191 protein-coding genes (1 of these 191 running past the window's edge) are annotated in these 205,879 nt (G+C 63.2%); 106 read left to right on the forward strand and 85 right to left on the reverse strand.

The window, feature by feature from the left end; all coding sequences use genetic code 11:
• The 8 genes from VM94_RS24555 to VM94_RS24585 all read left to right on the forward strand — a co-directional run.
• A protein-coding gene (locus VM94_RS24555) for a TonB-dependent receptor (protein WP_235433012.1) crosses the window boundary here: on the forward strand, window positions 1–419 show its end. The gene continues 2,248 nt to the left of window position 1, outside the view; only the last 419 of its 2,667 coding nucleotides appear in the window; its start codon lies beyond the left edge, outside the window; it ends in the stop codon at window positions 417–419.
• 270 nt (window positions 420–689) lie between these two features.
• Window positions 690–1,001, forward strand: coding sequence for a hypothetical protein (locus VM94_RS27535; RefSeq protein WP_138829013.1), 312 nt, complete (start codon window positions 690–692; stop codon window positions 999–1,001).
• Window positions 1,002–1,045: 44 nt separating this feature from the next.
• The gene (locus VM94_RS24560) at window positions 1,046–1,933 is read left to right on the forward strand and encodes a MurR/RpiR family transcriptional regulator (protein ID WP_046685834.1); all 888 of its coding nucleotides are present in this window, start codon (window positions 1,046–1,048) and stop codon (window positions 1,931–1,933) included.
• An 80-nt stretch (window positions 1,934–2,013) separates the two neighbouring features.
• Entirely contained in the window at window positions 2,014–3,336 is a 1,323-nt protein-coding gene (locus tag VM94_RS24565) for an aspartate aminotransferase family protein (RefSeq protein WP_046685835.1), read from the forward strand.
• A 201-nt stretch (window positions 3,337–3,537) separates the two neighbouring features.
• Window positions 3,538–5,778, forward strand: coding sequence for a serine/threonine-protein kinase (locus tag VM94_RS27540; RefSeq protein ID WP_052755933.1), 2,241 nt, complete (start codon window positions 3,538–3,540; stop codon window positions 5,776–5,778).
• Window positions 5,775–6,335 (forward strand): hypothetical protein, encoded by a 561-nt coding sequence (locus VM94_RS24575; RefSeq protein WP_138829012.1) that lies wholly within the window; start codon window positions 5,775–5,777, stop codon window positions 6,333–6,335. Before VM94_RS27540 ends, VM94_RS24575 begins: the two co-directional genes overlap by 4 nt.
• 430 nt (window positions 6,336–6,765) lie before the next feature.
• Window positions 6,766–9,459, forward strand: coding sequence for a DNA mismatch repair protein MutS (gene mutS, locus VM94_RS24580; RefSeq protein ID WP_046685837.1), 2,694 nt, complete (start codon window positions 6,766–6,768; stop codon window positions 9,457–9,459).
• On the forward strand, window positions 9,456–10,493 hold the full coding sequence (locus VM94_RS24585) for a hypothetical protein (protein ID WP_046685838.1): 1,038 nt from the start codon (window positions 9,456–9,458) through the stop codon (window positions 10,491–10,493). Before mutS ends, VM94_RS24585 begins: the two co-directional genes overlap by 4 nt.
• Window positions 10,494–10,547: 54 nt before the next feature.
• Here the strand turns inward: VM94_RS24585 and VM94_RS24590 are convergent, their stop codons facing one another.
• Entirely contained in the window at window positions 10,548–11,093 is a 546-nt protein-coding gene (locus tag VM94_RS24590; protein ID WP_034783360.1) for an FKBP-type peptidyl-prolyl cis-trans isomerase, read from the reverse strand.
• A gap of 93 nt (window positions 11,094–11,186) precedes the next feature.
• Here VM94_RS24590 and VM94_RS24595 point away from each other — a divergent pair, with 93 nt between their 5' ends.
• Together VM94_RS24595 and VM94_RS27985 are read left to right on the forward strand one after the other, a co-directional pair.
• Window positions 11,187–12,308 carry a cupin domain-containing protein gene (locus tag VM94_RS24595; protein ID WP_046685839.1) on the forward strand — a complete coding sequence of 374 codons (1,122 nt, stop codon included), beginning with the start codon at window positions 11,187–11,189 and terminating at the stop codon, window positions 12,306–12,308.
• A 353-nt stretch (window positions 12,309–12,661) separates the two neighbouring features.
• Entirely contained in the window at window positions 12,662–12,916 is a 255-nt protein-coding gene (locus tag VM94_RS27985; RefSeq protein WP_071650198.1) for a hypothetical protein, read from the forward strand.
• Window positions 12,917–13,088: 172 nt separating this feature from the next.
• Here VM94_RS27985 and bamC read toward each other — a convergent pair whose 3' ends face one another.
• The 8 genes from bamC to VM94_RS24640 all read right to left on the reverse strand — a co-directional run bounded on the left by bamC (window position 13,089) and on the right by VM94_RS24640 (window position 20,153).
• Window positions 13,089–14,282, reverse strand: a complete 1,194-nt coding sequence (gene bamC / locus VM94_RS24605; protein ID WP_046685841.1) for an outer membrane protein assembly factor BamC — start codon at window positions 14,280–14,282, stop codon at window positions 13,089–13,091.
• A gap of 81 nt (window positions 14,283–14,363) precedes the next feature.
• Window positions 14,364–15,242, reverse strand: a complete 879-nt coding sequence (gene dapA / locus VM94_RS24610) for a 4-hydroxy-tetrahydrodipicolinate synthase (protein WP_034750679.1) — start codon at window positions 15,240–15,242, stop codon at window positions 14,364–14,366.
• An 84-nt stretch (window positions 15,243–15,326) separates the two neighbouring features.
• Complete coding sequence (locus VM94_RS24615; RefSeq protein ID WP_046685842.1) at window positions 15,327–15,899, reverse strand: class I SAM-dependent methyltransferase; 573 nt, start codon at window positions 15,897–15,899, stop codon at window positions 15,327–15,329.
• 42 nt (window positions 15,900–15,941) lie between these two features.
• The gene (locus tag VM94_RS24620; protein ID WP_046685843.1) at window positions 15,942–16,619 is read right to left on the reverse strand and encodes a site-2 protease family protein; all 678 of its coding nucleotides are present in this window, start codon (window positions 16,617–16,619) and stop codon (window positions 15,942–15,944) included.
• Between the two features lie 94 nt (window positions 16,620–16,713).
• Window positions 16,714–17,337: an L-threonylcarbamoyladenylate synthase gene (locus VM94_RS24625; RefSeq protein WP_046685844.1), complete on the reverse strand. Its 624-nt coding sequence runs from the start codon at window positions 17,335–17,337 to the stop codon at window positions 16,714–16,716.
• 38 nt (window positions 17,338–17,375) lie between these two features.
• Entirely contained in the window at window positions 17,376–18,260 is an 885-nt protein-coding gene (gene htpX / locus VM94_RS24630) for a protease HtpX (RefSeq protein ID WP_034750690.1), read from the reverse strand.
• A 93-nt stretch (window positions 18,261–18,353) separates the two neighbouring features.
• A complete protein-coding gene (locus VM94_RS24635; protein WP_046685845.1) occupies window positions 18,354–19,187 on the reverse strand; it encodes a 3',5'-nucleoside bisphosphate phosphatase in 834 nt (277 codons plus the stop codon).
• Window positions 19,188–19,277: 90 nt separating this feature from the next.
• Entirely contained in the window at window positions 19,278–20,153 is an 876-nt protein-coding gene (locus VM94_RS24640; protein ID WP_046686246.1) for an alpha/beta fold hydrolase, read from the reverse strand.
• A gap of 207 nt (window positions 20,154–20,360) precedes the next feature.
• Here VM94_RS24640 and VM94_RS24645 point away from each other — a divergent pair, with 207 nt between their 5' ends.
• The 5 genes from VM94_RS24645 to VM94_RS24665 all read left to right on the forward strand — a co-directional run bounded on the left by VM94_RS24645 (window position 20,361) and on the right by VM94_RS24665 (window position 25,999).
• Window positions 20,361–20,885: a gamma carbonic anhydrase family protein gene (locus VM94_RS24645; protein WP_046685846.1), complete on the forward strand. Its 525-nt coding sequence runs from the start codon at window positions 20,361–20,363 to the stop codon at window positions 20,883–20,885.
• Window positions 20,886–20,889: 4 nt separating this feature from the next.
• Entirely contained in the window at window positions 20,890–21,870 is a 981-nt protein-coding gene (hslO, locus tag VM94_RS24650) for an Hsp33 family molecular chaperone HslO (RefSeq protein WP_046685847.1), read from the forward strand.
• A gap of 153 nt (window positions 21,871–22,023) precedes the next feature.
• Window positions 22,024–24,435, forward strand: a complete 2,412-nt coding sequence (locus VM94_RS24655; protein WP_235433013.1) for a TonB-dependent receptor — start codon at window positions 22,024–22,026, stop codon at window positions 24,433–24,435.
• Entirely contained in the window at window positions 24,435–25,565 is a 1,131-nt protein-coding gene (locus VM94_RS24660; RefSeq protein WP_046685848.1) for a glycerophosphodiester phosphodiesterase, read from the forward strand. The genes VM94_RS24655 and VM94_RS24660 overlap by 1 nt, the downstream gene beginning before the upstream one ends.
• Before the next feature lie 152 nt (window positions 25,566–25,717).
• Window positions 25,718–25,999, forward strand: a complete 282-nt coding sequence (locus VM94_RS24665; RefSeq protein WP_046685849.1) for a hypothetical protein — start codon at window positions 25,718–25,720, stop codon at window positions 25,997–25,999.
• 251 nt (window positions 26,000–26,250) lie between these two features.
• On the opposite strand, the gene ftsB is transcribed toward VM94_RS24665, so the two are convergent.
• The 3 genes from ftsB to VM94_RS24680 form a co-directional block, all read right to left on the reverse strand.
• Window positions 26,251–26,574, reverse strand: coding sequence for a cell division protein FtsB (ftsB, locus tag VM94_RS24670; protein ID WP_010400534.1), 324 nt, complete (start codon window positions 26,572–26,574; stop codon window positions 26,251–26,253).
• Window positions 26,575–26,635: 61 nt separating this feature from the next.
• Entirely contained in the window at window positions 26,636–27,919 is a 1,284-nt protein-coding gene (eno, locus tag VM94_RS24675; RefSeq protein ID WP_034750709.1) for a phosphopyruvate hydratase, read from the reverse strand.
• Between the two features lie 140 nt (window positions 27,920–28,059).
• Window positions 28,060–29,712 carry a CTP synthase gene (locus tag VM94_RS24680; RefSeq protein WP_046685850.1) on the reverse strand — a complete coding sequence of 551 codons (1,653 nt, stop codon included), beginning with the start codon at window positions 29,710–29,712 and terminating at the stop codon, window positions 28,060–28,062.
• Window positions 29,713–29,958: 246 nt separating this feature from the next.
• On the opposite strand from VM94_RS24680, the gene VM94_RS24685 reads away from it, so the two are divergent.
• On the forward strand, window positions 29,959–30,366 hold the full coding sequence (locus tag VM94_RS24685; protein ID WP_034750714.1) for a PRC-barrel domain-containing protein: 408 nt from the start codon (window positions 29,959–29,961) through the stop codon (window positions 30,364–30,366).
• Between the two features lie 30 nt (window positions 30,367–30,396).
• On the opposite strand, the gene VM94_RS24690 is transcribed toward VM94_RS24685, so the two are convergent.
• The 5 genes from VM94_RS24690 to VM94_RS24710 all read right to left on the reverse strand — a co-directional run bounded on the left by VM94_RS24690 (window position 30,397) and on the right by VM94_RS24710 (window position 35,695).
• Window positions 30,397–32,655 (reverse strand): TonB-dependent receptor domain-containing protein, encoded by a 2,259-nt coding sequence (locus VM94_RS24690; RefSeq protein ID WP_046685851.1) that lies wholly within the window; start codon window positions 32,653–32,655, stop codon window positions 30,397–30,399.
• Window positions 32,656–32,685: 30 nt separating this feature from the next.
• Window positions 32,686–33,465, reverse strand: coding sequence for a TonB family protein (locus tag VM94_RS24695; RefSeq protein ID WP_138829011.1), 780 nt, complete (start codon window positions 33,463–33,465; stop codon window positions 32,686–32,688).
• Window positions 33,462–33,887 (reverse strand): TonB system transport protein ExbD, encoded by a 426-nt coding sequence (exbD, locus tag VM94_RS24700; RefSeq protein WP_046685852.1) that lies wholly within the window; start codon window positions 33,885–33,887, stop codon window positions 33,462–33,464. Before exbD ends, VM94_RS24695 begins: the two co-directional genes overlap by 4 nt.
• A gap of 3 nt (window positions 33,888–33,890) precedes the next feature.
• Window positions 33,891–34,637 (reverse strand): tonB-system energizer ExbB, encoded by a 747-nt coding sequence (gene exbB, locus VM94_RS24705; protein ID WP_046685853.1) that lies wholly within the window; start codon window positions 34,635–34,637, stop codon window positions 33,891–33,893.
• Between the two features lie 140 nt (window positions 34,638–34,777).
• Window positions 34,778–35,695 (reverse strand): ChaN family lipoprotein, encoded by a 918-nt coding sequence (locus VM94_RS24710; RefSeq protein WP_046685854.1) that lies wholly within the window; start codon window positions 35,693–35,695, stop codon window positions 34,778–34,780.
• A gap of 183 nt (window positions 35,696–35,878) precedes the next feature.
• On the opposite strand from VM94_RS24710, the gene VM94_RS24715 reads away from it, so the two are divergent.
• Entirely contained in the window at window positions 35,879–37,288 is a 1,410-nt protein-coding gene (locus VM94_RS24715; protein WP_046685855.1) for an FAD-binding oxidoreductase, read from the forward strand.
• Here VM94_RS24715 and VM94_RS24720 read toward each other — a convergent pair whose 3' ends face one another.
• Together VM94_RS24720 and VM94_RS24725 are read right to left on the reverse strand one after the other, a co-directional pair.
• Window positions 37,289–37,768 (reverse strand): GNAT family N-acetyltransferase, encoded by a 480-nt coding sequence (locus VM94_RS24720; protein WP_235433014.1) that lies wholly within the window; start codon window positions 37,766–37,768, stop codon window positions 37,289–37,291.
• A gap of 39 nt (window positions 37,769–37,807) precedes the next feature.
• Window positions 37,808–40,948, reverse strand: coding sequence for an error-prone DNA polymerase (locus VM94_RS24725; RefSeq protein WP_046685856.1), 3,141 nt, complete (start codon window positions 40,946–40,948; stop codon window positions 37,808–37,810).
• A 97-nt stretch (window positions 40,949–41,045) separates the two neighbouring features.
• On the opposite strand from VM94_RS24725, the gene VM94_RS24730 reads away from it, so the two are divergent.
• Both VM94_RS24730 and VM94_RS24735 read left to right on the forward strand, forming a co-directional pair.
• Entirely contained in the window at window positions 41,046–41,831 is a 786-nt protein-coding gene (locus VM94_RS24730) for a PhzF family phenazine biosynthesis protein (RefSeq protein ID WP_046685857.1), read from the forward strand.
• Between the two features lie 165 nt (window positions 41,832–41,996).
• Window positions 41,997–44,399 (forward strand): TonB-dependent receptor plug domain-containing protein, encoded by a 2,403-nt coding sequence (locus VM94_RS24735; RefSeq protein WP_082127900.1) that lies wholly within the window; start codon window positions 41,997–41,999, stop codon window positions 44,397–44,399.
• A 73-nt stretch (window positions 44,400–44,472) separates the two neighbouring features.
• Here the strand turns inward: VM94_RS24735 and VM94_RS24740 are convergent, their stop codons facing one another.
• Both VM94_RS24740 and VM94_RS24745 read right to left on the reverse strand, forming a co-directional pair.
• Window positions 44,473–44,862 carry a GNAT family N-acetyltransferase gene (locus VM94_RS24740; RefSeq protein WP_200899270.1) on the reverse strand — a complete coding sequence of 130 codons (390 nt, stop codon included), beginning with the start codon at window positions 44,860–44,862 and terminating at the stop codon, window positions 44,473–44,475.
• 112 nt (window positions 44,863–44,974) lie between these two features.
• Window positions 44,975–45,523 carry a histidine phosphatase family protein gene (locus VM94_RS24745; RefSeq protein ID WP_082127901.1) on the reverse strand — a complete coding sequence of 183 codons (549 nt, stop codon included), beginning with the start codon at window positions 45,521–45,523 and terminating at the stop codon, window positions 44,975–44,977.
• Between the two features lie 148 nt (window positions 45,524–45,671).
• Between VM94_RS24745 and VM94_RS24750 the strand changes: the two genes are divergently transcribed.
• The 4 genes from VM94_RS24750 (at window position 45,672) to VM94_RS27550 (ending at window position 50,898) form a co-directional block, all read left to right on the forward strand.
• A complete protein-coding gene (locus tag VM94_RS24750) occupies window positions 45,672–47,870 on the forward strand; it encodes an OsmC domain/YcaO domain-containing protein (RefSeq protein WP_046685860.1) in 2,199 nt (732 codons plus the stop codon).
• 23 nt (window positions 47,871–47,893) lie between these two features.
• Complete coding sequence (locus VM94_RS24755; protein ID WP_046685861.1) at window positions 47,894–48,502, forward strand: 2-hydroxychromene-2-carboxylate isomerase; 609 nt, start codon at window positions 47,894–47,896, stop codon at window positions 48,500–48,502.
• Between the two features lie 191 nt (window positions 48,503–48,693).
• Window positions 48,694–49,578, forward strand: coding sequence for a hypothetical protein (locus tag VM94_RS24760; protein ID WP_046685862.1), 885 nt, complete (start codon window positions 48,694–48,696; stop codon window positions 49,576–49,578).
• Window positions 49,579–49,647: 69 nt separating this feature from the next.
• Window positions 49,648–50,898 (forward strand): hypothetical protein, encoded by a 1,251-nt coding sequence (locus tag VM94_RS27550; protein ID WP_052755936.1) that lies wholly within the window; start codon window positions 49,648–49,650, stop codon window positions 50,896–50,898.
• 32 nt (window positions 50,899–50,930) lie between these two features.
• Here VM94_RS27550 and coaD read toward each other — a convergent pair whose 3' ends face one another.
• From coaD to VM94_RS24795, 5 genes are all read right to left on the reverse strand, one after another.
• A complete protein-coding gene (coaD, locus tag VM94_RS24775) occupies window positions 50,931–52,079 on the reverse strand; it encodes a pantetheine-phosphate adenylyltransferase (protein WP_046685863.1) in 1,149 nt (382 codons plus the stop codon).
• A gap of 94 nt (window positions 52,080–52,173) precedes the next feature.
• Window positions 52,174–53,508: an ATP-binding protein gene (locus VM94_RS24780; protein ID WP_046685864.1), complete on the reverse strand. Its 1,335-nt coding sequence runs from the start codon at window positions 53,506–53,508 to the stop codon at window positions 52,174–52,176.
• Between the two features lie 2 nt (window positions 53,509–53,510).
• A complete protein-coding gene (locus tag VM94_RS24785) occupies window positions 53,511–54,170 on the reverse strand; it encodes a response regulator (protein ID WP_034750756.1) in 660 nt (219 codons plus the stop codon).
• 131 nt (window positions 54,171–54,301) lie between these two features.
• Window positions 54,302–55,816 carry a Do family serine endopeptidase gene (locus VM94_RS24790; RefSeq protein ID WP_046685865.1) on the reverse strand — a complete coding sequence of 505 codons (1,515 nt, stop codon included), beginning with the start codon at window positions 55,814–55,816 and terminating at the stop codon, window positions 54,302–54,304.
• Between the two features lie 267 nt (window positions 55,817–56,083).
• Window positions 56,084–56,542: an Hsp20 family protein gene (locus tag VM94_RS24795; RefSeq protein WP_034750759.1), complete on the reverse strand. Its 459-nt coding sequence runs from the start codon at window positions 56,540–56,542 to the stop codon at window positions 56,084–56,086.
• Between the two features lie 222 nt (window positions 56,543–56,764).
• Between VM94_RS24795 and VM94_RS24800 the strand changes: the two genes are divergently transcribed.
• Window positions 56,765–57,115 (forward strand): hypothetical protein, encoded by a 351-nt coding sequence (locus VM94_RS24800; RefSeq protein ID WP_034783462.1) that lies wholly within the window; start codon window positions 56,765–56,767, stop codon window positions 57,113–57,115.
• Window positions 57,116–57,198: 83 nt separating this feature from the next.
• Here the strand turns inward: VM94_RS24800 and VM94_RS24805 are convergent, their stop codons facing one another.
• From VM94_RS24805 to imuA, 4 genes are all read right to left on the reverse strand, one after another.
• Complete coding sequence (locus VM94_RS24805; protein WP_046685866.1) at window positions 57,199–57,957, reverse strand: alpha/beta hydrolase family protein; 759 nt, start codon at window positions 57,955–57,957, stop codon at window positions 57,199–57,201.
• 70 nt (window positions 57,958–58,027) lie between these two features.
• Entirely contained in the window at window positions 58,028–58,732 is a 705-nt protein-coding gene (locus tag VM94_RS24810; RefSeq protein WP_046685867.1) for a glutathione S-transferase N-terminal domain-containing protein, read from the reverse strand.
• An 81-nt stretch (window positions 58,733–58,813) separates the two neighbouring features.
• A complete protein-coding gene (locus tag VM94_RS24815; RefSeq protein ID WP_082127902.1) occupies window positions 58,814–60,301 on the reverse strand; it encodes a Y-family DNA polymerase in 1,488 nt (495 codons plus the stop codon).
• A complete protein-coding gene (gene imuA / locus VM94_RS24820; RefSeq protein ID WP_046686253.1) occupies window positions 60,231–60,941 on the reverse strand; it encodes a translesion DNA synthesis-associated protein ImuA in 711 nt (236 codons plus the stop codon). Before imuA ends, VM94_RS24815 begins: the two co-directional genes overlap by 71 nt.
• 206 nt (window positions 60,942–61,147) lie before the next feature.
• On the opposite strand from imuA, the gene VM94_RS24825 reads away from it, so the two are divergent.
• A complete protein-coding gene (locus VM94_RS24825; protein WP_046685869.1) occupies window positions 61,148–62,413 on the forward strand; it encodes a putative Na+/H+ antiporter in 1,266 nt (421 codons plus the stop codon).
• 39 nt (window positions 62,414–62,452) lie between these two features.
• Here the strand turns inward: VM94_RS24825 and VM94_RS24830 are convergent, their stop codons facing one another.
• The 3 genes from VM94_RS24830 to VM94_RS24840 form a co-directional block, all read right to left on the reverse strand.
• Window positions 62,453–64,486: a GNAT family N-acetyltransferase gene (locus tag VM94_RS24830; protein WP_046685870.1), complete on the reverse strand. Its 2,034-nt coding sequence runs from the start codon at window positions 64,484–64,486 to the stop codon at window positions 62,453–62,455.
• A gap of 83 nt (window positions 64,487–64,569) precedes the next feature.
• A complete protein-coding gene (locus VM94_RS24835) occupies window positions 64,570–65,784 on the reverse strand; it encodes an MFS transporter (RefSeq protein WP_046685871.1) in 1,215 nt (404 codons plus the stop codon).
• 307 nt (window positions 65,785–66,091) lie between these two features.
• On the reverse strand, window positions 66,092–67,291 hold the full coding sequence (locus VM94_RS24840; protein WP_046685872.1) for an extracellular catalytic domain type 1 short-chain-length polyhydroxyalkanoate depolymerase: 1,200 nt from the start codon (window positions 67,289–67,291) through the stop codon (window positions 66,092–66,094).
• Window positions 67,292–67,529: 238 nt separating this feature from the next.
• Between VM94_RS24840 and VM94_RS24845 the strand changes: the two genes are divergently transcribed.
• The gene (locus VM94_RS24845) at window positions 67,530–68,132 is read left to right on the forward strand and encodes a PRC-barrel domain-containing protein (RefSeq protein ID WP_046685873.1); all 603 of its coding nucleotides are present in this window, start codon (window positions 67,530–67,532) and stop codon (window positions 68,130–68,132) included.
• Between the two features lie 212 nt (window positions 68,133–68,344).
• Here VM94_RS24845 and hrpA read toward each other — a convergent pair whose 3' ends face one another.
• Window positions 68,345–72,469, reverse strand: a complete 4,125-nt coding sequence (gene hrpA / locus VM94_RS24850) for an ATP-dependent RNA helicase HrpA (protein WP_409929610.1) — start codon at window positions 72,467–72,469, stop codon at window positions 68,345–68,347.
• A gap of 171 nt (window positions 72,470–72,640) precedes the next feature.
• On the opposite strand from hrpA, the gene argA reads away from it, so the two are divergent.
• Window positions 72,641–73,951 (forward strand): amino-acid N-acetyltransferase, encoded by a 1,311-nt coding sequence (gene argA / locus VM94_RS24855; protein WP_046685875.1) that lies wholly within the window; start codon window positions 72,641–72,643, stop codon window positions 73,949–73,951.
• 44 nt (window positions 73,952–73,995) lie between these two features.
• Here argA and kdsA read toward each other — a convergent pair whose 3' ends face one another.
• Complete coding sequence (gene kdsA / locus VM94_RS24860; protein WP_034750794.1) at window positions 73,996–74,841, reverse strand: 3-deoxy-8-phosphooctulonate synthase; 846 nt, start codon at window positions 74,839–74,841, stop codon at window positions 73,996–73,998.
• Between the two features lie 219 nt (window positions 74,842–75,060).
• Between kdsA and VM94_RS24865 the strand changes: the two genes are divergently transcribed.
• Both VM94_RS24865 and VM94_RS24870 read left to right on the forward strand, forming a co-directional pair.
• The gene (locus VM94_RS24865; protein ID WP_034750797.1) at window positions 75,061–75,333 is read left to right on the forward strand and encodes an oxidative damage protection protein; all 273 of its coding nucleotides are present in this window, start codon (window positions 75,061–75,063) and stop codon (window positions 75,331–75,333) included.
• Window positions 75,334–75,499: 166 nt separating this feature from the next.
• Window positions 75,500–76,036 carry a DUF6622 family protein gene (locus tag VM94_RS24870; protein ID WP_046685876.1) on the forward strand — a complete coding sequence of 179 codons (537 nt, stop codon included), beginning with the start codon at window positions 75,500–75,502 and terminating at the stop codon, window positions 76,034–76,036.
• Window positions 76,037–76,083: 47 nt separating this feature from the next.
• On the opposite strand, the gene rpiA is transcribed toward VM94_RS24870, so the two are convergent.
• On the reverse strand, window positions 76,084–76,761 hold the full coding sequence (gene rpiA / locus VM94_RS24875) for a ribose-5-phosphate isomerase RpiA (RefSeq protein WP_046685877.1): 678 nt from the start codon (window positions 76,759–76,761) through the stop codon (window positions 76,084–76,086).
• A 208-nt stretch (window positions 76,762–76,969) separates the two neighbouring features.
• On the opposite strand from rpiA, the gene VM94_RS24880 reads away from it, so the two are divergent.
• From VM94_RS24880 to VM94_RS24975, 23 genes are all read left to right on the forward strand, one after another.
• The gene (locus tag VM94_RS24880; protein ID WP_046685878.1) at window positions 76,970–77,338 is read left to right on the forward strand and encodes a response regulator; all 369 of its coding nucleotides are present in this window, start codon (window positions 76,970–76,972) and stop codon (window positions 77,336–77,338) included.
• A gap of 2 nt (window positions 77,339–77,340) precedes the next feature.
• Window positions 77,341–77,967, forward strand: coding sequence for a chemotaxis protein CheC (locus VM94_RS24885; RefSeq protein ID WP_034750807.1), 627 nt, complete (start codon window positions 77,341–77,343; stop codon window positions 77,965–77,967).
• A 5-nt stretch (window positions 77,968–77,972) separates the two neighbouring features.
• Window positions 77,973–78,932: a sensor domain-containing diguanylate cyclase gene (locus VM94_RS24890; RefSeq protein WP_046685879.1), complete on the forward strand. Its 960-nt coding sequence runs from the start codon at window positions 77,973–77,975 to the stop codon at window positions 78,930–78,932.
• 150 nt (window positions 78,933–79,082) lie between these two features.
• Window positions 79,083–80,750 carry a sensor histidine kinase gene (locus tag VM94_RS24895; RefSeq protein ID WP_160309319.1) on the forward strand — a complete coding sequence of 556 codons (1,668 nt, stop codon included), beginning with the start codon at window positions 79,083–79,085 and terminating at the stop codon, window positions 80,748–80,750.
• Window positions 80,747–81,448 carry a response regulator gene (locus tag VM94_RS24900; RefSeq protein ID WP_235433016.1) on the forward strand — a complete coding sequence of 234 codons (702 nt, stop codon included), beginning with the start codon at window positions 80,747–80,749 and terminating at the stop codon, window positions 81,446–81,448. The genes VM94_RS24895 and VM94_RS24900 overlap by 4 nt, the downstream gene beginning before the upstream one ends.
• Before the next feature lie 251 nt (window positions 81,449–81,699).
• Window positions 81,700–81,846 carry a hypothetical protein gene (locus VM94_RS28645; RefSeq protein ID WP_157814672.1) on the forward strand — a complete coding sequence of 49 codons (147 nt, stop codon included), beginning with the start codon at window positions 81,700–81,702 and terminating at the stop codon, window positions 81,844–81,846.
• A gap of 82 nt (window positions 81,847–81,928) precedes the next feature.
• On the forward strand, window positions 81,929–82,102 hold the full coding sequence (locus tag VM94_RS27990; RefSeq protein ID WP_070222439.1) for a Flp family type IVb pilin: 174 nt from the start codon (window positions 81,929–81,931) through the stop codon (window positions 82,100–82,102).
• Between the two features lie 95 nt (window positions 82,103–82,197).
• Entirely contained in the window at window positions 82,198–82,371 is a 174-nt protein-coding gene (locus tag VM94_RS27995) for a Flp family type IVb pilin (protein ID WP_082127904.1), read from the forward strand.
• On the forward strand, window positions 82,368–83,438 hold the full coding sequence (locus tag VM94_RS24905) for a phosphatase PAP2 family protein (protein WP_046685881.1): 1,071 nt from the start codon (window positions 82,368–82,370) through the stop codon (window positions 83,436–83,438). The genes VM94_RS27995 and VM94_RS24905 overlap by 4 nt, the downstream gene beginning before the upstream one ends.
• Window positions 83,435–84,022 carry an A24 family peptidase gene (locus tag VM94_RS24910; protein WP_052755938.1) on the forward strand — a complete coding sequence of 196 codons (588 nt, stop codon included), beginning with the start codon at window positions 83,435–83,437 and terminating at the stop codon, window positions 84,020–84,022. The genes VM94_RS24905 and VM94_RS24910 overlap by 4 nt, the downstream gene beginning before the upstream one ends.
• A gap of 40 nt (window positions 84,023–84,062) precedes the next feature.
• Window positions 84,063–84,683, forward strand: coding sequence for a methyltransferase family protein (locus VM94_RS24915; RefSeq protein ID WP_046685882.1), 621 nt, complete (start codon window positions 84,063–84,065; stop codon window positions 84,681–84,683).
• Window positions 84,684–84,716: 33 nt separating this feature from the next.
• Window positions 84,717–86,063, forward strand: a complete 1,347-nt coding sequence (locus VM94_RS24920) for an ATP-binding protein (protein ID WP_200899271.1) — start codon at window positions 84,717–84,719, stop codon at window positions 86,061–86,063.
• Entirely contained in the window at window positions 86,060–86,908 is an 849-nt protein-coding gene (gene cpaB, locus VM94_RS24925) for a Flp pilus assembly protein CpaB (protein WP_046685883.1), read from the forward strand. Before VM94_RS24920 ends, cpaB begins: the two co-directional genes overlap by 4 nt.
• A gap of 22 nt (window positions 86,909–86,930) precedes the next feature.
• Window positions 86,931–88,505 carry a type II and III secretion system protein family protein gene (locus tag VM94_RS24930; RefSeq protein ID WP_046685884.1) on the forward strand — a complete coding sequence of 525 codons (1,575 nt, stop codon included), beginning with the start codon at window positions 86,931–86,933 and terminating at the stop codon, window positions 88,503–88,505.
• A gap of 9 nt (window positions 88,506–88,514) precedes the next feature.
• Window positions 88,515–88,802 carry a hypothetical protein gene (locus VM94_RS24935; RefSeq protein ID WP_046685885.1) on the forward strand — a complete coding sequence of 96 codons (288 nt, stop codon included), beginning with the start codon at window positions 88,515–88,517 and terminating at the stop codon, window positions 88,800–88,802.
• A 47-nt stretch (window positions 88,803–88,849) separates the two neighbouring features.
• Window positions 88,850–90,400, forward strand: coding sequence for a Tad domain-containing protein (locus VM94_RS24940; RefSeq protein ID WP_046685886.1), 1,551 nt, complete (start codon window positions 88,850–88,852; stop codon window positions 90,398–90,400).
• Window positions 90,401–90,407: 7 nt separating this feature from the next.
• Window positions 90,408–90,875, forward strand: a complete 468-nt coding sequence (locus VM94_RS24945; protein WP_046685887.1) for a TadE/TadG family type IV pilus assembly protein — start codon at window positions 90,408–90,410, stop codon at window positions 90,873–90,875.
• A 10-nt stretch (window positions 90,876–90,885) separates the two neighbouring features.
• Window positions 90,886–91,404, forward strand: a complete 519-nt coding sequence (locus tag VM94_RS24950) for a TadE/TadG family type IV pilus assembly protein (RefSeq protein ID WP_046685888.1) — start codon at window positions 90,886–90,888, stop codon at window positions 91,402–91,404.
• A 35-nt stretch (window positions 91,405–91,439) separates the two neighbouring features.
• Window positions 91,440–92,591 carry an AAA family ATPase gene (locus VM94_RS24955; RefSeq protein ID WP_046686257.1) on the forward strand — a complete coding sequence of 384 codons (1,152 nt, stop codon included), beginning with the start codon at window positions 91,440–91,442 and terminating at the stop codon, window positions 92,589–92,591.
• A gap of 44 nt (window positions 92,592–92,635) precedes the next feature.
• On the forward strand, window positions 92,636–94,003 hold the full coding sequence (locus tag VM94_RS24960) for a CpaF family protein (RefSeq protein WP_046685889.1): 1,368 nt from the start codon (window positions 92,636–92,638) through the stop codon (window positions 94,001–94,003).
• Between the two features lie 10 nt (window positions 94,004–94,013).
• Entirely contained in the window at window positions 94,014–94,988 is a 975-nt protein-coding gene (locus VM94_RS24965) for a type II secretion system F family protein (protein ID WP_046685890.1), read from the forward strand.
• A gap of 19 nt (window positions 94,989–95,007) precedes the next feature.
• Entirely contained in the window at window positions 95,008–95,955 is a 948-nt protein-coding gene (locus VM94_RS24970) for a type II secretion system F family protein (protein ID WP_046685891.1), read from the forward strand.
• 13 nt (window positions 95,956–95,968) lie between these two features.
• Entirely contained in the window at window positions 95,969–96,988 is a 1,020-nt protein-coding gene (locus tag VM94_RS24975; protein WP_046685892.1) for a LytR C-terminal domain-containing protein, read from the forward strand.
• An 8-nt stretch (window positions 96,989–96,996) separates the two neighbouring features.
• Here the strand turns inward: VM94_RS24975 and VM94_RS24980 are convergent, their stop codons facing one another.
• From VM94_RS24980 to edd, 3 genes are all read right to left on the reverse strand, one after another.
• Complete coding sequence (locus tag VM94_RS24980) at window positions 96,997–97,518, reverse strand: hypothetical protein (RefSeq protein ID WP_046685893.1); 522 nt, start codon at window positions 97,516–97,518, stop codon at window positions 96,997–96,999.
• A 181-nt stretch (window positions 97,519–97,699) separates the two neighbouring features.
• A complete protein-coding gene (locus VM94_RS24985; protein ID WP_046685894.1) occupies window positions 97,700–98,329 on the reverse strand; it encodes a bifunctional 4-hydroxy-2-oxoglutarate aldolase/2-dehydro-3-deoxy-phosphogluconate aldolase in 630 nt (209 codons plus the stop codon).
• Between the two features lie 3 nt (window positions 98,330–98,332).
• Entirely contained in the window at window positions 98,333–100,246 is a 1,914-nt protein-coding gene (gene edd / locus VM94_RS24990; RefSeq protein WP_046685895.1) for a phosphogluconate dehydratase, read from the reverse strand.
• A 336-nt stretch (window positions 100,247–100,582) separates the two neighbouring features.
• Between edd and pgi the strand changes: the two genes are divergently transcribed.
• Together pgi and VM94_RS25000 are read left to right on the forward strand one after the other, a co-directional pair.
• Entirely contained in the window at window positions 100,583–102,247 is a 1,665-nt protein-coding gene (gene pgi, locus VM94_RS24995) for a glucose-6-phosphate isomerase (protein ID WP_046685896.1), read from the forward strand.
• Between the two features lie 14 nt (window positions 102,248–102,261).
• Window positions 102,262–103,158, forward strand: a complete 897-nt coding sequence (locus VM94_RS25000; protein ID WP_046685897.1) for an SMP-30/gluconolactonase/LRE family protein — start codon at window positions 102,262–102,264, stop codon at window positions 103,156–103,158.
• Window positions 103,159–103,398: 240 nt separating this feature from the next.
• Here VM94_RS25000 and VM94_RS25005 read toward each other — a convergent pair whose 3' ends face one another.
• Window positions 103,399–104,352: a chemotaxis protein gene (locus VM94_RS25005; protein WP_035821285.1), complete on the reverse strand. Its 954-nt coding sequence runs from the start codon at window positions 104,350–104,352 to the stop codon at window positions 103,399–103,401.
• A gap of 563 nt (window positions 104,353–104,915) precedes the next feature.
• On the opposite strand from VM94_RS25005, the gene zwf reads away from it, so the two are divergent.
• The 3 genes from zwf (at window position 104,916) to tal (ending at window position 108,420) form a co-directional block, all read left to right on the forward strand.
• Window positions 104,916–106,388 (forward strand): glucose-6-phosphate dehydrogenase, encoded by a 1,473-nt coding sequence (gene zwf / locus VM94_RS25010; protein WP_046685898.1) that lies wholly within the window; start codon window positions 104,916–104,918, stop codon window positions 106,386–106,388.
• Window positions 106,389–106,475: 87 nt separating this feature from the next.
• Window positions 106,476–107,330, forward strand: coding sequence for an SIS domain-containing protein (locus VM94_RS25015; protein ID WP_034750862.1), 855 nt, complete (start codon window positions 106,476–106,478; stop codon window positions 107,328–107,330).
• A gap of 154 nt (window positions 107,331–107,484) precedes the next feature.
• Window positions 107,485–108,420 (forward strand): transaldolase, encoded by a 936-nt coding sequence (gene tal / locus VM94_RS25020; protein ID WP_034753971.1) that lies wholly within the window; start codon window positions 107,485–107,487, stop codon window positions 108,418–108,420.
• A 67-nt stretch (window positions 108,421–108,487) separates the two neighbouring features.
• Here the strand turns inward: tal and VM94_RS25025 are convergent, their stop codons facing one another.
• Window positions 108,488–109,345 (reverse strand): hypothetical protein, encoded by an 858-nt coding sequence (locus VM94_RS25025; protein WP_138829009.1) that lies wholly within the window; start codon window positions 109,343–109,345, stop codon window positions 108,488–108,490.
• 204 nt (window positions 109,346–109,549) lie between these two features.
• Here VM94_RS25025 and VM94_RS25030 point away from each other — a divergent pair, with 204 nt between their 5' ends.
• The 3 genes from VM94_RS25030 to VM94_RS25040 all read left to right on the forward strand — a co-directional run bounded on the left by VM94_RS25030 (window position 109,550) and on the right by VM94_RS25040 (window position 113,805).
• Window positions 109,550–110,623 carry a FabD/lysophospholipase-like protein gene (locus tag VM94_RS25030; RefSeq protein ID WP_046685900.1) on the forward strand — a complete coding sequence of 358 codons (1,074 nt, stop codon included), beginning with the start codon at window positions 109,550–109,552 and terminating at the stop codon, window positions 110,621–110,623.
• Window positions 110,624–110,745: 122 nt separating this feature from the next.
• Window positions 110,746–112,476 carry a methyl-accepting chemotaxis protein gene (locus tag VM94_RS25035; protein ID WP_046685901.1) on the forward strand — a complete coding sequence of 577 codons (1,731 nt, stop codon included), beginning with the start codon at window positions 110,746–110,748 and terminating at the stop codon, window positions 112,474–112,476.
• A gap of 153 nt (window positions 112,477–112,629) precedes the next feature.
• Window positions 112,630–113,805: a tetratricopeptide repeat protein gene (locus VM94_RS25040; RefSeq protein WP_046685902.1), complete on the forward strand. Its 1,176-nt coding sequence runs from the start codon at window positions 112,630–112,632 to the stop codon at window positions 113,803–113,805.
• Here VM94_RS25040 and hemW read toward each other — a convergent pair.
• From hemW to rph, 3 genes are all read right to left on the reverse strand, one after another.
• A complete protein-coding gene (gene hemW / locus VM94_RS25045) occupies window positions 113,802–115,076 on the reverse strand; it encodes a radical SAM family heme chaperone HemW (RefSeq protein WP_046685903.1) in 1,275 nt (424 codons plus the stop codon). The two genes, VM94_RS25040 and hemW, sit on opposite strands and share 4 nt — an antisense overlap.
• Window positions 115,073–115,657 (reverse strand): RdgB/HAM1 family non-canonical purine NTP pyrophosphatase, encoded by a 585-nt coding sequence (gene rdgB, locus VM94_RS25050; RefSeq protein WP_046685904.1) that lies wholly within the window; start codon window positions 115,655–115,657, stop codon window positions 115,073–115,075. Before rdgB ends, hemW begins: the two co-directional genes overlap by 4 nt.
• 138 nt (window positions 115,658–115,795) lie before the next feature.
• Window positions 115,796–116,524 (reverse strand): ribonuclease PH, encoded by a 729-nt coding sequence (gene rph / locus VM94_RS25055; RefSeq protein WP_046685905.1) that lies wholly within the window; start codon window positions 116,522–116,524, stop codon window positions 115,796–115,798.
• A 301-nt stretch (window positions 116,525–116,825) separates the two neighbouring features.
• Between rph and VM94_RS25060 the strand changes: the two genes are divergently transcribed.
• Window positions 116,826–117,716 carry a YicC/YloC family endoribonuclease gene (locus VM94_RS25060; protein WP_046685906.1) on the forward strand — a complete coding sequence of 297 codons (891 nt, stop codon included), beginning with the start codon at window positions 116,826–116,828 and terminating at the stop codon, window positions 117,714–117,716.
• A gap of 10 nt (window positions 117,717–117,726) precedes the next feature.
• On the opposite strand, the gene VM94_RS25065 is transcribed toward VM94_RS25060, so the two are convergent.
• The gene (locus tag VM94_RS25065) at window positions 117,727–118,137 is read right to left on the reverse strand and encodes a DoxX family protein (RefSeq protein ID WP_046685907.1); all 411 of its coding nucleotides are present in this window, start codon (window positions 118,135–118,137) and stop codon (window positions 117,727–117,729) included.
• 209 nt (window positions 118,138–118,346) lie between these two features.
• On the opposite strand from VM94_RS25065, the gene gmk reads away from it, so the two are divergent.
• From gmk to VM94_RS25080, 3 genes are all read left to right on the forward strand, one after another.
• A complete protein-coding gene (gene gmk / locus VM94_RS25070; RefSeq protein ID WP_080753685.1) occupies window positions 118,347–118,985 on the forward strand; it encodes a guanylate kinase in 639 nt (212 codons plus the stop codon).
• Between the two features lie 54 nt (window positions 118,986–119,039).
• Entirely contained in the window at window positions 119,040–119,243 is a 204-nt protein-coding gene (gene rpoZ, locus VM94_RS25075; RefSeq protein ID WP_010400723.1) for a DNA-directed RNA polymerase subunit omega, read from the forward strand.
• 82 nt (window positions 119,244–119,325) lie between these two features.
• Window positions 119,326–121,608, forward strand: coding sequence for a RelA/SpoT family protein (locus tag VM94_RS25080; protein WP_046685908.1), 2,283 nt, complete (start codon window positions 119,326–119,328; stop codon window positions 121,606–121,608).
• Between the two features lie 179 nt (window positions 121,609–121,787).
• Here VM94_RS25080 and VM94_RS25085 read toward each other — a convergent pair whose 3' ends face one another.
• Both VM94_RS25085 and greB read right to left on the reverse strand, forming a co-directional pair.
• On the reverse strand, window positions 121,788–122,432 hold the full coding sequence (locus VM94_RS25085) for a transposase (protein ID WP_046685909.1): 645 nt from the start codon (window positions 122,430–122,432) through the stop codon (window positions 121,788–121,790).
• Window positions 122,433–122,502: 70 nt separating this feature from the next.
• Window positions 122,503–123,069 carry a transcription elongation factor GreB gene (greB, locus tag VM94_RS25090; protein WP_034753993.1) on the reverse strand — a complete coding sequence of 189 codons (567 nt, stop codon included), beginning with the start codon at window positions 123,067–123,069 and terminating at the stop codon, window positions 122,503–122,505.
• A 115-nt stretch (window positions 123,070–123,184) separates the two neighbouring features.
• Here greB and VM94_RS25095 point away from each other — a divergent pair, with 115 nt between their 5' ends.
• The 4 genes from VM94_RS25095 to VM94_RS25110 all read left to right on the forward strand — a co-directional run bounded on the left by VM94_RS25095 (window position 123,185) and on the right by VM94_RS25110 (window position 127,740).
• Window positions 123,185–123,772, forward strand: a complete 588-nt coding sequence (locus tag VM94_RS25095; RefSeq protein ID WP_046685910.1) for a membrane protein — start codon at window positions 123,185–123,187, stop codon at window positions 123,770–123,772.
• A gap of 17 nt (window positions 123,773–123,789) precedes the next feature.
• Window positions 123,790–125,292: a sensor histidine kinase gene (locus tag VM94_RS25100; protein ID WP_235433017.1), complete on the forward strand. Its 1,503-nt coding sequence runs from the start codon at window positions 123,790–123,792 to the stop codon at window positions 125,290–125,292.
• A gap of 30 nt (window positions 125,293–125,322) precedes the next feature.
• Window positions 125,323–125,970 carry a response regulator gene (locus VM94_RS25105; protein ID WP_034753998.1) on the forward strand — a complete coding sequence of 216 codons (648 nt, stop codon included), beginning with the start codon at window positions 125,323–125,325 and terminating at the stop codon, window positions 125,968–125,970.
• Between the two features lie 198 nt (window positions 125,971–126,168).
• The gene (locus VM94_RS25110; RefSeq protein ID WP_046685911.1) at window positions 126,169–127,740 is read left to right on the forward strand and encodes a diguanylate cyclase; all 1,572 of its coding nucleotides are present in this window, start codon (window positions 126,169–126,171) and stop codon (window positions 127,738–127,740) included.
• 90 nt (window positions 127,741–127,830) lie between these two features.
• On the opposite strand, the gene VM94_RS25115 is transcribed toward VM94_RS25110, so the two are convergent.
• The 3 genes from VM94_RS25115 to VM94_RS25125 are packed head-to-tail and all read right to left on the reverse strand — an operon-like array spanning window position 127,831 to window position 132,004.
• Window positions 127,831–129,042: a class I SAM-dependent methyltransferase gene (locus tag VM94_RS25115; protein ID WP_046685912.1), complete on the reverse strand. Its 1,212-nt coding sequence runs from the start codon at window positions 129,040–129,042 to the stop codon at window positions 127,831–127,833.
• Window positions 129,039–129,980, reverse strand: coding sequence for a UDP-glucuronic acid decarboxylase family protein (locus VM94_RS25120; protein ID WP_046685913.1), 942 nt, complete (start codon window positions 129,978–129,980; stop codon window positions 129,039–129,041). The genes VM94_RS25115 and VM94_RS25120 overlap by 4 nt, the downstream gene beginning before the upstream one ends.
• On the reverse strand, window positions 129,977–132,004 hold the full coding sequence (locus VM94_RS25125) for a tetratricopeptide repeat protein (protein ID WP_046685914.1): 2,028 nt from the start codon (window positions 132,002–132,004) through the stop codon (window positions 129,977–129,979). Before VM94_RS25125 ends, VM94_RS25120 begins: the two co-directional genes overlap by 4 nt.
• A 444-nt stretch (window positions 132,005–132,448) precedes the next feature.
• On the opposite strand from VM94_RS25125, the gene VM94_RS25130 reads away from it, so the two are divergent.
• The 8 genes from VM94_RS25130 to VM94_RS25165 all read left to right on the forward strand — a co-directional run bounded on the left by VM94_RS25130 (window position 132,449) and on the right by VM94_RS25165 (window position 140,396).
• Window positions 132,449–133,927: a flagellin N-terminal helical domain-containing protein gene (locus VM94_RS25130; RefSeq protein WP_046685915.1), complete on the forward strand. Its 1,479-nt coding sequence runs from the start codon at window positions 132,449–132,451 to the stop codon at window positions 133,925–133,927.
• Between the two features lie 84 nt (window positions 133,928–134,011).
• The gene (locus VM94_RS25135) at window positions 134,012–134,380 is read left to right on the forward strand and encodes a flagellar protein FlaG (RefSeq protein WP_046685916.1); all 369 of its coding nucleotides are present in this window, start codon (window positions 134,012–134,014) and stop codon (window positions 134,378–134,380) included.
• A 240-nt stretch (window positions 134,381–134,620) separates the two neighbouring features.
• Window positions 134,621–137,299: a flagellar filament capping protein FliD gene (fliD, locus tag VM94_RS25140; RefSeq protein ID WP_235433018.1), complete on the forward strand. Its 2,679-nt coding sequence runs from the start codon at window positions 134,621–134,623 to the stop codon at window positions 137,297–137,299.
• Between the two features lie 21 nt (window positions 137,300–137,320).
• On the forward strand, window positions 137,321–137,767 hold the full coding sequence (gene fliS / locus VM94_RS25145) for a flagellar export chaperone FliS (protein WP_046685917.1): 447 nt from the start codon (window positions 137,321–137,323) through the stop codon (window positions 137,765–137,767).
• A gap of 3 nt (window positions 137,768–137,770) precedes the next feature.
• A complete protein-coding gene (locus VM94_RS25150; protein WP_046685918.1) occupies window positions 137,771–138,097 on the forward strand; it encodes a flagellar protein FliT in 327 nt (108 codons plus the stop codon).
• Between the two features lie 26 nt (window positions 138,098–138,123).
• On the forward strand, window positions 138,124–139,305 hold the full coding sequence (fliK, locus tag VM94_RS25155; RefSeq protein ID WP_046685919.1) for a flagellar hook-length control protein FliK: 1,182 nt from the start codon (window positions 138,124–138,126) through the stop codon (window positions 139,303–139,305).
• Entirely contained in the window at window positions 139,298–139,624 is a 327-nt protein-coding gene (locus VM94_RS25160) for an EscU/YscU/HrcU family type III secretion system export apparatus switch protein (RefSeq protein WP_034787205.1), read from the forward strand. Before fliK ends, VM94_RS25160 begins: the two co-directional genes overlap by 8 nt.
• A gap of 25 nt (window positions 139,625–139,649) precedes the next feature.
• Window positions 139,650–140,396 (forward strand): flagellar brake protein, encoded by a 747-nt coding sequence (locus VM94_RS25165; protein ID WP_082127906.1) that lies wholly within the window; start codon window positions 139,650–139,652, stop codon window positions 140,394–140,396.
• A gap of 139 nt (window positions 140,397–140,535) precedes the next feature.
• Here the strand turns inward: VM94_RS25165 and fliE are convergent, their stop codons facing one another.
• Complete coding sequence (gene fliE, locus VM94_RS25170) at window positions 140,536–140,838, reverse strand: flagellar hook-basal body complex protein FliE (RefSeq protein WP_230539976.1); 303 nt, start codon at window positions 140,836–140,838, stop codon at window positions 140,536–140,538.
• A 316-nt stretch (window positions 140,839–141,154) separates the two neighbouring features.
• Here fliE and fliF point away from each other — a divergent pair, with 316 nt between their 5' ends.
• From fliF to fliR, 13 genes are all read left to right on the forward strand, one after another.
• Window positions 141,155–142,870: a flagellar basal-body MS-ring/collar protein FliF gene (fliF, locus tag VM94_RS25175; protein ID WP_046685921.1), complete on the forward strand. Its 1,716-nt coding sequence runs from the start codon at window positions 141,155–141,157 to the stop codon at window positions 142,868–142,870.
• The gene (fliG, locus tag VM94_RS25180) at window positions 142,863–143,861 is read left to right on the forward strand and encodes a flagellar motor switch protein FliG (RefSeq protein ID WP_034787109.1); all 999 of its coding nucleotides are present in this window, start codon (window positions 142,863–142,865) and stop codon (window positions 143,859–143,861) included. The genes fliF and fliG overlap by 8 nt, the downstream gene beginning before the upstream one ends.
• Before the next feature lie 43 nt (window positions 143,862–143,904).
• Window positions 143,905–144,606 (forward strand): flagellar assembly protein FliH, encoded by a 702-nt coding sequence (locus VM94_RS25185; RefSeq protein ID WP_046686260.1) that lies wholly within the window; start codon window positions 143,905–143,907, stop codon window positions 144,604–144,606.
• A gap of 89 nt (window positions 144,607–144,695) precedes the next feature.
• Window positions 144,696–146,012, forward strand: coding sequence for a flagellar protein export ATPase FliI (gene fliI / locus VM94_RS25190; RefSeq protein ID WP_235194273.1), 1,317 nt, complete (start codon window positions 144,696–144,698; stop codon window positions 146,010–146,012).
• Between the two features lie 32 nt (window positions 146,013–146,044).
• Window positions 146,045–146,485 carry a flagellar export protein FliJ gene (fliJ, locus tag VM94_RS25195; RefSeq protein ID WP_046685922.1) on the forward strand — a complete coding sequence of 147 codons (441 nt, stop codon included), beginning with the start codon at window positions 146,045–146,047 and terminating at the stop codon, window positions 146,483–146,485.
• A 19-nt stretch (window positions 146,486–146,504) separates the two neighbouring features.
• A complete protein-coding gene (locus tag VM94_RS27555; RefSeq protein WP_052755939.1) occupies window positions 146,505–147,749 on the forward strand; it encodes a flagellar hook-length control protein FliK in 1,245 nt (414 codons plus the stop codon).
• Window positions 147,750–147,935: 186 nt separating this feature from the next.
• On the forward strand, window positions 147,936–148,448 hold the full coding sequence (gene fliL, locus VM94_RS25205; protein ID WP_046685923.1) for a flagellar basal body-associated protein FliL: 513 nt from the start codon (window positions 147,936–147,938) through the stop codon (window positions 148,446–148,448).
• 6 nt (window positions 148,449–148,454) lie between these two features.
• Window positions 148,455–149,441, forward strand: a complete 987-nt coding sequence (gene fliM / locus VM94_RS25210) for a flagellar motor switch protein FliM (RefSeq protein ID WP_034754035.1) — start codon at window positions 148,455–148,457, stop codon at window positions 149,439–149,441.
• Between the two features lie 48 nt (window positions 149,442–149,489).
• A complete protein-coding gene (gene fliN, locus VM94_RS25215; RefSeq protein WP_034754038.1) occupies window positions 149,490–149,924 on the forward strand; it encodes a flagellar motor switch protein FliN in 435 nt (144 codons plus the stop codon).
• Window positions 149,921–150,514 (forward strand): flagellar biosynthetic protein FliO, encoded by a 594-nt coding sequence (fliO, locus tag VM94_RS25220; RefSeq protein ID WP_046685924.1) that lies wholly within the window; start codon window positions 149,921–149,923, stop codon window positions 150,512–150,514. The genes fliN and fliO overlap by 4 nt, the downstream gene beginning before the upstream one ends.
• 7 nt (window positions 150,515–150,521) lie before the next feature.
• Entirely contained in the window at window positions 150,522–151,280 is a 759-nt protein-coding gene (gene fliP / locus VM94_RS25225) for a flagellar type III secretion system pore protein FliP (RefSeq protein ID WP_409929630.1), read from the forward strand.
• A 9-nt stretch (window positions 151,281–151,289) separates the two neighbouring features.
• Window positions 151,290–151,559, forward strand: a complete 270-nt coding sequence (gene fliQ / locus VM94_RS25230; protein WP_034754044.1) for a flagellar biosynthesis protein FliQ — start codon at window positions 151,290–151,292, stop codon at window positions 151,557–151,559.
• 16 nt (window positions 151,560–151,575) lie between these two features.
• Window positions 151,576–152,442, forward strand: a complete 867-nt coding sequence (fliR, locus tag VM94_RS25235) for a flagellar biosynthetic protein FliR (protein ID WP_046685926.1) — start codon at window positions 151,576–151,578, stop codon at window positions 152,440–152,442.
• Between the two features lie 9 nt (window positions 152,443–152,451).
• On the opposite strand, the gene VM94_RS25240 is transcribed toward fliR, so the two are convergent.
• Window positions 152,452–153,096 carry a LysE/ArgO family amino acid transporter gene (locus VM94_RS25240; RefSeq protein ID WP_046685927.1) on the reverse strand — a complete coding sequence of 215 codons (645 nt, stop codon included), beginning with the start codon at window positions 153,094–153,096 and terminating at the stop codon, window positions 152,452–152,454.
• A 73-nt stretch (window positions 153,097–153,169) separates the two neighbouring features.
• Between VM94_RS25240 and VM94_RS25245 the strand changes: the two genes are divergently transcribed.
• Window positions 153,170–154,066, forward strand: a complete 897-nt coding sequence (locus tag VM94_RS25245) for a LysR family transcriptional regulator ArgP (RefSeq protein WP_046685928.1) — start codon at window positions 153,170–153,172, stop codon at window positions 154,064–154,066.
• Window positions 154,067–154,075: 9 nt separating this feature from the next.
• Here VM94_RS25245 and VM94_RS25250 read toward each other — a convergent pair whose 3' ends face one another.
• The 13 genes from VM94_RS25250 to flgB all read right to left on the reverse strand — a co-directional run bounded on the left by VM94_RS25250 (window position 154,076) and on the right by flgB (window position 166,934).
• Complete coding sequence (locus VM94_RS25250; RefSeq protein ID WP_046685929.1) at window positions 154,076–155,341, reverse strand: MFS transporter; 1,266 nt, start codon at window positions 155,339–155,341, stop codon at window positions 154,076–154,078.
• A gap of 45 nt (window positions 155,342–155,386) precedes the next feature.
• Entirely contained in the window at window positions 155,387–155,839 is a 453-nt protein-coding gene (locus VM94_RS25255; protein ID WP_046685930.1) for a MarR family winged helix-turn-helix transcriptional regulator, read from the reverse strand.
• A gap of 167 nt (window positions 155,840–156,006) precedes the next feature.
• Entirely contained in the window at window positions 156,007–157,248 is a 1,242-nt protein-coding gene (gene flgL / locus VM94_RS25260) for a flagellar hook-associated protein FlgL (protein ID WP_046685931.1), read from the reverse strand.
• A gap of 52 nt (window positions 157,249–157,300) precedes the next feature.
• Window positions 157,301–159,268 (reverse strand): flagellar hook-associated protein FlgK, encoded by a 1,968-nt coding sequence (gene flgK / locus VM94_RS25265; protein ID WP_046685932.1) that lies wholly within the window; start codon window positions 159,266–159,268, stop codon window positions 157,301–157,303.
• 88 nt (window positions 159,269–159,356) lie between these two features.
• Window positions 159,357–160,277, reverse strand: a complete 921-nt coding sequence (flgJ, locus tag VM94_RS25270) for a flagellar assembly peptidoglycan hydrolase FlgJ (protein WP_046685933.1) — start codon at window positions 160,275–160,277, stop codon at window positions 159,357–159,359.
• A gap of 10 nt (window positions 160,278–160,287) precedes the next feature.
• Window positions 160,288–161,403 carry a flagellar basal body P-ring protein FlgI gene (locus tag VM94_RS25275; RefSeq protein ID WP_046685934.1) on the reverse strand — a complete coding sequence of 372 codons (1,116 nt, stop codon included), beginning with the start codon at window positions 161,401–161,403 and terminating at the stop codon, window positions 160,288–160,290.
• Between the two features lie 2 nt (window positions 161,404–161,405).
• On the reverse strand, window positions 161,406–162,056 hold the full coding sequence (locus tag VM94_RS25280; RefSeq protein ID WP_046685935.1) for a flagellar basal body L-ring protein FlgH: 651 nt from the start codon (window positions 162,054–162,056) through the stop codon (window positions 161,406–161,408).
• Between the two features lie 50 nt (window positions 162,057–162,106).
• On the reverse strand, window positions 162,107–162,889 hold the full coding sequence (gene flgG / locus VM94_RS25285; protein ID WP_034754070.1) for a flagellar basal-body rod protein FlgG: 783 nt from the start codon (window positions 162,887–162,889) through the stop codon (window positions 162,107–162,109).
• Window positions 162,890–162,961: 72 nt separating this feature from the next.
• Entirely contained in the window at window positions 162,962–163,705 is a 744-nt protein-coding gene (locus VM94_RS25290; RefSeq protein ID WP_046685936.1) for a flagellar basal body rod protein FlgF, read from the reverse strand.
• 60 nt (window positions 163,706–163,765) lie between these two features.
• Window positions 163,766–165,313 (reverse strand): flagellar hook protein FlgE, encoded by a 1,548-nt coding sequence (locus VM94_RS25295; protein WP_046685937.1) that lies wholly within the window; start codon window positions 165,311–165,313, stop codon window positions 163,766–163,768.
• 53 nt (window positions 165,314–165,366) lie between these two features.
• Window positions 165,367–166,062, reverse strand: a complete 696-nt coding sequence (locus VM94_RS25300; protein WP_046685938.1) for a flagellar hook assembly protein FlgD — start codon at window positions 166,060–166,062, stop codon at window positions 165,367–165,369.
• A gap of 15 nt (window positions 166,063–166,077) precedes the next feature.
• The gene (flgC, locus tag VM94_RS25305) at window positions 166,078–166,479 is read right to left on the reverse strand and encodes a flagellar basal body rod protein FlgC (RefSeq protein WP_034754081.1); all 402 of its coding nucleotides are present in this window, start codon (window positions 166,477–166,479) and stop codon (window positions 166,078–166,080) included.
• Window positions 166,480–166,481: 2 nt separating this feature from the next.
• On the reverse strand, window positions 166,482–166,934 hold the full coding sequence (gene flgB / locus VM94_RS25310; protein WP_046685939.1) for a flagellar basal body rod protein FlgB: 453 nt from the start codon (window positions 166,932–166,934) through the stop codon (window positions 166,482–166,484).
• A 191-nt stretch (window positions 166,935–167,125) separates the two neighbouring features.
• Between flgB and flgA the strand changes: the two genes are divergently transcribed.
• From flgA to VM94_RS25325, 3 genes are all read left to right on the forward strand, one after another.
• Window positions 167,126–167,821, forward strand: a complete 696-nt coding sequence (flgA, locus tag VM94_RS25315) for a flagellar basal body P-ring formation chaperone FlgA (RefSeq protein WP_046685940.1) — start codon at window positions 167,126–167,128, stop codon at window positions 167,819–167,821.
• 111 nt (window positions 167,822–167,932) lie between these two features.
• Window positions 167,933–168,241 carry a flagellar biosynthesis anti-sigma factor FlgM gene (flgM, locus tag VM94_RS25320; protein WP_034787161.1) on the forward strand — a complete coding sequence of 103 codons (309 nt, stop codon included), beginning with the start codon at window positions 167,933–167,935 and terminating at the stop codon, window positions 168,239–168,241.
• Between the two features lie 8 nt (window positions 168,242–168,249).
• Window positions 168,250–168,717, forward strand: a complete 468-nt coding sequence (locus VM94_RS25325; protein ID WP_046685941.1) for a flagella synthesis protein FlgN — start codon at window positions 168,250–168,252, stop codon at window positions 168,715–168,717.
• An 18-nt stretch (window positions 168,718–168,735) separates the two neighbouring features.
• On the opposite strand, the gene VM94_RS25330 is transcribed toward VM94_RS25325, so the two are convergent.
• A complete protein-coding gene (locus tag VM94_RS25330; protein WP_160309320.1) occupies window positions 168,736–169,269 on the reverse strand; it encodes a CPBP family glutamic-type intramembrane protease in 534 nt (177 codons plus the stop codon).
• A 406-nt stretch (window positions 169,270–169,675) separates the two neighbouring features.
• Here VM94_RS25330 and VM94_RS27560 point away from each other — a divergent pair, with 406 nt between their 5' ends.
• Window positions 169,676–170,239 (forward strand): FxDxF family PEP-CTERM protein, encoded by a 564-nt coding sequence (locus tag VM94_RS27560; protein ID WP_052755940.1) that lies wholly within the window; start codon window positions 169,676–169,678, stop codon window positions 170,237–170,239.
• Between the two features lie 101 nt (window positions 170,240–170,340).
• On the opposite strand, the gene VM94_RS25340 is transcribed toward VM94_RS27560, so the two are convergent.
• The 11 genes from VM94_RS25340 to VM94_RS25390 all read right to left on the reverse strand — a co-directional run bounded on the left by VM94_RS25340 (window position 170,341) and on the right by VM94_RS25390 (window position 181,688).
• Entirely contained in the window at window positions 170,341–171,198 is an 858-nt protein-coding gene (locus tag VM94_RS25340) for a hypothetical protein (protein WP_138829008.1), read from the reverse strand.
• 72 nt (window positions 171,199–171,270) lie between these two features.
• Complete coding sequence (locus VM94_RS25345) at window positions 171,271–171,633, reverse strand: translation initiation factor Sui1 (RefSeq protein WP_046685944.1); 363 nt, start codon at window positions 171,631–171,633, stop codon at window positions 171,271–171,273.
• 50 nt (window positions 171,634–171,683) lie between these two features.
• Window positions 171,684–172,466: a flagellar motor protein MotD gene (motD, locus tag VM94_RS25350; protein WP_046686263.1), complete on the reverse strand. Its 783-nt coding sequence runs from the start codon at window positions 172,464–172,466 to the stop codon at window positions 171,684–171,686.
• 5 nt (window positions 172,467–172,471) lie between these two features.
• Window positions 172,472–173,218 carry a flagellar motor protein gene (locus tag VM94_RS25355; protein WP_046685945.1) on the reverse strand — a complete coding sequence of 249 codons (747 nt, stop codon included), beginning with the start codon at window positions 173,216–173,218 and terminating at the stop codon, window positions 172,472–172,474.
• Entirely contained in the window at window positions 173,200–173,931 is a 732-nt protein-coding gene (locus VM94_RS25360) for an RNA polymerase sigma factor FliA (protein WP_010400804.1), read from the reverse strand. The genes VM94_RS25355 and VM94_RS25360 overlap by 19 nt, the downstream gene beginning before the upstream one ends.
• 45 nt (window positions 173,932–173,976) lie before the next feature.
• Window positions 173,977–174,840 carry a MinD/ParA family ATP-binding protein gene (locus tag VM94_RS25365; protein WP_046686264.1) on the reverse strand — a complete coding sequence of 288 codons (864 nt, stop codon included), beginning with the start codon at window positions 174,838–174,840 and terminating at the stop codon, window positions 173,977–173,979.
• The gene (flhF, locus tag VM94_RS25370) at window positions 174,833–176,161 is read right to left on the reverse strand and encodes a flagellar biosynthesis protein FlhF (RefSeq protein WP_046685946.1); all 1,329 of its coding nucleotides are present in this window, start codon (window positions 176,159–176,161) and stop codon (window positions 174,833–174,835) included. The genes VM94_RS25365 and flhF overlap by 8 nt, the downstream gene beginning before the upstream one ends.
• Before the next feature lie 304 nt (window positions 176,162–176,465).
• A complete protein-coding gene (gene flhA, locus VM94_RS25375; RefSeq protein WP_046685947.1) occupies window positions 176,466–178,562 on the reverse strand; it encodes a flagellar biosynthesis protein FlhA in 2,097 nt (698 codons plus the stop codon).
• Window positions 178,559–179,752: a flagellar biosynthesis protein FlhB gene (flhB, locus tag VM94_RS25380; protein ID WP_046685948.1), complete on the reverse strand. Its 1,194-nt coding sequence runs from the start codon at window positions 179,750–179,752 to the stop codon at window positions 178,559–178,561. The genes flhA and flhB overlap by 4 nt, the downstream gene beginning before the upstream one ends.
• Window positions 179,753–179,891: 139 nt before the next feature.
• The gene (locus VM94_RS25385) at window positions 179,892–180,890 is read right to left on the reverse strand and encodes a fumarylacetoacetate hydrolase family protein (protein WP_046685949.1); all 999 of its coding nucleotides are present in this window, start codon (window positions 180,888–180,890) and stop codon (window positions 179,892–179,894) included.
• An 87-nt stretch (window positions 180,891–180,977) separates the two neighbouring features.
• Window positions 180,978–181,688 carry a pseudouridine synthase gene (locus tag VM94_RS25390; protein ID WP_046686265.1) on the reverse strand — a complete coding sequence of 237 codons (711 nt, stop codon included), beginning with the start codon at window positions 181,686–181,688 and terminating at the stop codon, window positions 180,978–180,980.
• Window positions 181,689–181,933: 245 nt separating this feature from the next.
• Here VM94_RS25390 and VM94_RS27565 point away from each other — a divergent pair, with 245 nt between their 5' ends.
• Entirely contained in the window at window positions 181,934–182,311 is a 378-nt protein-coding gene (locus tag VM94_RS27565; RefSeq protein ID WP_052755941.1) for a hypothetical protein, read from the forward strand.
• A 376-nt stretch (window positions 182,312–182,687) separates the two neighbouring features.
• Here VM94_RS27565 and VM94_RS25400 read toward each other — a convergent pair whose 3' ends face one another.
• The 4 genes from VM94_RS25400 to VM94_RS25415 all read right to left on the reverse strand — a co-directional run bounded on the left by VM94_RS25400 (window position 182,688) and on the right by VM94_RS25415 (window position 185,849).
• Window positions 182,688–183,689, reverse strand: coding sequence for a S49 family peptidase (locus tag VM94_RS25400; RefSeq protein WP_046685950.1), 1,002 nt, complete (start codon window positions 183,687–183,689; stop codon window positions 182,688–182,690).
• 40 nt (window positions 183,690–183,729) lie between these two features.
• Window positions 183,730–184,107 (reverse strand): Rieske (2Fe-2S) protein, encoded by a 378-nt coding sequence (locus VM94_RS25405; RefSeq protein WP_181878030.1) that lies wholly within the window; start codon window positions 184,105–184,107, stop codon window positions 183,730–183,732.
• Entirely contained in the window at window positions 184,104–184,763 is a 660-nt protein-coding gene (locus VM94_RS25410) for an HAD-IIIA family hydrolase (RefSeq protein ID WP_046685951.1), read from the reverse strand. Before VM94_RS25410 ends, VM94_RS25405 begins: the two co-directional genes overlap by 4 nt.
• A 90-nt stretch (window positions 184,764–184,853) precedes the next feature.
• Window positions 184,854–185,849 carry an RluA family pseudouridine synthase gene (locus tag VM94_RS25415; RefSeq protein ID WP_034754116.1) on the reverse strand — a complete coding sequence of 332 codons (996 nt, stop codon included), beginning with the start codon at window positions 185,847–185,849 and terminating at the stop codon, window positions 184,854–184,856.
• 696 nt (window positions 185,850–186,545) lie between these two features.
• Here VM94_RS25415 and VM94_RS25420 point away from each other — a divergent pair.
• The 6 genes from VM94_RS25420 to VM94_RS25445 all read left to right on the forward strand — a co-directional run bounded on the left by VM94_RS25420 (window position 186,546) and on the right by VM94_RS25445 (window position 196,174).
• Entirely contained in the window at window positions 186,546–189,695 is a 3,150-nt protein-coding gene (locus tag VM94_RS25420) for an Rne/Rng family ribonuclease (RefSeq protein ID WP_046685952.1), read from the forward strand.
• A 91-nt stretch (window positions 189,696–189,786) separates the two neighbouring features.
• A complete protein-coding gene (chrA, locus tag VM94_RS25425; protein WP_046685953.1) occupies window positions 189,787–191,124 on the forward strand; it encodes a chromate efflux transporter in 1,338 nt (445 codons plus the stop codon).
• 29 nt (window positions 191,125–191,153) lie between these two features.
• Window positions 191,154–192,275, forward strand: coding sequence for a GTP 3',8-cyclase MoaA (gene moaA / locus VM94_RS25430; RefSeq protein ID WP_046685954.1), 1,122 nt, complete (start codon window positions 191,154–191,156; stop codon window positions 192,273–192,275).
• 62 nt (window positions 192,276–192,337) lie between these two features.
• Window positions 192,338–194,185 (forward strand): molybdopterin molybdotransferase MoeA, encoded by a 1,848-nt coding sequence (moeA, locus tag VM94_RS25435; protein WP_046685955.1) that lies wholly within the window; start codon window positions 192,338–192,340, stop codon window positions 194,183–194,185.
• A gap of 267 nt (window positions 194,186–194,452) precedes the next feature.
• A complete protein-coding gene (locus tag VM94_RS25440; protein ID WP_138829007.1) occupies window positions 194,453–195,370 on the forward strand; it encodes an MHFG family PEP-CTERM protein in 918 nt (305 codons plus the stop codon).
• 57 nt (window positions 195,371–195,427) lie between these two features.
• The gene (locus tag VM94_RS25445) at window positions 195,428–196,174 is read left to right on the forward strand and encodes a hypothetical protein (protein ID WP_046685957.1); all 747 of its coding nucleotides are present in this window, start codon (window positions 195,428–195,430) and stop codon (window positions 196,172–196,174) included.
• A gap of 27 nt (window positions 196,175–196,201) precedes the next feature.
• On the opposite strand, the gene rmuC is transcribed toward VM94_RS25445, so the two are convergent.
• A complete protein-coding gene (rmuC, locus tag VM94_RS25450; protein ID WP_046685958.1) occupies window positions 196,202–197,563 on the reverse strand; it encodes a DNA recombination protein RmuC in 1,362 nt (453 codons plus the stop codon).
• A gap of 4 nt (window positions 197,564–197,567) precedes the next feature.
• Window positions 197,568–197,963, reverse strand: a complete 396-nt coding sequence (locus VM94_RS25455) for a group II truncated hemoglobin (RefSeq protein ID WP_046686268.1) — start codon at window positions 197,961–197,963, stop codon at window positions 197,568–197,570.
• 132 nt (window positions 197,964–198,095) lie between these two features.
• Here VM94_RS25455 and VM94_RS25460 point away from each other — a divergent pair, with 132 nt between their 5' ends.
• From VM94_RS25460 to VM94_RS25470, 3 genes are read left to right on the forward strand one after another with little or no spacing between them, the layout of a single operon-like run.
• Complete coding sequence (locus VM94_RS25460; protein WP_046685959.1) at window positions 198,096–199,361, forward strand: MFS transporter; 1,266 nt, start codon at window positions 198,096–198,098, stop codon at window positions 199,359–199,361.
• Window positions 199,362–199,373: 12 nt separating this feature from the next.
• Window positions 199,374–199,721 carry a GIY-YIG nuclease family protein gene (locus tag VM94_RS25465; protein ID WP_046685960.1) on the forward strand — a complete coding sequence of 116 codons (348 nt, stop codon included), beginning with the start codon at window positions 199,374–199,376 and terminating at the stop codon, window positions 199,719–199,721.
• A gap of 57 nt (window positions 199,722–199,778) precedes the next feature.
• On the forward strand, window positions 199,779–200,246 hold the full coding sequence (locus tag VM94_RS25470; protein ID WP_046685961.1) for a MarR family winged helix-turn-helix transcriptional regulator: 468 nt from the start codon (window positions 199,779–199,781) through the stop codon (window positions 200,244–200,246).
• A 3-nt stretch (window positions 200,247–200,249) separates the two neighbouring features.
• On the opposite strand, the gene cqsA is transcribed toward VM94_RS25470, so the two are convergent.
• On the reverse strand, window positions 200,250–201,494 hold the full coding sequence (cqsA, locus tag VM94_RS25475; RefSeq protein WP_046685962.1) for an alpha-hydroxyketone-type quorum-sensing autoinducer synthase: 1,245 nt from the start codon (window positions 201,492–201,494) through the stop codon (window positions 200,250–200,252).
• A 41-nt stretch (window positions 201,495–201,535) separates the two neighbouring features.
• Here cqsA and VM94_RS25480 point away from each other — a divergent pair, with 41 nt between their 5' ends.
• Both VM94_RS25480 and VM94_RS25485 read left to right on the forward strand, forming a co-directional pair.
• Window positions 201,536–202,966: a sensor histidine kinase gene (locus VM94_RS25480; protein ID WP_235433019.1), complete on the forward strand. Its 1,431-nt coding sequence runs from the start codon at window positions 201,536–201,538 to the stop codon at window positions 202,964–202,966.
• A 3-nt stretch (window positions 202,967–202,969) separates the two neighbouring features.
• The gene (locus VM94_RS25485) at window positions 202,970–203,977 is read left to right on the forward strand and encodes a response regulator (RefSeq protein WP_046685963.1); all 1,008 of its coding nucleotides are present in this window, start codon (window positions 202,970–202,972) and stop codon (window positions 203,975–203,977) included.
• Here the strand turns inward: VM94_RS25485 and VM94_RS25490 are convergent.
• Window positions 203,974–205,879 (reverse strand): ABC transporter permease (locus tag VM94_RS25490; RefSeq protein WP_046686317.1); only part of this gene is annotated, 1,906 nt, incomplete at its 5' end. The two genes, VM94_RS25485 and VM94_RS25490, sit on opposite strands and share 4 nt — an antisense overlap.

A 205,879-nucleotide genomic window follows, 5' to 3' on the forward strand; every position in this document is an offset into this window, starting at 1 on the left:
ACAAGCTGCCCGGCTGGATGAGCGGCCTCGGTCTGCAGGCGAACGCCACCTACATGACGGGCGAGCTGGAGGAATTGAATGGCAGCGCGCATCCGTTCACGGGCATGTCGAAGTGGTCGGCCAATATCGTCGGCCTGTACGAACAGGGACCGTGGTCGGCGCGCCTGGCCTACAGCTGGCGCGACAAGTACGTCGACGACTACAACTACCGCGGCAAGGGCATCCACCTGACAGTGGCGCCCACCAAGACCCTGGATGCGTCGGTCTCGTACAAGCTCAATCCGAACACCACGGTGACCCTGGACGCGAACAACCTGCTCGACTCGACCTACCGCGACTACCACGACACGCCGGACTATGTGCGCGACGTGCGGCGCTATGACAAGGTCGTGGGACTCTCCGTCCGCTGGAGCTTGTGATGGACACCTGAAAAAACCAGCTGCGCGGCGCGCTTTGCGGCCGGCGATGCTCACGGCACTACAGTGCCGCTGCGCTTCTCGGCCACAAATCACTGCCGCTCGCGATGGTTTTGTCAGGCGTCGAAATGTCGTTGAAATACATGTTTTCTTCCTTGAGGGTTTCAGCGCCAGCCGGTGACGGTTGGCGTTTTTTTGCCTTGTGGAATCTATCCGACACAGGAATTGATTTAACGCAAAGTGGCGGCGCCGGGGCGCTTTTATGCTGGCAGCTTGACCATCGAACCCGGCGGGGACAGCATGCGCGATGCACGGCACGTCGACATACAGTTATTTCAACCCGACATTCCCGTGCGGCTCGACATGCGCACGGCGGCACTGGTCGAACATGCGCTGGCCTTGCAGGAAATGGCCGGCACGGGCGCCGCCGCCCTGTTTTTGCATTGCCACGACGTACCGCTGCCCACCGCCTTGCGCGTGCTGACGACGGGACCGCACCGCAAACCGGCCGCGCCGCACCTGTTTGCCCGCCTGCGTCCGCGCACGGCCGCCCTGGCGCAAGGCGCGCCGCTACCGGCGCGCTGACGAATCCTGTACCATCGCCGCAACCTATTCAATGAGGCACGGCGATGCAGGCAGCGACACCCCACGATTCCTATGCGGCACTGATGGACCTGATCAAGGCGCGCCATGCGGAACTAAGCCCGCAATTCCAGGCCGGCGCCCGCTACCTGGCCGACCATCCGGATGAAGTGGCCGTCTCGTCGATGCGCAGCATCGCCGCGCGCGCGCAAGTGCAATCGGCCGCCCTCGTGCGCCTGGCGCAGCAGCTGGGCTTTGCCGGCTGGCCGGAACTGAAAGCCATCTTCGTCGAACGCCTGCGCGCGGGGCCGGCCGGTTATGCGGCAAAGGCCAATGCGCTTGCCGATAAAAACGGTGACCTCGTCACCGAAGTGTTCACGGTGCAGCAGCGCAACCTGGTCGCCACGGAAAGCGCCAACCACGCCGCCCTGGAGGCGGCCGCAGCTCTGCTGCAGGCGGCACCCCGCGTGCACGTGGCCGGCTTTCGCGCCGCCCACCCCATCGCCTACACCCTGCATTATCTGTACCGCTTGCTGCGCCCCAGCGTGCAGCTGCTGAGCGGCCAGGGCGGCACCTTGGAAATGGACTTGCGCGCCCTGCAGGCGGGCGAAGCCGTCGTCGTCGTCAGCTTCGCGCCGTATTCGAGCGAAGCGCTGCTGGTGGCGCAGGCGGCGCGCCAGTCCGGCTGCCAGGTGGTCGCCATCAGCGACAGCGCCATGTCGCCGCTGGCCCTGCAGGCTGATGCCAGCATCGTCATCGCCGTCGACAGCCCCTCGTTCTTCCCTTCCATCGTGGCCGGCGTCGCGGCCGTGGAAAGCCTGGTCGAACTGCTGGTGGCGCGCGCGGGGCCCGATGCCGTCACGGCCATTGGCGCGGCGGAAAGCCAGCTGCGGGCGCTGGGCGCCTACGTAAAAACATCAAATGATGTAAATTAAAAACAAATACATCAATCGTTGCCATGCGGCGCAACGCCTCCTATAATCGGCCATCCCCTTGTCGATAAGAAAGCGATGCCATGAGCCATGTCTTCCACCGCAGCTTGACCGCCAGTTATCCCGTCGCCACGGGCGGCGACGGCCCTTACCTGATCGATGCCGATGGCAAGCGTTACCTGGACGCCTGCGGCGGCGCGGCCGTCTCCTGCCTCGGCCATTCCGATGCGGCAGTGATCGCCGCCGTGCAGCAGCAGATTGCCACGCTGGCCTACGCGCACAGCTCCTTCTTTACCAGCGAGCCGATGGAACAGCTGGCCGATTTCCTCGTCGTCCGGGCGCCAGCCGGCATCGACAGCGTGTATTTCGTCTCGGGCGGCTCGGAAGCGGTGGAAAGCGCGTTGAAAATGGCGCGCCAGTATTTCGTGGAGCGGGGCCAGCCGCAGCGCCGCCATGTCATCGCGCGCCGCCAGAGTTACCATGGCAACACCCTGGGCGCGCTGGCCACGGGCGGCAACGCCTGGCGCCGCCAGCAGTTCGAACCGCTGCTGATTGGCGTGACCCACCTTTCCCCGTGCTACGCCTGGCGCGACCAGCAGGCGCATGAAACGGATGGCGACTACGTGGCGCGCCTGGGCCAGGAGCTGGAAGACAATATCGCCGCACTGGGCGCGGACAACGTCATGGCCTTCATCGCCGAACCCGTCGTCGGCGCCACGGCCGGCGCCCTGCCCGCCGTCGCCGGCTATTTTGCGCGCATGCGCGAGATCTGCCAACGCCACGGCATCCTGCTGATCCTCGACGAAGTCATGTGCGGCATGGGACGCACGGGCAGCCTGTTCGCCTGCGAGCAGGAAGGCATCAGCGCCGACCTGATCTGCATCGCCAAGGGCCTCGGTGCCGGCTACCAGCCCATCGGCGCCGTCATGGTATCGACGGATATCCGCGACACCATCCGCGCCGGCACGGGTTTTTTCCAGCACGGCCACACGTATATCGGCCACGCCACGGCCTGCGCCGCCGCCCTGGCCGTACAGCGGCAGATCGAGGAACGCGATTTATTGGCCAACGTGCGCGCCATGGGCGGCTTGCTGCAAGAACGGCTGCGCCAGCGTTTCGATAGCCATGCCCACGTGGGCGACATCCGCGGCCGCGGCCTGTTCCTGGGACTGGAACTGGTGCAGGACCGAAATACCAAACAGCCGTTCGACCCGGCCCGCCGCCTGCACGCGCGCATCAAGACGCAAGCCATGCAAGCCGGACTGATGTGCTACCCCATGGGCGGCACCATCGACGGCCTGCACGGCGACCACATCCTGCTGGCGCCGCCCTACATCATCGACGCCAGCCACGTCGATGAAATTGTCGACAAGCTGGGCGCGGCCATCGATGCCTGTGTGGCGTAACCGCGCATGCCTGCGACAGAACCGCGCAAACGCGACTGCCAGCAATTTTTGTTCACTCCTTGCCAATATTAATTGACTTATTTTAAACAATCGTTTTAAATCAGGAAGTTACTCAAAATCAATCATCTTGGGCATTCAATCATCGCATTACCCCTTTTCGATGCTTGACGCCCACGTTGATGCACTCTGAAGCCAAGGTATATGGAACTGCTCGACTCCCTGCGTCAGCCCCCACTGCAAGACGACACGATCAGCGGACACTATGAAGTGCGCCGCTTGCTGGGCGAAGGCGGTTTCGGCCATGTATTCGAAGCCTGGGATGCCAAGCTGTGCCGTAGCGTGGCGCTGAAGCGCCTGAAACCGCAAGCCGACGTGCTGCATCCGGAAAAACTCATCAATGAAGCGCGCCTGGCCGCTTCGCTCAGGCATGCAGCTTTCGTGCGCATTTTCGCCATCGAAGGCCAAGGCACGGGCCAGTCCATCATCATGGAACTGGTCGAAGGCCAGACCCTGGGCCAGTTCATGCACGGCGGCAAGGCGGACTTGCAAACGGCGCTCGACATTGCCTACCAGATCGCCGACGCGATGGACGAGGCGCACGCCATGGACCTCGTGCACGGCGACCTGAAACCGTCGAACCTGATGCTGGAAGCGGACGGTCAGGTGCGCATCCTCGATTTCGGCCTGGCGCGCCACATCGACCCGCAAGCCACGCAAACGACCACGCTGTGCGACCTGCAGGGCACCATCGCCTACATGGCGCCCGAGCGCCTGATGGGCCGCCTGCCAGACACGCGCGGCGACGTGTATGCCTTGGGCGCCATGCTGTACGAAATGCTGGCCGGCCAGCGCCACTTCGCCCACCTGAACGGCCTGGCCCTGGCCGCCGCCCACATGCAGGCGACGGAACCGTGGCCCGACCTGCCAGAATCCGTCCCGCCCGCCATCAACGCCCTCGTGCGCGCGATGACGGCGCACGACCCGGCCGAGCGGCCACGCACCATGCGCGCTGTGCGCGAGGCGCTAGGCGCGCAGCGCGGCGAAGCGCCCACCTTGACCACGCCCCTGGCTGACGAGACGCCCGCGAAGGAAGCACCGCCCGCCAGCGTCTCCATCCGCCTGCCCCTGCCCCGCAAGCGCACCCTGAAATGGGGCGCGGGCGTGGCGCTGCTGGCCGTACTGGCGGGATGGCAGCTGCCCAATATCGTTCCAGCCATCAAGTCGTTCATCACAGGCGAAAAGGCGCCCGCGCCGTATTCGGAAATGGCCAGCATGGCGGCGGGGATGGAAGCGTTGCGGGTGTTTGACCGCGATACCAGCCAAGAACAAGCCATTGCGCACTTCAACACGGTGCTCAAACACAATCCATCCAGCGCTGCCGCTTCGGCTGGCCTGTCGCTGGCTTACAGCCTGCGCTATGCTGGCAATGGTCGCGACGACACTTGGTTGCAGCTAGCAAATGCTGCGGCACAGCAAGCACTCGCATCGGACAATCAACTGGCACTTTCCCATGTGGCGCATGCCTGGGTACTCGAATTTCAAGGCAAGCGGGCGGAGGCGTTGAATGCAACAGCCAACGCATTGAATCTTGATCCGCAAAATTTGCTGGGACTGGTGGGCAAGGTACGCCTATTGATTCATATGAGCAAATTTGATCTGGCCAAATCCGTACTGGACAGCGCGATCGCACTGCATCCGAAGGAGCGCCTGCTTCCGATGTTCATGGGCATCATGCTGTATCGCCAAGGCGAATACGCCAGCGCGGAACAGGCGTTACGCAAAAGTATAGAACTCGATCAGCGTTCGACTAGCGCGTATGCGTATCTGAACGCAGTCCTTTTACGCCTCAACCGTAGCGATGAAGCCTTGCGCGTGCTCCAACAAGGCCTGCAGTTCCAGCCGCACTGGGAACTGTATAGCAATCTGGGAACATCGTTGTTTGCCAAGGAGGACTATCTGGGCGCTGTAAAGGCGTTTGAAAAGGCCGTCTTACCCAGCAATGGCAATCCGGGGTTTTATCAATTATGGGCAAATCTTGCTGATGCACAACGCTGGATACCTGCGCAGAAAGAGGCCTCGCAGCAGTCTTATCGGCGCGCCATTGAACTGCTTACGCCAGTCCTGGCGCGCATGCCGGACGACGCGACACTCAACTCGCGCATGGCGCTGTTTTCGGCCTATGTAGGCGCAACCAAGCAGGCGTTGACGAGTATGGAAAAAGCACTCGCCATCGCCCCTCAATTGCCAGATGTCCAATTCCGGGCGACTTTGACCCATGAACTTACAGGCAACCGCACTGCAGCTTTGGCAGCCCTGCAGGAGGCCACCAAGCTAGGCTACCCACTCAACCTGATCGAGTCAGCTCCCGATCTGTTGAACCTCAGGCGAGATACTCGCTATCAGCAACTTATGACCAATATGAAAAGAGATCGTAGAACATGACGCCTGTCAGCCCTTGGATGAAATTATCCGTACATTTTGATGCAGACCAGATCACAAACCAACTCGACTATAGCTTTACTTCATGCGACGGGACAGCCGACCCGCGCCATGGTCCATATATGGGTGGGGTGCATTTCCAGAAAGGACAACATGTTTATCTTGATGTCACCTGTTGCGGCTCCAAGGATGGTGGCTTTACCGCCTTCCAGATCATAGATTGCACCATTGTCACCGTACCGCAACTACTGCAGATCGGCACGAAAGTACCGACTGTTTATTCCCTTCCATCACCATTTCTTCAAGCAATAGGCGCCACCTACAGCCTCCCGCTGGACTTCGAATCTCATTTGCTGCCGCCAGACCCGGCCCAGCCCGACCTGCGGCACATTCGCCAGGAATGGAAGCATAACCTGGATGTAGGTCATGCAAACGGTCGCTGGGAACTGTCTTTTGTCATGACGGTCCGTATCACCCGCAGTGAAGGCGAGCAGACTGAGTTGCGTGTGTTTTCATTCGACCCAGAAAGCTCCGTCGGCGACGCCTGGGGCCAGGGTTAATTTCAGCAATCCACGGTTGTCTCACAGCAGGTGACGGCTTAAAAGCTTCCTGCCAGTTTTCGGGCCAAGACATCCTTGGTGTTTTGGCCTGCATGGCGATAGCGATGCAAACGTATTACAACCTGCCCCACCACGCAAGGACTGGCGCAAAACACGGCTATCTCGCCCATCCTTGCAGTCCTGTCTGGGAGCTGGGCTATTGAACGCACCTTTTCCAGTCAGATACGCTACTGGTGCATGCTACCTGGCAGCGCCACCGGCGCGGCTTTTTCACATCCGCACGCAATACGCCGCCCCGCCCGCCGAAAGCGGTAAAATGACGGCCTTGAACCCAAGCTCCGCCCCCTGGCGCGGCCTTGAATGCACATAGCACCACACACAGCCCGGCAGGCATGCGTTTCCCTGCCGCCGGACCAACGACAAAGAACACATGACCACCGTCCCAAAAGAAATCAACGCCGCCGCGGCAAAGAAAAATTCGGCTGAAAAGCTCACTCCAATGATGCAGCAATATTTAGGCATCAAGGAGAACCACCCGACGATGTTGGTCTTCTACCGCATGGGCGATTTCTACGAGCTGTTTTTCGAGGATGCGGAAAAAGCCTCGCGCCTGCTGGGCATTACCCTGACGGCGCGCGGCGTGGCCAGCGGCAATCCGATCAAGATGTGCGGCGTGCCGTTTCATTCGCTCGACGGTTATCTGGCCAAGCTGGTCAAGCTGGGCGAGTCGGTGGCCATTTGCGAGCAGATTGGCGACCCGGCCACCAGCAAGGGGCCGGTCGAGCGCAAAGTCATGCGCGTGGTCACGCCCGGCACCCTGACGGATGCGGACTTGCTGCCAGAGAAGGCCGAGCGCCCGCTGCTGGCCATGTGCAGCATCACGCAGCGCAAGACGGTCACGACGGGCCTGGCCTGGCTGTCGCTGGCCAGCGGCGCCTTGAAGCTGATGGAGTTTTCCGGCGACAGCAGCACCGTGGCCGTACGATTGCAGCAGGAGCTCGAGCGCATCGTGCCGGCTGAAATTCTCAGCGGCGACAATGGCAACCTGTTTGACGACTACGCGGGCACGCACATCAACCGCGTGCCGGACTGGCATTTCGACGTGGTGGGCGGCCACAAGGCCCTGCTGGATCAATTGGGCGTGGCGACCTTGACGGGCTTTGGCGCCGATGGCCTCGGCGCCGCGTTCGGCGCGGCCGGCGCGCTGCTGCGCTATGCGCAGTCGACGCAGGGTCGCGGCTTGCAGCACGTGCGCTCCCTGACGACGGAAACGGAAAGCGAATTCATCGGCCTGGACGCGGCCACGCGCCGCAACCTGGAGTTGACGGAAACCATCCGCGGCCAGGAATCGCCGACTTTATTTTCGCTGCTGGATCATTGCCGCACGGCCATGGGTTCGCGCATGCTGCGCCACTGGCTGCACCATGCGCGGCGCGACCAGAAGGTGGCGCGCGCGCGCCATGAAGCCATCGCCGCGCTGGCGCAAAGCGAAGCGGCCGCTCCGCTTGCCGCCACCCTGGCGCAAGTGCCCGATATCGAACGCATCACCACGCGCATTGCGCTGCTGTCGGCGCGTCCGCGCGACTTGGCCGCCCTGCGCGACGGCCTGCTGCAACTGCCGGCCCTGCGCGGCGACGTCGTGCGTTGTTATGGCCCTGGCCAGGGCGGCGAAAACGGTTTGCTGGCCGCCATCCACACGGCCTTGGCCACGCCTGTTGCCTGCCTGGACTTGCTGGTGCGCGCCGTGGCGCAGGAACCGGCCGCCATGGTGCGCGACGGCGGCGTATTCGCCACCGGTTTCGATGCGGAACTCGACGAATTGCGCGCGCTGTCGGAAAACGCAGGCCAGTTCCTGCTCGACCTGGAAACGCGCGAACGGGCCCGCACGGGCATCGCCAATCTGCGCGTGGAATACAACAAGGTGCACGGCTTCTATATTGAAGTCACGCACGGCCAGACGGACAAGGTGCCGGACGACTACCGCCGCCGCCAGACCCTGAAAAACGCCGAGCGCTACATCACGCCGGAATTGAAGGTGTTCGAAGACAAGGCCCTGTCGGCGCAAGACAAGGCCCTCGTGCGCGAAAAGATGCTGTACGACCTGCTGCTGGCCGAGCTGGCGCCACACATCGGCACCTTGCAGACGATCTCGCAGGGTCTGGCCCAGCTCGACACCCTGAATGCGCTGACGGAACATGCGCAGCAGCACAACTGGGCCGCGCCGCAACTGGTCGACGAGCCGTGCATCAACATCGTCGAAGGCCGCCACCCCGTGGTGGAAAAACAGATCGAACGCTTCATCGCCAACGACTGCCGCTTCGTCAACGAGCGCCGGCTGCTGTTGATCACCGGTCCGAACATGGGCGGTAAATCGACCTTCATGCGCCAGGTGGCACTGATCACCCTGCTGGCCTACGTGGGCAGCTACGTGCCGGCCGCTTCCGCCACCATCGGCCCCATCGACCGCATCTTCACGCGCATCGGCGCCACCGACGATCTGGCGGGCGGGCGCTCGACCTTCATGGTGGAAATGACGGAATCGGCCGCCATTTTGAACGGCGCCACCGAGCACTCGCTGGTGCTGATGGATGAAGTGGGCCGCGGCACCTCGACCTTCGACGGCCTGGCGCTGGCATGGGCCATCGCGCGCCATCTGATCGACACCAGCCGCAGCTTTACCCTGTTTGCCACGCATTACTTTGAGCTGACGCAACTGCCGGACAGTCACCCAAGCGCCGCCAACGTGCATCTGTCCGCCGTCGAGCACAAGGACAGCATCGTCTTCCTGCACGCCGTGCAGCCTGGCCCCGCCTCGCAAAGCTACGGCTTGCAGGTGGCGCAATTGGCCGGCGTGCCGCAGCCCGTGATCAAGGCCGCGCGCAAACACCTGGCGCGCCTGGAAGCGCAGGCGCTCGACGCCACGCCGCAGCGCGACCTGTTCGCCGCGCCGGCAGCCGATCCGTATGCGCAAGAGGAAGAAGAGGAAGCATCGGCGCCGCTGGCCGCATTGAACGCGGCGCAGCAAGCCTTGCTCGACGCCATCGCCGACCTCGATCCCGATGCGCTCACGCCGCGCGATGCGCTCGAGCAGCTGTACCAGTTGAAACGGCTGGCCGCCGCATGACCTGCCGGCGCAGCGCGATCCACCTGCTGGCCGCCGGCTTGCTGGCTGCCAGCCTGCCATGGCAAGCGGCGCTGGCCGCCCAGAGCGACCAGGCCGGCTTCGAGTTTGCCGTGCTGGGCCATTCCTTCAACGCCGGGCCGGACGATGGCCCCCTGAAAAAAGCCATCGCCGACACCAGCGCCTTCAATGCGTCTTTCGTCGTGGCCACCGGCATCAAGGCGGCCAGCGAATCGTGCAGCGACAAACTGTACAGCCAGCGCAAGGACTTGCTGGACGCCAGCGGCCCGCCGCTGATCGTCTCGCTGTCGGCCAGTGACTGGGCCAACTGCCGCAATTCGCGCGGCAGAGTTAACGCCATCGAACGCCTGAACCGCTTGCGCGACGTGTATTTCGCGGACGACCAGAGCCTGGGCCAGCGCAAGCTGACCCTGTCGCGGCTGTCATCGACGGCGAAGTTCCGCAGCTATGCGGAAAATGCCCACTGGGAATACGGCGGCGTGCTGTTTGCCACCATCAACCTGCCCGCGAATAACAACCATTTCCTGCCGGAAGCGGGACGCAACAGCGAATTCGAAGACCGCCTGGTCGCCAACCGCTCCTGGCTGCAGCGCCTGTTCGCCATGGCGCAGCGCAAGCAGCTCGACGGCATCGTGCTGTTTTCCGATGGCGACATGGGCGTGCTCGACGAAGACGACAATTCGTTGCTGCCCAGCTTCAGCTCGAAACAGGACGGCTTTGCCGGCCCGCGCAAGCAGGTTCGTACCCTGGCGAAGAAGTTCAGCGGCAAGGTGTTGCTGGTCGATACGCAGCGCGATCGCGAGGCGGATGGCAAGGAAGGCAAAAGTAAAAAGGCCGCGGCCAAGGCAGGCGGGCCGAAAATCAGCTGGAAAGGCAACCTGGGCCATGTCAGCATCGACAACGACTGGTCCGCCATCGCCGTACGGCCAGGCAAGACGCCATTTTTTGAGGTGCGTCAACGTGCCGTCAGGCCATCGGCGCAAGCGAGGGCCAAGGCGTCGACGCTACGCCGTTAATAACAGCGGCACAAGCGAACAGGCCGGCATGTAGCCGGCCTGGAACAAGCAGTATTAATGAATCGGATGCGTACGGAAGTGGTCGCCCTCTTCGCCTTCATCATCTTCATCGCCATGGTCATGGCCGTGTGCGCCATGCACGTGGCCATGGGCGATTTCTTCGTCGGTGGCGGCGCGCACGTCAGCGACGGTCAGCGAGAAGCGCAGCGCGATGCCGGCCAGAGGATGGTTACCATCCAGCACAACCTTGTCGTCGGCGATGTCGGTAACCGTGAAGATCATCGCTTCTTCGTCCGGCGAATCGCTTTCCGGCATGCCTTCGAACTGCATGCCCACTTCCAGCGGCTCAGGCAGGCGATTGCGCGGCTCGACCTTGACCAGGGCTGGATCGTATTCACCGAAAGCATCATCCGGTTCGATCTGGATCGTGTTGGAATAGCCAACTTCCTTGCCGTCGAGCTCTTCTTCGATCTTTGGCAGGGTGTTTTCATAATCACCGTGCAGGTAGACCATCGGCTGGCGGCCGTCTTCGATCAGATTGTCTTGCGCGTCTGACAGTTTGTAGTTGACAGTCACGACCGTATTTTTGGCAATCTTCATTATGCTTCCTTTCATTGTATAAGCTGGCAAATTATACCTTCACGCCGCCAACGGCAGGCGCATTCCTGCATTTCCGGTTGTTATAATGGGTGCATGAAAACATTAACTCTCCTCGGCGATATCACGCCGGCGCAATTCCTGCGCGACTACTGGCATAAAAAACCCTTGTTGATCCGTCAAGCCGTACCTGGCTTCAAGGCGCTGTTCGATTTCAAGGCCCTGGCCGAGCTGGCTACCCTCGACCACGTCGAATCGCGCCTGGTCAGCCATGCGGATGGCCACTGGAACATGCAGCAAGGTCCGCTGACCAGCCTGCCTTCGCTGAAACAGAAGGAATGGACCCTGCTGGTGCAGGGCGCCAACCTGCACAGCGCCAAGGCCGACGCCCTGCTGCGCCAGTTCCGCTTCCTGCCGGACGCGCGCCTGGACGACCTGATGGTCAGCTTTGCCACCGATGGCGGCGGCGTGGGCCCGCATTTCGACTCCTATGACGTGTTCCTGCTGCAAGGCCAGGGCAAGCGCCACTGGCGCATCGGCGCGCAGAAGGACCTGAGCCTGATCGACGGCTTGCCGCTGAAAATCCTCAGCAACTTCACGCCCGACGAAGAATTCACCCTGGAACCGGGCGACATGCTGTACTTGCCGCCCCACTACGCGCACGACGGCGTGGCCATCGGCGACTGCCAGACGTATTCGATCGGCTTCCGCTCGCCATCGTTCCAGGAACTGGGCGAAGCCTTCCTGCAATTCATGGCCGATTCGATCGACTTGCCGGGCATCTACAGCGATCCCGACCTGAAGGCGTCGGGCAAGCCGGCGGAAATCCCACGCGACATGCTCGCCACCATCACGGAAGAAATGAACAAGGTGCGCTTCACGGAAGAAGACGTCACCATCTTCCTCGGCGAACACCTGTCGGAACCGAAGCACAATGTGTTTTTCACGCCGCTGTCCAAGCCGCTGACGGTGGGCCGTTTCGCGGATGCCGCGCAGAAAAAGGGTGTCGTGTTGTCACGCAAGACCCTGATGCTGTATCGTGGCAAGAATGTCTTCATCAATGGCGAATCGTTTGCCATTGGCAAGGCCGACAAAACGGCCCTGGAAACCCTGGCCAACGAACGCGCCCTCGATGGCGCCGCCGTGGCCCAGGCTTCCGATGACGTGATGGATGCCTTGTATACCTGGTATCAGGATGGCTGGATCGAACTGGCTTGAATGATCGTATCGTAGCAAAGTGGTATTACAGTAGGTAAAAGAACAGCTTCTGCGCCAGCGCAAAGAAAGATATTATTTTTATATCGTTTTGTCGCGCTTTCGCAAATCGCTTACACTTGCTTGCAATTTGCTTCGGCAAATATTGCGATATCACAAAATAGTTGCGAATTTGCCTCTTGCTCCTATTGCGACGCACCAAAAATCGCTATAATATTCGGTTAGGAAGTTTCCGTTGTCTGGCAGGCACCACCTGGTACGAAAAGCCTTCGAAGACGACCTAACGAGCGATAATTACCGGTAATTATTCATCGCAACAATATTGATTTATTTTTTGAAATAATTAAGGAAAACAAATGAAAAAATCCCTGCTGATCGCCTCCCTGATGGTTGTTGCTCTGGCTGCTTGCAGCAAAAAAGAAGAAGCTCCTGCACCAGCACCAGTAGTTGAAACCCCAGCACCAGCACCAGCAGTTGAAGCTGCTCCAGCTGCTGCTGCTGACGCTGCTGCTTCGGCCGCTACCGACGCTGCTGCTGCTGCTTCGAGCGCTGCTTCGGCCGCTTCGGACGCTGCTGCTGCCGCTTCGGCTGCTGCATCGGCTGCTAAGTAATTTAGCACCCCGCAGGAAAGAAAGCCGGCCTTCGGGCCGGCTTTTTTACGTCCGGCGTTTTGTCCGCAAGATATGACGCCGGACGCAGGCAATAAAAAAGGCTGACCCGGTTTGCACCGGGCCAGCCTTTTTAATGCGTGGCAGGTTTTCAAACCTGCCGCTGTCATACCACTTATTTCAACTGGTCGTTCAGCAGGCCCAGGATCTTCTCTGCCACTGGCGAGACATCAGGCTGGCCTTCGTTGCTGAGGATGCTGACCAGGCTGGTCGAACCCGTACCGGCCTTGACGAGAACGCGGTAGCGCTGCGCTTCCTTGTCCTTGTCGGACGACGAGCCCCAGCTGAACAGTTTCGAGAAGAAACCATCTTTCTTGACCGCGTCCGGATCGACGTAACGCACGAAATACGTGCCTTGCGTGCGGTCGCGGTCTTCCACGGTGAAGCCGACACGGTCCAGCGCCAGGCCGACACGGCGCCAGGCGCGGTCGAAACCTTCATCGACCTCAATGCCGCGCGACGGCGTGGCGGCGTCGCCGACCAGCTTGGCGTGCTGCGGCTGCACGATGGCGGCATCGACAGCCGTCTTCGCTTGCGCATCGTCGCTGGCCGCGCCCAGGCGCGTCATCAGCTTGGCCAGGAATTGCGCCTCCAGGCCCGGATCGTTCGGGCGGGCGGTCCAGGTGGTGGTTTCCTTGTCGCGGCCCGTGACCACCTCTTCCACGCCGCGGTGGCTGATGTAGATCTCGGTCGATCCATCGGCCAGGCGCTCCATGCGGGTACGGAACTTGTCTTTTTCACCGGTCGAGTACAGCGAATCGAAAGCCTTGCCGATGGTGCTGCGGATAAAGTCTTGCGGCACCTTGGCACGGTTTTCGTTCCACTCGGTTTCCATGATGCCAGCCGTCGGCTGGTCCACGGCAATGGTGAAGCCCGAATCTTCCCAGAACTGCTTGAGTTGCGGCCACAGCACCTCAGGCGACTGCTTGACGACCAGCCAGCGTTGGTTGCCCGCGCGCTCGACCTTCACGCCGCCTGCCGTGACAGGCACGACACCGACCACGCCGTCGGCGCCCACGACGACGGGCGTACCGGCCGTGGCGTTGCGCTGCGCGTTGTAGCCGGAAGCCGTGGCCACGCCGTTTTTCGCATCCGGCAAGGAGTAACGGTTGTCCTGCTGCAATTGCGTCAGGTCAGGCGGCACGTCCAGGGTGCCGGCTTTCTTGACCGACTTGTAGTCGACCTTGTCGCCGCCGACTACCGAACTGATCATGCCGCAACCCGCGAGGCTGGCTGCGATGGCGCCGATGACGATGCCGCGGACGGCGATGGTGGCAGGCGCCGATTGGTTTTTCTTGCAATTAGTCATGTCGTAACTGGATAAGAAGCTAAGTAGCAGCTGGAATCAGGGAAGGTCCGGACTGGTCGAGTCCGGGCTTGAAGTTCGGCCTTAAGACAGGATACCGGCGTCGCGCAAGGCATCGCGCACGGTGGCGTGGCAATTTTCAGCCAGCGGCACCAGTGGCAAGCGTATGCCGGCAGGCATCAGGCCCATTTCGGCCATCGCCCATTTGACGGGCACCGGGTTGGGCTCGACAAACAACTTCTGGTGCAGAGGAAAAACTTTGTTATTGATGGCAATTGCCGTGGCGCGCTCGCCCGCCATGGCCGCGACGCACAGTTCGTGCATGGCGCGCGGCGCGACGTTGGCCGTCACGGAAATGTTGCCGTGGCCGCCGCAGAACATCAGCGCCATGGCCGTCGGATCGTCGCCCGAGTACACGGCGAAGTCGGCCGGCACGAGGCGCAGCAGGTCGATGCCACGGCCGATATTGCCGGTCGCATCTTTCACGCCGACGATATTCGGGATGGCGGACAGGCGCACGATGGTCTCGTTGCTCATGTCGGCAACTGTACGGCCAGGCACGTTGTACAGGATGACCGGGATGTCGACGGCTTCGGCGATGGCCTTGAAGTGCTGGTACATGCCTTCCTGGGTAGGACGGTTGTAGTACGGCACCACTTGCAAGACAGCATCGGCGCCCGCTTCTTTCGCATAGCGCGTCAGTTTGATCGCCTCGGCCGTGGAGTTGCCTCCGGCGCCGGCGATGATAGGAATGCGTCCCTTGGCATGTTCGACGGTCAACTGTATCAGTTCGCAGTGTTCCTCCACGCTGACTGTTGCCGATTCGCCCGTTGTGCCAACGATGACGATGCCGTCCGTACCCTCGGCGATATGCCAGTCGATCAGCTTGCGCAGACCTGGAAAGTCCAGACTGCCGTCTGCGTGCATCGGGGTGACGATTGCTACAATGCTGCCCTTGATCATAGTAAGTTTATAGCGCCGATAAATAAAACAACGATTGTAGCGGATAGCCCGCGCCTGTGGTGCATTCTGACATAGTATGGCCGCTCAAAACGTCGGCAGCAGGGCTGCCAACCGTGGAAAATCCGGCCGGACGGCACAAATTCGTTGCACCAGAGCAGCTTTTGGCTGCTCCACTCTTCCATCCTCATACGCTACCACACGCAAGCCCTGCTGCACGGCCCAGGTCAGCATTTCGCCTTCCTTCAGCAGGAATTTCGGATTCGACGGCTTGCCGAACTGCTCATTGCCTTCGGCAAACGTTTCGTACAGCAGCACGCCATCGGGCGCCAGGCTGGCAATCATGGCGTCCAGTAGCGGCCGGTGCAGATAATTCGTGACGACGATGCCGGCAAAACGGCCGGGCGCGAAGGGCCATACGGCGCCCGGCGCTTCCAGGTCCACCAGCGACGTCGTGATGCCCGTGCCGGCCGCCTTTTCCAGCATTTCCGGATCATGGTCGAGCGCGATCACGGGGTGGCCCAGGCTCACCAGGTGGCGCGCATGGCGGCCTGCGCCGCAGGCCAGGTCCAGCACTTCGCCGCCCGGAATCAGGGGCGCCCAGCGGCGCAGCCAGCCGGAAATCGCTTCGGTTTGTAGTATTGGTTCAGTTACTTGCATCGGTACTTCCATCAATTATTTGCGACCATCCGGTTGCTTGTATCAGGTCAACAGGGCCGTCAGGGGCGTGACCACAGTGACAAAAATGCCTATGACAAATTCGATCGCCGCCAGCAGGGCGCGGTTCAATACGCCCGTGTACATCAGCAGCACCAGGGCGCCGAACACATACAGGCTGTAGCGCTCGATGCTGGCGTAAGGGCGCGCCAGCTGCATCGGCAGCAAGCCCGTCATGATGCGTCCGCCATCGAGAGGCGGCACGGGGATCAGGTTAAACACGAACATGGCCGCATTCACGCTGACGCCGGCGCCCGCCATCTTGCGGAAAAACATGCCCATTTCCGTCGGCGGCATAACGCTGAGCACGACAAAGGCGATCATCCAGCCCAGGCCCATGACGAAATTGGCGCCAGGCCCGGCAAACGCCACCCAGGCCATCTGCTTCTTCGGATTGCGCAGGCGGCTGAAATCGACGGGCACCGGCTTGGCATAGCCGAACGGCACCTGGATCGTGAAATACAGCATCAAGGGTAGCAAGATCGTGCCGAAAGGATCGATATGCCGGATGGGATTGAGGCTCAGCCTGCCCTCGTTCGAGGCCGTGGGGTCGCCGAAATAGCGGGCCGCGTAGCCGTGCGCCGCCTCATGCAGGGAAATGGCAAACAGCACCGGCACCAGGTACACCGCAATGGTCTGGACTATCGTATTGAAATCGCTCATGACCGCGATTCTACCAGAGGCGTCCCGGCCACTTTCTTATGTTGTCATTAAGAACAGGTGAAGAGCGGCGCCAGAACGTGCGCGCCATCCTCCTCTACAAGCCCAGCACGGCCGGGTCACCGCGCCCCACGCGCACCACTTCCGGCTCCGGTCCCGTCAGGTCGATCACGGTGCTGGGGCCATGCGCGCAGACGCCGCCATCGATGATCAGGTCGACCAGTTTTTCAAGGCGCTCGCGGATGGTGTCGGCGTCCGTCAGGCTCTCTTCATCGCCGGGCAGGGTCAAGGTCGCGCCCAGCAGCGGCTGGCCCAGCTCTTCCAGCAGACATTGCACGATGCGGTGCTGCGGCACGCGCAGGCCGATGGTCTTGCGCGAGGGATGGCTGAGGCGGCGCGGCACTTCCTTCGTCGCTTCGAGGATGAAGGTGTAGGCGCCCGGCGTGGCCGCCTTGAGCAGGCGGAACTGGCGATTGTCCACGCGGGCGTACACGCCCAGCTCGCTCAAGTCGCGGCACAGCAAGGTGAGATGGTGCTTTTCATCCACGCCACGGATGCGGCGCAGGCGCTCGACGGCGCCCTTGTCGTCGAGCTGGCATACGAGTGCATAGCAGGAATCCGTGGGCAAGGCCACGACGCCGCCGGACTGGATGATCTGCGCAGCCTGCTTGATCAGGCGCAATTGCGGATTGTCGGGGTGAATCTGGAAAAATTGACTCATGTGTAAGCGTTCTGGCGAACCAGCTTGTTAAGTTAGCATTATTGTACGCCGCGCAGCGCGGCGATGCGTTGTTCGATCGGCGGATGGGTGGCGAACAGCGCGCCCCATCCGCCATTGCCGCCGCTGATGCCCAGCGCCTGCATCGATTGCGGCAGCTCGCCCGGATGCACGCCGCCCAGACGGGCCAGCGCATGCATCATCGGCGTGGGGCTGCCCAGCAGCTTGGCCGAACCGGCATCGGCGCGGAATTCGCGCTGGCGCGAGAACCAGGCCACGATGATGGAAGCGAGCAAGCCGAAGATCACTTCGCACACCATCACGGTGACGAAATAGCCGATGCCGCGTCCGCCGCCTTCGCGGTTGTTATTTTTCAGCAGCACATTGTCGACAAAGAAACCCACCACACGGGCCATGAAGACGACGAAGGTATTCACCACGCCCTGGATCAGGGTCAAAGTCACCATGTCGCCATTCGCGACGTGAGCGATCTCGTGACCCAGCACGGCTTCGACTTCATCGCGGTTCATGCTTTGCAACAAGCCGGTCGAGACAGCCACCAGCGCCGAATTTTTAAAAGCACCCGTGGCGAACGCATTCGCGTCGCCCTCATAGACGGCCACTTCCGGCATGCCGATGCCGGCCCGCTCGGACAGCGCGCGCACGGTATTGACCAGCCACAATTCCGTCGACGACGTCGGATTGTCGATCACGCGCGCACCCGTGCTCCACTTGGCCATCGGTTTGCTGATCAACAGGGAAAAGATTGATCCCGTGAAACCGACCACCAGCGAAAACACCAGCAGGCTGCCCAAGTTCAGGGTGCTGCCGCGCGCCGGATTGCCCACGCCCAGCAAACTGAGCACGAGCGACAGCACCAGCATCACGGCCAGATTGGTTGCAATAAACAGGACGATACGTTTCATGGGCGTTGGCTCCGGAAAAACAAGAATAGCTAAAAGATAAGTGTGCAGCCGCGACTTTTCAAGCCCGCGCGGCAGGCGCAGGCCAGCCGCGCCCTAGAACCAGTCGTGCCAGATCGGGGTCACGTTTGATGGCAGTGGCGGCAACTTGGCGAAATCCACGCGCGACTCGCCCGGCGCATGGAAATCCGTGCCGCGCGAGGCGAGGAAGCCGTAGGCGTTGGCCAGTTGCGCATATTCGGGATACTGGTCCGGGCTATGGCTGCCCGTGACGACTTCGATGGCCACGCCACCGAGTTGCTTGAATTCATCGAACAGCACGCCTTGCGCCATGTCGCTGAAACGGTAGCGGCCCGGATGGGCGATGACGGCCACGCCGCCCGCGCCGCGTATCCAGCCCACCGCCTCGGCCAGGGTCGCCCAGCGGTGCTCGACGTAGCCAGGCTTGCCTTCCGACAGGTATTTCTTGAACACGTCGGGGATGTTCGCGCATTTCCCCATTTCCACGATGTAGCGGGCGAAGTGCGTGCGCGACATCAGGTCCGGGTTGCCGACGAATTTCAAGGCCCCTTCATAGGCGTCGGGAATACCGGCCAAGTCCAGCTGGCGGGCAATCTCGCGGCCGCGCGCGTCGCGCCCGGAACGCGTCTGGTGCAAGCCCTGCACGAGACCAGGATTGTTTTCATCGACTTGCAAGCCTACGATGTGCACGGTTTCGCCGGCCCACGTAATGGAAATTTCCACGCCGGCCACGAAGCGCATGCCCAGATCCAAGGCGGCCGCGCGCGCGGCGGCCACGCCCGACACTTCATCGTGGTCCGTCAGCGCCCACACGTCGACGCCGGCCTTGCGTGCGTGCGCCGCCACGGCGGCCGGTGACAGCACGCCGTCGGAGATATTCGAATGACAATGCAGGTCGACTTTAAGCATGTGAAAACAATACCCTGCACGGGCTCAGCATGGAAGAAGTTTTCATTGTACGCTGCTTGTCAAATCGCGCTGCGGCGTTCCCGACACACATCAGGCCAAAAAGGCTTCCACGAGACGCGCCAGTGCCGCCGGTTGATCATGATGCAGCATGTGGCCCGCATCCGCCATCATCTCGCAGCGCACATCCTTGATGCAGGCCAAACGCCGGTCGATCTCGATGCGCGCCTGCTCCTTCGGCCCCATCCATTGCCACATATTTGTGTCATCGGCTTCCACCCACAGCACGGGTGCCGTGATGCGGCGCCAGCACGCCATCACTTCTTCCACCTGATACAGGATGGGATTGACCCGCTTGTGCTGCGGGTCGCCCATGATGTCCCACTCGCCCGCCTCGTTCTGCGCCGACCAGTGCTCGGCGAGGAAGGCCGCGCGCTCGTCCGGCAGGCGCGGATTGGTCTTTTGCAGGCGTTCGGCCACGGCTTTTTGCGTGGGATAGCTGCGCATGGCGGGCGGCTCGCGCAATTCGGCTAGCCACTTGGCATAGCGGCCCGGCGCCTGCTCCGGCTTGCTTGCCATCATGCCGAAGCCTTCCAGGTTGATGAAGCGGCCGATGCGCTCGGGCCGCACGCCCGCGTACAGGCCGGCCACGTTGGCGCCCATGCTGTGACCCAGCAGGTTGACGGGAGCGCCCGGCGAGTAATGCAGCAGCATGGCGTCCAGGTCGGCCAGGTAGTCGGGGAACCAGTAGGTGTCCGATTGCGTGTAGTCGCTCAGGCCAAAGCCGCGCCAATCGGGCGCGATCACGTGCCAGTCGCCTTGCAACTCGTCGACGACGAACTGGAACGAGGCGGCCACGTCCATCCAACCGTGCACCATGAACAGGATGGGCGCCCCTTCGCGGCCCCAGTGGCGCACATGCGTACGGGCGCCGCGGATGTTGATGAATTCGGAACGGGAAAGTTTCATGGGTTTCATCTCATTGCCTGCCTTGAAAGTAGCGCGGATGGCGCCACATGCTGTGTCTGTAGATATGACGGGCATAAAAGTACGACCGTTCGATAATTATACCGGATTGACGGTCGGCGCTCGGACTTGCCCTGCAACAGCGTAAAATAGCGCAAAACTTCCGCGTCCGGCCGCGCCCGGCGCTTCCACCACCGCCACAGGCTAACGATGACACTCTACCAATTGGGCGCCGATGCGCCGCAGATTGATGCTTCCGCTTTTGTTGCCGACACGGCCAACGTGATCGGCAAGGTGACCCTGGAAGCGAATACGTCCGTATGGTTCGGCGCCACGATTCGCGGCGACAACGAACGCATTACCGTGGGCGCCAACAGCAATGTGCAGGAAGGCGCCGTGCTGCACACGGACCCGGGCTACCCGCTGGACATCGGCCAGAACGTGACCATTGGCCACCAGGCAATGTTGCATGGCTGCACGATCGGCGATGGCGCCCTGATCGGCATCCAGGCCGTGATCCTGAACGGCGCGAAGATCGGCAAGAATTGCCTGGTCGGCGCGGGCGCCCTGGTCACGGAAGGCAAGAAATTTCCCGACAATATGCTGATCATCGGCTCACCGGCGAAAGCCGTGCGGGCCCTGACGGCAGACGATATCACCAGGCTACAAGGCAACGCCGTGAACTATGTGCAACGCGGCCAGCTATTTAATACGCAACTCAAGAAGATTGGATAAAAGAATGATGACTGAAACCACGGGCGCCGTCAGCGCAGCCGCTACCGGCCAGGATACCCTGCAAAAATTTATTTTCGACAACGCCGCCGTGCGCGGCCAGTTCATCGACGTGTCCCACACTTGGCAAGAAGTGGTGTCACGCCACGCCTACCCGACGGCCGTGAAAAAAGTGCTGGGCGAAATGGTGGCAGCCGCCGCCCTGCTGTCGGCCAACCTGAAATTCAACGGCTCCATCATCATGCAAATCCACGGTGACGGTCCCGTGCGCCTGATGGTGGTCGAGTGCGACTCCGACCTGCGCCTGCGCGCCACGGCCAAGCTCGACCCGGAAGCCGTCATCCCCGACGTGGCCACCGTGCCGCAACTGCTCAACGCCACGGGCAAGGGCCGCTTCATCATCACCCTGGACCCGGCCGACAAGGTGCCAGGCCAGCAGCCGTACCAAGGCATCGTGCCGCTGGACGGCGACGACATGGCCACCGTGATCGAAAACTACATGTTGCGTTCGGAACAGCTCGACACACGCCTGTGGCTGGCCACGGACGACACCGTCTCGCGCGGCCTGCTGCTGCAAAAGCTGCCCCACCATGGCGGCAAGGCCGAAGCGACGCCTGTGTCGGAAGAAGATGCGCTCGACACGTGGAACCGCGCCGTGATGCTGGCGTCGACTCTGAAAGAGACAGAAATCCTGTCGACGGACATCGACACCCTGATGCAGCGCTTGTTCTGGGAAGAAACGATCCGCGTCTTCGACCCGCTGCACCCGAGCTTCCATTGCAGCTGCACGCGCGAAAAAGTCGGCAACATGCTCAAGATGCTGGGCGAGGAAGAAGTCAACAGCACCCTGGAAGAAGTGGGCCAGGTGGGCGTGAACTGCGATTTCTGCGGCCAGCACTACGAGTTCGACAAGGTCGATTGCGCGCAGCTGTTCATCACGGATGCGCCAGCCGAAGTGCTCATTCCGCCAGCTGCAAGCATCAACTGATTATTACAGTTTCGCCATAATCCCTCTGCGCCGCCCCTCGGGCGGCGTCTTTGTTTCTGCTGTCATATTCCCGTCATCAGTTCGTCATCAGCCCGTCACGCGCCGCCGTTACGCTGCGCAGCTTGTATTACCCACACTACTTTCCACAGGCTGATGATGACCACCCACTTGACGCTGGCCCTGCGCCGCCATTCCTTCCATGTTTTGCTGGGCGCCTGCGCCGCAGGCTTGAGTTTGCCTGCCTTGGCGCAAACGGCCGTGGCCGCCGCCGTGGCCTCCGCCGCCACCGAGATGGCCGCGCCCGCCACTGCCGCCGATGACGGCGCACCGATGGCCACCGTAGAGATTTCCTCGCGCAAGACGCGTTCTTCCGTCGCCCTGAGCAAGAATGAAATCCAGAAAATCCTGCCCGGCACGAATCCCCTGAAAGCCCTGCAAACCTTGCCAGGCGTCAGCTTCCAGACGGCCGATCCATGGGGCAACAACGAGCAAAACCTGTCGCTCTTCGTGCATGGCTTTTCTGGCCAGCAACTGGGCTACACCATGGATGGCGTGCCGCTGGGCGACCAGCAGTACGGCAACTACAACGGCCTGTCGCCGCAGCGCGCCGTGATCAGCGAAAACGTTCGCAGCGTCGTGCTGTCCTCGGGCGCGGGCGACCTGGCCACGGCCTCGACCAGCAACCTGGGCGGCACCATCGAAACCTATTCCAGCGACCCGCTGGCCACGCAGGGCGCCAGCGTGCAGCAAACGGTGGGCAGCCACCGCACCTCGCGCACGTTCGCCCGCTACGACACGGGCGCCTTCGGCGACGGCAGCAGCGCCTATTTTTCCATCCTGCACCACGAAGCGCGCGCCTGGGACTTCGATGCGCGCCAGGGCGGCGACCAGTTCAACGCCAAATACGTCAACCGCAGCGAAGCGGGCAAGCTGACCCTGTTCTTCAATTACTCGGACAAGATCGAGCCGAACGAAGACAGCACCGTGCACGTGGCCGGCGAAACGAGCGCGCCGTACACGCGCCCTTTCCTGTATCCGGACTTCAAGGCGGCCCTCAATTATTTGTCGCCAACGGGTGCGACGCCCGCCGCGGACGGCAACAATTACCGCAATTACTACAGCGATGCGCAGCGCACCGATTACCTGGCCTACGCCAAGTTCGACGCCAACTTGTCCGAAGGCATGACCTGGTCGAACCAGGTGTATTACCACAAGGATGACGGCGCAGGCGTGGTGGCCGGCCCCATCGGCGTGGCCGGCTTGCCGGGCCTGTTCAGCGTGTACTACCCGAAACAGAATTTGAAGGAAGTCTTCGGCAACTCGGGCTATGCCGTGCGCACGACGGAATACGACATCAAGCGTGGCGGCTTCATTTCCACTTTGCGCAAGGAAATCGGCGAGCATCAGCTGGAAGCGGGCCTGTGGCTGGAACAGAACCGCTCGTCCGCCTATCGCCGCTGGTATGCGCTCGACGTCAACAACCCGACGTCGCCGTATGACCGCCCCAGCAATCCTTTGATCACGCAATACGGCAGCGAGATCGACAACAAGGTGGTGCAGCTGCACTTGCAGGATGAATGGCGCATCCGCCCCGATATCGCCTTGCAAGCCGGCTTCAAGTCCAGCCTGCAGTTTGCCGACGGCCAATTCCCCGTGCAGCCAGCCAAGGGCGCCATCGCCGGCGGTTCGACGGCCTTGCCGGTCGGCACCATCAACACGAAAAAATGGTTCCTGCCGCAAGTGGGCGCGCGCTGGGATTTCACGCCGCAAGACCAGCTGTATTTCAATATCCAGAAAAACATGCGCCAGTTCGTCACCTATGGCGGTGGCGGCGCCTCGCCGTGGAGCTTGTCGAGCCAGGCCGCTTTTGATTTGTTCAAGCGCGACGCCAAGCCGGAAACGGCCCTCACCTATGAAGTGGGCGTGCGCGGCAGCCATTCATTGAACCTGGGCGCCATCACGACTATCGATGGGCAAGTCAACGTCTACCACGTCGACTTCAGCAACCGCTTGCTGCAGATCAGCCCGACACCGGTGATTTCCTCTATCATCGGCGGCAACCCCGTGCTGGCCAACGTGGGCAGCGTGCGCACGGACGGCATCGATATCGCCGGCACCGTTCACTTCGGCAACAATTTTTCGTTCTACAATGCCCTGTCATACAACCGTTCGCAGTACGCGGACAATTACAACAATGGCGCCGCGCTGGTACTGACGGCGGGCAAGAACGTGCCGGGCTCGCCCGAGTGGCTGAACAAGTTTGTTGCCTCGGCAACGTTTGGCGATATCGAAGTGCAGCTGACGGGAGATTACGTGGGTAAGCGCTACGCGACGTACACCAACGATTTGTCCGTGCCCAGCTATTTCCTGATGGGCCTGGGCGTGTCGGGCAAGCTGCCGGTCATGGCCAGCTGGCTGAAAAACCCGCGCTGGCGCTTGAACGTCAGCAATCTGGCCAACCGTGAAGGCTCGCTGAACGTGGTGGTCGGCGCGGCCGACAAGACGTACAACACCTTCCCGATTGCCCCGCGCCAGGGATTCCTGACCTTGACGGCGGACTTCTGATGCGCGCTCCAATCTTGCCGCAACGGCATTTTTCGCGCCGCAGCTTCGTCCGGGCGGCCGCCGGCGGCCTGGCGCTGGCCGCCGCGCCGGGCTTTGCGGCCGGCCTGCTGGCTGCGCCACCTGCCCGTCCACTCGTGTTCGCCCACCGGGGCGCCAGTGCCCTGCGTCCCGAGCATACCTTGGCGTCGTACGCCAAGGCCATCCTCGACGGCGCCGACTACGTGGAGCCGGACCTGGTCGCCACGCGCGACGGCATCCTCGTGGCGCGCCATGAAAGCAATCTGATCGACACCACCGACGTGGCGCGCCGTCCTGAATTTTCCAGCCGGCGCGGCAAGAAGATGGTCGACGGCGAATGGCACGAAGGCTGGTTCGTCGATGACTTTACGCTGGCGGAATTGAAAACCCTGCGCGCCATCGAACGGCTGCCGAAAGTACGTACCGGCAATACCTTGTACGATGGACAATTCCAGATCCCCACGTGGGAAGAAATCATCGATTTTGTTGCAGCGCAATCAGCCGCCAGCGGCCGCATCATCGGCCTCGTGCCCGAGCTGAAAAGCTCGACCTACTTCCGCGATGCGGGCCTGGCGCTGGAAGACCGTTTCCTGTCGACCATGCTGGCGCACGAGTACACGCGCCGCGCACCGATCGAAATCCAGTCCTTCGAAGTGGCAAATTTGAAATACTTGCGCGAGAAGCTGGGACGGCGCGCCAACGTGCGTTTGATGCAGCTGGTCGTGGGCGGCGATATCCGCCCGATGGACGTGGCCAAGGCGGGCGGCAAGCTGACGTTCGGGCAGATGACGACGCCGGCCGGGCTGCGCGACATCGCCGCCTACGCGGACGTGGTGGCGCCGCCAACGCGCGGCGTTATCCCGCTGGGCGCCGACCAGCGCCTGGCCAAGCCCACTGCCATCGTCGACGATGCGCACCAGGCGGGCTTGCTGCTGCACACGTGGACCTTCCGTCCGGAAAACCGTTTCCTGGCGGCCGACTTCCGCGATGGCAATGGCGAAAACGCACGCAACGAAGCGGGATCCGTGGCGGAAATGCGGCGCTATATCGAAACGGGATTGGACGGTTTTTTCAGCGACGATCCGGGTCTGGGACGCATCGCCGCCGGATAAACATTTCGTAACAAATTCTTTTTCAGGGCGTGGCCGGTGGCTACGCCCTTATTATTCGTTTCTTGAATTTCTGAAATTGGAATTTGGAATTAGACATATATCGCGAACTCCATTATTGTGCAATGCAACAACAGACCATTCATGGAGGGCATATGTCCACTTTTACCAACACCTACAGCAACGACAACGACAACTACTTCAGCAACCTGAGCCGCGCCACGCGCGCCTTCCTGGGCGCCCTGCTCGCTTCCAAGCCGTACAGCGAACTGGCCCAGAAGGAAGTCATCGCCACCGCGACGACCAGCGCTGACGACGAACGCTATGTGCGCCCAAGCAAGCGCGATTTCGCCCTGCTGAACTCGGAAGCGAACCGCTACGAAAAACTGATGCCTAACCTGGCTTCAGAGCTGCGTTTCCTGGCCTCGCGCGGTTAAAAAATCACGACTAATTTAAAAGGAAATTTTATGATGTTTCTCGAAACCGCACTGATCGCCGTAGCCGTCGTCGTTACCGGCATCCATTTCTACCTGATCTCGACCGGCAAGGCCCGTTTCTGATCAGCAAGCAGCAAGGCAGTCGTGTATAGCAGTAGAAAGTAATAAGTACCAGGTAGTAATCAAGCGGTGATATGTCAGCCTGGCAATCGGTCCAGGCTGGCAAGCGGGAAGTAATAGATAGTCAATACTCAGTGCGGCGCAGCAGCGTCCACCGGCGTTTCCAGCAGTGGCGGGGTTTGTCCCTTGCGCACGATCTGCACGAAAATCTCATTCTGTTTGACCATGCCCAGCTCATAGCGGGCACGCTCCTCGACGGCGCCCGTACCATCTTTCAGGTCGCGCACTTCGGATTCGAGCTTGGCGTTTCGCGCCTTCAATTCCACATTCTTTTTATTGGCCACCGCCACTTGGGCTTCCATGTCGGCAACGCGCAGCCAGCCGCCTTTACCCAGCCAGAGGGGAAATTGGATCAGCAGCAGCAGGGCTGCCAGGGCGAGCGTAATCAGGCGCATGGGGTAGTCGGTTAACAAACCGGCCGGATATCTCCGGCCGGCCAGTGGGTTTTACATCAGCTTACTTCAGATTATAGAACGCATCGCGGCCAGGGTAGCTGGCGATGTCGCCCAGGTCTTCCTCGATACGCAGCAACTGATTGTACTTGGCCATGCGGTCCGAGCGCGACATCGAGCCGGTCTTGATCTGCAGGGCGTTCGTGGCAACGGCGATATCGGCGATGGTCGAATCTTCCGTTTCGCCCGAGCGGTGCGAAATGACGGCCGTGTAACCGGCGCGCTTGGCCATTTCGATGGCGGCGAACGTTTCCGTCAGGGTACCGATCTGGTTGATCTTGATCAGGATCGAGTTGGCGATGCCTTTCGAGATGCCTTCTTTCAGGATCTTGGTGTTGGTGACATACAGGTCGTCGCCGACCAGTTGCACTTTCTTGCCCAGTTCCGCCGTCAGGATCGCCCAGCCGTCCCAGTCGCCTTCATGCATCGCGTCTTCGATCGAGATGATCGGGTACTTGTCGCACCAGGTCGCCAGCAGGTTGGTGAACTCGGTGGCGGTCAGGCTCAGGCCTTCGCCTTCCATTTCGTACTTGCCGTTCTTGTAGAACTCGGACGCGGCGCAATCGAGGCCGATGGCGATCTGCGTGCCTGGCTCGTAGCCGGCTTCTTCGATGGCCTGGATGATCAGCTTGATGGCTTCTTCATGGTTGGCCAGGGATGGCGCGAAACCGCCTTCATCACCCACGTTGGTGTTCAGGCCCTTCTTGTGCAGGATCTTTTTCAGCGTGTGGAATACTTCCGCGCCGTAGCGGACGGCTTCCTTGAACGACGGGGCGCCCACAGGAATGATCATGAATTCCTGGATGTCCAGGTTGTTGTCGGCGTGCGCGCCGCCGTTGATGACGTTCATCATCGGCACTGGCATCTGCATGGCGCCCGAACCGCCGAAATAGCGGTACAGCGGCAAGCCCGCTTCTTCAGCGGCAGCCTTGGCGACAGCCATCGAGACGGCCAGGATGGCGTTGGCGCCCAGGCGCGATTTGTTTTCCGTGCCGTCCAGGTCGATCAGGGTACGGTCCAGGAAAGCCTGTTCATTGGCGTCCAGGCCCATGATGGCTTCGGAGATTTCGGTATTGATGTTTTCGCATGCTTGCAGCACGCCCTTGCCGAAGTAGCGCTTGGCGTCGCCATCGCGCAATTCCACGGCTTCGCGCGAACCGGTCGAGGCACCCGACGGTACGGCCGCACGGCCCATCACGCCCGATTCCAGCAACACATCGCATTCGACGGTCGGGTTACCGCGCGAGTCCAGGATTTCGCGACCGATAATATCAACAATAGCACTCATGTCATTCTCCAAAGTTAAGCGTAACAGGGGCTGCACACTGCGTTCTGATGCGCAATTGCACAAAGGGGGCAAAGAAACTCCCGGCGGAGACTATCAGGCCGGGAGCTGTCTTACGGGTAATACTGTGCTATCGACCGGCGTTATTCAGCGACGGCGTTGGCTTCTTTGTGCGCCAGCGCTGCCTTGATGAACGAGGTAAACAACGGATGGCCGGTGCGTGGCGTCGACTTGAACTCAGGATGGTATTGCACGCCCATATACCATGGGTGGGCATTCTCACCCGTGCGTGGCAATTCCATGATTTCGCACAAATCTTCGCTTGGCGTACGGGCCGAAACGGTCAGGCCAGCCGCTTCGACACGGGCCAGGTAGTGATTATTGGCTTCGTAGCGATGACGGTGACGCTCGGTCACCACGCTGCCGTAGATCTCGGCGGCGAGGGTGCCCGGATTGACGGCGCAGGTCTGCGCGCCCAGGCGCATGGTACCGCCCAGGTCCGAGTTTTCATCGCGCAACTCGACTTTACCATCGTGGTTTTGCCACTCATTGATCAGTGCAACGACAGGTTGATCCGTATCAAGGTCGAACTCGGTCGAATTCGCGTTCGGCATGCCTGCCATGTTGCGCGCGTATTCGATCAGGGCCACTTGCATGCCCAGGCAGATGCCCAGGTAAGGGATCTTGTTTTCACGGGCGAACTGGGCCGCCTTGATCTTGCCTTCCACGCCGCGCTTGCCGAAGCCGCCCGGTACCAGGATGGCGTCGTACTTGCCCAGGTTGTCGCAGCCGGTCGTTTCGATTTCTTCCGAATCGATGTACTCGATGTTGACGCGGCTTTCCGTGTGGATGCCGGCGTGGCGCAGCGCTTCGATCAGCGACTTGTACGACTCGGTCAGCTCGACATACTTGCCGACCATGCCGACGGTCACTTCCGCCTTCGGGTGTTCCATCGTGTAGATCAGCTTGCTCCAGATCGACAGGTCGGCCGGTGCGGGATCGAGGTCCAGCGCATCGCAGATGATCTTGTCGAGGCCCTGGTCGTGCAGCATTTGCGGCACTTTGTAGATGGTGTCGACGTCCCACACGGAAATGACGGCGTCTTCCTCGATGTTCGAGAACAGCGAGATTTTCGCGCGTTCGTCTTCCGGGATGGCGCGGTCGGCGCGGCACAGCAAGGCGTTTGGCAAGATGCCGATTTCGCGCAGCTTTTGCACCGAGTGCTGGGTTGGCTTGGTCTTCAGTTCACCGGCCGAGGCGATATAAGGCACCAGGGTCAGGTGGACGAAAGCCGTGTTCTTGCGGCCGGCGCGCAGGCTCAGCTGACGTGCCGCTTCCAGGAATGGCAACGATTCGATATCGCCGACGGTGCCGCCGATTTCGCACAGGGCCACGTCGTAGCCTTCGGCGCCACGGCGGATGTAATCCTGGATTTCATTGGTGATATGCGGAATCACCTGCACGGTCTTGCCCAGATATTCGCCCCGGCGTTCCTTGCGGATCACCGATTCATAGATCTGGCCGGTGGTGAAGTTATTCACCTTTTTCATGCGGGTGGAAATGAAGCGCTCATAGTGACCGAGGTCGAGGTCGGTTTCGGCCCCGTCGTCGGTGACGAATACTTCACCGTGTTGCATAGGGCTCATCGTGCCAGGATCGACGTTGATATACGGGTCGAGCTTGAGCATGGTGACTTTAAGGCCGCGCGATTCGAGGATCGCGGCGAGGGAGGCGGCGGCAATCCCTTTTCCAAGGGAAGACACAACGCCACCAGTGACGAAGACAAATTTGGTCATTGCAGATGGTGCCGAACGGCACGTGCGGGAAATTGAAATTATACACTAAAGCCCGCCTGCGTCGCCTCCCGCGCGCGGAAATTTGCGCCAAATACCGACTATCCGTCGCCCTCCTGCTGTCTACGCACAACAAAATTGCAAGCTGGCAATAACTGAAATATTTCCAATTCCATACTTTGTGTGGGAGAGCGAACAGACCCTGCCGCACCCTGGCGGCAGACTGGCATTTTCAACAGGAGGTCCATCATGAGCTACGAAGAACGCGACGCCTACGGCATGTATGTCAACCGCGGCCATAAAGGTCCCGGCCCGGAACTGATGGGTGCCGACACCCTGATCGGCGACCATGTACACAACGCCAAGGATGAACATCTGGGCGAAATCAAGGAAATCATGATCGACATGCGCAGCGGCAAAATCGCCTACGCCGTCATGTCGCACGGCGGTGTCTTCACCATCGGCGAAAAGCTGTTCGCCGTGCCGTGGGAAGCGCTGCTGCTCGACACCGTCAACAAGCGTTTCACCCTCAACGTCGACAAGGAACGCATCGAAAACGCGCCCGGCTTCGACACGGATAACTGGCCGAACATGGCGGACCAAGCCTGGGCGACGTCGATCCACAGCTATTATGGAACGACGCCGCGCGAGTACTAATTAAGCCATAGCGCAGGGCTGGGGTCTACCTTAAAACCGGTACTCCAGCCCTGTCACATACGTCCTCCCCCGCGCCGTACTCATCGGCGTATTGTCGTTCGACTGCGACGGCATCGAGTTCAGGCGGTTCAGCGCTTCCGAATAATTCTTGTCCATGGCGTTCTGCACGGACAGGCGCAGGAACAGGTTTTTCGTCACCTGCCAGCTCGCATACAAATCGATCACGGCCGGGATCTTCGGATTGTCTGCCTTGAGTACTTCGCCCGTCGCCTCATCGGCTTCGTTGTCCGGCGACAGGCGGCGGTTCGCACCCGTGTGCTTGATGATGGCGCCGATTTCCATTTTATTGTCCAGCAGGCGCGTGCCCACGTCGAGGTTGTAGTAGGTGCTGGGCAGCTCGCTGATGTCGGACGCGCCAAACCACGCGCTGGCGATCGAGGTGGGCTGGCTGGTCTTCTCACGCGTGTACGACAGGCGCGCAAAAGCCGGGCCCAACTGGTACTGCGCTTCCAGCTCCCAGCCGCGCGTGCGCACGGGCGTGGCCGAGTTGATGTAGATATACATATTGGTCACGTATTCGTCGACCGTCTCCCAGTCCGTGGCGATCACTTCCGACATATTGCACTTGCGCCCGTTATCGCAGACGAGGAAGGACTGGCTGGTGATATAGCCGTCGATCTTGCTCTTGAAATACAGGGCCTTGAAGTTCAGGGCATCGTTCGCGCTCAGCAAACCATGCAGGCTGGAATTGAAACCCAGCTGGTAGGTCGTCGCCTTTTCTCCCTTCAGGAAAGGGTTCATCGACGCCCCGCCATCGTTCGAGAAAAACACTTCCTGCGGATTCGGCCCGCGCATGGTGCGCTCGGCGCTGGCAAACGGCTGGAACCATGGCGTCACCTGTGCGGAAACGAGCAGCGAAGGATTGATGCCGTGTTCCTTCAGCGCGATATGCGCCTCCCCTTGCGGGAAACATTTCACGCGCTCGTCGCAGGCCGGCTTGTAGCCTGTCAATTCGAAACGCGTGGCGTTCAGCCCGGCATTGATCTGATAGATATCGCGGTTGTATTGCAGGCCCGCATACAGGCTGTCGATCTTTTGCTTGCCGGCCGGGCCAAAGGTATTGTTTTCAATCGATTGCCGGTTCGCGTCCGGATTGTCGGGATCGTCGACGAGGCTTTCCACGTGCTTGCTGTATTGATTGCGCATCAGCTTGCCGCCCACGGTCACCAGCGCGTCGCCGCCCGCCAGCTTGAAGCTGCTCGTGTTGTTGATGTCGAAGGCGTCGGCGCGGTTGGCCGTGCTCGCGTTGACGAAATTGATCAAGGCTTCCGGCATGTATTTCTGCTTGCCGCGGCTGCTGCTGGCCATCACGTTGAGGTCGATCAATTCCGAAAACGGCGTGTAGTGATATTTCACATAGTAATCATCACTCCGGATATCGCGGCGCGTGAACGTATTGCGATAATCGCGCGCCGACAGTTCCAGCGCATGGAAGTCGCTCAGTTTGACGTCCAGTTTGAGCAATTGCGACTTCGGCTTTTGTTGATAGAAACGGTTGTAGCCGAAGCCGAATTGCTCGCTGTCCGTGCCCTTGCCATTCTTGTAGTTGTTGCCGATCACACTCGCGCTCGTGGCGGCCATGAAGCCCACGCTGCCGCCATCGAAGGCGGAATTTTTCATGGCCACGGCCAGCATGGCGCTGCGTCCCACGCCGTTATTGCCAGCAGACATCTTCGTGCGCGCGCCCACCTTTTCGCCCGCAAACACCACGTCATCGACGCCGATGGTGCGGAAGTTGGCGCTGCCGCCCAGCGCATTGACGCCGTCGCCGCCAACGGCATTACCGCGCGACACGTCCACGCCGATGATGAAATTCGGGTCGATCAGGGCGCCGAACTGGCTGCTGGGCACGCTACCATGCGCCACTTCCGACGGTGCGCTGCCATAGTAATTCTGCGTCACGCCATCGACCATGGTGTTGACCCGGCCAAAGCCGGACAGGCCGCGGATGTTCACGCTGACGGCGCCCTGCGCCGGATCGATCTGGGTAAACGTGCCCGGCATGCCGCGCAGTATCTGGTCTACCGGCTGCAAGCGCGTATCGGCGCCGCGCGCGCTGACGGCGCCCGGTTTTTCCAGCGCCTGCTGTTCCACGGAAACCGTTTCACCCGAGACATTCAGCGGCGAAAATTCGACCTTGCCACTCTCTTGTGCCTGTTGCGCCCATCCCTGCTGCGCGAGCAAGGCCATGCAGATGCCCACGGCCTGCGTCATTGTCTTGATATGCATACACCCTCGATTTCTTATGTGATTGAAAATTCAGCTGGCGCCGTGGCCGCTCTCGGCGTCGAGCTTGAACGACACGGGCAAGGTCACCGTCACCGTGCCCTGGTGCAAGACGTTGTCGGGCGGCGCCGGCAGCGGCTGTGCGCGCTCAAGCACTTGCAGCGCTTCGCGGTCAAGCAGCACCGTGCCCGATGAAGTGACCAGCTCGCTGGCCAGCAGCTTGCCGTCACGGTCCACCTGGAAGCGCACCCAGGCGGCGCCAGCCCGCTTGCGCTGGCGCGCGTCGCCCGGATAGCGCTTGAAGTGCGCCAGGTGGCCCAGCACGCGGCTTTGCCAGCTGGCGGGCGCCGCATTGGTCGACGGCGTATCGCTATCGAACGGCGCCGCCTGCGGACCGCGCACGGCCGCGGGCGCTGGCATGGCGCTGCTGCTGGCCTGCGCGGGTATGGATTCTTCCTTGACGGCATCCTTGCCAGGCTCGTCAGATGGACTGGCCGCCGCTTTTTCCTCTTTTTCCGCAACGACAATCTCCGGTGCGGCGGCACGCGCCAGCACGGGCGTCGCCTCTTCCCGGACTGCACTCTTTGGCGGCCGGGCGGCACTGGACGCCGCCGACTGGCGCGCCCCTGCCGTTGCCGCTTGCCGTGTTTCCGGCGACATCGCTTGCGCGGCAAATACCACCATCACGCTGGCGGCCGGATTGGCGGGCGCCACGCTGACCGACCGCCAGCCGGCCCACAGCAGCAGCGCCAGTGCGGCTGCCACCACCAGCGACGTGGCAATGCCCCAGCTCAATATCGGACGCGGATTCACCCGCCCTCCCGGCCAACCAGGCCCACTTTCAGATAACCGGCCTGGCGCAGGGTATCCATCACGCCCAGCACGTCTTCATACGCGGCTTGCTTGTCGGCCTGGAAAAACAGGGTGCGCTGGCGGTCGCCGCCCGTCTGCGCGTCGAGCAGGCTGCCCAGCTGCTCGCGCGCCACGGGTGACTCCCCCAGGTACAGGCTGCGGTCGGCTTTCAGGGAAACGAACAGGGGTTTCTCGGGACGCGGTTCAGGCCTGGCCGTGGCGGCCGGCAAGTCGATTTTCAGGTCGACGGTGGCCAGCGGCGAGACCACCATGAAGATGATCAAGAGCACCAGCATCACGTCGATGAAGGGCGTGACATTGATCTCGCAGAGCTCCGGCATGTCGGCCGTATCGTCGTCCGACGAAGGAAACAGGGAAGCCATGGCTCAGGCCTGCTTGCGCGTGTCGAGGTCGCGACTGAGCATCAACAGCACTTGCGCGGAAGCGGCGTGCAGCTGCGCCTTGAACTGGTTGAGGCCGCGGCTCAGGATGTTGTAGATGACGACGGCGGGAATCGCCGCCACCAGGCCCAGGGCGGTGGCCAGCAAGGCTTCCGCGATGCCGGGCGCAACGGTCGCCAGGTTCGTGCTCTGGCTGGCGGCGATGCCGATAAAGCTGTTCATGATGCCCCACACGGTGCCGAACAGACCGACGAACGGCGCCACGGCGCCGATGCTGGCGAGCAGGCCGATGCCTTGCGTCATGGCGCGTACCTGCTGCGCAATGAACTGTTCCTGGCGAAAGCCGGCCCGCTCCTTCAGGGCCGCCGCCGGCGCGCTGGAGTGCGACAGGTGCAGTTCCTGCTGCACGTCGCCGAGCAGCTGTTGCGCCAGCACGGATGCCCCGCTCTTTGCTGCCGCGTCCGGCAAGGAAGTCGCCGTCTTCAGCACGGCGACGGCTTGCGCCGCCGCGCGCCGGGCCTGCAGCAAACTGGCGCCCTTCACCAGCAAGACCACCCAGGTGGCCAGCGCGGCGACCAGCAAGCCGATAAGCACGCTTTTGACGACCTGGTCGGCAGCGAAAAACATGCCCAACGGCGACATATCGTGCGGCAAGGCGGACGCTTGCGCCGTGGCATGCAACAGGGAAAGAACGACGCAGCAGGTAGCGGCTTTGAGACAGGAGATACGCATGGAAGCTTCAGCAGGTAACAGGCATGGCTGCGCCAACGGCGCGCACGCGCATGCAAAAAAATCGGACGGACTACCTGGCTGCTGCGAAGAAGCTTGCTGGGGGAGAATGCCGGGCTGAACGCCCGGCGGAGGTAAACGGTTTACTTGGCGCTGGCGACGGCGGGCGCCACAACCGGCGTGAACCAGACGAAATCGGCCTGCGGCGCCAGCACCGTCGCGCCCTGCTGCGCCAGAACCAGCACCAGCGGCGCGGGGCCGCCCGTCAAGTCCTGCACGTGCAATGGCACGCCCAGGTCCTTGTGCGCATGGTAGGCGCCAGCGATCAGCACGGCAGGCGCGGGCGCGGCCAGCAGGCGCTCGGCCATGCGGCGGTCGCGCTGCTGCTGCACCGACAGCATGGCGGTCAGGCGCGGCTCGTCGATCTGGTTGTCATGCATGACGCGGATGATGTCTTTCAATTTGTCATGCACCTTGCCATCGTTGGCCAGGTTCGAATGCTTGCCCTGCACGGCCGGCTTGTCGATGAACATTTGCTTGATCTCGCTGCGGTCCAGGTTGGCCGACCAGACGGGATACGGCGCGCGCATCACGGTCATGACCAGGTCGCCATACTGTGCCCACTTCCAGTTCGGCTGCCAGGCCAGCAGCTCGGCCACGTGTTCGGGACGCACGACGGGGTCCGTCTGCAACCATGGCTTGACCTTGTCCACCTTGGCTTGCTGGTCCGGGTTCAGCATTTCCAGCAGCACGCTGCCTTGCGGACGCTGGCCCTGCAACTGCTGCAGCAGCCATTGCTCGATCTGGTGATGGCTGAGCTGGTCATGCTGCTCGCCCACGATGACACGCGGCGCGGCGGCCAGCTGGGCCAGCAATTGCTCGGCAGTCAAGCGCTGGCCGCTGCGCAGGTCGACGATCTGGCCCAACTGGCGCACGTCTTGCGCCGCGGCAGGCGCAACGGCGGTGGCGCCGGCACCGGTGACGGGTGCGACGCTGCTGCAGGCGCTCAGGGCCAGTACGCAGGCGGGCAGGACGGCGGCGAGGGACAGGGGAAATCTCATGGGCATGGCCTTTCGGGTTGAAGCACGCATTGCAAAATAACTACTGGCGGGCATTTTAATAGAAATGATTCTCATTTACAACCAATGCACGGCACACCATGCGGATTTTTTTACAACTGGCAAAAATGGTGCTTCGGTGAAATCTCCAGGTGCGGGGTAGAATAAAAAAAACGGAGGACTTGCGTGAATCAAACTGACCAGTTGGCGGTACTGAAAAAACCGCTGCCAGAATCCCTTGCTACCGTACTTTCCCTGATCTTTGCCGACCGCTTTTCCATGACGCAAGCCATGCGCGAACACCATGGACGCGACGAGTCGAGCTATCCCCCCATGCTGCCGGACGCCGTCATCTTCGCCCATTCCACCGAGGAAGTGGCGGCCGCCGTCAAACTGTGCAGCGCGCACGACGTGCCCATCATCGCCTACGGCAGCGGCACTTCGCTCGAAGGCCACGTGCTGGCCCTGCACGGCGGTGTGACGATTGATCTGTCGCAAATGAAGCAGATGGTAGCCGTGCATAGTGAAGACTTGACGGCCACCGTGCAGGCGGGCGTGACGCGCAAGCAGCTCAATGAAGAAATCCGCGACACGGGCCTGTTCTTCCCCATCGACCCGGGCGCCAATGCGTCGCTGGGTGGCATGGCGGCCACGCGCGCCTCGGGCACGAACGCCGTGCGCTACGGCACCATGCGCGAAAACGTGCTGGCCCTGACCGTGGTGACGGCCGATGGCCGCATCATCAAGACGGGAACCAGGGCGAAAAAATCGTCGGCCGGCTACGACCTGACGCGCTTGTTCGTCGGCAGCGAAGGGACGTTGGGCATTATCACGGAAGTGACGGTCAAACTGTATCCGCTGCCGGAAGCGATCTCGGCGGCCGTCTGTTCATTTCCCGGCACGGGCGAAGCCGTCAGCGCCGTGATCCAGACCATCCAGATGGGTATTCCTGTGGCGCGGGTCGAGTTTCTCGATGAAAATGGCGTCAAAGCCATCAATGCCTATGACAAGATGGCTCTGCCGCAAAAACCGCTGCTGCTGTTTGAATTCCACGGCACGCCGGCCAGCGTGGCCGAGCAGGCGCAGCTGGTGCAAGCCATCACGGCCGAACATGGCGCCAGCGATTTCGAGTGGGCCAGTCGCCCCGAAGACCGCTCGCGCCTGTGGGCCGCGCGCCACAATGCGTATTTCGCCCTGCTGCAGATGCGCCCCGGCAGCCGCGCCATTTCCACCGATTGCTGCGTGCCGATTTCGCGCCTGGCCGAATGCATTCTCGCCACCAAGGCCGATTGCGAGGCGCAGGGCCTCGTCTACGCCATCATCGGCCACGTGGGCGACGGCAATTTCCACGTGCAGATGCTGGTCGATCCCGACGACCCGGCCGACATCGCGCTTGCGGAAAAGGTCAACAGCGACATGGTCACGCGTGCCATCGGCATGGACGGCACGTGCACGGGCGAGCACGGCGTGGGCATGCACAAGATGGCTTTCCTCGTGGAAGAACATGGTGTAGGCGCCATCGACACCATGCGCGCCCTCAAGCACGCACTCGATCCGAAGAACATCATGAATCCGGGCAAGATCGTGCGCTGGTAATCAGGCCGTCAATTCCATGCGCATCGGCACGAAGGCAATCCCGCCTGCCTCTACCTTCGGCCCCGTTGCGACAAAGCCCAGGCTTTGGTACAGGGGCAAGGCATAGGCCGAGGAGTTGACGGTAAAGGCCGTCACGCCGCCCTGGGCCAGCGATGCATCGCGGGCGGCCTGCCACAAACGGCGCGCCATGCCGCGCCGGTGCAGGGCGCGCGGCACGAACATGTGGAACAGGTGCGTGTTGTCGCGCATGGCCACGACGCCAGCCAGTTCGCCGCCAATATGCGCGAGCTGGTAATCATAGTTCGGCAGCGACAGGTAATTTTCGATGGCCGGCTGGCGGCAGTTTTCGATGAACTTTTCCGCCCCCGCACCATCGGGATGCAGGGTCAAAAAGGGCATCAAATCGTCGATCAGGGCAACGATGGCAGGCGCGTCGGCGACGAGGGCGGGACGCAGTGTCGGTTCGGGTAATGTTGTCATATTCAAATAATGCCATGCCCTCCTCCCCGCCTGCAACTCTCAACAGAAATCCCGGCTGCTGGTGCGCAAGCGTCCCAACAAATGCGACATGTCGACCAGGCGCTTGGCCACCAGGTTGCGCACGATGCCCTCGCGCTGCCATATGCCGTACACGCCCAGCAACGGCGCGCTCAACACTTCGCGCCGCTGGCTTTCCACCAGGTCGGGCCAGACGATGACGTTGACCGTGCCCGTCTCGTCTTCCAGTGTCATGAAGATCACGCCCTTGGCCGTGCCCGGGCGCTGGCGCACGGTGACGATGCCGCAGGCGCGCGCCAGCTGACCATCCGTGTAGCTGGCCAGCGTGGACGCCGGCATGAAACGCTGTTCCAGCAGTTGCTTGCGCAGCAGCGCCAGCGGGTGGCGGCCCAGGGTCAGGCCTTGCGCGCGGTAGTCGCTGACGATGCTCTCGCCTTCCGTCGGGGCGGCCAGCACGGGCAAGTCTTCCTCTTGCGTGGTGGCGCGCAACAAATCCTTGTCAGGCACGGCCCCGGCTGCCTGCCACAGCGCCGCGCGTCGGTGGCCCGCCAGCGCGTGCAGCGCATTGCCGGCGGCCAGCACCTGCAAATCATGACGATCCAGGCCGCCACGCCGCGCCAGGTCGGCCACGTCGACAAAAGCGGCAATGGCGCGCGCATCCTCAATGCGCTGAGCCGCCTCGGCGCGCATGCCGAACAGGCTGTTCAAGCCCAGGCGCACGGCGGGCTCCGTGCCCTTGCCTTCTTCCAATACCGCTTCCCAGGCGCTGATGGCCACGTCGACGGGCAGCACTTGCACGCCATGCCGGCAACCATCCTGCACCAGTTGCGAAGGACTGTAAAAGCCCATGGGCTGGCTGTTGAGCAAGGCGCACAGAAAGGCGGCCGGTTCGTGGCATTTCAGCCAGGAACTGGCGTACGTCAGCAGGGCGAAACTGGCCGCGTGCGACTCGGGAAAACCGTATTCGCCAAAGCCTTCGATCTGGCTGAAGATGGCCTCGGCAAACTCGCGCTCATACTCATTTTTGACCATCGTTTCAACGATACGTTTCTTGTAATTGTTCATGCCGCCCTTGCGTTTCCAGGCCGCCATGGCGCGCCGCAGCTCATCGGCCTCGCCGGGGCTGAAATCGGCCGCGATGATGGCCACCTGCATCACTTGTTCCTGGAAAATGGGAATACCGAGAGTACGCCCCAGCGCCTTTTCCAGCCCCTTCGGATACTCGACCGGTTCTTTCTGCTGGCGGCGCTGCAGATACGGATGCACCATGCCGCCCTGGATGGGGCCGGGTCGCACGAGCGCCACCTCGATGACGAGGTCGTAGAACTCACGGGGACGCAGCCGGGGCAGCATGCTCATCTGCGCGCGCGACTCGATCTGGAACACGCCGATGGTGTCGGCCTCGCACATCATGTCGTAGGTGGCAGGGTCTTCGCGGGGAATATCCTGCAGGCGGAACTCCTCGCCGCGCCGCGCACCGACCAGTTTCAGGGCGCGACGCAGAGCCGACAGCATGCCCAGCGCCAGCACGTCGACCTTCATCAAGCCCAACTCCTCGAGGTCGTTCTTGTCCCACTCGATGACGCTGCGCTCGGCCATGGTGGCGTTTTCAATCGGCACCAGGCGCGACAACTTTCCATGCGCAATGACGAAGCCACCCGGATGCTGCGACAGATGGCGGGGAAAGCCCAGCAGCTGCTGCGCCAGGCCGGCCCACTGCTGCGACAATGCCGCCTCCGGGTCGAGCCCGCATTCGGCCAGGCGCTCCAGCAGATCGCGCTTGCCGTCGAACCAGCGGTGCGCCTTGGCCACTTTTTCCACGATGGCCAGGTCGATTCCCAGCGCCCGGCCGCTGTCGCGCAAGGCGCTTTTCGGCCGGTAGCTGATCACCACGGCGGCCAGCGCGGCCCGCTCGCGCCCATATTTGCGGTAGATATATTGAATCACCTCTTCGCGCCGCTGGTGCTCGAAGTCGACGTCGATGTCGGGCGGCTCGTTGCGCTCGCGCGACATGAAACGCCCGACCAGCGAATTGCCGCGTGCCGGGTCCACTTCCGTGATGTGCAGGCAATAGCAGACGGCCGAATTGGCGGCCGAGCCCCTGCCCTGGCACAGGATGTTTTGCGAGCGGGCAAAGCGCACGATATCGTACACGGTCAAAAAGTACGCTTCATACGACAGCTCGGCGATCAGCTCCAGCTCCTGCTCGATCTGCTCCTGCACGTTGGCTGGAATACCCAGCGGAAAGCGAAGGCGCGCGCCCGCATACGTTTCCTCGCGCAGATACGTCGCCGGCGTGTGGCCGCCCGGCACCAGTTCGTCGGGATAGTCATAGCACAGGCTGTCGAGCGAGAATTTGCACAGGTCCGCGATGCGCAAGGTTTCCGCCAGCGCCTGCGGCGGATACACATTGGCCAGGCGCAGGCGCGCGCGCAAATGCTGCTCCGCATTTTGCGCCAGCGCATAACCGCACTCGCTCACGGGCTTGCCCACGCGGATCGCGCACAAGGTGTCGAGCAGGGGCTTGCGCGAACGCACGTGCATGCACACGTGGCCGATGGCCACCACGGGTAAACCCTGCGCCTGCGCGGCCGCCTGCACGGCGCCGCGGTGCGCGTCATCCTGCGCCCGCTGCAGCAGGTTCAGGCCGATCCAGCTGCGCTCGCCGCCAAAGGTGGCCGCCATCCATTCTCCCTGCTCGCGCACGGTTTCCGGCTGGGCCGGGTAGCTGGGCAGCAAGATCATCAGGCAGCCGGGCAGCCCCCGCAAATGCGCAAACTCCGCCGAAGGCGCGGCAAAATCGTCAGGCGTCAGCAAATAGCGCCCCTTGGCCGCCCGCGTACGCGCCATGGTAATCAGTTCAGACAAATTGCCGTAACCGTCGATGTCCCGCACCAGCGCCAGCAAGGACAGGGCCGGACTGCCGTCGGCCTGCGTCAAATGAAAATGCGCGCCGATGATCAGCGGAAAACCGGCCCGCTTGGCCGCCGCATGCGCGCGCACGACGCCCGCCAGCGAGCACTCGTCCGTGATGGCCAGCCCCTTGTATCCGAGCTGGACGGCGCGCGCCACCAGCTCTTCCGCATGCGAGGCCCCATGCAGGAAGCTGAAATTGCTCAGGCAGTACAACTCAGCATACTCGGGTAAGACGGCGCCCCACATGATCTACCCCAATACTGCATATAAACACAGTATATTATACGCATCTGGAATGCGGCTTCTCGGTTATGCTCGTGTTTTACCTTATGCCTCGCCCACCATGATCGTCCACTTCTTAAAATGTTTCGGCGCCGCACCCGGTGGCGGCAATGCGGCGCTGGTCGTGGAAAACGACGACGGCAGCGAAACGGCGCGCCAGCAATTTGCCCGTGAACGCCAGGTCAGCGCCTGCGTCTTCCTCGACCGGCAAGCGGACGGCGGCATCGTGCTCGACTATTTTTATCCGCACACGCGCAGTCCCCTGTGCCTGCACGCCACCCTGGCGGCCGCACATGTGCTGCTGACGGCGCCTGGCGCCCCGGCAACCTTGACGGTGACCACGGCCATGCGCGGGCAAGCCTTGCAGCTGGTGCGCCGCGCAAAAAATTTATTTATTGATTTGGCGCAGCAGCCGGCGCCGGCCGTCATGGTGGAGAAATATGTGCCGTCGGAACTGATGGGCCAGCACATGCACTTGCTGTCGCCGCCCGTAATCGCCTCCGTCGGCAGCCCGAAATTGCTGCTGGAAGTGGCCGACCTTACCACCCTGCGCGCGCTGCGGCCGAACCTGGAACTGATCGCCGACTGGAGCGCCTTGCATCAGGTCAACGGCTGCTATGCGTATTGCCGCACGGGCGAGCACGAGTACGAAGGGCGCAACTTCAACCACCTCGACCCGGCGCTGGAAGACAGCGCCACGGGCGTGGCGGCAGGCGCGCTGTCAGCCCATTTGCAACAGTCGCTGCGCCTGCATCAGGGTCACGTGACGCAGCAGCCTTGTTTGATCGAGGTGCAATACAGCGCGCAAGCAATCTGGGTGGGCGGCATGGTGCAACGCAGCACCTGAACGGGGCATGCCGCACCAGTACAAGGCAAGCCGGGCAGCGGCGAAAAGATAATCAACCAGGAAACAACAGTTACAGCAAATTTGTAATAACAAAACAAAGTATCGCTGGTGAATGCTGAAATGATGGCACTAGAATCAAGTCACAATACCACTTGGAGATACTGCGTGCCGACCCTCACCACCTTGCATAAAGCAGTCCTCATCAGCCTGTACGGCAGCGCCGCCATGGCCGCCTTCAGTCCCGCCGCCATGGCGCAGAGCAACGACCCTGCGGCCACAGAAGGTCCCGTGCAAACGGTCAGCGTGGTCGGCTCGCGCCGGGTCGCCAGTTCCTCTACCGATACCATGGTGCCGGTCGATATCATTCCGATTTCCAAGGTGGCCGAGCAAGGCGGCCAGTTCGACCTGGCGCAATCGCTGCAATACATCTCGCCCTCGTTCAATTCCACGCGCCAGACGGGCGCCGACGGGGCCGACCTGATCGACTCGGCCGCCCTGCGCGGCCTCGGTTCCGACCAGACCCTCGTGCTGGTCAACGGCAAGCGGCGCCACACGACGGCCTTGGTCAACCTGTTCGGCGCCCGCAACCGCGGCAACACGGGCACGGACATGAATGCGATTCCTTTGCTGGCCATCAAGAACGTGCAGGTGCTGCGCGACGGCGCCGCCGCCCAGTACGGCTCGGATGCCATTGCCGGCGTGATCGACATAGAATTGAAGAAAAGCCTGGGCTGCGAAGCGGTGGCCGGCTACAGCCAGTATTCCGAAGGCGACGGCAAGAATTACATGACCTCCGCCTACTGCGGCATCGCTCTGGGCGACAAGGGCACGCTTGCCATCACGGGCGAATACCTGGACCGGGGCCGCTCGAACCGCGCCGATTCCGACAGCATGCGCATCATCGGCGACACCAAATCCAAGAACAAAACCCTGTACATCAATGGCGACTACGCCACCAGCGGCACGGGCAAGCTGTACTTCACGGCCGGCGCACAGACGCGCGACGCCTCGAGCGCCGCGTTTGGCCGGGGCGGCATCGGCAGCGACGATATTCCATCGCGCAATTCGGCCGCCATGTACCCGGACGGTTTCGTGCCCTTCATTAACGGCAAGATCGACGACCAGTACGCCACCATCGGCCACCGCAGCCAGATCGGCGAATGGCATGCGGACTTTTCGCAGACCTATGGCTACAACAAGATGCGCTACGACATCAGCAATACGCTGAACGCATCGATCGCCAACCTTGACCTGATGAACGGCGGCAAGGGTGTCAGCGCCAGCAACTACGACGCGGGCGGCTTCTCGTTCCAGCAACTGACCAGCAACGCCGATTTCAGCCGTTACTATGACACGGTGATGCGCGGCATGAACGTGGCCTTCGGCGCCGAGTACCGCAGCGAGGAATACAAGATCATGGCCGGTGAACAGGCCTCCTACATCGACGCGGACGGCGTGGGCGTGGGCGGCAATGCGGGCAGCCAGGGCTTCCCCGGCTTCCAGCCCGGGGACGCCACCAAGGCCAAGCGCCACAGCATCGCCGCGTATGGCGACGTGGAACTGGAATGGACGGAACGCCTGAAAACCCAGGCCGCCCTGCGCTATGAAAAATTCAGCGATTTCGGCTCCACCGTCACAGGCAAGCTGGCCGGCAGCTACAAGCTGGCGCCGAACGTGCTGCTGCGCGGTTCGGCCAGCACGGGTTTCCGCGCGCCATCGTTGCAGCAAGTGTATTTCTCGTCCACCTTCACCGACTTCATCGGCGGCGTGCCCACCGACGTGGTGCTGGCGCCGAACGGCGGCACCGTCGCCAACGCGGCCGGGATCCCGAAGTTGAAAGAGGAAAAATCCACCAGCTTTACACTGGGCACCACCTGGACGCCCACGCAAGCCATCTCCGTCACGGCCGACTTGTACAACATCAAGATCAAGGACCGCATCGTGCTGTCGGGCCGCTTCAATGCCGACAACTATCCGGACCTGGCCGCGCGCCTGGCCCTGCTGGGCGTGGGCGAGGCGCAATTCTTCGTCAACTCCATCGACACGCGCACGCGCGGGCTGGACCTGACGGCTTCGCACAAGGGCGAGCTGGCCGGCAACCGCCTGAACACCTTCCTGGCCTTGAACCTGAGCAAAACGGAAGTAACGAAAGTCAAGACGCCCGACTCGCTGGCGGGCTTCGAGGATGTCTTGCTGTCCGAGCGTGAACGCCTGTTCATCGAACAGGGCGGCCCGCGTGCGAAAGCCACGCTGGGCTTCGACTACATCACGGGCAAGCTGGAATCGGACTTGCGCATCATCTATTTTGGCCCGCAAACCCTGGGTACCTTCAGCGGCACGGCTGAAGGCGTACCGAACGCCCGCTACAAGGCCAAGACGTCCGCCGACCTGAGCTTCACCTACAGTATCAACAAAAATACCAAGCTGACCTTTGGCGGCAACAACATCTTCAACGTCAAGCCCACCACGCAAAACGCGGACGAGACGGATAACGGCTTCAAATACGACAGCGTGCAATTCGGCCTGAACGGCGCCTCGTATTTCGGACGGCTGTGGGTGAAGTTCTGATCACCTTGCCTGCGTAAGAAAACAGCGGCTGCGCCAGCATGGGCAGCCGCTGTTTTTATGTCGGCATCACCATTCAATGCTCATCGCCCGCATAGATCCACATGGGCTCTGTTTTCCCTGCGCGCACGAAACCCACGGATTCGTAGAACGCGATGGCCTTGCCGTCCGCCGTCAGCATTTGCTGGTGAAACCCTGCGTATTTTTCCAGCATGGCCGCCATCATCTTTCTGCCGACGCCCTGGCCTTGTGCCATGGGATCGACGAGCATGTGGGGAAAGTAGACAACCAGATGGCCATCGGAAATGGCATTGCCGATGCCAATCAATTTGCCATCGGCGCGGGCCGTCACCAGGCTGTGGGAATTGCGCAGCGCAGCCATCAGTTCTTTGGGGTTTTCTGCGGACGACCAGTGGTTGGCCTTGTAGAGGGCTATCACTTCTTGCTCGGTGATCACATCATTCATGGAAATTTGCATCGGCATGGCCTTTTTATGGAGGACGCTGACCTTCGCAATGGGAAGGCTTGAGCGTTTCGATAACATTACCATCTATTGTATCGATCCACGCCCACCAGTTTCACATCTCATACACGCCCATGCTCCAGTAGCGGCTGCCTTGCCTGTTGCGGGCAAGCCAACCCAATGCCTGCAGTTCCTTGCCGATCAAACGATTCATGATGCCATGTCCGACCAGCAGCACAGGCCCCTTGGCGGCAAGCGCAACAAGCCGCTCGGCGGCGGCCCTGGCACGCTGCCGGGTGAGCGTCAGCGAGTCCGACCCGCGCGCATAACCGCAAAGCCAGAGCAGGCGAAAAATCACTGCCCAGGCTTGAGGCGGCAACCAGGGCGCTTTCCAGAGGGCGAAGGGAAGCCCGGCCTCAATGAAGATCGCCTCTTGCGTGAATGGCAAGTCGCCCAGCGCCCTGGCCGACGAGCATGCCCTGGGCGCCGTGCTGGCCACGATGGTCGACGCGGCAAGTGCTGCCACGGGGCACTCCGCAGGGATGCCCCCCTCCTTGATCAGCGATTGATTGTAGAGATCAATCCACTGTCCCATTTGCATGGGCGCTATCCAGCCGCCCTTGGCGAGTTGCGGCTCGCCGTGACGCATCAATGTTATTCGCATGTTCAGTTACGTCGCCTCGCTCATTTATCAGTCTGCCTCATTGCTCCGACGGCTCCCGGCCAGCACAGCCGCAGTGAACAATCTTTGCCCTGCGGCGGAAAGCACGGATAATAGCGCCTAACTTACTTATGCATATATTGGATTCCCCATGGAAATTAAGGTCAACTTTCTCGACAAGCTGCGTCTCGAAGCCAAGTTCGACGATTTTACGGTCATCGCCGACCAGCCCATCCGCTACAAGGGCGATGGTTCGGCGCCTGGCCCGTTCGATTATTTTTTGGCATCATCGGCACTGTGCGCGGCCTACTTCGTGAAGTTGTATTGCGATACGCGCAATATTTCCACCGAAAACATCCGCCTGTCGCAAAACAATATTGTTGATCCGGAAAACCGTTACCAGCAGATTTTCAAGATCCAGGTCGAGCTGCCGGCCGATATCTCGGCCAAGGACCGCCAAGGCATCCTGCGTTCGATCGACCGTTGCACGGTCAAGAAAGTGGTGCAAACGGGTCCCGAGTTCGTGATTGAAGAGGTCGAGAACCTGGACGCCGACGCCCAGGCCTTGCTGGCCTTGAATCCGGCCCCTGGCGCGAGCACCTATATCGTGGGCAAAGATTTGCCGCTGGAACAGACCATCGCCAATATGTCGGGCCTGCTGGAGGGTCTGGGCATCAAGATTGAAATCGCCTCGTGGCGCAACATCATTCCGAATGTATGGTCGCTGCATATCCGCGACGCGCATTCGCCCATGTGTTTCACCAACGGCAAGGGTGCTACCAAGGAAAGCGCGCTGGCGTCGGCCCTGGGCGAATATATCGAGCGCCTCAGCAACAACCATTTCTACGCCGGTTCATTCTGGGGCGAGGACATCGCCAACGCGCCATTTGTCCACTACCCGAACGAGCGCTGGTTCAAGCCGGGCCGCAAGGATGCGCTGCCGAAAGAGATTCTCGATGAGTATTGCCTGGACATCTACAACCCTGATGGCGAGCTGCGCGGCTCGCACCTGATCGATACCAACTCCGGCAATGCCGAGCGCGGCATCTGCTCGCTGCCGTATGTGCGCCACTCCGATGGCGAGGTTGTGTATTTCCCGTCGAACCTGATCGAAAACCTGTATGTCAGCAATGGCATGAGCGCCGGCAATACCCTGGTCGAAGCGCAGGTGCAATGTCTGTCGGAAATTTTTGAGCGGGCCGTCAAGCGCGAAATCCTCGAAGGCGAAATCGCCCTGCCCGACGTGCCGCAGGAAGTGCTGGCGAAATACCCGGGCATTCTGGCCGGCATCCAAGGACTGGAAGAACAGGGTTTCCCCGTGCTGGTCAAGGATGCGTCGCTGGGCGGCGTGTACCCGGTGATGTGCGTCACCCTGATGAACCCGCGCACGGGCGGCGTATTCGCCTCGTTCGGCGCGCACCCGAGCCTGGAAGTGGCGCTCGAGCGCAGCCTGACGGAATTGCTGCAGGGCCGCAGCTTTGAAGGCCTCAACGACTTGCCGCAGCCGACCTTTGCCAGTGAAGCCGTCACCGAGCCGAACAACTTCGTCGAACACTTCATCGATTCGAGCGGCATCGTCTCGTGGCGCTTCTTCAGCGCCAAGGCCGATTACGATTTCGTCGAGTGGGATTTTTCCGGCCACGGCGAAAACTCGAATGCCGAGGAAGCGGCCACCCTGTTCGGCATCCTGGCCAGCATGGGCAAGGAAGTGTACACGGCCGAGTATGACCAGCTGGGCGCCACGGCCTGCCGCATCCTCGTACCCGGTTATTCCGAGGTGTATCCGGTCGAAGATCTGATCTGGGACAACACCAACAAGGCGCTGCTGTTCCGCGCCGACATCCTGAACCTGCATAGCCTGGACGATGCCAGCCTGGAAGACTTGCTCGACCGCCTGGAAAATAGCGAGCTCGACGAGTACGGCGACATCGCCACCCTGATCGGCATTGAATTTGACGAAAACACGGTGTCGGGCCAGTTGACGACGCTGGAATTGAAGCTGCTGATTCATCTCGCCTTGCAGCAGCTCGAAGAGGCGAAAGAGCTGGTGGAAACCTTCCTGCAGTACAACGACAACACGCTCGAGCGCAAACTGTTTTACCAGGCCATGAACGTGGTGCTGGAAGTGGAACTCGATGACGAACTGGAGCTGGACGATTACGTCGTCAATTTCCGCCGCATGTTTGGCAACGAACGGATGGATGCGGTGCTGGGCTCGGTGGACGGCAGAGTGCGCTTCTTCGGCCTGACCCCGACCAGCATGCAGCTGGAAGGCCTCGACAGGCACCAGCGCCTGATCGACAGCTTCAAGAAACTGCACGCGGCGCGCGCCAAGGCGGCGGCCCGCTAGCACCACCACCTGGAAGCGATGCCATGGCCACACTGGAATTCTGGTTCGATTTCGGCAGCAACTACAGCTACCTGAGCGCCATGCGCATCGAAGCGCTGGCGCGTGAAAAGAAGGTGCACGTGATCTGGAAACCCTTCCTGCTGGGCGTCGTCTTCAAGGCGCTGGGCTGGGAGACGTCGCCCTTCATCTTGCAAAAACTCAAGGGAGACTACACGTGGCGCGACATGGCGCGCCAGTGCGAAAAGTACGCGTTGCCATGGCAGAAGCCGAGCTCCTTTCCCCGCACGGCCCTGTTGCCCATGCGTGTGGCCTTGATCGGTGCGGACCAGGGCTGGATTGCGCCCTTTGCGCGCCGCATGATGGCGATGAATTTTGCCGCGGACCGAGATATCGACAACGTCGAGGCCGTCAGCGAAGCCTTGGAGGAGCTGGGCCTCGATGCGCGCGCCATCCTCGCACTGGCTTTGACACAAGACAACAAGCTGCGGCTGCGCCGCCAGACCGAGCAGGCACAAGCGCTGAACCTGTTCGGCGCCCCCAGCTTCATCAGCAACGGGGAATTATTCTGGGGCAACGACCGGCTCGACGATGCGCTGGCGCATGCGGCGGGCGTACGGTCACTGTCAATGTGAAACCTGACCTCTGCTTTCAGGAACGACGTGCGCAAGATGCAGCCTCAGCAATACACCAGCGCACGCGTTTCTACACCTTCCCCGCATAAAAATAACGTAGTGGCAAAAAAAATAGTTAACTTGTAGTCGCTTTGGATTGCACGTACATTTCCCCTCGACAATTGCATTTATGCCATGCAAGGAGGAGCGAAATGAAAGCATTTTCTGCGCTGCCATTATTGGCGCTGCTATTGAGTGGATGCGGCTTTGCTCCACCCAACGCCTATCCGATCTTTCGCATGCCCAGCAGCGCAGAAGGCAATGCGCTGACCGAGAGCGTGGAGAAAGACACCTTGTTTGGCGCTCCCGCCACGCTGGCAGACAGCAAGATGTTATTGCTCAAGCAAAGATTCTGGTATTTGAAGCTGGCCGAGGATAGTCAGCGCGCCATCTACAACCAGAGCGACTGGGCTTTGACGGGCGGAGCCGTGGGAACCGCGGGCGGCCTGCTCAAATCGCTGCCGACAGCGGCACTCGGCGCCGTCATCGGCGGTGGCGCCGGCCTGGTTGCTTCCCGCTATTCACTGGACCAGCAATCGACGCTGTATGCCAAAGCGGCCGACAAGGTGGCCTGCCTGAGCGTCGTCCTGTCGAGCTACGAACAACGCAAGCGCCCTGTCGAAAAGGTGATCTCCTGGCCCGACAGCATCGAACAGCAAACCACTTCTGCGCTCAATGTCGCCTGGCTTTCGGTACTGGCAGAACTGCGGGCATCGCTGCAAGTGCTCAAGCCGCAAGAAGTCAACATCAAGCAAGTTATCGATCTGCGCGACCGCTATGTCAGCAACAGCAATTTACTCGACATTACGGGAAATAATCTCTCGGCCGCCCTGCTCCAGCAGAAACTGTCGCATCAGATACCGGCCGGGGGAGTAAAACAGCAGAGCGTGGAAGCCCAGCGTGCCATGGAGGCGGCGGCCAGCGAGAGGAGTGAAGCCGTTCGCATCGCTCAATTGGCCCAAATTGCGGCCTTGGGCGAACTTGCCTTGGCTGAAATCGACTCCTGCGTCCTGATCGGCAAACCCAAGGCGGAATAAATCCCTAGCGGCGAACTTTCCCCCGATTGCGATGAGAAACCATATCGCAATGAGAAACGGAGCATACCCATGGACAAGCAACTGATCGAGCAGATCATCGCAGCGGCCAATAGCGATGCACGGCTGCACGCAGCCCAGCAGCGCGCGGCCGTGGCGCTGGGACTGGAAAACGCGCGGCCGCCGTTGCATAACGGCTGCGCAGCAACATTGAGCGCACTGCTGATCTCCGTCGGCGTGGAGATTCCCCTCACCTTGGGCGCAGGGCATCTGGTGCAACGCCTGGGCGGCAGCGGCATCCAATCGCGCCGCTGGCAACGCATCGGCGTAGGAGAGCAGCAGGCAGGCGATGTCGGCGTCACGTATGACCTGAAGAGTCCGCCTGGCGCCGACCACATCTACCTCGTGGCGGAACGCCTCGACGCCGATGTCATGCGCGTCGCCGACAACCAGCAGGCGCACACCCATACACGCCATGCCTCAGGCAAAGGCAAAACGCCCACCGAGTATTTCCTGCGTCCCAGCGGTCCGGACCTCGCCACTACCCCGCTGACGGCATCGGCCCTGCCGCTGCCAGCGCATTTGCCGGCCCAATTACCGGCCGGGCTGCAAGAAACCATACTGGAAATTGCGGCCCATTCCGAACTGGCACGTTACGACTGGCCCGGCCGCGGCGTCGCGCCGGCAGGCTATATCAAGGGCATGGCCCTGGCATTTGCCAAGGCGTACCACAACTGGCGAGAGAACGATGCCACTGCCTTGGCAATGGCGGCGGCCGCACATGGCAACGACGACAACGATGCGCTGGACTGGTATGCCGGGCAATTCGCGGCCTTGGGCATGCAGAATGACAAGGATGGCGCCGATACCCTGCGGCATCTGTATGTCCTCCTGACGGGCCTGGGCATGCGCGAAAGTTCAGGCCGCTATTGCGAAGGCCGCGACAAGGATGCCGACAATACGGCTGCGGACACGGCGGAGGCGGGACTGTTCCAATCCAGCTATAACCTGATCGGGCATTCTGCCATGATGCAGCAGCTATTCGCTTCGTATGCCGCTTCCACGGAACTGCTATCGGTCTTCCAGGAAGGCGTGCATTGCAAGCCCGGCGACCTGGAAAATCATGGTTCGGAAAAGAATGGCCTGGCATTCCAGCAACTATCCAAATCCTGCCCCGCCTTCGCCGTCGAACTGGCAGCCCTGGGTCTGCGGCTCAGGCGCCGCCTATGGGGGCCCATCAACGGCAAGACGGCGGAACTGCGCTTCGAGTGCGACTGGATGCTGCTGCAGGTACAGCATGCGGTGAAGCAAACCATGCAATAGAGGCAGGCAGCGGCAAACACGCGCGCATCGGATCAGGCATCGGCCAGCGCCGCGATCTCTTTCCGCATGTTGGCTATCGCCCGCTCGTTGTACTGGTCGGCGAAATACGCATCGCCAAACAGCTGGCCCGCCTGCGCCTTGGCGCTCAGGTGCTGCAGGGCCAGGCCCCGCTGCTGGTTGAAACGCACGGGGTCCACGTGCGCGTATTCTCTTCCGATGGCTTGCGTGTAAGCTTGATACACCTCTTCATCCTGCCCCAGGATGGCCAGGTCGGCGCTGAGCATGGCGTCCTTCAGCGCGTGGCTGATGCCGGGTCCCTGGAAATGATCCGTGGCGCGTATCAATTGCGCCACATCGAGGTTGTCGCCCGCATCAAGGCCGCTGGCCAGCCACAGCTGGGCGCTCGCCTCTTCGCTCGAATACAGGGCATCGTCGTCGTGGCTGTAGACGGCGTCGTGGAACCAGAACGCCTTCTTGACCAGCGCGCTGTCGCGCTTGGGCGCAAAGGTATTGTCGGCCCACACGCGGATCTCGGACAGGCCATGCACCAGGTGGTCGAGGTTGTGATAATGGCGGTCCGCGCCGCCATACGCCTGCGGCCCCGTCAGGTGGGCGAACCAGTGATCCGCCAGCGCGATGTCATCTTGCGAGGCGGTGGCGTAGTTCCACAGCGCTTCCCACTCCTTGCGCAGACAGTCAAGTATCCACGCCTGGTAGGCCGGGCCGGGGACGAATTTCTTCATGGTCCAGTTCCAGCCCACAGGGCCTTCCAGCGCCTTGACGAAGCTCGAGCTGACGGAACCGAGGTCGCGCGGCGGCATCACGAAGATGGTCTTGGCGCCCGCAAGCACGTCCACATTCGTTTGCTGGATCAGGTTTTCATAGTCGAAATCGGCCGTCGTGCGGATGCCGCGGATCAGGTAGTCGCAGCCATGCTTTTTCGCCGCGCGCGCCGTGTAATCGCCCTTGACGATGACCACCTGCACATTGTCCCAGCCGCACTCGCGCGCGCTCTGTTCGATGATGCGCTTGCGGTCTTCGGCGGGGAATTGAGGGCGCTTGGCGGGGTTTTGCGACAGGAACACGATCACCTCGTCGGCGAGCGAACGCGCTTCGCCGATCACCCACATGTGGCCGTTGGTGATGGGGTCGAGGGTCCCTGAAAAGCCGATCTTCTGCATGCTGCGCTCCGTTTGCTTGATTGCTTATTGCGCAGACAATATATGCCGGCGGCGCGCGCGTCAATGCAACATGCCAAAGATCATGATCAAAACGTTACTTTTTCACGGCTTGCGGGAACTCCACGCGCACGCACAGGCCGCCCAGGCGTTCGGATTTATCGAGCACCAGGCGCGCGCCGTGGCGCTCGGCGATGGCCTTGATGATGGCCAGCCCCAGGCCGCTGCCGTTGGCGTCCGTGCCGGGCACGCGGTAGAAGCGGCTGAAGACGCGCTCGCGCTCTTCGGGCGGGATGCCGGGGCCGCTGTCTTCCACCGATAACGTCACGCCGACGGGGCTGGCGCGCAGGTCGATGTCGACCGTGCCGCCCTGCGGCGTGTATTTGATGGCGTTGTCGACCAGGTTGCGCAGCATGATGTTGAGCGCATCGGCCTGGCCCGCCACCTTGGCCGCGTCCATGTGATGCAGGCCCAGGTCGATCTTGCGCGCCTGCGCGATGCCGGCCATGTCGCCCAGCGCGCGCTTGACGACGTCGTTCAAGTCCACCGCCTGCAGCTGGTCGCCGCTGGCGGCACTGGCTTCCTGGCGCGCCAGCACCAGCAACTGCTCGACCAGGCGCGTGGCCCGCTCGATGCCGGCGCTCACGCGGGAGATCGCCAGGCTGCGCTTTTCTTCCGACTCGGCCCGTTCCAGGCTCAATACCTGCAGCTTCAATGCCGCCAGCGGGGTGCGCAATTCATGCGCGGCGTCGGCAACAAAATGCTGCTGCGCGTCGAACGCCGTTTTCACGCGCCCGAAGAGCAGGTTCAATTCATGCACCAGCGGGCGCACCTCGTCGGGCAAACCCGCTTCCGAAACGGGCGACAGATCGTCCGCCTGGCGCGCCGCCACCTGCTTGCGCACGCGCGAGACGGGCGCCAGCGAACCGCTGACGACCCACCACACGACAAGCATCAATATCGGCGCCATCAGCGCGATGGGCCCGACCGTGCGCAACGCCAGGCTGCCGGCCATGCGCTTGCGCACGGCCATGTCCTGGGCGATCTGCACGGTCTGGGAACTGGTTTGCACGGAGAAGATGCGGTAGGTGGTGCCGTTGGCCTTCACGTTCGAAAAGCCCAGCACGGCGCGCTGCGGCAGTTCCGCGCGCGTGATCGAGCGGAAGACCTGTACGCCGTCCGGCGTCCACACCTGCACCACCATGTCGTTGTTGACGGGGTCGGCCGGCAAGGCTTGCGCATGGTTGGCCAACGGCGCGCCGGAGCGCAGCGACAGGGCCATCTGCTGCATGTGATAGTCGAAAATCTGGTCGGCGTCGTACAGGGCGCTGCGGTAGGCGATCGACGCCTGCGCCAGGGCCGCCATGATGATGGCCGCCAGCAAAAACCACAGCAGGCGGCCGCGCAGCGAATGCGTCACCGTGACCTTCATCCTCATGCCTTGGGCACCATGTAGCCGAGGCCGCGCACGTTCTGGATCAAGTCGCTGCCCAGCTTCTTGCGCAAGCCGTGGATATACACTTCCACGGCATTGCTGTTGACTTCATCCTTCCAGCTGTACAGTTTTTCTTCCAGCTGCGCGCGCGACAGCACGATGCCAGGACGCGCGATCAAGGCTTCCAGCACGGCCCATTCGCGCGCCGACAGGTTGACGGGATGCCCTTCGGCGATGACTTCGCGCGTCAGCGGATTGATGGACACGCCCTGGTGTTCGAAAACCGGTTCCGGCCGCCCCGAGGCGCGCCGCAGCAGGGCGCGGATGCGCGCCAGCAGTTCGTCGAGGTCGTACGGTTTCAAGACGTAATCGTCGGCGCCCGCGTCGAGGCCCGCGATGCGCTGCTCGATGGCGTCGCGCGCCGTGGCTACCAGCACGGGCGTGTCAAGCTTGCGCAAGCGCATCGAACGCAGCACGTCGAGGCCATCCTTGCGTGGCAAGCCCAGGTCCAGCAGCACCAGGTCATAGGTCTGCGTCTGCAGGGCCGTGTCGGCCATGTCGCCATCCTTGACCCAGTCCACCGCGTAATGCTCGGCGCGCAGCAAATCGAGCACCACTTCGCCGATCATCGTATCGTCTTCTACCAGCAATAAGCGCATGGCTTGCCTCTCTATCTTGTTATGCTTGCTTTCACCCCAAAAGATGAAAAGCTGGGGTCGGCCCCGACGGGGGAATGTGTCCCAATGTGACACATTCCGATCACGAAGTAACTGACCCCGGTACTCATTAATTAACCTAAACGCACGGGAATAAAAATCTTGTCGGGACCGCGCTGTATCAGCAAGGCGACCGACTTGGCGGATTTTTCCACCACGTCGCGCACCTGCTCGACCGTGTTGACGGGACGGCCATTGACCGACAATAGCACGTCGCCCGGCTGCACCCCGGCGTTGGCCGCAGCACCGCCAGCGTCTTCCACCAGCAGACCGGCACTGATGCCCGCCTCGCGTTTTTCATCCGATTGTAACGGACGCAGGGCCAGGCCCAGCTTTACCTTGCCGGCGGCGCTGTCGCTCTTCGCCACTTCGGCCACCTTGTCGGCCGCATTGCCCAGGGTTGCCGTCAGGCTCACGATCTTGCCGTCACGCCAGACATCCATGCTGATCTTGTCGCCTGGCAAGGACGTGCCCACCAGCGCCGGCAAGTCGGCCGAGCCGATAATGCGCTGGCCATTCACCTTGCGCACCACGTCGCCCGATTTCAGGCCCGCCTTGTCGGCCGGGCTGCCCCGCTCCACATTGGCGACCAGGGCGCCTTCCGGCGTGGCCAGCTTGAACGAGTCGGCAAAGCCCTGGTTGACTTCCTGCACCGTCACGCCCAGCTTGGCATGGCTGGCCTTGCCGGTGGCAACGATCTGGTCCTTGATGCGGCCCGCCAGGTCGATCGGGATGGCGAACGACAGGCCCTGGAAGCCGCCCGTCTGGCTGTAGATCTGCGAATTGATACCGACCACTTCGCCGCGCGTGTTGAACAGGGGGCCGCCCGAGTTGCCGGGGTTCACCGCCACGTCCGTCTGGATGAAGGGCACATTGCTGTCGTCCGGCAGGGAACGGCCCTTGGCGCTGACCACGCCGGCCGTCACCGTGCTGTCGAAGCCATAAGGAGAACCGATGGCCAGCACCCACTCGCCCACTTTCAGGTCGCTCGAATGGCCGAGCGGCACGACGGGCAGGTTGTTGGCGTCAATCTTCAGCACGGCGATATCCGTCTTCGGATCCGTGCCCAGCACCTTGGCGCGGAATTCGCGGCGGTCGTTGAGCTTGACGGTCACTTCGCGCGCATCGCGCACCACGTGGGCATTTGTCATGATGACGCCGTCCGGGCTGACGATGAAGCCGGAACCGAGGCCGTGCGTGGGCACGTCGCGGCCACCGCGCTGGCCGCCTTGCGGCCCCTGGAAGCGGCGGAAGAATTCGAAGAAGGGGTCGTTGCCGAAGTCGTCATTGCCGGCCTGGGCCGATGGGTCATAAGCCACCTTGGTGCTGCCCGTGACGCTGATATTGACGACGGCCGGGCTGTTGCGCGCGGCGATCTGGCTAAAGTCCGGCAAGGCCACCAGCGGCGCGCTGGCGGCGGGCGCCACGGCAGCGGCCACGGGGGCGGCGGGCGAGCCAGCGGCGGCATTCGCGCCTGCATTGTTTTGATGCACCACCATGGCGCCACCGGCGCCCAGCACACCGATCGCGGCCAGCGCGGCTACGGTGCGTTTGATTTTCAGGGATGCGGTATTCGTTTGCTGTTCCATGAATTGCTCCTCATTCAATGAGATTTTGATGTATGCAATAGTGGGCCACGAGTCTTAGGCGCTGCTTAACATTTTTCTATTTGGAAACAGGCGTTTGCGCCTTTAAGCATGGCTTAATCTGGCGTGTTGCGTGGCGGTCAATGGAAGCCCGAACGGCCTCCGGACGTGACACTGGCCGGATCAACCGGCCAGTATTTTACTGCATGGGGAGGCGATATTGCCTCCCGTTAATGCCAGCGCGTGGCGCCGGGATCAGATCAACTCAGCTCAAGCTGCCTGACGCTGTTCCAGCACACTGACGGTATCGCTACCGGCGCCGATCTCGATCTTGCGCGGTTTCAGCGCTTCCGGCACTTCACGCACCAGGTCGATGGTCAGCATGCCGTTTTCAAACGTGGCGCCCGTGACCTTCACATGGTTGGCCAACTGGAAACGCTGTTCGAAATCGCGGGCAGCGATGCCGCGGTGCAAGAACGTGCGCTCGACGCCATCTTTCTGCTTGCGGCCCGTGACATGCAGGGAATCGCGTTCGGTGATGATGTCGATCTCTTCACGCGAGAAACCGGCCAATGCCATCACGATGCGGTACTTGTCTTCCGACACCAGTTCGATGTTGTACGGTGGATAGCTCGGTTGCGCATCGGCGCGTTGTTCGTTGAGCAGTTGTGCCAGACGGTCAAAGCCAATGGCGGAACGGTACAGGGGAGCAAGGTCAAAAGTACGCATGATAAATATCCTTTTCAAATGAAGCGATAAGAGGGGCGGACCTCACGATGAGCATCCGCTTGTTACCGATATACGGCCTCTCCAGCTCCTTTCAAGGCCTTGAAATTGGCGAAAAGCGCCCCAGACGCCGCTCAATTTGTAAGAAATTTTTACATGGCCCATCCTTGGGGATTTTGCATGGCGCCCCCTATGCGGGGCCGGCTTTTGGTGTATGCTGGCGGAATGAATAATGACACCGACATCCAGCTCAGCGGCCCCTTCAAGGCCACCGACGGCTCCGGCCGTGCCCACGACATCAAGGCCATCCGCATCTTCGACGAAGGCTACGGCATCATCGACGTCTACGTCGATTTCGCCGCCCCGCTCGAAGCGGGCGCCTACAAGGACAAGACCCTGGTCGGCCACATCCTGGCCCGCCTGCGCAGCCTCGGCTACGTGGGTCCCGACTTCGGCCATGGCGACCTGGGCTTGCAAGACAAGAAACTGATCGTTCTGGAAGCGCCCGAGGAATTCTCGGCCTTTGCCGTGAGCAAGGGCTGGAAAGATCTTTCGGCCGAATTTGACGAAGACTGATCCGTTTTCTCCCCCACCTGCGCCGCGTCAGCTTCTGCTGTCGCGGCGTTTTTTATGGGCGACCACTTAGTTGCTTAGCTGACTTAGCTGATATAGCGCGCGCTCCACGCGGCGATGACGTTGGCGACGTAGGCCGCGTCATCGCGCCCCGTCAACAGATGGTCGGCGTCGTCGAGCGAAACGAAGCTTTTCGGGTGCTTGGCCGCAGTAAAGATATCCATCGCATTCGACAAGCTGACCGTCGTGTCGTTCGGCGCGTGCATCACCAGCAGGGCGCGGCGCAGGCCGGCGATGTGTTCCTTTAAACTGTGGCTGCCCGCGTCGTCGACGAATTGCTGGCGGATGCGGAAGGGCCGCCCTTCCAACTGCACCAGCGCCTCGCCTTCGGCTGCGATTTTTTCCAGGTGGTCGCTGAACATGCGCGTCACGTAGGCGGGCGTGCTCGGGGCGGCCAGGGTGGCGATGGCGGTGGCTTCCGGCACTTGCGCGGCAGCGGCCAGCACGGCAGCGCCGCCCAGGCTGTGGCCGATCAGCAATTGCGGCGCGGCGTGTCTGGCGCGCAAAAAATCGGCGGCGGCGACCAGGTCGTCCACGTTCGACGAAAAATTCGTGGCGGCGAACTCGCCCTCGCTGGCGCCCAGTCCCGTGAAGTCGAAGCGCAGCACGGCGATGCCGTGCTCCGTCAAGCCCTGCGCGATGCGCCGCGCGGCCAGCACGTCCTTGCCGCAGGTAAAGCAGTGGGCGAACAGCGCATAGGCGCGGATGGCGCCGTCGGGTGCATCGAGGCGCGCCGCCAGCACATGGCCGTGCGCGCCGGGAAAATCTTGCCGGGTGGATTTCATTGTCTCAGATCAAAGCTGCCGCGCAGGGCGGCCGATGGCGCATTGTAGCGCCGCCCGGCCGCCGCCTGCGTTAATCCCTCTTGGGAATATTGACGCCTTTGGCAACGGCTGGCCTGGCCAGGAATGCATCCAGCACGCGCTGCACATTCGGGAAGTTATTAAAACCGACGAGCTCGCCTGCGCCATAAAACCCCACCAGGCAGCGCACCCAGGGGAAGATGGCGATGTCGGCAATCGTGTACTGGCTACCCATGATCCAGTCGCGGCCCTGCAGGCGCTGCTCGAGTACGCCCAGCAAGCGCTTCGCTTCACCGATATAGCGCTCGAGCGGACGCTTGTCCTCGTACTCCTTGCCGGCGAATTTGTGGAAGAAGCCCACCTGGCCAAACATGGGGCCGATACCGCCCATCTGGAACATCAGCCACTGTAGCGTTTCATAGCGCAAGCCCGCGTCCTGGGGGATGAACTTGCCCGTCTTTTCGGCCAGGTACAGCAGGATGGCGCCCGACTCGAACAGGGCCAGCGGCTTGCCATCGGGACCGTTCGGGTCGAGGATGGCGGGAATCTTGTTGTTGGGATTGAGGGACAGGAACTCGGGCGATGTCTGGTCGTTTGTCTCGAAGCTGACCAGGTGCGGCTCGTACGCCAGGCCCAGCTCTTCCAGCAGGATGGAAACCTTGATGCCGTTCGGCGTCGGCAGCGAGTACAGCTGCAGGCGCTCGGGATGCAAAGCAGGCCATTTTTGGGTAATGGGGAAGTCGGAAAGCTGTGTCATGGATATCCTTTGTTTCAATGAAAGATGCGGCGCCGGGAAGCCAGTATAGCCAAGCACGGCAATTTCAGCAGGACAGCCCATTCAGCCAAACAAGCCATGCAAAAACCAGCGCGGCGCGGCGTCTTCTGCGCTGCCGGCGATGCGCTCAAGGTAGACCCAGTAATGGGCGTGGTCGAGGCCTTCGGCGATGAAATAATCACGCGCCTGCGACTGGCCCCACCAGCCCGCCTCGATGCGTTCGGCAACGGACACCATTTTCAAGGGCGAGCCATAAAACGGCCGGTGCTCGCGCATCAAGAGGGCGATGGGCTGGGCCAGCAGCCAGCCGGGACGGGGCATGCCGGCCAAGCCGGGCGGCAAGTCCGGCTGCGCGTTTTTTGTGCCGACCTTGGCCGGCAGCGGCAGCCACAGGTTGGCCGCTTCGGGACGGTAATCGGCGCGCGGCGCGGCCTGCAAGACATTGTCCGTGCCCAGGCGCGCCACCAGCAATTCCAGCAAGCGCTGGCGCTCCTGCGGCGTGCCGCCCGGCTCGGGGAACAGAGTGTCGCTGGGCGGCGCCATCGGCTGCACCTGCAGCGCTTCCAGGGTCAGGCCGATCACGGGCGCGTCCAGCGCCAGCTGCGCCAGGCGCTCCTTGAGCAGGCGCACCAGATGCTCGTCGCGCCACACGGCCTCGCCCAGCGCCAGGTCGATGACGGTGGGCGGGCGCGCCACCCTGCCCCGCTCGTGCGCCAGCAGCAGCTGAATGCGCTCGACGGCGAATTGCCGCGCGCACAGCCAGCCCGTCATTTGCTGCAGCAGGCGGCGCGCGCCGAACAGCAGCGCGTCGGCGTGCTCCACGCGGTCGAACAATTCCAGGCTGGCGCGAAACGTGGGCGGCGCTTCGAGCCACACGAACAATTCCGTGCTGTGGCCATGCGCATCGTCGAGCATATCGAGCAAGGCTGCGCCGCAACGGCGCTGCAAGCCGGGCCGCGGCAAGTGGCGCAGCTGCCCCAGGGTGCGGCAGCCGATGCCCTCTAACCAGTCGAGCCAGGGGCGCGCAGGCGGCAGCAAGGCGCACGGCAGGCCATCAAGGCGGCGCACGAGACTGGCCATGCCCAGCACGCGGCCCCGGCGCGTACCGGCGCGCGCCAGCAGCCAGGCGCCGCGCGCCGTGGGCGCGCACGACAGCTGGGCCGTGTAACCGAGCGCGCGCAAGCTGGCCGCGATGTGCCGGCACAGGGCGCGCACGCCGCCGAACAGGCGCAGGCTGGCGCCCGCATCGACGAGCAGGGTCGCTTCCTCGCCTTGGGCCACCAGCGGAGAATATTGCAGCAGCGCCAGCGCCACCGCTTGCAGGGCTTGCGCTTCCAGTTCAAGCGAGCGCTCGTGCAGGCGCGCCTGCGGCGCCAGCATCAACGCACCGGCACGGCGCATGCCCGGCTTGATGCCGGCCGCCAGCGCCAGCGGCGACACGGCCATCACTTGCTCCTGCTCCAGTACCACGCCCAGGTGGTCAGCCGACCAGCGCGGGCAAAATACTTCGAGCGGGAGCCGGGGCAGGCACAGGCCGATCCAGAGTCGCATGGCGTCGCAATAATGAAGGAGGTTGCAGGGGCAGGAACAGGGGCGCGTCGCGCTGCGGTCCCCGGCGCTTGATGAAGCCGATCTCGATGCCGCCGGCGGCCGGGCGCACGGACAGGCGCAGCGGCGCCGGCGACGCATCCTGCGCGCCGTGCAGCGGGCGCAGCATGCAGAACAAGGTATTACCGCTTTGCGCGGCCAGGTGCAGGCGGCGCAGGCTGTCGGCGCGCACGTGCGGCTGCCAGAACAGCAAGGCGCCGCACGTACCGCTGCGCAAGATGTTTTCCGCCGCCCACAAGGCATCCTTGCTGCCTGTGCTTTTGAGCCACAGCAGCTGCGACGGCGCCAGCCCCTGCGCGACCAGGGCCAGCGCCTGCGGCGGATGGGGTGGCTGCAGCAGCACGATGGGCAAGCCCTGCAGTTGCGCCAGCGCGGGCGCCAGCAAACGCAATTCGCCGCTGCCCGGCTGCTGCACCAGCAGGTCGATCAGGCTGCCGCTGGGCCAGCCGCCACCGGGCAGCTGCGCGGACAAGGCGGCAAAGCCCGTGTCCAGGCAGCGCGTGGCACCCTGTCCCAGCTGCGATGCACGCCATAAAGACGGGTGCAAGGCTTCCGGCGAGGCCATCAATTGAGAATGTTGCATCATTGAATAGAGAGGTTGATACTGTATGCATATACAGTACTATCCAGACCCGCTTTTGGCAAGGTTTATCTGAATGCCACCAGCGCCGGGGCCGCTCCGCCATGTCCGAAAAACCCCGTTTTTAGTATCGATTGCTGTACCATAAGCACTCTCCTTACCGCTCGGCAATGCACCGGGCGGCTTCCTCCGTCCATAAGGAAACGCATTTGACCACCATCCAAATCATCAGCGCCATCGTCTTCGGCCTCGCGCTCATCCACACCTTTGCCGCCAAGTCGTTTGAAACCTTGTCGCGGCGCCATCCCCGCCATGCGGGCCTGCTGCACTTGCTGGGCGAAGTGGAAGTCGTGTTCGGCTTCTGGGCCTTCATTTTGATTATCATCATGGCCTTTGTCTCGGGCAGCGATGCAGCCATCGAGTATGCCGAGTCGCGCCATTACACGGAGCCGCTGTTCGTCTTTGTCGTCATGGTCGTGGCCGCCTCTCGCCCCGTGCTCGACGCCGTGCAGCGCCTGCTGAAAAGCGTGGCGCGCGTGATGCCGCTGCGCACGGAACTGGCCCTTGTCTGGCTGGGACTGGCGCTCGTTCCCCTGACGGGCTCATTGATCACGGAACCGGCCGCCATGACCCTGGCCGCGCTGATGCTGGCGCCGCAAATCTTCCGCCCGGGCATCCCTGAATGGCTGAAATACGGCGCGCTGGGCGTGCTTTTCGTCAACGTTTCCATCGGCGGCACCCTCACCTCGTACGCGGCGCCGCCCGTGCTGATGGTGGCCACCACGTGGAACTGGGACAGCGCCTTCATGGCCAGCCATTTCGGCTGGAAGGCCGCCATCGCCGTGCTGGTCAACGCCACGGGCGTGAGCATTTTGCTGCGCAAATACCTGCACAGCAACACCTCCGACATCAAGCCGAAGGCCGGCGAAGTGGAAGCGCCAAAAGTGCCGCTGGCCGTCAGCCTCGTGCACATGATCGTGCTGGCCGGCGTGGTCACCCTGGCGCACCATCCCGTGCTGTTCATCGGCCTGTTCCTGTTCTTCCTCGGTTTCGTGCAGGCGTATGAACGCTATCAAAGCCCGCTGATCCTGAAGGAAGGCTTGCTGGTGGGCTTCTTCCTCGGCGGCCTGGTGGTACTGGGCGGCATGCAGCAATGGTGGCTGCAACCCATCGTCTCGAGCCTGAAACCGCTGGCCCTGTTCTTCGGCGCCCTGGGCTTGACTGCCATTACCGACAATGCGGCCCTGACTTACCTCGGTTCGCTGATCGTCGGCATGACGGACGAAGCGAAATACATGCTGATGGCCGGCGCCGTGGCCGGCGGCGGCCTGACCGTCATCGCCAATGCGCCGAATCCGGCCGGCGTGGCCCTGTTGCGCCGCGGCTTCAAGGATGAATCGATCGGCGCCGTCGGCCTGCTGGCCGGCGCCCTGTTGCCGACAGCCGTGTCTGCCGTGGCCTTCCTGGCCCTGTAAGCCTACTCACGGGGCGGCTGCCGGCCGCCCCGCTACTCTTCAGTTTCCTTCATACACGAGGAAATGCAGCCGGTCATAGAACAGGCTGTAGGCATAGTCGAACGTGCCCACGCTGCGAAACCCTTTGTGCAGATACACTTGCAGCGCTTCGCTCTTTTCCCACACGGTCAGGGTGATGCGCGCGCAGCCCTTGCGGCTGGCCAGGTCACGGATTTCATGGAACATTTGCCTGAACAGGCCCTGGCCCCGGTATTTCTCGTCGATGGCCAGGCTACTGACGAAACAGTCGTCGGCACGCGCATGCGCGAGCACGAATGCGTCATACGCATCGTCGAGCGCCTTCATGTCGTCGCGGTAATATGAGACGGCGTCGCAGGCCTGGAACTCGTCCATCGTCGCGGCCGTGAAAAAGCCGATGAAACGCCCGTCCTCGTCATGCAGGCCGTGGATATGCGCCAGATACGGGTCGATGTTTTGCCGCCGCTGCAATTCGACGAATTGCAGATTGAGTTTATTTCCAAACGAGCAGTATTCGAGGTAGCTGGTAGCAAACAGCAGCTTCGCCATGCGGTTCTTCGTCTCGTCATCCAGCAGTTCGCCCGGCACCAGCGTGAGCGGCGCATGCGACAGCAAGTCCGCCTGCGCCTCGTCAGCGGATGGGGCGGCATCGCTGACGGCCGGCATGCGGCTGCCGTGGCGGCCCACGGTGGGACGCCAGAAATTGCCGGCGGCAATATGCTGCGAACGGTGGGCCAGCAGGTAGCGGCAAAAGACGCTATTCACGCGGTCGAGCTGCGGGTCGTCCGACAGCACCGAGTAATAGTGAAAATGGTCGATGTCGGCCCGCAGCTGGGCCGCATACGCCATGCGCGGCACTTCCTCGATATCGAACACATCGACGATGTCGGGCAGGCTCAAAGGATCGTCGAGCCGCCAGTCGATGTCGTCGAGCCTGGCGACGCAGCGCGCATACGCGCGCCGTTCCTCGTCGCTCAGGGGAATGTGCATGTCGGTAATGATATCGTCCAGCAAACGCATGCCGCGGATGCCGCCCACCACCGCTTCCCGCGCGCCGTCATACAGCACGCAATAACGCTGGTAGAACTCGGCATGGCTGAGCACGGTCACGCCCAGGTTCTTCTTCCATTCCGCATAGAACTGGCCAAACAGCTGCGCCTCGAATTGCGGGCAGGAACGGGGGATCTGCGCATCGATGCCTGCATAGGCAAGGTTCACATTGCGCTGGATCACGCGCAGCGCCGCATCGTTCTTCTTGGCGATCAGCATGCCCGTTTCATCGAGAAACAGATTCATCCAGCTGACGTGCCGGCGTTCTTCGCTGTCATCAGCGTTGCGCTGGAAATAATCGGGCACTTCCGGCTTCATCAGGAAAATCGTCGCCGGATTATGCGGGATCGTATCGACATCCATATACATGCCGCCGTATTCGCACATGATGAGGATGCGGAAATAATCGGACAAGGTGGCGAAGTAGCGCTGCGTATGCAGGGTATCGAGGATGCCGAAGCGGGCCGGCGCGAAATCGAGCGCCAGCGCGCGCAGCGAATTGATATGCAGGGTCGTGCCGCCGATGGCGTAGCGGCCTATCGTGTAGCGCCCGGCGCCGCCCGTGGGGCTGAAGCGCTCGTCATTGCGCAGCTGCTGCGCATCCCACACCCACAGGATGGAAACGTACGGCGCGCCGCCGTTATGCCGCACCTCTTCCAGGGCCGCGTCCCACTGCTGGATCGCTTCGGCCGCGATGGCCGGCAGCGGTCCGCCCATCCAGATGCGGTGCAGATAGCGCTCGTCGTCGCCGAGCGCGCGCGTGGGGATGCAGCTGAGCGAGGAACAGCTAGCCGCATTGAAATGGTTGAAGTTCAGGGCAACGAAGCTGCGCAGGGCCGCGATGCCCGCCTGATGCTCCGCGGCCAGTTGCTCCAGGTCGCTGTCGGCCGGACGGACATCGGCCAGCGTGATGTAATCGAGTTTCAGCCGGTTGATGCGGAACTCGTATTCCAGGTTGAAAATCTTTGCTTGATCGTGTTTCGAGGCCAGGTCATCTATTTTCATGGGCGCACCATTTTCCGCAGGAGAGTGTCAATAAACTTCGCAGGGGGTAAAACAAGGTCGAGAACAAGCGCATCGTTGCGCCATCAGTGCCGGGCCAGCCGCACCCCGCTTTCCTGGCGCCCCGCCATGCCCCGTGTAAACAGCAGCAGGCAGGCCGTGATGACCACGATGACGGGAATATTGAGCAGCGCATACGTTTCCAGCGCATAGCCGAAGCGCTGGCACAGCACGTTGTACAGCTGCAGCCAGGCGGACAGATAAATGCAGTACAGCAAGCTCATGGCGGCCGTCGTCAAGGTCATCGATTCCTTGCTGGCCGTGATCGCGCTGCGGATCAGGGCGCCGTTGAACAGGCCGAAGCCGATGGAATAGACAAACATGCAGGCGGCAAACACGTCGACGTGATGGCGGCCCGCGCCGGCGCCCAGCATGCCGGCGGCCGCGATCAGCCCGCCCAGGCGCAGCAGGGAGACGAGGGGGAAATCCTGGCGCAGGCGCTGGATGGCAATGCTGCTGAGAACAAAGCCAGACAAGATCACGCATTGCAGGGCGATATACGTGGCGTAGGGCGCGCCCATTTCCTGCAGCACGAAGATGGGCGAAAAACCGATCCAGGCCGTCAGGGGCACGGTGGCCAGCCCTGCCGTGAACATGCCGAACATGAAGCGCCCGTTGCTGAAAATGGCCGCATAGCTGCGCACGATGGCGGCCAGGTCCGGGCGCGTGACTGCTGGCGCCGTACGCGGCATGGTCTTGAACAGGCCCAGCAAGGACAGCAGCGCCAGCAGGCCCGAGAGGAAAAAGACGTAGCGCCAGTCCAGCCGGCTGATGATGGCGCTGCCGAGGATGGGGCCGGCCAGGGGCGCGAGGATGGTGGTGCTCGACAGGATGCTGCTCAGCTTGACGGCCGCCATGTCGTCGAACAGTTCATGGATCATGGCATAGCCGACAAAGATGAAACAGCAACCCATGCCCTGGATGAAACGCACGGCGAGAAATTGCTCGATTGAGGCGGTCAATGGCACGGCCAAGGTGGCCAGCAGGAACAAGGTATTGCCAGTCAACACCAGCTTGCGCTTGCCGATGGTGTCGGCCAGGGGCCCGAGGAAAATCTGCAGCGAGCTGCCGCCCAGCAGATACAGGCTCAGGGACAGGGGAACGAACTTTTTCTCCGCCTGGAACTCCTCGACGATGCCCAGCATCGCCGGCATGATCATGTCGTTCGACAGATAGATGTTCAGTTCAAAGACGAGGAAAAACGCAAAAAACCATAACAATTGCTTGGACTTGATGGACATGGCGCGTTCCGTAACGTGGGTGGCTGCCGTCAGTGCGTATCAGCCGTCGGGGCATGGGACGGCGGACACAGCTTCACACTGAAAACGTGTACCAATTGTATACCAGTTAGTATTTTTAGCGCCTATTTTTGTGATTTTTAAATACCGCAGCAATACCACTTGAGTGAAATCCATGGTACTGCGGTATTTAGAATTCAGGCTAAAAAGGGCGCGGCCAGCGTGCCGGCGCGCTGGCCATACCCTGCGGAAAAGGGAGGTACGATGCGTACCAGTGCCCCGCGCACCGTTGCGGCGCGCGGGTACTGCTTTAACGGCGGCGGTGGCTGGCGAAGAAATCGAGCAGCATCTTGCTGGCGTCGGGCTTGGCCTTGTCGTTGAATGGCAGGCTGGCGTCGCCGCCGCTCCATGCGTGCTCGAGGTGCTCGACCTGCGCCACGCGCAACAGCACATCCTTGCCCACCTGATAATCGTGCAGGGCATACGCATGGGCCGGATTGCGCCCGCCCGCCGCGCCGCCAGGCAGGCGCTGCGCCGTCACGACGGTATCGAACGGCAAGCGGTTGACGCGCACGCTCTGGCGTACCAGCTGCGTCTGGTTAATGGGCCGTACCACCTTGTCGGCCAGCCCTTGCAGCAGGATGGTGGGCAGGCGGGGAAACGCAGGCTGGCGCGCCAGCACTTCATCGATGGCCGCATCGGCGCGGGCGGCGGCGCCATGCTGCATCACGCCCAGCGCGCCGATCAGGTTATGCCCGGCGCCAAAGACGGGGCCTGAATGCAGGCCCAGCGCCGCGAACAGATGGGGGTGATTCAGGGCCACGATATGCGCCATGCCGGCGCCGGCGGAAATGCCGCAGATATAGATGCGCGCACGGTCGATCGCATAGCGGGCCGCCACCTGCTCGATGGCGCCGACGATCAGGCGCACGTCGCCGCCGCCCTCCTGCGTCAGCTTGTCGTACCACTTCCAGCAGCGGCGCGCATGCGAGCGCAGCGACTGCTGCGGATACAGCACGGCGTAGCCCTTGCGCTCGGCCAGGCGGTTCATGCGCGTGCCGTCGGCAAACTGTGTGGCGCTCTGCTCGCAGCCGTGCAGCATCACCAGCAGCGGCCGGCCCCGGCTGCGCATGGCGGCGCTCGGCGCCTTCTCGGGCAAGTACAAAAAATACGGCAGACGCCGGCCCGACAACTGTCCCAGTTCCGGCAACGGCGCATAGTGGGCGGCCAGCCACTTACCCGGCGGGGGCGCCGTTCGCTTGCGCACGCGCGGTGGCGACAGGGGCGTGGCAAAGGGCGCCAGCGAGGGCAAGGCGTCGCTGGCGGGCCTGGCGCGCGGCTTGGCGATTGTTTTGGCCTTGGTCTTGGCCACGGGCTTGCTGCGAGGTTTGGCCGTGGGCTTGGCTGGCACGGGTCCGAACAGCACCTTGGCCAGCTTGGTCGCCGTGCGCTGCTGCGCCTTACCGGCGCGCAGTAGCCCGCGCAGCCATTTGGTGGCGGGCTTTACCATGGCACGCGGCGCGCGTGTCGTTGTGGAGCGTACCGCAAGTTCATCCCACTGCATCGTTGCGTCATCAGCATGTGCGGCTCCTCCTTGGAACGCATAGAGTACCGCAATTGGCTGACAGCACCGTACGTTTGCACACGGATAAAAGTGCCGCTGGCACCATTGAGGCAGATCAAACGCGACATAGTGCGTATGCTTAATCTGGATGTTCGATCAGCACTTCACACGAGGAGAGAACACCATGAGCTATCTGGACCGCGATATCCTGGGCATGTACCGCAACCACGACGGCCCGGGGCCGGCCCTGATGGGGGCCGACACCCTGATCGGGGACGATGTCTACAATCACGACGACGAGGAGCTGGGCGACATCAAGGAAATCATGCTCGACATGCGCACGGGCCAGATCGCCTACGCCGTGCTGTCCTTCGGCGGCATCTTGGGCATGGGCGACAAGCTGTTTGCCGTGCCTTGGGAGCGCCTGACCTTGGACACCGTCAACAAGCGCTTCCTGCTGAACGTCGACAAAGACTTGCTGAAAAACGCTCCCGGCTTCGACAAGGACAACTGGCCCGACATGGGCAGCGAAGCCTGGAACCAGCAGATGGAAGCGTTCTATGGCAGCGGCACGCGCTACGGCAGCGGCGCCATGGCAGGCAGCCACATGCCATCGGGCAGCGACCTGCGCAGCGGCGCCAGCCTGCAATCGGGCAGCGAAGGCAGCCTGACCGGCACCTCCATGAGCGGCAGCCGCGCCGGCACGGGCAGCAGCCAGGGCGACCTGGGTGATCTGGGCTCGCGCTCCTCGCTCAGCGATGATGATGATCTCAATAGACGCACTTGAGAAACCGGGTGAAGGCAGGTCGGGTAGATCAGGTAGGTCGGGTAGGTCGGGTAGGTCGGATTAGCGGCGCAGCCGCGTAATCCGACACCACCAGCGGCACGGTTAACACCGCCAAACCGTAACCCGGCTGGCACCGCTAACCCTATCCACCGTCGCGCCAACGATATTGTCGGATTACGCGCGCCCTTCGGACGCGCTAATCCGACCTACCGCTACCGCTGCATAGATTCCCATACCTTTTGCAGGCGCTTGGCCGACACCGGCATCGGCGTGCGCAACTCCTGCGCAAACAGCGACACGCGCAGCTCTTCCAGCATCCAGCGGAAATCGACCAGCTTCGGGTCCGTGTTCTTGCCGGCCTGGCGGTCCTTGGCCTGGCGCAAGTACGGTGCGGCGGCCGATTGCCATTCGGCCATCAACTTGGTGTCGCGCGCGGGGTCGGCGCGCAGCTTTTCCAGGCGCACGTTGATCGCCTTCAGATAACGGGGGAAATGCGCCAGCTGCGTGTACTCGTTTTCCGTCAGGAAGCGTTTATGCACGAGACCTTGCAGCTGAGACTGGATATCGGTGGCCGCCGCTGCGGGGATATTCTGCAGACGCTTGGGCAAGCCGTGGAATTCCGTCAGCACTTGCGACAGCAAACGGGCGATTTCATTAACCAATAACACCAGGCGCGACTTGCCCTCGGCCTGGCGCTTGGCAAACGAGGCGGCGTCCAGCGGCAGCGGATCTTGCAGGCAGGCGATGTCGAGCGCCTTGTTGATAATCTGCTCGCGCAACTCTTCCTGCGAACCGAGGGCCATGAATTGCATACCCATCTGCTGCAAACCGGGAATGCTTTTCTCGACGTACTTGATCTGCTCCTTCATTTGCAGCGCGAACAGGCGGCGCAAACCGATCTTGTGCGTGCGGGCGGCCACGGTCGGATCATCGAACACTTCCAGGTCGCAATGCGTGCCCTTGTCGACCAGTGCAGGGAAGCCGATCAGGGTCAGCTTGCCCTGCACGATTTCCAGCAACTCCGGCAATTCGCCGAAGGTCCAGCCCGTCAAGCCCATGTGCTGCGAGACGGTGGCGTTGCTTGACGCCGGCGCGGCCGCAGCGGCTGCACCCTTAACTGGCGCGCCGCCCTTGCCTGCCGCCGCGTTGGCGGCTACACCCTGCGCTTGCGCCTGCAGACGCGACGCCACTTGCGCGCCCGCCACCTTGGCACCGGGCGTGCCCGTACCGGAGACGCCCGAGACTTCGGCCAGTTTCTGGAAACTCTGGCGCGCCTGGCCGCCGAATTCCGCCTGCAAGGTGGCCAGGTTGCGGCCCATGTCCAGCTGGCGGCCATGCTCGTCGATCACCTTGAAATTCATGAAGTGATGGGCAGGCAGGGTTTCCGGCTTGAAGTCCGTCGTCAGCACATTGATCGTGATCTGCGTGCGGATGTCGAGAATGATGGCGTCGATCAGGTCGCCGCGGCCAAACACGCCCGCTGCATGCACGCGCTCGCAGAATTTCGCCGCATAGTCGGGCAGCGGCACGCAGTGGCGGCGCAGCTTTTGCGGCAGGGATTTGAGCAGCAGATGCACTTTTTCCTTCAGCATGCCCGGCACCAGCCATTCGCAACGCTCGCGCGGCAACTGGTTCAAGGCATACAGCGGCACGCTCAAGGTCACGCCATCGCGCACGCTGCCCGGCTCGAAGTGGTACGTGAGGCCCATTTCCAGCCCCGTCACGGACATGGTTTTCGGGAACAGGTCCGTCGTCACGCCGGCCGCCTCGTGGCGCATCAGCTCTTCGCGGTTCAAATACAGCAGCTTCGGGTTGTCGCGCGTGGCTTCCTTGTGCCACTTCTCGAAACCGGCGCCATTGCACACGTCGGCCGGCAGCAGCTTGTCGTAGAAGGCGGCGATCAGTTCATCGTCGACCAGCACATCCAGGCGGCGCGACTTGTGCTCGAGGTTTTCGATGTCCTTGATCAGTTTATGGTTGTACGCAAAGAACGGTGCGCGCGTGTCGAAGTCGCCGCCGACGAGCGCGTCGCGAATGAAGATTTCGCGCGCTTCCGGCAAGTTGAAGTTGCCGTAATTGATGCGGCGCTGGCTGTACACCACCAGGCCATATAAGGTCGCCCGTTCGGACGCCGTCACTTGCGCCGAACGTTTTTCCCAGCGCGGCTCACCCCATGATTTTTTCAGCAGATGTTCGCCGACTTTTTCCAGCCACTCGGGCTGGATCTGCGCCACGCAGCGCGCGTACAGGCGCGTCGTGTCGACCAGTTCGGCCGCCATGATCCACTTGCCCGGCTTTTTCAGCAGCGAGGAACCGGGCCAGATATGGAACTTGATGCCGCGCGCGCCCAGATACCCGGCGCCCGGTTCGTCCTCGCCCTTGAAGCCGATATTGCCCAGCAAACCTGTCAGCAAGGCCATGTGCAGGTTGTCGTAGGTGGCGGGCGCTTCGTTCAGGCGCCAGCCTTGCTCCTTGACGATGGTCAGCAACTGCGAATGCACGTCGCGCCATTCGCGCAAGCGCATCTGCGACAGGAAATTCGTGCGGCAATTGTCTTGCAGCTGGCGGTTGGTTTTCTTGTGCTCGATGGCGGACTCGAACCAGCGCCAGATTTTCAGATAGCTCAAGAATTCCGATTTTTCATCGGCAAACTTCTTGTGCGCCTCGTCGGCCGCCTGCTGGTGTTCCATCGGGCGGTCGCGCGGGTCTTGCACGGACAGGGCCGAGGCGACGATCAGCACTTCGCTCAAGCACGCGTTATCGAGCGCGGCGAGTATCATGCGGCCCACGCGCGGGTCCAGCGGCAGCTTGGCCAGCTTGTTACCCAGCGGCGTGAGTTTATTGACTTCATCGACGGCGCCCAGTTCCTGCAGCAACTGATAACCGTCGGCGATCGCGCGCGCCAGCGGCGGCTCGATGAAGGGGAAGGTTTCCACGTCCGTCAGGTGCAGGGATTTCATGCGCAGGATGACGGCCGCCAGCGAGGAGCGCAGGATTTCCGGCTCCGTGAATTTCGGGCGCAGCAAATAATCCTGCTCTTCGTACAGGCGGATGCAGACGCCATCGGCCACGCGGCCGCAACGCCCGGCGCGCTGGTTCGCGGCCGACTGGGCGATCGGCTCGACCTGCAATTGCTCCACTTTATTGCGGTAGCTGTAGCGTTTCACGCGCGCCAGACCCGCGTCGACCACGTAGCGGATGCCGGGCACGGTCAGCGACGTTTCCGCCACGTTGGTGGCCAGCACGATGCGGCGCGCATTGCTGGTTTTAAACACGCGCTCCTGCTCCTCGGCCGACAGGCGGGCGAACAGGGGCAGGATTTCCACATGCGGCGGGTGGTGCTTGCGCAGCGCTTCGGCGCAATCGCGGATTTCGCGCTCGCCCGGCAAGAACACCAGCACATCGCCCGAACCGATGCGGCACAGTTCTTCCACGCCATCGACGACGGCATCCATCAGGTCGCGCTTTTCGCGCGCAGCTACACGTACATTCGCCGTCCGCTGGCCAGGTTTGTCGGGGTTGGCGGCACCGGGCATGGCCACCTGTTCGCGTTCCACGGGACGGTAGCGCACTTCCACCTGGTACAAACGGCCCGACACTTCGATCACGGGGGCCGGCTTTTCCGGCGTGCCGAAATGGCGCGAGAAGCGTTCCGCATCGATGGTGGCCGACGTGATGATGATTTTCAGATCGGGCCGGCGCGGCAGCAATTGCTTCAGATAGCCGAGCAGGAAATCGATGTTCAGGCTGCGTTCGTGCGCTTCATCGATGATGATGGTGTCGTAGTTTTTCAACAACGGGTCGGTCTGCGTCTCGGCCAGCAAGATACCATCCGTCATCAGCTTGACGGACGCGCCACGGCTCAGGGTGTCGGTAAAGCGCACCTTGAAACCCACCGTTTCGCCCAAGGGCGTGCCCAGCTCCTGCGCAATGCGCTTGGCCGTCGACGAGGCGGCGATGCGGCGCGGCTGCGTGTGGCCGATCATGCCCTTCTGTCCCCGTCCCAGTTCCAGGCAAATCTTCGGCAATTGGGTCGTCTTGCCGGAACCCGTCTCGCCCGAGACGATGATGACCTGGTTTTCCATCAAGGCCTTGGCGATTTCCGCGCGCCGGCCCGAGACGGGCAAGTCTTCCGGATACGTGATCGGTGGCAGCGGATTGCGGAAAGCCTTTTCCGCTTCGCGCGCGGCGCGGGCTGCGTCACGGCTCTCGCGCTCTTCGCGGCTAGCCTGGTCATTGCGCGGCTGCTGCCCCTCGCGCGGCGGGCGCGGCGCGCGCTGCTGCTGTTGCTGTTTCTGTTGTTCCGCGCGCGGCGGCTGCTGCCTTTGCTGGCTCACGGGCGGGCGCTGGCGGCCCTGCGCTGGCGTGGCGGCAGGCGCGGAAACATCCCCGCTGGCGGGCACATTTGCAACGTTGGAAGGAGGGGAAGACTTATTGCTGGCTGAAGACATTGTTTTTTTACAGGTATTTTAAGCGCGCACATCGCGCAGCGAATTATAATGCGCTTAATGGAAAACCCTACCCAATTCGTCCAATGGCTGCGCTCCGTCGCGCCCTACATCCACGCCTTTCGCGGCAAGACCTTCGTGGTCGCCTTCCCCGGTGAACTCGTCAGCGCCGGGGCGCTGCAGGTGCTGGCCCATGATTTGTCCCTGCTGCATGCGCTGGACATCAATGTCACCGTCGTCTACGGCTCGCGACCGCAGGTGGCGGAACAGCTGGCCTTGCGTAACGTCGAAGGCCGCTTCCACAATGGCGTGCGCATCACGGACATCGCCGCGCTGGAATGCGCGAAGGAAGCCGCCGGCGAGCTGCGCCTCGATATCGAGGCCGCGTTCAGCCAAGGCTTGCCGAACACGCCCATGTCGCATGCGGCCATCCGTATCATTTCCGGCAACTTCATCACGGCGCGCCCGCTGGGCGTGATCGATGGCGTGGACCTGGAACTGACGGGCATCACGCGCAAGGTCGACGCCGAAACCATCCACTCCATCCTCGGTTCGGACGGCCTGGTGCTGCTCTCGCCGCTGGGCTTCTCGCCTACCGGTGAAGCGTTCAACCTCACCATGGAAGACGTGGCTTGCAGCGCCGCCATCGCCCTGCACGCGGACAAGCTGATTTTCATTACCGAAACGCCGATGATGGAAGACGCGACGGGCGTGGAAATCCGCGAACTGTCGTCGCACCAGGCCGAAGCCGTTCTGATGGCCGGCTTCCTGCCCGACGCCACGGCGTTTTACCTGAAACATTGCGTCAAGGCTTGCCACAACGGCGTCGAGCGCTCACACATCGTGCCGTTCTCGATGGATGGTTCGGCCCTGCTGGAATTGTTTACCCATGATGGCGTGGGCACCATGATCAGCCATGAAAACCTGGAAAGCCTGCGCCAGGCCACCATCGAAGACGTGGGCGGCATCATCAAACTGATCGAACCGCTGGAAGCGGACGGCACGTTAGTCAAGCGGGGCCGCGAGCTGATCGAGCGCGAAATCGATTATTTCTCCGTCATCGAGCATGATGGCGTGATCTTCGGCTGCGCCGCCCTGTACCCGTTCCCCGCGCAAAAGATGGCGGAAATGGCATGCCTGACCGTCAACCCGGAAGTGCAAGCCCAGGGCGACGGCGAACGGATCCTGAAGCACATGGAAAACCGCGCGCGCGCCGCCGGCCTGAACAAACTGTTCGTGCTGACCACGCGCACCTCGCACTGGTTCAAGAAACGCGGTTTCGTGCCGGCCACCGTCGACGATTTGCCGAAGGACCGCCAGCACATGTATAACTGGCAACGTAAATCGCAAGTATTGATCAAGACCCTGTAAAACTGAAAAAGCCCGGCATGCCGGGCTTTTTTACGTTGGAACCGTTACTTGATATTCAGCGGCGCAAACGATTTGACCAGGTCGTCGAGCGCCTTCAATTGCGCCAGGAATGGTTCCAGCTGGTCCAGCGGCAAGGCGCTGGGGCCGTCGCAGCGGGCGTTGTCGGGATCAGGATGGGCTTCCAGGAACAGGCCGGCGATGCCGACGGCCAGGCCGGCGCGGGCCAGGTCGGCCACTTGCTGGCGGCGGCCGCCCGAAGCGGCGCCACCGGGGTCGCGCTGCTGCAGCGCATGCGTGACGTCGAAGATGATGGGCAGGTCATCGCACGTCTTCTTCATGACGCCAAAGCCCAGCATGTCGACCACCAGGTTGTCGTAGCCGAGGCAGGTGCCACGGTCGCACAGGATCAATTGATCGTTGCCCGCTTCCTTGAATTTCTCGACGATATTGGCCATCTGGCCAGGGCTCAAAAATTGCGGCTTCTTGATGTTGATGACTTTGCCCGTTTTCGCCAGGGCCACGACGAGGTCCGTCTGGCGCGCGAGGAAAGCAGGCAATTGCAGCACGTCGACCACTTCGGCCACCTGCTGCGCCTGCCATGGCTCATGCACGTCGGTAATCACGGGCACGCCGAACGCCGCCTTGACGTCCTGGAAGATGCGCATGCCTTCTTCCAGGCCCGGGCCGCGATAGGAATGGATCGACGAGCGGTTGGCCTTGTCAAAGCTGGCCTTGAACACATAAGGAATGCCCAGTTTTTGCGTCACGCGCACATATTCTTCGCAGGCGCGCATGGCGAGATCGCGCGATTCGAGCACGTTGATGCCGCCAAACAGCGCGAAGCTGCCGGTATTGCTGACGTCGATGCCATGGACTTTCACTGAGGTCATAGGGATTCCATATTGGTTAATTGTTACTACTTGCTTGGAAGAGGCGCTGCCAGCGGCTGGCGCGATAAGGCATCTTACTAGCTGGGGCGGCGCAGATCAAATTTGATCCAGCGCAAGGGCGTGGCAAACGGCGTGTCGCCAGGCCGCGACGGCCCCGCGAGGGCAGGCGCAAAGTGCCTTATAATCACGCTTTATCTCTACACTGATTCAGGAGCACAGATGGCCCGCACGATCCACTGCATCAAACTCAACAAGGAAGCCGAAGGACTGGATTTCCCGCCGTACCCGGGCGAACTGGGCAAGAAGATTTACGAATCCGTGTCGAAGGAAGCATGGGCTGCCTGGCTCAAGCACCAGACCATGCTGGTCAATGAAAACCGGCTGAACCTGGCCGACGCGCGCGCCCGCAAATACCTGGCCACGCAGATGGAAAAGCATTTCTTCGGCGACGGCGCCGATGCGGCCATGGGTTACGTGCCCCCTACCGAGTAAGTTTCAAGCATGCCCGTGACCACGTCACGGGCAGTTTCACCTGCGTTTCACGCCCTCCGCCGCCGTTTCGCGGCCATCCCTCCCCGTTTCGTCGCACACCGCTCGCCGCCCACGCCGCCGGCTGGCACAGTACGTCCATCGACAACCTCATTCCAAGGCGGACACCATGTTGCAGCAAATCTTCAGCCACACTCCCCTCTACGTCTGGGCCATCCTGGGCTTTCTGGTGTACCGGGGCGTACTGGCCAGCCAGGCGCGCGAAGTGACCTTGCGCAAGCTGTGCATCATTCCTCTGGTGATGCTGGCCCTGTCGCTGAGCGGCGTGCGTGGCAGTTTCGGCGTCGATGGCGTGGCGCCGTTCGCCTGGACCATCGGCGCCCTGGCCGGTGCGGCGCTGGCGTGGACGCTGACCGATGCGCGCAAGATCGTCGCCATTCCCGGGCGGGCCAGCGTGCAGCGTCCCGGCAGCTGGGTGCCGCTGATCCTGATGATGAGTATTTTCTGCATGAAATATGCGGTGGCCGTGACCCTGGCCATCGCCCCGGCCTACGCCCATGCGCCCGGCTTCATCGTGCCTGTCTGCCTCGCCTATGGCTGCTTCAGCGGCATCTTCCTCGGCGGCTTGCTGCGCACCATGGCCGTGTACCGGGCTGTGCAAAGTGAAGGATGGGGTCAGACCCGGCGGGGGAATGCGCCCCAGTGAGGCGCATTCCGATCACGCAGTGACTGACCCCGGATTTCTGCTGCGTATCAGTATGCCAAAGTACGCACGCCTTCCGGCATGCCCAGCAGGCAGACATTGGCGCCGCGCACGGCGAACAGGCCGACGGCGATGACGCCGACAATCTGGTTGATCTGCTGTTCCAGCGCCACCGGGTCGGCAATTTTCAAGCCCAGCACGTCGATGATCTCGCCGCCATTGTCCGTAATGAACGCTTGATCGCTGCCGGCCTTCAGGCGCAAGCGGGGCGTGCCGCCCAGCGCGGCCAGCTGGCGCGAGACGGCGGCGCGCGCCATCGGCACCACTTCCACCGGCAGCGGGAAGGCGCCCAGGGTATCGACGAGCTTGGAGCCGTCGGCGATGCAGACGAACTGCTTCGCGACGGAGGCGACGATCTTTTCACGCGTCAATGCCGCGCCGCCGCCCTTGATCATGGCGCCGCTGGCCGTGATTTCATCGGCGCCGTCGATGTAGACGGCGATCGACTCGACGTCATTCAAGTCGAAGACGGGAATGCCATGGCCGGCCAGGCGCGCGGCCGTCGCTTCGGACGACGCGACCGTGCCCTTGATGGTGTCCTTGATCTTGGCCAGTTCATCGATGAAAAAGTTGGCGGTGGAACCGGTGCCGACACCGATGATTTCACCGGTCACCACATAGTCTATGGCGGCGCGGGCTACGGCTTGCTTCAATTCGTCTTGGGTCATGGCAAAAAAAGGCTAAAGTGGGGAATACCGCTATTTTAACGGATTGCCAGCCTGGCCAGCCTGCCATGATGACGGGCCATGCGACGGGATACAACAGCCAAGCGGGAAACCTTTGCCCCAGGGCAATTCCCCAGCCAATTACTCTCTATGCCCCCTAAAATATGCGAAAATGGCACGATAGCCCGATATGACGTCCCAGGAATAGCACATGAATCACAGTAAACAGGTACTTGTTGTCGATGACAGCCGGGTTTCACGTTTGATGTCGCATCAATTCATCCTCAGCAAACATGCCGACTGGCAAGTGATTGAGGCGGCGACGGGTGAAGAAGCCCTGGAAAAAGTCAAGACCGTCAGCCCGGTGCTGATATTACTGGATGTCAACATGCCCGGCATGGGCGGCGTGGCGGCGGCGGAACAATTGCGCGCGCTGTGCCCGCAAACGCACATCGTTCTCGTCACGGCGAATGTGCAAAACGCCATCCGCAACCGCGCCAGCGAACTCGGCGTCGGCTTCATGGAAAAACCGATCACGGAAACCCGCATCCACCAGCTGATCGCGTCACTGGGACTGTGAGCATGGTCAATCTCTCCGAACTCGAAAACGATGCCCTCGTGGAGATATTCAACATCGGGGTGGGCCATGCGGCCGCTGCGATGAGCGAGATCGTCAATGAAGAAGTCACCATGTCGGTGCCGTCGATCACCTTCCTGAACCGTGCCGACGCGGCTGCCCTGCTCGGCAGCAAGAAAGATGGCGAACGCATCTGCGGCGTCAGCCAGCATTACGATGGCGCCTTCGCCACCGAAGCCATCTTGATGTTCCCCGAAGACAAGAGCCTGGAAATCGTGCGCCTGATGGTGGGCGACGCCATGCCGCTGCAGGAACTGACGGAGATGGAACAGGAGGCGATGAGCGAAATCGGCAACATCATCCTCAATTCCTGTGTCGGGACCCTGGCCAACCTGTTCGACAGCGAACTGCATGGCTCGCTGCCCCTGTACCACGTGGGCACCAGCGCGGAAATCCTCTCCTCGTTCGGCGGCGATGATGACGACGCCGTCGTGCTGATGCTGCATATCGACTTCGTGCTGTCCAAGCACCAGATCCACGGTTATGTGGCATTCGTGCTCGACCTGTCCGCCTTGCACGACCTGAAGCAGCAGGTCAGCCGCTATCTGGCCAAGGTCCTGGGACAGGCGTGACGATCATGCCGGATGCATTGCACCGACTCGCCCTGCTCGAGAGCATACTCGGTGCCGTCAACCTGGGCGCCATCGTGCTCGACGAGCAGCACCGCATCGTGCTGTGGAACCACTGGATGGCGCGCCACTCGGCATGCCGGACCGATGCCGTGCTGGGCCAGGATTTCTTCGCCGTCTATCCGGAACTGCGCCACAAGCGCATAGCTTCGGCCATCACCCAGGCCCTGCGCGACAATTTCCAGTCGCTGCTGTCGCAAACCCTGCACAAGGCGCCGTTTCCCCTGTACACGCATGGCGCGGCCGAAGGCCGGGAGCGCATGCAGCAGGCGATCGCCGTCACGCCGATCAATTTGCCCGCTTCGCCGCGCCACTGCCTGATCCAGATCAATGATGTCACCATCGCCGTGGGCCGCGAAAAGCTGCTGCGCGAACAGACCATGGTGTTGCGTTCGCAAACCTTTGCCGACGGCTTGACGGGCATCGCCAACCGCCGCCACTTCGACGTGGCGATCGAGAAGGAAATGCGGCGCGCCATGCGCACGGGCAGCCCCCTGTCGCTGCTGATGATCGACATCGACCATTTCAAGGATTACAACGACCATTACGGCCACCAGCAAGGCGATGATTGCCTGATAAGAGTGGCGGCCGAACTGGCCGCCATGCTGCAGCGCCCCACCGACTTGCTGGCGCGCTATGGCGGCGAGGAATTTGCCGCCATCCTGCCCGACACGGACGCGGCGCAGGCGCTGCGCATGGCCGAGGCGATCCGCGAGCATGCGGCCGGGCTGCGCATTCCGCACGCCAAGACGGGCAACGACGTCAAGCACATCACGGTCAGCATCGGCATCGCCACCCCGCATCCGCAGCAGCAGCCGACCATCTCCGCCCTGATCGGCGCCGCCGACCGCGCCCTGTACCTGGCCAAGCGCGCCGGGCGCAACCGCGTGATGGCGCAGCCGCTGTAAAAAAAGCAACGCCGGACAAAGGATTCCTGTAGACATCTTTACGGCGGGTGCGTAGACTCGTCATTGATTGCAGCAACAATAACAAGAATTTATCTGTGGTATCTATCCCTGCGCATGGCCGCCCCATGCGGGACATGGCCAGGAGCGCTTGTGAATCTCGATCCTCCCCTCAGATCCGGCTTGCCGGGTGCCGGCATGGATACGACCATGGTCAACGGCATGCGCCTGCTGCTGTCGAGCGCCACCTTGCTGACCCTGTTCGTCGATCCCGAAAGCGCCGGCAAGCTCACCAAGATCACCTGGCTGATCTTTTCCGCCTACACCATGCACAGCCTGCTGCTCTACGTGCTGGCCGTGATGGGCCTCAGCCTGCCCCAGGACATCTTGCTGTACTGGCTGGACGTGGCCTGGTATGCGCTGATCGTGTTTTCCACTAGCAGCCACAATAATTTATTCTTCCTGTTTTTTTTCTTTGCCATCCTGACTTCGTCGTTCCAGCGCGGCTTCGAGGAAGGCGCGCGCGTCACCCTGGCCTCGGCCGGCCTGTTCGCCGCCACGGCCCTGTTCGGCGAAACGGATGCGGAACTGTCGCGCCTGCTGTTGCGCACCACCTTCCTGCTGGCGCTCGGCTACATGATCGCCTACTGGGGCGGTTCGGCCATCACGCAGCGCAGCCACCTGGCGCTGCTGCGCGATGTCAGCCAGCTGTCCAATCCGCGCTTCGGCGTCGACCAGACCATTACCTCGGTGCTGGAAAAAACCCGCAGTTATTTCAACGGCCGCAGTTGCCTGCTGATCATGCAGGACAAGGGCACGCGCGTCTGGTCGCTGCGCAGCGTGCTGCAAACGGCAACGGGCGTCGTGCATACCAGCTCGCTCCTCAGCGACGACGCGGCCAGTCCCCTGCTCGCTTTCCCGCACGATAAAATCGCCCTGTACAACCAGCCCGTCGGCCCCTGGCTGCCGTGGATAGGCGGCGCGCGCATGCTCGAGCCCGACAGCGGACACTGGCTGCGGCATGACGACGCGGCGGGCGCCCGCCTGGCCGAGCTGCTCGAAGCGCACGCCTTCATCAGCGCGCCGCTGCCCTTGCGCAATGGCAAAGGGCGCATCTTTATCGTCTCCGCCACCAGCATGAGCAAGACGGATGCCCTGTTCCTCAGCCATATCGGCGCGCAGGCGTTTCCCGTCATTGAAAACATCAACCTGCTCGACCGCCTGGCGTCGCAGGCGGCCTCGCGCGAGCGCGAAAAGATCGCGCGCGACCTGCATGACACGGCCGTGCAGCCGTATATCGGCTTGCGCCACGGCCTGGCCGCCCTGCGCAACGAAGCCACGCCGGGCAACCCGCTGCTGCCGGAACTGGAAAAGCTGATCATCATGTCGGGCCAGGTGATCGCCGACCTGCGCAGCTACGCGCGCACGTTCAAGAACGGGCAGGTGCAAAGCGAGCCGGAACTGCTGGTCGCGCTGCGCCGCCAGGCCACGCAGATCCGCGAATTCTATGGCATCGACATCGCCCTGCAGATCGAAGGCGACCTGCACATCAACGACCGCCTGGCGGCCGAGGTGTTCCAGATCGTCAACGAGGGCATGAGCAATATCCGCAAGCATACGTCGGCGCGCCACGGCGCCGTCAAGCTGACCTGCGTGCAGGGCGCCCTGCACATCAGCATCGACAACGAATGCGCCGCCGCGCACGTCCCCGATTTCCTGCCCGACTCGCTGGCCGAGCGTGCCGCCGCCCTCGGCGGCACGGCCCGCGTCACGCATGGCATGCTGGGCAACACCTCCGTGCAGATCGAGATCCCGATATGAATGACTTACGCCACATGCCGCCGGCCAGCCATGTCATCAGCGTCATGCTGGTGGATGACCACAAGACCATGCTGTGGGGCCTGGAGCGGCTGATCGGCGGCGAGCACTCGGGCATGCGCGTGGTCGCCACGGCGTCCGACAGCAGCGAGGCGCTGGAACAGGCGAAGGCGTTGCAGCCGGATGTGATCGTGCTGGACCTGGACCTGGGCGGCATCAGTTCGCTGGCCATCCTGCCCGCGCTGGCGCAGTGCGGCGGCACGCGCGTGCTGGTGCTGACGGCCAGCCACGACCAGGCCGTCCTGGACCAGACGGTACTCAAGGGCGCGCGCGGCATCGTCAGCAAGGATGCGCCGGCGGAGATGGTCCTGAAGGCCATCGAAAAGGTGTACCAGGGCGAGCTGTGGCTGGAACACGCGATGCTGGGACGCATGCTGACGCAGCTGACCCAGCCCGGCGGCGGCTCGGCGCAAGCGATCGCCGTCGCCAGCCTGACCCTCAAGGAACGAAAGATCATCGCCGCGCTGGTACACGGCAGCGGCACGCCGGCCAAGCTGCTGGCGGACCAGCTGTTCATCTCCGAGCACACCTTGCGCAATCACCTGACGTCGATCTACCGCAAGCTGGGCGTGTACAACCGCCTGGAACTGTACGCCTACGCCACCAAGCACCAGCTGGGCCAGTTGCCGCCCGGCGCCTGAGTCCGCCGTCCCCCGCGCGGCCACGGCCGCGCACACTCTTCCCGCCTCCCCTGCGCCGGCCTTCGAAACGGCCTGCGCCCCTGCGCCCGCCTGCGCGCCAGACTCGACCATGACAATTGTCACGAAAAAAACAAGCAGTTCCTCCTTGCAATAAAAGGATGTTCTTCTGATGTAGATCAAGGTGCCAACTTCTATAGTGGATTTACCGGAGTGCAAATCACCGCACGGCCCACCACGACACGGAGCACAGCATGCGCCTTGACAAGTTTCTTCCGACCGCCCTGATCACCTATTTGCAGGGCAAGGAAAAGGCTGCGTTCTACCGCTATGCCCTGGTGGCGGCCCTCATGGCGGTGGTGTGCATCATCGGACTGCTGGCACTGGGCGAAAGCCCATGAGCACGCCAGGTCGTAGCAGCAGAAAGCAACACTGTCATGCCGTTTTACCCACCGCCGTACCTTAACCACACCAGGAGTTGTCATGAACCTCATCAAGAACTTTATCCGCGAAGAAGATGGCGTCACCGCAATCGAGTACGGCCTGATCGCTGCCCTGATTGCCGTCGTGATCATCGCCGCCATCACCATCGTCGGCACGCAGCTGAAAAAAACCTTCAGCACCATCGGCACCAAGCTGACCACCGCCAATGCCTGACGCGGTGCTGTCCGGGCCGGCCCAGCGCCAGCCCGGACTACGCTTCCCCCCATTCCCGGCACGCCCACCTTGACGAACGCATAGCGAGGCCCATCGTGAAATCTCTCTTCAGCCGTTTATCCGACGAGTCCGCCGTCACAGCGATCGAATACGCGCTGCTGGCGGGCCTGATCGCGGCAGTGCTGGTGGTCACGATCACCTTGCTTGGCGACCAGGTCAAGCTGCTGTTTGTCTACGTCAAGGACCAAGTGGTCCTGGCCCTGTCATGAACACCCTGCTCGCCTCGCTGCGCACCCACCGCGCCCTGCTGCTGATCGTGCTGGCGTACGCCGCCGTGGCGACCTTGCTGGCCGGCGGCCTGCCCAGCGCATCGGACACCCTCAACGTGCTGGCCGGCTTCCTCGTGGCCATCCTCACCGGTCCCGTCTTCATCCTGTGCGGCTACACCATCCACGTCATGGTGATGAAACGCCCGCACCGCCTGTGCCATTATCTGTACCACGATCTGCGCCGCTACCTGAGCAACGAGCGCCTGCTGCACGCGCTGCCGGCCATGCTGCTGATCCCCGTCTTCGCCTCCAGCTTCACCGTCATCAAGGGCGCCATCCCGCGCCTGCATCCCTACACCTGGGATGCCACCCTGTCCGCCTGGGACATCGCGCTGCATGGCGGCAAGGCCCCGTGGGAAAGGCTGCAGCCGCTGCTGGGCCACCCGCTCGTCACGGGCTTGCTCAACTTCAGCTACCACTTCTGGTTCTTCCTGTTCTACGCCATCCTGTACTGGCTCATCCTCGACACGCGCCGTCCGCTGCTGCGCATGCAGTTCCTGCTCAGCTTTGCGCTGACCTGGATCGCCCTGGGCAGCATCCTGGCCGTGCTGTTTGCCTCGGCCGGCCCCTGCTACTACGGCCACCTGCACGCCAGCGACCCGTATGCGCCGCTGATGGCCTACCTGCATGAGGCCAACGGGCACGTTCCCGTCTGGGCCCTGCAGGTGCAGGAAATGCTGTGGCAAGGTTATCAAAGCAAGGGCGCGCACGGCGAACTGGGCATCTCCGCCATGCCCAGCATGCATGTGGCCACGGCCGTGCTGATGGCCATCGTGGGCTGGAACGTCAACCGCGCCGCCGGGATCGCCCTGTCCGCCTTCGCCGTGCTGATACTGCTCGGCTCCATCCACCTGGGCTGGCACTACGCGCTCGACGGCTATGTGGGCGCGGCCGGCGCGGCGCTCGTATGGCGCCTGGTAGGACGGCTGCTGGGCAACCAGGCCGCGGCACCGGCCATGCACGTGGCCACGGCGCCCTGCATGGGCAAGGAAGGATTGACGTCATGAACGCCCACCTGCCCATGCTGCTGTGCCTGGCCGTGCTGGCCGCCCTGCTCGTTGCCGCCCTGTGGCATGACCTGCGCACACGCCGCATCCCGAACCGGCTGGTGCTGTGGGGCACCTTGGCGGGGCTGATCATCAACAGCTTCGTGCCATCCGGCGCCGGCCTGTTCGACGCCTCCTTCGGCGGTCTGGGACTGCTGCAGGCGCTGGCCGGCGCCGCCGCCGGACTGGCCCTGCTGCTGCCCATGTATCTGCTGCGCGCCCTGGGCGCCGGCGACGTCAAGCTGATGGCCATGTGCGGCGCCTTCCTCGGTCCCGACGCCGTGCTCGAAGCGGCCCTGCTGACCTTCCTGTGCGGCGGCGTGCTGGCCCTGGCCGCCGCGCTGGCCGGCCAGCGCCTGCGCCAGGTGCTGAAAAACACCTACCACATGATGCTGGGCGCGCTGCTGCACAGCCTGGCCGGCGGCGCCGCCACGATCGCCGAACCGCCGCCTGCCACCGGCAAGCTGGCCTACGCCTTCGCCATTGCCAGCGGCACCCTGCTGCAGGTCTTCCTGCACTACACCCACCTGTGGAGCCTGCGCTGAAACGCGCCGCACCAACCACCAACCACGACAGGACCTGACCATGGATACCCTCGCCACCCTCTGCCACTCGCGCCACGCCAGCCTGTTCACCAGCATCGCCATGGCTTGCCTGTGGACGTTCTTCGCCAGCGCGCACGTGGTGGGCTATCTGCACAGCGGCGACTGGAGCTATCTGCTGTTCTGCGCCGCCGAAACCCTGGCCGCCCTGTTCTTCATCGTGCGCACGGCCCCCGTCAGCGTTTCCACCGATGCGGGCGACTGGCTGCTGGCCATCGGCGCCACCTTCGCGCCCTTCCTCCTCTCGCCTGCCGACATGGCCATCTGGCCCGGCGCGCGCTACCTGCTGGCCGTCGGCAGCCTGCTGCAGATCGCCGGCCTGCTGTCGCTGAACCGCAGCTTCGGCCTGGTGGCGGCGCAGCGCGACATCAAGACGGGCGGCGTCTATCGCGTGATACGCCATCCGCTGTATGCCAGCTACCTGATTTCCCTGAGCGGCTACCTGCTGGCCAACACCTCGTTCGCCAACACCGTCATCTATGTTGCGACGATGACGATGATGGTGATGCGCCTGCTGCGCGAGGAGCGTTTCCTGTCCACCGACGTGCGCTATCGCGTCTACATGCGCCAGGTGAAGTACCGCCTGCTGCCCTTCATCTTCTGACATCCGGCCACCCGAGCAAGAGGAGCATCCATCATGCCTGACACCTATCCAGAACGCAGCGACGGCGGCGGCGTCGAACCGGCGGCCAAGCGCGCGCCCCGCACGGTCGAGGAAACAGGATTGCCCTTTCTGTTCCTGGTCGAACTGCTGGTCAAGATACTCTTCCTGCGCGGCCAGATCGGCCTGCCCGCCCTGTCGACGCATGTGAAACTGGGCGCCGGCGTGCTCGAACCGCTGCTCACCTTCATGCGCGCCGAAAAGCTGTGCGAAGCGCGCCGCAACGGCGGCAGCGGCACCGACGCCGACCTGTCTTACCTGCTGGGCGACCAGGGCCGCCTGCGCGCCGCCGAGTACATGCGCCGCAACGCCTACAGCGGCCCCGCCCCCGTCACCCTGGCCGACTACAGCAACCAGGTGCTGGCGCAAAGCGTGGCGGACATGCATGTCACCCGCGACGACGTGCAGCGCGAATTCCGCGACGTGGTGGCCAGTTCGGCCGTGCTCGACCAGCTGGGCGCGGCCATGAATTCCGGACGCGCCCTGTTCTTCCACGGTCCCGCCGGCAGCGGCAAGAGCTACCTGGCCGAGCGCCTGAACGGCCTGCTCAGCGGCGCCATCGCCCTGCCCCATGCCGTGATGGTCGACGGCGAAGTGCTGCCCTTCCTCGACCCCATGCTGCACACCGTGTCGCGCGGCGGCCTGGTGCCGTCCGATCCCCGCTGGGTGCGCGCCGAGCGCCCCGCCGTGCTGACGGGCGGCGAGCTGACGCTCGACATGCTGGACCTGCAATTCGACCAGGGCACGCGTTTGTACCAGGCGCCGCCGCACCTGAAGGCCAACAACGGCATCTTCATCATCGACGACCTGGGCCGCCAGCGCTGCTCGCCCGTCGAACTGATGAACCGCTGGATCGTGCCGATGGCGCGCCACATCGATTACCTGTCGCTGCACACGGGCTACAAGTTCCCCGTGCCCTTCGACGTCATCGTCGTGTTCTCGTCGAACCTGGCGCCGCAGCACCTGGCCGACGACTCCTTCCTGCGCCGCATCGGCTACAAGATCCACGTCGGCCCCCTGAGCGCCTACCACTACCTGGCCGTGTTCCGCAGCACCTGCGCCCAGCTGGGCATCAATTTCGACGAAGCCTCCTACACCTACCTGCTGCACCTGCACAGCCAGTACGGACGGCCCTTGCTGGCCTGCTATCCGCGCGACATCCTGGCGCAGATCTGCGACCAGGCGCGCTATGAAGACCACGCGGCACAGCTGTCGCCGGAAGTGCTGTTCTGGGCATGGAAAAACTATTTCGGCAGCGATGACGACCTTGCAAGCACACATAACGGACCGGCAGCGGTCCAGCACAAAGGGGAAGCAAAATGAGAAACGCACGCGCTCTGACGATGATGGCCATTGCGGTCATCCTGGCGTTCGCCGCGGTCATCGTGGCCGCGCGCTGGATCAATGCCCAAGCCTCGGGCAACATCAACAAGGTGGCCGTGGCCCAGGTCGACATCAGCCTGGGGGCGCGCCTCACGCCCGACATGGTGCGCATGGTGGACTGGCCATCGAACGCGCTGCCGCCGGGCGCCATCAACGATCCGAAACTGCTGGAAACGCGCGTCACGCGCACCAGCATCCAGCACGGCGAACCGATCATGGAAGGCAAGCTGGCGCCTCCCGGCACGCAAGGCGGCCTGTCAGCCGTCGTCGCCGAAGGCAAGCGCGCCATGACCGTGCGCGTCAACGATGTGGTGGGCGTGGCCGGCTTCGCCCTGCCCGGCAACTTTGTCGACATCCTCGTCAATACCCAAGGCGAAGGGGCCCGCAAGACGCCGGACCGCGATCCAAACATTTCCAAGATCGTGCTCGAACGCATCCTCGTGCTGGCCATCGCCCAGGAATCGAGCCGCGACGACACCAAGCCCAAGGTGGTCAACGCCGTGACCCTGGAGCTGACGCCGGACCAGGCGGAAAAACTCGACCTGGCACGCAGTGTGGGCACCCTGTCGCTGGTGCTGCGCAACCAGATCGAGGACAAGCCCGTCAACACGGAAGGCGCCACCAAGTCCAGCCTGCTCGATGAAAAGGTCGCCATGGCAGCCCCCGCCGCCATGGTGCAAGCCAAGCCGCTGCCACGCCGCCGTCACGCCGCCGCACCCGCGCCACAGGCCGGCCCACGGGTCGATGTCATCAAGGGGCTGGAACGCAGCTCCCAACAATTCTAACCTGCACCAGAGGAGTCACGCCATGAGCACATATTGCACAGCAAGCGGAAGCCGGGTACTCAGCCTGGCGCTTGCCCTCGCCATGATCGGCGCCCTGGCGCCCCAGGCACGCAGCGAACCCGTTGCCGCCGCCGCTGCCGCCGACACCGGCGCCACCCGCAGCAGCCGCGCCGCCACCCGGCCCAAGGCCACGCCGCCGCAAAGCGAATCGCGCGCCGGGCGCACCGAAATGGCGCCGCAAATGAGCCTGGCCGAAGGCAAGTCGACCCTGATGCGCCTGCCGTTCGCCGCCAGCCGCATGTCCGTCGGCGACCCGCGCATCGCCGACGTCATCCTGCTCAATCCCAACGAGGTCTACCTGCTGGGCCGCTCCGTCGGCACCACCAACCTGATCCTGTGGAACAAGAGCAATGACGCCACCATCATCGACCTGGCCGTCGGCATCGACAGTAGCAGCCTGCAGGCACGCATGGCCGAACTGCTGCCGAACGAAAAGATCAATGTCACGGTGGCGGGCGACACCCTGATCCTGTCGGGCATGGTCAGCGATGTCGTCAAGGCCGACCAGGCCCTGTCGCTGGCCAACGCCTATGTGCAGCGCAGCAGCCGCAGCGGCAGCGCCGCCTCCGGTGCAGCGCCAGCCGCAGGCGCCGCCGCTGCCGCTCCCGCCGCCGCGCCCGATGCGAACATGCCGCGCGTGATCAACCTGCTGTCGATCGCCGCGCCGCAACAGGTGATGCTGGAAGTGAAGGTGGCCGAAGTGTCGAAGGTGCTGGTCGACCAGCTGGGCGCCAGCCTGGGCATCAACAAGACCATCGGCAGCTGGTCGTATTCGCTGCTGTCCAGCCTGCTCAGCAACAATCCCAGCGGCTTGAGCGGCGCCAGCAAGAACAACTTCTTCAACCTCGACGCGCAAAAACGCGATGGCCTGATCAAGGTGCTGGCCGAACCGAACATCATGGCCATCAGCGGCCAGGAGGCCAGCTTCCTGGCCGGCGGAAAAATCTTCATCCCCGTCAGCCAGACCAACAATAACGGCGTGCCCACCATCACGCTGGAAGAGAAGGAGTTCGGCGTGGCCGTGAAATTCACGCCCACCGTGCTCGAAGGGGGACGCATCAACCTGAAGGTGGCGCCGGAAGTGTCGGACCTGAACAAGGACGGCATCGGCATCACCGCCACCGGCATCTCGGCCACGGCCATCCTGCCTTCGTTTACGACGCGGCGCGCCACCACCACGGTGCAGCTGTTCGACGGCCAGAGCTTCGCCATCGGCGGCCTGATCAAGAACAACGTGACCAGCAATATCAAGGCCCTGCCAGGCCTGGGCGAAGTGCCCGTGCTGGGCGCCCTGTTCCGCAGCACGGACTTCCAGACGGACCGCTCGGAACTGGTCTTCATCATCACGCCGCATCTGGTCAAGCCACTGCCGCCCGACTACAAGCTGCCCACCGACGGCTACATCCAGCCGACGCGCGGCGACATGTTCATGCAGGGAAAAATGGAAGGCAGCGCACCGCCCCCCGCAGCGGCACCAGCGCCGATGCAGCCGCAAGCGGCCGCGCCACAGCCTGCCGCCGGCTTCGACCTCAAATAGGAGAACACCATGAAAACCGCACATAGCCTGCCTTGCGCCACCCTGCTGTCTCTGTTGGTCCTGCTGGCCGGTTGCGCCGCCACCACCACGCCCGTGCTCGATTCGCACTTCGGCGAATCGGTGGCCCTGCTCAAGGCGCAGCAGATCATGTATCCGGACGCCTACCGCAATGCCAACCCCGTCAGCGGCATCGACGGCAAGGCCGGCGTCAGCGCCTACCAGCGCTACCAGAAATCGTTTGCGGCGCCGGAACCGCAACCGAATGTCTTCACCATCGGCGTGGGCGGACGCCAGTAGGCGCCAGTCCCGCGATGCCCCCACCCCAGGCCACCCAGGAGACAGCCATGAACACCGCATTTCGCAGGCACGACAAGCAGCAGGGCGCGATCGCCATCGTGCTGGGGCTGACCCTGGTGGTGCTGTTTGCCATGGGCGGCCTGGTGCTGGACCTGGGCCACCTGTACATCGCCAAGACGGAGCTGCAGAACGGCGCCGACAGCGCCGCCCTGGCCGGCGCCGTGGAACTCAATCAAAGCGCCACGGGCATCGACAATGCGCAGGCCAAGGCCATCGCCATCGCGCAAAAGAACCGCTACGATTTTTCCACCGCGCTGACCATCACGGCCGCCAACATCGAGTTCGGCCCCAGCCCGGACGGCCCCTGGTCGTCCGGCGCCAGCGCCCGCACCAGCCCCCAGGGGCAAACTTTCATCCGCGTCGACACGGGCAGCAAGACCTTCGCCACCTACCTGATGGGCATCGCCGGCATCGCCAGCACCAGCACCTCGGGCGTGGCCGTGGCGGGCCGCTTCGTCAACGACGTCACGCCGATCGGCGTGTGCGCCGTCGATCCGGCCAACAAGACGGCGCAATACACGTATCCGGCCGCGCCGGCCGGCACGGGCCTGACGGAACTGCTGGAATTCGGTTTCCGCCGCGGCGTCACCTACAACCTGTTCGGCCTCAATCCGCTGGGCGGCCCTTCCGATCCCTATCTGATCAACCCCGTCGACGCGCCGCCCGGCAGTTGCAGTGCCTCGCATTCGAGCGCCGCCTCCACCGCGCCATTCATGTGCACGGGCAGCAGCGCCGTCATCACCAGCGGCACGGGCCAGGTGTACACGAACACGGGGCTGACGGCCTCGCTGGCCGCCTCGCTCAATTCGCGCTTCGACGACTACGGCGGACCGTCCGTGTGCGACCCCGCAACGGCGCCGCCCGACACCAACATCAAGGAATATCCTTGCGTGGGCGCCGCGTCGCCCTGCGTCGCCGCTGCCGCCAGCTCGCCGCCCACGGGCTGGATGCAGCCGGGCGCCAGCACCCTGCCCAGCCAGCAGCCGGTCAGCCTGGCCGGCAACAAGCCGAATTACCAGCTGCCGTCCGCCGGCAGCGTCCCGGCCCCCTCGGCCACGTTCGCCCAATTCGCCGACTATGGCGTGCTGTGGTCCTACGGCCCCGCCTACCAAAGCAATGGCGCCACCCCGGCCAAGGCCGGCACGGCATACAGCGTCGCGGACGGCAACGCCAACCCCATGTACAGCACGGCCAAGGCGAATTACTTCGACACGGCCAGCTATCCCGTCAGCCCCGGCGCAGGCTTTCCTGCCAGTACCCCGCCTTCGCCGTACAACCAGACCAGCGGCCCCACGTTCCAGGCGCCGTCGGCAGCCCATCCGGGCCAGCGCAACCGGCGCATCCTCAACGTGGTGCTGGTCGACTGCCGCACGGCGCCCGTGGGGCCGGCTTCGTGCGGCACCATGAACGCGGTGGGCATCGGCAAATTCTTCATGACGATGAAGGCCGATTTCAGCGGCGGCACCAAGCGCCTCGACGTCGAGTTCGCGGGCCTGATCGAGCCCGTGCCGAATTCCGAAATCAAACTCTACAAGTGAGGCGGCCATGCGCATCCACCATTCCCCCCTCAGGCAGCGCGGCGGCGCCGCCGTCGAATTCGGCATCGTGCTGGCCCTGCTGATCACCCTGCTGGCCGGCATCTTCGGCTTCGGCCGCGCCTTCTGGTACTACGACGCGCTGACCAAGGCCACGCGCGACGCGGCGCGCAACATGTCCGTCAAGGCAAAAGCCGGCATTGCTTCGCAGGGCGTGCCGGCCGCCAGACAGACGGTGGTCGACGCGGCCATCAGCGCCGGCATCAGCGACTTTGTCACGGCCAACGTAACGGTCACCTGCCTGGACGCGGCGTTCAACGACAGCAACTGCACCGATGGCACGGCGCCGGGCGGCATCCGCGTCGAAGTCGTCAACTACACGCTGTCGGTGGGCCAGTACCTGCCGTTCGTGATCGGTGCGGCCAGCAGCTATGCCACGCCGCTCTCGCCGCGCACCACCATGCGCTACATGCTGTAAGGAGAACGCCATGCGCCACCGCCTTCCACTTGCCCTCCGAACCGGCCGCCAGCGCGGCGCCGCCGCCGTCGAATTCGCCCTGGTGTCGCTGCTGTTTTTCACCCTGCTGTTCGGCATCCTCGAATTCGGCCGCATGCTGTACCTGTACAACACGGTGCAGGAAGTGAGCCGCCGCGCCGCGCGCGAAGCGGTGGTGCGCTGGATCGACCAGACCGACGCCATCAAGACCCTGGCCCTGTTCGGCGGCACGGCCCTGCCGGCCGCGCCGGAACTGACGGCCGCCAATATCACCATCCGCTACCTGAACAAGAGCGGCGCCGAAGTGACCTTGCCGCCACTCGATCCGGGCGACAACCTGTCGGCCTGCGGCGACATCACGCGCACGGCCAGCTGCATCGACAGCGTGCGCGTGTCGATCGACAACGTCAGCTATACGCCGATGGTCAGCATGTTCGGTTTTCTCAATATTGCCGTGCCAGCCTCGGTGGTGGTCATGCACGCCGAAAGCCTTGGATTCCAGATCAACTGAACACCTTGCCGAACACCTTTACCGGGGAGTACCAAGTGAATATCGTCATCATCTCGAAGAATGAAGTCCAGCTCAAGCGGCTTACCCGCTTGCTGCGCGAACGCAGCGCGACCGACCGCGTCACCCTGCTGGCAAGCATACCGGATGTATTCGACAACGGCGTCACGCCGGACTTGCTGCTGCTGGAGCAGGAGCTGACGGGCGAGGCGGAGCTGGAACAGCTCGAGCTGCTGGGCGGGCGCCATCCGAACCTGGCCATCATCGTGCAATGTCCGCAGCAAAGTCCGCAATTCCTGCTGCGCTCGATGCGCGCCGGCGTGCGCGAAGTGCTGCAGCCGGACGACGACGCGGCCCTGTGCGCCGCCTTGCGCCGCATCGAGGAAAAACTGCAGAAGCAGGTCACGCGCAAGGGCCAGGTGCTGGCCTTCGTCTCGTGCAAGGGCGGCAGCGGCGCCACCTTCATCGCCGCCAACCTCGGCTACGCGCTGGCCGCCGGCGAGCAGCGCAAGGTGGCGCTGTTCGACCTGAACCTGCAGTTCGGTGACGCCGCCCTGTTCGTCTCCGACCACAAGCCGGCCACCACCCTGTCGCAACTGTCGCAGCAGATCGTGCGCCTCGACGCCTCGCTGCTGAGCGCCAGCATGATCCAGATCACGCCCGCCTACAGCGTGCTGGCCGCCGCCGACGATCCGGCCCACGCGGCCGACGTCGAAGCCGACCATATCGACCGCCTGCTGACCCTGGCGCGCAGCCAGTACGACTACATCCTGCTCGACGTGGGGCGCGGCCTCGACCCCGTCAGCGTGCGCGCGCTGGACCGGGCCGACCTGATCTTCCCCGTGCTGCAGGCAACCTTGCCGTATGTACGCGACGGCAAGCGCCTGCTCGACGTGTTCCGCGGCCTCGGCTACCGCGAAGACAAAATCCGCCTGATCCTGAACCGCTATGCCAGCAGCGACAGCATCCGCGTGGCCGACCTGGAAGCGGCGTATGGCAAGCACGTCTACAAATCCATCCCCAACCACTACGAAGCGGTGGCGGCCTCCGTCAGCCAGGGCGTGCCCATCCTCAAGCTGACGCCGCACAACGCCGTCTCGCGCGCCCTGCAGGAACTGGCCGCCAGCCTGGCCGGCGAAACCCCGCCCGCCGCGCAAGGCTGGGTTTCGCGGCTGCTGGCGCGCGCTTGATTCCCTACAGCGCGCCTGATCCCTACACTTACCGGAGACCGACCATGACTGCCGAAAAACTCACCCTGCGGGACCGTCTGGGCTATGCCCAGGATGACGCCAGCCTGAATGACGACGCCGCGCACCAGGGCGCAGCCAGTCACAGCTACCAGCAGCTCAAGCACCGCACCCATCAGGCGCTGCTCGACCGGGTCGACCTGGAAGGCATGCAGCGCCTGTCGCGCGAACAGATCCGCGAAGAGCTGAAAATCCTCGTCAGCGACGTGCTCACGGAAGACAATGTGGTGATCAACGAGCTGGAACGGCGCTCGCTGATCCGCGACATCCAGGACGAGGTGCTCGGCTTCGGCCCGCTCGAACCGCTGCTGGCCGATCCCGGCGTGTCCGACATCCTCGTCAACACCTACCGCCAGGTGTATGTCGAGCGCCATGGCCGCCTGGAGCTGAGCGACGTCTGCTTCACCGACGACGCGCATTTGATGAAGATCATCGACAAGATCGTCTCGCGCGTGGGCCGGCGCATCGATGAATCGAGCCCCATGGTCGATGCGCGCCTGCCCGACGGTTCGCGCGTGAACGCCATCATCCCGCCGCTGGCCATCGACGGCCCCGTGATGTCGATCCGCCGCTTCTCGGCCCAGCCCCTGCGCCTGGCCGACCTGCTGCTCAAACACAGCCTGACGGAAGAAATGAGCACCACCTTGCAGGCGCTGGGCAAGGCCAAGGTCAACATCCTGATCTCGGGCGGCACGGGCAGCGGCAAGACCACGATGCTCAATGCGATTTCCGGCTTCATCAGCACGGCCGAGCGCATCGTCACCATCGAGGACGCGGCCGAACTGCAGATGCAGCAGCCGCACGTGGTGCGCCTGGAAACGCGCCCGCCGAATATCGAGGGCAAGGGCGAAGTGACGCAGCGGGCGCTGGTGCGCAATGCGCTGCGCATGCGTCCCGACCGCATCATCCTGGGCGAGGTGCGCGGCGCCGAGGCGCTCGACATGCTGGGCGCCATGAACACGGGTCATGAAGGCTCGATGGCCACCATTCACGCGAACACTCCGCGCGACGCGCTGACGCGGCTGGAAAACATGATCAGCATGGCTTCCGCGGCCCTGCCCGTGAAAGCCATGCGCCAGCAGATCAGTTCGGCCATCAGCGTGGTGGTGCAGGTGTCGCGCCTGACGGACGGCAAGCGCAAGGTCACGTCGATCCAGGAAATCACGGGCATGGAGGGCGAGATGATCACCATGCAGGAAATCTTCACCTTCCGCCAGACGGGCATCGGCGAGGACGGCACGGTGCAGGGACATTTCCATGCCAGCGGCGTGCGGCCGCGTTTCCTGGAACGCTTGCGCGCCTTCGGCATCAGCCTGCCGGAAACCCTGTTCGATCCCGCCCGCCAGTACCATTAAGGGGAGCATCATGGACTATCTCTATTACGTATTCGCCATCCTCACCTTCATCGCCGTGGTACTGCTGATCGAGGGCGTGTACCTGGCGTGGAACACCTCGCGCGGCCCGGAAGCGGAAAGGGTCGCGCGCCGCCTGCGCATCATGTCGGCCGGCGCGCATGGCGACACGGGCAGCTCGATGATCAAGAAACGCCTGCTGAGCGACACCCCGGCCCTGCAGCGCGTGCTGCTCAGCGTGCCCCGCGTGCATGCGCTCGACCGCCTGCTGGAGCAGTCGGGCCTGACCTGGAGCGTGGCCAGCTTCGCCGGCGTGATGCTGGCTTCGGCCGGCGCCGCGTTTTTGCTGCTCAGCTACTTCAGCGTGCCGTGGCTGCTGCTCCTGCCGCTGGTGGCCGGCGCGGCCCTGCTGCCGCTGCTGGTGGTCTTGCGCGCCAAGGCCAAGCGCCTGCAGCGCATCGAGCAGCAATTGCCCGATGCGCTCGACCTGATGGCGCGCGCCCTGCGTGCCGGCCACGCCTTCCCCACCGCCCTGAAAATGGTCGGCGATGAAATGAACGCGCCGCTGGCCGTGGAATTTCGCGCCACCTTCGACGAAGTCAATTTCGGCATCGCCATGCAGGACGCCCTGATGAACCTGGCCACGCGCGTGCCCAGCACGGACTTGCGCTATTTCGTCATCGCCGTGCTGATCCAGCGCGAAACGGGCGGCAACCTGGCCGAACTGCTCGACAGCATCAGCCGCATCATCCGCGAGCGCATCAAGCTGCTGGGACAGGTGCGCGTGCTGTCGGCCGAAGGCAAGCTGTCGGCCTGGATCCTGTCGCTGCTGCCCTTCGGCGCGGCGGCCATGATCCAGCTGACCAATCCGCAATTCCTGGAAATGCTGTTCGTCGATCCGGGCGGACGCAAGATGCTCGTCGGCGCCCTGGTGATGATGGTGTGCGGCATCCTGGTCATGCGCAATATCATCCGCATCCGTGTCTGAGTCCGCAAGGAGAATCTTCATGAATCCCGTCCATTTCGCCTTTCTCGCCCTGCTCTTCATTGCCGTCTTCGGCACCGTGCTGGTGGCCATGCGCAGCTTTGCCCCCGATCCCTTGCGCCAGCGCATGGACAACGCCACCGGCAAGAGCGCGGCGGCGCCTGGCGCCTCCGCGCCCAGCCCCTGGCTGGCGCGCATGGTGCGCCTGAGCGGCCCGCTGGCCAAGCTGTCGCTGCCCGACCAGGGCTGGGAAGGCTCCGTGATGCGCCGGCGCTTCATGAATGCCGGCCTGCGCCAGGCATCGGCGCCCATCCTGTTCTTTTCCGCCAAGACCATGCTGGCCATCGGCCTGCCGCTGCTGCTGTTCCTGGGACTGAGCGCCTCGGGCAGCCAGATGGCGGGCAAAGCTCTCTTGTTCTGGCTGCTGATCGTGGCCGCCATCGGCTACTACCTGCCCAATATCGTGCTGGCGCAAATGATCAAGCGGCGCCAGCGCGATATCTTCGAAAGCTTTCCCGATGCGCTCGACTTGATGACGGTGTGCGTGGAAGCGGGCCTGGCCATGGATGCGGCGCTGGCCAGAGTAGCGGCCGAGATCGCCCTGAAAAGCGCCGTGCTGGCCGAGGAATTGCACCTGGTGATGCTGGAACTGCGCGCCGGCAATACCAAGGAGCGGGCGCTGCGCAACCTGGCCCTGCGCACGGGCGTCGAGGATGTCGATGCGCTGGTGGCCATGCTGATCCAGGCCGAGCGCTTCGGCACCAGCATCGCGTCCTCGCTGCGCGTGCAGTCGGACCAGCTGCGCACCAAACGCCGCCAGCTGGCCGAGGAAGAAGCGGCGAAGATCGCTCTCAAGCTGCTGTTCCCGCTGATCTTTTTCATCTTCCCTTCGCTGCTGGTCGTCCTGATGGGACCAGCCTTCCTGCAAATCTACCGCGTGCTCCTGCCCAGCATGGGCAGCGGCAGCTGACCGGAGAACCGCCATGTCACAGCACACCACCCTGATGCTCATGCTCGCCTGCGCCGGCCTGCTGCCCGCCTGCGGCCACCTGCCCGGCCCGGCCAGTCAGGGCACTCATGTTGCGCCACCGCAGGCGCGCATCGATGACAGCCCCGCCACCCGCACGGCCGCTTTCTGCAAGCTGGGCAAGCGCATGCAGGAACTGGGCGATCCGCGCGCGGCGATGGCGGCGTACAGCGAAGCCCTGCTATTGACGCCCGGTTCGGCCGATGCGCGCAATGGCGCCGCCGTGCTGCACGCGCAACTGGGCCAGCTGGAAACGGCGCGCAGCATGCTGCAGGCGCTGGCGCAAGAGACGCCGACGGCCAGGACTTACAACAATCTCGGCTACGTGCTGTACCTGCAGGGCGAATACGCGCAGGCGGCCAGCGTGCTGCGCCAGTCGCTGCAGCTCGACAACAGCCAGCAGCCGGCGCGCGCCAACCTGGATCTCGCCATCGCGGCGCTGGCGCGCAGCGTAGGAACAGTCGATGCGGTCGACACCGCAGCGGAAGCCATCGCGCCCGACCTGGCGCCTGCGCCAGCGGCGCCCGCCAGCCGCTTGCAGCTGACGCAGTCGCAGCCGAATATCTTCACGCTGAGCTGGCGCGACGCTCCCGTGGCGGCGCACGCCGCCTTGCCAGCCCCGGCAAAGCCGGTGGCACCGGTGGCAACCCTGCCACGGCTGGAAATCATCAACGGCAATGGCGTAACGGGGATGGCGGCGCGCATGCGCGGCATGCTGGGCGGCATCGGCATCAGCGTGCTGCGGCTGGGCAACCAGCGGCCGTACGGCGTCCAGGCCAGCAGCATCGTCTACCGGCATGGTCATGCGCAGGCGGCCGCCGCCCTGGCCCTCGCCTTGGGCGGCATGCCGCAGTTGCAGGCGGCGGACGACAGCGGTGTGGGCGCGGGCGCCGACCTGCGTTTATTGCTGGGCAAGGATGCGGCCGCCAGCCTGCGCGCGCCGGACGTGCGCCTGGCGTCGAACCTGGCGCAGTAACGGTGCAATCAGCGCGGCAGCAGGTGCCGGTCGGCGGGATTGATCAGGAAGCCTTGCAGTATCTCCTGCAGCTGCGGCAGCTTGGCCACGTAGGCGGGAATGCCCAGCTGGCGCGCGCCGAAGTAGTGGGCGATGATGTCGCCCTGCTGCTCCATGTTGAAGTCGGACAGGACGCCGCCCGCCTGCGCATCGTAGCGGTAGGCGCGCTGCCGGATATAGCCGCCGCGCAGCGCCAGCAGCACGCCATGCAGCAGCACGCTGTAACCAAGCTGGTATTGCCACACGTGCACCATCTCGTGGATGAAGAACAGCTTGCCGCTGTTGCCTTCGCGCGAGAAATCGTCGCGGTACTGGGCCGGCATGAAGTGCAGGCTGCCGCGCGGCGTCATCGCCGTGTTCTGATCCTGTAAGCCGAACGGTAGAAAGGAGCCGCGCACGACGCGCATGCGCGCGTAGTCGATGGCGCCCTGGAAGACGCTGCGGGCCATGGCGGTTTCGCCGATGGTGAGGGGGCGGCGCAAGACGCGCATGGCACTCCGTCAGAAGAAAGAAGCGGCAAGCATGAGTGCTTGCCGAGTACTATAACTGCAAGTACCTGACAGAAGCGTAGCGAGCGGCAGCGATTTATGGCTAAGAAGCGCAACCGTACTCCAGTACGGTGAGCATCGCAGGCCGCAAAGCGCGACGCGCAGTAGCTTATGTCAGGTACGACTAGGCGGAGCGTAAACCGCTGGCCGCTTTCGCGATTTCCGTGATGCGGTCCCAGTTGCCGGCCGCGATCGCGTCTTTCGGCGTCAGCCACGAGCCGCCCACGCAGGCGACGTTTTTCAGCGCCAGGAACTGCGACGCCGTCTCTTGCGAGATGCCGCCTGTCGGGCAGAACGTCACGTCCGGCAGCGGGCCGTAGATCGCGTTGAGCATGCCGATGCCGCCGGCCGGCACGGCCGGGAACAGTTTCAGCTGCTGGAAGCCGTTTTCACGCGCCGCCATCACTTCGCCTGGCGTCATCACGCCTGGCAGCAATGGCAGGCCGCTGCTTTTCGCCGCCGCCACCAAGGCGGACGTCAAGCCTGGCGAGACGCCGAAGACGGCGCCCGCATCGCGTGCCTGCGCGAATTCCTCGGGACGGGTCAAGGTACCCACGCCGACGATGGCGCCCGGTACTTCCGACATGGCGCGGATCGCTTCCAGGCCGTGCTTGGTGCGCAGGGTTACTTCCAGCACGCGGATGCCGCCCGCCACCAGCGCGCGCGCCAGCGGTACGGCGTGTTCAGGATCGTCGATCGCAATCACGGGGATCACGCTCGAGGTGCGCATAATTTCCAGTAGTGTCATGGTCATCTCTTATTTCCTAGCCAAAAAGTCTTCATCGGAACCCGGTACGGTATCACCGACATTGTCGGCGTCGTGCAAGGCGACGGTGGTGGGAATCGGCGACGGCAGGCCGAAGGTGGTGGCACCCTCTTCCGCCGCGCTGACGGTGGAACGGAACATGGAAAACAGCTCGCGGCCCATGCCGATGTGGTTCGGCGACAGGTCAGCCGTGACCAGCGAACGCGCATGCCAGACGTCGGCCGGCACCAGCGCTTCCAGTACGCCGGTGAAGGCGTCGAGACGGATGATGTCGCCGTCGCGCACGAGGCCCAGCGGGCCGCCGGCGAGAATTTCAGGCGATACGTGGATGGCGGCCGGCACCTTGCCCGACGCGCCCGACATGCGGCCATCGGTAACGAGCGCCACGTGGCGGCCCGCATCCTGCAGGTTGGCCAGCGCCGGCGTCAGCGCATGCAGTTCCGGCATGCCATTGGCGCGCGGGCCCTGGAAACGCAGCACGGCAACGAAGTCGCGGTCCAGGGTGCCCGCCTTGTACGCGGCCATGAATTCTTCCTGCGAATTGAACACCAGGGCCGGCGCTTCCACCGTGCGGTGCTGCGGTTTGACGGCCGAGACCTTCATCACGGCGCGGCCCAGGTTACCCGCGACCAGGACCATGCCGCCGTCCGGCGCGAACGGGTTCGAGGCGGGGCGCAGCACGCTGTCGTCGGCGCTGGCGGCCGGTGCATCTTTCCAGAAGACCTTGCCGTCTTCACCGAGGAACGGTTCCATGCAGTGCGCGCGCAAGCCGTGACCCAGGATGGTGTTGACGTCTTCGTGCAGCAAGCCCGCGTCCAGCAATTCGCGGATCAGATAACCGGTGCCGCCGGCCGCGTGAAAATGGTTCACGTCGGCGTCGCCGTTCGGGTAGATGCGCGTGAGCATCGGCACGATGGCCGACAGTTCATTGAAATCGTTCCAGTCGATGACGATGCCGGCCGCCTTGGCGATCGCCACCAGGTGCAGGGTATGGTTGGTCGAACCGCCCGTGGCCAGCAAGCCCACGACGGCGTTGACGATACATTTCTCGTCGACGATGTGACCGACCGGCAAGTAGCTGGCGCTTTGCGCCGTGATGACGGCGGCGCGCTGGGCGGCGGCGGCGGTCAGGGCATCGCGCAGCGGCGTGTTCGGCGTGATGAAGGCGGCGCCCGGCAAGTGCAGGCCCATCACTTCCATCAGCATCTGGTTGCTGTTGGCGGTACCGTAGAAAGTACAGGTGCCGGCGCCGTGGTAGGCTTTCGACTCGCCTTCGAGCAAGTCTTCACGCGTGGCCTTGCCTTGCGCATACAACTGGCGCACCTTGGCTTTTTCCTGGTTCGACAGGCCCGACGTCATCGGACCGGCCGGCACGAAGACGGCTGGCAAGTGGCCGAAGTGCAGCGCGCCGATCAACAGGCCCGGCACGATCTTGTCGCACACGCCCAGATACAGGGCCGAGTCGAACATATTGTGCGACAACGCCACGGCCGTCGACATGGCGATGGTGTCGCGCGAAAACAGCGACAGTTCCATGCCCGGCTGGCCTTGCGTCACGCCATCGCACATGGCGGGCACGCCGCCAGCGAACTGGGCGACGGCGCCCACTTCGCGCACGGCCTGCTTGATGATCTGCGGGAAGCCTTCAAACGGCTGGTGCGCCGACAGCATGTCGTTATACGAGGACACGATGGCCACGGACGGCTTCTTGTATTCCTTCAGCGACAGCTTGTCGTTGGCGGGAAAGGCGGCAAAGCCGTGCGCCAGGTTGGTGCACGACAGGGCGCCGCGCTGCACGCCCTGGATGCGGGCCGCATCCAGATGCGCCAGGTAGGCGCCGCGCGATGGCCGGCTGCGCGCGATGATGCGCGCTGTTACGGATTCGACTACTGGATGCAGCGCCATATGGATTTCCTTAAAAATGAGTATTTCGTGAAATTTTACTACAAAACGGTGAAGAAGAAGCACTCTTGCATGCGCCAGCAACACAAATAAGCGACGGATTGCGGCATATCAAGGCAAATCCGGCCAATATCGCGTAGCCGCACCTGCCAACGTGGCTCTTATATGTCACTCGCGCCATCGCTAAAAAAAGCACAACAAAATCAGCTTCACATCACAAACTGTAGTGAAATTACGTTTTTCTGATGTATTATTCTCATACCAATGCCGGATCCGCTGTTCGCCACGACGAACGCGCCGCGCTCCTTTCAACCGAGACAAGCACCCAAGCCGACCGCCATGCGCCAGCCAGCACCTACTCCCGCCATCACCGCCACCGCCAGTTTCCACTCCCTGCAAGCGCATAGCGCCAGCCTGCGCGAAGTGCATCTGCGCCAGCTGTTCGCGGCCGACCCCGCCCGCTTTTCCAGCATGACCGTCGATGCGGCCGGCCTGCTGCTCGATTACTCGAAAAACCGTGTCGACGCCACCGCCATGGGCCTGCTGATGGACCTGGCCCGCGAGCGCGGCGTGGAAGCGCAGCGCGAAGCCATGTTCACTGGCGAGAAAATCAATCTTACCGAACATCGGGCCGTTCTGCATACGGCTTTGCGCGCGCCACGCGGCACGAAGCTGGTCGTCGATGGCCAGGATATCGATGCTGACGTGCAAGATGTGCTGCAACGCGTGAAAGCGTTTACGGACAAGGTGCGCAATGGCAGCTGGCTCGGCTACACGGGCAAGCCGATTTGCGACATCGTCAACATCGGCATCGGCGGCTCGGACCTGGGCCCGAAAATGGCGTGCCTGGCCCTGCGCTCGTACGCCAACCCGGGCCTGGAAATGCACTTTGTTTCCAACGTCGACGGCCACGACATGGAAGCGACCCTGTCCAAGGTCGATCCGGAAACGACCCTGTTCATCGTGGCTTCGAAAACTTTTGTGACGGCAGAAACCATGCTCAACGCCAACACGGCGCGCGCCTGGTTCCTGCTCGAAGGAGAAGAAAAGGATCTGGCCCAGCATTTTGTGGCCGTTTCGACCAACACGCAAGCCATCGTCGACTTCGGCATTTCGCCAGACAATATGTTCCCGTTCTGGGACTGGGTCGGCGGCCGTTACTCCGTCTGGTCGTCGATCGGCCTGGCCGTGGCGCTGTCCGTCGGCTTTGAATACTTCAGCGATTTCCTCGCCGGCGCGCATGCGATGGACCAGCATTTCCGCCAGGTGCCGCTGGAACAGAACATGCCCGTCGTGCTGGCCATGGTCGGCTTCTGGAACCGCCAGTTCCTCGACTGCGGCTCCGTTTCCATCGCGCCGTATCACCAGGACTTGAGCCGCTTTGCCGCCTATTTGCAACAGCTGGACATGGAAAGCAACGGCAAGCGCGTCACCAAGGATGGCGTGCCCGTCGACGTACCCACCGGTCCCGTCATCTGGGGCGATTGCGGCACGAATGCGCAACACGCATATTTCCAGCTGCTGCACCAGGGCACGGACATCACGCCCATCGACTTCATCGCCGCCCTGCGCGCCACGCACGATTTGCCGGGCCACCACGACGCCCTGCTGGCCAACTGCTTCGCCCAGTCGGAAGCCTTCATGACGGGCAAGACGGGCGACGAGGTGCGTCTTGATTTGCAGGCGCAAGGATTGCCGGAAAACGAGATCGAGGCGCTGGTGCCGCACAAGACCTTCCCAGGCAACCGCCCCAGCAACACCATCCTGATGGACCAGCTGACCCCGACCACCCTGGGCGCCCTGATCGCGCTGTACGAACACAAGACCTTCGTGCAGGGCGTCTTGTGGAACGTCAACAGTTTCGACCAGTGGGGCGTGGAACTGGGCAAGGTGCTGGCCAAGAAAATCCAGGCCGAACTGACGGGCGAAGCCCGCCCCGACCACCACGACAGCTCGACCAATGGCTTGATTGCCTTGGCGAAAGCCGCCAAGGCGGCGTACTAACTTATTTGAGGTTTATGAATATTTACGAAATCAAAGTAGTCAGCGACAAGCCCATGCAAGTGGGCGAATGCCCGCTATGGCATGGCAAGGAAGCGGCCCTGTACTGGGTCGACATCGATGGCCGCGCCGTGCACCGCTTGCACCCGGCCAGCGGCAAGCATGAGCAATGGAGCATGCCGACGGAACCGTCGGCGCTGGCGATCAACGCCGGCGGCGGCCTGATCGTGGCCTTGCGCAGCGGCTTTGCCCACCTCGACACGAAGACGGGCAGCCTGGCGGAAATCGCCCCGGCGCCGTTCGACATGAGCACCACGCGCTTCAACGATGGCAAGGTCGACCCGGCCGGCCGCTTCTGGGTCGGCACGATTTTCGAGCCGCGCAACGCTGACGCTGCAGAGATGTTCGTGCTGGAAAAGGGACAAGTACGCAAGGTCTGGTCGGGCGGGATGACAGTGTCGAACGGCCTGGGCTTCAGCCCGGACAAGCGCACCATGTACCACTCGGACACCACCACGCACCGCATCGACCGCTTCGATTTCGATGCGGCCACGGGTGCCATTTCCGCGCCGCAACCGTTCCAGCGTTTTTCCACGGACAAGAAAGCGTTTGATTACGGCGGGCGCCCCGATGGCGCGGCCGTCGACAGCGAAGGCAATTACTGGTCGGCCATGTTTGAAGGCGGCAAGATCTTGCGCTTCGCCCCCGATGGCCATTTGCTGGGCGAAATTACCGTGCCCGTGCGCTGCCCCACCATGGTGACGTTTGGCGGCCCCGACCTGCGCACCCTGTACATCACCAGCGCCAGCCACAACAGGTCAAACGCCGAGATCGCCGACTACCCGTTGACGGGCCACGTACTGTCCGTGCGCGTGGACGTGGCGGGCCAGCCGGAAACAGCTTACCAGGCGTAATCCGATACCATTGTTGACCGTGGCGGCGTCGGATTACGCGCAGCGTCGCTGCGCTAATCCGACCTACCGGACTGCCACGTGCCCAGAGGCGTGGCGGACCAGCCATAATCGTTTGCCAGCAAGAAAAAGCGCCGGCACCCGCGAGGGTCCGGCGCTTTTTCTTGCGCAACGGCGTAGGTCGGATTAGCGGGACGAAGGCCCGCGTAATCCGACAACCGTGTTGACCATGGCCGCGCCGGATTAGCGCGACAATACCTTGCGGATCGTCTCGGCCAATTCAGCCGCCACAAACTTGGCCACATACCCATCGGCGCCCACGCCCTTGACGTGGTCTTCGTTGGTCGAGCCCGTCAGCGACGAGTGGATCACCACGGGAATGTTGGAGAAACGGCCATCGTTCTTGATGTTGCGCGTCAAGGTAAAGCCATCCATTTCCGGCATTTCCAGATCGGTCAGCACCAGCGCGACCTTGTCTTTCGCCGTCTTGCCTTCCGTCGCGGCCTGGGCAGAGATCGCCTGCAGGCGTTCCCACGCTTCCTTGCCCGTCTTGGTCATGATGAAAGGCACGCCCATCGCTTCGAGGCCTTTTTCGATCAGCGAGCGGGCCAGCGAGGAATCGTCGGCCGCGAGGATCACGGCGCCGGCCGGCAAGCGCACTTGCGGGCCGATGCTGTTTTCGTCCACGTCCGGGTCGCCTGACGGCAGCACGTTGCGCAGGATTTGCTCGACGTCCAGCACTTGCGCCAGGCGCGTCTTGTCCGTGTCGCCATCGAGGCGGGCGATGCTGGTGACAAGGCCGCCACCGACGCTCGATTCGGCCGACAGTACCTGATTCCATTCCAGGCGCACGATTTCATCGACCTCTTCCACGGCAAACGCCTGTGTCGAGCGGGCAAATTCGGTCACCATCAGGATCTTCAAGCCATTGCTCTTGCAGCCGACCGCCATCGGCAAGTCGATCACGGGCACGATCTGGCCACGGATATTGACCACGCCCAGCATGTGCGGGTGCGAACCGGCTACCGCCGTGATGGCCGGCATTTCCATGATTTCACGGACTTTGAACACATTGATGCCGAACAGTTCGCGGCTGGTCGAGTGATCACTGGTACCCAGCTTGAACAGGAACAGTTCGAATTTGTTATTGCCTGTCAGGCTGGTGCGTTCATCGACATCTTGCTGCATTGAATTCATTGTGTCCCCTTGAGCCGTCTTGTAAAGTTAAGTCGCCTGCCCCTGATGCTGCGGACAGTGCGGACTGCACGTCGCATGGACGTCGGATGGCGGGTTCGGGGCATGGCCGGCGCTAGCGGTGCAGTGTGTATCGTACAATTTCTTACAACCAATAGTTGCTATCGATTCGAGCTTGAATTATACGGTTTTTTACTTTCTCCAAAGCTACTTTACGCTGCCAACGGCGATCCTGACAGCATTTCTTGATGCGCTTGTTGCTACAGCGCAAATGATGACGTAGAGAATCGAACATTTCCCTGGCAACCATGGTTGCTTTGAAAAGCCAGGTGAACATCACGATACTGCGTCGGCGCCGGCGAACGGCCTATAATGGCCATGCCGGCATCGCTGGCAGGGATACAGGGCAAAATGGCGACGGCAGCCGTTGGAATGTAGTAAAATTTCTTGCAATTGCCTGTTCTACGTAGTAAATTTACACCACCGATTATAGTAGCGACAGACTGGCACTTCCGGTCGGCTTCCTCCCCGCTCCGGCCCTTTTACTTTTGCGACGACACTCACTTATGGCACTTACCGATTTTGACCTGGTCCTGTTTGGCGGCAGCGGCGATTTAGCAATGCGCAAGTTGTTGCCTGCAATGTATGCGCGCGACGTCGCGAACGATTTGCCGCCGACGGCGCGCATCATCTGTGTGGGCCGCCAGGACAGCGGCCAGGATGCATTCCTGAAAATGGTGGAAACCAACTCGCGCCCGCATATCAAGGCCAGCACCCTGAATGCCGCCACCTGGAGCAAATTCTGCGCGCGCATCGTGTATGTGTCGCTCAACGCCAGCGATGCGGCCACGTACGCGCCGCTGGTTGAAGCGCTGCGCGGCGATGCCGACCTGACCCGCGTGTACTACCTGGCGACGCCGCCGCATTTGTTCGCCCTCATCTGCGACAACCTGGAAGACAACGGCCTGGTGACGCCGAACTCGCGCGTGGTCCTGGAAAAACCGCTGGGCCGCGACCTGGCCAGCGCCAAGCAGATCAATGCCGAAGTGGGCAAGGTCTTCCAGGAATCGCAGATCTACCGTATCGACCATTACCTGGGCAAGGAAACTGTGCAGAACTTGCTGGCCCTGCGCTTCGGCAATATCCTGTTCGAACCGCTGTGGCGCCGTGAATGGATTTCCGACGTGCAGATCACCATCGCCGAAAAGCTGGGCGTGGGCAACCGCATGGGTTATTACGACACGTCGGGCGCGCTGCGCGACATGCTGCAAAACCACTTGCTGCAACTGCTGTGCATCGTCGCCATGGAACCGCCGACCTCGATCGCGCCGGACGCCGTGCGCGATGAAAAGCTGCAAGTGCTGCGCTCGCTGAAAAAATTCACGCCCACCACCCTGGCGCAAAACATCGTGCGCGGCCAGTACCGCGCCGGCCACGTGGACGGCGCCACCGTGCCGAGCTACCGCGACGAGCCGGATGCGCCGGAACATTCGCGCACCGAGACCTTCGTTGCCCTGAAGGCGGAAATCGACACCTGGCGCTGGGCCGGCGTACCGTTCTACCTGCGCACGGGCAAGCGCATGGCCGACAGTCTGGCCGAGATCGTCGTGCGCTTCAAGCAGATCCCGCACTCGATCTTCAACCAGCCCACGTCGAGCTTCCAGCCGAACTGCCTGGTGATCCGTTTGCAGCCGGACGAAGGCTTGCGCATGAACCTGATGGCAAAAACCCCGGGCGACGGCATGCGTTTGAAACCGGCGGAACTCGAACTCGATTTCCGCGAATCGTTCAAGACCCCGCGCATGGATGCCTACGAACGTTTGCTGCTCGACGTGCTGCGCGGCCAGCTGACCCTGTTCATGCGCGGCGACGAACTGGAAGCGGCCTGGGAATGGGTCGAACCGATTCTCGACAGCTGGGAACAGAACGACAGCGCGCCGATTCCGTACACGGCCGGCACCTGGGGCCCTGCCGCCGCCAGCGCCCTGATCGGCCGCGATGGCTTGCAGTGGCGTGAAGAAGCACTACCCGAGGATTAACAGGCAATACAAGGGCCTGCCCGCAGATGGGCAGGCCTTTTACCTATCATCCCCACACTCCTGAACACCTACCAGAAGACTACCCTGATGCTGCTTGATTCCATCCGCACCCAGCTCGATTCGCTCTCCAAGTCGGAGAAGAAGGTCGCGCTGGCCGTGCTTGACCAGCCTAACCAGACGGTCAGCCAGAACATCACGGCGCTGGCGAAAAGCGCGCAGGTGTCGGAACCGACCGTGGTGCGCTTTTGCCGCACCCTGGGCTACGACGGCTGGCATGAATTCAAGCTGAAGCTGGCGCAGGGCCTGGCCCTGGCCATGCCGGGCGCGAACGAGCAGCCGGCGCAGGACGACCTGGCGGCCGACCTGGTGAATAAAATCTGCAGCCGCTCGATCAACACCCTGCTCGACCTGCGCAACAACCTGAACCCGGAAGCGATCCAGCGCGCGCTCGACATCCTGTCGCGCGCCAGCAAGATCGAATTCTATGGCCAGGGCACGTCGGGCATCGTGGCGGCCGACGCGCAGCACAAGTTCTTCCGCTCGGGCGTGCCGACGGTGGCCTACAGCGACCCGAACATCCACAGCATCGCCGCTGCCCTGCTGCGCGGCGGCGACTGCCTGGTGGCCATCTCGCAGCGCGGCAACAGCCCCGCCCTGGTCCGCTCCGTGAAACTGGCGCGCCGCGGCGGCGCCGACGTTGTCGTGCTGGCCCCATCGGGCACGCCGCTGGCCGACCTGGCGACCGTGCTGATCCCGATCGACCTGGTCTTCAACACCGACCCCTACACCCCGATTTCCGCGCGCCTGGCCTACCTGGTCGTGATCGACGTGCTGGCCGTGGGCCTGGCACTGCAACGGGGACCGGAGTTCCGCAAGAAGATGCAGAATGCGCAGAAGGCGCTGCAGGAATTCGACATGCAGTTTGATTCTTTTATTGGCTAGGCAGCAGAAATCCGGGGTCTGACCCGCCGGGTCTGACCCCGGCTCTCAATTTTGGGTTCCTGCCACTGCATTTCTTCCGCACCAAAAGGACTGAACCGCGCCCCGGATTATGTACAATACCCCGGCAAGCCCATTCACTCTTTCCCGTGCAGCCATGAACCAACTCGAACAACTGAAGCAATTTACTACCGTGGTGGCCGACACCGGCGACTTCCAATCGATCCAGGCCTACACGCCGCGCGATGCGACGACGAATCCGTCGCTGATCCTGAAGGCCGTGCAGAAGGATGAATACAAGCCGCTGCTGGAAAAGGCCGTGCGCGACCATCCGAACGCCTCGACCGCCGAAATCATCGACCGCCTGCTGATCGCCTTTGGCGTGGAAATCCTGCAAACCATTCCCGGCCGCGTCTCCACCGAAGTCGATGCGCGCCTGTCGTTCGACACGGAAGGCACCGTCGCCAAGGGCCGCGACCTGATCGCCCTGTATTCGAACGCGGGCATCCCGCGCGAGCGCGTGCTGATCAAGATCGCCTCCACCTGGGAAGGCATCCGCGCCGCCGCCATCCTGGAAAAGGAAGGCATCCGCTGCAACATGACCCTGCTGTTCTCGCTGGCCCAGGCGATTGCCTGCGCCGAAGCGGGCGCCCAGCTCATTTCGCCGTTCGTCGGCCGCATCTACGACTGGTACAAGAAATCGACGGGCATCGACTACATGGGCGCGGAAGACCCGGGCGTGCAATCGGTCCGCCGCATCTACAATTACTACCGCAAGTTCGGCTACAAGACCGAGGTGATGGGCGCGAGCTTCCGCAACACGTCGCAAATCCTCGAACTGGCCGGCTGCGACCTGCTCACCATCAGCCCCGACCTGCTGCAAAAACTGGCCGACAGCGATGCGCCGGTGGAACGCAAGCTGAGCGCCGAAGCGGCGCCATCGACCAACATCGTGCAAATGTCGCTGAACGAGGAAGCCTTCCGCTTCATGATGAATGAAGACGCGATGGCGACGGAAAAACTGGCCGAAGGCATCCGCGCCTTCTGCGTCGATTCCGGCAAGCTGAAACAGATGATCGCGGCGCTGCGTTAATTCCGGCGCGCGAAAAAAAAGCGGCGTCCGTGCATGGCACGGCGCCGCTTTTTTCATGCCCGCGGGATCAGGAGCAACGGAACGTGGCCACGCCCTGGTAATTGGCGCCATTCGCCAGCTGCGCCTTGTAGGCGGCGATCAGCAGATAGCGGCCGGCGCCGCCGTCGCCCAGCATCAGCTGCGCGCCCGTGCCGCTCGACAGGTAGCCGCCGGTGATGCTGCTCGACGCAGGCGAAGCGATGGTCGTCGAAGCCGATACCTTGCCCGTGCTGCCGCCAGCGCTGGCATCGATGGCCAGCGCTATTTTGGCGCCGGAGGCATCGAAGGACATGCTGGCCGTGCCGCTGGCAGTGCCGAAGTAGCCGCTCGACGAGACGTTCGTGCCGCCCGTATAGCTTGGCGCCGTGAACGTACCCGCATCGCAGGTGAACGTGCCGGTCGCCGGCAGCGCGGCGAGCACGTTATAGGCGACGTAATGCGCGCTGGCATTGTTGCCGGTCAACGTCGTGGCGCCAGAGATACTGCTGAACGAGCCCTTGAACCAGCGTCCCTGCGCAAAAGCGGCGTCGCCGCTGATTTCGCGCGTCACGGACGGGTTGCCCGTCAGGACGATGCTGCCGATATTGCTCACGGCGCCCGAGGTATCTTGCACCAGCAGGCTGGCCTTGCCACTGCTCTGCAAGCCGATAGCCGTGAAGATGAAGCGGCTGTTGTCGCCATTCACGAAACGCGCGCTGACGGCGCCCGTGTTTTCGCCGGTGGCGGTCGGCGTGACAGGTACCACTGGCGGCGTAACAGGCGTCACGGGCGTCACGGGTGGATTCACGGCAACCGCCGTGTCGGATGGGGAAGAAGAACCGCCGCCACCGCAAGCGGCGAGCGAAGCGGCGATCAGGGTCAGAACAACAGCGTGATTCAGTTGCATACGATTCCAATAAAAAAAGCAAGACATAAGGAATCCTTGGCACATGCCAAAAATTCAACGTCCAATATTATGCAACATTTCTCAAGAGAATGGTTGCCTTAAAGAAATTTATTAATACTAACAATGTGACTATAGCGAGCGCGACTGTGTCGTGGCGCCACGCTGGCGGTAAAATACCTGACTACCGGCCGCCAACGACTACTCATGCAATCACCGATCACCATCCGCCTGGGCCGCCGCGCCCGGACGCGCATCGCCGAACACGGAGTGCGCGCCAGCGACATTGCCATCGTCCCTGCCGCCGCGGGCGGTCCAAAAGGCTTGATCCTGCACCAGCTCGATTGCTGGCTGTTCGGCGATTTTCTACCGCAGGCGCCACGCCAGCGCCACTTCGTCGGCGCCTCGATCGGCGCCTGGCGCATGGCCGCCGGCGTATTCCCCGACCCGGTGGCCGCACAGCGCCGCCTGGTGCGCGAATACGTGGGCCAGCGCTATCCCGACAAACCCGAGGCGGCGCACGTCAGCCGCACGTGTCGCGCCCTGCTCGACGCCGTCCTCGACGGCCAGGACGCGCAGCTGCTACAGCACGAGCACCACAGCCTGTCGGTGCTGGCCGTGCGCGGCATCGGCGCGCTGGCGCAGCCAGGCAAATGGCGCGACCGGCGCGGCTTCCTGCTGGCGGCCGCCGGCAACGCCGTGGCGCGCGCGCGTCTGGCCGCGTCGCTGGAACGCGCCGTGTTCCATGCCGGACCGGACGGCGCCAGCTGGCTGCGCTCGCGCTTCGACGCCTTTCATTCCCACTTCGTGCCGCTGGCGCAAAACAACCTGCGCGACGCGCTGCTGGCCTCCGGCTCCATCCCGCTGGTACTCGATGCGGTCACGGACATCGTGGGCGCGCCGCCCGGGCGCTACTGGGACGGCGGCCTGGTCGACTATCATCTGCACCTGCCCTACCAGCGTGAACCGGACCTGGTGCTGTACCCGCATTTTGCCGACCATATCGTGCCGGGCTGGCTGGACAAGGCCATGCCCTGGCGTCGCGCGCGCAGCGGCGACAGCGCACTCGACAACATGATCCTCGTCTCGCCTTCGCCCGCCTTCGTGGCCAGCCTGCCCAATGGCAAACTGCCGGACCGGCGCGACTTCCCCCATTACGGCCAGGACCACGCGGCGCGCATGCGCGACTGGCGCCGCGCCATCGCGGAAAGCGAACGCATGGCGGCCGCCTTCGCCCGCTGGGCCGAGCAGCCGGACTTGCGCCAGGCGGGCGATCTGTAGCACGGGCGTGGCTGCAACAGGCGCAAAAACAAGCGCGCGTTTCCCTCGCCTCTTGGTCACTTCTCAGTGCATACTATGTCGCACAGGCAATTTAAATCCCCTCTGCGACAGGAGTTCCGACCATGCACGCCCTCTCCCACCTTCGTATCGGCACGCGCCTGGCTGCAGGCTTTGCGCTGGTGCTGCTGCTCTCCGTGATTTCCACCTCGTACGCGCTGTACAGCGCCCACGTGAATGCCGACGCAACGCGGCAAATGATGGAAAAACCGCTGGCCAAGGAACGCCTCGTATCGGACTGGTACGTGCTGATTTACTCGGCCATCGCGCGCACCTCGATGATCGCCAAAAGCACGGACGAAACCCTGTCCAGCGTGTTTGCCGACACCATCGCCGACAGCACCAAACAGGGCAGCGAACTGCTGAAGAAAATCGAAGCGCTGCTCGACAGCGATGAAGAAAAAGCCATTTTCAAGGCGTCCATCGCCGAGCGCGTCAAGTACCAGGATGCCAAGACCCTGGTGATGAATGCGCGCAAGGCCGGCAACGCGGCGCAGGCGGAAAGCGCCTACCGCGACAGCTTTGCGCCGGCCGCCGCCAAGTACCAGAACAACGTCAAGGCCCTGCTGTCGCAGCAGCGCCAGGCCATCGACGCCACGGCGCACGCCATCGAGGCGGCCAACGGGCGCAGCTTCACCTTGCTGCTGACCTTGTGCGCGCTGGTGGTGGCGCTGGGCAGCGTCTGCGCCTGGCTGATCACGCGCTCGATCACGCAACCGTTGAAGGCCGCCGTGAAAGTGGCCGAAACGGTGGCCGACGGCGACTTGCGCACGCATTTCGGCAAAGCCGCCAGCGATGAAATCGGCGACCTGATGCGCGCGCTGCACGGCATGAACGAGGCGCTGCGCAAGGTGGTGTCGGAAGTCCAGACGGGCACCAATGCGATTGCCACGGCGTCGGGCGAAATCGCCGCCGGCAACCAGGATCTGTCTGCGCGCACGGAACAGCAAGCCAGCTCGCTGGAAGAGACGGCGTCGTCGATGGAAGAACTGACCAGCACCGTCAAGCAGAATGCGGACAATGCGCGACAAGCCAACCAGATGGCGGTGGCCGCCTCCGGCGTTGCCGAACGGGGCGGCAGCATCGTCAGCCAGGTGGTCGACACCATGGGCGCCATCGATACGGCATCGACGAAAATCGTCGACATCATCGGCGTCATCGACGGCATCGCCTTCCAGACGAATATCCTGGCCTTGAACGCGGCCGTCGAAGCGGCGCGCGCCGGCGAGCAGGGACGCGGCTTTGCCGTCGTCGCCACGGAAGTGCGCAGCCTGGCGCAGCGCTCGGCTGCTGCGGCGCGCGAAATCAAGACCCTGATCGGCGACTCGGTGGAACAGGTCAACAACGGCACACGGCTGGTGCATCAGGCCGGCAGCACCATGGGCGAAGTGGTCGACAGCGTGCGCAGGGTCACCGACATCATGGCCGAGATCACGGCCGCCAGCGCCGAGCAAAGCATGGGTATCGACCAGGTCAACCAGGCCATCGCGCAAATGGACCAGGTGACGCAGCAGAATGCGGCCCTGGTGGAAGAAGCGGCGGCCGCGGCCGAAAGCATGCAGGACCAGGCGGCGCGCCTGGCGCAAGTGGCGGCCGGCTTCCAGCTCGAACACATGACTGCTACTGCGCCGGTGCGCGCCGCACGGCCGGCCAAGACGGCCATTGCCAGCACGCCAAGGCTCGCGCCACGCTCCCCCGAGGCCAAGGCAAGCAAACCGGCAGCGCCGAAGGCGGCCGGTGCTGCGGCGCACAAAACGCCATCGCACATCGCCGGCGACGACTGGGAAGAATTTTAAGCCCGGCTTTCAAGCACAGTTTCAAGCGCCGCGCCGGCGACGGCAAGGCGCTTGAAACTATTTGACAGCGGCGCCAGGCGCGCCGATACTGGTTTCAGGTGGGACTGGCGCGCCACCGCGACATGAGACAGCCGGCGCCTCCAGGGAGAGACCATGCGCCCCTATCTTGTTGCCGCCCGTTGTTTCAAGCATCTGGGCGCCGCCCTGCTCTGCGGCGCTTTGGCGGCTTGCAGCGTCGCACCGCCCGCCAGCCTGCCCCCCATCTTCAACGACAGCGATTTCGCGCCGGCCGCCGCCATCGACGCCAGCCAGGTCTTTGCCATCGACGAGACCATGCGCCAGTATGTGGGCACGCAAGTGCGGCGCGAGGCGCGCAACAAGAATAACCGCGCGGCGCTCTATGACGCCCTGTACGACAAGAGCAGGCTGAAACTCGAATACGATGCGGCCATGACCCGCAATGCGCGTGAAACGTTTGCCGCGCGCCAGGGCAACTGCCTGTCGCTGGTGATCATGACGGCGGCGCTGGCGCATGAATTGGGTTTGCAGGTGCGCTACCAGGAGGTGCTGGGCGAGGAAAGCTGGAGCCGCAGCGGCGACATGTATTTTGTCGCCGGCCACGTCAACCTGGTGCTGGGCCAGCGCCTGGGCGAAAACCGGAATAACTACGATACCAAGGGCACGCTGGTGATCGACTTCCTGCCGTCCGGCGACGTGGCGGGCTACCGCACGCGCGAAATCAGCGAAGCGACCGTACTCGCCATGTACATGAACAACCGCGCCGCCGAAACCATGAGCGAGGGCCAGCTGGACCAGGCGTACTGGTGGGCCCGGGCCGCACTGCTGCAAGATCCCTCATTCAGCGGCGCCTACAACACCCTGGGCGTGATCCAGTTCCGCCATGGCGACCTGGCCGCGGCGCGGCGCACGCTCGCCCATGCGCTGATACGCGCGCCGGACAACACGGTGCTGCTGTCGAACCTGGCACAGGCGCTGGAGGCGTCCGGCCTGCCCGATGAAGCGCTGCCGCTGCGCCGGCGCCTGCTGGCGCTGCAGCCGCAGCCGCCCTTCCACTACTTCAACCTGGGCAAGGCGGCCATGCAGCAAAACGATTACGTGCGGGCGATACAGCTGTTTTCACGTGAAATCGCGCGCGACCCGTACTACCACGAATTCCACTTCTGGCTGGCGCAAGCCTATGCGCGCCTGGGCCAGCTGGAGCAGGCCGGCAAGCAGCTGGAACTGGCGATGAGCAACAGCACCACGCGCGGCGACCACACGCTCTATGCGGCCAAGCTGCAGCGCCTGCGCGCCGTCACCACGCATTAATCTTCCAGGAACATCTGCTGCAAATCGTTCAGGAAGCACAATCCCCGTTCCGTCGGGCGGATGACCTGGTGGTCGCGGTACAGCAAGCCTTTCGCTTCGGCCGCATTGAGCGGCTGCTCGATGGCGTTGAGGGCCAGGCCCGTGCGCTCGGCGAACAGGTTCGGCGCAAAGCCCTGCGTCAGGCGCAGGGTATTGAGCATGAATTCAAAACCCATTTCCTCGCGCGCCAGTTCGCGCTCTTCCTGCACCGGGTTGCCGGCCAGTACCGCGTCCATGTAGGCGCGCGGCTGCTTGTAGCGGGCCTGGCGCAGCACGCGGTGCGGGAACGAGATCTTCGAATGCGCGCCCGCGCCGATGCCCAGGTAATCGCCGAATTCCCAGTAATTGCGGTTGTGCTTTGCCTGGCGGCCCGGCTGCGCGTAGGCCGACACTTCGTAGCGGCCGTAGCCCGCCTGCGCCGCGCGCGCGGCCACCATGTCGGCGATGTCGGCGCTCTCGTCGTCGTCCGGCAGCACGGGCGGATACTTGGCGAACAAGGTGTTCGGCTCCAGCGTCAGGTGATACAGCGACAGGTGTGGCGGCGCGAACGACAGCGCCGTTTCCAGGTCCTGCCGCGCCTCGTCCAGCGTCTGCGTGGGCAACGCATACATCAGGTCGAGATTGAAATTGTCGAAGTTGGCGTGCGCGATCCCCACCGCCCGGCGCGCCTCGTTATCGTCGTGGATGCGCCCCAGCGCCTGCAAATGGCGGCCATTGAAGCTCTGGATGCCGATCGACAAACGGTTGATGCCGCTGGCCCGGTAGGACTTGAATTTTTCCGCTTCGAAGGTGCCCGGATTGGCTTCCATGGTGATTTCGCAATCGGGCTCCAATGGCAGCAAGGTGCGCACGTCCGACATCAGGCGGTCCAGGCCCGCCGCCGACATCAGGCTGGGCGTGCCGCCGCCGATGAAAATGGTGTGGATCTTGCGGCCCCAGATCAGCGGCAGCGCCATTTCCAGGTCCAGCCGCAGGGCGGCCAGATATTCCGCTTCCGGCAAGTCGCCGCGCACCTCGTGCGAATTGAAGTCGCAATACGGGCATTTTTTCACGCACCACGGGAAATGGATGTACAGCGACAGCGGCGGCAGGGCCGTCAGGTTCAGCGCGCCCGGCTGCAGGTATTTCAGGGCCGCCCCGGCCGCGCCGGAAATGCCTTCCTGCGGCGCGGGAGCGGCGCCGGGCCTGGCTGCCGACTTGGCAACGGCGCCCACCAGTTTGATCGGGATCATCGCAGCTTTTCCACCAGCGCGCGCAGGGCCTGGCCACGGTGCGACAGCGCGTTCTTTTCATCGGACGTCAGTTCGGCCGCGCACTTGCCCAGCGCGGGAAGATAGAAATGCGGATCGTAGCCGAAGCCACCATTGCCGCGCGGGGTGGCGATCATTTCGCCATTCCAGCGGCCGTCGGCGATCACCGGCTGCGGGTCGTCCGCATGGCGCACGTACACCAGCACGCAGTAGTAATACGCGGACTTGTCGGCATGCGCCTCGAGGTCGGCGATCAGCTTGGCGCTGTTGGCCGCATCCGATTTCGGCTCGCCCGCATAGCGGGCCGAGTACACGCCCGGCGCGCCGCCGAGCGCATTGACGCACACGCCCGAATCGTCGGCCAACGCCGGCAATCCCGTCAGGCGCGATGCGTGGCGCGCCTTCTGCAGGGCGTTTTCAACGAAAGTGTGGAACGGCTCGTCGCTTTCCGGAACGTCATACTCGCCCTGGGCGTGGACGGAAAAACCGATGGTCGAGAGCAGCTCGTTGAATTCCTTGAGCTTGCCGGCGTTGTTGGAGGCGAGGATGAGGCGTTGGGTCATGTCAGTAGTCCGGTTGAAGTGCCGACATTGTAAACCTTTTGCGCTCCCCTCACCTTGCCACGCCGCTGCCGCAAGAAGCGGCAGGCGTGAGCTTTTTGCCCGGCGCGGCGAGCAATGACATGTAAATCTGTGTAAAGATTACATGCCGAGGGCTTGCTTTTGCAGGGCGATCAGATCGGCGATGCCGCCTTGCGCCAGGTCCAGCAAACGGTTCATGCCGGCGCGGTCGAACGCGGCGCCTTCGGCCGTGCCCTGCACTTCGATGAAGTGGCCCGCTTCCGTCATCACCACGTTCATGTCCGTGTCGCAGCCCGAGTCTTCCACATAGTCCAGGTCCAGCACCGGCATGCCCTGGTAGACGCCCACCGAGATGGCGGCAACAAAGCTTTTCACGGGGATGGCGGCAATCGCGCCGCGCGCCTGCAGCTGGGAAAACGCGTCATACGCGGCCACCATGGCGCCCGTGATCGAGGCCGTGCGCGTGCCGCCGTCGGCCTGGATCACGTCGCAATCGAGGTGCAGGGTGCGTTCGCCGAACGCCTGCAAATCGAAGGCGGCGCGCAGCGAGCGGCCGATCAGGCGCTGGATTTCCTGCGTGCGGCCCGACTGCTTGCCGCGCGCCGCTTCGCGGTCCATGCGCGTGTGCGTCGAGCGGGGCAGCATGCCGTACTCGGCCGTCAACCAGCCCTGGCCCTTGCCCTTCAGGAAACCCGGCACCTTGTCTTCGATGCTGGCGGTGCAGATGACCTTGGTGTCGCCGCACTCGATCAGCACCGAGCCTTCGGCATGCTTGGTGTACTGGCGGGTGATGCGGATGGCGCGCAGCGCGTCGACGGCGCGGCCGCTCGGGCGGGATTCGAATGTCATGGGATGTCCTGTGTGATTGGGGTGGCGGCAGCGATTCTACCACCGCGCGCCCGTCTATTTGCAGTCATGCAACAGCGCAGGGCGCGATGGCGGGCGGCGCACACATGATCCATACAATCCTGCCCCGCCAAACACAATTTTCTTTACAATGCCGTAAAACGCACACTATTCAGCAATTTCCAGGCCATCGAGCACTTCGGTCCTGTTTTGCGGCGCGGGCGGTATTGCCTGCGCTGGCTGATTAAGTGTATAAGTGACTGTATACAAGACCAAATCGGGGAATCCTTTGAGCATTTCAAGCATGACAGGCTACGCGGTTGCCACCAGCGAAGGTGCTGCAGGCACACTGACAATTGAAATCAAGAGCGTCAACTCGCGCTTTCTCGACCTGCAATTCCGGATCAACGACGATCTGCGGGCCCTGGAGCCTGATTTGCGCGCCGCCGTCATGTCCGCCATCACGCGCGGCAAAGTCGAGGTACGCCTGAGCTTTGGCCGCAAGGCCGCCACAAACGGCACGCAGGCGCTGAACCTGCCCCTGCTGACGGAACTGGCGCGCCTGCAAGCCGAAGTGGGCCAGCATTTTGTCTCCGCCCCCGTCATGACGGTGGCCGAACTGCTGCGCTGGCCTGGCGTCATCGAAGAAGCGCAAGTGGGGCAAGAATCCTTGCAGGCGGACGTGGGCGCGCTGACCAAGCGCACCGTGGCCGCCTTCGTCGACAGCCGCAAGCGCGAAGGCGCCGCGCTCGAAGCCGTGCTCGTGTCGCGCATCGAGGCGATGGAAGCCATCGTCAAGCGCATCACGCCATTGATACCGCAAGTGGTGGCGGCCTTCCAGCAAAAAGCCATCGAGCGCATGCAGGATGCGCTGGGCCTGGCCAGTCAGGGCTCGAATTCGGCCCTGTCGCGCCAGGACGCCATGGAACGCATCCGCCAGGAAGTGATTTTGTACGGCATCCGCATCGACGTGTCGGAAGAACTGGCGCGCCTGTCGGCCCACCTGGGCGAAACGCGCCACATCCTCACCAAGGGCGGGCAAGTGGGCAAGCGCCTCGACTTCATGATGCAGGAACTGAACCGCGAAGCCAACACCCTGGGCGCCAAGGCGTCCGTCAAGGAACTGGCCGACGCCTCGATGGACTTGAAGCTGCTGATCGAGCAGATGCGCGAACAGGTGCAGAACCTGGAATAATCGCTCCGCCTCAGGCCAGGCGCGCTCCGGCGCGCCCCCTGTCGCTGGCGGCGATGACGACGCAGGCGACAAACAGCACGATGCTGTATTCCACGCCGCCGGCGCCATGTTCGCCCACGAACCAGCCCTTGGCCGCATGCACGAGGGCGATGCCGCCGACGCAGATGACCATCAATCCGGCCGCCGCCCAGCGCGTGTATTTGCCGGCGATGAGCAAACTGCCGCAAACGATCTCGACGACGGTAATCGCCCACACGACGGCCAGGCCACAGATAAATCCCTTGTCTTCCAGGAAACCAGCAAAGCGGGGAATGGTGCCGTTGGCGATGCGCGTGATGGCGTGTGCCATGAACATCACGGCGATGGCCACGCGCAGCAGCAACATGGCCTGGGCAACGCTGAGAAACGGGAAATTTTTCATGCGCACATCCTGTCGGCAAATAGTTATCAAGAAAAAAGCATTCCAAATTAGATAACTATTTCTTCAAGATAACAAGCAAAATATGCGCAGGGCTGGCGGCAAGGCGCATCGCGGGGCTGGCTCGCCGCCTTGCCTCTTGGTAAAATACCGAATTGGGCGGCGCCCATGCAGCGCACACGCCGCCATCACACGTATATGGAAAGATCCGCATGAGCCACCCTACCGCCTTCTCCGGCAGCCTGTTCGTGGTCGCCGCGCCATCGGGCGCCGGCAAATCGACACTGGTCAATGCATTGCTGGCGCAAGAGCCCGGCATCAAGCTGTCGATCTCGACCACCACGCGCGCCCCGCGTCCGGGCGAGCAGCACGGCCGCGAGTACTATTTCACGACGGCGGAAGACTTTGTCGCGCGCGCCGACCAGGGCGAATTCCTGGAATGGGCGGAAGTGCATGGCAATTACTACGGCACCTCGCGCATCATGGTGGAACAGCAAATGGCCGCCGGCACCGACATCCTGCTGGAAATCGACTGGCAGGGCGCGCGCCAGGTACGCAAGCAATTCCCCCGCGCGGCCGGTATTTTCATCCTGCCGCCGTCGATCGATGCGCTGGAAGAACGCTTGAACAAGCGCGGCCAGGACGAGCCGCACGTGATCACGCGCCGCCTGCTGGCGGCCGGCGGCGAAATCGCACACGCTCCCGAGTTCGAGTATGTTATTATCAATGAAGAGTTTACGGTCGCTTTGTCCGAACTGAGCGCGATCGTGAGAGCGGCCCGTTGCCGGTTTGCGCAACAAGCGGCCCGCAACGCATCGCTATTCGCCCAGCTGGGCCTGCACGCAGAATAATCGTCTCTGCACGCCAGTTCACACAGCACCACGCACACAAATTTAGGAGTTACTATGGCCCGTATCACAATCGAAGATTGCCTGAAGCAGATCCCTAACCGTTTCCAGCTGACCCTGGCTGCGACTTATCGCGCACGTCAGTTGTTGCAAGGCCACACCCCCAAGGTGGAAGCCAAGGACAAGCCTACCGTTGTCGCACTGCGTGAAATCGCTGCCGGTAAAGTCGGCATCGAAATGCTGAAAAAGGTCCCGATGTAATTGGGAACCCGCGTGCCGGAACAGTGCTGACCCCTGGTTCTACCGTATCCTTTATTCACACTGTGAAGCAACGCGACGTTTTATGAGTCTGACCCCAGCCGACACGACTTCCGCAGCACTGCCGCCCCTGGCCCCGCGCCAGGCGGCAAAATCGCAGGGCGCTTCCGCGCCCGGCGCCGGCACGTCCGGCAGCAACACCCCCGCAGTACCGCCAGCGCCAGCCCTCGGCGTGGCCTCCGTCAGCCACCTGGCCGACAAGCTGGCCGAATACCTGTCTCCTGCCGACCTGAAAAAAGTCAAGGAAGCCTACCGCTTCTCCGACGAAATGCACCTGGGCCAGATGCGCCGCTCGGGCGAGCCGTATATCTCGCACCCGATCGCCGTCGCCGAAATCTGCGCCGACTGGAAGCTCGACGCGCAAGCCATCATGGCCGCCCTGCTGCACGACGTGATGGAAGACCAGGACGTCAAGAAGGATGAATTGATCGAGCGCTTCGGCGCGCCCGTGGCGCACCTGGTCGACGGCCTGTCGAAGCTGGAAAAGATCGAATTCCAGAGCCAGATCGAAGCGCAGGCGGAAAACTTCCGCAAGATGCTGCTGGCCATGGCCTCCGACGTGCGCGTGATCCTCATCAAGCTGGCAGACCGCCTGCACAATATGCGCACCCTGGACTTCATGACGGCGGCAAAAAAGCGCCGCATCGCCAGCGAGACCATGGAAGTGTACGTGCCGATCGCGCACCGCCTCGGCCTGAACAACATCTACCACGAACTGCAGGACCTGTCGTTCTCGCACCTGTACCCGATGCGCTACCGCACGCTGGCGAAAGCCGTCAAGGCGGCGCGCGGCAACCGGCGCGAAGTGGTCAACAAGATCATGGAAGCGGTGAAAAGTACCTTGTCCATGGCCGAGCTCGAGGCCGACGTCACGGGCCGCGAAAAGACGCTGTACGACATCTATAAAAAGATGCGCAGCAAGCATTTGTCGTTCTCGCAAGTGCTGGACGTGTACGGTTTCCGCGTCGTGGTGAGCAGCTTTGCCGACTGTTACGTCACCCTGGGCACCCTGCACAGCCTGTACAAGCCGATGCCGGGCAAGTTCAAGGATTACATCGCGATCCGCAAGCTGAACGGCTACCAGTCGCTCCACACGACCGTCATCGGCCCCTACGGCACGCCCGTGGAATTCCAGATCCGCACGCAGGAAATGCACCGCACGGCAGAGTCCGGCGTGGCGGCGCACTGGCTCTACAAGAGTGGCGAATCGAACCCGTCCGACCTGCAGCAGCGCACCCATGCGTGGCTGCAATCCTTGCTCGACATCCAGCAGCAAACGGGCGACTCGGCCGAATTCCTCGAACACGTCAAGGTCGACCTGTTCCCCGATTCCGTCTACGTGTTTACGCCGAAGTCGAAGATCATCGCCCTGCCGCGCGGCGCCACGGCCATCGACTTCGCCTACTCGATCCACACGGGCATCGGCGACCAGACCGTGGCCGTCAAGATCAACAACGAAACCTCGCCCCTGCGCACCGAGCTGCACAATGGCGACATCGTGGAAATCATCACCGATTCCTCGTCGCGCCCCAGCCCGACGTGGCTGTCGTTCGTGCGCACCGGCAAGGCCCGTTCGGCCATCCGCCACCATTTGCGCACGATCAACCTGCCCGAATCGATCGCCCTGGGCCAGCAACTGCTGTCGCAGGCGCTGCACACCCTGAACATCGACGCCGACCTGCAAGCGCCATTGGTCGAACGCCTGCTCAACGAATCGAGCGCCAATTCCATGGACGAGTTGTACGCGGACATCGGCATCGGCAAGCGCATGGCCACCCTGGTGGCGCGCCACATCTTCGGTTTGATCGGCGGCGAAGCGGCCAGCATGCCCGTGGAACACAACAGCGGCAGCGAGCTCGACCCTGTCACCATCTGCGGCAGCGAAGGCGTCTCCGTGCAACTGGCGCCATGCTGCTTGCCTATCCCTGGCGACCAGATCATCGGCCAGCTGCGCCGCGACCAGGGCTTGCTCGTCCACACCAGCGACTGCTCGCAAGCGAAACGCCAGCGCGCCAAGGAACCGGACCGCTGGATCGCCGTGCGCTGGGGAACCGAACTGAACCGCCGCTTCGACTGCCGCATCAAGGTGCTGATCAACAGCGAACGGGGCATCCTGGCCAGAGTCGCCGCCGAAATCGGCGAATCCGACGCCAACATCATCTATGTGGGCATGGACGAAGACAAGGACAACGTCCTCGACCAACTGCGCTTCACCGTGCAAGTCAAGGACAGGGTCCACCTGGCCGCCCTGCTGCGCAATGTGCGGCGGGTTGCGGGGGTCAACCGCATCCTGCGCGAGCGCAATTAATTTACACAGCAAAAAACTGGGGTCAGACCCGCCGGGGGAATACGTCCCAATGGGACGCATTCCAATCGCGAAGCGACTGACCCCGGCTCTCACGCTTTGCGGGTTCGAACGTAATTCATTTACGCAGCAAAAAACTGGGGTCAGACCCGCCGGGTCTGACCCCGGATCTCCGCTGCGGACTACCGGCGCATTTCCGCGACTTGCCGTAAAAACGCCTGATCGCCTACGGCAAATTCGGCATTGACTGCCTCTCGCAGTTGTCCGATGCAACGCTCGCCCAACTCATCCTGAAATAACGTTTGGTATTTCTTTTGCCGCTCAGATTCGTCACGTCCAAGCGTCAAATACAAGGAATGCGGAGACAGCAGATCATCATGTACGCCCTGCGCATTGCTCCGATAGCTGGACCAGCAATATTGCCCAGGCAATGCCACGATGCCAGCCCTGACGGGATTGAGTTCGATATAGCGCTGGCAAATCAATAAATAACGCTCGCCCTGCACCAGGCAAGATTTGTAGCGGCCTTCCCACAAGCTGCCGGTGCGGCCATAACGCCAATTGAAATACTGAACATAACGCTGATTCAGCATTTTCATCAGCGACGCCAGGGAGGCCATGCCTTGCGTGGAAAGCAAGAGATGCACATGATTACTCATCAACACATAAGCATGCAACTGGCATGGCGCAAGCGCCAGACAACTGCGCAAATAATCAAGATAGCGCTGCTTGTCTTGTCCATCAAGAAAGCATGCCTGGCGGTTCACACCACGCTGCACCACATGCAGCGGAACGCCGGGCAAGGCGAGGCGAAGGCGGCGGGGCATGGCAGCTCCTGATAGCAATCAAAGGATCAGTGTGCCTGCGCGCGCCTCACGCACCCTGCGTCACCGCAAACTACCCTTCTCCCGGCGCCGGATACGTCACTTCCAGCAATTCCAGTTCCTGCTCGCCCAGTGGCGTGGTGAGGGTGATGACGTCGCCTTCGCGCGCCTTGGTGATGGTGCGGGCCATGGGCGAGACCCAGCTGATCTTGCCGTTCAGGGGATCGAACTCGTCGATGCCGACGATGGTGATGGTGTGCGTTTCGCCATCTTCCGTGCGATATTTGACGGTGGCGCCAAAGAACACCTGGTCGTTGCCATGGTGCACGCTGGGGTCGACGATGGCGGCCAGGTCCATGCGCTTGGTGAGGAAGCGGATGCGGCGGTCGATCTCGCGCAGTCGGCGCTTGCCGTAGATGTAGTCGCCATTTTCCGAACGGTCGCCATTCGACGCCGCCCAATGGACGATGCGCACCACTTCCGGACGGTCGACGTCGATCAGCTGCAGCAGCTCTTCCTTGATGCGCTGGTAACCGGCCGGCGTGATGTAGTTCTTGGCGCCGGCGGGAATGGCCAGCGCCAGCGCGGCCGCTTCTTCATCGTCGTCGTTGTCGGATTCTTTTACAAAGGCTTTATTCATCTGTCTATTGTAGCCCCGCCAGGGAGCCGCGGGCACACGGGATGCGGGGGCAAACGGGCTTTTTTGACGTATCATCGTGGCAATCGCGGCAAACGTGGGCCGCACACGGAGACGGATGAAAAAATTCTACAGAGTCAGGCGCTGGCTGTTCGCGCCGCTGGTCTACCTGGCCGCCATCTTCCTGCTGATCGAGGAATGGCTGTGGGCGACAGGCGCGCGCATCATGCAGGTGATCGCGCAATTTCCGCCCCTGCATGCGCTCGAAGCGTGGATCAAGCGCCTGCCGCCGTACTGGGCGCTGACCATCTTCGTGCTGCCGGCCGTGCTGCTGTTTCCCGTCAAGCTGCTGGCCCTGCTGGCGATCGCGCGCGGCCATGCGTTTTCCGGCATCGGCGTGATCGTCATCGCCAAGCTGGGCGGCGCGGCAGCCGTGGCGCGCCTGTACAGCCTGACGCGCCCTACCCTGTTGACCTTGCCGTGGTTTGCGCGCTGGCATGGCTTGTTCATGGAAACCAAGGATCGCTGGATCGCCCGCCTGCGCGCCACGCGGCCATGGCGCCGAGTCAGCCGCCTGTCGGCCGCGCTGGGCCGCGCCCGCCGTGCCTGGTGGCAACGCTTGCGCAAGGGCACGCCAGGACGCCATAATTCGCGCCCGGCCAGAGTCCTGCGCCGCTTCGCCGCCTTCTGGCGCGCCCGCCGCTGATGAAGAAAAGCAACTTCATGCACGACACGCCCCGGCTGGCGCCCGCCCTGCGCGCGGCGGCGCCGGAAATCTACCTGTTTGATGCGGCCAGCTTGCAATTGCTGGACGCCAACGATGCCGCCTGCGACAACTTGCAGTATGCGCGCAAGCAATTGCTGGCGATGACGCCCTTCACCCTGGCGCCGCAGCTCGACGCGCAGCAACTGGCCGCCGTGCTGGCCACCCTCGACGACAGCATCGGCGCGCAAGCCCGGCTGCACGTGCAGCAGCGCCGCCGCGATGGCAGCCTGTATTCGCTCAGCCTGCAGTTGTCGCGCGCCAGCCGCCAGGGCCGCTCCCTGATCCTGGCCGAAGGCGAAGACTTGCGCACGCCGCAAGCGACGGCCGCCGCCCTGGCGCAGGTGCAGTCGCGCTTCAACGCCATCGTGTCGAACACGCCGGGCCTCGTGTACCAGTTCTGCCTGCATGCGGATGGACGGGCGTCCTTTGCCTACCTGAGCGACGGTTGCCAGGCCCTGCTGGGCCTGAGCCCGGCACAGCTACACGCGCGTCCGGAACTGTTTTACCAGTTGATCCTGGCCGACGACCGCGCCTCGTATCTGGAATCGATGCAGACCTCAAAAAACACCTTGTGGAGCTGGAACTGGGAAGGCCGCATCTGGATCGATGCCTGGAAGGACGTCAAATGGATCAACCTGCGCTCCACGCCGCGCGCGCTGGCCGACGGCACGGTGCAGTGGGAAGGCATCATGACGAATATCACGGAAAGCCGGCTCGAGCAGATCGAAGTGCGCCAGTCGCGCGCCCGCCTGGCCGAGCTGACTGCGCATATCGACAAGGTCAAGGAGCACGAACGCACGCGCCTGGCGCGCGAATTGCACGATGACCTGGGCGGCAACTTGACGGCCATCAAGATGGCACTGGCCATGCTGGCGCGCCGCCTGCCGCCGGACGACCCGCAACTGCAGGAAAAAGCCGACTATGTCGACGCCCTCGTCGACCGCAGCATCGACGCCGTACACCGCATTTCGCTGGACTTGCGCCCCTCCATGCTGGACCTGGGCCTGGTCGCCGCGCTGGACTGGCAAGTCAAGGAATTCGCGCGCCAGGCCGGTATCGAATGCCAGTTCATTTCGAACCGCCAGCACATCGACCTCGAGCTGGACCAAGCAACGAGCCTGTTCCGCATCGCCCAGGAGGCGCTGACGAATATCGCCAAGCATGCGCAGGCGAGCAAGGTCAGCGTGCGCCTGGCCCGGCAGCGCCAGCATATCAGCCTGTCGATCGCCGACAATGGCGTCGGCATGCGCCTGTCCGACCGCGCCAAGCCGCAGTCGTTCGGCATCCGCGGCATGGCCGAACGGGCCAGCGCGCTGGGCGGCACCCTGAGCCTGATGGACGGGCCCGATGGCGGCACCATCCTGAGCATAAAAATCCGGCTGACCACCGCGCGAGAGGCGATAATAGCGGCTGCAGCCAGTGCGCCAGCGCACAGCGGGCCGCCGCCAGACGCGGCCTAGTGGGTGAATTAGATAGGAAACAACGCAGTCATGAAAGAAAAAGCCACCATCCGGGTATTCATCGCCGACGATCACGCGATCGTGCGCGAAGGCTTGAAGCAAATCCTCGCCGACACGAAGGACATCATCGTGGCCGGCGAAGCCGAAAACGGCCACGACGCCATCAAACTGTTCCGCGGCTCGAAATGCCAGGTATTGCTGCTCGACATCTCCCTGCCCGACCGCAGCGGCATCGAGGTGCTCAAGCAGATCAAGAAGGAAAAACCGGAACTGGCCGTGCTGATGCTGTCTATGCACCGCGAAGACCAGTACGCCATCCGTTCGCTCAAGGCGGGCGCGGCCGGCTACCTGACGAAACAGAGCGCGCCGCGCGAGCTGGTCACGGCCATCCGCCAGGTGGCGCAGGGTTTGAAATACATCAGCGCCTCGCTGGCCCAGGAACTGGCCAACACGGTGGGCGAAGACCACGAAACGGCCTTGCACGACACCTTGTCGGACCGCGAATACCAGACCCTGGTGATGATCGCCTCGGGCAAGGCCGTGGGCGCCATCGCCGAGGAACTGAAATTGTCCGTGAAAACCGTCAGCGAATACCGCGCCCGCTTGCTGGTCAAGATGAAACTCAAGAATAGCGCGGAACTGACGCACTACGCCATCCGCAACCAGCTGGTGGATTGACGGCAAAGCGGCATGCCCGCTGGCATCGGGCGAATTGACAGGACTTCTCCTTGCTTCTCGCACAATAAGTTCTTTGCCAACTCGCATATCATGGGGATAATGAGAAATATCTGAAAAGGCTGTGCCTACATGTCCAGTAAATTGCCATCTTCACCAGCAAGCGCTCCCGCTGGCGCCACGAATGCCACCGCCGGCGCGATGAACCCGGCCGATATCGCCCGCGAAGCGTTTCGCCGCCTGGCCACGCGCCGCATCGCCCCGACGCCGAGCGCCTACCGCGATATCTACAATGAAATCGCCGGCATCAGCGAACCGGCCGAGACGCCAGCTGCGCCGGGAGCGGTGCTGGCCGCCAGCGCCCCCACGGAGAGCGGCGCGGAAAACGTGCTGACGCAATTCGCCGCCAAGATGAGCGAATCGGCGGGCGAACTGGGCGACTTTGGCAAGCGTTTCCAGCGCGCCCTGAAGGCGCGCGACTGGGACAGCTATGCGCGCACCCTGGCGCAGCTGGCGGAGAAACAGGTCAAGAAAGGCGGCGGCATCGAATTGCCGCCCCTGCCGGACGGCGAACAGACGCGCACCCTGCGTGAATTGCTCAGCCGTACCCTGGGCTTTGCCGTCGCCACCTTGCTGACGGGCACGCCCGCGCTGGTGGAAGAGGCCGAATCGCTGGGCGCGGCCATCAAGCAGGCCCATACGGAAGAAGCGCTGAACGAAGCGGCCCTGCGCCTGAAGCAGCTGTGCTACCAGATCGAACTGAAAAGCGGCGACACGGCCGAGCAGCAGGAATTGCTGCTGCGCCTGTTCAAGCTGCTGCTCGACAACGTCAGCCAATTGCTCGACGACGACAGCTGGCTGCGCGGCCAGGTCGATGCCGTGCAAAACCTGATCGCCGGCCCGCTCGACCAGCGCGCGCTGGAAGACGCCACGCGCAGCCTGAAAGAAGTCATCTACAAGCAAAGCCAGCTCAAGCACAGCTTGTCCGACGTCAAGCTGACGGTCAAGAACATGATGATGACCTTCATCGACCGCCTGGGACAAGTGGCGGCCAGCACGGGCGACTTCCATGAAAAGATCGGCGGCTATTCGGAAAAGATCAGCCAGGCGGAAAATATCAGCGAACTGAACAGCGTTCTCGACGAAGTCCTGCGCGAAACGCGCATGGTGCAGAACGAGGCCTTGCGTGCGCGCGACAAAATGGTGCTGGCGCGCCAGGAAGTGCAGGATGCGGAACAGCGCATCCACACCCTGGAAGCAAAGCTCCAGCACATGAGCGAACTGGTGCGGGAAGATCAGCTGACAGGCAGCCTGAACCGCCGTGGCCTGGACGACGTGTTCGAGCGCGAGACGGCCCGCTCCGACCGCCGCGGCACGCCGCTGTGCATCGCCATGCTGGACCTGGACGACTTCAAACGACTGAACGACACCTATGGCCACCTGGCCGGCGATGCCGCTTTGAAACACCTGGTCAAAATCGTCAAGGAAACCCTGCGCTCGATGGACGTCATCGCCCGCTTCGGCGGCGAGGAATTCCTCATCCTGCTGCCGGAAACGACGGTCGAGGCGGCCTCGTCGACGATGACGCGCTTGCAGCGCGAGCTGACCCGGCATTTCTTCCTGCACGACAACGAGAAAGTCCTGATCACCTTTTCCGCCGGCGTGGCCCTGCGCCTGCCCAACGAAGATCAGGCCGAACTGGTCAAGCGCGCCGACCGCGCCATGTACCAGGCCAAGCAGACGGGCAAGAACCGCGTGGTGGTAGCGGACTGAACCACTACATACGGTACGCGCCAATAAAAATGCCGCTCATCGAGCGGCATTTTTGCATTCCGGCGCCAGCTGGGCACCTGGCGGGGAACATCAGCGGTAAGGATGCTCGTCGGCAAAGAAATCGATCAAGCCGCCTTCGTGCTCGATCAGGATGGACTTGGCGATAATGCCCTCGCGCGCCATTTCCGCCGCGATATCGCGCGCGCGCCATTGCGTGGGGATGATGACCACGTCGACGGGCGCTGTTTTCAGCACGTCGCGGTAGACGATTTCCTGGCCCAGGCCCGGCACGAAGGTGCCGGCCTTGTCCGGGTCGGAATCAACCACCAGCGGGAAGCGCTGCGCGTCAGCGCCGAACTGGTGCATGAAGGCGGCGGCCTTGCCCGTGCCGCCCCAGATGGCCACGCGCTGGCCGCCGCTGGCCAAGGTATCGAGCTGGGCGGCAATGGTCTTGCGGCTGCGCTGGGCGGCGACGGCAAACGCATTGCTGTGGCGCGCCTGCTCGCGCAGCGGCTTCGGAATCTGCAGGCGCACCAGCGCATACACCACTTCGCCGTCATAGCCATGCGCCAGCTGCACCACCTCGCCTGCGCGCTGCATCAGGGTACGGAACGATTCCGTCGTGAAATGCGACATGTGTTCATAGAAGAAATCGGCCAGGCGGCCCGTGGCGAAGACCCGGTCAATGCACGGCACTTCGGCAAACAGCCAGCACGGCTTGTCCGAACGGGAGGCGGCCCACGCCATCTGCTCCACCAGCGCGGCCGGATCGGTCAGGTGCTCGAGTACATGTCGGATCACCAGCGCATCAGGCGCGAACTCGGGCAGGTCCTGCAGCGGCTGGAAATAGCGCGCGTGAAACTCCACGCCGCGGCCCGTTTCCGGCGTGGCATTCGGGTCGAAGCCGATGAAACGGCCCTGCTCGCTGCGGGCATCGGCCAGCGCGCGCACGAAATGGCCTTCGCCGCAACCGATGTCGATCACCGTGGGCGAAGCCGGCAACTGGGCCAGCAGCACGTCGCGCGTATCGGCCAGGTGGCCTTTCCAGATGCCGCCCTTGTTGAACATGCGGTTAGGATTGTTTTGGTAGGGAATGGCGTCATAGGAAAACGCGCGGTTCCATACGTGCGTGCACTGCGGGCACTGCACGAAATCGTGCGGCTGCACGGCCATTGCCTGCGCTTCGGCCGCGCTGGCCGGCCAGCCCAGGGTAGCCAGGGCTTGCTGGCCGCCATCAAAAAACGCTGCCGCCACCGTGTGGGCGCAGACCGGGCACACTGCCGGGAGCAATTGCTGTTTCATGCAAAGATCACTTTCTTGAAGTAGGCGATGGTTTCTTTCAATCCATCATGCAGGCTCACCGTCGGCTCCCATTCCAGGGCGGCGCGCGCCTTGGCGATATCGGGCTGGCGGCGCACGGGGTCGTCGGCCGGCAAGGGGCGGAAGACCAGTTCGCTTTTCGATTCCGTCAGGCGCAGCACCAGTTCGGCCAGTTCGCGGATGGTGAATTCGGCGGGATTGCCCAGATTCATGGGGCCGATTTCCTGCGTCTGGTTCATCATGCGGACCATGCCTTCGATCAGGTCGTCGACATAGCAGAACGAGCGCGTCTGCTGGCCGTCGCCGTACAGGGTGATCGGATCGCCGCGCAGCGCCTGCACGATGAAGTTGCTGACCACGCGGCCATCGTTCGGATGCATGCGCGGGCCGTAGGTATTAAAGATGCGCACGACACGGATATCCACGGCCGACTGGCGGTGATAATCGAAAAACAGGGTTTCCGCGCAGCGCTTGCCCTCGTCGTAGCAGGCGCGCGGACCGATCGGGTTGACGTGGCCCCAGTAATCCTCGCGCTGCGGATGCACCTGCGGGTCGCCATACACTTCCGAGGTGGACGCCTGCAGGATGCGCGCGCGCTTGCGCTTAGCCAGGCCCAGCATGTTGATGGCGCCCAGCACCGAGGTCTTGGTGGTCGATGTGGGGTCGTTCTGGTAATGCACGGGACTGGCCGGGCAAGCCAGGTTGTAGATGCGGTCCACTTCCACGTACAGCGGCAGCCAGACGTCGTGGCGCAGCAGCTCGAAGCGCTTGTGGCCCAGCAGGTGGCGGATATTGTCCTTGCTGCCCGTGTAGAAATTATCCACGCACAGCACATCGTGGCCATCGGCGATCATGCGGTCGCACAGGTGCGAGCCGAGGAAGCCGGCGCCGCCGGTAATCAGGGTGGTACGGGCCATCATTGTTCTCCTGCGTTGTCAATTACAGCCATCCGCGCCTGCCACATGCCCCACATGGCGTCTTCGAAATGGCGCGCAAAACGGGGCGCATCGTACAGGGGTGAGGCCAGTACTTGGGCGCGCAAGCCGGCGCGCAGGGCCGCCAGCTGCGCCAGGTCACCGGCCTTCTTGGTTGCAATAGCCACATATTCATCATCACCCGCGGCGACCCAGTCCGGCAAGCCCGCATTGTGCAGTACCGATTCGCCCAGGTGCGACAGGAAACTTTTGCCGCAGCGCGTGACGATGGGCAAGCCCATCCATAGTGCTTCCATGCTGGTCGTGCCACCCGGATACGGGAAGGGATCGAGCACGATGTCGGCTTGCTGGTAGGCGGCCAGCAGTTCGTCGCGCGGCAAGGCGCCTTCCAGTTGCAAGCGTTCGGCGCCGATGCCGCAACTGGCAAAGCGGGCAATGGTACGGCTGCGTACGGCGGCGTCACTCAATTGCAGCGCTCGCAGCAGCAATCGGGAACCGGGCACGGCGTGCAGCACTCTGGCCCACACGGCCACCACGCCATCATTCATCTTGTTCAGTTTATTGAAGCAGGCAAACGTGACAAAGCCGTTTTCCAGGGCGGGCAAGGGGCTGACGGAAATATCAAAGTCTGGCGGAGTGAAGCACAAATAGCTGTCCGGCATATGCCACAGCGTTTCCGTGAAAGCGCCGCTCTCTTCCAGCGGCGCGACAAAGCGGTCGCCCAGCAGATAATCCATCTGCTGCACGCCCGTGGTGGCGAAATAGCCGAGCCAGGTGGTCTGCACGGGAGCGGGCCGCCAGGCAAACAGCGGCAACCGGTTATCGGCCGTATGGCCAGACAGGTCAAGCAAGACATGCACGCCATCGGCTTCGATCATTTTCGCGGCCTCCTCGTCTGTCTTGTTGACAATGGGACGCCAGGCGGAAAAATGCGGAGCGATGCGGTCCGTCAAGTCATCTACCTTGATCACGGTCGGATAGGCAATCAGTTCGACTCGCCGCGTATTCAGCGATGCCAGCATGCTTTCCAGGAAATATCCGACCGGATGCTTGCGCAGGTCGCCCGAGACGATGCCGATGCGCAAGCGCGCGGCGTCGCGCCGGCAGGACCAGGTTTCGAAAGGCTTGCTGGCACTGGACGCCACCGCTTTGCCGTACCGCCTGGCTTCGGCCAGGTGGCGACCTGTGGCGCTCGTGGCGCTGTAACTTTGCAACATCAGCAAGTTACTATGGGCACTGAAAAACTCGGGCATCATGGTGATCGCCCGGCGATAGCTGAGCTCAGCCGGGCCGAGCCGCCCCAATTCCTGCAGAACCAGTCCCATGTTGTTCTGCACTTCCACATCGCGCGGCAATAGCCGGATAGCCTTTTGTATGCACGGCAACGCGGAGCGGAGCTGCCCCTGCATCAACAAGGCCAGTCCCAGCATCTTCCAGGCCACGCCGTCATTCGCCTTGCGGCGCGTCAGCGCGCGCGCCTCACGTTCCAGCTCAGCATAGCGTTGCTGATCGAATAGCACATTCATGTGGGCATTGGGCTGTTGATCGGACTCGGACGGGGTCCTTGCCGGCGTCGATTGCATTGCTGCCCCATCGGGTATGCCATTCATGCCCAAAAGCAATGCCTGTTGCAAGCGGTCCGCGTCCAGGCTATCGAGCCCGTGCTTGCGCCCCAGCGCCAGCATTTGCTGTGCCGTTTCATGCTGGCCAGACAGGATCAACGCTTCAATATAGTCGAGCCAGCTCGTGGATTGATCAGGTTGCGCCGCGAGTACGACAGCAAAGCAAGGCACGGCAGCGGCCGCGTCGCCAACCCGCATCAGCAACAAGCCAAGTTGTCGATTGGCAAATGGCTCCTGCGGCGCCAGCTCCAGGACCGCCAGGAACAGTTGTGCGGCAAGGTCCAGCTCGCCGTCACGCAAATGCTGCTGCGCCATGTCCAGCGCCGCATTGATGGCCTGTGTTACCTCTTGTGACAGCGGCGCGGCGGCGGAGCTGTTTGCGTCCATATCAGTCGTTATCATAAAAGCTCGAAGTTAGGCCAGATCGCGCTGCCACGACAGCCACGGCAGGCGGAATGTGCGATTTGGTAACAATATTACCAGCTACGCCTTGCGCCAAGACGAGGAGTATGAGGGGAAAGGGGGGGCTTATAGATGCTTTGCAGAATGATGAGGAAGGCCCTCATGACTCCTGTGCACGTAAAGCAGCCGTCCCAAATACTGAAAATAAAAAAATTTTCCACCCTCAAGTTTTTCCCGCCCCTGCCGTCTAGCGTGCCGCGGCACGGAAAAATGAGGGTAAAAAAATAAAATAAAGAATGTTTTTCTCTATCAACTTTTTCAGGCAGCCACCGATAAACATTACAACGACGGTTTGATTGCTTCAAAGTACAGAGGCAGACCAACGTGAATAGCACATAGCGCAATGTAGTACCTGTCTGGAGAATTAAAATGGCTGCAGTAATTAACACCAACATCGCTTCCCTGAACTCGCAACGCAACCTGTCGACTTCGCAATCGTCCTTGAGCACCTCGCTGCAACGCCTGTCCTCCGGTCTGCGTATTAACAGCGCCAAAGACGATGCCGCCGGCCTGTCGATTTCCGACCGCATGACGTCGCAAATCAACGGCATGACGCAAGCGACCCGCAACGCCAACGACGGCGTATCGCTGGCGCAAACGGCTGAAGGCGCTCTGTCGAGCTCGGGCGACATCCTGCAACGCATCCGCCAACTGGCCGTGCAATCGTCGAACGCAACCAACTCGGCCAGCGACCGTCAAGCGCTGCAAACCGAAGTCGGCCAGCTGAATTCGGAACTGAACCGTATCGCTACCACCACCTCGTTCAACGGCCAGGCTTTGCTGGACGGCACGATGGGTACGGCGAACTTCCAGGTCGGCGCCGATGCCAACCAACTGATTTCGGCCAATGGCGCGAACTTCCTGACCAGCACCTACGGTAACAACCGCGTGGAAAATGCTGCAGTGCAAGCCGGCACGGTCAGCAAAGCCGCCGCTGGTGCCCTGGCAATTTCGGGCAAGTTTGGCGCCGCAACCGTTGCCACCGCAACCACTTCGTCGGCCAAGTCGATCGCTGCCGCCGTGAATGCCAAAACTGCCAATACCGGCGTAACGGCTGACGCGCGTACCGACGCCAACCTGACGTTGGGCGTGGAAGCATATTCCTTCAAGATCAATTCGGATAACTCAGCCCCAGCGGACGCCGTCACCGTATCGTTCGCCGTCACTGGCACTGCCGGTACAGCTGCCGACTTCGCCGCTGGCATCAACGCAATCAATGCGCAAACGGCCAAAACCGGCGTGACTGCCCAGTACGATGCTTCGCAAGGCGGCATCAAACTGAGCAACGCAAGTGGCGCAGACATCCAGATCACCAACACGCAAACCAATACGGTATTGAGCGTGGGCACCTATGATGAAAAAGGTGTCAAGCTGGCTACGCCGCAAACAGTTGCGGCGTCGACTGCATCGGCAGTTGCCAACGGCCGCGTCACCTTCGACGGCGACAGCAGCTTCTCGGTCAGCGAAACAACCGCAACTGGCTTGGGCCTGTCGGGTGCAGCTGCAGGCGTGAACAAGGGCTCGACCCTGAAAGCAGTGTCCACCCTGGATGTGACGACCTTTGATGGCGCTCAGCTGGCACTGAAGATCACGGATGCAGCCTTGTCCACGGTCAACAGCCAACGCGCACAGTACGGCGCTTTGCAATCGCGCTTCTCCTCGGCGATCAGCAACCTGCAATCGACGACGGAAAACCTGTCCGCCTCGCGCAGCCGCATCGTCGATACCGACTTTGCTGCAGAAACGGCCAGCCTGACCCGTGGCCAGATCCTGCAACAAGCTGGTACCGCCATGCTGGCACAAGCGAACTCGCTGCCAAACGGCGTGCTGAGCCTGCTGCGCGGCTAATCTTCGATTAGCAACGCCACATCGCTGGACTCAGGTTCCCCTGCCGGATTTCTTCGGCAGGGGAATTTTCACTAGGGGAGCAACATGACTATCGACACCATAGCTGCCGCCTCCGCAGCGCGCATCGACAAGAACTATCCATCCGCGGAAGCGGCTATCGCACGCCCGCCGGCGACACGCAGCGCGAACACCGGCATCGACGCGACGGCCAGCAAAGCCAAGGAACCGAGCCGCGAAGAATTGGACCAGGCCGTTTCGGAACTGAACCAGTCGCCACAGGTCAAAACCCAGGGCTTGCAATTTTCCATCGACGAAGACAGCCAGCGCACCGTGGTCAAAGTGATTGACCAGGAAACGCAGGAAGTCCTGCGCCAGATCCCCACCCGGGAAGCGCTGGAAATCGCCAAGTCATTTGCCTCGGCAAAAGGCCAGTTGATCAGCCAGAGCGCGTGAGCCTATGCCGACCGCAGGCGCAGGGCCAGTGCAATATAGCAACATAGCAACGGAACCGCGAGCAAGGGCCAGCCAGTCACTTCTGGACTGGCCCTGTTTTCAATGTGTTTCACATAATAAAATCCTGTCATTCCCGCCCGGCTTTTCAGCCAGCTGAAAACAGGACCATAAAACCCCCTCTCAAGTCCTGATTGATTCTGCCGATAACAGCTTATATTAGTGTTTTCCTAGGAGCAGACAGTGGCCATCGCACCAACCTTATCCTCTCCGGGCATCGGCAACAGCATCCTGGACGTGAACTCCATCATCGAAAAGCTGATGACCGCCGAATCGGCGCCCCTGGCAGGCTATGACAAGAAAACCGCTTCCTACCAGGCCAAGCTGAGTGCGCTGGGCACCCTGAGCGGCGCCGTGGGTGCCTTCCAGACGTCGCTATCGGGACTGAGCAACAGTAACAATTTCCGCGCCGTCTCGGCAATGCCTGGCGACCCGCTGGTATTTACGGCCACGGCCGGCGCCAAGGCCGTGGCCGGCAACTACAATATCAATGTCAGCCAGCTGGCGCAGTCGCAAACCTTGACCTCGGCCGGCTACGCCAGCAAGATTTCCACCATCGGCTCGGGCGCCAAGACGACCATTTCCTTCCAGCTCGGTAAAGTTGCCGGCGGCACCTTCGGCATGAACGGCACGGCGCTCAGCGGCGCGACTTTGCAAAATGGCATCAGCAACGGCTCCCTGACACTGAATGGCACGGCCATTCCCACGGATAGCACGATCAAGAGCGCGCGCGCGCTGGCCGAAGCCATCAATGCCAAGAGCAGTACCACGGGCGTGACGGCCACGGCACAGCCGGCCGCCAGCAGCGCCACCCTGTTCGCCGGCTATGGCAATGTTGCCACCGGTGCCGATGGCACCTATGCGCTGTCCGTCGGCGGCATCAATATCGTTACGCAAGGCAATGGCGTAGCTGCGGGCGCCGGCATCACTGGCGCCTCGCTCGACACCACCCTGGCCGGCCCCAACGCCATCTCGAATGCGCTGGCCGATGCCAATATCACCGTCACCGGCAAGGCTGCCGACGGCACCTTGCAATTTACGCGCGCCGACGGCACGAACATCCAGATCGAGGAAGTGGTGACGGGCGACGTCAAGGGCGGTATCGGCCATGCGTCCACGGCCACCAACACGGGCTTCAACGTCACCGTCGCCAGTTCCATCACGCTCAGCTCGACCAATGGCAGCCCCATCACGGTTGCCGGCAGCAATCCGGCCGCGGCCGGACTGACGGCCGGCACGGGCGGCGCCTATATAGGCAGCGGCTTTACCCAGGATGCGACGCAGGCGACCGGCACGGTGGTCATCGATTCCACGAACAACTCGCTGCAAGGCATCCGCGACGCCATCAACAATGCGGGTCTGGGCGTGACCGCCAGCATCGTTTCCGACGGTACGGACAAGCCCCACCATCTGGTGCTGAGTTCGTCAAAGTCGGGCGCCAATTCAAGCATGAAGATTTCACTGAGCGGCAGCGATGGCCAGCCGGCCGACAGCGCGCTGAGCGACTTGCTGTCCTACGACGCGTCGGGCACGCAAAACCTGAAACAGAACAGCGCCGCGCAGAACACCATGCTCAGCGTCAATGGCATTCCCATCACGAATAGTTCGAACAGCATCGACAGCGCCATCGAAGGCGTGACCCTGAACGTTCTGAAAGTGGGCAGCAGCTCCTTGTCCGTTTCCAAGGATACGTCGACGGTGAAGACCAGCGTCACCGCCTTTGTCAAGGCTTACAACGACTTGAACGCGTCGATCGCCAAGATGACGTCCTACAATGCGGAAACCAAGCAGGCCGGCGTCATGCTGGGCGATTCGACCACGCAATCGATCCAGTCCCAGCTGCGCAAGCAGCTGAGCACCTCGATCAGTGGCTTGGCCGGCAACCTGAAGACCCTGGACCAGGTCGGCATTACCTTCCAGAAAGACGGCAGCCTGGTGCTGGACTCGGCCGTGCTGGACAAGGCCATCAGCGCCAACTTCTCGGACGTGGCCGGCCTCTTTTCAGCCTTGGGGAAAACCACGGACAGCAACGTCAGCTTCACCAGTTCGACGGCCGCCACCAAGCCTGGCACGTACGCGCTGAACATCACCAACATGGCCAGCCAGGGCACACTGAGCGGCGCCCTGACCTTGCCGGCATCGACGACGATTGCCAGCGACACCACCTGGAGCGTCACCCTGAACGACACGGACCCTGCGGCCGCCAAGAATACGGCCACCGTGACCATTCCTGCCGGTAACTATACGCCCGCCCAGCTGGCCGGCATGATCCAGTCGTCGATCAACGGGGTGAAGACCTTCGGTGAAAACGGCGGATCGGTGACGGCTTCGATCGATGGCAGTGGCCGGCTGGTGGTGGCGTCGGCCCGGTATGGTTCCGTCTCCAACCTGGCTGTGGCCAGCGTGACCGGTACGGGCGTGGAATCGCTGATCGGCACCGGCATCACCCCCACCAAGGGCACGGACGTGGCCGGCACCATCGGTGGACAGCCCGTCATCGGTTCGGGCCAGACCCTGACAGGCGCGCCCGGTTCGCCGGCCGACGGCCTGAAGGTCGAAGTGACGGGCGGTGGCCTGGGCGACCGGGGCACGGTGAGCTTTTCGCAAGGTTATGCCTACCAGCTGAACAACATGGCCGCCTCCTTCCTCGGCACGGATGGCCTCATCACGGGCCGTACCACGGGCATCAATAACAGCATCAAGGATGTGGCCGACCAGCGCCAGCGCTTTGCCGACAAGCTCAATACCATCGAAGCGCGCTACCGCGCCCAGTATTCGCGCCTGGACGTGACGCTGAGCAAATTGACATCGACGCAAACTTATTTGACCCAGCAGCTGGCCTCCATCGCCGCCAACCGCTAAGCCCAACCATCAGGAGAACATATGTTTGGAACCCAACAACGCGGCGTCAACGCCTATGCCAAGGTCGGCCTGGAAACGGGCATCGTTTCGGCCTCCCCTCACAAGCTGATCGTGATGCTATACGACGGCGCCCTGGTGGCCGTGCTCAGCGCGCAGATGCACATGAAATCGGGCAATGTGCCGGAAAAAGGCAGGTCCATCTCGAAAGCCATCCAGATCATCGACAATGGCTTGCGCGCCAGCCTGGACAAGGAAGCGGGCGGCCAGATCGCCGAAGGCCTCGACGCCCTGTATGAATACATGAGTGCGCGCCTGCTGGCGGCCAACATCCGCAACGATCTGGCCATGCTGGAGGAAGTGCAGCGCTTGCTGACCGACCTGCGCGAAACCTGGAACGCCATCGGCGCCACGCCCGCCGCCATTCCCGGCGCCGATTTGAAACGTATGCCCAGCCTTGCGAGCGCCTGACCCATGATGACCAATCAAGAAGTATTGACCACCTACGAAGCCATGCAGACCCTGACGGGCCAGATGGTGACCGCCGCCACCAACGCCGACTGGGATGAGCTCGAAGCGCTGGAACAGCGCATCAGCGCGCATGTGGCCGCGCTGAAGGCGAATGAAGAAAAAGTCGTGCTGGAAAGCGCCGGCCGCCAGCGCAAGGTCGCCCTGATCAAGCAGATCCTGGAAGATGACCGCAAGATCCGCGACCTGACCATGCCGTGGATGGCGCAATTGTCCAAGCTGATCAACAGCACCGGCACCGAGCGGCGCCTGGCCAACGCCTACGGCGCGTAAGCGCCCACGGGGCAAGGTCCGCTATCATGTTGCCGAAGATGGATGCGATCGGCATGACGCCCCTGACCCCGGTCAAGGCCACGCGGGTGGCCGATGCCGTCGCCGACCCGCGCCAGGCCGAGTTCCAGCGCTCGCTGCAGGGACTCATCGGCAAATCCATGCAGGGACAGGTGCTGGCCCGCATGGGCGACGGCAGCTTCCTCGTGCGCGTGGCCGGCACGCCGGCCCGCATGCAGCTGCCCGCCGGCGCCCAGCCGGGCACGGAAATCCCGCTGACCCTGATCGGCATCAACCCCCGCCCCTCTTTTCAAATCGGCAATAACCGCGACCAGCCCGCCAGCGCCCTGCTGACGTATGCGGACGCGGAAGCCGAGCCCGAAGCCGCCGACCTGCGCGGCCCCCAGGCAGGTGCCGCACAAGCCGGCACGCGCGCCAGCAGCACGGCCGCCACCCTGCTCAGCCGCGCGCCCCTGACGCCAGCCAATCTGCTGCCCGCGCTGGCAGGCGACACGTCCGCGCCCGAGCTGAGCACCACCGCGCGCGCCATCAGCACCGTGCTCAGCCAGGCCGAAAGCGTGCCCGGCGCGCCACTGTCCCTGGTCGGCAAGACTCCGCTGATGGCCACGCCGGGCGCCGCCGCGGCGCAAGTGGCCCAGAACCTGCGCGATGCGGTCGGCAGCAGCGGCCTGTTCTATGAATCGCACGTGGCCGAATGGGCCGAAGGCAAGCGCCCGCTGGCGTCGCTGCTGCTGGAGCCGCAAATGCAGAAGGCGGCGCAGGGCGACATGGCCAGGACGGGTACCGATTTGGCATCGGCGCAACTGATCAATTTACAGCTGCATACGCACGAACAGGCGCGCGTGCAGTGGCAGGGCGAAGCCTGGCCAGGCCAGAAGATGCAGTGGGATATCAGCCGCGATGTGCCGGAAGGACAGCAGCACGCTGGCACGGAGGCCGACGAGGAAGCGACGGCCTGGCGCAGCAATGTGCGCTTCCAGTTCCCCCTGCTGGGCGACCTGGCCGCGCACGTGGTCTTGCAGGGCGGCCGCGTGGCCATCCAGCTGCAAGCGGGCAGCGAAGGCAGCGCCGACACCTTGCGCCAGCATGCGGCGCGGCTCGAAGCGTCGCTAGCCGCGGCGGGATGGCCGTTGTCGTCGTTGACGATCGCCGGCAAGCCGGACGCTGCCGCTGGAGAAGACGATGCTTGACGACACCAGGCGCAAGGTGCCGCAGACGGCCGTCGCGCTGGCCTACCAGAGCGGCACGCCGGCGCCCAAGGTGGTGGCCAAGGGCAGCGGCCTGATCGCGGACCAGATCATCAGCACGGCGCGCGAACACGGCGTGTTCGTGCATGAATCGAAGGAATTGGTGGCGCTGCTGATGGATGTCGACCTGGACCGCCAGATTCCGCCCGGCCTGTATCGGGCGATTGCGGAACTGCTGGCCTGGTTATATCATATTGAATCTGCGAATGGCGGGCCGATCCCGCCGCCGCCCGACACCAGCGTCAACCTCACCGATACATAGACAGGCATCAATGCAAGCACATATTATGGATTCCGGCCTCGAAAACTGGCATGATTTTGAAGTGGAATCGCGGCGGGAAATCATCGCCTTGCTGCGCGGCATCAGCGAAAAAAATCAGCTGATCCGCATGCTGATCCACGGTGAATCCGATGTGTGCGTCACGTCCATCCTGGAAGTCGATGCCGACCACAATACCGTCATCCTCGACCGTTCCGTGAATGCCGACCAGAATCGGCGCATGGTGGCGGCCACGGGCATTTCGTTTGAAACCTCGCTCGACAAGATCCGCATCCTGTTTGCCAGCGCCCTCGTGGAAGAGTGCACTTACGACGGCACGCCCGCCTTGAAAATTGCCATTCCAGAAACACTGATCCGCTTGCAGCGGCGCGAGTATTACCGCATGACGACGCCCGTGAGCAACCCCGTGCGTGTCTCGATTCCCCTGCCCCCTTCGCTGGGCGGCGCCGACACCCTGTTCCCGCTGGCCGACATCAGCTGCGGCGGCATCGCCATCCTCGACAATAAACTGATGCTGGGCGAGACCATCGGCAGGGACTATCCCGGCTGCCGCATCGACTTGCCCGACGTCGGCATCGTCACCGCGACTTTGCAAATTCGCAATTCACTGGACATGACCTTGCTGAACAACAAGCTGAACCGCCGCCTCGGCTGCCAGTTCGTCGACCTGCCGCGCAGCATGCTGGCGCACGTGCAGCGCTATATCACGCGGCTGGAACGCGAGCGCAATGCGCGCATGGCTGGATTGGGGTAAGGCAGAATTGAAGGCCACCAAACGTCCCGCCAAAGCGTAGCGAGCGGCGATGATTTGCGGCCGAGACGCGCAGCTGTACTGAAGTACAGCGAGCATCGCAGGCCGCAAAGGGCGCCGCGCAGTAGCTTTGGTGCGACGTTTACACCTGCATATTCATGATCTCGTGATACGCAGAAACCAACTTGTTTCTCACCTGCACCGTCGCCTGGAATTCGATGCTCGACTTTTGCATCGATACCATCACATCCGACAGGCTGACCTTTTCGTCGCCCATGGTAAAACGCTGGCCCAGCGCCGACGAAGCCTTTTGCGCGCCGCTCACGGAGTCCAGCGCGCTCTTGAAGGCATCGGCAAAATTCACCTTCGCCGCCGGCATCTCGGTCTGGATCGCCGGTATTTTCGCCTCCGGCCGCGTGGCCGCCGACTTCAGTTGCGCGATCATCGCCTCGATCCTGCTGCTATCGATACCGCCTGTTTTCACTTTGCCTCCCAATTCTGGTCTATTTCTGCCTGTTGCACCCAGAGAACAAAACCCTGGCTTGCAAGGCAACGACGGGTACAATAACTTCCGTCACATGTTGCCAGGGTTCCACAATACCAGCGCCAACGCCAGCCGCTCGGCCGAGCAGGCGGCAAAAGCGCCTTCTATTTGGACGATTGAAGCGCGTGACAGTGGCGGATAATTCTGCATATCGCCCCCTCCTCCAGTGGAAGCGGCCCCCACTCATTAGCAAACATACGCGCCCCGGAAGGCAATCATGGCTGTAGCCGAAGAAATCGATGTGAACCGCATACCGCCGGAACCGGCGCCTGCCCGCTCGCCCGTGGAGTCCGTGCAAGCGTTCGCCAAGACGCCGATGGGCAAGAATTTCCTGCGCGGCCTGGGCGTGGCGGCACTGATCGCCATCGGCGTGGCCCTGTACATGTGGAACCAGCCGCCCGAATACAAGGTCCTGTTCTCCAACTACACGGACCGCGACGGCGGCGCCATCACCGCTTCGCTGGACCAGCTGGGCATCAAGCACAAGTTTTCCGAAGGCGGCGGCGCCATACTCGTGCCGTCCGAGCAAGTCCACGACGCGCGCCTGAAACTGGCCGCGCAAGGCTTGCCGAAAGGCGGCAACGTGGGCTTCGAGCTGATGGAAAACCAGAAGCTGGGCGTGTCGCAATTTTTGGAACAGGTCAATTTCCAGCGCGCCCTCGAGGGCGAACTGGCCAAATCGATCGAATCCGTCTCCGCCGTCGATACGGCCAGAGTCCACCTGGCCCTGCCAAAGCCGCAGGTATTCGTGCGCGACCAGCAAAAACCGACGGCGTCAGTGCTGCTGAACCTGCACCCGGGCCGCGGCCTGGACCAGCTGCAGGTGAGCGCCATCGTCCACCTGGTGGCGTCGAGCGTGCCGGAACTGTTGCCCGTCAATGTCACCGTGGTCGACCAGGCCGGCACCTTGCTGTCGAACCAGGAAAAAGACAAGGACCGCGCCAACGGCATCAAGAGCCTGGACCCGAACCAATTAAAGTACGTGCAGCAATTGCAGCAAAGCGTGATCAAGCAGGTCGAATCGATCCTGCTGCCCATCGTCGGCGAAGGCAATGTGCGCGCCGAAGCGACGGCGGATGTCGATTTCTCGCAAAGCGAGCAGGCGGCCGAAACCTACAAGCCGAACTCGCCGCCGGAAGCATCCACCATCCGCAGCCAGCAAACGAGCGAATCGACGGGCACCGGCAATGCCAACCCGTCCGGCGTGCCGGGCGCGCTGTCGAACCAGCCGCCAGGCGTGGCGACGGCGCCGCTGACGGCCGAGGCGCCTGGCGCCCCGGGCGGCGCGCCGACGGCACCGACACAGAAGGAATCGACGACGAATTACGAAGTCGACAAGACCGTGCGCTACGAGCAGAAATCCATGGGCGGCCTGCGCCGTCTGTCGGTGGCCGTCGTCGTCAACTACCGCCGCAGCTTCGACAAGGATGGCAAGGTCACGGTCAAGCCGATTTCCCCTGCTGAAATGGTCCAGATCAATAATCTGGTCAAGGAAGCGATGGGTTACAACAAGGAACGCGGCGACAGCTTCAGCGTGGCCAACTCGCCCTTCGACGGCATCGACCGCGCGCCGGAAGGCAAGCTCGAGTGGTGGCGCGACCCGGCCAACTTGCCGCTGGCCAAGGAGCTGGCGAAATTCCTCATCACGGCCCTGATCCTGCTGTACATCTTCATCAAGATCGTGCGCCCGATGCTGCGCCCCGTGATGCGCAAGATCGACGATTTCGGCGCCCCGCCGCCCGTCATCGAGCCGGAACTGGCCAAGGACGGCGAAGAAAACGAAGTCCTGCTCAGCGAAGCGGAGCTGGAAGAACTGGAAGAAGATACGGCCCGCGGTTATCGCGAAAACCTGGCGATGGCCCGGAAACTGGCGCAGGAAGACCCGCGCGTGGTGGCCAACGTAATCAAAGCATGGATAGGCAATAATGACTGAGACAACGGGACTGCAAAAAGCATCGATCCTGATGCTGGCACTGGGCGAGAGCGAAGCGGCCGAGGTCATGAAATTCCTCGGCCCGCGCGAAGTGCTGAAACTGGGCGCCGCCATGGCCACCATGAAGGGCATCGCGCACGAACAGGTGGTCGAGGTGCTCGACGACTTCCGCGCGCAGACGGAACTCAATTCCACGGTCGGCCTCGATTCGGACGAATACATCCGGCAAGTGCTCACCAAGGCGCTGGGTGACGACAAGGCGTCCGTGCTGCTGTCGCGCATCCTGGGCGGCAAGGACGCGTCCGGCATCGAATCGCTGAAATGGATGGATTCGCAATCCGTGTCCGAGCTGATCCGCAATGAGCACCCGCAGATCATCGCCACCATCCTCGTCCACCTGGAACGCGACCAGGCTTGCGAAATCCTCGGCCATTTCACGGACCGCCTGCGCAACGACGTCGTCTTGCGCATCGCCACCCTGGACGGCGTGCAGCCGGCCGCCTTGCGCGAACTCAACGACGTGCTGACGAAACTGCTGTCGGGTAACGAAAACATCAAGAAATCGTCGCTGGGCGGCGTGCGCGCGGCAGCCGAGATCCTGAACTTCATGAGCGGCGAGCAGGAAGGCTCCGTCATGGACAATATCAAGAACTACGACAACGACATGGCGCAAAAGATCATGGACGAAATGTTCGTGTTCGACAACGTGATCGATATCGACGACCGCGGCATCCAGCTGCTGCTGCGCGAAGTACAGTCGGAAATGCTGATCATCGCCCTGAAAGGCGCCTCGCAAGAGCTGCGCGACAAGATCTTCAAGAACATGTCGCAGCGCGCCGGCGAGATGATGCGCGAAGATCTCGAGTCGAAAGGCCCCGTGCGCCTGTCGGAAGTGGAATCGCAGCAGAAACAGATCCTGCAGATCGTGCGCCGCCTGGCGGACGAAGGGCAGATTGTCTTAGGCGGAAAAGGCGAGGATTCGTTTGTCTAATTTGATTCCCAAAGAGCAGCAAACCGCTTATCAGCGCTGGGAAATGACCTCGTTTGGCGACGAGCGTCCCAGCGTGGTGGCGGCGCGCAAGCTGCTGGAACCGGATCCGGAACCGGAACTTGACCCGTTTGCCGAACTGCACGAGGAAGAGCTGGCCCCGCCGCTCGAATACCCGACGCAGGAAGAACTCGACGCCATCCGCGAGGAAGCGCGCGCCACGGCCTTCGAGGAAGGCCGCGCCGCCGGCTATGCGGAAGGCCACGCGGCCGGACATGCCGATGGCCACGCCGAATCGTATGCGCAAGGCAAGGCTGCCTCCGCCATCGAACTGGCGCACCTGCAAACCATCGCCGTCGACTTCGGCACGGCCGTGCACCAGGCCGATGAACTGATCGCCAATGACGTGATGGAACTGGCCCTGCAGCTGGCCAAGGGCATGCTCAAGACTGCCTTGCCCGTGCGTCCCGAACTGATGCTGCCCGTGGTGCGCGAAGCCATCGAATACTTGCCCGTGCTGCAACAACCGGCCTTGCTGATGCTCAACCCGGAAGACGCGCAAGTGGTGCGCGACGGCATCGGCGACGAGCTCGACAAGGGTGGCTGGCGTGTCATCGAAGACCCGAGCGTGGAACGCGGCGGTTGCAAGATCGACACGGCCAGCAACCAGATCGACGCGCAGACGTCCACCCGCTGGCAGCGCCTGACGCATGCGCTGGGCAAAGACCTGGACTGGCTGGCGCCGTGAGCGAGCCCGTCAAAGGCCCCACTGCCCATGCGGCGCGCTGGCGCGCCTACCTGAGCGACTGTTCGGCCGTCGTCGGCTTTGTCGAACCGATGCAAATTTCAGGCCGCGTCACGCGCGTGGCCGGTCTCGTGATGGAAGCCGTGGGCCTGCGCCTGGCCGTGGGCGCCGCCTGCACCGTGCCGCTGCCGAATGGCGGCCGGGTCGAGGCGGAAGTGGTGGGTTTTGAAGGCGAACGCCTGTTCTTGATGCCGCAAAGCGACGTCGAGGGCATCGTGCCCGGCACGCGCGTGTTTTCCGTCGAACCGGCCATCCCCCGCCCCGGCAGCGTGGCGCACCCGCGCCGCCGCCCCAGCGACCGCGCGCGCCACCTGCCCGTGGGGCCGCAACTGCTGGGCCGCGTGCTCGATGGCGCGGGACGACCGCTCGACCAGCTCGGCCCGCTGCACACGGTCGACAGCGCGCCCATCAATGTACGCCCCGCCAATCCCCTGGGCCGCGCGCCCATCGTCGACACGCTCGACGTGGGCGTGCGCTCGATCAACGCCATGCTGACCGTGGGCCGGGGCCAGCGCATGGGCCTGTTCGCCGGTTCCGGCGTCGGTAAAAGCGTGCTGCTGGGCATGATGGCCCGCTACACGGAAGCGGACGTGATCGTCGTCGGCCTGATCGGCGAACGGGGACGCGAGGTGAAGGAATTCATCGAGCAGATCCTCGGCGCCGAAGGCCTGGCCCGTTCCGTCGTCGTGGCAGCGCCGGCCGACACGCCGCCCCTGATGCGCCTGCAAGGGGCCGCGTATGCGACGGCGATTGCCGAGTATTTCCGCGACCAGGGGCAGAACGTGCTGCTGATCATGGATTCGCTGACCCGCTACGCCATGGCGCAGCGCGAAATCGCCCTGGCCATCGGCGAGCCGCCCGCCACCAAGGGCTATCCGCCGTCCGTCTTCGCCAAGCTGCCCGTGCTGGTGGAGCGGGCCGGTAATGGCGAGGAAGGCGGCGGCTCGATCACGGCCTTCTACACCGTGCTGACCGAGGGCGACGACCAGCAGGACCCGATCGCCGACTCGGCGCGCGCGATTCTCGATGGCCACATCGTGCTGAACCGCCGCCTGGCCGAAGCGGGACATTATCCCGCCATCGACATCGAGCAATCGATTTCACGCGCCGCCCACTCGATCACCACGCACGAGCACCAGCAACAGGCGCGCAAGCTGAAACAGCTGTATTCGCGCTACGAGCGCAGCCGCGACCTGATCAGCGTGGGCGCCTACAGCGCCGGTACCGACCCCGTGCTGGACCAGGCCATCGCCCTGCATGAAAAGATCGAGGCGTTTTTACAACAGCAAATCACGGAGCGGGTCAGCATGGACGAGAGCTTGGGGCAACTTACCGCTCTATTCGACTGATTAGGACTTGCATAGCGGGAATATAATCAGCCATGGCTTCTCCTTCCCAACTTGCAACCCTGATCGACCTCGCCCAGCGCGAAACGGACGACTGCGCCAAGCGCCTGGGCGCGGCCCTGAAAGCGCTCGACGATTGCCGCCAGAAGCTCGACATGCTGTCCGGCTACCGCGACGACTATGCCAAGCGCTTCGAAGCGAGCATGAGCAGCGGCATCACGCCCATGGCTTACCGCAACTTCCAGGCTTTCATGGTCAAGCTCGACAGCGCCATCATGGGCCAGCAGCAAGTGGTCGAACATGCGCAGGCGCGCAGCGACAATGAAAAGATGCGCTGGCAGCTGGCCGAACGCAAGCGCATGTCCTACACCACCCTAAACAACCGGGCGCAGGAACAGGCGCTGAAGCTGGAAAACAAGCGCGACCAGAAGGCAATGGATGAGCACGCGGCGCGACAAGCCTATTACAAACGCTAAGCAACACTGAGGCAGCATCATGCAAACCCAGCCAACCCCGATTTCCCAGATTATCTCGCCGAACGCCACGCCCGGTGCCGCCAACCGCAGCCAGCCGTCCACCAGCGGCGCGGCGGGCGACTTCCAGCGCACCCTGAACCGCCAGATCGAGCAACGCCAGGCCAGCCGCAATATGGCGCAAGCACAGGCGCCGGCGGCCCGTCCTGCCAGCCCGGCCGCCGCGCCAGCGTCCGCCCCGGCACCCGCCAACGAAGCGAAGCCGGCGCAAGCGGGCACCGACCAGGCGGCCAGCAGCGAACAGCCGCCAGCACAGGCCAGCGAAGCGGCGGCACCCACCGCCACCGACAGCAGCACGGCCGAGGCCAGCGCACCCGCCATCCCCGCCGAGACAGCGCCGCCAGCCGATCCGGCCGCCGCGATGCTGGCCCTCGTGGGCAGCATCCAGCTGGCCATCCAGCCGTCAGCGGCCAAGGCCGTGCCGGAACTGCCCGCGCGCACCGGCATCAAGGCCGACGGCAAGGGCCTGGCAACGGGTCCATTGGCCACCGCCTCCGCCTCCGCCGCTGCGGCAGTACAAGCCGACAGCGGCGACTTTGCCGACAGCCTGGGCAAGGCCGCCGCCACGCGCGGCGCCAACGTGCCGGCCGGCAAGGCCGAACCGGGCAAGCTGGCCATCGACGCGCAGCTGGCGGCCACTGCCAAGGCGGGCAGCACCATGGCCGAACCGATCCTCAAGGAAACGCCTGCCGACCTGAGCCGCCTGGCGGCACAGCTGCAGCCGGGTGCGCTGCAGCAGGCCGCGGCCGCCGTGGCCGTGCCGGCCGACAAGCTGACGGGCCGGGTCGGCACGCCGGCCTGGGACCAGCAACTGGGGCAGAAAGTCGTGTGGATGGCGGCCGGTGGCGACCAGAGCGCCACCCTGACCCTGAATCCGCCCGACTTGGGCCCCGTGCAAGTAATCTTGACGGTGACCAATGACCAGGCCGATGCCGCCTTCATGTCGGCCCAGCCGGAAGTACGCCAGGCGCTGGAAGCGGCCATGCCGCGTCTGCGCGAGATGATGAGCGAAGCGGGCATCGCCTTCGGCAGCGCCACCGTGTCGGCCGGCACGCCGGAACAACAAAACAATGGCGAGCGTGCCGCCTCGGGCGAGCGCCGTGGCAATGGCCAGGGCGACGGCGTCTCCGGTGGCGAGATCGCCATCGCGCCGGCGACGGGCGGACGCAGCCGGCCCAGCCTGAGTGCCGTGGATATCTTTGCCTGACGACAATTCGTCGTCCGCAGGCCACAGGCGCACCCCACGGCATAACTTTTCGTCTAAAAACAGAGAGTTGAGGGCGCTTCCGCCCTCTTTTCACTGCATCCTTCTGCGCAGAATTTGCCGATAATGACATAATGGCGTCGTGATCCACTTCCATGCACCCGAGTACCATTGAAAGCAAATCCAAAAATGAAAGCAGATCCGAAAGCAGATGCAGGCCTGGCTCCCGCCGGCGCCTCGAAAAAGAAGCTTCTGATCATTGTGCTGGCCGCGGTGCTGGTGGCCGGCGGCATCGGTGGCGGTGCCGCCTGGTACTTCCTGCACGGCAAGGCCGATAAAGAAGAAGCGGCGCCCAGCAAGAAAAAACATGCCGCTTCCAAGGCAGGTCCCCCCGTCTTCGTGCCCGTCGATGCCTTCACCGTCAACTTGCAGCCGGAAAATGGCGAGCAATATCTGCAGATCGCGTTTACCCTGCAGGTGAGCAGTCCGGAAGAAATGGATTCCATCAAGCTGAACATGCCGAAGGTGCGCAGCCGCTTGCTGTTGCTGCTGTCGGGCAAGAAGGCGTCCGAACTCAATACCGTGGAAGGCAAGCAGCAACTGGCGGCCGAAATCATCAATCAGGTGAACCAGCCGTTCGAGGACAAAGGGCCGGAGCAGGACGTGACGGACGTATTATTTACCGCATTCATCATTCAATAAGCAGCCATGGCCGATAATTTCCTCTCCCAGGAAGAAGTCGATGCCCTTCTGAAGGGCGTCAACGGAGACCAGGACGACGCGCAGGCGCCGGAAGATGTCACGGGAGTTCGTACCTACAACCTGGCCACCCAGGAGCGCATCGTGCGCGGCCGGATGCCAACGTTGGAAATTATCAACGAGCGTTTCGCCCGGCTGCTGCGCGTGGGCCTGTTCAACTTCCTGCGCCGCAGCGCCGAAGTGTCGGTCGGATCCGTGCGCGTGTCGAAATACAGCGAGTTCATCCGCAACCTGGTGGTGCCGACCAATCTGAACCTGGTGCACATGAAGCCGCTGCGCGGCACGGCCCTGATGGTGTTCGATCCGGGCCTCGTCTTCCTGCTGGTCGACAATCTGTTCGGCGGCGACGGACGCTTCCATACGCGCGTCGAAGGGCGCGACTTTACGCAGACGGAGCAGCGCATCATCCTGCGCATCCTCGATATCGTTTTCGAAGCCTATACCAAGTCGTGGGAGCCGGTTTTCCCCGTCGAGTTTGAATATATCCGTTCAGAAATGAACACGCAGTTCGCCAACATCGCCACGCCGAACGAGGTGGTGGTAGCGTCCACGTTTACGGTGGAGCTGGGCTCCGTTTCCGGACAAATTCACTTCTGCATGCCGTATTCGATGATCGAGCCGATCCGCGATTCGCTGACCTCGAGCCTGCAGGGCGAGGCGCTGGAAGTGGACAAGCGCTGGATCCGTTTGATGACGCAGCAGATCCAGATCGCCGAAGTCGAGCTGGTGGCCTCGCTGGGCACGGCGCGCGTGTCGTTCGATGAAATCCTGAACATGAAGGTGGGCGACATCATCCCCCTGAATATTCCCGAACTGATCGCCGCCACCGTCGACGGCGTGCCCGTGATGGATTGCACGTATGGCGTGTTGAACGGACAATATGCGCTCAAAGTCGAAAAATTGCTGGCCAACGCCGACAACATGAATAACCATTAAGAAATACCCGGGCCGCTGCGGTCCGCATCAGTACAACAGGAGAAACACATGTCTGACAACCAAGACGACCAAAGCGCGGAAGACGATTGGGGCGCGGCCATTGCCGAGCAGGCCAAGGCGGAAGCCGAAGCGCTGCAGAACCAGGCCGCCAATACGGCCAGCGCGGCCAGCGCCGCCGTGTTCAAGGACTTTTCCAAGCAGGCGTCGAAGTCGGAAACGCACAACGATATCGATTTCATCCTCGATATCCCCGTGCAGCTGACGGTCGAACTGGGCCGCACCAAGATCGCCATCAAGAACCTGCTGCAACTGGCGCAGGGTTCCGTGGTCGAGCTCGACGGCCTGGCCGGCGAACCGATGGACGTGCTGGTGAACGGCTGCCTGATCGCCCAGGGCGAAGTGGTGGTGGTCAATGACAAGTTCGGCATCCGCCTGACCGACATCATCACGCCTTCCGAACGCATCCGAAAATTGAATAAATGAAGCCTGGCCTGTTGATTTCCACTGTGCTGCCGCTCATGGCGGCATGCAGCATTGCGCTGGCTGAAGCGCCAGCCGCGGCCGCACCAGCGGCGGCCAGCGCCGCCAGCGCTTCCGTCGAGGCGGCCAGCGAGACACCGCCAGCCGCCGCGGCAGAGGCGCCAGCAGCTTTGCCGGCTGCCTCGCCGGCCGCCGCCCTGCCCGCCATGCCGCCCGGCGCACCGGCGACGATGGCGCCGACAAGCTCGGCCGGCAGCCTGCTGCAAACCATTTTCGCGCTGATGTTCGTGCTGGCCCTGTTGATCGGCCTGGCCTGGTTCATGAAGCGCTATGGCCCCAAGGTGATGGGCGGCAACAATAAGATGCGCGTCGTCAGCTCGCTCAACTTGGGCGGACGCGAACGCATCGTCCTCGTCGAAGTGGCCGACCAGTGGATCGTCGTCGGCGCCTCGCCCGGCAGGATCAACGCGCTGGCCACCATGCCGCGCCAGGAAGGCGACCTGCCGCAACTGGCCACGGCGCAAAACGGCCCCGCGGCCGCCAATTTTTCCGAGTGGCTGAAACAGACCATCGAAAAACGCAATGGGAAATAAGCAGCAGATGGCGTGGTCCACCTTGAAGACTCCCCTGACCTGGCTGCTGGCGGTTGCCGCCCTGGCCTTGCCGCTGTGGGCCATGGCCCAGCCTGGCATCCCGGCCTTCAACAGCACGCCGGCGCCGGGCGGCGGCCAGAATTACTCGCTGCCGGTGCAGACGCTCATCCTGATGACGTCGCTCACCTTCCTGCCGGCGGCCTTGCTGATGATGACCTGCTTTACGCGCATCATCATCGTGCTGTCCCTGTTGCGCCAGGCCATCGGCACGCAATCGGCGCCGCCGAACCAGGTGCTGGTAGGGCTGGCCCTGTTCCTGACCCTGTTCGTCATGGGCCCCGTATTCGACAAGATCTATACGGATGCGTACCAGCCCTATCAGGAAAACAAGATCACCATGCAGCAGGCGATGGACAAGGGCGTCGATCCCCTGAAAACCTTCATGCTCAAGCAGACGCGCCAGGCCGACCTGGCCCTGTTCGCCAAGATGTCGCGCTCGGCGGCCCTGCAAGGTCCGGAAGACGTACCGCTGCGCATCCTCGTGCCCGCCTTCGTCACGAGCGAACTGAAGACGGCGTTCCAGATCGGCTTTGCCATCTTCATTCCGTTTTTGATCATCGACATGGTGGTCGCCAGCGTGCTGATGTCGATGGGGATGATGATGATGTCGCCCGCGACGATCTCGCTGCCGTTCAAGCTGATGCTGTTCGTGCTTGTCGATGGCTGGCAATTGCTGCTGGGCTCGCTGTCACAGAGTTTTTACTAGGGGAAGCAGATGACACCCGAAAGCGTCATGACCCTGGGCCGCCATGCGATGGAAATCACGCTGATGGTGGCCGCGCCCATGCTGCTCGTCGCCCTCATCATCGGCTTGATCGTGAGTATTTTCCAGGCGGCCACGCAGATCAACGAGGCGACCCTGTCCTTCATCCCCAAGCTGGTGGGCATCTTTGTCGCCATCGTCGTGGCGGGTCCGTGGATGCTGTCCGTCATGCTCGACTACATGCGCCAGGTGTTTACGGGCATCCCGAACCTGGTGGGCTAGTGCCGCGATTGCCGCCATGCTGACCCTGTCCAGCATCGAACTCAATACCTGGATCGCAGCACTGCTGTGGCCGCTCAGCCGCATCCTCGGCCTGATCGCGGCCGCCCCCCTGTTCGGCAACGCGGCCCTGCCGGCCACCGTCAAGGTGACCCTGGGCGCGCTGCTGGCCATGATCATCGCTCCCACCGTGCCGGCCTTGCCTGCCGTCAACCCGATGTCCCTGCCTGGCTTGCTGATCCTCACGCAAGAGATGCTGGTAGGCCTGGCCATGGGCTTTTCCATCCGCATCGTGTTTTCTGCCATCGAAATGGCGGGCGAACTCAGCAGCCTCACCATGGGCCTGGGCTTCGCTTCGTTCTTCGACCCGCAAACCAAGGGCAGGTCATCCGCCATCAGCCAGTTCCTCGTCATGCTGGCCACCTTGATGTTTTTGACCGTCAATGGCCATCTGGTCTTGCTGGCGGCACTGGCGGAAAGCTTTGTCAGCCTGCCGATTTCATCGAGTCCCATCAGCGGCGGCGGTTTCCAGCAATTGGCGGCTTGGGGCGGGGAAATCTTCCGTTCCGGCCTGCAAATTTCGCTGCCCATCATCGCCGCCCTGCTGCTGACCAACGTGGCGCTGGGTATCTTGACGCGGGCCGCACCGCAGCTGAACATTTTCGGTATCGGCTTCCCCGTTACCCTGGGCGTGGGTTTGCTGGTGATCGGCATGGTCCTGCCCTACCTGGCCACGCCGTTCCAGAACATGTTCCTGCGCGGCATAGAAACGGCGCGTCTGCTGCCGCGCGGCTTTGCTGCGCGCGACCGGCCGCCACCGCCAGCGCCGCCGAATCCCTTGCGTCCCGCACTGCCGGCGCCGGCGCCGCTGACGCCCGCGCGCTGACCAAGGCTATCAGCCCAGCGCGTGGCGCAGCAGCAGCGCCGACAGCACGAACATGGTCACGCCGATCAAGCCATCGAGCACTTGCCAGGCCCGGGGCCGCGCAAACCACGGCGCCAGCCAGCGCGCACCATAGCCCAACGATGCAAACCACAGCAGGCTGGCCGCGCTGGCGCCAACGATAAACCAGCCGCGCAGCGCGCCCGGCTGCTGGGCACCGATACTTCCCACCAGCAATACCGTATCCAGATAGACATGGGGATTGAGCAAGGTAAAGGCGGCCGCCTGCGCCAGGATGGCAGCCAAGCCCAGTCCGATACCGCCCTCGGCGGCGCGCAGCTGCTGGGGACGGCGCGCACGCCGCAGCGCTTGCCAACCGTAGACAGCCAGAAAAATGGCGCCGCCCAGCGCCAGCGCGCTGGCAAGCAGGGGGCGCTGCCCCAGCGCCCGGGACATGCCCAGGACGCCGGCGGCAATCAGCGCCGCATCGGCCAGGGCGCAAAACAGCACGATGGCGCCCACGTGTTCGCGGCGCAAGCCTTGCCGCAAGACAAAGGCATTTTGCGAGCCGATGGCAACGATGAGTCCCAGGCCCAGGGTCAAGCCCTGGAAAAAGACGGAAAAAACGAGTGGTGTGGTGGCGGTCGAGAGTGTCATGCGGCGATCTTGCCAGCCGCATGGAATGAAGGCAAACTACCTTTTCTACAGCCAATTAAGGAAAACTTTATTCATGCTCGATTATGCCGCCCTCGCCGCCCTGGCCGCCGTCATCCGCGAAGGCAGTTTCGAGCGTGCGGCGCGCGCCTTGCACGTGACGCCATCGGCCATTTCGCAGCGCATCCGCCTGCTGGAAGAGCGCGTCGGCTGCGCGCTGGTCGTCCGCGACCAGCCCTGCCGCGCCACGGAAACGGGCCGCCGCCTGTGCCAGCACGTGGACCAGGTGCAATTGCTCGAGCAGGATTTACAGGGCACCTTGCCGGCGCTGGCAGCGCAGGGCATGTCGCGCGCCAGCGTGCCCGTCGCCGTGAACGCCGACAGCCTGGCCACCTGGCTGGCGCCGGCCATCGCCGTCTTCGCGGCCGGGCATCCGGTGCTGCTGCAAGTGGCCGTCGACGACCAGGACCATACGGCCGAGTGGCTGCGCAGCGGCGCCGTGCTGGCGGCCGTCAGCGCCACAGCCCGGCCCGCATCGGGCTGCAACAGCCGTCCGCTGGGCGCCATGCGCTACCTGGCGGCCGCCAGTCCCGCCTTCATGCGGCGGCATTTTGCCCACGGCGTGGGCGCCGCCAGCCTGGCGCTGGCGCCCAGCCTCGTCTTCAATGCCAAGGACGAGCTGCAGGCGCGCTGGGTGCGGCGCCTGTGCCACCGGCACGTGGAACTGCCGCGCCACACCCTGCCCTCGTCGCACGCCTTCGTCACGGCAGCCCTGGCCGGCATGGGCTGGGGCTTGCACCCGCAGGCGCTGATCCAGTCCCATCTCGACAGTGGCAGCCTGGTCGAACTGTTGCCCGATACCCCTCTGGACGTGCCTCTGCACTGGCACACGGCGCGTGCCGCATCGAGCCTGCTCGACGGTTTGAGCGGCGCCATCCTGGTCGCCGCCCGCACGGGCCTGCTGCCGCCCTGATTGCCAGCGTCAGTGCTGGTCGCTGCTGAGCGCGAAGCGCCAGCGCCAGCGCCGCAGGTCTATATTCAAACGCAACTGCTGATATTTGACCAGGTAGCGCACGCCGACGAGGGCCGCCGCCAGACCGGACAAAGCGCCGATGCCCAGCGCCCAGCGCGGGCCGAAGGTGTCGGCCACCCAGCCCACGATGGGCGCGCCCAGCGGCGTGCCGCCCGCCGAGATAGCCAAGAGTATCGCCATGACTCTGCCCCGCATGGCGGGCGCCGTCGACAGTTGCACGCTGCTGTTGACGCTGGTGGTAAAGGTTTGCGCGGCGATGCCGATGACCACCAGCATCATGCCGAACAGCCAGTAATTGGGCATCACGGCAGCCAGCGCGCAAGCCAGGCCGAACAGCGCGGCCGCCCCCAGCAGCAAGGCCAGGGTGGGCTGGCCGCGTCCCGCCGCCAGCAAGGCGCCGGCCACGGAACCGCAAGCCATCACGGAGCTGAGTACGCCATACTGGCCGGCGCCCGCATGGAAGGCCGTCACGGACATGGTCGACAGGAAGATGGGGAAATTCAAGCCGAAGGTGCCGATCAGGAACAGCATCAGCAGGATGGCCATCAGGTCGGGCCGCTGGCGCACGTAGCGGAAACCCTCGCCCAGGCTGGCGCGGGTGGCTTTCAGGCGCGGTGCGCGGCGCAGCAATTCCACGCGCAGCAGCAACAGCGAACCGATCACGGCGGCAAACGAGACGGCATTGATGATGAAGACCCAGCCGCTGCCGACGCTGCTGATGAGCAGGCCGGCGACGGCCGGGCCCAGCATGCGCGCCGCATTGAACGAAGTGGAATTGAGCGCCACGGCATTGCTCAGGTCTTCCTCGCCAACGATTTCGGACACAAAAGTCTGGCGCACGGGCGAATCGAAGGCCGTCACGCAGCCGAGCAGGAAAGCAAATACATACACATGCCACAGTTGCACGAGCCCGCTGATGCACAGCAAGCCCAGGCCCAGCGCCAGCAATCCCATGGCCGCCTGCGTGAACAACAACAATTTCCTGCGGTCCAGCAGGTCGGCCGCCATGCCCGTCAGGGGCAGCAACAGCAGTTGCGGGCCGAATTGCAAGGCCATGACGATGCCGACGGCGCTGGCATTGTGCTGCGTCAATTCGCTGAGCACCAGCCAATCCTGCGCCGTGCGCTGCATCCAGGTGCCGATATTCGACACGAGGGCGCCGCCGGCCCAGATACGGTAATTGGGAATGCGTAGCGAACGGAATGTGTTGTTCATCTGGGCGTGCGGGCTCCTTGCCGAGTGTTAAGGTCTAGCAGCGGATCATTCCGCCAAGCGTTTGAGTAATGCCACCGCATGGTTCAGTTCGGTGACTTCGTCCGGCGTGAGCCGGGTTTCGATGGTGCGCGCCAGCCAGTCTTCGCGCGCGGCGCGGCTGGCCGCGATCCAGGCGCGGCAGCTGTCCGTCAGGGTCAATAGCGTTTGCCGGCCATCCGCCGGATCGGGCGAACCCGTTACCATCCGCGCCTCCGTCAAGGTTTGCACGGTGGCGGCCATCGACTGGGGCCGCATGCCTTCGGCACGCGCCAGGCTGCTGGCCGTGGCGGGGCCGTCGCGCTCAAGGCGGCTGAGCACGGACGCCTGCGACATGCTGACGTCCCCCAGGTGCGCCTCTTCACGCAGGCGGCGGCGCAATTTGCCGACCAGGATGCGCAATTCGCCGGCCAGTTGCAGGACTTGTTCGTGGTCTTCGCATTCTTCTTGTGGGGTGCTCATGGCAGGCGTGTGGTGGATCAACAGCCCCTACTATAGCAGATATACAGGTAGACTGCACAGTTTGCCTGCACACATTGTCAGGATGGCCATTTTACGCACGCAAAAAAGCCGGGGCGGGAGATATCCTCCCTGCCCCGGCTTGCCGCCCATCCTGCAATGCTGGCTGTTTAGCTGATGTAGTTGAACAGCGACAGGCCCGAAATCGAGGTGAACGATTTTTGCGCCGCCTGCAGGGTGATCTGCTGCTGGCTGAACAGGGAAATCGCCTTCACCATGTCCAGGTCCTGCAAGCCCGACAGGGTGCTCGCATATTGCAGGTCGAGGTCGTCGCCGGCGCTGTCGAGCGTGTCGAGTTCCTTCAGGCGCGAACCGACTTCCGCGCGCACCGACAGCACATTGTCGTAGGCCGTGTCGAGCAGATCGTGCGCCGTGTTCAGGCTGGCCGTCAGGCGCGCCTGCCCCGCGTCGCCCGTGGCCGGCTGGCCCAGTGCGCCGATCAGGTTGGTAATCGTGGTAAAGATCGATTCCTTGCCGCTGGGCTCCAGGGTGAACTTGTCCAGGTCGGCGGGCTTGCCCGCGACATTGACTTGCTGGCCGTCAAAGTTGATGGCGTCGCCCGATTTATAGGCGACCGGCACGGCGGGATTCGGAATGGTCTGGCCCAGGGTCACGTCCGTCACGGTATAGGTTGTCTTGGCATCCGTGCCCGTGCCTGTCACCTGGAAGTCGATCGTGTACTTGTGTCCCGTCAGCTTGGTGGGATCGGTCACGGTGCCTCCGGAAATGATGCCGGCGCCGCCGCGCGTGAAGTTGCCCGGATCGGCCGCCGTGGTGAACTTGCCGTTGCCCGTCAAATTGTTTTCGAACACGGCCGCGCCCGAATCGCTGGTGGCCAGGTAGCGCGCCGAGCCCACTTGCAGCTCGCGCTGGCCCTGGTCGCCCACGTAGGTGGCGCCGCCCGGCGTCTGGCTGAACGGCTGGGTGGTCGACTTGTAGCCGGAAAACAGGTAACCGCCAGCATTGTCGGAGGTGTTGGCGATGCCCATCAGGTCGGTCAGGCGGCCCTTCAATTCCGTGGCCAGGCTCTGGCGGTCGATATCCTTCAATGCCGGATTGCCAGCCTTTAGCACCAGTTGCTGCACGTCGGCGATCAGCGAGGTGGTGCTGCCCAGCGCCAGCTCTTCCTGCGAAAGGAAATTCTTGGCGTTCGAGCGGTTCGTCACGAATTGCGTGTTGATCGATTGCGACTGCGTCACTTCCAGCGCGCGCGCCGAGGCGATCGGGTCGTCGGCCGGCGTCAGGTTGCGGCGATTCGCCGATAGCTGCATCTGGGTGCGGTTCAACGCGCCCTGCAGATTGTTCAGCTGCGTGCTGCCCGCGTCATAGATCATTTTGGTACTGATGCGCATGATGCTGCCCTTCCTGATGGCGGCGGGGCGCTATGCGCCGCCGCCTGAATAATTAACGTCCGAGGCCGATGACCACGTCGAACAGGGTGCTGGCGATCTGCATGACCTTGCCGCAAGCCTGGTAGGCTTGCTGATAGCGCAGCAGGTTGGCCGCCTCTTCATCGAGGTTGACGCCGGAGACAGCCTGCTGCTGCGTGCTGGTTTGTTGCAATAACGCAAGACTGGCCAGGCCGCTCACTTGTACTTCGCGCGTCTTGTTGCCGACATAGCTGACGGTTTCCGCGTACGAACCCTGGAACGTGGCCTTGCCGCCATCGAGAATGTTTTTCGTCTGCAAGCCCGCCAGCAAGGCGGCATTGCGGCTGTCGCCTACGCCGCCCGAGTTCGGGGCGATGGTGAATTTATCGCCCTGCGCGGGCGCACCCGTCATGTTGAAGTTGATGCCGCCGAAGCTGAAGCTGTCGCCTTCCGTGTACGGGATAGTCGCCGTGCCGGCCGGATATGTGGTGGTCGCGCCGTTCAAGCCTTTCACCGTCACGGCCTGGCCCGCAGGGAAACCCGACAGCGAAGTAGTCGCCTTGTCGTACGTCAAGGTGACGGTACTCGTCAAGGCATTGCCCGGCGTTAAATACGCCTTGTCCACGCTACCTAGGCCGAGCTTGCCGCTGCCCGTATTGCTGACGGGCGCGCCCGTGGCGATCGGCGCGCCGGCGGCCAGCTTGTTGCGGTCGGTAATCGCCACGGCCAGGTCGGCAGCGCCATGAGCGGTCGGCCTGACCATGAAATTGTCGCCTTCGGCGGCCGCGCCCGTGATGGAGAAATCCACGCCGTCGATGGTTTGCGGCACGGTTTGCGGATACGGATTGATGGTTGTTTTCGCGCCATCGCTCTGGCGCGTCACCACGTAATTGGCGCCGTCATACTTGACGGCATAATCGCTGGCCGTCAGCTTGGTCGGATCACTGACCTTGGCCGACACCACGGTCGTGCTGGTCGCATTGTTGCGGTAGTCGGCGCCGATGACGGGATCGGGCAATTTGAAGAAGTCGCCCCCCATGTCGCCGTTCAAGTCCTGGCCCAGCTTGTGCTGTTCATTGAAGGTGGACGCCAGCGCGATGGCAACCTTGCCCAGCGAATTCTGGATGCGGTCCAGGCTGCCGCTGCGGAATTCCAGCAAGCCGCCCAGCGCACCGCCGCTCAAGGAACTTTCCGACAGCTTGGTGACGCTCGTACCCGTCACATAGCCCACGTCCAGGCGGTTCGGATCCGTCGGCGACGGCGTGGTGGCCAGTTCAAAGTTCTTCTCGCCCACCACCAGCGGCTGGCCCGAGCCGATCGAGACGGTAATCGAGTTGCCGGCGCCAGGCTGAACCGTTGCCTTGACGTATTTGTTCAGCTCCGTGATCAGCTGGTCGCGCTGGTCCAGCAAATCGTTGGGCTGATTGCTTTCATTCACGGTCAGATTGGTAATCGCGGTATTGAGTTCCGCGATCTGCTTGGCGTAGGAGTTGATCACTTTCACGTTCGAGGTGATCTGCGAATTGACGCCGTCGCCGATTTCCGTCAGGCGCGCGCTGAGGCCCTGGAAGCGCGCCGTCAACGAGTTTGCGCTCGACAACAATGCCTGGCGCGACGACACGGACGAAGGATTCGAGCTGAAATCCTGCACGCCCTTGAAGAAATCGGCCATCGCCGGCGACAGCCCGGCCGTGGGATCGGCCAGCATATTGTCGATCTGGCTGATCTGCGTGTAGTAGGCGTCGAGCGAACTGGTGGCCGACTGCGCGCCATTCACCTGGGCCGCCATGAAACCGTCGTACTGGCGCTTGACTTGCGATACCTCGGTACCATTGCCAACAAAGCCATAGCCGGCATTGTTGAACTGCGCCGTCTGCTGCAGCACCACCTGGCGGTTGTAACCGTCCACGTTGGCATTGGTGATGTTATGCCCGGTCGTCGACAGGCCCACCTGCGCTGCAAGCAAACCGCTCTTACCGATGCTGAGTAGATTCGAAGTCATGGTGTCTTATTGGTTACCGTCATGAGTATTTACGGCAGCCGCGGCGAAAACTTGAAGCGCGCGGCCTGCACAGGGGTGCGGCGTGTTACTAGCCGACCAGCGAATTCTTGATGATTTTTGTCAATTTGGCAGCGTAATTCGGGTCCGTCGCGTAGCCGGCTTTCTGCAAGCCGTGGGCGAACGTGCTGGCGTCGCCCGCGCTGGCCAGGACTTTCTCGTAGCGCTTGTTGTTGGTAATTAACTGCGCATAATCCTTGAAGCTGTCCGCATAGCTGTCGTAGGCGCGGAATTTTTCCACCTTGCGCTGCGCCTTGCCATTCACGTATTCCGTGGTGACGGCTTCCGTGACCTTGCCCTTCCAGTCGCTGGACGCCTTGATGCCGAACAGGTTGTGGCTGCTGCTGCCGTCGCGGGCGATGATTTCGCGCTTGCCCCAGCCCGTTTCCAGCGCCGCCTGGCCCAGCATGAACTTGGCAGGGATGCCCGTGGCGCGGCTCGCTTCTTCCGCATGCACGCCCAGTTTTTCCTGGAAGGCGCGCACGTGCGGCGCCTGCGTGGCGTTGGCCTTGTCGCTCAGGGTCTTGCCGGTGGCGCTGGCGGAACCTTCGGTGAGAGCGCCCTGCTGCTGGCGGAACGCGGCCAGCGCCTGCGCCATGCTCGACGAGCGGGGCGACGGCGCTTCGGCGCCATCGGCGGCCAGCGCCTGGTTCGACGACGACAACTGCCGGATCAGCACGTCCGCCAGTCCCGTGCCCCGCTTGGCCAGGTTCTGGCTCGTCTGCTGGTCCAGCATCGAGGTGTACATCTTGCTTTGCTGGCTATCCATGATGCCGTCCTGCGGCGTGGCTTCGCGCATGCTTTTCATCATCATGTTGATGAACATGGCTTCGAATTGCGTGGCCGCCTCTTTCAGGGCGGCCGGGTCCTTCGCCTTGGCGGACTGGCGCAAGCCATCCATGCCCTTGACGTCATAGGCGGCGGTATTGCTGAGGTCGGTTTGGCTGATCATGGCGTGTCCATCAAATGATTTCAAGTTCGGCGCGCAGCGAACCGGCCGCCTTCATCGCCTGCAGGATGGCCAGCAAGTCTTGCGGCGAGGCGCCGATGGCGTTCAAGGCTTTCACCACCTCGGACAGCGAGGCGCCGCCCTTGACCAGCATGACCTTGCCCGGCTCTTTCTTGATATCGATCTGCGCCGTCTGCGTGACCACCGTGCGCCCGCCCGACAATGGCGGCGGCTGGCTCACCTGCGGCTCGACATTGATGGTGACGGACAGGTTGCCGTGCGAAATGGCACATGTTTCCAGGGTGACGGACTGGTTCATCACGACGGAACCCGTACGGGCATTCATGATGACCTTGGCCGCCAGGCGGGCCGGATTGACTTCGATGCTTTCCAGCTGGCCCAGGAAGGACACGCGCTGGTCGCTGCCGCCCGGCGACTGCACCTGGATCACGCGGCCATCGAGCGCGGCGGCCGTGCCGGCGCCGTAGCGGCTGTTGATGGCGTCGACCACGCGGCTGGCGGTGGCGAAATCGGTGGCGTTCAGTTCCAGGCGGATCGTGTTGTTGGCGCCCAGCGCCGAAGGCACGCTGCGCTCGACGGTCGCGCCGCCCGAGATGCGCCCCACGCTCAAGTGATTGATGACGACGGAGCTGCCGGCCGCCTGCGCACCCACGCCGCCCACCAGCACGTTGCCCTGCGCCATGCCGTACACCTGGCCGTCGGCGCCCTTCAATGGCGTCATCAATAAAGTGCCGCCGCGCAAGCTTTTCGCATTGCCCATCGACGACACCGTCACGTCGAGCAACTGGCCTGGCTGGGCAAACGCGGGCAAGGCCGTCGTCACCATCACGGCGGCCACGTTTTTCAGCTGCAAACTGGTGCCTTGCGGCAAATTGATGCCTTGCTGTTGCAGCATGGCCGCCACGCTCTGGATGGTAAATGGCGTTTGCGTGGTCTGGTCGCCGCTGCCATCGAGGCCGACGACGAGGCCATAGCCCATCAGTTGATTCTGGCGCACGCCGGCGATGCTGGCCAGGTCCTTGATGCGCTCGGCTTGCGCCGCGGGCGCCAGCAGGGAGAGAGCCAGGCCGCAGATGGCCAGCAAGCGGGGAAAGGTTACGCTCGCCATGATCAGAACGGCAGCAGGCTGAGGAAGAAGCGCGACGCCATCGAGGCCATTTCGGCGCGGTCGATCTGGCTGTTGGTGCGGTATTCGACGCGCGCATCGGCCACCTGGGTCGATGGCACGACGTTGCCCGTGCCGATGGTGTCCGGATTGACCATGCCCGAGAAGCGGATGAATTCCGTGCCCTTGTTCATGGCGATCTGTTTCTCGCCGGCGACGATCAGGTTACCGTTCGGCAGCACTTCAATCACCGTCACGCCGATCACGCCAGAAAAGGTATTGCTGGCGGACTGGTTGTCGCCATCGGCAAATTTCGTCGCGCCATTCGCCGCCACAGTGCCGCCCAGGCGGCCCTGCAGCATGCCTGGCGTGCTGAAGCCCACGCTGCCCGACTTGTTGCCCGAACTGGCGCCCGCCTTGACGGCGTTCGTGCGCTCGGTGATGGCGATCGTCATGGTGTCGCCCACGTGGCGCGCGCGGCGGTCTTCGAAGGCGGGACGGTAGGTCGACGGCTGGTAGATGGAGCCATTGTTGACAACCACCGGTTCCGGCATCGGCGCGCGCGTGGTGGTGGGATATTGCACGATGGACGTAGGCGTGATGGCGCAGCCGGACAGCAGGACTGCAGAGAACAAAGCGATGATGGGGTATTGCATGGCGAACCTCCGCTGCCATCCGGCGGCGGATGGCATGACGACTATGAAAATTAAAGTTGCGACAATTTCTGCAGCATTTGATCGGATGTGGTGATGGCCTTGCTGTTGATCTCGTAGGCGCGCTGCGTCTGGATCATGTTGACCATTTCCTCGGCCACGTTGACGTTCGACGTCTCGATATAGCCCTGCATCAACACGCCGGCGCCGTTGGTGCCCGGGGTGTTGGTTTGCGCCACGCCGGAAGCGCCCGTTTCCATGTACAGGTTTTCTCCCTTCGATTCCAGGCCGGCGGGATTGACGAAAGTAGTCAATTGCAGCGAGCCGATCTGCGATGGCGCCACGGTGTCGGGCAAGGTGACGGACACGGTGCCGTCGCGCGCCACGGTCAGGCTCAGCGCATTGGTCGGCACGGTGATGGCGGGCTGGATGACGAAACCTTCGGAAGTGACGAGCTGGCCGTTGGCGTCCGTCTGGAACGAGCCGTCGCGCGTGTAGGCGGTGGCGCCGTCCGGCATCAGCACCTGGAAAAAGCCCGTGCCGTTGACCATCACGTCGCGCGAATTGCCCGATGCCTGGGGATTGCCCTGCGTATGGATGCGTTCGGTGGCCACGGTGCGTACGCCCGTGCCGATCTGCAAGCCCGATGGCAGCTGGGTCTGCTGCGACGATTGGGCGCCAGGCTGGCGCACATTTTGATACAGCAAGTCTTCAAACACGGCGCGCGACTTCTTGAAGCCCGTGGTGCTGACGTTAGCCAGGTTATTGGCGATCACGTCCATCTGCGTCTGCTGCGCTTCCAGGCCGGTCTTGGCAATCCAAAGGGAACGAATCATGATTTTTCTCCAATAACAGCGCTAACCAGCCCTGTAGACAATTTCTATGTGACCATTATGCGGGCACCCCCATCAATTCAAAGCGAGGATCTGGGTGGCTTTCGCCGCGTTATTCTCGGCATTCTTCAACAGGCTCATTTGCGTTTCGAACTGGCGCGCCAGGGCGATCATGCTGACCATGGAGTCGACGGGGCTGACATTGCTGCCTTCCAGCGCACCGGTGGTCAGCTTGACGGCCTGGTCGGCCTGCGCCACCGTGCCGTCTTTCAGGCGGAACAGGCCGTCGTCGCCGCGCACCAGTTGCTGCTCGGGCGGATTGACCAGCTTGATGCGTCCCAGCACCGTCGACGGGCCTGGCGGCACGTCCGTGGAAATCGTGCCCACCGTGCCGTCGCTGGCGATGGCCACCGTCACGCCGGGCGGAATGGCCATGGGCCCCGTATCGCCCTGCACCATCAGGCCCGACTGCGTTTGCAGCATGCCGTTTTCATTGAGTTTCAAGGCGCCGTTGCGCGTGTACGCTTCGGAACCGTCGGCTGACTGCACCGCGATCCAGCCCGCGTTTTCCACGGCCACGTCGAGCGCGCGGCCCGTGTGCTGCATCGGACCTTGCGTGAAATCGGAACCGACCGTCGAATCGACGACGAAGGCGCGCGTCGGCATCATGCCGTCGGCCACCACGGGCACGGCGCGGAACGAGTCGAGCTGGGCACGGAAACCCGTGCTGGTGGCGTTCGCCAGGTTGTTCGCCGTGGTCGCCTGCTTGTCGAGGATGTGCTTGGCGCCCGAGCCGGCGGTGTAGATGAGACGGTCCATGTGTTTTCTCCGTGCAAAACGAAAGCCGGGAGCAGTCCGAGAGGACGGCTCCCCTTACTCTTAACGCAGGTTGACGAGGGTCTGCAGGACCGAGTCCTGCGTCTTGATGGTTTGCGCATTCGCCTGGTAGGCGCGCTGGGCCGTAATCATGTTGACCAGTTCCGCCGTCAGATCGACGTTCGACACTTCCACCGACGAGGCGCGCAAATTGCCCAGGTTGCCCGTCTTCGGCTCGCCCGTGACGGGTTTGCCCGAGGCCGAGCTTTCCACCCAGGCGTTGTTGCCCAGCGGCTCCAGGCCGTTCGGGTTGACGAAGTTGCTCAACACCACTTGGCCCAGGCTGCGCGTCTTGCCATTGTTGTACTGGCCCTGGATGACGCCGTCGTCGCCCACGATGAATTGACTCAGCTGGCCCGCCTTGTAGCCGTCCGCTTCCGTTTTCTTTTCCGCCGTGGGGCTGCCCAGCTGGGTGGACTTGGTGAAATCGACCTGGAGCGACAGGGTCGCATTTGCGCCCGTGGCCGGGAAGATCGGCAAGTTGACGGTGACGGGCAGGGTTTGCGGCGGCGTCATGGCCAGCATGGCGGCCCGGTCCAGGCTGCCGACCGTGTTGAAAACCAGCGAACCGGTCTTGATGGCTGGCACATTGGTGACGGCGCGGACGGCCGCGTCGATCTGGTCGGGCGTGCGGCTCGAATTGATACCGTTCGGCACGGCACTGCCGTAGGTGGCGGCGATGGCGGCCAGCTGCGCCGGCGTGGCGCCCGCAGCGGCGGCGGCGGCGGAGACGGCGGCACCGACGGCATTGCCATAGGCGACGGCGGCGGTCGTCACATTGGCCGGCACCAGCGGCACGGCTGTGGCGGCGGCCTGGTAGGCGGCGCGCGCGGCCAGCGAGGCAGGGTCCGTCTGCAGGGCGGCCGCGGCCTTCATGCTGGTCACTTCCGTGCCGTCAACGGCCGAGTAGACATCCCAGGTGTTGGTGCCCGTCTTGACGTAGAAATTCGACATGATGTGCGAATTGCCCAGCGAATCGAAGACTTCGACGGGAAACTGCTTGCTGTACGACGTGTCTTCACCGATCTTGAACGGCACCGTGGTCGGCATGGGCGTATTCGAATTGAGGTTGACTTCCGTGCTGACCTTGGTCGTTGCCTGCGGTTTCATGTCCGACTGGTCGATCTGCAGGGGCACGATGGCGCCGGCGACGATCTTGCCGTTGGCGTCGGCCGGATAACCGGTCAGCTGCGCCAGCTGGGCGTTGACGATGAAGCCGCTCTTGTCGACCTGGAACTGGCCATTGCGCGAATACTGGATGGCGCCGTTGACGCTGGTACGGAAGAAGCCGCCGCCATTGATGGCGATATCGAGGGGATTCGACGACGATTCCAGGTTACCCTGGTTGAATTGCTGGGCGATTTGCGAGACCGACACGCCGATCCCCGCCTGGTTGCCGCCCACGCCATACAGCGAGTTGGCATAAATGTCGGCGAACTGGGCCTGCGACTGCTTGAAACCCACGGTCGACGAGTTGGCGATATTGTTGCCGATGACGTCCAGCGATTTGGCGGCGCCATTCAAGCCGCTCAGGCCTTGTTGGAAAGACATTGTGTTCTCCTGGTAGAAATTAGGGGTAGAGGTTCACGCTAAGGGGAAGCGGCTTACAGAATCTGTTTCACATCGGCCATGGTGATGCTGCCCACGCCCGGGACATTCAATTTCACGCCATTCGCACCCGTCGATACGCTGGCGACCGAACCGAACATCAGCGCCGTTGCATCCTTGAGCTGGACACCGCCCCGCGTGGCTTCCACCGTGAAGGTGTAGGCGCCGTCGGCCAGCACGACCGGCTTGCCATCCTTGTCGAGATCGGCGGTGGAACCATTCCAGCCCAGCGGCAAGGTGCCCGCCGCCTGTGCGCCCAGGTCGATGGAATGGACTTCCTTGCCAGCCTTGTAGATGACGACCCTGACCTTGTCGGCAGGCGTGGCCAGGTCCACGCCCAGCAGCGCGGCGCTCTTGCTCAGGTTGATGTCCTTACCCGCCGTCAACACACCATGGCCGATGATGTTGGCCGCCTGCATCGATTCGGCTTGCTGGTAGCTGGCCTTCAAGCTTTCCACGGTGGTATTGAGCTTGTTGACGCCCGTCACCGTGGACAGTTGCGCCAGCTGGCTGGTCAATTGCGCATTGTCCAGCGGATTCATCGGATCCTGGTTTTTCAGCTGGGTGACCAGCAGGGTGAGGAATTTGTTCGTCTCCGCTTCGACACTACCTGGCTCGGCCGTCGTCTTCTTCGGATTCATCGTCGCCATCAGGTCGGTGATTTTGGAGGTACTGGTATCGATGGTTGCCATAATGATCAGTCAGCCTTATTGGCCAATGGTGAGGGTTTTCAGGAGCAGCGACTTGGCCGCGTTCATGGTTTCCACATTGGTCTGGTACGAACGCGAGGCCGACAGCATGTTGACCATTTCATCAACGGTATTGACGTTGGGCATGGTGACGTAGCCCTTCTCGTCGGCCAGCGGATTCTTCGGGTCGTAGACCAGTTTCATCGGCGAAGGATCTTCGATCACCTTCTGCACCTTGACGGCCGTGGCGCCGTTGGCCATGGGCACGGCTTCGAACACCACCTGCTTGGCGCGGTAGGCTTCGCCCGTGGCGCTGGTGGCGCTGTCGGCATTGGCCAGGTTGCTGGCCACCGTGTTCAGGCGCTGCGCCTGGGCGCTCATGGCCGAACCGGAAACATTGAAGATATTAAATAACGACATGATTATTGTCCTCCCTGGATGGCCGTCAGCATGCCCTTGATCTGCGAATTGAGGAACGTCACGGCCGCCTCGTAGCGGATGGCGTTGTCGGCAAAGGCGTTGCGCTCGAGGTCCATGTCGACCGTATTGCCATCGACGGCGCCCTGGGCCGGCGCGCGGTACAGCAGCGGCGTGCCGTCGGCCAGGGTCTCGACCTTGCCGCCGCCGGTGGCGCCCGCAGCCGCGGCCACGCCCTTGCCCGGCAGATGCTGCGGCGCCGTGCCCTTCAGGGCCGGCGGCACGCCGTCCTTGCGCGCCATCGCGCCCTTCAGCGCGGCGGCGAAATCGACATCGCGCGCCTTGTAGTTGGGCGTGTCGGCATTGGCGATATTCGAGGCGAGCAATTCCTGGCGCGTCGAGCGCAGGCTCAGCGCCGTCTCGTTGAAGCGCATGTAATCGTCGAGTTTCCCTATCATGTCAGGCTCCGGAAAGATCTGCCACTGGCGCCCGAGATGGCGGAAGGATGGCGGTATAGTGATGACAGGAAACATAGTACGGTGCCCACCAGCAAGACCATCGCCGGATCAGACCGTACTTTTACCCCTTAATCGGCGCTTCGAACGGGGCCGCGCGCACTATCATGGCAGTATTCCAGAGGCCTATCACCATGAAAACACCGCTTGCTTTCCTCTTTGCTCTTGCCGCCCTGCCACTGCTGGCGCAGGCGCAAAACGCCGGCCGGCAAACGCCGGAAGCGCTGCGCAACAGCGTGGAACAATTCCTGCAAGTGCAAAGCAATGGCTTGCCCGGCAAGGTGACGATCACCGTCGGCGCCGTCGATCCGCGCCTGAACCTGGCCGCCTGCCCCGCGCCGCAAGCGTTCATGGCGCCGGGCGCGCGCGCCTGGGGCAAGACCACCGTGGGCGTGCGCTGCACGGCGCCCAGCAACTGGACTATTTATCTGCAGGCGAACGTGGCCGTCGTGGGCGATTACGTGGCCAGCGCCGTGCCGCTGGCGCAAGGACAAGCCATCGATGCCAGCCAACTGGTGACGATGCAGGGCGACCTGGCCGCATTGCCGGCAGGCATCGCCACCGACATGGCCCAGGTCGTGGGCGCCAGCACGAATATTTCCTTGCCACCCGGCACGCCGATGCGCCTCGACACCCTGCGCCGCAAGCCGGTGGTGATGCAGGGCCAGCTGGTACGTGTCGTTTCCAGTGGCAACGGTTTCCAAGTGGCATCAGAAGGACGCGCCATCGGCAGCGCCGGCGATGGCCAGACGGTACAGGTACGCACGCAGAGCGGCCAGCAGATCAGCGGCGTGGCGCGCGCGGGCGGCTTGGTGGAGGTCGCCTTTTAAACACGGATGGACAGCGATATTGTGGCCTGGCGCACTAAAGTTTCGGGAGAAGGTGCCGATAATGACACATATCCCGGAGTTTTTTGACTTCGACCAGACGAGGATCACGCTGTGAAAATTACCGATAACACCATTAAAAGCAATCCCGGCCTGCCGGTGGCGCCCGCGAGTACCTCCGGCGCCCGGAATGCCGAGAAAGCCCAGGCAACACCGACAACGTCGGACAATGTACGCCTGTCGCCGCAAGGACAGGCATTAGCGGCCAGTGCAACTGCCGGCAGCGGCGCCGTGTTCGACACGAAAAAAGTCGAACGCATCAAGCTGGCGATCGCCGACGGCCAGTTCCAGGTCAACTCAGAAAAAGTAGCGGACGGTCTCCTCGACACAGTCAAGGACTTGCTGCACTCACGAAATAGATAGGTTTCCTCATGCAATCAGTGACTCCGTTTTCCAGCCTGCGCGACGAGCAACAGCTCATGACCACATTGCTGGCATTGATGAAAGAAGAACAGCGGCATCTGGTTGCGGCTGACATCGATGCAATCACGGAGATCACGGCGCGCAAGACGGCGCTCGTCGGACAATTGAGCCAGCTGGCGGCGCAACGCCACCAGGCGCTGGCGGCAGCCGGCTTCACGGCAGCCGAAGCGGGCATGGAAGACTGGCTGGTCAGCGCCAGCGAAGCGGAAGCGGCGCCCCTGTGGAAAGCCCTGCTCGAGACGACGCGCGAAGCGAAGGAACAGAACCGGTTGAACAGCCTGCTGGTCAACAAGCACATGCTGCACACGCAAGGCGCCCTGAACGCCATGCGCCCTACTGCCCAAAGCGGCAATTTCTACGGCCCCAGCGGCCAACCGACGACGAACACGGCCAGCCGGCGCGTCGTGATCGGCTAAGTTTTCCCTCGGCGTTCACTAATCCAGACCAGGAAACAGCAGCGACAAGCACAGCAATAAGCCATTGCTGCACGCATGCGCCGTGGCCGCCGCTACATAGGCGGGCGCCACGCCCATGCTGCGCGCCGTCAGGTAGCTGGCCGCGAAGAAGCCGCCTGCAATAAAAGTCATGCTGGCGTGCAAAATGCCGGAGCCACCCATGACATGCAACAGGGAAAACAGTACCGCGCTGGCCAGCAGGCTGTATCCGGTACGCACCCTGTAGCGGCGCAACACTTCAAGCGGCAGCCACTGCCCGATGATCGTCTCGAACAGCGGCGCCCAGACGACGACCGTCCAGAATATCGTCGCCATGCCGGCGCCCTTCAGGGATGCCGAAGCGGAGCCGCCCAGTTGCTCCGGCGAAAACAGTGCCAGCGCTGCCAGCAGCATCAATATGCAAACGAGACAATTCACGGCGCCTGCGCACAAGCCCAGGCACATGGCGCCCCGCATGGGGCGCGCTGCCATACGCGCCCGCAGGGCAGCCAGGTTGACCGGCAGTTGCGGCATTGGCAAGTTCAGCGCTTTCAACATCCGAGTGTTGCTCCTCATGCGTATATTGCCCGCACGGGCAAATGTACGGCCATCATAGCCCGGCGCGGCAGTCACAAGCTACGCCAATTGTTGCAAGCCATGCACAGGCACGGGCGCGGCAGCCATCCCCTCAAGAACGCCGCACCCGGAAACAACAGCGGCATCCCTTCCAAGCCGCACCTTTGAGCGCGCTCAAACTTGAGGCAGATGATAACTATATGCTAATCCCTAGCGTACGCCGCACATCTCCAGGTGGGACTTTCCTCACCGACACGAACATCGTTTCCGCAGGCATAGCTAATCCATTTCACGCGTCCAGCCTGCGCTTTTGCGCTGCGCCATGACGCACGCCACTTCAATCGCAAGTACACAGGAGCATGATATGAACTCTCTCTCAGTAACCAAGGCTGGCGCGGCGCTGCTGCTCGGCTGCACCCTGCTGGCGCCAGCCGCGCAGGCCGAGACGCAAGCCGTGTTCTACAACCATCTCGTCTCGACCGCCGTGGTGGCCACGCCGCTGCTGGCGCAAGACACCTTGTTCGTCGACACCTTCACGACGGAGCGCGGCTCGCTGCTGCAAACGACCACGTTTACGGTCGGCGCCGGCGTGCAGTCGTTCACGGGCAACGCGGCCTGGCTGGTCACGGGCGCCAACGAATTCGGTCCCCGCCTGACTGGCGTCAACATTGACTTGTTCGACTCCAGCAATAACCTGGTGCAATCGGATACCTTTACCGGCGTGCTGGGCGCGTTTGCCCATTCCACATTCAACGGCCTGCTGGGACCTGGCACCTACACCCTGGTGGCAAGCGGCACCGGCGTGCGTGATTCCGTGCTGGACATTTCCATCACCACGGCCGTGCCCGAACCGGAAACCTATGCCATGCTGCTGGCGGGAATGGGCCTGATCGGCTATAGCATACGGCGCCGCAAGACGACTGCCTGAGCGGCATCCGGGCGCCTGCAAGTACTGCCGTCGCTGGTATACATGGGGCCGGCGCGGCGGCTCCATGCACGGGCCAGCCTATGCAGGGCGGGCCTGCGCACTCAACCGTGCGCGGGCCGGCCCGTATGCTGGCGAAATTTCGCGGCGATGCCATTCGCCTTGATGAGGGCGGCGGCCTGCTGCTCGGGCGTCAATTCGTTTTGCAGCCAATGCCAGTATTCATCCTGGTAAGGGTTTGTCGTCCCTGGCGTGAGGATATCGCTGTACACCATGCGCAGGGCCAGCAGGTAACCATACGCTTGCGGCGCGTCTTTCTGCACCACGTCGCCATCGCGCAGATACGCCATCATCAGGGTCGATACGCTGGTCAGTTCCGCCTCGTCCGCCTGCGCCGTCAGCTGGGCGATGGCTTGCCGCTTCCAGGCCTGCACCAGCGGATCGTCGGGACGGTTGCGCAGCGCGCTGCGGTCGCCGAACGGGCCTTCCGACAGGAACAGGGTGGCCGCGCCCGGCACGCCGCCCTGCGCGGCGGTGGCCAGATAGCCGAGGCGGTCCTCGCGCTGGCGCTGCGTCAGGCCTGCGCACAGCTGCTGCTGGGCGGTTTTTTCTTCCGCCGTCATCTCGCGTCCCAGCTCGAATTCCAGCCCCGGCAAGCGGCTTTCGCGCTGGAAGACGATGCAGTCGTCGATCAGGTTGTAGGCCGCATACGCGTCTTCCGGCTTGCTGCTGGCGGCCAGACGCGCAAGCTGCTGGGCCAGGGTCACGGGAACGGGCGCGGCATCGGCGGCGGGGGTGGCGTCGATATTCAAATACGACGCCAGGCTGCGTCCCGGCGGCGCGCTGGCGACAGCGGTGGCGGCAGTGTCCGGCGCGCCGCCATCGGGCGCGGGCCAGTACACGAGCGCCAGCACTGCCGCGATGGCAGCGGCGATGGCGATGCCGGTCAGTTTGCTATTCATGATGAGGTGGCGCATAAAGGAAATGCACGTTACCACAGGCGCACGGAACAGTGCCGCACGTACGCACCCCGCCTAGCCGCCAGCCTTTTTCGGCTGGTGGCCCAGTTTCACCAGCGCGGCCAGGATGGTGTCGACATGGTCGCCCTGCACTTCGATCACGCCATCCTTGACGGTGCCGCCCGAGCCGCACTGCGTGCGCAACTGCTTGCCCAGCAGGGCCAGCGCGATGGCGTCCAGCGCCAAGCCCTTCACGACGGTGACGCTCTTGCCGCCGCGGCCCTTGGTCTGGCGCGAGACGCGCACCACGCCGTCGCCCGCAGGCGCCGCCTTGGCTTGCGCCTTGCACGCGCATTGCGCCAGCGGCTGGCGGCAGGCGGGACACATGCGACCCGTTTCGGTGGAATAGACGAGACCGCCCTGGGAGCTGCTTTTCATGAGGAAGAGATAATAAGAGAGAAGGCCGCGATTGTACCAAGCGGCGGCGTTCAGTTGGCCGGTGTCGGCGCCACGGGCGCCGTCGGCACTTCCGTCACCGTTTCCGGGATGCCAGAGAGAATCGTCACGGCGACCCGGCGGTTGCGCGCGCGCCCTTCCGCCGTTTCATTGGGCGCCACGGGGATGTTGTCAGCGTGGCCGACGGCCGTCAGGCGCGACGCCTTGACGCCGCTGGCGATGAACAGGCGCACCACGGCGCTGGCGCGCGCGGCCGACAATTCCCAGTTCGAGGCAAAGTTCGAATTGCTGATCGGCTGCACGTCCGTATGCCCTTCCACCTGCACGTCGTGCGTATCGTCCTTGAGCAGCACGGCGACGGCGCGCAGGGCCTGGTCCGACTCCGCCGTCAGGCGCGCCGCGCCGGGGTCGAACAGCACGCTGGCATTGATTTCCACGCTCACGCCGCGGCTCGTCTGCGTGACCCGCACCTTGCCTTCCTTGACCAGCGGCGCCAGGGTGGACGTGAGGTCCTGCGCCAGGCGCGTCATGTGTTCACGCTCGCGGCGGATGGCTTCCGTGCGGCGTTTCAGGGCGGGATTCGGCAGCGGGATCGCTTGCGGCGCTTCCATGATGATGGGCGGCGCGCCCTTTTCCAGGCTGAAGGCCTGGCCGATGGCGTTCTGGAAGACGCGGTACTTGCCTTCGTTGACTTGCGAAATCGCGTACATCACAACAAAGAAGGCGAACAACAAGGTGATGAAGTCGGCGTACGAGATCAGCCAGCGGTCCTGGTTGTCCGGTTCCTCGTCATACTTCCTGCGCGCGCGCCGCATCATGGTCAGTGCTCGTGCAGCAGGCTCGACACGCGCTCTTCGATGATGCGCGTATGGTCGCCCGTGGCGATGTCGTACAGCACGGCGGCCGTGATTTCGTACTGCAGCACGCGGCGCGAGACGATGGCCTTGAGTTTATTCGCCACCGGCAGGAACAGCAAGTTGGCCAGGCCCACGCCGTAGATGGTCGAGACAAACGCCACGGCGATGCCGCTGCCTAATTTACTTGGGTCGGTGAGGTTTTCCATCACGTGGATCAGGCCCAGCACGGCGCCCAGGATGCCGATGGTGGGCGAATAGCCGGCCGCCGACTCCCATACCTTGACGGCCTGGCGCTCGGCCATCTCATAGGCGGAGATTTCCACGTCGAGCAGCTGGCGCAGCTTGTCCGGCGCGATGCCGTCGACGATCATGCGCAAGCCCTTGGCGTTGAAGCGGTCGGCCGTGTTTTCCATCAGACGCTCGAGCGCCAGCGGGCCATCGCGGCGCGCCGTCAGGCTCCATTGCCCGATGTCGCGCGCCAGCGCGGCACGCGTATCGGCTGGCGGCAGGAAGACCCAGCGCAGCATTTCCAGGCCGCGCACGAAAGTGCGCAGCCGCGTTTGCAGCAGCACGGCGCCGAAAGTGCCGATGATGACGATGGCAAAGGCGGCCGGCTGCAGCAGGGAGGCCATCTTGCCGCCTTCCAGTGCCTGGCCGACCAAGAGGCCTGCCAGCGCCAGCGCCAGCCCGATTACGCTGGACCAGTCCACGCCTGCTCCCTCAAAGTTGCGCGCAGGCGCGCGACGGCCTGGGTATGCAGCTGCGAGACGCGCGATTCGGATACGCCCATCACCGCGCCGATCTCCTTCAGGTTCAGCTCTTCTTCGTAATACAGGCCCATGAGTATTTTCTCGCGTGGTGGCAGCGCGTCGATGGCATCGATCACGGATTGCCGGAAATCGGTATCGAGCAGGGAACGCAAGGGGTCGCTGTCCTCGTCCACGCAGTGGCGGTCGAGGAAGCTGTCATTGCCGTCCGGGTCATGAAAGTCTTCGTAGTACACGAGCTGGTGGCCGCCGCCGTCGCCCAGCATTTCCTGGTAGTCGGCCAGCGACATTTTCAGCAGTTTCGCCACTTCCGACTCCGTCGGCGGATGGCCGAGACGCTGCTGCAAGGTGCTCATCGCCTCTTCGATCTTGCGCATGTTCTGGCGCATGCTGCGCGGCAACCAGTCGCTGGTGCGTAATTCGTCGAGCATGGCGCCGCGGATGCGCAGCACGGCATACGTCTCGAACTGCGCGCCATGCGTCTCTTCATAGCGGCTGATGGCATCGAGCAGGCCGATCATGCCGGCCTGGATCAGGTCATCGACCTCGACCGAAGGCGGCAATTTCGCCTTCATATGGTGCGCCAGACGCTTTACCAGCGGAATGTGCTCCGTCAGCAAATAGTCCTTGTTCGATTTCCCTTTGACCGTGTACATAGGCTGCTTATTGTTTTCTCATCTTATCTGGTGCTACGGTTGGCTTCAGGCGCTGAACTGGTGGGCGCTCCCCGTCTGGTACAAGGTGCCGCCAAGCACGGGCGCCGCCGAACGGGCCAGCCGCTCGGCCAGTCCGCGAAACGCCACCGAGGCGCCGGCCAGCGGAAACGCATCGACCACGCTGCGGCCCAGCCGCGCCGCGCGGTGCAGATACTCATCGGCTGGCACCGACCCCATCGACGTCAGCTTCACGGCCAGGTAGCGGCTCGCCGCCTGCGCCATATTATCGTATACCACTTTTGCCTCGGATTCGGAAGCGCCGGTGACGAGAATGCCGAACGGACGGCGTCCCAGTTCCTGGCTCAGGCGCTTGATCAGGCAGTACGCCGCCTTGATCGAGGTGGCGCTGGTGGAGACTTGCACAACGATATCGGACGACGCCATCAAGGGCACGGGGAAACAGGCGCCCTCTTCTGCCACGACGCCGTCGACCAGCACGATGCCGCTCTGGCGCGCCAGCACGTCGAAGGTCTTGCCCAGGCGGCGCAGTTCGTCCTCGCCCGCATAGTCCATGCTGTCCATCAAATGATTGCGCGCGCCCAGGCTGGCCACGCCGAAGCCTTGCGGCACCTGGTGGATGACCTGGTTCAAGCCGCACTGCTGGCGCGCCACGTCGCGCAGGCTGGCGCCGTGCGCCAGTCCCAGGCGCGCAGCCACGCCATCGCTGCCGCCGCTGGCGTCGAGCAGCAGCACGTCATTGCCGCCGTAGACGAGCGAGGCGCCCAGGTTGACCAGCATGGCGCCCTTGTCGTCCTGCGGCGTGGCCGACAGGAACGTCATGACGCGCGGCTGCGGACCGGCCAGCATGCGGCGCAAGCCTTCGGCCTGGTCGAAATCGAAATTAGCCAAGGTGCACCCCGCGCGCTTCATTGTTGCGGGCGGCTGCCTGCGCCATCAGCAGCGGCAGTTCGGCATCGGAAAACTGCGTGGCCACCGAGTCGCGCTTGAGCTTGAAGGCGCGGTCGATCAGGTAGCCGCGGTCGGCCAGGTACAGGTCTTCCGGCACGCGCTGGCCGTTCGACACGTAGAACAGGTTCAGTTTCTGGCGGATCACCACGTCGAGCACGTTGCCGATCGAGGCCGCTTCATCGAGCTTGGTCATGATGCAGCCGGCCAGGCCGCTGCCTTGATACGCGCGCACCACTTCGTTGAGGGTTTCCTGGGTCGCCGTGGAGTTCAGGCACAGCAGGCGTTTCACGTCGGCGCCGGCGCCCGACAGCATGGCCACCTGTTCCGTCACCATCTGGTCACGCTGGCTCACGCCCACCGTATCGATCAGCACCGTGTGCTTGTTCTTCAATTCTTTCAGGGCGATGCGCAAGTCCGCTTCATCCTTCACGGAATGCACCATCACGCCAAGGATCTTGCCGTAAATGCGCAACTGTTCATGCGCACCGATACGATAGGCGTCCGTGGTGATCAGGGCCAGCTTTTCCGGGCCGTGGCGCATCACGCAGCGGGCCGCCAGCTTGGCCGTGCTGGTGGTCTTGCCGACGCCGGTCGGGCCGACCAGGGCGAACACGCCGCCCTGCTCGAGCATGGCGTCTTCATTGGCGACCGTGTTCAGGTTGCGGCTCAGGACAGTCTTGATCCAGCGCATGCTTTGCGCGCCGTCCAGGCCGGCGGGCAGCTTGTCGATCAGGTAGCGCGCCAGGCTGGCGGAAAAACCGGCGGCCAGCATTTCGCGCAGCACGACGGCTTTTTGCGGCTCGCGTTGCTGCGTCGAACCCCACGAGATTTCCGCCAGCTGGGTTTCCATCATGCCGCGCATGGCGCGGATTTCATTCATCATGCCGCTCATCTCGGCGGCAGCGTTCTCTTTGACGTGCGCCAGCGCGCTGGCCATCATCTGCTGCATGCGGGCCATGTCCACTGGCTCGGAGGCAGCCTGGCGCGGCGCGGCAGGACGTGGCGCGGCCGGGCGCTGGGCCGGGGCGGCCGGACGCTGCGGCGTGGCGAACTGGGTCTGCAACTGGGGCCGGGGCTGGGCCATTTCGGACGCGGCCGGCGGCGAAGCGAGCGAAGCGGCATCGTCATTGGCCAGCGCGAGGATTTCCACCACGCCGTCGGCCTGGCGGTTCGACAGGATCACGGCATCGGGGCCCAGCGCTTCGCGCACCTTGCGCAGCGCATCGCGCGACGAGGCGCCCGTAAATTTCTTCACATTCATGACCGGCCTCCCAAGGCGGGGGTGGCGCAATATTGGCTGAACTGTGTGACCATCATCGACTCCTGTTGCTTGAGTGCTGTCTTCCACATGGACACAGATCACTCGGACAGTTTCCATTATTAGCGATGCTTGCAGGAAACGATCGAAGGAACAGGACGGGAAAGTACCCGTTATTCAGTTTGCCGGGAGGAAATTGATGCTTTTTTGACCAAAAGCAACTGCTGGGGTCAGACCCCCTCGCACGTTGGCGATGACCTTCGTGTTGGCGGTGTTGAGGGTCTGACCCCGGCATTAACCATGTCAACTACTGCGCGCCCACCAGTGCCGTGACGCGGATCGTCTTGGTTTCCGGCACTTCCGCATGCGACAGCACCTTGAGTTGCGGCAAGGCGCGGCGCAGGAAGCGCGACAACAGGGCGCGCAGCGGCGCCGGTACCAGCAGCACCGGCGTCAGGCCCAGCGCTTCCTGCTGCTGCGCAGCCAGGCCTGCCTGGTGCGCGATGGTGTCGGCCAGGCCAGGCTCGATGCCGGCGCCGTCGCCGCCATTGCCCATCGCTTGCATCAGCAAACGTTCGAGGCGGCTGTCGAGCGTCATCACGGACAGTTCGGCCGCGCCGGGGAACAGTTGCTGCACGATGGCGCGGCCCAGGGCCACGCGCACCAGCGCCGTCAGCTCGTTCGGGTCTTGCGTGTTAACCGTGTGCTCGGCCAGGGTTTCGATGATGGTGCGCATGTCGCGGATGTGCACGCCCTCGGCCAGCAGGTTCTGCAGCACTTTTTGCAGGGTCGACAGCGACAGCATCTTCGGCACCAGGTCTTCCACCAGGCGCGGCGCATCCTTGCCCAGGTGGTCGAGCAGCGACTGCACTTCCGCGCGGCCCAGCAGCTCCGACGCATGCGAAGTGATCAGGTGGTTCAAGTGCGTGGCCACCACGGTGCCCGCATCGACGACCGTATAGCCCATCGATTGCGCCTGGTCGCGCAAGCTGGCGTCGATCCACGTGGCGGGCAAGCCGAAGGCGGGGTCGTTCGTGGCCAGGCCCGGCAAGGTGCCGCTGGCCATGCCGGGATTAATCGCCAGGAACTGGCCGTTGAACGCTTCGCCCACGCCCACTTCCACGCCCTTCAAGGTGATGCGGTAGGCGGACGGCTTGAGTTCCAGGTTGTCGCGGATATGCACGGGCGGCGCCAGGAAACCCACTTCCTGGGCGAACTTCTTGCGGATGCCCTTGATACGCTTTAGCAATTCGCCGCCTTGCGTCTTGTCGACCAGGGGGATCAAGCGGTAGCCCACTTCCAGGCCCAGGGTATCGACGGGCATGATGTCTTGCCAGCTGGCTTCTTCCTGCTCGGGCGCCACGGTTGCTTGCGGCGCTTCGGCCGGCTTTTCGGCCGCCTCTTTTTCCTGCGTGCGCTTCTTGCTGATCAAATAGGCGGAGCCGGCCAGTAGCGAGGCCAGCAGGATGAAGACCATGTTCGGCATGCCGGGGATCAGGCCCATGCCGCCGATGATGCCGGCGGTAATATACAGCACTTGCGGTTTCGCAAACAATTGCCCCACCAGCTGGGTGCCGATGTCCTGTTCGCTGGCCACGCGCGAGACGACGATACCGGCCGCCGTGGAAATGATCAGCGAAGGAATCTGCGCCACCAGGCCGTCACCGATGGCCAGCAAGGTGTAGTTCTTCAGGGCGTCGGCAAAGCCCATGTCGTGCTGCAACAAACCCACCAGCAAGCCGCCGACGATATTGATGACGGTGACCATGATGCCGGCGATGGCGTCGCCGCGCACGTATTTGCTGGCACCGTCCATGGCGCCATAGAATTCCGCTTCCTGCGCCACTTCCGTGCGGCGGCGGCGCGCTTCGTCTTCGCCGATCAGGCCGGCGTTCAGGTCGGCATCGATGGCCATCTGTTTACCAGGCATGGCGTCCAGCGCGAAGCGGGCGCCCACCTCGGCGATACGGCCCGCACCCTTCGTCACGACGGTAAAGTTGATGATCGTCAAAATAATGAAGACCACGATACCGACCGTGTAATTGCCGCCAATCAGGAAGTGACCGAACGCTTCAATCACTTTACCGGCCGCATCGGCGCCCGTATGGCCTTCCGTCAGCACCACGCGCGTGGACGCCACGTTCAGCGACAGGCGCAGCATGGTCGACACGAGCAGGATGGTCGGGAACGCCATGAAGTCGAGCGGCTTGACCGTGTACAGCGCCGTCAGCAGCACGATGATCGATAGCGCGATATTGAAGCTGAAGAAGATGTCGAGGATGAAGGCGGGCAGCGGCAGCACCATCATCGCCAGCAGCATGATGATGATGACCGGCGCGGCGATACCCTTGCTGGCGTTGCCTTTCAATCCGCTGAGCCAGGCTGGCATGGTCAGGCCGTTCATGGTGTGCTTCCTTTATTCTTGTCTGCCGCGTCTGCCGCGGGTTTGGTCTGCGATGCGGGGTCGAGCGGATCGAGCTCCGGCGGCACGTCGAGTTTTTTCGGCTTGTCCGGGCGCTGGCCTTGGCCGCTGCCATAGCTGCGCAGCTGGAACACATAGGCCAGCACTTCGGCCACGGCGCCATACAGCGCCTCGGGAATCTCGTCGCCGATGTCCGTATGTTTGTACAGCGCGCGCGCCAGGGCCGGCGCTTCCAGGATGGCGACCTTGTGTTCACCGGCCAGTTCGCGGATCTTCGCCGCCACCTCGTCGATGCCCTTGGCCACCACCTGCGGCGCGCCGCGCGAATTCTCGCCATACTTCAAGGCCACGGCGTAGTGGGTAGGATTGGTCACCACCACGTCGGCCGTCGGCACGTCGGCCATCATGCGGCGGCGCGACATTTCATGCTGCATCTGGCGAATCTTCGCCTTGATCTGCGGATTGCCGTCCGACTCCTTCGACTCTTGCTTGACTTCCTGCAAGGTCATTTTCATCTTGTTGGCGTAGTGCCACATCTGGTACGGACCGTCGATGGCGGCGATCAAACCCAGCGCGCCGACGATCAGCAAAAAGGCCGTGATCAGCAGGCTGATCAAATGGGCAGAACCGGCGCGCAGCGATTCCACCGACAGGCCCAGCACGGCGTCCTTTTGATGCTGCATCACCATCCAGGCGACGACGCCGACGACGAGGGTCTTGGCGATGGCCTTGAGCAGCTCCACCAGCGCATTCTTCGAAAACATATTGCCCAGGCCGCGAATCGGGTTGAGCTTGCCAAAATTGGGGGTAAACGCCTTGGAACTGAACAACCAGCCGCCCACCAGCACGGGCGAGGCCAGGGCGACGAGCATGATGGCCGCAGCGTACGGCAGGCAAGTCAGCAAGACCGAACCGACGTCGTAGCCGATGCGCAGCATCATCGCGTCGGGATTGAGGATTTGCTCGCGGTCCAGGGTCAGCCCGGAAACCATGACGGCCGTCAGCCGCCGCACGATGGCGTCGCCGGCAAACCACAGGCAGCAGCCGGACGCCATCAACACCGTAAACGTGGCCACTTCACGCGATCGCGGAACGTCGCCTTCCTCACGCGCCTGCTCGAGGCGCTTCGGTGACGCGGCTTCGGTCTTTTCTGCGTCGCTGTCTTCCGACATCAATCAACTCCGGTGAAGTCCTGCAGCCTGGCTAGGCGCAATACGGACTGGGCATGGAGCATTATCGGTACAAGTTCGTGCACGCCATCGGCGGAACAGGGGGGCAAATCCCCTGTATTTCCTTTGCTCCTCAGAAACCTTAGCGCGACTTCCTGGCTTCCGCCTGCTTCACGGTCTGCTCGATCGCACCAAACAGCGATTTGCCGTCATCACCCAACATTTCCAATCGAACAACATCACCAAACAGCAGATACGGTGTGCTGGCGACGCCATCGGCGATGATCTCCTGGTTACGTCGCTCAACGATGCTGGAAAACCCCTTCTTGACTTCCTTGTTGGCGACGCCGCCCGCGCTGACCACGCTGCCGGCGCGCGCGTTGCGCGTCTGGCACAGATGGGCGAGCAATTGCGGGTAATTGAACGCCATGTCGGCGCCCGCGTGGGGCTGGCCCGTCAATTTGCCGTTCAGGCTACAGCGCAGCGCGTAATGCACCTTGCCTCCGCGCCAAGCGTCGCCCAGTTCATCGGGCGTGATGGCGACAGGCGAACAGGCCATGGCCGGCTTCGCTTGCAGGAAGCCGTAGCCGCTGGCCTGCTCGTCGGGCGCCAGGTTGCGCAAGGTGATGTCGTTGACCAGCATCAACAGCTTGATGTTCAGGTGCGCCTGGTCCGGCGTCGAGCCCATGGCCACATCGTCCGTGATGGCGGCGATGCCGGCCTCGTAATCGATGCCCCACTGCTCGTGCGCCAGGGTGATGTCATCGTGGGCGCCAAGGAAATCATCGCTGCCCCCCTGATACATCCTTGGCGCATCGCGCAGATTGCCCGGCGCTTCAACGCCTGCGGCCTTGCAGGCCCGCTCGATCTGTTGCAGATAAGAAGCGCCGGCCACGCGCAGGCTGCTGCGCGGCAAGGGAGCCATGCAGTTGGCCGGGTCGAACTCGAAGGCGCGGTGGCCGCGGCCGCTGTTGATGGTCTGGTACAGCAAATCCAGCTGGGGCGCGATGAAGCTCCAGTCGTCGAGCGCCTTTTGCAGGGTCGAGGCGATGCCATCGGCCAGGTGGGCCGTTTTCAGGTCGCGCGAGACGACAGCCAGCTGGCCATCGCGCGTGCCGTCGTTCAGGGTAGCTAATTTCATGTGCGGGAAACTTCGTCAAATGCAGGCAACAGGAGGCTAAAGACGCCAAAAAGCCGGGAAGCCCCGGCTTTGGCGATCAGAAGGGTTTTACGCCAGCAGCGCGATCTGCTCGGGAGTCAGATAGCACCACTCGCCTTCGGCTATGCCCAGCGATTCCAGGGTCAGGCTGCCGATGGCGGAACGGTGCAGCGCGCTGCAATGGTTGCCGGCGGCGGCCAGCATGCGCTTGACCTGGTGGTACTTGCCTTGCTCGAGCACGATTTCCAGCTGGTGCTCGCCGCGCTTGACGCAGACGAGGGCCGCCAGCGGGGCCGGCTCGTCGTGCAATTGCACACCGGCCAGCAACAGGGCCACCAGTTCATCCGTCACGGGCTCTTGCGTGGTGGCCTGGTAAATCTTGGGGACGTGGCGCTTCGGCGAGGATTGTGCATGGATAAACGGCCCATCGTCGGACATCAGCAGCATACCGGTCGTATCGTGGTCGAGCCGGCCAACGGGCTGGACTTCGCGCCAAGTGAACTGTTCCGGCAGCAGGGTCAGCACGCCAGGATGATGGCTGGGCTTGCGCGAACATTCGAAGTTGGCCGGCTTGTTCAGCGCCAGGTACAGGTGCGCGCGGTACACCCACTCTTCTTCAAACACGTGCAGCACCAGGCCTTCGGTCTCGACGATGGTGCGGTAATTGGTCTGGGTGACGCCATCGATGACGACATCGCCATCTTCGATGAGGGAACGACAATATTTACGGGTGCCAAAACCCTGCGATTGCAGGATGCGGTCTAGGGATAATTTACTCATGGGCGTGACTTTACCAGAAGCGGCTGGCAGCGTGAAGCGGCCCTGCGCCAGGCCTTTGAAGACACACCAGCCTTGCGCAGGCACAGATGAGCTAAAGTACAAGGTGAGATTTCGATATAAATGGCCAATTCCTTTGAGAAATATCAAGCGCTCGGAATATCGCATTGATAGACTGAAACTTCGTTAGGAATCCGCCTAACGAGCTTTAGGAATAATAACCAGACAACGACTCACAAGGACATTGTATGAAGCATACCGATACCATCGCCTTACAAGGCAGCATCGCCGACATGCGCCAGCGCATCGCTGCGGAACAGGCGGCCATGCACAAGGTCAGACTCGGCGTGGCACGCTGGAGCAACACCTCTGCGCAGCAAGATGCGGACGCGCCGCCATCGCCAGCAAGCCAGACGCACTGGCATGCCGAAGCGCAATGCCATTTCATGTGCTGGCTGGAACTGGGCGGTTTTGCCCACGCGGATGCGGACGCGGAAACCGACAAGGTGACGACGCCCGCCATGGCGGACTCACCGCCCGACATCAGCTCCGGCGTCAACACCATTGCGACGCCGGCCCGGCAGGCAACTACCCTGCCCGCGCACTGCAACGGCTGCGCCGTCTGAACCCGGCCCACCTGCCAGCCATGCCCTGCCCTCGCATGCCTGCCTTGCCAGCACGCCCAACTACGACATCCAGCAACATGTGCCCGTCCGGCACGGACGACGCACAAAAGGAAACGGCGGCATTGCGCCGCCGTTCCCAAGCCCCATCGGGACTTTAGTGAGGAATGTAAATTCACTCAAAACCACATCTGCGATGCGGCGAGTAGTTCCAAGACCTGCCAATCAAGTTAGTACTGACAACATAGTTGATATATCGCCCCTCCTTGAAAAGAACTACGCTTTCACTATAGCCCAAGCAGCCCCTTTTTCAAGCCAATTTACCACCTTATTGAAAATCATTCTCGATTGGCTTGCCTGCCAGCCAAGAGTGATGTCCTCAGCGCAACGCCGGTTGTGACTGCTGCACGGCCGCCTTCATGGCACCCGCGCCCATGGCGGCGCCAAACTTTTTCAGCACCCGCTCCGGCAAGCCTTCATGCTGCGTGTAGTCGACGATGTCTTCCGCCTTGACGACGTCGCGCGCCACGCTGTCTACCGTGCCGAAATCGTCGGCCAGGCCCATTTCCACGGCTTTCGCGCCCGTCCAGTACAAGCCGGAGAAGGTATCGGCCGTTTCCTTCAGGCGCTTGCCCCGTCCCGCCCGCACCACCTCGATGAATTGCTGGTGGATTTCATTGAGCATGCTCTGCGCATACGCCTTGTGCTTTTCCGTCAGGGGGCTGAACGGGTCCATGAAACCCTTGTTCTCGCCCGCCGTCAGCAAACGGCGCTCGACGCCGACCTTTTCCATCACGCCCGTAAAGCCGAAGCCATCCATCAGCACGCCGATGGAGCCGACCACGCTGGCCTTGTTGACGTAGATGCGGTCGGCGGCGGCCGCGATGTAATAGCCGCCCGAAGCGCACATTTCATCGACCACCACATATAAAGGCTTGTCCGGATAGCCTTTGCGCAGGCGCTGCATCTCGTCGACGATCATGCCGGCCTGCACGGGACTGCCGCCCGGACTATTAATATGCAGCACCACAGCCACGGAACCGCTATCGGAAAACGCCTTGTCCAGCGCAGGGATGACGACGGCGGCCGAGCCGCTGCCTTCGGATTCGATGGCGCCGCTGATGTCGATCAGGGCCGTATGGCGGCCCAGGGTTTCGCTGTCGTCGGCCGTGTTGTAGTCATAAAACACCCACAGGGCGAACAGCACGATCAGCAGGCCGAAGACCTTGAAAAAGATGCTCCAGCGGCGGTGCGCGCGTTGTTCTTGCAAAGTGGCAAATACCAGCTTTTCCAGCACGTCGCGCTCCCAGTTCCCTGCGGGGACGCCGTGGCCGGCGGCTGGTGCGCTGCTGTCCAGCTTGTCATTCGTGTTATCGCTCATGATTCACTTTGTTTAAATTGCAATAATGCCTGCCCCGGCCTCAGGCCGGCAGCGGCTGGACATACTCGTCGGGTTGCCAGTACAGCTGGCCATCGCGCTCGGCCACGGCGATCGGACGCAAGCGTCCGCCCTTGCAGGGGCCGCCCGCGCACAAGCCGCTTTCCGGCACATAGATGGCGCCATGCGTCGAACACATCAGGTACAAGCCGCTGGACTCGAAAAACTCGCCTTCCGCCCAGTCCAGTTCGATCGGTACGTGGGCACAGCGGTTCAGGTAGCCATACGCCTTGCCGCCATGGCGCACGACAAAGCCCGTGGTCGCTTCGCCGCCGGCAGAGACGGGAAAGCGCACGCCCTTGCCGCCATCGGCCACGGCGTCGGCCGCACAAATCAACACTTCCGCAACGTCGGTCATCATGCGTGCTCGCTCAGCCATTGATGCAGGTCGGCCACCGTGGCGGCCGAATACAGGGGATTGCAAGCTTGCAACTGCGCCACCGGATGCGCCCCATACTCTACGGCAATACCGGCCGCGCCTGCATTGCTTGCCATCAATAAATCATGACTGGTGTCGCCGATCATCACGGTACGGCGCATATCCTGCCCCAATTCGCGCGTCAGCTCCTGCAGCATGGCCGGATGGGGCTTGGAAAACGTTTCGTCGGCGCAGCGCGTCGCATCGAACAGGGACAGCAGCTTGACGGCATTCAGCGAACGGTTCAGGCCGACACGGCTCTTGCCCGTGGCCACCGCCAGGAAATACGCCTGCTGCGACAGTTCCTGCAGCATCTCGTGTACGCCAGGAAACAAGGTCAGCTCATGGTCGCGCGACAGGTAGTGATAGCGGTAGCGCTCGGCCATGCGCGCATGGAATTTCGGCTCCACGTCGGGCATCACCAGCTGCATGGCTTCCTGCAAGCCCAGGCCGATCACATGCGAAGCGAGCAACTCGGTGGGAATGGGCAAGCCGAGGTCTTTGGCCGATGCCTGGATGCACTTGACGATGGTCGAAGTACTGTCTATCAAGGTACCGTCCCAATCGAAGACGATCAGATCAAATTGCTTTCTTGCCATGTTTCCCGACGGCATAGCCGCCGGCTCCTTGAGAATGAATGATGGCGACTGACTACCTTGTGAGTAGTGTCGCGCGCACGCAATGGTTACTTATCGTGCGGCAACGGCCAATGGTTTGCCCAAGCTTACCAAGAAACGCTCGCATTCGGCAGCCAGCGGCGCATTCAGGGTCATCGTCTTGCCCGTTTCCGGATGCGTAAACGTGATCTGGTGCGCGTGCAGGAACATGCGCTTCAGGGCGCCGCGCGTGCTGTCGGCTTTCAACAGGGCACGGTTGAGGGCGAAGTCGCCATATTTATCGTCGCCGGCGATGGGGAAACCGGACGAGGACAGGTGCACGCGGATCTGGTGCGTGCGTCCCGTCTTCAATTCCGCTTCCAGCAAGGCGAAGTTGTGATATTTATGCAACAGTGAAAACACCGTGTGCGACGCCAGGCCATCAGCCTGCACGGCCACCCGGCGCTCGCCTTCGGCCGTCGTATATTTGTGCAGTGGCAACTTGATATGCTGGCGTGCATTCTTCCAGTCGCCAGCCACCAGCACCAGGTAGCGCTTGTCGGTGACGCCGTCGCGCATCTGTTCGTGCAAATTCGTCAACGCCGTACGTTTCTTTGCCAGCAACAGCAGGCCGGACGTGTCGCGGTCCAGGCGGTGCACCAATTCCAGGAACTTGGCGTCGGGGCGCGAAGCGCGCAATTGCTCGATCACGCCGAACGACACGCCCGAGCCGCCATGCACGGCCACGCCGGCTGGCTTGTCGATGACGAGCAGCTGCGCATCTTCGAAGATGATCTTGAATTCGGCGGCCGGCGCGCCCGTGGGGGCCTTTTCGGCCACGCGCACGGGTGGAATGCGCACCACGTCGCCGGCGGCGAGACGGTACAGCTGATCGATACGGCCTTTATTAACCCGCACTTCTCCCGATCGCAAGATCCGGTAGATGTGGCTTTTAGGCACTCCCTTGCACACTCTTAATAAGTAGTTGTCGATGCGCTGGCCTGCTTCTTCCTCGGCGATCGTTACGAATTGGGCTTGCGGCTGAACCGGGGGTGTTGAAGGGGGAACAACATCATTTTGACTCTTCATTTACTATGTCTTCCCAGAAATCTCTCTAAGTCCTTCATTTTGAATATATAATTGTTTTTGCTGCGGCCCTGGCTGCTGCGAGTGTAAGAATAAAAGCACATTTTACACAGGGGCGTCTCCACCGGCCTCGCCAAATTGCAAATTCGGTGGAAAAAAATGTATATGCACCATCCCTGCGCGAATCAAGGTTGCACCGTAGTTGTAATCGGATAACGCGTGGAGATGCTGAAGTGAGTGTGGGATTATAAGGATAAGTACCCGTTAGCGCGACTTATCGAGTCGGGCTCGTGGGTTGATGAAGTTGATAACGCTTGCCGTTTTCGCCAAACCCCGTATGTGGCCAAATACTGAGGGTTGTCGATGATAGGCTGAGGCCAAGCCTCGCCATCGCGATCCCTGTAATGAGCCGGCTAACGATTTTGGCTCTGAATTTGCTGACCACTTGCATTCTCTGTCCCCGATGCAGTTCATTCTCATCCGGGCTGTTTCAGATGAGTTGCAAGTGTCCTGTGCACTCGGCATGACGATCGACCTCACCGCGCCTGTTGCGGCCGTAACGTATACCTCGTACGCGTTGTTGCTCCGCACGCCTGGGCATTTCCCCCGCCAGCACTCCCGTTCTCGCATATATCCCTGTACTTCGCCGCTTCCCCGGAAGCGGCTTTGAGATGGCCTACGGGTCGCGGAGTTATAAAAATGAAACGCATGTTGTTTAATGCCACGCAGCAAGAAGAACTGCGCGTAGCGATTGTCGACGGACAAAAACTGATCGACATCGATATCGAGACAGCCGGGCGCGAACAGCGCAAATCCAACATCTACAAGGGCGTGATCACGCGCATCGAGCCATCGCTCGAAGCGTGCTTCGTCAGCTATGGCGAAGACCGCCACGGCTTCCTGCCTTTCAAGGAAGTTGCCCGCACGTATTTCCGCGAAGGCGTCGACGTGCGTAACGCTTCCGTCAAGGAAGCGCTGCGCGAAGGCCAGGAAATCATGGTCCAGGTTGAAAAGGAAGAGCGCGGCAACAAGGGCGCCGCCCTGACCTCGTTTGTTTCCTTGGCCGGCCGTTACCTGGTATTGATGCCGAACAACCCGCGTGGCGGTGGCGTATCGCGCCGCGTGGAAGGGGAAGAGCGCCAGGAATTGCGCGAAACCATGGATAAACTGGACTTGCCAGCTGGCATGTCCGTCATTGCCCGCACGGCAGGCATCGGCCGCAACGTCGATGAACTGCAGTGGGACTTGAATTACCTGATGCAACTGTGGCGCGCCATCGAAGGCGCCGGCAAGTCGGCCAACGGCGCTTTCCTGATCTACCAGGAATCGTCGCTCGTGATCCGCGCCATCCGCGACTACTTCCAGCCCGACATCGGCGAGATCCTGATCGACACCGACGAGATCTACGACCAGGCGCACCAGTTCATGAGCCACGTGATGCCCGACATGGTGCACCGCGTAAAGCGCTACAGCGACGACGTGCCGCTGTTCTCGCGCTTCCAGATCGAACACCAGATCGAAACGGCGTACAGCCGCACCGTGCCGTTGCCATCGGGCGGCGCCATCGTGATCGACCACACCGAAGCGCTGGTCTCCGTCGACGTCAACTCGGCCCGCGCCACGCGCGGCTCGGACATCGAGACGACCGCCTTCAACACCAACTGCGAAGCGGCCGAAGAAGTGGCCCGCCAGCTGCGCTTGCGCGACTTGGGCGGCTTGATCGTCATCGACTTCATCGACATGGAAGTGGCGAAGAACCAGCGCGAAGTGGAACAGCGCCTGAAAGACGCGCTGCACCATGACCGTGCCCGCGTACAAATGGGCAAGATTTCGCGCTTCGGCCTGATGGAACTGTCGCGCCAGCGCCTGCGCCCTTCGCTGTCCGAAGGTTCGCACGTGACGTGCCCGCGCTGCTCCGGCACCGGCCACATCCGCGATACGGAATCGTCCGCCCTGCAGGTGCTGCGCATCATCCAGGAAGAGGCGATGAAGGAAAACTCGGCCACCATCCACGTGCAAGTGCCCGTGGACGTGGGCGCCTTCCTGCTGAACGAAAAGCGCGGCGAAGTGCTGAAGATCGAGAACCGCCACCGCATCGCCGTGATCCTGATCCCGAACAAGCATCTGGAAACGCCGCACTACAAGCTGGAACGCATCAAGCACGACGATCCGCGTCTGGAAGATAGCCAGGCCAGCTACAACCTGGCTGAAAGCGCTGAAACCGACATGGCTTACAGCAAGCGCCAGAAGGAAGAAGCCAAGCCGCGCCAGGAAGCCGTCGTCAAGACGATCACCCCTGACCAGCCGGCACCGCTGGTCGAGCGCAAGCCCGTCGAAGCGAAACCGGCTCCCGTGGCCGCGCCTGCCGCACCACAGGGCCTGATCGCCAAGATCATCAGCTTCTTCACCGGCGCTCCGGCACCGGTGGCGCCCGCACCCGCGCCTGTCGCACCAGCCAAGCCGGCCGGCGCCGACCGTGGCGACCGCAACAGCCGTGGCCCGCGTGGCCGTGGCCGCAACGGCAAGCCTGGCCGCGAAGAACGCGAACCGGGCCAGGGCCGTCCAGCCCAGGACGATGCAGCGAAAGAAGCGGAAGCACTGGAAAAAGCGGCCCGTCCGCCACGTCCACCGCGTCCGCCACGCGAGCCGCGTGAAGCGCGCGAGAACGGCGATACGGCAGCAGCACCACGCGAACGCGGTGAACGCCCTGAACGCGCCGAGCGCCCGGAACGCACGGAACGTCCAGAGCGCGCCGAACGTCCGCCACGCCAGCCACGCGAAGGCCGCGAACCACGCGCCGACAAGGCTGTTGTTGCTGAAGTGAAAGCTGAAGAGCTGGCACTGGTTGGCGCCACCGCCAGCGCAGTGAATGTCGTCGTGCCGTCAAACGGCCCGGAATCCGACGCCGCACCGGCAAACCTGCTGAAAGCACCGGCAAATGCCGGCCCTGAAGGCGAAGAGACGGAAAACGACGTGGAAGGCGAAGAACCGCGCCGCCGCCGTCGTCGTGGTGGCCGCAACCGCAACCGCCGCGACCGCGAAACGGGCGAGCTGATCGAATCGGCAAACGGTGACAACGAAGGCCAGGACGCACCCGTGATCAGCTTTACGGTCGCTCCGGCGCCGGAAGCTGCAACGGATGCCGCTCCAGTCGCCGTCGTGGCTGCCGCCGCTGTCGTTGCCGTCGCCGCGCCAGTGGAAGCTGCAACCGAAGCTACCCCAGCCGTCGTGGCTGAAGTCGTCGAAGTGGTCGAAGTGGTGGAAGTAGCCAAGGTTGAGGAAGCCGCGCCTGCTGCTGAAGTGATCGTGCCGCCAGCCCCTGTCGAAGCCGTCGTTGCTGCAGCGCAAGCTGAGCCAGCCGCTGCCGAACCGGCACCAGCTGCCGAGTACAGCTTTGCCGAGAAAGCGGAAGCTGCACCGGCGCCAGCGCCTGCTCCAGCGGAAGTCATCGTCGAAGCGGCGCCAGTCGTGGAAACGGTTGCTGTCGTGGAAACCGTCGCCGTGGCTGAAGAAGCGCCAGCAGCAGCGCCAGTCATCGAAGCGGCGCCTGCCGTAGAGGAAGCGGCACCCGTGGTTGCCGAAGTGGCTCCTGCACCTGCCGCTGCCCCGGCACCAGCACCTGTCGTTGCTCCTGCTCCGGCGCCAGCCCCTGTGGCAGCGCCGCTGGACTTGAGCGCAGTGCTCGGCTCGGCCGGCCTGACCCTGGCTGCCACCGATCCGGAAAAACTGCGCCTGGCGCAGGAAGCGGCCGCCAAGGCAGTCGCTCCGGTACGCAAGCCGCGCGAACGCAAGCCATTGCCGCCGCAATCGGATGAGCCGTTGATCCAGGTCAACACGCAGCGTCCATAAGCGCGCCGGGTTCGCCCAGCCGCCAATGATGAAAGGGGAAGCTCAGGCTTCCCCTTTTTTATGTCCACTTTTTTGCTGCCATCCACCCGCCATGCACGAGAACGCCAATCTGCCTCCCGCCCCCGTCAGCCTGCGCAGCGCCTTCTGGTACTGGCTCAAGCTGGGCTGCGTCAGCTTTGGCGGCCCGGCCGGGCAAATCGCCATGATGCATGCGGAACTGGTGGAAAAGCGGCGCTGGATTTCCGAGCAGCGTTTCCTGCACGCCCTCAATTACTGCATGCTGCTGCCGGGGCCGGAAGCGACCCAACTGGCCATCTACATCGGCTGGCTGATGCACCGTACGCGCGGCGCCCTGGTGGCGGGCCTGCTGTTTTTGCTGCCCTCGCTGCTGGTGCTGATCGCCCTGTCCTGGCTGTACATGGCGTATGGCCACGTGGGCGCCATCGCCGGCGTCCTGTACGGCATCAAGCCGGCCGTCGTCGCCATCGTGCTGGCGGCCGCCTGGCGCCTGGGCCGGCGCACCTTGCGCAGCCCCGCCTTGATCGCCATCGCGGCGGCCGCATTTGCCGCCATCACCGTGCTACAGCTGCCATTTCCGCTGATCGTGCTCGCCGCCGCGCTGCTTGGCATGGCGGGCGGGCGCTGGCTGCCGGGCCACTTTCATGCCAACGGCGCGTCGCACGGCGGCGCGGCCCGCTACGGCGCCGCCCTCATCGATGACGACACGCCCACGCCGGACCACGCGCGCTTCCGCTGGCCGCGCCTGCTTGGCACGGCTGCCGTGGGCTTGGCGCTGGCCTTCCTCGCCTGGCTGGGCCTGGCGCTGGCGGGCGGGGCGGACCAGCCGCTGGCGCAGATGGGCGTGTTCTTCAGCAAGGCGGCCCTGCTGACTTTTGGCGGCGCGTATGCCGTGCTGCCCTACCTGGTGCAGGGCGCCGCCGACCACTACCACTGGATCACGAGCGCGCAAATGATGGATGGCCTGGCGCTGGGCGAAACGACGCCCGGCCCCCTGATCATGATCGTCGCCTTCATCGGCTTTGTCGGCGGCTGGAGCCACGCCGTGACGGGTGAGCAGCTGTGGCTGGCGGGCGTGTGCGGCGCGCTCGTTGCCAGCTGGTTCACTTTCCTGCCCTCGTTCATCTTCATCCTGGCCGGCGCCCCCCTCGTGGAAGCGGCGCGCGGCAATTTGCGCCTGAGCGCGCCGTTGACGGCCATCTCGGCGGCCGTGGTGGGCGTCATCGCCAGCCTGGCCCTGTTCTTTGGGCGCCACGTCTTCTGGCAAGAAAACCCGCTGCCGCACTGGGACTGGGTAGCGATTGCCATCGCGCTGGCGGCCGGCGTGGCGCTGATCAGGTTTCAAGTAGGCACCATCAAATTGCTGCTCGCCTGTGCCATCTTCGGCCTCGTGCTATCGTATCTGCCTTGACCGATTTTACGTAAGTGGCATGACCTTTCATGGCTGACAAGATTATCTACCTCGCCGAAGCCCGCAATGGGGCACCGGCGATCCCCGCGCGGCTGGAAAGTCCCAGCGGTAACGTGGCCGACAGCCTGGGCCGGCCCCTGCACGACTTGCGCATCTCGATTACCGACCGCTGCAATTTCCGTTGCGTGTACTGCATGCCGAAAGACGTGTTCGACAAGAACCACGTGTATCTGCCGCACACGGATTTGCTGTCGTTCGAGGAAATCACGCGCGTGGCGCGCCTGTTCGTTGAACACGGCGTGGAAAAGATCCGCCTGACGGGCGGCGAGCCGCTGCTGCGCAAGAATATCGAAAAGCTCATCGCCATGCTGGCCGCGCTGCGCACGCCGTCGGGCCAGCCGCTGGACCTGACCCTGACCACCAACGGTTCCTTGTTGGCCAGAAAAGCGCAGGCGCTCAAGGATGCGGGCCTGAACCGGGTCACCGTGTCGCTCGACTCGCTCGACGACGCCACCTTCAAGCGCATGAACGACGTCGATTTCGCTGTCGCCGACGTGCTGCACGGCATCGATGCGGCGCATGCCGCCGGCCTGGGGCCCATCAAGATCAACATGGTCGTCAAGGCCGGCATGAACGAGCAGGAAATCGTGCCCATGGCGCGCCACTTCAAGAATACGCCCTACATCCTGCGCTTCATCGAATACATGGACGTGGGCGCCTCGAACGGCTGGAACTTGCAGGAAGTCATCCCTTCGGCCGAAGTCGTGCGCCGCATTGCCGCGCACCTGCCCTTGCTGCCCATCGACCCGAACTACACGGGCGAGACGGCGGCGCGCTGGCGCTATGCGGATGGCGGCGGCGAGATCGGCCTCATTTCCAGCGTCACGCAGGCATTCTGCGCCGACTGCAGCCGCGCCCGCCTCTCGACCGAGGGCAAGCTGTACACTTGCCTGTTCGCCAGCAGCGGCCACGACTTGCGCAGCCTGCTGCGCGGCGGCCGCAGCGACGCGGAAATATCCTCGGCCGTGGCGCAGCTGTGGCGCGGCCGCGGCGACCGCTATTCGCAATTGCGCACCAGCCAGACGGACTTGACGAGCGGCGCACTTGAGCACGGTAAAAAGAAAGTGGAAATGTCGTACATCGGCGGCTGAATCCGCGGCGGCGCACGCCCCGCGCTGCTACCATGGCGCATGCACCAATTTTCCTACCTGACATGATCAACAAACACGACATTACCGGCCTGGTCCTGGCCGGCGGCCTCGGCACGCGCATGGGCCAGCGCGACAAGGGCATGCTGCCCCTGCATGGCCAGCCCCTGGCCCGCCACGTGCTGCAACGCCTGGCGCCGCAAGTGGGCCAGCTGGCCATCAGTGTCCACGCGGATGCCGGCGATTACGCGCGCTTCGGCTTGCCCGTGTGGCCGGACTCTCTGCCGGGCCAGCTGGGGCCCCTGGCAGGTTTGCACAGCGGCATGCGGCACGCCGGCACGCCCTACTTGCTGACGGTGCCGTGCGACTCTCCCTTGCTGCCGCCCGACCTGGCAACGCGCCTGGCGGCCGGCTTGATCGATAACGATGCCGACCTGGCCATCGCCGTCACCGAAGAGATCGACCCAGCGACGGGCTCGGCCGTGCGCCGCCCGCACCCCGTCTTTTGCCTGGTGAAAACCTCGGCCCTGCCCCAGTTGGACGCTTATCTGCGCGGCGGCGAGCGCCGCATGCGCACCTGGCATGGCCCATTGAGACTGGCCGAGGTACTGTTCGAGGACGGCGCCGCGTTCGGCAACATCAATACCCCGGACGAGCTGGCCGCCCTGCAGGCGCAGGGATTGAGCGTACCGATGGCGCAAGCCATCCTGGCCGACACCGTCGCCCCCGTCGCCGAGATCGAGGAACTGCCGCTGCCGCAAGCGTTCGAGCGCATCCTGGCGGCCGACATCATCTCGCCCATCAGCGTGCCCGCGCACGACAACTCCGCCATGGATGGCTATGCGCTGCATGGTGCCGACCTCGGTGGCGACGCACCCGTTACCCTGGCCGTGGTCGACACCATCCTGGCCGGGCGTCCCGGCACAGTCACCGTGCAGCGCGGGCAATGCGCGCGCATCATGACGGGCGCCGTCATGCCGGACGGCTGCGACAGCGTGGTGCCGCAGGAACTGGTACAGCAAGCCAGCGAGCACAGCATCACCGTCGCGCCGGACTGCATCCGCCCTGGCGACAACCGCCGTTTCAAGGGCGAAGACTTGATGCAGGACCAGCCGGCCCTGCTGCAGGGCAAACTACTCGGACCGGCCGAACTGGGGCTGCTGGCCTCGCTTGGCATCGCCACGGTGCCCGTGCGCCGACGGCTGCGCGTGGCCTTCTTTTCCACCGGCGACGAATTGCGCTCGATCGGTGAAGCGCTCGACGCGGGCTGCATCTACGACAGCAACCGCTATACCCTGCTGGGCATGCTGAGCCGTTTGGGCTGCGAAGTGCTCGACATGGGCATCGTCAAGGACAATCCGCCAGCGCTGGAAGCGGCCTTGCGCGGCGCCTGCGCCAAGGCTGACGTCATCATCACCTCCGGCGGCGTGTCCAGCGGCGCGGCCGATTTTACGCGCGAGATCCTCGCGCGCCTCGGTGAAGTGGCCTTCTGGCACATCAACATGCGCCCGGGCCGCCCCATGGCCTTCGGCCGGATTGCCAGCGAGGGCGACACGGCATTGCTGCTGGGCCTGCCCGGCAACCCCGTGGCCGTGATGGCGGCGTTTTATTTCCTCGCCCGCCCCACCCTGCTGCGCCTGATGGGCGCCGATGCGGACACGTCCGCCCTGCCCCTGCTGCAGGTGGCGGCGCAAGCGCCTATCCGCAAGAAACGGGGCCGCACGGAATACCAGCGCGGCATCGTCGAACGTGGCGCGGACGGACGCCAGCACGTGCGCGTGACAGGCGCGCAAGGTTCGGGCATCCTGCGCTCGATGACGCAAGCCAATTGCATGATCGTGCTGCATGAAGCGCAAGGCCACGTGGCCGCCGGCGACCTTGTCGACGTCGTGCTGTTCCATGGGCTGATGTAAACAGCCACTCCCTCCTCCTTATCTTCGCCTTCAACGGCCCGCCCTGCGCGGGCCGTTTGCATTTCCCCATTGCAATCAATTCCCCTGCGCGGCCGACGTTCGCCTATCGAGATAAAAATATTAATCATTTCTAGTTAAAATAAATCAATAAACACAACACTAATTGTAATAATTTTATTTATTAGTTGATATTGAAGTTTCTTCGGTGATAACATTCGAACTCACACAAAAAGTTCAATTTTGATATTGTTTTCACGAGGAACAACAATGAGACACCGCTCTTGGATCGCGGGAGCCAGCATGCTGGGTGCGGCATGCCTGCTTGCCACCTTGTCCCTGGCGCCCTTGCCCGCCTACGCGAAAGGCACCGCGCGCGCCAATGTGCTGGATAACTGCAACTGGAATCGTCCCGGTGTCGATCCGTTCATGGGTGACGTGGTCGCAGCCGTGGACCGCTATACGGATATCGCGCCGCCCGTGCGTGAACAATTGAAGGAGCGCATGCGCGCGCGCCAGTACGATGAAATCGTGGTGATCAGCCGCGACGCCATCCGCGGCAAGGGCAATTACAACGCGCGCATCAGCGACATGCATTTCGGCCCGGGCCGCGTCTGCCGCAACGTCACACGTGCGGGCTGGAGCGAACAGATGCAGGAACGGGGACTCGTGTATTGCGTGCAGGGCCAGTGCGTCCTCGTGCCGACGATCTGCCGCAATGTCAGCCGCATCACGCAGGCGCCCGCATCGGCGCCGCCGGCGGCAGGCGCCGCCCCCGGCGGCGCAGCACCCGTTGCCGCCGCACCGGCCGCACCGGAAGCGGCAGGCGTGCCCCTGATCGACAATCCCGACGCCTTGCGCGGCGGCTCCTTCACGGGCGGCGCCATGCCGCCCGAGGTGGCCAGCACTCCTTTCCTGCCCTTCGATTTTGTGCGTACAGTCAGCAGCATCACGCCGCCGGCCGGCATGGGCGGCGGAGGTGGCGGAGGTGGTGGCAGCGGCCTGCCGCCGGACCAGGGCAGCAGCATCATCGTGCCGCCCACCGTGATCCTGCCAACCTTGCCGCCCACCGGCCCGACAGTCTTGCCGGCCGTACCGGAACCGCAAACCTGGGCCATGCTGCTGGCGGGACTGGCGCTGACGGCCTACGGCGCGAGAAAACGCCGTACCGGCAAGCCTGCCGCCTGAGGCGTAGCCAGCCGGGTGTGGACTTGTTACTATGGTGCATTCCAGACAAGGATCGCCATGCCCGACATCGATAGCCGTTCGACACGTCTCATTGCACTGCGCAACGAGGGCCGGCACGCGGAAGCGCTGCCGCTGCTGCAAGAGCTGTTCGCCGAAGCCGGGCAAACCCTGAATCCGGCAAGGTCGAGCTATTTCATGATCATGCTGGAATGGAAGTTCTTGGCCGAGGCTTACGCGCCCGCGTACGCCGCCCTGCAGGCGGAGCGTGATGCGCAAATCCAGCTGCTGCTGTCAGGCAATACCTTTGGCGGCAGGTCGCGCTTCTCTCTCATCGCCAAGATGAACGACACGCTGGGCGATGCCCGTTCCACCGCCGACCTGTTCGCCCGGCTGGACACATGCGCCCCCGAACTGGCGCGCCAGTACGCCTGGCAAGCCCTGCCAGCCGTCGTCGAGTCAGGCAATTTCGCGCTGGCGGAGCGCTATCACGGCGCCCCGCTGGAGCACCTCGATATGGTCAATGAGCTGGCCGCCAGCCTGCCCCTGTTTCCTGCGCCGCGCACGCCGCCGCGGCTGGCGGCGGAACTGATGAATCTGGTAAAAGACGTGCGGATCGCCGCTGCCATACTGCGCGGCCAGGGACAAGCCGCCGAGGCGGACGCACTGTGCGCCGCCTTGCTGGCCGGCCTGGCGAATGACGCCATGCGCGCGCTGGCGCAGCGCGAACTCGATGCGCCAGGCAGTATCACCGCTGACATCGTCAACCGCCAGATGGCGCAGGAACAGCAAGACCAGCAGACTTAGCCGGCCGTTGCCGCACACAAGGCGGCGCTATTCGCCGTCCGTCTTACCCAGCAGCAAGGCGGCCGCCTCGCCCGGCAAGGCTTCCACGGATTTCAGCTTGCGCGCCATCTGCCGGCTGCGCACTTCCGCGCTTTCGATATTCTTCGCCGCTTTTTCCAGGGTCAGCCGGGTTTGCGACAACACCTCGCCGAACTTGCCGAACTCCGTCTTGACGGCGCCCAGCACCTGCCACACTTCGGACGAGCGTTTTTCCAGCGCCAGGGTGCGGAAACCCATCTGCAGGCTGTTGAGCAAAGCCGTCAGGGTGGATGGCCCGGCGATGCTGACCCGGTGCACGCGCTGCAATTCGTCGGCCAGTCCCGGGCGGCGCAGCACTTCCGCATATAGCCCCTCGGTAGGCAGGAACAGGATGGCAAAGTCGGTGGTCAGCGGCGGCGCCAGGTATTTCTCGGCGATGGTTTTCGCTTCACCCCGCACGGCCCGTTCCAGCTCGCGGCCGGCCAGGGCCACGCCGTCCGCATCGGCCCGTTCTGCCGCTTCGACCAGGCGCTCGTATTGTTCCTTGGGGAATTTCGCATCGATGGGCATCCACACGGGCGGTCCGCCCTCGACCATGCCCGGCAGTTTCAGGGCGAATTCCACGCGCGCGCCGCTGCCCGGCAAGGTTTCCACATTCTTCGCGTACTGGTCCACAGTGAGTACCTGCTCCAGCAGCATTTCCAGCTGCACTTCGCCCCACGTTCCCCGCGTCTTGACGTTGGTAAGCACCCGCTTCAAATCGCCCACGCCCAGCGCCAGCTGCTGCATCTCGCCGAGGCCCTGATGGACTTTTTCCAGCCGCTCCGAGACTTGCTGGAACGAGGCGGACAGGCGCGTTTCCAGGGTGGCGTGCAGTTTCTCGTCGACCGTCTTGCGCATCTCTTCCAGGCGCGCGCCATTGTCGGCCTGCAAATCGCGGATCTTGTTTTCGAGCGTGGCGCGCACTTCCAGCATGCGCTGCGCATTCGATTCCGTCAGCTGCGCCAGAGTTTGATTGGTACTCTCGGCAAATCGCGCCAGGCTTTGCGCCTGTTCTTCGCGTCCGACTTTGCCCTGCGCCTGCATCTGCGTGCGCAGGCTGTCGAGCTGCTGCAGGGTGGCCGCCTGGAATTGCGCCAGGCCGGCCGCCAGGTCCTGCCGCGTGGCCTGCGCCGAGGCCTGCAGTTGCAGCCGCACTTCGCGCTCGACCCGGTCGATGCGTTCCAGGCTTTGCTGCTGGTGCTGCTGCACCAGCGCCAGGGTGGTGGCGCCATCGCCGGCCGCGCCACGCGGGCGCAGCAAGATCAATAGCAACAAGACGATGGCGACGATGGCGGCGCCCAGCAGGCTGTAAAACTCGATTGGGCTCATGGGATCAGTCAGGTTTGTTGCGCATCCAGTCGGCCGTCTGATAGAACGATTCCATCAGGCGCACGCGCAAGGACTCTTCGATGCCCGTGTCTTCCATGGCCCACGCCATGGCGCGCAGCCACTGGTCGCGCTCGCTGGTGCCGATAGCGTAGGGCAAGTGACGGGCGCGCAGGCGCGGGTGGCCGAATTTCTCGATATACAAATCCGGCCCGCCCATCCAGCCCGTCAGGAAGAAATACAGCTTGTCGCGCGAGCCGTCCGTCGATGGCGGATGCATGACGCGGATGCCGGCGAACTCGTGCTCGAGCTCCATCAAGTCATAAAAACGGTCGACCATTTCGCGCAGCACGGGGGCGCCGCCGATGGTCTCGTACAGAGTGGGGGCAGTGGTATCAGTCATGGCCGCCATGATAGCGCAAGCGCTGGCGGCCCATGCGGCGTCAACACTTACTGCCACAATAAATGGCAATATACTTGACCAATCAAGCTTTTATCAAATACCATACAATTTTTAACCAAAGACAAAAACAACATGTCAACCACCGTACAAGCTCCTTTGCTACGCAATACCAACTTCCGCTGGCTGCTCGGTGGCGGCCTCGTGTCCATGCTGGGCGACCAGTTCAGCATGCTGGCCCTGCCCTGGCTCGTGCTGAGCCTGACAAACGATAGCCTCAGCCTGGGCATCGCCGTGGCCCTGATGGGCGCGCCGCGCGCCGTGCTCATCTTGTTGGGCGGCACCATCGCCGACCGTCACTCGCCCCGGCGCGTGCTGCTACTGAGCAAATATGCGAACGCCGCCATCCTGCTCGCGCTGACCGGCCTGCTGATGCTGGACCACGCCAGTGTGACGCTCGCGTATGCGGCCGCGCTGGCGCTGGGCGTCGCCTCCGCCTTCGCCATTCCCGCCGGCACGGCCATCCTGCCGCAAGCCGTGCCGCCGCAAACACTGCAAACGGCCAACAGCCTGCAGATGGGCGCGCGCCAGTTGTCCTTGCTGGCCGGCCCCCTGCTGGCGGCGCTCGTGCTCGGCGCCCACGATGGCGGGCAGAAAACCGGCATGGCGGCGCTGGCCGCCGCCTTTGCCATCGATGCGCTGACGTTCCTGTTCTCGGCCTGGACCTTGCGGCAAGTCACCTTGCGGCCACTGGCGGCCACCACGGCGCAGGGCATGTGGCGCGACATGGCGGCGGGCCTGGCCATGGTGTGGCGCGACATGGCCTTGCGCAGCTGCTATGCCTACTGGGCCGTGGTGGCGTTCTTCGTCATGGGGCCGCTGCAAGTGGCCTTGCCCGTACTGGCCAGCGAGCGCCTGCACGGCGCCTCGGCGCTCGGTTTGCTGATGGGCGCGCATGGCGCCGGCACCCTGGCCGGCATGCTGGCGTCCAGCCTGGGCGGCGCCTGGCTGCGCCGCCGCTTCGGCGCCACCCTGCTGGCCGTCGACGCCATCGTCGCCATCCTGCTGATGGCGCTGGGGCAAATCGATACCGCCTGGCAGGGCGCGGCCTTGCTGGCCGTCACGGGATTACTGGGCGGTTATGTGCAGGTGGCCATCTTTACCTGGATACAGCGGCGCGTGGCGCCCGCCATGCTGGGCCGGGCGATGGCGCTGTTCATGGGTATCTTCCTGGGACTGGCGCCGCTGTCCGCAGCGGCCACGGGCGCGCTGCTGCGCCACCTGAGCGTGGGCGAACTGTTCTGCGCCGGCGGCGCCCTGCTGCTGGCCGCCGCCATCGCCGCCGCCCTGTTCACGGATATTGCGCGCATCGCAAGCACCGGTTACGTCACCCAACCTTGAGGAAGTCTCACCATGGATAAAACACAGCAAGCCGCCTTGAAAGCAGCTTACCGGCAACAGGCGCCCGCGCTGGGCATCATCGCGCTGCGGCATTTGCCCAGCGGGTGCACCCTGCTCGAGCGCAGCCGCAACGCCCCCGGCGCGCTGAACCGCCACCGCTTCGAACTCACGCTGGGCACGCACCGCAATGCAAGCCTGCAGGGGGACTGGCGGCGCGACGGCGAAGCGGCTTTTCGCTTCGACATCATCGACACCGTCAATCCATCGGCCGATCCCGGTTTCGACGCGGACGCCGAGCTGGACGCCCTGCTGGCGCTGTATCAGGCGCAACTGCTGGAGCAGGGGCAATCACGCTATTGAGCGGCCATGCTTTACACTTGCGCACTCACGCACTGCGCAGCAAATGAAAAGGACGTCATGACCGATCTCACTCCCCCATCGCCGGACGGCGGCAGCGCGCTGGATTTTTGCCTGCGCCTGGCGCGCGCCCAGGCCATGCTGGTGCGCCGCTTCGACAGCACGCTGGGCAATCTGCATGGCCTGAGCTTTGGCGATTATCAATTGCTGTACCACTTGCAGCGCGCTCCGGGCGGGCGCCTGCGCCGCATCGACCTGGCCGAGCGCCTGGCGCTGACGGCGTCCGGCATCACGCGCTCGCTGATGCCGCTGGAAAAAATCGGCCTGGTGGCGCGCCAGGCCGATGCGCGCGATGCCCGCGTCGGCTATGCCGCCATCACGGCGGCGGGACTGGAATTGCTGGCGCACGCGAATACGACGGCGCAGGCGCTGGGCCAGGAATTGCTGGGCAATGCCAGCGCGGAACAGCTGGCGCCCCTGTCCCTGCTATTGAGTGGCATTGCCGGCAACCAACCCGGCCAAGCCTGACATTTACACCAGCGCCAGCTTGCGCAGGCGCCGCGTCGATGGCCAGCGCGCCATGCCCGTCTCGTCGCGGATGGCGGCGCAGGCAGCCAGCACCCGTGCGCACTCGTCCTCGCGCAAGCCCGCATTCAGGGTCAGGCGCACCAGCGAACGGTTTTTCGGCGTGGCCGGCGCACAGAACACGGCGCCGTAGATGCCGTGCCGTTCCAGCGCCTTGCGCAGGATCAAGGTATCGGGTTCGCTGCCCGCTTCCAGCGCGATGATCTGCTCGGTGCCGTCGCTGACGTTGTAGCCGAGCTCCATCAGCCCATGCCGCAACTGCACGCTGTGGCGCCGCAGCGCGACGCGACGGGCATCGGCGGCGCGGATGAAGTCGAGCGCCGCATCGAACCACGCCAGCTCGTGTTCAAGCAGGCAGGAACTGAAGATGGCGGGCCGCGAGGCGGACAGGAAATATCCCTTGAAACGGGCCGAACAGGTGATCAGCCCGGCCCGGCCCGCAAACGCCTTGGCCAAGGACGCCGTGCGGAAATGCACGCGCTCGGCCAGGCCCAGCTCCACCACCAGCCCTGCGCCCTGCGGGCCATGCGTGCCCAGCGAGTGCGACTCGTCGACGATCAGCATGCTGCCGCTGCGTTCGGCAATTTCCACCATCTCCAGCAGCGGCGCCACGCTGCCATTCGTGCTGTACAGCGCATCGACGATGATGATGCCGGGGCCATGCTTGTCGAGCTGGCGCTGCAGGTGGGCGCCATCGTTGTGCAGGAAGGCGACGGGCACGGCTTGCGCCGATTGCACGCCCTCCCACAGCGAAGCGTGCGCCTGCATGTCGAGGTACACGGGGATGCCGGGTCCGGCCAGGCTTTGCAGCAAACCCACATTCGCAGCCCAGCCCGACTGCGCCAGCACGCACGCTTCGCTGCCGAGATAGCCCGCGAAGTTCTGTTCCAGGCGGTGCTGGCGGCTGCCCTCCTGCAGGAACACGGACGACATCAGCATGGCGCCGCCGCCCTGCAAGACGCGCGCCTGGGCCGCCAGCAGCGCCGCCTCGCCGGCGATGTTCAGGTAATCATTACCCGCCAGCATGACTGCACTGGCCGGCATGGCTTGCCATTCATGCAAGTGCTGGCCGCCAAGCAGCTTCTCGATACGCTCGACGTAATGTTCATCCATGCGCGCACGCACGAAAGCAGGCATCAGTTGTTCGGCGCGGACGGCGCGGGACGACAGGGGGGAAATGGCGTTTAACATAGGAACTCCTGATTGGTTGCGAGGGAACTACCGCGTCCAACATGCGCGAGCCATCCGGCAAGAGTTTGATACAGCTCAACAGTTATGCCGATATCCTGCTGATACAGAGTGAACCCGCCGATCATGTTGCATTGACACGCCTCAACGAACACGCCCCCCTGACCATGATGCACGCGCAGTCCCCTTCCGGAAAACGATGGCAAGGCAAGCTGCTCCAGCCTTTCCTGCATTTCCACGACGCCATCGAACACACGCCTGTGCGGCGCGCCCAGGTGCGCACCCTCGCGCTCATCGGTGCGCTGGGCATGCCCGTGTACTACGCGCTGTGGCATTATTTCTTTCCGCAAGAATACGAATCGCCGCTGCTGCGCAGCGTGGCGGCGCTGCTGTTCCTGCCCGCGCTGTGGCCCGGCCGCTTCAGCAATACCTGGTTCAGCGTCTACCTGTTCCTGGGGCTGACCTTCGAACTGCCGTTTTTCTTCACGTACATGTTCCTGATGAACCACGCCTCGACCATGTGGGCGCATTCGCTGCTGGTGGCGCTGGTCGTGCTGTTTCACTTCGATACGCGCATCGCCATGCTGGCCTACCTGAGCGGCACCCTGCTGGCCTGCCTGGCGTTTGCCGTGGCCGGCGATCCCGCCTTCCTGCTCAGCGGCGACGTCTTGCAGCAATTGCCCGTGCACTGGTTCACGATTGCCGTGCTGTCCGTGGTCAAGGTGGGGCGCAATGTGGGCGCGCAAGAGAAACTGGCCGGGCTGGCGGCCGGCCTGGGCAGCGTGGCGCACGAATTGCGCACGCCCCTCGTCAGCGTCGAGGCGAATGTGCGCGGGCTGCAGCGCAACCTGCAAGGCCAGCCGCCCGACGCGGCCAGCCTGGAAGCGCTGGCGCGCATCCAGTTCGAAGTGCGCCACATGCACCACATGATCGATCTGTTCCTGCTCAGCGCCAGCGCCGTCAACCGCAAGCTCGAAGCGAACGAAGCGGTGACCATGCACGACAGCGTGGCGGCCGTGCTGCGCCGCTATCCGTTTACCAGCACGGCCCAGCGCGACATCGTCAAGGTCGACGTGCGCGCCGATTTCACGTTTCCCGGCCAGTCGGAACTGTGCGTGGTGATCCTGCTGAACCTGCTGCGCAATGCCTTGAAAAGCATCCACCGCGCGGGCAAGGGGCGAGTGCGCATCATCATCGATGGCGCCCATCCCGTGCCGCGCCTGCTGTTCATCGACACGGGCTGCGGCATCGCCACCAGCCGCCTGCCGCTGATCTTCGACCGCTTCTATTCGTATCCCTCGCACAATGGCAGCGGCATCGGCCTGGCCCTGTGCCGGCAAATCATGCAAGCCTGGCAAGCGCGCATCCGCTGCGTCGCGCGCGAAGGCGCCTACGCCATCTTCGTGCTGGAATTTCCCCAGCCCCTGCCCGTGTCCACGCACAACCGTTTTCCATCCATCCACCGCGCGAGGTGACGCATGCAACTGCCCGTCTACACCCATCCGACCCTGACCGTATTGATCGACGACAGCGATTCCTTCCTGAAAAGCCTGGCGTTCCAGCTCGATCCCGGTCTGGCGCGCAAGACTTTCCACGACACGAGCAGCGCACTGCAGTGGCTGCGCCAGAGCGCACAGCCGGGCGAGACGCCGCTGCACGTCAACTTCGACACGCAGAACCTGCCGCCCGACCAGTGCAACGTGGCGCTCGACATCGAACGCATCTGGCGCATCAGCGGCCAGGCGCAGCGCTTTGCCGTGCCCTCCGTGCTGGTGGTCGATTATTCGATGCCGCAGATGAATGGCCTGGAATTTTGCCAGGCCGTGCGCGACTTGCCATGCAAGAAGATTTTATTTACAGGGGCGGCCGATGAAAAAGTGGCCGTGACGGCCTTCAACCGGGGCTTGATCGACCGCTACATCAAGAAAAGCGACGACGATGCGCTCGACATCCTGGAGCAGGAAATCGTGACCCTGCAGCGCGAATTCTTCCTGCAGCAATCAGAGACCGTGCGCGACTTGCTGATGCTGCACGACTACACTTTCCTGCAAGACGAGGCGCTGGCCGCCGTCGTGCACGAGCTGTGCCAGCGCCATGGTTTTGTCGAATACTATATTTTCCCCAATCCCAGCGGCATCCTGTTCTTCACGCGCGACGGCCACGCCAAGCTGATGATCATCGAGACGGAACGCAGCCTGCACACGCAGTACGAAATGGCGCGCGACAGCGACGCGCCAGCATCCCTGCTGCTGGCCCTGCTGGAAATGCGCGTGATCCCCTATTTTTCGGACGCCGACAGCGACGGCATGTACGCGGCGCAGATCGGCGAAAACTGGTTCCGCTACTGCGCCGCACCCACCATCTGCCTGGGCCGCGTAACGTATTTCTGGGCCCTGTTCGACGTGCCGGCGCACCAGCTGGGGCAACCGGTCATGTCCTATGCGCAATTTTTGCGCGCGGGCGCGGGCGACAGCGTGAGTGCTTAGCCTTCGCGCAAAGTTTGCAACGGCGGATGTTTCAAGACATTGCGCAGCCCCAGCCAGCCGCCGGCGATCGCGCACAGGGCGCCGGCCAGCAGGCCGAAGGCCCACACGCCGGGCGCGAAGCTCCAGGCAAACTTGAACTGGTACGTGGCCAGAGCCCAGCCCATGGCCGCCGCGCCCGATGCGGCCAGCAAGCCGGCCAGCGCGCCGACGAGCGAGAATTCGATCAACTGCGCCTGCGCCAGCTGGCGCCGCGTGGCGCCCAGGGCGCGCAGCAATCCCGCTTCGCGCGTGCGCTCGTCCTGCGAGCCCATCAAGGCCGCATACAGCACCAGCAAGCCCGAGGCCAAAGTGAACGCGAAGAGGAATTCGACGGCCGTCACCACCTGGTCCAGCACGCCCTGAATCTGTTTCAGCACACCGCCCACGTCGACCACCGTCAGGTTCGGGTAGTCGCGCAGCAGAGCATTGCCCAGGTCCGCCTGCGCGGGCGGCAAGTGAAACGCCGTGATCCACGTCTGCGGCGTGTCCGCCATGGCGGCCGGATTGATGATGACAAAGAAATTGACGCGCATCGAACCCCATTCCAGCTTGCGCAAACTCGTGATGGCCGCTTCCACGGGCTGGCCGGCGATGTCGAAGCGCAGCTTGTCGCCCAGTTTCAGCTTCAATGTCTTGGCGATGCCCTCTTCCACCGACGCCTCGGCTGGCGCGCCGGGCGCATTGGCGAACCACTTGCCGGCGACCAGCTTGTTTTCTTCCTGCATGGTGGCCATCGTCGACAGGTTGAATTCGCGGTCGGCCAGGCCCTTGGCGCGGTCGTCCTCGTAGGTGGTTTCCGTGATGGCGTTGCCGTTCACGGCCACCAGACGCCCCCGTATCATCGGATACAGGGGCGCGTTGGCCACGCCGGCTTTGGCCAGGCGCGCGGCGATCGGCTCTTTTTGTTCGGGCAGGATATTGATCATGAAACGGTTCGGCGCATCGGGCGGCGTGGCGTTGCGCCAGGCCACCATCAAGTCGCCGCGCACCACCGTCAGCAGCAGCAAGGCCATCAGGCCCAGGGCCAGCGACACCACCTGGATGACAGTGGCGCCCGGGCGGCGCTGCAGGGACGTGACGGCAAAGCGCCAACCCTGGTGATTGAAGGCGCCGCGCAAGGTTTTCAGCGACTTGATGCCCAGCCAGCCGGCCAGGGCGAACAGGGCGAAGCCGCCGAGGAAGCCGGCCGCCGTCAGCAGCGCCAGTTTCACGTCGCCCGCTTGCCACAACAGCAGCACGACGAAAGCGGCGATACCGAGGCCATACGTGGCCACGGCCAGCGCCTGCGGCGGCTCCTGCTCGCGGCGAATCACGCGGTTGTGCGGGACATTGCGCAACTGCAAAATCGGCGGCAGGGCAAAGCCCAGCAAGAGCAGCATGCCGGTGGCCACGCCTTGCAGGGCGGGCAGCATGGAAACGGGCGGCAAGTCGCTCTGCACCAGTTTGCCCAGCAACTCCAGCAGCACCAGGTGGCCGCCGAAACCGACAGCCACGCCGACGACGCTGCCGGCCAGGCCAACCAGTAAAAATTCGATCACGTACATGGCCGTGACCTGGTTTTGCGTCAAGCCCAGGCAGCGCAGCATGGCGCACGCGTCCAGGTGGCGCAGCATGAAGCGGCGCGCGGCCATGGCCACGGCGACGGCCGCCAGCATGGCCGACAGCAAGCCGACGAGGGACAGGAAACGGTCGGCGCGGTCCAGGGTCGATTGCATCTGCGGGCTGCCCGATTCCAGCGATTCGATGCGCACGCCCTTGATGGCCTGCGTCTTGATCTGGATTTCCAGCCTGGCTTGATACTGCGCAAGCTCGGCGGCCTTGGCCGGTGGCGCCGACAGCAGCAGCCGGTACGATACGCGCGAG

The sequence above is a fragment of the Janthinobacterium sp. KBS0711 genome (assembly GCF_000988085.1).
In the GTDB taxonomy this organism is placed as follows: Bacteria; Pseudomonadota; Gammaproteobacteria; order Burkholderiales; family Burkholderiaceae_D; genus Janthinobacterium; species Janthinobacterium lividum_E.

Bases quoted from the DNA above. Each gene is read 5' to 3' on its own strand.
- motD (WP_046686263.1), bottom strand. From the start codon at position 172,466: ATGCGGCGCGCGCGCAGGAAGTATGACGAGGAACCGGACAACCAGGAC.
- exbB (WP_046685853.1), bottom strand. From the start codon at position 34,637: ATGCGTATCTCCTGTCTCAAAGCCGCTACCTGCTGCGTCGTTCTTTCC.
- VM94_RS25110 (WP_046685911.1), top strand. From the start codon at position 126,169: ATGAACCCGGCCGATATCGCCCGCGAAGCGTTTCGCCGCCTGGCCACG.
- VM94_RS25445 (WP_046685957.1), top strand. From the start codon at position 195,428: ATGCCCGACATCGATAGCCGTTCGACACGTCTCATTGCACTGCGCAAC.
- flgB (WP_046685939.1), bottom strand. From the start codon at position 166,934: ATGATAGGGAAACTCGACGATTACATGCGCTTCAACGAGACGGCGCTG.
- cpaB (WP_046685883.1), top strand. From the start codon at position 86,060: ATGAGAAACGCACGCGCTCTGACGATGATGGCCATTGCGGTCATCCTG.
- VM94_RS25405 (WP_181878030.1), bottom strand. From the start codon at position 184,107: ATGATGACCGACGTTGCGGAAGTGTTGATTTGTGCGGCCGACGCCGTG.
- VM94_RS25300 (WP_046685938.1), bottom strand. From the start codon at position 166,062: ATGGCAACCATCGATACCAGTACCTCCAAAATCACCGACCTGATGGCG.
- VM94_RS25485 (WP_046685963.1), top strand. From the start codon at position 202,970: ATGCAACTGCCCGTCTACACCCATCCGACCCTGACCGTATTGATCGAC.
- VM94_RS25100 (WP_235433017.1), top strand. From the start codon at position 123,790: ATGCACGACACGCCCCGGCTGGCGCCCGCCCTGCGCGCGGCGGCGCCG.
- flgC (WP_034754081.1), bottom strand. From the start codon at position 166,479: ATGTCGTTATTTAATATCTTCAATGTTTCCGGTTCGGCCATGAGCGCC.
- VM94_RS25105 (WP_034753998.1), top strand. From the start codon at position 125,323: ATGAAAGAAAAAGCCACCATCCGGGTATTCATCGCCGACGATCACGCG.
- VM94_RS24975 (WP_046685892.1), top strand. From the start codon at position 95,969: ATGTCACAGCACACCACCCTGATGCTCATGCTCGCCTGCGCCGGCCTG.
- rph (WP_046685905.1), bottom strand. From the start codon at position 116,524: ATGACATTCGAATCCCGCCCGAGCGGCCGCGCCGTCGACGCGCTGCGC.
- VM94_RS27990 (WP_070222439.1), top strand. From the start codon at position 81,929: ATGAACCTCATCAAGAACTTTATCCGCGAAGAAGATGGCGTCACCGCA.
- VM94_RS24910 (WP_052755938.1), top strand. From the start codon at position 83,435: ATGAACGCCCACCTGCCCATGCTGCTGTGCCTGGCCGTGCTGGCCGCC.
- VM94_RS25280 (WP_046685935.1), bottom strand. From the start codon at position 162,056: ATGCAATACCCCATCATCGCTTTGTTCTCTGCAGTCCTGCTGTCCGGC.
- VM94_RS27555 (WP_052755939.1), top strand. From the start codon at position 146,505: ATGCAAACCCAGCCAACCCCGATTTCCCAGATTATCTCGCCGAACGCC.
- VM94_RS24915 (WP_046685882.1), top strand. From the start codon at position 84,063: ATGGATACCCTCGCCACCCTCTGCCACTCGCGCCACGCCAGCCTGTTC.
- VM94_RS25150 (WP_046685918.1), top strand. From the start codon at position 137,771: ATGATGACCAATCAAGAAGTATTGACCACCTACGAAGCCATGCAGACC.
- VM94_RS24940 (WP_046685886.1), top strand. From the start codon at position 88,850: ATGAACACCGCATTTCGCAGGCACGACAAGCAGCAGGGCGCGATCGCC.
- VM94_RS24760 (WP_046685862.1), top strand. From the start codon at position 48,694: ATGAAAGCATTTTCTGCGCTGCCATTATTGGCGCTGCTATTGAGTGGA.
- VM94_RS24845 (WP_046685873.1), top strand. From the start codon at position 67,530: ATGAGCTATCTGGACCGCGATATCCTGGGCATGTACCGCAACCACGAC.
- VM94_RS25385 (WP_046685949.1), bottom strand. From the start codon at position 180,890: ATGAAATTAGCTACCCTGAACGACGGCACGCGCGATGGCCAGCTGGCT.
- VM94_RS25460 (WP_046685959.1), top strand. From the start codon at position 198,096: ATGTCAACCACCGTACAAGCTCCTTTGCTACGCAATACCAACTTCCGC.
- VM94_RS25035 (WP_046685901.1), top strand. From the start codon at position 110,746: ATGCACGCCCTCTCCCACCTTCGTATCGGCACGCGCCTGGCTGCAGGC.
- VM94_RS25340 (WP_138829008.1), bottom strand. From the start codon at position 171,198: ATGAATAGCAAACTGACCGGCATCGCCATCGCCGCTGCCATCGCGGCA.
- VM94_RS28645 (WP_157814672.1), top strand. From the start codon at position 81,700: ATGCGCCTTGACAAGTTTCTTCCGACCGCCCTGATCACCTATTTGCAG.
- greB (WP_034753993.1), bottom strand. From the start codon at position 123,069: ATGAATAAAGCCTTTGTAAAAGAATCCGACAACGACGACGATGAAGAA.
- flgJ (WP_046685933.1), bottom strand. From the start codon at position 160,277: ATGATCAGCCAAACCGACCTCAGCAATACCGCCGCCTATGACGTCAAG.
- VM94_RS24595 (WP_046685839.1), top strand. From the start codon at position 11,187: ATGAAAACATTAACTCTCCTCGGCGATATCACGCCGGCGCAATTCCTG.
- VM94_RS24800 (WP_034783462.1), top strand. From the start codon at position 56,765: ATGAATAATGACACCGACATCCAGCTCAGCGGCCCCTTCAAGGCCACC.
- VM94_RS24900 (WP_235433016.1), top strand. From the start codon at position 80,747: ATGAATGACTTACGCCACATGCCGCCGGCCAGCCATGTCATCAGCGTC.
- pgi (WP_046685896.1), top strand. From the start codon at position 100,583: ATGCGCCAGCCAGCACCTACTCCCGCCATCACCGCCACCGCCAGTTTC.
- VM94_RS25465 (WP_046685960.1), top strand. From the start codon at position 199,374: ATGGATAAAACACAGCAAGCCGCCTTGAAAGCAGCTTACCGGCAACAG.
- VM94_RS25130 (WP_046685915.1), top strand. From the start codon at position 132,449: ATGGCTGCAGTAATTAACACCAACATCGCTTCCCTGAACTCGCAACGC.
- fliJ (WP_046685922.1), top strand. From the start codon at position 146,045: ATGGCTTCTCCTTCCCAACTTGCAACCCTGATCGACCTCGCCCAGCGC.
- VM94_RS24785 (WP_034750756.1), bottom strand. From the start codon at position 54,170: ATGCGCTTATTGCTGGTAGAAGACGATACGATGATCGGCGAAGTGGTG.
- VM94_RS24950 (WP_046685888.1), top strand. From the start codon at position 90,886: ATGCGCCACCGCCTTCCACTTGCCCTCCGAACCGGCCGCCAGCGCGGC.
- flhB (WP_046685948.1), bottom strand. From the start codon at position 179,752: ATGTCGGAAGACAGCGACGCAGAAAAGACCGAAGCCGCGTCACCGAAG.
- VM94_RS25000 (WP_046685897.1), top strand. From the start codon at position 102,262: ATGAATATTTACGAAATCAAAGTAGTCAGCGACAAGCCCATGCAAGTG.
- flgG (WP_034754070.1), bottom strand. From the start codon at position 162,889: ATGATTCGTTCCCTTTGGATTGCCAAGACCGGCCTGGAAGCGCAGCAG.
- VM94_RS27985 (WP_071650198.1), top strand. From the start codon at position 12,662: ATGAAAAAATCCCTGCTGATCGCCTCCCTGATGGTTGTTGCTCTGGCT.
- VM94_RS25060 (WP_046685906.1), top strand. From the start codon at position 116,826: ATGACAGGCTACGCGGTTGCCACCAGCGAAGGTGCTGCAGGCACACTG.
- VM94_RS25025 (WP_138829009.1), bottom strand. From the start codon at position 109,345: ATGCAACTGAATCACGCTGTTGTTCTGACCCTGATCGCCGCTTCGCTC.
- fliL (WP_046685923.1), top strand. From the start codon at position 147,936: ATGAAAGCAGATCCGAAAGCAGATGCAGGCCTGGCTCCCGCCGGCGCC.
- VM94_RS25415 (WP_034754116.1), bottom strand. From the start codon at position 185,849: ATGAAGAGTCAAAATGATGTTGTTCCCCCTTCAACACCCCCGGTTCAG.
- VM94_RS24745 (WP_082127901.1), bottom strand. From the start codon at position 45,523: ATGCGAATAACATTGATGCGTCACGGCGAGCCGCAACTCGCCAAGGGC.
- VM94_RS25125 (WP_046685914.1), bottom strand. From the start codon at position 132,004: ATGGACGCAAACAGCTCCGCCGCCGCGCCGCTGTCACAAGAGGTAACA.
- eno (WP_034750709.1), bottom strand. From the start codon at position 27,919: ATGAGTGCTATTGTTGATATTATCGGTCGCGAAATCCTGGACTCGCGC.
- kdsA (WP_034750794.1), bottom strand. From the start codon at position 74,841: ATGACCTCAGTGAAAGTCCATGGCATCGACGTCAGCAATACCGGCAGC.
- VM94_RS24710 (WP_046685854.1), bottom strand. From the start codon at position 35,695: ATGAGATTTCCCCTGTCCCTCGCCGCCGTCCTGCCCGCCTGCGTACTG.
- htpX (WP_034750690.1), bottom strand. From the start codon at position 18,260: ATGAAACGTATCGTCCTGTTTATTGCAACCAATCTGGCCGTGATGCTG.
- tal (WP_034753971.1), top strand. From the start codon at position 107,485: ATGAACCAACTCGAACAACTGAAGCAATTTACTACCGTGGTGGCCGAC.
- fliR (WP_046685926.1), top strand. From the start codon at position 151,576: ATGCTGACCCTGTCCAGCATCGAACTCAATACCTGGATCGCAGCACTG.
- VM94_RS25420 (WP_046685952.1), top strand. From the start codon at position 186,546: ATGAAACGCATGTTGTTTAATGCCACGCAGCAAGAAGAACTGCGCGTA.
- VM94_RS25275 (WP_046685934.1), bottom strand. From the start codon at position 161,403: ATGGCGAGCGTAACCTTTCCCCGCTTGCTGGCCATCTGCGGCCTGGCT.
- fliK (WP_046685919.1), top strand. From the start codon at position 138,124: ATGTTGCCGAAGATGGATGCGATCGGCATGACGCCCCTGACCCCGGTC.
- VM94_RS24980 (WP_046685893.1), bottom strand. From the start codon at position 97,518: ATGCGCGTCTTGCGCCGCCCCCTCACCATCGGCGAAACCGCCATGGCC.
- VM94_RS24565 (WP_046685835.1), top strand. From the start codon at position 2,014: ATGAGCCATGTCTTCCACCGCAGCTTGACCGCCAGTTATCCCGTCGCC.
- VM94_RS24890 (WP_046685879.1), top strand. From the start codon at position 77,973: ATGCCGGATGCATTGCACCGACTCGCCCTGCTCGAGAGCATACTCGGT.
- VM94_RS27565 (WP_052755941.1), top strand. From the start codon at position 181,934: ATGAAGCATACCGATACCATCGCCTTACAAGGCAGCATCGCCGACATG.
- VM94_RS27540 (WP_052755933.1), top strand. From the start codon at position 3,538: ATGGAACTGCTCGACTCCCTGCGTCAGCCCCCACTGCAAGACGACACG.
- VM94_RS25120 (WP_046685913.1), bottom strand. From the start codon at position 129,980: ATGATGGCCCGTACCACCCTGATTACCGGCGGCGCCGGCTTCCTCGGC.
- VM94_RS24790 (WP_046685865.1), bottom strand. From the start codon at position 55,816: ATGGAACAGCAAACGAATACCGCATCCCTGAAAATCAAACGCACCGTA.
- flgK (WP_046685932.1), bottom strand. From the start codon at position 159,268: ATGACTTCGAATCTACTCAGCATCGGTAAGAGCGGTTTGCTTGCAGCG.
- VM94_RS24680 (WP_046685850.1), bottom strand. From the start codon at position 29,712: ATGACCAAATTTGTCTTCGTCACTGGTGGCGTTGTGTCTTCCCTTGGA.
- bamC (WP_046685841.1), bottom strand. From the start codon at position 14,282: ATGACTAATTGCAAGAAAAACCAATCGGCGCCTGCCACCATCGCCGTC.
- zwf (WP_046685898.1), top strand. From the start codon at position 104,916: ATGGCACTTACCGATTTTGACCTGGTCCTGTTTGGCGGCAGCGGCGAT.
- rmuC (WP_046685958.1), bottom strand. From the start codon at position 197,563: ATGAGCCCAATCGAGTTTTACAGCCTGCTGGGCGCCGCCATCGTCGCC.
- flgA (WP_046685940.1), top strand. From the start codon at position 167,126: ATGAAAACACCGCTTGCTTTCCTCTTTGCTCTTGCCGCCCTGCCACTG.
- VM94_RS24985 (WP_046685894.1), bottom strand. From the start codon at position 98,329: ATGACCATGACACTACTGGAAATTATGCGCACCTCGAGCGTGATCCCC.
- VM94_RS24830 (WP_046685870.1), bottom strand. From the start codon at position 64,486: ATGAAAATAGATGACCTGGCCTCGAAACACGATCAAGCAAAGATTTTC.
- VM94_RS25040 (WP_046685902.1), top strand. From the start codon at position 112,630: ATGCGCCCCTATCTTGTTGCCGCCCGTTGTTTCAAGCATCTGGGCGCC.
- VM94_RS24625 (WP_046685844.1), bottom strand. From the start codon at position 17,337: ATGAGTCAATTTTTCCAGATTCACCCCGACAATCCGCAATTGCGCCTG.
- VM94_RS25390 (WP_046686265.1), bottom strand. From the start codon at position 181,688: ATGAGTAAATTATCCCTAGACCGCATCCTGCAATCGCAGGGTTTTGGC.
- VM94_RS24620 (WP_046685843.1), bottom strand. From the start codon at position 16,619: ATGAGCGATTTCAATACGATAGTCCAGACCATTGCGGTGTACCTGGTG.
- VM94_RS24920 (WP_200899271.1), top strand. From the start codon at position 84,717: ATGCCTGACACCTATCCAGAACGCAGCGACGGCGGCGGCGTCGAACCG.
- VM94_RS25470 (WP_046685961.1), top strand. From the start codon at position 199,779: ATGACCGATCTCACTCCCCCATCGCCGGACGGCGGCAGCGCGCTGGAT.
- coaD (WP_046685863.1), bottom strand. From the start codon at position 52,079: ATGCAGAAGATCGGCTTTTCAGGGACCCTCGACCCCATCACCAACGGC.
- dapA (WP_034750679.1), bottom strand. From the start codon at position 15,242: ATGATCAAGGGCAGCATTGTAGCAATCGTCACCCCGATGCACGCAGAC.
- VM94_RS25240 (WP_046685927.1), bottom strand. From the start codon at position 153,096: ATGACACTCTCGACCGCCACCACACCACTCGTTTTTTCCGTCTTTTTC.
- VM94_RS24930 (WP_046685884.1), top strand. From the start codon at position 86,931: ATGAGCACATATTGCACAGCAAGCGGAAGCCGGGTACTCAGCCTGGCG.
- VM94_RS25290 (WP_046685936.1), bottom strand. From the start codon at position 163,705: ATGGACCGTCTCATCTACACCGCCGGCTCGGGCGCCAAGCACATCCTC.
- hemW (WP_046685903.1), bottom strand. From the start codon at position 115,076: ATGATCCCGATCAAACTGGTGGGCGCCGTTGCCAAGTCGGCAGCCAGG.
- VM94_RS25455 (WP_046686268.1), bottom strand. From the start codon at position 197,963: ATGACTGATACCACTGCCCCCACTCTGTACGAGACCATCGGCGGCGCC.
- flhF (WP_046685946.1), bottom strand. From the start codon at position 176,161: ATGAATGTGAAGAAATTTACGGGCGCCTCGTCGCGCGATGCGCTGCGC.
- VM94_RS24965 (WP_046685890.1), top strand. From the start codon at position 94,014: ATGGACTATCTCTATTACGTATTCGCCATCCTCACCTTCATCGCCGTG.
- moaA (WP_046685954.1), top strand. From the start codon at position 191,154: ATGGCTGACAAGATTATCTACCTCGCCGAAGCCCGCAATGGGGCACCG.
- VM94_RS25080 (WP_046685908.1), top strand. From the start codon at position 119,326: ATGAGTCTGACCCCAGCCGACACGACTTCCGCAGCACTGCCGCCCCTG.
- rdgB (WP_046685904.1), bottom strand. From the start codon at position 115,657: ATGACCCAACGCCTCATCCTCGCCTCCAACAACGCCGGCAAGCTCAAG.
- VM94_RS24970 (WP_046685891.1), top strand. From the start codon at position 95,008: ATGAATCCCGTCCATTTCGCCTTTCTCGCCCTGCTCTTCATTGCCGTC.
- VM94_RS24640 (WP_046686246.1), bottom strand. From the start codon at position 20,153: ATGAAACTTTCCCGTTCCGAATTCATCAACATCCGCGGCGCCCGTACG.
- VM94_RS25115 (WP_046685912.1), bottom strand. From the start codon at position 129,042: ATGAAACAGCAATTGCTCCCGGCAGTGTGCCCGGTCTGCGCCCACACG.
- VM94_RS24690 (WP_046685851.1), bottom strand. From the start codon at position 32,655: ATGCATATCAAGACAATGACGCAGGCCGTGGGCATCTGCATGGCCTTG.
- VM94_RS27560 (WP_052755940.1), top strand. From the start codon at position 169,676: ATGAACTCTCTCTCAGTAACCAAGGCTGGCGCGGCGCTGCTGCTCGGC.
- VM94_RS24575 (WP_138829012.1), top strand. From the start codon at position 5,775: ATGACGCCTGTCAGCCCTTGGATGAAATTATCCGTACATTTTGATGCA.
- VM94_RS24560 (WP_046685834.1), top strand. From the start codon at position 1,046: ATGCAGGCAGCGACACCCCACGATTCCTATGCGGCACTGATGGACCTG.
- VM94_RS25295 (WP_046685937.1), bottom strand. From the start codon at position 165,313: ATGTCTTTCCAACAAGGCCTGAGCGGCTTGAATGGCGCCGCCAAATCG.
- VM94_RS24645 (WP_046685846.1), top strand. From the start codon at position 20,361: ATGACACTCTACCAATTGGGCGCCGATGCGCCGCAGATTGATGCTTCC.
- VM94_RS24935 (WP_046685885.1), top strand. From the start codon at position 88,515: ATGAAAACCGCACATAGCCTGCCTTGCGCCACCCTGCTGTCTCTGTTG.
- rpiA (WP_046685877.1), bottom strand. From the start codon at position 76,761: ATGACCCAAGACGAATTGAAGCAAGCCGTAGCCCGCGCCGCCATAGAC.
- fliE (WP_230539976.1), bottom strand. From the start codon at position 140,838: ATGATCGCGCAACTGAAGTCGGCGGCCACGCGGCCGGAGGCGAAAATA.
- fliN (WP_034754038.1), top strand. From the start codon at position 149,490: ATGTCTGACAACCAAGACGACCAAAGCGCGGAAGACGATTGGGGCGCG.
- fliQ (WP_034754044.1), top strand. From the start codon at position 151,290: ATGACACCCGAAAGCGTCATGACCCTGGGCCGCCATGCGATGGAAATC.
- VM94_RS24885 (WP_034750807.1), top strand. From the start codon at position 77,341: ATGGTCAATCTCTCCGAACTCGAAAACGATGCCCTCGTGGAGATATTC.
- VM94_RS25185 (WP_046686260.1), top strand. From the start codon at position 143,905: ATGACCTCGTTTGGCGACGAGCGTCCCAGCGTGGTGGCGGCGCGCAAG.
- VM94_RS24945 (WP_046685887.1), top strand. From the start codon at position 90,408: ATGCGCATCCACCATTCCCCCCTCAGGCAGCGCGGCGGCGCCGCCGTC.
- VM94_RS25440 (WP_138829007.1), top strand. From the start codon at position 194,453: ATGAGACACCGCTCTTGGATCGCGGGAGCCAGCATGCTGGGTGCGGCA.
- VM94_RS25165 (WP_082127906.1), top strand. From the start codon at position 139,650: ATGGATTCCGGCCTCGAAAACTGGCATGATTTTGAAGTGGAATCGCGG.
- VM94_RS24810 (WP_046685867.1), bottom strand. From the start codon at position 58,732: ATGACACAGCTTTCCGACTTCCCCATTACCCAAAAATGGCCTGCTTTG.
- VM94_RS25255 (WP_046685930.1), bottom strand. From the start codon at position 155,839: ATGAGCACCCCACAAGAAGAATGCGAAGACCACGAACAAGTCCTGCAA.
- VM94_RS24815 (WP_082127902.1), bottom strand. From the start codon at position 60,301: ATGCGACTCTGGATCGGCCTGTGCCTGCCCCGGCTCCCGCTCGAAGTA.
- ftsB (WP_010400534.1), bottom strand. From the start codon at position 26,574: ATGCGCCTGATTACGCTCGCCCTGGCAGCCCTGCTGCTGCTGATCCAA.
- gmk (WP_080753685.1), top strand. From the start codon at position 118,347: ATGAGCCACCCTACCGCCTTCTCCGGCAGCCTGTTCGTGGTCGCCGCG.
- VM94_RS24635 (WP_046685845.1), bottom strand. From the start codon at position 19,187: ATGCTTAAAGTCGACCTGCATTGTCATTCGAATATCTCCGACGGCGTG.
- VM94_RS25410 (WP_046685951.1), bottom strand. From the start codon at position 184,763: ATGGCAAGAAAGCAATTTGATCTGATCGTCTTCGATTGGGACGGTACC.
- VM94_RS24865 (WP_034750797.1), top strand. From the start codon at position 75,061: ATGGCCCGCACGATCCACTGCATCAAACTCAACAAGGAAGCCGAAGGA.
- VM94_RS24870 (WP_046685876.1), top strand. From the start codon at position 75,500: ATGTTGCAGCAAATCTTCAGCCACACTCCCCTCTACGTCTGGGCCATC.
- hslO (WP_046685847.1), top strand. From the start codon at position 20,890: ATGATGACTGAAACCACGGGCGCCGTCAGCGCAGCCGCTACCGGCCAG.
- VM94_RS24780 (WP_046685864.1), bottom strand. From the start codon at position 53,508: ATGAAGGTCACGGTGACGCATTCGCTGCGCGGCCGCCTGCTGTGGTTT.
- VM94_RS24795 (WP_034750759.1), bottom strand. From the start codon at position 56,542: ATGCGTACTTTTGACCTTGCTCCCCTGTACCGTTCCGCCATTGGCTTT.
- VM94_RS27550 (WP_052755936.1), top strand. From the start codon at position 49,648: ATGGACAAGCAACTGATCGAGCAGATCATCGCAGCGGCCAATAGCGAT.
- rpoZ (WP_010400723.1), top strand. From the start codon at position 119,040: ATGGCCCGTATCACAATCGAAGATTGCCTGAAGCAGATCCCTAACCGT.
- VM94_RS25015 (WP_034750862.1), top strand. From the start codon at position 106,476: ATGCTGCTTGATTCCATCCGCACCCAGCTCGATTCGCTCTCCAAGTCG.
- VM94_RS24840 (WP_046685872.1), bottom strand. From the start codon at position 67,291: ATGGTAAAGCCCGCCACCAAATGGCTGCGCGGGCTACTGCGCGCCGGT.
- fliI (WP_235194273.1), top strand. From the start codon at position 144,696: ATGCAAATTTCAGGCCGCGTCACGCGCGTGGCCGGTCTCGTGATGGAA.
- fliS (WP_046685917.1), top strand. From the start codon at position 137,321: ATGTTTGGAACCCAACAACGCGGCGTCAACGCCTATGCCAAGGTCGGC.
- cqsA (WP_046685962.1), bottom strand. From the start codon at position 201,494: ATGTTAAACGCCATTTCCCCCCTGTCGTCCCGCGCCGTCCGCGCCGAA.
- flhA (WP_046685947.1), bottom strand. From the start codon at position 178,562: ATGAACGGCCTGACCATGCCAGCCTGGCTCAGCGGATTGAAAGGCAAC.
- VM94_RS25480 (WP_235433019.1), top strand. From the start codon at position 201,536: ATGCGCGAGCCATCCGGCAAGAGTTTGATACAGCTCAACAGTTATGCC.
- VM94_RS25360 (WP_010400804.1), bottom strand. From the start codon at position 173,931: ATGTACACGGTCAAAGGGAAATCGAACAAGGACTATTTGCTGACGGAG.
- fliF (WP_046685921.1), top strand. From the start codon at position 141,155: ATGGCTGTAGCCGAAGAAATCGATGTGAACCGCATACCGCCGGAACCG.
- edd (WP_046685895.1), bottom strand. From the start codon at position 100,246: ATGGCGCTGCATCCAGTAGTCGAATCCGTAACAGCGCGCATCATCGCG.
- VM94_RS25030 (WP_046685900.1), top strand. From the start codon at position 109,550: ATGCAATCACCGATCACCATCCGCCTGGGCCGCCGCGCCCGGACGCGC.
- VM94_RS24805 (WP_046685866.1), bottom strand. From the start codon at position 57,957: ATGAAATCCACCCGGCAAGATTTTCCCGGCGCGCACGGCCATGTGCTG.
- VM94_RS24960 (WP_046685889.1), top strand. From the start codon at position 92,636: ATGACTGCCGAAAAACTCACCCTGCGGGACCGTCTGGGCTATGCCCAG.
- VM94_RS25095 (WP_046685910.1), top strand. From the start codon at position 123,185: ATGAAAAAATTCTACAGAGTCAGGCGCTGGCTGTTCGCGCCGCTGGTC.
- VM94_RS24905 (WP_046685881.1), top strand. From the start codon at position 82,368: ATGAACACCCTGCTCGCCTCGCTGCGCACCCACCGCGCCCTGCTGCTG.
- VM94_RS24740 (WP_200899270.1), bottom strand. From the start codon at position 44,862: ATGAATGATGTGATCACCGAGCAAGAAGTGATAGCCCTCTACAAGGCC.
- VM94_RS24835 (WP_046685871.1), bottom strand. From the start codon at position 65,784: ATGTCCATCAAGTCCAAGCAATTGTTATGGTTTTTTGCGTTTTTCCTC.
- chrA (WP_046685953.1), top strand. From the start codon at position 189,787: ATGCACGAGAACGCCAATCTGCCTCCCGCCCCCGTCAGCCTGCGCAGC.
- VM94_RS24685 (WP_034750714.1), top strand. From the start codon at position 29,959: ATGAGCTACGAAGAACGCGACGCCTACGGCATGTATGTCAACCGCGGC.
- VM94_RS24730 (WP_046685857.1), top strand. From the start codon at position 41,046: ATGATCGTCCACTTCTTAAAATGTTTCGGCGCCGCACCCGGTGGCGGC.
- VM94_RS24720 (WP_235433014.1), bottom strand. From the start codon at position 37,768: ATGACAACATTACCCGAACCGACACTGCGTCCCGCCCTCGTCGCCGAC.
- VM94_RS25160 (WP_034787205.1), top strand. From the start codon at position 139,298: ATGCTTGACGACACCAGGCGCAAGGTGCCGCAGACGGCCGTCGCGCTG.
- VM94_RS25005 (WP_035821285.1), bottom strand. From the start codon at position 104,352: ATGAATTCAATGCAGCAAGATGTCGATGAACGCACCAGCCTGACAGGC.
- VM94_RS24660 (WP_046685848.1), top strand. From the start codon at position 24,435: ATGCGCGCTCCAATCTTGCCGCAACGGCATTTTTCGCGCCGCAGCTTC.
- VM94_RS24665 (WP_046685849.1), top strand. From the start codon at position 25,718: ATGTCCACTTTTACCAACACCTACAGCAACGACAACGACAACTACTTC.
- fliP (WP_409929630.1), top strand. From the start codon at position 150,522: ATGGCGTGGTCCACCTTGAAGACTCCCCTGACCTGGCTGCTGGCGGTT.
- VM94_RS24755 (WP_046685861.1), top strand. From the start codon at position 47,894: ATGGCCACACTGGAATTCTGGTTCGATTTCGGCAGCAACTACAGCTAC.
- fliM (WP_034754035.1), top strand. From the start codon at position 148,455: ATGGCCGATAATTTCCTCTCCCAGGAAGAAGTCGATGCCCTTCTGAAG.
- imuA (WP_046686253.1), bottom strand. From the start codon at position 60,941: ATGCAACATTCTCAATTGATGGCCTCGCCGGAAGCCTTGCACCCGTCT.
- flgL (WP_046685931.1), bottom strand. From the start codon at position 157,248: ATGCGCATCAGTACCAAAATGATCTATGACGCGGGCAGCACGCAGCTG.
- VM94_RS25135 (WP_046685916.1), top strand. From the start codon at position 134,012: ATGACTATCGACACCATAGCTGCCGCCTCCGCAGCGCGCATCGACAAG.
- VM94_RS24590 (WP_034783360.1), bottom strand. From the start codon at position 11,093: ATGAAGATTGCCAAAAATACGGTCGTGACTGTCAACTACAAACTGTCA.
- argA (WP_046685875.1), top strand. From the start codon at position 72,641: ATGGAAAACCCTACCCAATTCGTCCAATGGCTGCGCTCCGTCGCGCCC.
- moeA (WP_046685955.1), top strand. From the start codon at position 192,338: ATGATCAACAAACACGACATTACCGGCCTGGTCCTGGCCGGCGGCCTC.
- VM94_RS24585 (WP_046685838.1), top strand. From the start codon at position 9,456: ATGACCTGCCGGCGCAGCGCGATCCACCTGCTGGCCGCCGGCTTGCTG.
- VM94_RS25345 (WP_046685944.1), bottom strand. From the start codon at position 171,633: ATGAAAAGCAGCTCCCAGGGCGGTCTCGTCTATTCCACCGAAACGGGT.
- VM94_RS25245 (WP_046685928.1), top strand. From the start codon at position 153,170: ATGCTCGATTATGCCGCCCTCGCCGCCCTGGCCGCCGTCATCCGCGAA.
- VM94_RS25065 (WP_046685907.1), bottom strand. From the start codon at position 118,137: ATGAAAAATTTCCCGTTTCTCAGCGTTGCCCAGGCCATGTTGCTGCTG.
- VM94_RS24615 (WP_046685842.1), bottom strand. From the start codon at position 15,899: ATGCAAGTAACTGAACCAATACTACAAACCGAAGCGATTTCCGGCTGG.
- VM94_RS24750 (WP_046685860.1), top strand. From the start codon at position 45,672: ATGGAAATTAAGGTCAACTTTCTCGACAAGCTGCGTCTCGAAGCCAAG.
- VM94_RS25330 (WP_160309320.1), bottom strand. From the start codon at position 169,269: ATGCCGCAACTGCCGGTCAACCTGGCTGCCCTGCGGGCGCGTATGGCA.
- fliO (WP_046685924.1), top strand. From the start codon at position 149,921: ATGAAGCCTGGCCTGTTGATTTCCACTGTGCTGCCGCTCATGGCGGCA.
- VM94_RS24655 (WP_235433013.1), top strand. From the start codon at position 22,024: ATGATGACCACCCACTTGACGCTGGCCCTGCGCCGCCATTCCTTCCAT.
- fliG (WP_034787109.1), top strand. From the start codon at position 142,863: ATGACTGAGACAACGGGACTGCAAAAAGCATCGATCCTGATGCTGGCA.
- VM94_RS25400 (WP_046685950.1), bottom strand. From the start codon at position 183,689: ATGAGCGATAACACGAATGACAAGCTGGACAGCAGCGCACCAGCCGCC.
- VM94_RS24880 (WP_046685878.1), top strand. From the start codon at position 76,970: ATGAATCACAGTAAACAGGTACTTGTTGTCGATGACAGCCGGGTTTCA.
- exbD (WP_046685852.1), bottom strand. From the start codon at position 33,887: ATGGCTTCCCTGTTTCCTTCGTCGGACGACGATACGGCCGACATGCCG.
- VM94_RS25250 (WP_046685929.1), bottom strand. From the start codon at position 155,341: ATGAACAACACATTCCGTTCGCTACGCATTCCCAATTACCGTATCTGG.
- mutS (WP_046685837.1), top strand. From the start codon at position 6,766: ATGACCACCGTCCCAAAAGAAATCAACGCCGCCGCGGCAAAGAAAAAT.
- VM94_RS25325 (WP_046685941.1), top strand. From the start codon at position 168,250: ATGCAATCAGTGACTCCGTTTTCCAGCCTGCGCGACGAGCAACAGCTC.
- VM94_RS25085 (WP_046685909.1), bottom strand. From the start codon at position 122,432: ATGCCCCGCCGCCTTCGCCTCGCCTTGCCCGGCGTTCCGCTGCATGTG.
- VM94_RS24725 (WP_046685856.1), bottom strand. From the start codon at position 40,948: ATGTGGGGCGCCGTCTTACCCGAGTATGCTGAGTTGTACTGCCTGAGC.